Origin of the sequence: Oscillatoria sp. FACHB-1406, assembly GCF_014698145.1 — a bacterium.
Lineage (GTDB): Bacteria > Cyanobacteriota > Cyanobacteriia > Cyanobacteriales > Spirulinaceae > FACHB-1406.
On record NZ_JACJSM010000005.1, the window covers coordinates 1 to 230,686 of the forward strand.

Here is a 230,686-nt window from a genome sequence, read left to right on the forward strand (position 1 = left end):
GTGAAGGCTGGTGCTATGAAGCAGAAACCTAAGTCGTAGCGTCCTCGTTTTTGAGGTCTCCTCAAAAATATGGACGGGCGCGTGAGGTTTAGGAATCCCCGCGCCTAAAGGCGCGGGGAGGATGTCAACAATCTTCAAGATTGCACTTAGAAACGCGCAGTTGAGCGTTGTTCGCTTAAATCTAACAAAAGTCGGAGCGAACGAGCGTTTGTTTTTGGAGTCGGCAATGCCCGCCCAGCGCAATCTTATCAGGAGTAAGGAATGGATGGGTTGGATTGAAAATCGAGAAGGTCGGTTCGGAGCGCGATCGCCTTGTTATCCTGAGATTAAACGCTTACTCCTGCTCCTTACTAAATCTTCATGAACGAACAACCAACCCGTATTTGCATTCTCGGTGGGGGCTTTGGCGGTCTTTATACCGCCCTGCGCTTAAACGAACTCCCCTGGGAACGCTCCCAAAGACCAGAAATTACGCTAATCGATCGCAGCGATCGCTTCTTATTTTCCCCCCTGTTGTACGAACTCGTCAGCGGCGAAATGCAAACCTGGGAAGTTGCCCCGCCTTTTGCCGAACTGCTCGAAGGCACCGCCATTAAATTCTGCCACGCCTGCGCCACGGAAATCGACCTCGAAGGCAAACAAATTCTCCTGGAAGGGGGAACAACCCTCCCTTACGATAAACTCGTCCTCTCCGTCGGCGGTAAAACTCCGCTCGACGTTCCCGGCGCGAAAGACTACGCCCTCCCCTTCCGTACCCTCGAGGATGCTTACCGCCTCCAAGCCCGCCTGCGCGACCTCGAAGCATCCGAACGCGATAAAATTCGCATTGCCATCGTCGGCGGCAGTTATAGTGGCGTAGAACTCGCCTGCAAGCTCGCCGACCGCCTCGGCGAACGCGGTCGTATTCGTATCATCGAGCGCTGTCCGGATATCTTGACCAATGCAGTAGAATTTAATCGTAAATCCGCTAAAACTGCTCTGGAAGCACGTCAAATCTGGCTGGATCTCGAAACCGACGTGCAATCGATCGACTCAGATGCGATCGCTTTGCTGTATAAAGGACAGGTAGACATCATCCCTGCGGATATTGTGTTGTGGACAGTCGGAACGACAGCCACCCCGCTGCTTGAAACGCTGCCCCTAAAACGCGAAACCCAAGGACGAGTCGTTATTGCACCCACCTTACAAGTTCTTGATTGCGACGGCGTATTTGCCCTCGGCGATTTAGCCGACTGTCGGGATGCCGTCGGTCAAAAAGTCCCTGCCACCGGTCAAAGTGCGATTCAGCAAGCCGATTATTGTGCTTGGAACCTGTGGGCATCTCTAACGGGTCGCCCTCTGTTGCCCTTCCGCTATCAGCCTCTCGGAGAAATGATGACTCTCGGAATCGAGAGTGCCACAGTTTCCGGGATGGGGATAAAATTGGACGGTTCTTTGGGATATCTGACCCGGCGACTGGCCTATCTTTATCGTCTCCCAACTCTCAAGCACCAGCTTGCAGTCGGCTTGAATTGGATAACCCAACCGCTGGCGGAGCTTTTGTCCCAGTAAGCGTTCACAAGAAGGCTCGATGGAAAAACCGCAAGTCATTTTTTTAGATGCTGTCGGAACGCTATTTGGCGTTCGCGGCAGCGTGGGGGAAATCTACGGCGAAATCGCCCGCGAGTTTGGCGTGGAGGCCGAAAGTGCCGCTTTAGAACGTGCCTTCTACCAAGTTTTTCAGGCGAGTAGCCCCTTAACCTTTCCCGGTGTCAGCGTAACTGAAGTTCCCCGACGCGAGTTTGAGTGGTGGTACGAAGTTTCGAGGCTTACGTTTGAGAAAGCGAATGCGCTGGAACAATTTTCAGATTTTCAGGCTTTCTTTACTCGCCTTTACGGACACTTCGCAACCCCTAAGCCCTGGCAGGTTTACCCGGATATTCTTCCCGCTCTCGAAAAGTGGAAGGAGCAACGGATTGAGTTAGGAATTATCTCGAACTTTGATTCTCGCATCCACGCTGTCTTGGAAGGATTGGAACTGAGAAAATATTTTCACAGTATTACCATCTCCTCGAGTCTCGGGGTTGCTAAGCCCGACCCGGCTATTTTTCATAAAGCTTTGGCTAAACACCAGTGCGAACCGAGTCGCGCTTGGCACGTCGGCGATAGCGTTAAAGAAGATTACGAAGGGGCAAAGGCTGCCGGACTGCACGGGATTTTGCTGGAACGGCAGCCCGTTCTCGTTTAAAACTCGGCCCGAGCGACTCGTCAATCCGAACAACGCGCCCCCTTTAAAGGGAACAGCCGCGCGAATCAATGGTGACACCGAGCGAGCATCGGCTATCCTTGAAGATAATTTATCTTTGACAGGGGAATGACGCTTTGGACAGAGCAAGCCATCAAAAGATACTCGGTTATTTCATTGAGGAAGCGAAAGAACACCTTGAAACCCTCGAACAAGGGTTAATGGAGTTGAATGTTGTGGTTCGCGACCCAGAACGCCTTAACGAGATGTTTCGCGCCGCCCACTCGATTAAAGGGGGTTCGGCGATGCTGGGCTATAACGAAATTCAGAAAACTGCCCATCGCCTCGAAGATTGCTTCAAGATTTTAAAAGATCATGAAGTCCCCGTCAATTCTAAGTTAGAACATTTATTCCTCGATGGGTATGAAGCATTAAACGATTTGTTGACAAAATTAGAAAGTCCTTCGGGACTCCCCGATGAGGAGGCAGAAAAGATTTCTAAGGCAGCAGAACCTTCGTTTGCCGAACTGCAACATTATCTGCTGACTTTGGTGGGGGTAGAAATTCCAGAACTCGAAGGAAGTGCTTCTTTGGGTGCTAGCGTAGCCTCCCGAACAAACGAATCCGTCCCGCAGGCCAGCATCGCCCAACAGCAGACTGTTCGCCCCGAATGGGAAGTTGCCGCCCAAATTCGGAAGATTCTGAAACAGATGTTAGAAGTTTTTAAACAAAAATCCAACGCTCAAACTCGCAAACAATTGCAGCAGTTCTGCGCGAGTTTAGCTAAGCTTGCTCCTCAAGAAAAGGGCTGGCAACTGTTAACGAAAAGCGCTTATCAAGCGATTGGAAATCCGAAATTCACTTACCGAGTTTTAGCTCCTGTTATTCTTAAAGAATTAAAATTGGGAAGCGATTGCATTGCTTTGGGGAAAGGAGAGGAAATTCAAACGAGCGCAAGCCTCAAGCAGATGGCAAAAGCCAACGTTCCTCAAATTCTCATTTCTGTAGATCCAAAGATTGCAGCTAAGACTCTCAAACAAACTTTTAATTCCCAACAGTTATCTCAACTCGTCCAACTTTTAAGCGTTTAAGGAACTAACGATTGTTAAATGCTGACTTTGTTTTACAATACCGTACAAATTTTAAAACCGATCTTGGTTCCTTTGTGCTTCGTCGTTGCTTGGACATTCTTTCTGCTTTTAGGGTGGTCGCTCTTTAGCAGTATTCGCGATGTCTTGCAACGGAGTAAAGTGATGCACGATATTCCCTGTACGAACTGCCAGTTTTTTACAAATGACTATCGATTAAAATGTACGGTTCGCCCACACATTGCGAATACCGAAAATGCGATCGGTTGTTTGGATTATCGCGGTAAAGAAAACCCGTTTTCTTTGTATTGATTGTTTTGAATGGAAGGCAGCGTTGAGTTACCTCGGTTGGGAAGAACGCGCGCCCATTTTACGAGATAAACGGTCGAAAGCAAGCGGCATTGGTAGCGGTTGCTGGTTTAACTGACGCTGCCGAACTGCATCTAAGCGTTGCAGGCTTTCGATCGCGGCTTTGCGGACTAAGGCACTGGATTCGCGCGCGAGCATGACCTGAATATACTCGATAACGGTTTCGCGATCGCTGGCGCTCAATTTTCCCTTGGCTGCCCGTTGTGCTAATTGTCGCACCGCGATCGCGCGTTTGAGGGGATCGTTATCGGTGAGTTCGCCTAACAGTCGCTCGAACCGATCTTCCCAATTTCCCTCGCGGCGATCGCAAATTTGCCAGCCCAGCAACACCAACGTCAGTATGGTTCCTAACCCTTGAAAGATCGCTCCAACGGCCAGCCAGCGATTTTCGCTTTCCGCCCACATCGAAGTCGCCGCGTAGGTCAGAAGTGCTGCAAAGCCGCCACTCCCAACGGCAAAGGCAAAGGGACGCTGAGAACTGCGTAAAAAGCGTTCGAGTTGCGATCGATAGGCTTGCCAACCGCCTTGCTGTAGCATATAAACCGCTAGCATTGCGCCCATCCCGATAGCCGTTGCTAGCAACAGTTTCCAATCCCAAACGATTAAAAGAGCTAAACCCAATCCACCAAAAAGCCAACGCTGCGAACCTCGCAAAGTGGAAAAAAGACCATTCAAACCGCGCAGGACTCGGCGTTCTAACTTCAAATCTGCGAGTCTGCGAGCGAGGTCAACGGATTGCTTTTGCCAAAAGGACGCTTGTGCCACTGGAATTCCTAGACGCTGTAACGGTTTACGAGTCGGGTTCGCCTGCTCCTACGATATAGCATACAAGCTTGAGGCAGTTTGTAAACAGCGAATAGGAGTCGGTTCAAAAGGCTGTAGGAACAGGCTTGCCGACAGTCTTTAATCCAACCCCAACAAAATCGTTGCAGGGGCGGGTTCGCTCTAACGGGTATCAAACCGAGAAAAACCCGCCTCGTCCTTTAACAGCGATTATACGCCCGGACCCATGCCGATAGTTCCAGCATAAACCGCGCGATCGCCGAGTTCTTCCTCGATCCGCAACAGGCGATTGTACTTCGCAACCCGTTCGCTACGACACAGAGAACCCGTTTTAATTTGTCCGGCGCGCGTCGCGACGGCTAAATCGGCAATTGTCGTATCTTCGGTTTCCCCGGAACGGTGGGAAATGACGCAGCGGAATTGATGGCGCTTCGCTAAATCGATGGTTTCCAACGTTTCCGTCAGCGTGCCGATTTGATTGAGTTTAATCAAAATCGCATTGCCCGCCCGTAAATCGATTCCTTTTTGCAAGCGCGTCGGATTGGTAACAAACAAGTCATCGCCGACTAACTGAATTTTGCTGCCCAACTTTTCGTTCAGCAATTTCCAATTGTCCCAATCTTCTTCGTGTAAACCATCTTCAATAGAAACAATGGGATATTTATCGACTAATTTGCCCAAATAGTCGATAAAATCAGCCGGACTGTGGGGACTGCCATCGTAAACGTACTGCCCCTCTTTGTAAAACTCGCTGGCAGCAACATCCATCGCCAGAGAAACTTCTTCGCCCGGTTTGTAACCCGCTTTTTCAATCGCTGCAACCAGAATTTCTAATGCTTCTTCATTAGATTTCAGGTTGGGCGCGTAACCGCCTTCATCGCCAACACCGCCTAAAAGTCCTTCGCTGGCCAAAACTTTGCTGAGGGTGGCGAAGACTTCCGCGCCCCAGCGCAAAGCTTCGGCAAAAGTAGGCGCGCCGCCCGGAACGATCATGAACTCTTGGAAATCGACGTTATTGGCTGCATGAGCGCCGCCGTTAATCACGTTCATGAGGGGAACGGGCAAAACGTTGGCTAAGGGGCCGCCGAGGTAACGATAGAGGGGAATTTGCAGTTCGCCAGCAGCGGCTTTTGCAGTAGCGAGAGAGACTGCAAGAATGGCATTTGCACCCAGTTCGGACTTATTAGCAGAACCGTCGCACTCCATCATCGCGCGATCGATCGCGATTTGATCGAAAGCATCCATATCCAGCAATTGCCGCTCGATTTTTTCGCGAATATTGCGAACCGCTTTGAGAACGCCTTTACCGCCGTAACGATGCTCGTCGTCGCGCAGTTCGTGAGCTTCAAACGTTCCGGTAGATGCGCCGCTAGGGACTTGGGCGAGGCCGACAACGCCGCTTTCTAAGCGAACTTCCGCTTCTACAGTCGGCCGTCCTCGAGAATCGAGAATTTCCCGGCCCGCGATCGCTTCAATGATAGCTTCTGTCTTCTCTAACACAAATGCTTCCTCGCTGTTAATTAAAAGTTCGATCCCGTTACAGGATAAAGCCTCAAGGCTCGAAAGAACGTTTATTTAAGCATATTTTTGAGTCCGAGTGAGGGGGGGATGGCGCTCCGGTCGTAGTTTAATATCGTTCGAGGAACTCGCGCAACACTGCCAGCGCTTCCGGGGAAATTTCGTGTCCCATATCGAACTCGCTGTACTCCACCGTTACTCCCGCCGCTTCTAGCTTCTGTTTGGCTTCCCGCGCGAGGGAAATGGGAACGACATAATCTTGCCGCCCGTGAAGAGAAAGAACTGGCGGCGGTTGTTTGCCCGGTTGGGGTGCGGAATGCAAATAACCGCTCAAGCAGCACAATCCTGCTAACGGCAGTTGCAGCCCGACATCGAGCGTCATTGCGCCGCCTTGGGAAAAACCCGCCAAAATGGTTCGAGCGAGGGGAATTCCAGTCGTGGTTTCTAAGGAAAGCAGCCAATTGGTTAAAAGTTGGCGACTCTCGTCTAAGCCTGCATAACCCGACCGTTCCAGCGCATACCACGCCCGTCCTCCGGCGATTTGCGGGTGCGAAAATGGCGCTTCGGGAAATATCATTTCCATGTCGGGGAGATTGAGAAAGGGCGCGAGGGAGGCTAAATCGCGGGAGTTTGCACCCCAACCGTGCAGGGCGACGAATAGGTGAGTGGCGGATTTGCCACTTTTGGGTGCGAGGGAAATTGATTCGAGAGCCATTTGTGTATTAGTAAACAGTTATTAGTTTTTAGGGGGCGGGTTATCAGCAGCGACTTAATGGAGTTGGGTTGCTGAAATCCTTACCCTCAACTCGTCTGCCCATCCCTTGCTTATTTCAGGAGATTGCGGGGTGGAATGGCGCGACCTTCATAAAACTTGCGCTCCAAACGCGCTAAGCTCAACCAAGCTGCTGCCAGTCCTAAACTCAGCGCTGTGAGGGAAATTGAGAGTGCGGTGCTTAAATAAATGGCGACCAGGGGGAGACAAATCCACGCGATCGCGCCGACAATGGCACACCACAAGCGTAACTGTTGAATGCGTTGCAGCGCGCCCCGACAACTGGCACATTTTTCAGTATGAGAATGGTAGCGATCGAGGAGTTGTTCCGGCGCTTTGGGCGGCGAAAAACTTTCCGTTGGGAAGGGATCGGCTTGATAGCGGTTGACCCAATTGCGAAATTCGGTTACAAAGCGATCGGCTTTGGTGGGTAAATAAAAGGCTCGATTAAAGTTAGTGCTGCCGCCTCTTTTTTCTAAGTAACGTTCTTGGAAATACAAGAAGATTTGATCGTCTTCGAGAATTGCATTTTGACCGATATGAGAATACCAACGCGGCGTTATTTTGAAAATTAATGCTGGGAATTTTGAGGGAAATTTAAAGGGAAAACGCGCAAAAATTCGACATTCTCCTTTACGAATTGGAGTGGCATAAACGACGGTGAGCGTTCTGCCGAATTGCTTTGAGGTTAAGTCGTGCCACATTAATCCCGGCGCGATAAAGGTGGTGTCCTGCCGTCCTAATTTACCGCGTCTAGGCCCTTCTTCCCAAACGCCTGTAAATCCTTGTTTGGTCGATTCAACCACTTCTAATTCGACGGGGGCGGCGTTGGCGCGATTGCCGACGGAACGATGATGGGTGAAGGGGAGGTGGCTGGAATCGAGGACGTTTTCGAGTAAGGTGAGGGCATCGTAGGGAAGATCCCGGAAGGTATCGATGCAAACCCAATCGTCGGCGGCATCTTCAAGGGGTTCGACAACGGGAACGGCGGTTGTTGGGGCGTTTTCGGGGTTTCCGGGGTAAACAAATAGCATTCCTTGGTAGATGGCGGTCGGAAGGGCGGCGACGCAGGCACGCTGGGAGGTTTCGGCTTTACTGCCTTCAAGCTGTTGCGGAATGATTTCGCAATGTCCTTCGCCGGAAAAGGCCCAGCCGTGATAGGGACATTCGAGTTGTCCGGCTTCGTTAATGCGACCTTGGGAGAGTGGGGCGAGGCGATGGGGGCAACAATCTTCAAATACGCGCCAAGATTGGCTGTTTTCTTCCCACCAAACGACTAAATCGCGATCGAGGAGGGTGAAGGGGTTGGGTTGAGCGCGATCGAGGTCTTGGAGATAGAAGATGGGATACCATGCTTCTTGGGGATCGAAGCGATCGCGATCGCGTCCGCCGACGGGATGCACAGTGCTTTGGTCTTGGGGCGTTACGAGATTTATCATTGAAGAACGCGGTGGGCTGGGTAGGTTCTTCTTTTTAGTATAGTTTTGTTAAGCTCGAACTGGGGAAGCTTAAGGCATCTCGCGCAGCGCTTGAATTTCCTCAACTGTTAGCCCGGTTGTTTGCGCGATCGCGGCGTTGTCGAGAAAGGCGAGTAAGTTACGCGCGATCGCGTATTTTTCTTCGTTCTTTCCTTGTTCGAGTCCCTGTTCGAGTCCTTGTTCGAGTCCTTGTTCGAGTCCTTGTTCGAGTCCTTGTTCGAGTCCTTGTTCGAGTCCTTGTTCGAGTCCTTGCTGGAGTCCTTGCTGGAGTCCTTGTTCGAGTCCTTGCTGGAGTCCTAATGCGATCGCGCCTTGTTGGTCGTAAATAAACATTTCTCGGCGCTCTAAATCCTCTAATTCCGCTGTGGTTAAATCGGCTTGATTCGCAATTTCAAAAGCGCGATGCAGTTCGGGAATCTCTTCCATATTGTCGGGAATATCCGTTAACGATCGCGCATATTTAATAAAATAGATCCATTTATCTGCTATTGTTTCCAGTTCCTCCATCTCTTTCTTGAATTTCGGCAACTCCACGAAAACAAGTTCAATTTCTGTATCCGGATAGGGAACGCCGTTCTTCAGGTTCCGATATCCAAAGTGGGAAATCCAGTCTTCGTATTCCGGAAACATTTCAAAATCTGTCAGCGTTAAAGCAATCACTGGCTTTAACATCCGATACCCTTCACCCGTTTGCAGTTGAAACGCATAAGTTTTTGCCGCATTAAAGATAACTCGTTTGCCAAAAGATTGTACGTTTAAAACCTGCATTTCAATAATGACAAACGTCCCATTATCGAGTTGAGCGCGGACATCGAGGTAAGTATCCTTCAGCCCTTGCACTCTGGGCGGTAAGTTCGGGTCGATGATTTCTAAGTCTTTAATCGTCGCTTGACCGTCATAAATCAAAGCATTGAGAAAACTGATGAGAATTTCCTTACTCTCTGCCGAACCAAAAATCTTTTTAAACGCGTAATCGGTTTTAGGATTAATAAATCGCATTATAATTCATCCAATTTAACCGGTCAGAAAGAGTTAAAACGGAAGGTCTTGCTTCAGAGGCGCTGTACGACAACTACGCGACCAAAGCGAGGATCGACATCGAGGCTAAACACTTCAAAAATGGCAGCAGAACTCCCATTACAAGAAGGAATGGCATAGGTCGAAATTTCTCCAACTTCCAGGGACAAACAATGCTCGAAGATAGGTTTGCGATAGGGAATAGGGAGAAAGCGCTCCGAACCAATGCGCAGCGAAGCTTCATTATAAAAAGAAAGTTCGCCTTCGTGGTTGAGGATACCTGCGGGATGCGAAAATTGCTCGCACCAGCGCAACGCCAGAAACCATTTAGCTTCTGAGAGGCGCTGATAAACGCGGTGGGGGTTAGGATGTTGCAGGACTCTATATCCTGTCTCTACGGAGACGATGGTTCCTCCTAAGAACCCAAACATAGTTCCAATCGTATCGCTCATAGCGTTGTAGCTCCCTCGAAAAACCGAGCCAAGGTTTAAAGTTTTGTGAAAGCGCGAGTCCCAGAGCGCATCCCTTCAGGCGCGCTCCGCCGGTTTGCATCCAGCGTGATTTCTGCGTCTGATGAATAGCTTAAACTTTTTCTCGCCGCTGTCCTGAAGACTACGGAAAGAGTTAAGAAGTTGTAGAAGGAAGAAAGAATTTTTGTGCTATCGATAATCATCTACGGGTTAGTGGAACTCAAATCTAAAGAAAGGCTTACGGCGATTTTGCAAGGATCCGAACGACGGCGCGATTTGCCTGTCGGCAGTTTCAAGGGGGATAACAGAGTCGCAAAGTAGGAATGATGGGAGGTTTAACTATGCTCGCCGCTCAAAAAATAGGAGGTCAGTTAACAACCCCTCAATCGAAAAAATGTTCTCTCAATTCTACCAGACTGTTTTCGCGGCTCATCTGAACCTAACTCAAGTTCTTCTGTCTTCGGAGTTTTTGAGTTGGATGATATAGCATTTTTCGTTTGCGTGAGGTTCGTCGCGCGGGCGAATGCCATTCACCCCTACCCATCTAATTGCAATTGTTGTATCTCATCCATTTGAAAAACGCTATAACTCATTCTGTCTCGCCGAAAATAGTGATTTTTACCTAGGTGCGAGCGCTTTTCCTGAGAGCCGAAAAAAGCTCTATCTCCAGAAGGATTCGCGCGATCGCACCGATGCCGTAAAAATAGGTTAAGTAATTTTTAAACGGTATCCAATGAGACTGAATTATTTGACGAAAAAACTTTCTGTTGTAGGGCGCTGGGTCGCTACAGCTTTGTTTTGTGTATCGGCAGCAGCATTAGCTTGGCAAACGCCTTTATTCTCCCACGATTTAGCGATCGCTGCACCCGTCGGAGACTCTGTATTAGTTGCAGATGCGGCTGATGCAGTTAAGAATAAAGTCGATCGCGATTCAGATAGAGCAAAAGAATTCGTTCGCGATACTCGTGCCAAGGTTAAAGGCGCAGCAAATGACAATGCCGATAAAGTTGAAGATGCTACGGGTAAGGACGGTAATGCCTTAGAGCGCAAAGCAAACCGCGATAAAGATCTGATTGAGAAAAGAGCTAACGAAGACGCTGCGAAAACTCAGGATGCTGTAGACAATACTCGCAATGCTGTTAAAGATGCCGTTGATAACATTAAAAATGTTTTCAGCAACTAAGTAAACAATAAATAATTGAGAGTTCACAATAAGCCGCCCTTTCCAATTAGGAAGGGTTGCTTATTATTGGTAAAACGATCTTTCTTTAATTTATCGATCTGATTGTTCTAGCGGGCGAATAATCGCGCCATTTCCTGGCTGATTGGGTTGGCTGCTTTCGGGGGTAAAGAGCTTTTCAAAGGCTTGTTGCAGGGTTTCAGCGATCGCGATGCGATTATCATAGGCAACAATCACCCGCACTAACGTTGGCAACCCATTTTCATCCGCCTCTAAATACAAAGGTTCGACATAAAGCAGCGAATTTTCAATCGGAATCGCTAATAAATTCCCCTGAATCGCCTTTGAACCCTCCCTATCCCACAACGAAATTAACTGAGAAATTACCGGATCTTGATTCATCAGCGCTTGAATCTGCTCGATTCCATACACCAACTTCTGTTTGGGGAATTGATACAACAGCAACTTGCCATAATTCTCGCCATCCGAACGCGCTGCCAACCATGCAATTAAGTTTGGACGCGCCACGGGTGTAAAGGGTTGCAGTAAAATAAACTCTTCATCTGTCGCCCTAGAAGTGGTCGGTAGATTCATAATTAGATGATACGGCCGCACCGGCTGCTGTTTTGCTCCATAAATTTCTAAGGGGATTTGCCACTGATCCTCGCGATTGTAAAATACAGTCGGATCGATCATGTGATAGGCAAGCAAGCGTTCCGATTGCACCTCGAGCAAGTCAGTGGGATAGCGCAGGTGCGCTTTTAAACTTGCAGGCATTGCCTCGAGAGGTTTAAACATTTGCGGAAACGCTCGCTGCCAGCTTTGGATCAGCGGTTCGTCCGGTTGGGCAACGTAAAAATCGACATGACCGTTATAAGCATCGAGGACGACTTTGACTGCATTGCGCGTGTAATTGAAGGGATACTTACCCGGGTCGGAATAAGGGTAATGGTCGCTGGTCGTGTATGCGTCGATAATCCAATAAAGGTAATTTTTTTGTGCTGGATTTTCGGGGTTCGGCTTGTCGATATTAACGCTGACAAGATACGGATCGAGATCGTAACGTAAAAAGGGTGCGATCGCGCGCAGCCGATGATTGATATCCCGCCGCAACAGCACCCGCGTATCGGGGCGAAAGTTTTGCGTAAACAGCATTTGCCAATCCTTTAAATGCTCGGCAAAAATAAGTTTGCGCCAGAACGAACCTAACAAAACGCCTCCCGCCCCTTTATAAGTCGTGTAAGCATTTTCATTCCCGCTCGGAAAATCCAATTCCGGAACCCGACTCGGGGTCATAATGTAATTATTTGTCAGTTCGCCGTAATAAATGCGCGGATTCTCAATCGGAATGGTCTGGCGTACCGCTGCATTAGCCGTTCGCAGCAATCCGCCTTGTTCGGCGGTACCGATATCTTGCACGAAATAATCGGGCAATCCCCCTTCTCCGACTTTGTTCACCGGACTGACGGTAAACCCGTAACCGTGAGTATAAACGAGGTGGCGGTTGACCCAAGTTTGCGCCGCTTGAGGGACTTGTTTGTAATCGAGTTCTCGCGCGGCGACGATGACTTGTTGTTTGATGTTCTGCCCGCCCGCTGCTAAAGGCATGGTATAGCGGTCTACGTCAGCAGAAGGAAAGCGATAGTACAGGCGGATTTGTTGGAGTTGGCGAATTGTAGTTAAAATCGGGCGAGTATCCCAGAGGCGAATATTTTCAACGGTTTCTCGATTGTTTGCGAGTTTAGCTAAGTTGAGGTCGGCTTGGGGATTAAAAGTTTCGACTTCGACATTTTTTTCGTCAATGGCGAAGGCAGCGCGTGTGGCTTGGATGCTATGTTGGAGGTACTGCGTTTCCCGAGCCAGTTCGTTAGGCTGAACGATGAAACGTTGAACGAGACCGGGTAAGAGGAAACTGCCAAGGACGATGGAAAGGACGTAGAGGGCGGCAATTCCGCGCAGTTGCGGTTTGGGAAAGACTTTTTCTGGGTGCGTACCGATCGCTTTTAAGAATAGCCAAATTGCGATCGCGCTGGCAAGCAACAACAGAATCAGTTCAACGCGGCGTTCGAGATGATATTCGGTATAGCCGATACCAAAAACTTCGCCCTTACTTGAATACATCAGTTCGTAACGTGCCAGCCAATGATGCAATGCTTGCACTGCCATTGCTAAACTTCCGAGTCCGGAGAGATGGCGCAATTGCCGGGGTGAAAAGCCAATAAAATTTCCTTCCGAGAGGCTATGCCCCGACACGACATAGGTTAAAAGGCAGGAGGTAAAACCCCATAAACTCAATCCCCCTAACCAGAAATAAATTAATTGTAACACCGGGATTTGATATAAATAAAACCCGATATCGCGTCCGTAAATTGGGTCGGTTTGATTGAAGGCAACTTCATTAAAAAACAGTAAAATCCGCGTCCAATTTCCGGAAAGGACGAAGCCAAAAATCGCGCTCATTGCGATCGCAAATACACGCAAGCACCAGCGCGGACTGGCAAGGAGCAGTAAAATGGTTCCGGCAATACTAACGAGCGACCAAGAGGTTAACAATCCATTTTTATAGGCTTTGTCGGGAATTTGAGTGAGGATGGCATTGAGATTAAAAGGCGACGGTAGTGTCGGCGTAATGCTGGGTAGGTCGAATTTGGGTTCCCAAACTTGTAGCGCGACTTGGCTGTAGTGAACCAACATTAAACCGATAAAGATGCAAAGGAGGAGAACGAAGGGGAGAAGGAACTTCAACCCCATTGGAAACTGAAGATTTTTGGGGCGAACGCTGCGATAATTGCCGGTTGGGATAGGAGATGCTTTGGGGGAGGATCTAGGGACTAGATCTTGCCATTTAAAATCGTTAGCCAGTTGTAGATTGCCTTCTAAAAAGATAGCCGAGAGGGTCGCCGCGATCGCAAATAACCCGACTTGCGCTTTAAACCGCGTTAGGAAGGTTTCTAGATATCCTAATTTGTGAAACCAGAGGATATCGACGGTTAAATTTGCTACTAACTCGAACGCCAGCCCCAGCCCGACGACAAGGGCAACAACGAGTAGCCCTCGCGCCCGATAAGAACGGAGAGGGCGAGGGTTGGGGGGAATGGTGGAGGGACTGCGTTCGCCGATCGCTGGCATTTAAACAAGAGGGAGAGATAGGACTAAATTAACAATACGCACATCTATATCTTCAATTTTGACAGACTTCTGGGCTTTAGACTAACAAGAAAATAACTCAATAGACTTGTGATTTTGTGACTCGCTTGCAAAAGTGACTCGATACCGCCGGTAAGAGCCAAGGTTTGAGACCCTATAATAAAGTCAAACCCGAGTCAAACAGATGTGGTTTGCGAAATATTGCCGAACGGAGACCTATGGAAACTAGCGCTTTAATTGAATCCTCCCCAACTTATACTCGTGAAGAGTACCTCGAATTTGAGGTGAATTCCGAACAACGTCATGAATATATTCGGGGAGAGGTCATTGCAATGACAGGTGGAACGCCAAATCACAATCAGATCGTTCTCAATCTTGGGGGTGAATTAAACTATGGACTGAGGCAACATCCTTATCGTGTCTTCGTAACCGACCAAAGACTGTGGATTGCCGAAAAACAAATTTATACCTACCCCGATATTGTTATTAGCGCGGAAGAATTAGAACTTCAAGAAGGGCGTAAAGATACCCTCGCAAATGCGATCGCGATCGCGGAAGTTTTATCTGCTTCCACTCGCCATTACGATAAAGATGCTAAATTTGCTGCCTATCGCACCCTTCCGAGCTTTCAGGAATATTTATTAATCGACCAATATGTTATGCACGTCGAGCAATATTTCAAAACGGATGCCAAGCATTGGACATTTACGGAGTATGACAATGCCGAAGATATCGTAACTTTCAAATCTGTTTCTTTTCAAATTTCTTTAGCCGACTTATACAACCGCGTAGAGCTAGATTCAACTAAATAATAAGCATTAACAATCTATTATTTAGATATTTAGGAGATTGATGTGATATACAGTCGTAGGGTGGGCATTGCCGCAATCTCTTTAAGTTCAGAGAATAATTTTAAATCCGCAATGCCCACCAGCAGGCTTTTGGCGAGCAAGGCAAGGCAAGTTAATTCAACCAATTAGAAATAACAATAACTGCCTTGCCCACCCTACAATTTACTCCAATATTGACTTAATGGTTTCTCTTACGTTCCAAGACGGCTGGTTTCATCATATCCTGGGAAAAGCAGTTCGGGGTCACGAGTTTATTTTTATTCCGGTACTCGGAGATTTGGGCGATCGCGAAATTGTTCCCTATTACCGGGATACAGAAGAAGATGTTTGCCTCCCGATCTCGGCGTTGATTGAGGGAAAGTTACCGAGACTGCTCGGAGAATTCCCCTATTGGAATGAAAAACCCGTTTATCTCATTGATGCAATCTGGGTGAGAGCGAGAATTCCGGCTATTTTTGGCAAGAATCTCGTGTTTAGTCGCTTCGCTCCCGATTATAAATACAGGATAATCGAACAAATGTTTGTTGCTTGCGAGCGAAGAATGCAGGAAGAGTGGATTGCTTACCCGTTTATCTGCGAAGATTGCGAACTTTCTACGCAATTGCGCTTTAATTCCAATGAAGCTGTAAAAGATGCTTACGAGCGGATTGCACGAGATTTCTGTCAGCTTTTGCTGAAGGATGCAGAGCGAATTTACAGCTTTTGCGATGGCTATCTTTACGATGACGAATTATTTGGCGAGAAGTGGGAGCGAGTTACTTTGAAAGGTAAGAACTTCGAGATCGAAAGTGTCGAGGCGGAATTTTGGTAACGGAGAGCCGTAAAATAGTTTCGACTCTCCGATTTAATGACATTTTTCTCTGTTTCGATAGACCTTTTTCCACTAACAAATCTCTAAACTCGATCGCAAGATCGCTGCCTCGATAACTGTTCCATCGCCGCTACGAATTTGAGAAAATGTTCCGACCACCCGGCAACTTCAGCCGTCCAAACGCCTTGATAATTAATCCCGTGTTGGTGGGCGCTGACATCAATGATGTAATTCGTCTTACCAAATGGTTCGGGCAGTTTAGACTTATTGAGATCGCAGTCCTGGGAATCTGAGAAAACGATAATGCGATCGGGTGTTTTACGTTCTTGTTGGCGAATGTATTCGAGACATTGACGGGTGAAAATACCGCCGCCCCCCAAATTATTCTTACTGTCTACAATCGCTTGGCTTAGCGCAAAACCGCGATAAGCTGGTAATAATTTCGTGTCATGAATGCGCTTTGCATCGCTGCCTGCTGTCGCATACACGCGCATGGTTTCGCATTGTTCTGCTGCTAGCATCGCCATCGCCGCTGCTACATCCATACGCGAAAATTCCGATTTTCTGCTAATCGTTGCGCCCATCGATCCCGAAACATCAACGACAAAAATAGTTGTGCCGGGAAGCTTTTCGAGATGGGCAAAGCAACGAAACATCATTGATTCAATTTCTCGCATCCAGCGCGGCGAAGCTTTCGCCGCCGCCCAAAAGTTAATCGGCAGCAAATATTCGGACTTTATCGTTTTAAAGGCTTCTTGAATTGCTCGTTCCGAGACTTCCGCTTGTTCCATATTGCGAAGGTTACGCAGAAAAGCGAGCGCGCCTAACTTCCCCTCTTCTAATAACCGTTCCCAACTCTGCTTTTTATCTTGCCCTGTCGAAAGGGCAACTTCCCAAGTATCGGGCGTTGCTAGCTCGCGTTGGGCGAGTTTTCGGTATAATTCTTCTTTACCGATTTGCGGTTTGCTGTGGACGAGAAAAAGTACATCTCGCAACTTAACGCCCGTGGCGCGATCGTATTTTGCAAGTTGATATTCGTCGAAGCGAGTTAATGCTTTGGCTAGCCCTTTCTTGACTTGCGCCGAAAGCGGTTGTTTTCCTTCTTTCCAGTACAACGCAACAAAATCCGTCACCATATCCGCGCGCGTGCAAACATCGTATAACAAGTCAGCAACGTAAGCTTTATGGTCTTCCAACTTTGCCATTAAGCGAATGAGATAAAGCGGCGTATGACGTAATTTTTGTTGAAAGCGCGCTTCGCGGACAATCTCTGCAACAATTGAGGGCGAAACCTGTGGCAGAACTTCAACAATAGCCTCGGAAACGTTCTTGCCGTCTGCGTAGGCGAGATCTTCCCACAACAAGTTCGCCATCACTAATCGGCGCAATGTTGCCTCTGGTGATTGTACGGCAGCACGCATCCCGAAACCACCCGCTAGGGCGGGAACTTTTTTTTTGGCTTTGCGGTTTAGCTTTGACATGGTTCTACAGGGTGCTTCATCAAAAAAAGCGATGGGACTGAAAAGCAGTGCTTTCAGCCCCATTCAGTTTGTTGCGGAACAAGCAGAGACAGCTATATTTAAGCGTTCTAACCTATTAAACTACGCAGCGATAACCGCTGCGGCAGGACTCGAACCTACACCTCTCGCGTGACAGGCGAAGTAACTGTTTCTTACACCAGCAACAAATTTAAAACCTGGGGGAACAAGCGGTTGCGGTGCTTGTTCTTAACCTAAAAGAAGTAACCGCAACCTTCACCACCCATCCGCTATTCTAGCTCGCGCGATCGCGACTGTCCGGCGATCGCAACAAAACTACATATTGAATTACGATGCAACTACAGATTCAAAATGCTAGGGCTGAAGTACATTGCCTTCAGCCCTATTTTTATAGCACGAGGTTGTCTCGATGAGGCGCTAGGTGAACTGATTGTTGGTTTCTAGGTTAAACAACATTTGCAACGATTCTAAGCAGCGTTCTCGCGCTTCGATATCTTGTTGCGCCCGCAGTTGTACCATCGGTTCGTGCAGAATTTTGTTGACAATTCCGCGCGTTAATGCTTCGATGACTTCCTGATGTTTTTCGCCGAATTCGCTGCCCAAACGCGAGAGGGCTTTTTCGAGTTCTTGTTCGCGGATACTTTCAATTTTGTGCCGCAAACTGCTGATGGTGGGAACGGTATCGAGCGATCGCCGCCACAGTTCAAAGGCTGCGACTTCTTCTTCCAGCAAGACTTCCGCTTCCCGTGCCATCTGACGGCGACTCTCAGTATTTTGTGCAACAACGGCTTTCAGATCGTCTACGTTAAAACACTGAACTCGCTCTAACCCATCGACATCGGCGTGAATGTTGCGGGGTACGGAAATATCGATCAGCATCAGGGATTGATGGCAGGCGAGGCAGCCTTGTAGCATGGCGCGGTTGAGAATCGGTTCGGTTGCGCTGGTGCTGGTGAAGACGAGATCCGAGCCTGCGATCGCGGGTAGCATCTCCGTAATTTCCAGGAGTTGCAGCGGCGCGTCGGGAAATTGTCGGGCGAGTTCCAGGGAACGCTTGCGCGATCGATTGACGATGGTAATTTGGGTTGCGCCCTTCGCTAACAAATGCTTAACCAGCAAGTGCGCCATCTTGCCCGCACCGATGATGCTGGTGCGACAGGAAGGCAGATGGGCGGCTTTGATTTGCGCGAGTTCGACTGCTGCCGAAGAGATCGAAACCGCCCCTGTACCGATGCTGGTTTCGGTGCGAACTCGTTTCCCTGCCGTCATTGCTTGTTTGAAAAGGCGATCGAGCAGTTGTCCGAGTCCGTTGTATTTTTGGGCGAGTTTGTGGGTGGTTTTGACTTGGGCGAGGATTTGCCCTTCCCCGAGAACCAAACTATCCAATCCTGCTGCAACGCGCATGATGTGGCGCAGCGCATCTTGGTGAAGCAGAATGAAGAGATAGCGGCGCAAATAGTCGAGGGGAAGTTGACCGATTTCTGAGAGGAATTGCGTAATTTCTCTGACTCCGGGCTGACTTTCCCGAGCGACAACGTAGATTTCTAAACGGTTGCAGGTACTTAAGATCGCGACTTCTTCAATGTGGGGATAAGTTTTTAGGTGTGCGATCGCGGCTTCGATTTTCGGTTCCGGAATGCTTAATTTCTCCCGCACTTCTACAGGAGCCGTTTTATGACTAAGACCGACGACTAAAATATTCATAAATAGAAAAGGTGTTTTTAAAAGCAACGAAGCCAGAATTGAGAAGAATACTTGCTTCTAAAATTCTGACTTCCCAGCGAATTAACCGTCAATTAACGCAATTGAATGTACTTCGGCTTCTCAAACATATGAACCGTATCGACGAAGCGAGCGGTTTTCGATTGGCTGGAAATGACCAAGCTTTGGGTGCGCGCGCCGCCGTGGAAGAAGCGAACCCCTTCCATTAAGGTTCCGGGAGTAATCCCGCAGGCAGCGAACAGAACGGTTTGACCGTTAGCGAGTTCTTCTGCATTGTAAACGCGATCGCCGTCAGTAATCCCCATTTCGTTGAGGCGAGCCAAGTTTCCTTCCTTACTTTCTCCGATTAAGCCCGTTTTCACGACTTCCGGATCGTAGATCAACTGCCCTTGGAAGTGACCGCCCAAGCAGCGCATCGCCGCCGCTGAAATCACGCCTTCGGGGGCTGCACCGATTCCCATCAGCGCGTGGATGTTGGTTCCAGAGAATGCACAGCAGAGTGCGGCGGAAACGTCACCATCGCTAATCAGTCGCACCCGCGCGCCTGCACCGCGAATTTCTTGAATTAACTCTTTGTGGCGGGGGCGATCCATCACAACGACAACCAATTCTTCGATCGCGCGGTTCAAGCAATCCGAAATGATATGCAAGTTTTCCGTGGCTGACTTATTAATATCGACATGACCTTTGGCTGCCGGAGGTGCGGCGAGTTTCTTCATGTAGAAGTCCGGCGCAGCGAAGAGTCCGCCTTTTTCAGAAATGGCAAGTACTGCCATCGAACCGGGTTGTCCGTAAGCAACGAGGTTAGTTCCTTCGCAAGGATCGACCGCAATATCAATTTCGATGAGTTCGTCGGGGTTGCAATAATCTTTTGCATTCTCTTGGTTGCAAATTCCGACTTCTTCGCCGATATAAAGCATGGGGGCTTCATCCCGTTCGCCTTCCCCAATTACGATGCGACCGCGCATATAAATCTTGTTCATACGCTCCCGCATTGCTTCTACAGCTACGTGGTCGGCGGTATTTTTTTCGCCTTTACCCATCCACTTTGCCGAGGCGATCGCGGCTTGTTCGACAACTTCAATAATTTCTAAACCAAGCGTATTATCCACTGAATTTTCCTCTCAACTGCTTCTTTATTCCGGGCTGAGTTTGCCGTCTCCAGTTTTAAAGTCTATCAGAAGCCGGTATACCCACGAAATCTTGTGAGGGATTACTCAATGTTAAGTTTTGCTGCGAACTGTACCTGCGGGTCTGTCTCGGGACGCGATCGCGCAATCGCTGAGTTTGCCCCCTTTCCTGACTTAATTTTGAGATTCGCGATCGCCTCTGACGCGATCGATCTCTGTCTGGAGTTCTTCGACTTGCCGCCGCAGGGCTTCTATTTCACTCTCATTCTCAGTCGTAGGAGCGTCTACTGCACCCTCTGCACCAGAACGGGGATAATTACCTTGGCGAATTTGGCGATATTCCGCTGAGGCCGACCACTCCCGTAAATAGTGCAGGCGTTCTACAGAAAAAGGATGAGTCAGAAATGCGCCTTGACCGCCGTTGTAAATCAGGAATTTATAAAGTTGGTTCAATCCATCTCGATTTAATTCTAGATAGGTCTCTGACTGACGGATAAATTCGTCAAGATTGCACTCATGGGCGTATTTGTGGCTTCCTCCGGAGAGTTTCATCATCGTTTGCATCACCACTCTAAGGTCATCCATCACCAATAGCGCCGCGCGATCGGCAGAAAGTTCGGCTTTCCGCAGCCATTCGTAGAAAGCGAAAATCAAACCGCTACTGAGTACGTTTCCCAGTCCTAGGGTTAAATCTCCTAGGAATTGTGCCGCCCCCATCGCCCAAATCGCCATCTGAATCAATACAGTGTGTTCGCATTTAATATGTCCGAGTTCGTGAGCGATCGCTGTCCGAATTTCTGCCTCATTGAGTAAATCTAACAACCCGCTGTTGATGACGATGGACGGACATTCGCGACCGAGGGCATAAGCATTGGCAGTAGGAGTCTGACTGATGTAGAGTTCGGGTTCGGTGGTGACATCTAAATCGCGCAGGCACTCGCGGAAAATTCCGTAAATGGTGGAGTATTGGCGGGGGCCGACTTTAATGTAGTTCCCGAGAAAATAAACCCGCTGAGGTCGTTCGTAGACGTATTTAACAAAATTGCGGGCTAGGAGATTAAATCCGGGAACGCTGCGTAATGCTTGTTCGGCTTGGCGATCGAGGGGGTGTCGGAAGGCTTCGCTGGACAGTCCGGGATAGGTAGGCATACGCAATGTCAGAGAGTTGTTGAATTGTTCTATCTTATCGATCGCGGCTCCCCTTCAGCTACCGGATACCGAACCGGTAAGCCCTCGATTGGGTTTCAAATCCCAACTTCTGCTCTGACGATCTCATCTTTTATGCCGCTCGAACTTTAGAAAATAACTATTTCGCTCGGCACAATTTAGAGCGCTTTAACGCCAATCTGTACTCTCGATCGCTGTAGCGAAGATAAGGAAAGATAAAAAGGATTAGTTCGCGTGGAAGCGGAAGAGAACTTACGAAAACGGCAGGTTTCTGACATTCCCAGCCGTAAAACGGACGGGGATTCTTGGTTCGACGAGACCACTTAGGCTAGATCTAGCACTACGCAGATCGATTAGGACATTCGGTAGGGTGGGCAGCGCCCACCAGGCAAAGCTTTCAGCTTTTAGGATCGCTCATTCTTTGGCAAGTAGCGCAATACCTTGCAGCGTCTAGCCCAAAGGTGGGACTCTCCCCCGCGCACCAAGTTTGATAAGATGAACAATCAGAGCAAATTCAAAGTTAACCTAAATCGAGAGAATGGTTCTCTTTGGGCGAGAGAGCAATGCTTTAGGAGGATAAAAAGAAAGAATGATGAAAAAATTAGTTCGGATTTTCGCGGTTTTGGCTTTAATTGTAAGTTCTTGGGGATTGACGAACCAACAGCCTGCATTCGCTATCGATCTGAGTGCTGTCACGCTGCGATCGCCTGCGCCCGTCTTGGCAGCGGGCTATCGCAATCCTGCCGATGACAAACTCAGCAGCGAATTTGGCACCAAAATTGATTTAAATAACACCCACGTCAGAGATTTCCGCGAACTGCGCGGTTTCTATCCGACGCTGGCGAGCAAAATCATCCAAAACGCGCCCTATGAAAAGGTTGAGGATGTTTTGAAGATTGACGGTTTGAGCGACTCTCAGATCGCTCGTTTGAAAAGTACCTTAGACCTTTTTACCGTAACGGATACCGAACCGGTTTATAACGAAGGCGACGATCGCTACAACCCGGGCGTGTACTAAAAATCGAGTATCGCTCAGTTGCTCGATTCAATCCATGACGGAACCCACTCCAACTCGGGGTGGGTTTTTACAATTTCTTTCGAGAATTCAAAATTCCCATCCCCGAGCAAAAGAGAATTGAAATTCAAGGAACAATTAATTGTCAATTGTCCATTGTCAATTATCCATTAAAAACATATGTCTGCCTTAAACCCATTTTCCTCGACTCAGTTCGATGCGATCGCGATTGGAACGGGGGCGGCGGGGTTATATGCCGCCCTATGCTTGCCAGAATCTTGGCGCGTGGCGTTAGTGACGAAAGAAAGTTTGCGAACTGGGGCGAGTGAGTGGGCGCAGGGAGGCATTGCAGCGGCGATCGCGCCGGACGATTCCCCAAGCTTCCACCTCGAGGATACCTTAAAAGCGGGCGCAGGATTGTGCGATCGCGCCGCCGTTGAATTCCTCGTCGAAAACGCCCCCACTGCCATCCATCGCCTCGTCGATCTCGGCGTAGCATTCGATCGCAAACAAGAGTCACTCGCCCTCACCCTCGAGGCTGCCCACTCCCATCCCCGCGTCCTCCACGCCGCCGATACCACCGGACGCGCGATCGTCGCCACCCTCGCCGAACGAGTCTTGCAACGCCCCAATCTTCAAGTCTTTTCCGAAGCGTTCGCGATTGGCTTGTGGATAAATCCCGAAAACGGGCGCTGTCAGGGCGTAGGATTGCTCTGTAACGGTAAAATTGAATGGATTCGCGCTGCTGCTGTCATTCTCGCGACGGGCGGCGGCGGACAAGTTTACTCGCAAACCACTAACCCCGCCGTCAGTACCGGCGATGGCGTAGCTTTAGCTTGGCGCGCGGGCGCAAAAGTGCGCGATCTCGAATTTTTTCAATTTCATCCCACCGCCCTCACCCGCCCGGGCGCGCCCCATTTCTTGATCAGCGAAGCGGTGCGGGGCGAAGGCGCGCATTTAATCGACGCGCGAGGACATCGGTTTGCCTTTGACTATCACCCCAAAGGCGAACTCGCCCCGCGCGATATCGTCAGTCGCGCCATTTTTAACCATTTGGAGAGGAATTCGGAGTTAGGAGACTGCGTTTATCTCGATTTACAACCGATCGCGCGCGATCGCATCCGCTATCGTTTCCCTAATATTATTCAAGTCTGCCAGCACTGGGGGATCGATCTTTTTAACGAACCGATTCCCGTCGCCCCCGCTGCCCACTATTGGATGGGGGGAATTGCCGTCGATTTGAACAATCAAACTTCGATTCCGGGATTGTACGCGATCGGCGAAACCGCCAGTACCGGCGTTCACGGCGCGAATCGCCTCGCCAGTAATTCCTTACTTGAATGTATCGTTTATGCCGCCCAACTCGCCCATCTCGATCTGCACGGTGCGACAATCGCGGCGGAAACTGAAGCAGTACCGGAGTGCGATCGCGAAAGTTACGAAACAACTGCCCAGCGCGCCTGCGAGATTCGCGAACAATTGCAAGCTTTGATGTGGTACAGTGCCGGGATCTTGCGATCGCAACCCGTTTTAGAAGACGCGATCGCGAAAGTCGAAGCTTGGAAAGCAGAAGTCTCTAAATCGCCCGCCAGCCGCTATTTTCTGGCTTCTCGTGCCAGTCAAAACGCGCGCTTGGAGTCCCCCGTTGCTGAAGCCAACCTACGCGCTTGCGGCGAAGTTTTCAACCTCCTCGACATTGCCGCCCTCATCCTTAAAAGTGCTGCATGGCGAAAAGAAAGTCGCGGCGGACATTACCGCAGCGACTTTCCCGAAACTCACCCCGAGGGGGCAGTGCATACATTGGTGGAGGGCGATCGCTTTTGGAACGAACCCGTCCGAGGTTAAGCGTTTTACAGGACGCGAAAGATGAACGGATAGCGATAAGGCTCATCCGGTTGGTTCAAAGACTTAAGAATTGCAAAAATCGGCGTAATCCAGTGGAAGAGGAGAAAGAGCGCCCCTAAAAGCCATGCTAGAGGAATACCAATAATGGTCACTGCCAAGATAAAGCAGAGAGGACCGATAATCACCCCGTAAAGCCAGATATTCAAATGGAAGTTCAGAACTTCCTTAGCAGTAGCTTTAACGACGGGATCCTCAACCAGAAAGAAAATCCCCAAGGGAAGACCGATGAATAGTATTAGTGCAGCAAAAAATACTGAGGCGTGGCAGAGGATAGATAAAAGCTTGCGTTTGTCGGGATCGTACATGGTAATTGATAATTGATAATTGACAACGACATCATCTGAATACTTTGACAGTAACATCCAGTTGACAATGAGTGCTATCCAGTTGAGGGACGGATTTCCTCACTGCGGGATTGCTGGAATTCTGCGGCTTGGAATTGTACATCCCGCCCTGCTGCATTCTTAATTCGCATCAAAGATAATTTTTAATTTGTAATTTTTAGTTCCACAAGTATAATTTCATCTCATACCTAGGTGTAGAAGAGCGAGTGTATGACAGACTGGCAAGTTATTGAGGGGGGCGTGACAGCCCCTAAAGGGTATAAAGCCGCAGGCATTAAGGCAGGACTCAAGCCTTCCGGCGCGCCCGATTTAGCCTTGATTGTATCCGAGACAGACGCAATGGCAGCAGGCGTATTCACTAAAAGTCAAGTGCGCGCCGCCTGTGTCGATTATTGTCGATCGCGCCTGCAAAAAAAAGCCAGCGCCCGCGCCATTCTCTGCAATGCCGGACAAGCCAACGCAGCCACCGGCGAACAAGGATGGCAAGATGCGATCGAAACCGCCCAACTGCTCGCTAACGAACTCAACATTTCTCCCGATGAAATTCTGCTGGCTTCCACTGGCGTAATCGGACAGCGCATGAAAATGGAAGCCTTTCGCAGCGGTATTCCCAAACTCGTTGCCGCTGCCTCAGAAACCGGCGGCGATGACGCAGCCCGAGCCATTGTCACGACCGATTTAGTCACCAAATCGATCGCGCTTGAAACCCAAATTGACGGCCGTCCGGTGCGGATTGGCGGTATGGCGAAAGGTTCCGGGATGATTCATCCCAACATGGCGACGATGCTGGGCTTCGTGACTTGCGATGCTGCTGTCTCCACGGCGTTATGGCAAGAAATGCTAAGCCGCGCCGCAGATCGCAGTTTCAATCAAATCACTGTCGATGGCGACACCAGCACCAACGATACTCTCATCGCCCTCGCTAACGGACAATCGCGCACTTCTGCCATTACTGAAGCTAGCCCGGAAGCCGAACAATTAGAAGCGATGTTAACGGAAGTTTGCCAGTATTTAGCCAAAGCGATCGCGCGAGACGGTGAAGGCGCTACCTGCTTGATTGAAGTACAGGTTTCCGGCGCGCCCGACGAAGCTGCCGCCAGTCAAGTCGCCAAAACCATTGTCGGTTCTTCCCTGCTGAAATCTGCCATCTTCGGGCGCGATCCGAACTGGGGGCGCATCGCTGCCGCCGCCGGACGCGCTGGAGTCGATTTCGAGCAAGAAAACTTGCGCGTGCGCATGGGGGATTTCTTATTAATGGAAAACGGACAACCGCTTCCTTTCGATCGCGCCGCCGCCAGCAATTATTTAAAAGAAATTGCTGCCAATTCTAGCGAAGAACGCAATGGAGAAATCCAACAACGCCGCGATAATCCGGTCGTTATTGCGATCGATCTCGGCAACGGTTCTGCAACCGGCAAAGCTTGGGGCTGCGATCTCAGTTACGATTACGTCAAAATTAATGCTGAATATACAACTTAATCGGGGTTGTAGGGTGGGCATTGCCGTTTCTGGGATTGAACCTAAAAAAAGGGCATCAAGTCGGCAATTCTCACCCGCGTAATTTTGCCCGTGACCGAGTAGTTGACCGGCTTTCTAATAATACGCCCCGCAAGGGCTACGCCAAGTTTCTGCTTCTCCCTCAAAACTTTCTGTATCGGGATAACGCTCTTTTAAGTGCTGATTTACGGCTTCAGCTTGGGTGCGGTGTCCCCGATCGGCCAACCCTAGTGCTAAACCGATATAAATATCAGGATTGGGATTAGGGATAGTTTGTTCGAGGAGCGTTAATATCTTGTCTAGACGATTTTGGCGATCGAGGAGTTGGACTAGGCGATCGTACCCGGTAGGTCTGACCGCATGGCAGCGGCGATCGTTGGGTATATTTCTGGGAAATGCCCGAATTCCTTCTAGATAAACTTGCAGGGCGCGATCGCTTTGTTGATTTCTAGTTAACAAATCTCCGAACTCTATGTAGATTATTGGTTCGCCCGTCCCTTGAGTCAAAAGAAGGTCATAAACAACGATCGCCTCATTCAGTTGATTATTCTTCGCTAGTTCCCTAGCCAATTGCCAAGATAGAGAATAGTTTGTCGGTTCTTGGCGAATTATCTGACGATAGAAAGCAATTAATTCCTCCGGCTGCCCCCAGAGTTTCAGGATATCCAGGAATTCCGATCTAACAGTTGGGTTATTGGGATAGCGACTCACCAGTTGCCGGAATAGAGAAATGGCATCTTGACGAATGGAATTTCTACTACGATAGCCGGAACCATTGATATCTCCCTCTACCCCTTGGGAGTTGGCTACTCTGGCTAGTTCTAGGGCAGATTCAGGGGAAAGGGGACGACCTAGGCTAGCCTCTAAAAAGTCGAAGCCATTCGCTAACTGCCCTTGGGCTGCCAATCCCCTCGCCAAATCGTAGTAGCCTCGTTGGGTCGTGGGGTTGTTCTGAATTTCTTGCAATCCTCTAGCAATGTTTTGGGCAGCATCCTATTGGCTAGCTTGGACTCTTTCTAAAGCCTGTCGGGCTTGACGATTTATCTCCGTATCGCTGGTATTATCTATTACTCTCTGCAAGACCTCGATCGCCTCGGTAAACTTTCCCTGAGTTTGCAGAATTTGCCCGAAGTGAATTTGAATATATCCATACATATAGTCATTCAGGGTGTCGGGTTGGGGCTGAGACAGAATCTGCCGATAAAGCATTTCTGCTTCTGGATATTTGTCCTCAGATTCTAACCTTTGAGCTTGGTCAAAAAGATTTGACCACCCAGCAGAACCGTTCTCAGCCTTAGCAATGCTTTGGAGTCGCTCGGGAAGGATAGCCGGGGTGATGGTTGCAGCGAGGACTGAGACGATCGAAACTAGACCGACGACTAGACGAGTTGAAAAATTCATCTTTTTATACTGTTTTTACCCGTTGAGGCAGACAGCCAAACTACTCCATCGAAACGCTAGCTAAAGCTCGGTACTGATTAAATTAATGTCATAATCGAGGGTTGCATCGGTATCCTGAGCCAGAAACTTGCCATTACTGTGGGCCAATTGGCTCTCGTCTTCTTCAATGCTAAACTCAACGCTTACTTTGATTTTAACTTTTGCTTTTTGCCAGCCAGTGACATCGGTTTTGAGGATTTCACAGTCAATCCCTTCATTAAACCACTTCGTATAATCTTCGTGGTTGTCGTAGGCGCTAACCGTCTGTTTGCTAATTTTAATGCCTTGATTGCCGAGCAAACCGATTAGTCCGTAACCAAAATCGTAGTCGAAGCACTGATATAAAGCTTTTTTAAACCGACCAATTTTAAAGGTCTCTTCCCCGAAAGAGATCACGTCATTTTCGTTACAATCGATCGCGCGGTAAAGTGCTTCCATTGTGAAATTCCCCTGCTAATTTTTAATTTGCTCGCTTCACTCTTTATTATTCCCTCGTTGTTGGCTCTCGTCTACCAGAGGGCAAGAATTTGACTCAATTTTTTGGGCTTTAGTTTAGCGTTCGCTGAGTCTTGTAACAGAAGCAGAGAGCGCAATATGACTGATTGATTAGGTGTTGGAGGGTGGCAGATGACGTTCGAGCCAATCGATCGCATCGGCGATAGTTTCAGCAGCGTTGAGATCGTTGTGCATTTCGTGAAAAGCGCCGGGATATTCGTGTAGTTCTTTGTCGGGGTGGGTAAGGCTTGCAAAAAACTGGCGACTGCCTTCGGGGAAGGCGACGCGATCGCAACTTCCATGCTGAATGAGTAATGCTACCTCGAATTGGGCGGCGCGATCGCGAATTTCTGCTAGAGTTTTAAACAATTCCGTCGCCAGCCTTGCGGTAGCGCGATCGTGGCGTAACGAATCCTGCTGGGCTGTCGCAATCGCCTCGGCATCCCGAGAAAGACTCGACCAATCGAATTCCGTACTCAGGGAAAAACGCGGCAAAATGCGAGAGAGTAAATGCGCTAAGCGGATGCGGAACGGCGATACACCGACTTCGCCCAAGGGCGGCGAAAGAACAACGATTCCGCGCGCTAGCGCCGGAAAGTGCAACGCCCAGTCCAGAACGATAAGACCGCCTAAACTATGACCGATAAGAAAAAGCGGACAGTGCGGTTGTTCGTCCCGAGCCAAGCGCGAAAAAATAGCGAGATCTTCGCGAAACTCGCTCCAATTTTCAATATAACCTCGTTGTCCGGCAGACTTACCGTGTCCGCGCAAGTCAAATTCATAAACAGCGAAATCTCGAGCGACTAGGGGAGAAACTAGATTGTCAAATACGCCGCTATGCGCTCCTAACCCATGAACTAGCAGCGCGATGGCACGCGCTTGTCTCGGCGGATGCCAGGTTTGATAAAACAGCGCTAACCCGCCCGCCCCTCGAAACGTTCCTTCAAATCGTTGAATGCTGGATTTAGGTTGGAGCAAAACTATTTTTCGACTTCTGCTTTCATGCGTTCGAGACTGAGGTGCATTTGGTCGAACATTTGTTGGGGGGTTACGCCAAATTGTCCGAGTTGCGTTTTAAGCTGTTGGACGGTCATTTGAGCCATGAAGTCTTCGGAAAGCTCGAAGCGCTTCATAAAAATTTTGTAGCGATCCATTAGGGCTTCCATACGCTCGATAAAGAGCTTTTTCCCCTCGCGATCGAATTTACCATAATCGCCCCCCAGCGTCATGAGAGCTTGATAGTCTTCAAATAATTGCTTGGCTTCTTGCTGGATAATATCTGAATCAAAAAATCCCATAGTTTTCAAGTCTCGATCGCGCTCAACAGATGCCGATTGGCCTTATGTTTATTGTAAAGTAGTCCTCCCCTCAGAGAAATTTCGGTTTACCGTATCGATACCTCCCAGAGAGCGGATCGGTTGCGCCGGGGGCGAACTCGCCTAAAATGTAGGCGTAGTCAGGCAAAGTTCGAGCTTTAGCGGTGTTAGAAGATTTATTGCGCAAACCGAAAAATCAAAAAGTGGCCGTCTTGTTAGCGCTGGCGGGAACGGTTACGCCGCTTGCCGGATTGCATAAGTTATACCTGCGGCAGTATGGGTGGGGCGTGCTGTATTTGGCGCTCTTTTCGACACCGATTCCTCGCGTTGCGAGTGCGATTGAGGCGGTTTGGTATCTCCTGCAACCCCACGAGGATTTCGATCGCCGCTTTAATTCAGGCGTGGAGATGGGCGCGATGGCAAGCGCCGCAGTGAAGTCAGGATTGCCCCCCGAACAAGTCGGCGACATTGCAACCGCCTTGCGAGAACTCGATCGCTTGCGGCAAGATGGATTGATGTCGGAGTACGAGTTCGAGCAGAAACGCCGCCAATTGCTCGATCGCATCACTTGACTTTTTTGATTATTTGTGTATCCGAGGGTAAAGTAGGGACGAACAATGGTAGATTGGCGATCGTCGGCAGGGAAGTTACAAGCCTTGAACCCCAGACACAGAGCGATTCGAGCGCGGCTGCTACGCGATCCCTACGCGCGCTTGCAAACCCTCGAGGAAGTTGCGATCGCGGCAAGCTTAGGCTTAAAAATCGATGTCAACCGCGCCAGCATTGACGATTGGCTGCGCTTGCCGGGAATTTCCATCCATCAAGCGCGATCGCTCGTCGAACTGGTGGGAATGGGCGTACAATTGCTATCCATCGAAGATATCGCCGCCGCAACGAGCATCCCGCGCGCGAGACTCCAACCTCTCGAACCCCTCCTCTCCTTTTACTACTACGATCCCGAAAGTCTCGTTCTCCCGCAGCGCGTCAATCCCAACACCGCCACTCCCGAACAACTCGCCCGCATTCCCCTCCTCGATGCCGTTACCATTAACGATTTAATCCTAGATCGCACCACCTGCGGCGCATATCGCAACTTAGCCGACTTACAGCGACGGCTAAACCTTAGTAGCACCCTTACTGCTCAATTGATGCACTATTTCCAGTTCAACTAAAGAAATTAAAACTTAAAACTTAAAAATTTCTCACTTCTACTCCTCTGTCAGGGTTCATAATTCAGAGACTATTTATAAACTTTTTATTAAGAACGCTAGAATGGCAAAACCCGTGATGGGCAAGGGCGGCAAAAGCACTCTTCTGACAATCTGAGGGGCTAAAGAGCCGCCCTTGCCCACCCTACAAGGATTTAAGATTAGCTTTATAAATAGTCTCTCATAATTCATAACTCACCATTCATAATTCATAACTCATAACTCAACCATGCTGTACACTAATACAACAGTCGGTTCTGACGGAAGCCAGCCGCCAGAGGCAACGGGGAAAGTACGGTGTAAGTCCGTCGCTGTCCCGCAACTGTGAACTAATGCTCGATCGCGATTTAAGTAAAGATTTCGAGCTTAGTCAGCCAGGATGCCCGCCGATCGCTCGTTTACTCACTTAGCTTTATCCGCGCGGTACGGATAACAAGGAAAAATTGCAACTCAATTCAACCCAATTTTCCATCGAATTGCCTCCATTGCCCATCCAGCGTCCCCTGCTAATGCTCGGACACGGTACGCGAGATGAAGACGGACGACAAGCTTTTCTCGACTTTGCCAGCGCTTACCAAGAATTGGATACCTCGCGCCCCGTCGTTCCCTGTTTCCTGGAACTGACGGAACCCAATATTCAAACAGGGGTTGACTTTTGTGTCGATCGCGGATACACCGATTTGTCCGCCGTGCCGATTTTGCTTTTCGCCGCGCGCCACAATAAATTCGATGTCACCAACGAACTCGATCGCGCCCGCGAGCGCCATCCCGAACTAAAATTTCACTACGGCCGTCATTTTGGGATCAACCCCGAAATGCTCCAATTTTGGCGCGATCGCCTCGCTCAACTCGACGCACCCACGGGCATTCCGCGCGCCGAAACCGTTTTGCTCGTCGTCGGGCGCGGTTCCAGCGATCCCGATGCTAACGGCGACGTATACAAACTCGCTCGCTTGCTTTGGGAAGGCAGCAACTATGCCACGGTAGAAACCTGTTTTATCGGGATTACCCACCCGCGTTTAGAAGAAGGATTCCGCCGCGCGCGCCTCTACAATCCCAAACAAATTATCGTGCTGCCCCACTTTTTATTTACCGGCGCACTCGTTAAAAAAATATTTGATGTTTCCGCGCAGCAGCAGGAACTTTATCCCGACATTAAAATTCTCAACCTACCCGAAATCGGTCTCGATCCGATCTTATTTTCGCTATTGCGCCAGCGAGAAATTGAAACGCAACTCGGACAGGTGCAGATGAATTGCGAACTCTGCAAATTCCGTTTGGCAGCGTTGGACGGTAATGGCAGCGCTAATTCCCACCATTCCCACGACCATCATCACCATCACCACCATTCCCACGACCATCACCACCATCACCACGATACGCCCGTCGATCCCTACGCTCGAGTCGAGGACTATCACCAGCGCATTTGGCAGGTTCCTTAATGGGGAATGAAGAGTGGGTATCAGAATTAAAAACTAAAAATTGGAGAGTAGGGAGTGGGGAACTGGAAATTACGAATTACGAATTACGAATTACGAATTAGTCAAGAGTTTGTTAAATTGCTTTCACTCAATTTCAAGAAAAGTTGCCGTGAACGATAGGGGATTGCAAAAGCTCAGTGTTTTTCTCATCGGGATGATGGGGACGGGGAAGACAAGCGTCGGGCGGATTTTAGCCGAGCGCCTCTGCTATCGCTTTTTTGATACTGATGTTCTAATCGAACGGGTGACAGGTCAGAGTATTCCGCAAATTTTTGCCGATCGCGGCGAAGCAGGATTTAGGGGTTTAGAAAGTCAGGTGTTAAGCGAGTTATCGGCTTACACGCAATGCGCGATCGCTACAGGAGGCGGTATCGTGACGCAACCGATGAATTGGAGTTACTTGCGTCATGGTTTAATCGTCTGGTTGGATGCGCCGGTGGAAGTTCTGGTGCAGCGGTTGGAAAGCGATACGACGCGCCCGCTGCTGAAGGAAGGGGACAGGGCGGAAAAATTGCGATCGCTATTAGCAACGAGAATATCCCTTTATCGGCAGGCGGACTTGCAGATCTCGGCGGAGGGAACGCCCGAAGCAGTGTGCGATCGCATAATCGCGCAAATTCCGAGCGTCTTGAAACCTCCCTTAACCCCCCAAGCGATCGCCGAGAATTGAAAGGCTGTCGCATGGTTAGCAAGTTCGGGACAGCCCAGCAAAACTGTTTTTTCAACCCCCCACAATCGACAGGCGATCGCATTGAAAAGACTGACAAACTAACTCGCAGAAATGGGCAATGGGGGGAATCTGCAAGCGATCGCGAGTTGTCACTAAAACCACTTGGCGCGTCAAACCAGAATCTGAAGCGGAAAGGTTAGTTAAATGTTTCTCTCGCACCAAAGCTTCGGGGAGGGACGAGATCGCGCGAACCGCTAGCGTTGAATCTTTGCGCGCTTCCATGAGGGCAGATTGGGGTAGCAACGCGATTAATTCTCCCTGGCGCACAACCCCGCGAAACGCATCGAGGGTATTGAGTTCCATCGCCGCCCTTAATTTTGTCCCCAACAGCGCAAAACGTTCTTGAACGAGGCGCTGCATTCCGTATCCGTCCTTAAAGACAACTTGAGGGTAGCGCGCTAGTTCCTGCCAAGGGACTTTTGGATATTGTGCCAGAGGGTGATGGGCGGCCATGAGAACCTCAACGGGTTCCTCATAGAGAAAATGCACCACCATTTCCGGGGAAGCGGTGAGAAATCGGTTGTTCATCACGACAGCAACATCGACCAAACCGTCGCGCAGGACTTTTAGGGCGCGATCGCTACCCAATGCCGTCACCCGCAACTGGACATCGGGATAATTGCGGCAAAACGTTTGTAACGTTGGCGGCAAATAGTAAGAGCAAACAGAATGAATCGCCGCAACGCAGAGTTCCGGTTGTTTTCCCTCTCGCAACTCGGACAAAGCGCGTTCGGCATTCTCCCACTCCTGACAAATTTTGCGGGCGTGGGGAAAGAAATGTTCTCCCCCCAAGGTAAGTTTTGTCTGTGCCGTGCGATGAAATAGAGGCAAGCCCAAGTCAGCCTCGAGGGACTGAATCTGTCGGCTGATCGTCGATTGCGTTACGCCGCACTTGCGCGCAGCTTGACCGAAATTCCCCGTTTCCGCCACGGCCAAGAACGCCTGTAACTGCTCGATCCGCATAAATTCAGGTTATGTTATATAGATACACAAGTCTTGTGAATCTACGACGATAGCGGATTTACGGCTTCAGTTTAGTAGAGCTTGATACAGCAAACGCATCAACTCTCGATCGAGGACTTCAATCTGTGGCAAGGACGAAGGGGTACTCATCAGTACGAGTTATACAACAGAGGCGCGATCGCGGCAGCTATTCGGATAAAAGTATAACGCCCTTCCCCCATTCGGAAAGGGCGCGATCGCATTAAACTATACCGGCTGAATTTTTAGTTAGAACCCGATCCGGAAGTTCCCGGTGCCGAAGAACCCGAGCCGGAAGAACCCGAGCCGGAAGAACCCGGTGCCGAAGAATCCGGTACGGGCGGAGCCACAGAACTCGGCGCAGACGGAGCCACAGAACTCGGTGCAGACGGAGCCGCAGAACTCGGTGCAGACGGGGCTGGGGCTGCCGGAGAGACGTTTACATCGACCTTTGGTGCTGGGGCTGGGGCGGCCGGAGAGACGTTCACATCAACCTTCGGTGCCGGGGCTGGCGGCGGTGTATTCACTTCAACTTTCGGGGGTTGCGCGGGTTGAGTTGGTACGGGAACCACGTTTGTCTTTTCTATGGTTCTTTCAATGACGGTGGTGTCCTTCTTCGGTTCGGCAGCAGAAGGAGAGGGAGTTGCTTCTTTATCGGGAACGACAATGGTATTGGTTGCGGGGACGGGAGCGGGTTCTTCTCGGTTGGCGAGATAGTAAGCTAAAGCACCCGCACCGAGCAATCCGGCAAGCAGAAGACCGAGGAGCAAACCGCGACCTGCATTTTCGTTATCGCGAACGACTTGGTTGCGTTCGTTAACGAGCGCTCTTTCGCTTTGAATCTCTCTTTCGTTGGCTGTGCCGCTGACATAGCCATCGCGGTAGGCGACTTCTGAGTCTGTAGCGGGTCTACCGTTGATGGTTTCCTCGAAGTTTTCGCTCTCGTTAGGATTTGTGGGTCGATTTTCGGGATATGTCATGGCTATCGAAATCTCCTATAAAAGGGTTAGGGTCTAAAAGTGGTTTATCGAACAAGCGTACCGTTTTATAGACTGCTATAAAATCGAACTTTGTTTCCTGCCCATAATACCAATTTCAAAGCCGAATGCAAGATGCGGACTTCTGAAACTGCCCTGCTATATCTATATTATGTACTTGCGCCGCTCCCGCTTTGCCATCTAACTCTGGAAGGAAACACTCGGCTTGCTTTGTATGGTTAAAAATTTCGTCTAATTTTTATTCTAGCATATTTAGTTATTTAAGAGCAAACCATTCAAAAAAAAACCATTTCTATCCGCAGACGAAATGGGGGCAACTTCACACTCTAGTTGAAACTTTGATTTTTTGAGGAGAGGGCGGGTTTAAATCGCTAGATTCGCGATCGATAACCCACCCCCCATAAAATTGTTGGCTTAACGAACGGTTCCGTGCTGCGCCGTCACATCAATGGGTTTCATCAAATACAACTTCAAGCATTGCCAGCCATTGGAGATGTAGTAGGGCAATTTTTGGAACAGTTGTAGTGCTTTGGGGGTGTTGGAGGTTGCGATCGCGCTCAGTTTTTCGTTATTCTGCACGCAAATTTCCAAGCGATCGTAGAATTCGGGAGAATTAATATCCAGAATAACCGGGAAGACGCGACCTGCCGTGTCATTGGTCTTCTCAATCACGTACTTATCGTACTCGCGCGCATCCAAACCGATCGCAGCATAAAAATCTTTGCGCTGGATGTCGTTGAGGTACATCGTCGCAAACACCGACAGTAAGAAGAAACGACTCCACAGCTTCGCCTTCCAATCATTCAAGGTTTCCGGTGCAGCGCGCATGACGGCATCGAAGAAATCGCCGTGACGATTTTCATCCTGACACCAGTTTTCAAAGAAGTTGAAGATGGGGTAGAGGCGATCTTCGGGATGCTTTTCTAAGTGGCGGTAAATGGTGATGTAGCGCCAGTAGCCGATTTTTTCGGAGAGGTAAGTCGCGTAGAAGATGAATTTCGGCTTGAAGTAAGTATACTTGCGGCTCTTGGTCAGGAAACCGAGATCCAAGGACAGGTTAAAGTCCGACAGCGCTTTATTGAGGAATCCGGCGTGACGCGCTTCATCCCGCGACATGAGGGTAAAGCATTCGGCGAGGATGGGGTTTTTGTCTTTGATGCGCCGTCCGAGTTCTTTGTAGAGTAAGAAACCGGAAAATTCAGCGGTGCAGGAACGTTCGAGAAATTCGACGAAGAGGCGGCGGGTTTCGCCGTCGATGTTTTCCCAGGATTGATTGAATTGTTCGTCGCGGACGAAGTGCTTTTGGTTGTAGTCGGCGCGAAATTCTTCTAAGATCGCTTGCAACTCTTCTTCGTTGGGAGCGAGATCCATCGCCGCGATCGCATCGAAGTCCGTCGTATAGAAGCGAGGCGTTAGTAAGGTTTCTTGGGCTGGAGCTTTGACTCCCGGGCGTATTTCTTCAAAAGTCGGTTTCTCAACGGTGTTAACCATAAGTCAAGTTCTCTTGGCGTTTTCTTATGCGTAGTGCGATCTTTAAAGCTGCCCGCGCAGACTTTCTTTAAATACAAGCTGAGATCGTAGTATACCAACCCTTATGACGGTCGTTACCCTTCTGAACATTAAGAGTTGACACAAAATATTGTTTTTTGTAAAAAGTATTGACAAACGGACGAGGGCTTATGCGGATTTAGATAAACCGCGATACCACGATCGCAGTCGATCGGGCGGAATACCGAGAAAGTAAGCGAGAATGATGAGTTGGTTGAGGGCGGTAGTTTTGACAACGCCGAGTTTTAGCCAGCGACGGGCAGAAGTGGTGACGGGAAGGGATGCGATCGCGATTTTACCGCGTCGTTTCAGTCGGCGCACAAACTCGAAGTCTTCCATAATCGGCAAAATGGGGAAACCGCTGAGTTCTTTGAAGGTTGAAGTTTTCAGAAAAATTCCTTGATCGCCGTAGGGAAGTTGGAGAAAACGCGATCGCACCCTCACCATTCTCTCTACCCAACGCAGCGATCGCAACGGTGCATCGATCTTTAACTCAAAAGCACCTGCAACAACTCCCGATTTCCCTAAAATTGTGCGAATTTCTGCGTCATATCCCAGCGGTAAACGAGTATCGCCATGCAGGAAAAGTAAGATTTCTCCCGTCGCCTTTTCTGCCCCATAATTCATCTGGGCGGCGCGTCCGAGTTGGGGAGATGCAATAACGTTTGCGCTCATTTGTCGAACGATTTCGATAGTCTTATCTTCGCTGCCGCCATCGACGACAATAATTTCAATATCCGTCCCCGTTTGCGCGCATTGCAAAGTTTTTGCGATATTTTCTGCTTCGTTGAAAGTGGGTATAATAATCGAGACTTTCTTCAAAGTAAACTCCAAATATTATCGCTCGCAATCGCACTCAGACTGAGGGTTACAATTAATCTATTTTGAATTTCATCTCGACCATGATAACCTTGATTCTCGATCGCACCAGTCAAATAAAAAGGCTCGATCTTGGTATGATTAAAGACCAACTTCATCAAATTGATTATAACAAGTTAAAGCTTTAATGGAAACCTGGTTAAAAGAACTGCAAAAAAAACGCGCGATCGCGGTAATTCGCGCCTCCGAATTCGAGTTAGGACTGCACTTAGCAAAAAGCGTAGCGACAGGAGGAATGCAGTTTATTGAAATTACCTGGAATAGCGATCGCGCCGCCGAAACCATCGCCCGACTGCGGCAAGAAATGCCCGATTGTAGCATCGGCACGGGAACGATCTTAAGTTTAAGCGAATTGCGAGACGCGATCGCGGCCGGCGCGCAATTCATCTTCAGTCCCCATGTAGAACCCGCCTTAATCCGCGCCGCCAACGATGCCGGAATTCCCGTCATTCCCGGCGCACTCTCCCCCACCGAAATCGTGACCGCTTGGCAGGCGGGCGCAACCTGCGTTAAAGTATTTCCCATCCAAGCTGTAGGGGGTGCGAGCTATCTCAAAGCGTTGCAAGGGCCGCTTGGAAAAATCCCGCTCATTCCCACCGGCGGCGTAACGCTCGATAATGCGCGTTCCTTCCTTAATGCGGGAGCCGTTGCGGTAGGATTATCGAGTCAACTGTTTCCCTCATCCCTCGTTGCGGCGAAAGATTGGGACGCGATCGCGCAATTAGCGACCACCGCAACCCGCTACTGTAGCATTGAACAGGGCAAAAAACCGTGAAACATCCTCGCCCGCCTCAACTCAGAACTCGATGGTTCGTTATTTTAGCAAGTGTAGCGCTGCTGTTTGCCCTCGCGATCGGTAATATTTCCGCGCCGACGTTCGCCCAATCGAGCGCAGACATCCTCCAAACCATCGCCTACCTGAGAACCAGCAACGAACATTGGATTGAAGTCAACCTCACCACCCAACGCCTGATTGCATGGCAAGGCGGAAAATCCGTCTTTGCGGTTATCGTCGCCACAGGGAAACCCTCAACGCCCACTGCAACCGGCGTTTTTAGCATCACCAGCAAGCAACCCCAAGCCCGAATGCGCGGTTCCGGGTTCGACGTACCCGATGTTCCCTTCGTGCTGTATTACGGGAATGCAGCCATTCACGGCGCATATTGGCGGGTGCGCTTCGGACAACCCATCAGTCACGGCACGGTTTATCTGGCTCCCGATCGCGCGCAATGGCTTTACAATTGGGCTGAAGTCGGTACGCCGGTTATTGTCAGACAGCTTTAGCAGCGCTTGAATCCAAAACTTCAATCCCACAGGGCTAATATGCGGTAAGGTTTGAGCGATTGTCACTTTTAGCGAAGCTTAGTGCAGACTTTCATTCAACATCAATCGCGTTCCGAGTTCGGCGCGTTCGTCAACTTAGCAAACGCAGTAGCAATCGTTTCCACTGCCATTTCAACGACAAACATCGCAGTTCGGATAATCCATCTAAGTCAGTGCTTCTATAATGCTTATAAAAGCGCGATCGCGTTGACACCCATGACTTACACCACGGAAGAACTGATTCAAATTCTCGAAGACGAACTCCGCGCGAGTTGGCAAGGAGAACGAGTTCTGCTGTCAGCGAGCAAACGATTTAAAGATCCCGTTCTAGCGATGATGCTGGGTGAAGATAAAATTAGCAAAGTTTACGCTTACCGCGACTTTCGAGATCAAATCCACCGCTATCAACTTCAGCATCGGGTGTCAGGATTAGTGTGGCGAGAGTGCAAGTTTCAAGGCAAGTCGCTGCAATTTCGGGAACTGCACAATCAATTAATTTGCGTGCCGCAGGATAAAGAAATTCTGAAAGCATCGAAGGATGCAGTGCTGGAATTTTGGCGACAAGCGACGCAGGAAATGAACTTTTGGCGGGTAAGAAAGTATTTAGAACCGTTAAGCGTGCAGCAAGTAGAAGAACTCGCTAACGATGCAGAATGGTTGCAGATCGAGGCGGTGCGGCAAGAGCTATACTTAGGATTGTGTTGGGGGAGGCCGGAAGATTGCCATTATCGCTGGGCTTATCCGGAGTCGGGATGCGATCGCATCGCTGCGGCGCAAACCGAACCGCGATCGCACGAACTCATGGCAAGTTAACCGATTATAAAAAGACAAGACGTTCCGAGCGAGTTTCGACGGAATTGCAACAAACGGGATTTTGCTCGGTACAAGTCGAGAGATTGCCCCGTTTAAACTCGATCCGCCACTGCTGTCCGATTTTCCACGCAACGATCTTAGCGCCGCCCCAACGTGGATTGAGGGGATACCCAGCAAATCCCGCTCGCAAAGCGGGTAGATAACTCGATTTAATATTCGTGCGAACTGCCACGCCTTCCGACAGTTCGACAACGCGGGATACCTGATGCGCACTTCCCTTCGTCATGCCCTACCTCAACTTTCGACAGCAACTATTCCTATATGCTGCGATCGCCAGATACTTTCAGGAAGATCGAGAGAAAAATTATAACCCGGTTTTTCCGCCGCCTCATCCTAGCGTCGTCGAAACCGGGTATCTGCTGTTAATTTCTTGAGGAAGAAAGCTAGGAATAGCGCATTGAATTTAATCTCCGCCGATTTTCCTCTAGCGGAACATACTGCTAACCGAACTATCCTCATGGATGCGCCAAATCGTTTCGCCAATCAAATTCGCGACAGACAAAACTCGTAACTGCTCGAAATTTCTCGACTCGGGAACGGGAATTGTATTGGTTACGATCACTTCCTCAAATACGCCGCTTGAAAGGCGCTCGATCGCCGGAGGGGAAAACACCGCATGAGTTGCACAGGCATAAACTTGCCGCGCGCCGCGATCGCGCAACAAACGCGCGCCCTCTGCAATCGTCCCGGCCGTATCGATCATATCATCCACTAAAACCGCCGTTTTACCCGATACATCGCCGATGATATTAAGAACCTCAGCAACGTTGTGCGCTTGACGGCGCTTATCGACAATAGCTAAAGGTGCGTCGTTCAGCTTTTTCGCAAACGCCCGCGCCCGCGCCACGCCACCCACATCGGGAGACACCACCACGAGATCGGGCAAATTTTTGCTGAGTAGGTAGTCCAGAAGAACCGGAGAACCGTAGACATGATCGAAGGGAATATCAAAATACCCTTGAATTTGAGCCGAATGCAAATCCATTCCTACAATCCGGTTTGCCCCCGCCTGCGTCACTAAGTTCGCAACCAGTTTGGCCGTAATCGATTCCCGTCCTGCCGTTTTGCGATCCGCGCGAGCGTAACAATAATACGGTAGCACGGCGGTGATTTGCCGAGCCGAAGCGCGACGACAAGCATCAATCAAAATCAGCAATTCCATCAAGTTATCGTTCACCGGATAGCAGCAAGGTTGGATAAGATATACATCGCAACCTCGAATCGATTCCTGGATTTGAACGTAGAGTTCGCCATCGGCAAAGCTTTTACGGATCATCGGCCCGAGATCCATCCCCAGATAGCGAGCGACTTCTCGAGCCAGGGGGATATTCGCAGAACCAGAAAAGAGCCGAAGGCGGTTATTATCGGCAAGGGTGGCGAGCGACGATTGAAAATTTAATGGGGCAGTACGGATTGCGGTAGGCTGTTGCATCTCACTTTAGGACAATCTTAATCTTCCTCTTTTCAGGGTATTCTATGTGGATGAAAATTTACCAGCCAATATTGAAAGACTTCGGAATTCAAAATTTAAAATTAAAAATAGAGCATAACTTTACAGCTTGCCCCTTCTGATTCTAAAAAGTTCCTTTTGCATATAGTACAAATATATGTATTCCGTGTTTTTGCCTGCTGGAAAACAAGCTGGCGCTAAGTCGGCAATAGTACAAAGCAGGCTTGTCTATGGAGCCGTCGCAGCAACCCGATAAGATTTTCCATCTTTTTGTAGCTTGAAGTGCTGGGAGCTTTGCAAAAATTTAGTAAAGGTATTATCGAGTTGCAGGCGTTTCAAAACCTTTGTAACGCCTTCTCCGTATTGCTTGGAGAATTCACCGGCTAGTTTCTCAACCGAGGTAAACTCTCCCGGTTTCGAGGTTAAGTTTTTGATTGCTTGCAGGAGAATTTGTTCGAGTTGCCAAGCCGAGGAGATCGGTGAATTCTCGGAACTAGACTTTTCTTCTTCAGTCAGTATTGGGGCAGAAGGGTCGAAAGAAGAAGTGGATTGGCTTTGAAAAAACGTAACATAAAGTTCAGAACTTTCAGATGTTTTATGAACGACAAAACGTTCCGGACGCTCGATAAAAAAGTCCTTCGCTTTGTTGTCAGACCAATAATAGGAAACAACTTGACTAATCGTTAGTTTGTATCGGTCTCGAAAGTGTTGGGAAATATCCGAAAGCTTAACCCAAGAACTGCCCTTAGTATTCTGTTCGAGTTGGGTGATTTCTTCGATTTGGCGAACAAACTCTTCAATAGAAGGAAAATTGGCAATGGAAGCCAGTAAAAAAGTTTGCGTTTGGTTAGTTTGGCTGTTAAAAATTTCGAGGGAGTCGCCTTGTTTTTGAATTTGATAAATCCATAAGCCTTTCTGCTGGAGGTGATTGCAGAGATTGGTCATAATGGTATCGGAAGAACAAACCAACACTTCGCGAGCGTTGGGGTAGCGCTCGTGCAGCGAGGAACCGACCGCAATCATTTTACCATCGGCATGGTCGCGACCGCCGGGAACGTGCAGCAGGTCGTAACCGCGCGAGTGCAAGTCGCGATCGAGTTTTCCTAAACTTCGCCAATTAGCAAAAGCAATTTTCACTCTCAGAGGACAGCGACAAATTGAGGTTAAAAATTTTTCAGTTTTTGCATCGAGTTGGAGGTTTTCTGCATCTAAGAGCAAGATTGCAATGTCAGCACCTTCGCTTTGGAATAGAGTAAATCGGGAATGCAACGCGATAAGGAGTTGTTTTGCAATCTGCGATACAAAAAAAGGTTCGAGGAAGAGGGATTGTAGAAAGTGTTGCAGTTGCGCGATCGCTTGTTCTGGAGAATTTACCGGCTTAAGGATTGCTTTTAACTTTGCTTTCAGTGCCGACTGAGCGCGATCGCTAAACCAATCTACCGATCGGTATTTTTCCTGCAACAATTCGGGTTGGTTTTGGCAAACGAGTTGAATGACTCGCAGCACATCCTGAAAAATTAGGTCGAATTTTGGTGGAGTATCAATCATCGAAAATTTGACTTCATCTTCTTAAGGCCCAGTTATACTCTCAATCAAACGTGCATCTTACGCACGCAAAGGGCTATTTCGGTCAATCGGAAGTTGTAACGTGCGAAATCTTTAAAACTCTGTTATATATCAGCTATCTCCGTCTAAGCAAGCTGCCAGATTAAGTAAGAGCGATCGGCATCCTAACTATTCTGTCCGTTCAAAGTTTTGAGCTAATTTCGTAGGGTGGGCAGCGCCCACCAGCCTTAAGTCAGTGCCATTTATTCAAAAATATCTAATTGTTCGATCGCGTTTCGAGTTTCCATACCGCTTTCCGGCACATATTTTCCTTGAGGCTGCTGTTTTTGAATCCCTTTACGCAAGCCCAACGCAATTTTACTATGCTTTTCAATCTGTCCCATCACTTGTCGAGCGCGAGTAATAACTGAAGCGGGCAAACCGGCTAATCTTCCGGCTTCAATCCCATAAGAACGATCCGCACCGCCGGGACGAACTTGATGGAGAAAAATGATTTTATCGGGCAATTCTTTCACAGTTACTTGATAGTTTGCCACGTTCGCAAGGATCGAAGCAAGCTCGTTGAGTTCGTGATAGTGGGTCGCAAAAATCGTTCTGGCTTGAATTTCTGCGGCTAAATATTCTGCGACCGCCCAAGCAATCGAAAGCCCGTCAAAAGTCGCCGTACCGCGCCCGATTTCATCGAGAAGAATTAGGGACTTCGGGGTCGCATGATTGAGGATATTCGCCGTTTCATTCATCTCTACCATAAAGGTCGATTGCCCGGTGGCGAGGTCATCTACTGCCCCGACGCGGGTAAAGATGCGATCGCAAATTCCCAAAGTTGCTTTATCTGCCGGAACAAAACTGCCAATCTGCGACATTAATTGAATTAATCCCACCTGTCGTAAATAACAACTTTTTCCACTCGCATTCGGCCCGGTTAAAATGATTAAGTCGGGATGGGAGGGGGTGACGGGGAGAGGGGGTGAATCGACAGTGTTATCTTTTAGCGCTTGTTCTTCCTTAACTGATAACTGTTCCGTTCCCATTGCTGTGGAATTGGGAACGAAAAAACCCGCCGGAAGGGTTTGTTCGACAACGGGATGTCTGCCCCCTTGAATTTCGATAACGCGCCCTTCAGTCATAACGGGACGGCAGTATCCTTGCGTAACGGCAACTTCTGCGAGTCCGGCGAGAACGTCCGTAGCGGCAACCGCTTTGGCAATTTCACGGATTTCCTCGCTTTTTTCACTCACTCGATCGCGCAATTCGCAGAAAATCTCGTACTCTAAGTTATTTAACTCGTCGCGCGCGTTGAGGATGCGAGTTTCGCGTTCTTTCAGTTCGGTGGTAATGTAGCGTTCTTCGTTGGTGAGGGTTTGTTTGCGAGTGTAATTATCGGGGGCGAGGTCGGCTTTGCTGCGGGGGAGGCTGATATAGTAGCCGAAGGTTTTATTGTAGCCGACGCGGAGATTGGAAATACCAGTGCGATCGCGCTCGCTAATCTCTAAATTCGCCACCCATTGTTGGTCTTGCTCGAGCAGGGCGCGTCTTTCGTCTAAAATCTCACTGATACCGCCTCGAATCAAACCGCCTTCTTTAAGGTGTTGCGGCGGCGATTCGACGAGATGTTCGAGAACGTGATGTCCTAACGGTTCGAGTCCAGGGGGAATTTTATGCAGTGCTTTGAGATAGGGCGAGGAACCTGCGGTAGCGAGGCGGGAGAGTTCGGTTAATTTCACCAAAGATTGGGCTAAATTGGCTAAATCTTTGGCATGGGCGCGCCCAGAACCGACTCGCCCACTCAATCGCTCGATATCGTAGATTTGCCGCAGCATTTGCCGCAAGCTGTCGCGCAGTTCGGTGTTGCGAGTCAGTTCTTCGATAGTATCTTGGCGGGCGCGAATTCCTCTGAGATCGAGCAAGGGTTGCAGCAACCAGCGACGCAGGGCGCGCCCTCCCATTGCAGTAACGGTGCGATCGCACGCCCACAGTAGCGACCCATTATACGTGCCGTCGCGCACGGTTTGCAAGATTTCGAGGTTGCGGCGCGTTTGCGGGTCTAATAAAAGATAATCCGCGATCGCGTAAGTTTTTAAGGGAACTAAAGGAACGGGGTTATTTTTCTGCGTTTCTTCGAGGTATTCCAGCAATCCGCCCGCCGCCCGCACGCACAGGGGCAGATCTTCGCACCCCATACTTTCGAGCGATCGCACCCCAAACTTCATTAACAAGCGTTCTTTAGCCAGCCCGAGGTTAAAATGTTTCTGCGATCGCAGCGAGTAGCAAAAACAATCCGGCAATCCCTCCGGTAAAACCTCCGACTTCTCCCCCGGACGCAGCAACCCCACCGGATCCGGCGCATCCGTTGGCAGTAAAATTTCCGCAGGCTGCAAGCGCATCAACTCCAGCCCTAACGACTCCAGATCCCCCGAATGCGTCGTATAAAACTCCCCCGTCGAGATGTCTGCATAAGCTAACCCCCAATGCTGTTTCGCCAGCACCACCGAAGCGAGGAAATTATTACGCCGCGCCGATAGCATCGAATCGTCTACCAGCGTTCCAGGAGTCAGCAAGCGCGTCACCTGGCGTTCCACCATCCGCTTTTCAGCCGCCGCCTGCGCTGCATCCTCGGTTTGGTCGCAAATCACCACCGCATAGCCCTTCTCCACTAGCATCGCACTATAGCGATCGATCGCGTGATGCGGAACTCCCGTCATCGCCACCCGCCCGATTTCCTTCCCCGACTCCTTAGAAGTCATCATCAATTCCAGTTCTTGTCCGATGGTGACAGCATCCTGGAAAAAGCATTCAAAAAAATCGCCCACCCGATACAGCAGCAACGCATGGGGGTAAGTTTCCTTCACTTCCACGTAATGCTGCATCATCGGCGAAAGCTTCTCGCGGTCTATCTTACGGTAATCGTTGTGGGGATTAGCTTTGGTGGACATAACGGTTAGACGCGAATAACCCAGACAGCAACACTCGATTTTACCGCAATTGGCGATTGTGCCATCGAATCCAAAGCGCAGGCAATGTATCCTGCAACACTTGCGATTAAAATGCAATCTATTTATAATTCAATCTTGATACTTTTATCCTTTTTACAGGAGAATAGGTTACTTCTCGTCTGCGGCAAAAACCAAATTTAAAAGGAAAGGTATAAATTTGTATTCCCTTTCACCTTTTCTTGACAATGGAGAAGCCGGTCACTTTTTATCGGCTCGCTCTCTCGTGAAAAACTCAATTTCAGATCGCCTACAGGAGAAAGTTTAAGATTGGGTAATGTCCACATTAAGGGTTAAATCTATGGGTTTGAGAGATCCAAGCCGTATAATAAATTCAAATCAAACCGATGATTAATTCGCATTAAAAATCGCCAAAAGTTACTAGATATCTCTTGAAAATAACGGCAATTCTTGATAATATTTTTAAGATCGAGAATTAAAACAATTGCGAGTTGCAGTTTAGCGAGTTTAGCAAGGTAAGAACGCATAAATGTTGATTGTAGGTGGTATTCTGCCCACTCGCAGACTGAGAAGAGAACCGCTCTGCCCCATAAAACTTTCTTTTAAAGAGTATAAACGTATTAAGTATAAATGCTTATTTTGATGTTTAATTAATTAAATTAATTCTCAATAAGCTTTAAAATCTATTGAACCTATCATCAGCATAGTAATACTGCCCCCAAACTTGCTAGCGCTCGCTCGGTCGTAAGAAGCTTAACCCTGCTGAATTGCAGGGATGCTGGCAGTAGCGGTGACATCAATCTGCCATAACGTTTGATAAAAAAAAACAATGACTACTTGAGAAAAAGTCTGAATATAGATAAAGTAAGTAGCGGTGTGACCGAACAGCGATGGCAAAACCCGAACAACCATCGCTCGATAACTCAACTCAAAACTAGGTGTGAGGACTCCCAAAATGTCAAAACTGCTCTGGCAGATTCTAAAAACGGCTCCCCTTGCTGTGGGAAGCTCTGTACTACTCGCGAACGGTGCGATCGCGGCTCAAAACCCTGACGTTGCTATCCCCTCCGATTCCCAGAAATCAGTAGAACTCAACCTTGAAGCTGCGGCTGAGGTTCCCAAAGCTGCCGAACTCAACTTTGAAACGCCTGCTTCTGTTGAAGTTGCCAGCGAAATCGCTCCTGCAAATAACAGTTCCACCCTCGAGCAAATCGAAAGCTATAGCAGCGAAGGCATTGATAATTCCCTCGGACAAAGCGTGCAAGGCGCATCCAAATTTCGCGACGTGCGCCCCACCGATTGGGCATTCCAAGCCCTCGACGACCTCATCAAACGCTACGATTGCTTAGTCGGCTATCCCGATGGCACGTTCCGAGGCAACCGTCCCCTGTCTCGTTACGAATTTGCCGCCGGTTTAAACGCCTGCTTAAACCAAATCGAGCGCTTAATTGCCTCATCCGGTAGCGGTTTTGCGACTAAAGAAGACTTGGAAACCTTGCGTCGGCTGATGCAAGAATTTGAGGCAGAACTGGCAACCCTGGGAACCCGCGTCGATAACCTCGAAGCGCGTACCGCCTTCCTTGAAGACCATCAATTCTCCACCACGACCAAACTGAAAGGAGAAGTCATCTTTGCACTCGCGGATGTATTTACTGACCTCGACCAGCAATTTGATACTAACTTCAACCGTCAGATTGATGCTAGAGACAGCCGACCAAGCGGTGGCAATGCCATTTTTAGCGATCGCGTTCGCTTAAACCTAGAAACCAGCTTCACCGGCAAAGACTTGCTGCGCGTCCGCCTGCAAGCGCGCAATACCCCGAATATCATTCCCAGCTTTACCAACGAAGGTCGCTTGGGCTTTGATGGAGACAATGGCAATAACGTCGAACTGGACGACGTATTTTATCGCTTCCCAGTTTTCAACGATCGCGGTCGATTGCAAGTTTGGGCGAACGGAACCGAACTTAACGATATGTTCGATCCGATTAACCCCTTTGAATCCAGCGGTTCCGGCGCGCTTTCTCGCTTCGGTCGTTTCAACCCCATCTATCGGGCGGGCGGTCAAAATGCTGCGATTGCTCTAGACTTTAACGTAACCGATTGGCTCAACGTTGCCGGAGCCTATATGGCGGGCGAAGCTAATAATCCCGGGCCGGGTCAAGGTTTATTTAACGGAGACTATGCTGTTGCCGGTCAAGTCACGTTAAAACCTTTCGACGGTCGCATGAAAGTTGCAGGCTTGTTCGTTCACGGCTACAACGACACTGGCATTGATATGGGAACCGGTACGCGGGCGGCATCTTTCCGCACCGGGACACCCGTCGTCTCCAATAGCTACGGCGTAAACGTCAACTTCAACGTAACCGATACTATCTTTGTCGGCGGTTGGGGCGGCTACACCGCAGCGCGCGCCATTAATACTGGCGATGGCGACATCTGGAACTGGGCAGCTTATGCCGGTCTAAATGATTTAGGCGCGAAAGGAAGCCGCCTCGGTTTTATCTTCGGTCGCGAACCGTATTTAGCCGGTTCAGATCCTGCCATTGGAACCTTAAATGTACCGGGTTTAGGCAACAGATTAGGCAACCGCGCTGATGCCGATACCAGCTATCACTTTGAAGGCTTCTATCGCTTCCCTGTCAACAAAAATATCCATATTACGCCGGGGGTAATTGCGATTACCAATCCGGGCGGCCAATCGGTTAACGATACCCTGTGGATTGGCGTGTTGCGCACGACCTTCTCTTTCTAGATATCGAGTCGAGAGAAGACTCTCTCTAGCATTCCTCATATACCTTGCTTGAACCCTCCACTGCGAGGGTTTTTTATTGGTTCTGCGGATTCCTAGGATCGGTGATATTACATATATATTTGTAATACGACTGTTCTTATCGGGTATTTATTGCCTGAACTTATCGGCATCTACTGAGACTGCTGAAATTCTGATATGGAATCGGTCTTAGGGTGTATTTTTTTTTAAGATTTGTCCAATTTTTTTTTGAGATACCTTCTTCCTAAAGGATGGTTTACGAATTAAAAGACTCGCTTACGATCCTCCCTATAAATAACTATGCTCCTTACGAAGAAAATTTGAACAGGAGCGAAGCGATGAAGTCGCAAACCATTTATCCATACGGCATCATACTCATGAGATACAAACAATTTGTCAGGGAAATTCTACATCAGTTAAAAGTTCCAGAAGCCTATCGAACTATTGTCCGAAATTTTCCGTTCGAGTTAGCTATGGCAGAAGAGCGTAAGCGCCCGACTCGGGTTGCGGCTACTAGGGACTGGTTTGAAGAGCGTAGGGCGTTACAAAGCTCGCCCAGAGCCGCCTTCGCTTTAAAAAGTGTTGAGTCTTCAAGATTTGCGAGTAGCCGTAATTGGTTTAGAGAACGCGAATCATTAGCCCAGTAAAGATTGTCGATTTTTTACGATTGAATGCTGAAATAAGCATTCAATCATAAGTGGAGAGTTCTTCAGTAGTTTGTACGACACAGAGCGCTGAACTTCCTTGAAGAAGTCAGAAATTTTGTAATGCCCAGAATGCCCAGTTTTAGAATTGAATAGCAACAGGAATGTATCAAGAACTTCTTCAGCCCCACCTGATTAGCCGAGCGTTACCGAAAGGTTTTGAGTCTACAGTTCATTGGAAATTCAGAGAAGCTGAAAAGCACGATTCTCCACATACCTTTATAGCCGAACTGAAAAATGCTCGGGTCTGGGGGAGAAACGGTGCAGTTATAACCAGCGATAACTGCCTTCTAACCGATGTATCGAGGGAGTTTGGGGAAAAACCTCCGTGGGAGCATTCGATTTTTGAACGCTTGCAACTGCCCGAACCATACTTTTTAGATGGGACTGCTGTTGTTTTAAGTGCAGCCGGTGGAGAGGGTTACTTCCATTGGCTGTTAGAGGTTTTGCCGCGCCTCCACCTACTATCTTTAGCAGATATTTCCTTTGACTCTATCGATGCTTTCATCGTCAACAGTCAGGAAACCTCATACCAACAAGAGACGTTAGCACGGCTAGGGGTTCCTGCTGACAAAATCGTAACGAGCGATCGCTTTCCTCATCTTAAAGCCGAACGACTCCTGGTTCCCTCCTTACCTGGAATTACGGGCAACCCTCCTTCATGGGTGTGCGAGTTCTTACGCGATCGATTTCTGCCCGAAGAACGGTTATCCCCAACGAGACGAATTTATATCCAGCGCCCCCAAGAGGTCGATCGCCGTCGAGTGGTGAATGAACCTCAAACGCTGGAATTGTTAAGTCGGTTTGGCTTTGAACCTGTTAAGTTCGAGCTATTGTCCGTGGCAGAACAAGCGCGTATCGTTGCTTCATCGGAAGCGATTATCGGCCCTCACGGTGCGGGACTCAGCAATCTCGTTTTTGGAACCCCGAAAACCAAAGTCATAGAAGTTTTTAACCCCAGTTATGTCAACGTTTGTTTCTGGGCAATAAGCGATCGCATTGGTGCTGATTATTATTACCTACTCAGCGACGACCCCAAACCGAAGGAGGATGAGAATCCCTGTCTGCCAAAGGCTAACATCCGAATGCCGCTCGACCGATTAGAAAAAGCACTCGAGCAACTATTCTCTCGATCGCGCGTATAACGAGTTTGCTCAACCGCTTGCAGGAGTGAAGCGGAGGTGCTTTTAAAGGTTATCTTAAAACCAGGAAAGCAGGGATGCTAGTAATAGCGTTTCTGTATTCTCGCAAGTCAGAAAGGCGCTTATAATACGGACGGTAAGTAGTTGGAGAGCGCGTTGAAAGCCGTCTTGCTGCTTGCGGTTAACGGTTAGCGATCGCTGTTAGATAAAATGTGGCGAAATCTTCAGGAACGCTTAGAAACTCGATGGGTTAATCCGGCTTATGCGGGGTTAATGTTAGGGGGGGTTGCGCTCTGTTTTTTTGGGGCGGCTAGCAATACAATGGCCGGGTGGCTGTATGCGATCAGTGGCGGGATTTTTGCGCTGCTGTTGGTGAGTGCGATTCTGCCCCCGCGCGCGATCGCGTCGTTACGAGTGCGCCGTTTGCCGATCGCGCCGGTGAGTGCGGGCGATCGCATCGCCATAACGTTAGAGATTGAAAACCCCACCTCCCAAGCCAAGCACTTACTGCAAATCCGCGACAGTTTCCCACCGGAACTTGCTCCTAGCGAAGCGATCGCGATCGAAACTCTCCCCCCCCGAAGCATTCATCGCTGTCTATTTAACCCCGAAACAACCCGACGCGGCGTTTACCGTTGGGAAAGTGTGGAATTGAGAACGGGCGCGCCCTTGGGCTTATTTTGGTGCCGACGCGATCGCGCCGTTCCCGCCAAAGCGATCGTTTATCCCGTCGTTCTGCCCCTCAAACGCTGCCCCCTCATCGACACCCTCGGGCGCGAAGCCACCTTGCAAGCGGAAAGCGAACGCCGTTCCCAAATAGCCAATGAAGGGATTACCCGAACCCTGCGTCCCTACCGCCAAGGCGATCCCACCCGCCTAATTCACTGGCGCACCAGCGCGCGCTTGGGCGAATTTCAAGTCCGCGAACTCGAAATCGTCACGGGCGGACAAGAAATCTTTATCTGCCTCGATACGCCTGCAACTTGGCCTGCTGACGACTTTGAACGGGCTGCGATCGCCGCAGCATCGCTATACTTCTACGCCAGTCGAGCGCAGATGAACGTCAAACTCTGGACGGCAAGTACGGGATTATTACAAGGCGATCGTGTCGTTCTCGAAGCCCTCGCCGCCACGCAAATGGAAGAAGCACCCAGCCACGATTTGCCCTCCCGCCCCTTAATTTGGCTTTCCCCCAACGCCAACCGCATTGAGACACTCCCTCTCGGTAGTCGTTGGCTGCTATTTCCCGCCTCTACCGCAGTTGGCAGCCTAACCGCCGTTCCCGGAATCGCGATCGATCCCAAACAAGACTTAGCAATGCAACTGCAAAAATCCTCGAACCTTTATTAATGGATAGTGAAGGGTGAATGGTGGATAGTGAAGAGTCAATCCCCCAAAATCATTCAAAATTATCCATTATCCATTATCCATTATCCATTAATATCGTGCGTCCTGTCTCATCTCCTCTACCTTTACCCATCTCCGAACGAAAACTCCTCGATCGCGCCCAAACCTATTTGCAATCCTTTGTTGCTCGCCACGCCGCCGCGATTGACACCGATCCCGAAGTTTTGCGAGTCGCTTTGCAGGGATTAGGCGATCTCGCGCTCCTCGCCCTCAAAGTCCCTAGAGCTTGGCAAGGCGCAGAATTTAGCCTTTCCAACTATTACTGTTACCAAGAATCCCTCGCCCGCTATTCCGGAGCCTTAGCCTTCCTGCAAACCCAGCATCAAAGCGCGGGCGCATTAATCGCGCGCGGCACAAACGAATCCCTCAAACTCGAATTTTTACCCCGGATGGGGACGGGAAAAGTTCTTGTGGGCATCGCTTTTTCTCACTTGCGTCGCCCGGGCGAACCCATGCTGCGAGCAGAACCTACCCAAGGCGGCTATCAACTCAACGGACACATCCCTTGGATAACCGGCTATGACTTCTTTCAAGATTTTATTGTCGGCGCAACCCTCCCCTCCGGCGAAATTCTCTACGGTGCGATGCCATTACGCGAGATGGTGCAACCGAGTGGCGGCAAGCTGAATTTCTCCGCCCCCCTACCCTTAATTGCAATGGAGTCCGCCCAAACCGCGAGCGCGAGGGTAGATGAATGGTTTTTGCCCGAAGAGCGCGTCGTCGCCATTCGCTCGCCGAATTTTCTCGGCGAACAAGACCGAAAAAATGTTTTGTACCCCAGTTCCTTAGCCCTCGGATGCGCTCGAGGGGGGCTAGATCTCCTGCAAAAGGTCAGCCAACAGAAGGAACTTCCGTTTCTGGAAAAAGCCTACAATGCCCTCGATCGCGACTGGGAAGACTGCCGCCAGCAGATTTTTGACGTTTTAGCCTCCCAAGACACGCGCTTCGAGTTACGGTTGGAACTGCGCTCTCGCGCGATCGACCTCGCCGGACGTTGCGCCCGCGCTGCCGTCATTGCCTCGGGCGGTTCTGCTAGCACGCAATCTCACCCCGCCGGACGCATTTACCGGGAAAGCCTTCTTTTTGCCGTCTCCGGGCAAACCCCCGACCTTATGGAAGCCGCTCTCGGTCAGTTGTTGCCTTCCCTGTGAATGTCAAGAAATGTTCATAATTTGCCCGGAGTGTAGCGATCCCGCCTTAATTCTGTAACAAACTTCTTAAAAAATTGAGCTTTAGTGCTTATAATCAGTACAGGAATCTTCATATTCCTCAATCGGTTTGGAAAAAAACCTTAATCATAGTCAAGTAGCAAAACTCTCTTCGTAATGCCTCGAATACTGGTCATCGATGACGATCCTGCAATTACAGAGTTAGTCTCCGTGAACTTGGAGATGGCTGGATACGACGTGAGTCAAGCTCGGGATGGCATTAAAGGTCAAGCTTTAGCCGTTCAACTTCAGCCAGATTTAATCGTTCTCGATCTAATGTTGCCCAAGGTGGATGGCTTCACCGTCTGCCAGCGCTTGCGCCGAGACGATCGCACGGCGGAAATTCCCGTTTTAATGGTCACCGCTCTCGATCAAACGCAAGATAAAGTCGGCGGATTTAACGCCGGTGCGGACGACTATCTCACGAAACCATTTGAGCTTGAAGAAATGCTCGCGCGGGTGCGCGCCCTATTGCGCCGTACCGATCGCATTCCGCAGGCTGCCAAGCACTCAGAAATTCTCAATTACGGTCCCTTAACTCTGATTCCCGAGCGTTTTGAGGCGATTTGGTTCGACGAAACCGTCAAACTGACCCACTTAGAGTTTGAACTGCTCCATTGCTTGCTGCAACGTCACGGACAAACCGTATCGCCCAGCGAAATCCTTAAAGAGGTTTGGGGTTACGATCCCGACGATGATATCGAAACGATTCGCGTTCATATCCGCCATTTAAGAACAAAATTAGAACCCGATCCCCGCCATCCGAAATACATTAAAACCGTCTACGGCGCGGGATACTGCCTGGAATTGCCCAGCACCGAACAATTGCTCGCCGACTCCGACTCTGCGATGGCTTAAGGCAGCACAGTCAAGAAATTCAACAGAATCTATCCTCGGCAGGTTATTTCGCCAGAGCATCTCTTGAGGCAGGGATGCCAATGGCCTGTTTAGCAGCTATCATTGACTAAACTGCTACATTCCTAGAAATTCTAAGGATAGGATTGTAGTTGGTAATAGTTGTTAAGTATTAACGTTTGTTACCTTAAGACTCATCGCTATGACACTCCCCAATTTCTTAATTATTGGCGTTCAAAAATCAGGAACAACCTCGATCTATAACTACCTCAAACAGCACCCACAGATCTACATGAGTCCTGTGAAAGAGACCAATTTTTTATCAAGAGATTGGGAAAAAAATCCCGCAACAAAAAGTCAGTCAGTTGCCCCTAAAATTGACAGCTTTAAAAAATACTGCGAACTCTTTGATGAGGTGAAGGACGAAATCGCGATCGGAGAAGCTTCCCCAAACTATCTTTTTCATTACGATATCTCAATTCCCCTCATTCAGCGTTACGTCCCAGAAGCTAAGCTAATCGCAATTTTACGCGATCCGACCGAAAGAGCGCATTCGGACTATTTGATGCACATCCGGGACGCGATCGATACACAGCGTAGAAACTTATTAGATCAAATTAAATACAGTTCTCATACGTCCTATACTCTCCGCAAAGGATTTTACGGACAACAACTCCAGCATTTTTACGATCGATTCGATCGCCAGAAAATTAGAGTTTATTTGTACGACGACTTGCGAGTTGATGCCGAAAAGTTTATGCAGGAAATCTATCGTTTTCTGGAAGTGGATGATAACTACTGTCCGGATGTATCTCGCCGCTCTCAAGTCGCTAAAATCCCCAAAAATCAAACAATTAATAGAATCTTGAAAAAACAAAATCCGTTGCGAACGACTGTCTCTTCAATCTTGAAAGCATTTATGCCCGTAGAAATGCGGCAAACAATTCGTTCGAGCTTAATTGAATTAAATTCAGATGAGAAGTCTATAGTCAAGATTACTCCAGAAGAGCGAGAGGCACTCGTTGAGTTTTATCGTCACGACATTCTACAGTTGCAGGATTTAATCGATCGCGATCTTTCGGCTTGGTTAAAAGTATAAGTTTAGCTTCAAGTTATGGATACACTGGTTAATTATCATGTCATCGATCCGGGTAACATCGGAGATAGCTTATCTGCACCAAGCGCCTATTTTAGCTTTCCTGGCTATCGCGTTGAAGCTGCGGATATTCGGGCAGTACAAGCCGACCAGATTGACAATAAATATATTATTGTTGGGGGGGGCGGCCTTTTGTATTCAAGGTTTTTAGATAATTTTTTAAAACTGAGGGAGGCAGGGAACGTTAAAAAGTTGATTGCCTGGGGAATCGGTCAGCAAAACTACAGTCTTTCAACGATAAAAGATGTTCGCTCGTTTAACTATTCTGAATACCTAGATGGTTTTGATTTGATGGGAATTCGAGACTCGGATTCGCCGTACTCTTGGGTTCCTTGTGCGAGTTGCTTGCACCCCTCGTTGGATAAAAAGCGCGAGATCGAACATGAGTTGGTGATTTTTTCCCACAAAAAATTTCAGTTGAATATGCCTCGCATCCCGCGATTGACAAATGCCAGTAGCAGCTTTGATGAAGTGTTAGATTTTTTGGGGTCGGGGGAGACAATCTTAACCAGTTCTTATCACGGTGCCTATTGGGGAACCTTGCTGGGACGCAAAGTTTTAGCTTTCCCGTTCAGTAGCAAGTTTTATACCTTGAAGCATCAACCTGCTATTTATGGCGTTGAGAAGTGGAGGCAGGAGAAGATAACTTTTTCGCTCTTTAAAAAACGCCTCTATGAATTTCGTTACAAGAATAAGTTTTCTTGTTCGACCGAAGGGTGGCAAGAGGCGTTGAAAGATTGTCGGAGTTATCCAGAAGCTCTACAAGAGTGCCGCGATCGCAATCAATGGTACTACGAGCGAGTTCTGGATTTATTGAATTAGAGTCGCCCGCTTACAAGCTCGCTTCTGCTGACTCCTCGTGACTGCCTTGATGCACTGTCTTCACCCACTTCAAGCGCTTCGGGCGAACCGACATTCTTCCGGTTGTTGCGGGCATGATAACCATCCAGTGCATCATATAAATCATCCCGCGCGCTGTCTGTACGATAATTTCTCCGAGGCGCGCTAAAAGGTTTTTGTCCTTGGGTTGAGTGCGGTACAGTCCCACCGACATTGCCACGACAGCCCAGCTTATCATTAACGCCGAGAGGGGACTGAGAACGGGCAAATCGTGCCGCCACAGCACCATGAATAAGTCGGGGATTGCAGCAGTGGGCAGGATATATTGAATGAGAACGAAGGCGATTAAATCGAGGGTTTTAGTGAAATCAAGGCGATTGCTGGCAATTAAGCGCCAATAGTCGAGATAGCGTTGATAACCGCCTTCTGCCCAACGATTGCGTTGATGCCATAAAGCTTTAGGCCCGGTTACGCCTTCTTCGTTAACGGCGGGAAGCAAGCAAAAGCCGATGTCCCATCGATCCAAGTGCAAGCGAATGGTTAAGTCGAGGTCGTCGGTAATGGTTTCTTCGTTCCAACCGCCACAACTCATGAGGGCTTCGCGGCGGACGAATTGACCGTTACCGCGCAGTTCGCCGATACCGCCGACGGCAATTCGTTGTTGCTGGAAGTAGCAGTCGAGCGCCATTTCCGCTTTTTGTCCCTGCGTCCAAAAGTTGTAGGAGTCGTTGGCAATTGCTTTACGCATTTGCACGGCTCCAATTTTTTCGTTGTCGAAGAGGGTGACAATGCGACGCAGCATATCGGGGGTGACGGTTGCATCGGCATCGAATACGCCGATAATACTGCCGGTAATGAGGGGAATGATTTGGTTGAGCGCGCCGGATTTGCCGCCGCCAGCCCCGGCGGGACGATGTAAGACTTTGAGTTGGGGATATTCTGCGGCTAATCGGTCTAAGATTTCGGGAGTGCGATCGCTGCTATCATCGTCTATCGCCCAAACTTCATAGCGATCGCGCGGGTAATCGAGATTGCAGAGCATTCGTACTAGCCGCCCGATTACTGCCTCTTCATTTTTCGCAGCAATCAGTAAAGAAACTTTAGGAGCGGTGGCGAGTGCATCTTCGGCTAAGGGTTCGGGATTGGGTTGCGGTTGCGTAGCAATTAGCCTCAAGCCATGTACTAAAAGGATTCCCGTGAAACTCATCACCAGTCCGAGTCCCCAAGGAACGAGGTGTAGCGCAATGACGGTTCCCCAGATGGTAATCAGGGCAAGGGCGGCTTTTCCTCTGCGTCCTTCTTGTCCGCGAAAGTAGTCACTTCTAAATTCGTCCTCGTCTTCTTCTGGATCCGACCATTCGGACAACAGAGAACCGATTGGGTCTAATTCTTCGTCGGCGTTCTGGTTTGACCAAGACTGTTCTGGCATAGGATAGAGTGTTACGCGAGGGTGGATAAAAAGGAAAGCTCGAGCGGCAGCTTGCGAAAATTTTGCGATCGCGCGCCTGCCCCGGACGGTTTTCTTTACTTCTCGATAGTAGCGAAGATTGTTACAATTTTTATCGATTTCTTAACTTTTGGCAAGGGTAATGATGAATTATGAATGATGAGGGGTGAATTACGAATTACTCGGAGGGATGGGGAGACGAGGCGGTAGAACGATTAAAAGAGAAGTATAAAAAAAGACCTAAAAAAACAAATGATAGCTCCTTGGTTGGCAACGGCAAGTATTGGTTTAATCTCGATTTTGTGGGCGGAAGTGGTGCGCGATCTCTACCATCTCCTTGCCCACTACTGGTCGCCGCTCGGTCGCCTGCACAATTGGCACCATCGCGTTTTTCGCCCCGATCTAACGCCAGCGAGCGAGGCGATTTACCGGCAGGCACATTGGTATAATGACGTACCAGAAGCGCTGGTAATGTTATTGATGAGCGGTTTGCCCGTTGCGATCGCGTTTCAACTGGATCTGCCTCAACCCTGGCTAGCGGGGGCGGGTTCCCTGTATACCTTAAGCTTTTTAAGCACCGCGATCGCGCGCGGATTGGGAATTGCCGGAGCCGACGAACTCACCGATCTTACCCATCGTCCTGGTGCTTTTACGGAGCCTCCCGCGCCTTGGTTCGTGAATCGCACGTATCATTGGCGGCATCATTTTGACAACCAAAATGCCTACTATTGCGGAACGTTGACCGCGATTGATAAAATTATGGGAACTGCCCTTTCGCTCAAAGGTAAACGAATTGCCGTGACGGGCGCTTCGGGAAGTTTAGGGAAATCGCTACTATTTCACCTCCAAAAGAAAGGTGCAAAAGTCATCGCGCTTACTTCTCAAGATACGCCGATCGCGTTACCTGAAAGCAGCGAACCCATTCAAACAGTGGTTTGGCAAGCGGGGAAAGAAGCGGAGTTGAGCGAACTGTTTGAGAAAGTTGATATTTTAATTCTCAATCACGGGATTAACGTGAATGGGGAAAGAACGCCTGACGCGATCGCGAAATCTTATGAAATTAATGCCTTTTCTCAACTACGCTTGCTCGAACTCTTTTTAACCACCGTCCGAAGTAATAAAGAAATTGCTACCAAAGAAGTTTGGGTGAATACCTCCGAAGCCGAATCGAACCCCGCTTTTAGTCCCCTGTACGAACTCAGCAAGCGAACCCTAGGCGATTTAGTCACCCTGCGCCGTTTGGATGCGCCCTGCACGATTCGCAAGCTGATTTTAGGGCCGTTTAAAAGCAACCTGAATCCCATTGGTATTATGTCTGCCGATTGGGTTGCCAAGCAAGTTGTCAGCCAAGCAACGCGCGACGCTCGCAATATTATCGTCACGATTAATCCGCTAACTTTTGTGACTTTTCCTCTGAAAGAATTTAGTAATTCGCTTTATTTTCGCCTGTTTAGTCGGGGTTCTTTACCTGACTCTAATTGAGGATGAAAATTAAGTGGAAGTATGCACTAGGAACGGCGCTTGCGATCGCGCTCTTTGCCGAACCCGCTCTTGCCAATGCGATCTCAACCTTATATTTTATAGGGACGCTGTATTTATTAGTGGGTAATGCCGCGATCGGGCTTTTTGAAGGTCGCTTGCTCGCTCGATTTTTTGGAACACAACGAAGCAAGTCAATTGGCATCGCGATTTTAGCGAACTATGTCTCGGCTTGGCTTGGAGTTGTACCCCTCATTTCTCTTGCTTCTCGCTTTCAAGATATTCCTTTAGAATCGGTCAAAACCTTACTACGGGTTTCATTTCTGCTGGCTTTTATTTTAACCGTTCTGATTGAATATCCTTTTATTTGGCTCCTTTTTCGCGATCGCCCCAATTCCTTTTGGCAGGCAGCAAAGGCGAACTTAATTATCCAAAGCCTTAGCTACTTAATTATTTATTTCTTCTTTCTGCCTTACAGTCCCACTAGCTTAGCCACAAATCTACAATTCGTTCCTTTTTCCGAACTACAACCAACGGGAAACTATGCCCTTTATTTCATCAGTCCGGATAAGAAGCAAGTGATGCGATCGCGCCTAGACGGTAAGCCCCCAGAATTCATTAAGGATATTTCTCATTTGAACTTTTCCTATCGACCTTATTTTTGCTCTCATCAAACAGCACAAAAAACCTTCGATCTCTTTCTTGAATCTTACAATGTCCAGCACAAAATTCTTTCAGATTTTGCCACTCGAACGCCGACCTGGATATCGGAAAAAGAAATAGACTGCCGTATGCCCTGGGGACCCGTGGCTTCTTTGTCCGATCGCGATATTATCCAAGAAGGTTATCACAACACTTTTGAGGAGGGCGGAATACGGGGATCGGCTAGCCCCGGAAAGCCAAAATTTAAATACTCATTAAAAACTCCGATTATTCAACGAAGAATGAGTAGTGCAACGCAACTTAAAGACGAGCGAGTAGTTCTACAAATTGGGGAGGATCGAATTTATATTCTTCATCCTTACCAGAAAAAGATTGCTGAAGTTGTCGAGGGTTCTTCCCCTTTAGTCGTCATCCCAAAATAGTCGGTAGGGTGCGTTAGCGCTCTTCGTAACGAACCGTCTCAAGTAATCTTAAGGAGGGATAATTGAGAAAAGTTTTTCGGGAAATGTTTGTTCCAGACGAATCCTAGTTTATCTTGGAGATTGGGCAAGTAGGGGGAGGATCGACCAATGACTTCTGTTCCGAATCCGAGTTTGAAGGCGGGCGAAACAGCGTTACGAGCGGGACAATATGAAGATGCGATCGCGCATTTTCAGGAAGTGTGCGCCACGGAACTGGATCTCGCCCTCGTCAATCGCGCCCGACAAGCTTTAGTCGTGGCTTATTGCCGCTGCGATCGCGCCGAAGATGCCATCCTATTGTGTCACGAACTCGTCCAAGACCCCACCCCCGAAAGCGCTTGGGCGACAAAAACCCTCGCCGACTTAATTCAACGTTACCCGGAAGCCAATACCCTCGGTTTAGTTCCCCTTCAACCCAAACAGAAAAGCAAACGCCCCGCAGCACCCCGCAATCTCGCTCCCTCTTTTTCTAACGCCGTCGCACGCGCCGAAACGCCCCAAGATGCTGCCCCGACAGTTTTCGTACCGGGCAGGCAGTGGCGCAATGCAGAACGGGCGAAGAACTGGAAGCGGATGAAACCGACGCAACTATGGCGGTTGTGGCTAATACAACTGGTTTGCGCGATCGCGTTATTTTACCTCGTCCGCTTCTCCCTGGAATGGACGCTAAGAACCTTTAACGCGATACTTGACTTTTTACCCCTATTGCGCCCCATCCAACTCTTTTACCGCAATACCACCTATTTTGTCCTCATTTCCTTCTTCATCCTCTGGATTGCTTCGCCCTGGTTGCTCGATTGGCTGCTAACCAAACTATACGGAATGGAACGCTACTCAGTTCCCAAACTAGCGGGGGAATATCCCGAAGCAGCGAAAGTGGTGCAGAAGATGACGCAGCAGAAAAAACTGCCTCGCCCGCAACTGGCAATTTTACCCACTCGCGCGCCGGTTGCGATGACTTACGGAACCTTACCCCGCACCGCCCGCATCGCTATCAGTCAGGGATTGCTCGAACAGTTGGACGATTCCGAACTTGCCGTAATTTATGCAGCGCAAATCGCCCAGATTATCCACTGGGATTTTAGCTTTACCTCCGGCGCGATCGCGCTCCTGCAAATTCCCTTTACCCTCTACTGGCAAATTTCCCGCCAAGGAGAACGCCTCAGCTTAAAAATTAAAAATGACAAATTAAAAATTAAAAATTATCCATTATCAATTATCGACACCCTCACCCTTTGGATAAGTGCAATTCTTGCCGCCATTTTTTATACCTTCTATTGGCTGTGGCGCATCCCCTTATTGTGGATGTCGCGCCGAAGACAGTATTATAGCGATCGCCTTGCGGCCGAGTATATGGGCAATCCTAACGCCATTACCCGCGCCCTGTTGAAAATCGCGATCGGTATGGCGGATAATGTGCGCGAGCAGACTCAAACCAGTTGGCTGTTAGAAAGCTTCGATTTATTAATGCCAGTCGGACACCGCCAAGCACTCGCCATCGGCAGTATGCCCGATAAAACGCCCTTTAGGGAAGTTTTGGCGTGGGAGTGCAGCAACCCTTACCGCCATTGGCTTTCTTCGATTAACTCCCACCCCTTAATCGGCGATCGCATCTATGTCCTCAACCGCTATGCTAACTATTGGCGGCTTTCCCCAGAAATCGATCTCCCCATTTACGTTCCCCCCGCCCGCACCCTCAAAGAAAAATTCCTCAAACTCGCCAACTGCTACCGCGCGCTGCCGATTTTGCAAAGTGCGGTGCTTTCTGCCCTCTTTTTTGGACTGTTGCTGCGCGGTATTTTTTGGGGATTGGGCTACCTCAACGAGCGCGTCCTCAGTCAGTGGATGAGCGGCAGCGGCTTAATTTGGATGTACAATGCCGATAACGACGCGATCGCGCGCGCTTGCCTCCTCTTTGCCTTCAGCCTCAGCATCTTCATCTGGATTAACGGTTATTTCCCCGACGTTCGCATTGCCCCCACCCGCAACGAACCGCGCCTCCAAGACTTACTCTCCAACCCCGAAGCACTCCCCCCCAAAAGTCAGGGCGTGCTACTCACCGGAACCCTGATCGGGCGCGAAGGGATTAGCAATTGGCCGATTCAGGACTTAATGCTGCAAACCTCCAGCGGCACAATTAAACTCCATTTTTTCACCAAACTCGGCCCCTTTGGTAATGTTTTTTGGGGACTGCAAAAACCGTTATTGAAGCTGCCCCTCGCTGGGTTAGAACGCTACATTCCCCTGTATCCTCGTCCGATAAGCCTCATCGGGCGACAAGTTAGCGTTACCGGATGGTTTCGACGCGGTAGCACACCTTGGATTGATGTCGATACCGTTCGAGTCAACGATAAAATCGTCGTTCGCAGCGGCTATCCGGTTTGGGTTATGGGTTTAGCGATTGTCGCTGCCCTGCGCGCCGCTTGGCTGATTTGGAACGCTTAACGGGTAATTCGTAATTCGTAATTCGTAATTAATGGACAGAGCAACTCAATGTATTAATGGAAATAAGCTATGACTGAGCTACCGATGTTTGACGAGTTCCTACCTGTCTTTTTTGGGATATTCCAAAAGAGCTTCAAAAGAGAAGCTGATTTCTTAAGTTACATAAATCGCCCCGATAATCAACGCAGGGGAGATGAAGCCTCTATTGTTGACAACGCTATTATCAGTCCTTTGCTTGAGTTACTGGGTTTTGCACCAGGGGAGCAAGCTTATAACCAGCAGAAACAGAGCAGTCGTCCTGACTTTGCGCCCAGCGATCCCGTGTACGGCACTTGCTTTATTGTGGAGGACAAAAGTACATCTCTGACGCTGACCCTGGATCTGAACGATCCGAACAGTCATCTATCGCAGTTACAGGGTTATATACGTGGATTGCGGTTCGGATGGCTGACAAATGGTAGACAGTTTATGGTTTGGGACTTTTCCAATCCAAATCAGCCTAGATGCACTGTTGATTTGGATCTTCCCACTGCAATTCAGGAATGGAATCAGGCAGGAGCCACAAGCCTTTCGGATAATACAACAAGAGCATTACGGGATGTATTCGATCTGTTCCGTAAAGCAGCATTTACCAGTCTGGATCGCTTAAAGGATGAATTGGCGATCGATTTGGAGGAGTGGCAGCAACGGGCGTTGCCCCTTGGCAATGGTGGTGGGAATGAGCCGATTTTGGTGGAGTCGTTGCAGTCGTTGGTGGAGGAGCTTAAGGGGGATGCACGGCGATCGCTTAATCATCACCTAACCTTACATGATGAATACCTGAATAAAGCCAATCGACTGACTGATGATGCTGTTGAATCGGCAACACAACAGATTCAACAGTTGCGGGAACGGGTTTTATCTAGTCTAACGAACATTCAAAACCTGGTAGGTCTGACCGCAGAGGAGCAAGCCGCGATTCAAGCAATGCTAATGCGGCTGGAACAGGATGCTAGGGCATTTATCAGCCCAAAGGAGTTGTTTGAGCAGGTGCTTGGGGTGCTGAATCAGGCATTTCAACGTAAACACGCAGGTAAAGCTAAACCGCCAAAAACTCCATCCTCTTTAGAAAAGGATTATACACCGCTCCATGATGTGCTAGTTTCCTATGCCAATACGGTCTTTGGCTGGCATCAGCAACAGGCAACTCTGCGCCAGACCTATCAAGCAAATATTCGTGTTTTTGATGATTACACGGTTTGGACGGCTTTGGTACAAGAAACGATGCTCGGTGGACTGAGTGAAGACCAGCGACGAGATGAGTTTGCATTACAGGCAGCGTATGTGGTGTTTATTCGATTGCTGTTAATTCGAGTTTGCGAAGACAAGGAGATTTTTCAGGGCGAGGATCGGGTTCCCCATCGGTTTGTGTCAGATGGGGGAATGAAGCAATGGCAGGAAACGATCGAACGCTATTGGATCTTTGCGACGGGCAATCCTTACAGTCCGTTGCTGGATATGGCATATAACAACGCCCAAAATATTTATGCTCACTTTTTTACTGGACGAGAACTGTTTAACTGGTATCAATTGAATGAGCAGCAGTTGATTATGACGCTGCACCAACTGAGCCGATTTAACTTTGCTGGCGTAGATTCTGACATTGTAGGGACGGTCTACAACACCTATGTCAGCCGCAAAGAGAAGAAGGAAAAAGGGCAGTATTACACGCCTCCTGAAATTGTGAATTACATTCTGGATGAGGTGGGGTATGTATCGGGTACAGGAATTATTGGCAAAAACAAACGCTTGATCGATCCAGCGTGTGGCAGTGGTTCATTTTTGGTGGCGGCAGCAAAACGCTTAGTGTCAGCTTACAAGAATAATACAGATCAGATTGACGATCCAGTTACCGTATTGCAACGGGTACAAGCTAATTTGTTTGGCTTTGACCTGAACCCGTTTGCTTGCTATTTAGCTGAGGTGAATTTGTTGATTCAAGTGCTGGATATAGTAAAGCTGGCACATGAAAAACAACAGCGTCCTAAAATTCAACGCTTTCATATTTACAATGTTGATGCCCTAGCTCGTCCGTCGGGAACTTATCGCTTTGCGTTGTTTAATACGCTAATTGCAGAAGAAAGTGACCAGGTAGACCAGATTAAAAGCCGTTCTCCGAATACGCCCTATGCAAATGGGTTTGCTTTTGTGGTTGCGAATCCTCCCTATGGGGCATCAATCAGTAGTGCCTATCAAGAAGTATTGAAAGCAGATTACGCTGATATCTTTTATGGTCATCCTGATACCTACGCATTCTTTCTGAAACTTGGCACTGAGCTATTAGGGAAAAATGGGAAGCTTGGATTTATTACGCCCAATACTTATCTAATGGGAACTAACACCCCTAATCTACGAAAAGAACTACTTAACATAGGGCGCATTGAGCAAATTGTAGACTTGCCTCAAGGAATTTGGAAAGATGCTAATGTTGACTGTGTACTGATTTTTATTACAGAAGAGGCTAACGAGCAGCATCGTAGAGATAATCAAGTTCGAGTCAATTTATTAGACATACGTGATTCTTTAGATAAACTAACAGCACGAGATTGGGATGAAATATTAGTGCATGAACAATCAACTTGGATAGATCATCCGAAATATGAAATTGCGATTCGTTATGATGACATTATGAGGCGAACTGAAGAGGCTTGTCGAGTTTCCATTGGCAATGGTTCATCTCATACAAAAATAAAGCAGCTTGGTGATGTAGTAGATAGCTCTCCAGGAATTGATCCATACACTACGGCTGCTCAAGGTCGAGCGAGTCCATATATTAAATCTTATCGAAATGTTCCAATAAATGAGACAGATTGGAAAGCATTGCTTGATAGCAGTAGCTTTGTGGGACGTTATGAATTACGTTGGGGGAGTATCAAACCGTATATCAAATATGGAGAATGGCTATGCCGTTCCCGTGAGTCAAGATATTTTGATTCTCCAAAGCTACTCATTCAAGATATGAGAAACCGCGCACTAAAGCGACGTTTAGTAGCAACATTCGACGATCAAAAATTTTATAATCGCAAAAACTTAAGTAACATCATTACAAGCGATGTAAACTACCACATCAAGTACATATTAGCTTTATTTAACTCATCATTACTCAATTATTGGTTTGCAAGAAAATTCACTAATTTACATATTAATCCTTCCTATTTTCGGCAACTTCCAATCTATCCGGCAGATGCTGACACACAAGCTGAATTTGTAGAACTCGTCGATCGCATCCTCGCCAAAAACGCCGAACTCAACCAACTGCGAGAACAGGGTTACACCATCAAACGCCAACGCAACGGCAACACCCCGATCGAAATTCCCTACAATCGCCTATTGAGCGACATTCAACAGCAAAACCCTAACTTTTCAACGCTGAATTTCTTTGATGCCAGAGCCTCACAGTTGTTTAGTATTCCCCAAAAGTGTAACCTACAAGAAACCATCAGCAGTAACGTCTTTATTCCATCCAAACATCCAACCACTGTAGTATTGCGTAACAATAAACTCTGGTTTGAAGTCCCGGATGACAACATCCGGCGCTATCTTTTGGGCTACTTAAAAGCTCCCCAATGGCAGGGTAAAACTTGGGACGAGATCAAAAATCAAGCGCAGATTCCAGAAGAAGAAAGCGGCCTCAACGCTTTCTTTTCCTTGGAAGACCAAAAACGCCAAGCTATTCAAACTCTACTGGATGAAGTTGCTCAAATTGATGCGGAAATTGATGAAAAGGTTCTGAATCTCTACGGCATTACCGATCCGGCAGACCGACAGCGCATCTTGGAGAGTGGAGCAAAAACTGATGAGGAAGCCGAGACAATGGATACAACTGCAAAGAATTTTGAACCAGAGGAAGAATAACAAAATAGGAGAGCGATCTCTCTCCTACAATTCTATCAACGATCGCACCCACTGAAAATCGCTCTCGCTTAGTGCTGGAACAGGCTGCACCGAATAATCGATCGCTAAATCTAGAGCCGCTTCCTGGTAAACCTGTCCCAAAATCTCAGATAAATTCACAACAGGTTCTTCATCTCCTGACTGCAAAGGAAGCAAAAATTGGGGCATCGATTCGCGCACATTAAACGGGTAAAGTTCAGCTTCGGGACGCAGATTAGCCCGACTGACCAGAATGCGATAGTGCGAAGGAATCGCTTCCGCCATTGGCATAAAGTTTCCCGTTCTCAGCAAATCAATTTCAACTAAGTGAGTCGTACTATTCAAAACCTTTTGTCGCTTGGTTAGGTACTTGTCTCGACCTTCACCAACTCGTTTATTCTTGGGTGAGAGGACTTCTACAACCGTTACCACTCGCCCCGTTTTGACTTCCCGAATCTCCAGATAGCGTTCGGTAATTTCTTCAGTCAGGGGTACTGTCACCAAAATTGGCTTGCTTAAAACACCCGTTGTTACAACACAGCTTGGTTCGGACTCGGGCGTTTGTTGGAAAACAGAGGCATCTGGAATGCCAACCAGTAGAGTATCCAAGTAAACCCGTTTCTCAACGGCGGCTCGATATTTAGGTACTAATAAGGGATTAAGCGATCGCGCCAACTCAACAATCAGCCAAGAGTGAACCTCCGACGATAATGAGGGATTTTCCAAATACGGGTTCATCCCCGGAAAACTCGGTGCCATAATCGCAACAGAAGGAATGAGAAAACGGACAATGGAAAAAGATGCGCTCCATCCCTACTATATCTATACCTTACAACAGTGAAGGCGATCGCCTAACTCCCTCCGTTGTAATGTTCGACCTCTTAACCCGTCAACCAATTGTTGGGCAATCATCACTCTCGGGCATCTTTCCAGGGCGTGCGCCTCACCGGAAGCCTCATCGGGCGACAAGTTAGCGTTACCGGATGGTTTCGACGCGGTAGCACGCCTTGGATTGATGTCGATACCGTTCGAGTCAACGATAAAATCGTCGTTCGCAGCGGCTATCCCGTTTGGGCTGCCGGTTTAGCGATTGTTGCCGCCCTGCGCGCCGCTTGGCTGATTTGGAACGCTTAACTCGAATTCTCTGGCGAGCTTTACGACTATTGAAATTCTCTTGTTCTGGAGTCAGTTTCCCGAATCTTGGTTATCGATCGCGACCTAATAAGTTAGACATCTGGCTTTTAATATGATTTAAAGTTGATGGGGAGGAATACTTGTAATTGAGCGTATGTTCCCCCCAACGTCTATGTCTATCCTGCCTAAGCCCGATCGGCAATTTAATGCTCTACAACAAGCAGCGTACCAACTCTCCTCCTGTACCGACCAAATTTTTCGGCAGATTGAGCAGGAGCAGATATTAGCTAGCATTGTCGATCGGATTCGCTCGTCTCTAGACTTGCAGACGATCCTTACTACCACATCAACAACACTCCGTCAGTTTCTCAACGCCGATCGAGTCGGTGTATTTCGTTTCACTCCCGGCAGTGGGTGGGATGAAGGAGAGTTTGTAGCAGAAGATGTGGTCGCAGAGTTTAATTCAGCAATGGCTGCAAAAGTTTACGATCGCTGTTTTGGATCGCAGTTTGCTACCTACTATGCCCGAGGACGGGTACAAGCCGTTGCGGATATTTATAATGCTGGACTGAGTGATTGTCACGTTCAGATTCTCGAGCAATTTCAGGTTCGTGCCAATTTGATCGTTCCTGTCCTGAAAGGAGAGGAGCTATGGGGACTCTTATGTATCCATCAATGCAGCAATCCTCGACGTTGGGAGTTCTCAGAAATTGAATTTGTCCAGAAAATTGCTGCTCATTTCGCAATTGCTTTGCAGCAATCCGAGTATCTCGAACAGATTAAACATCAAGCCGCCCTGCTCGTTCAAACAACCGCTCGAGAGCGGGCTTTGCTTCGCCAGAAAGCACTCGTCAAAATTGTCAACAAGGTGCGACAATCGTTAGCCTTTGAGGAGATTTGCCAAACTGCGACCAAAGAAGTGCGTCAGTTGCTCGAAGCCGATCGCGTTACGATCTATCGGTTTAATCCAGACTGGAGCGGTGCTTTTCTATTTGAGTCTGTGGTTGACCCGTGGAAGCCTCTGGTGGGAGCTTCACCGAGCATTGAAGATACTTACTTGATGGAGACTCAAGGAGGACGTTACGCGGCCAACGAAACCTTTGCCGTCTCAGATATTTATGCAGTGGGACACTCTGATTGCCATATCGCATTGCTAGAAGAATTTCAAGCCAAAGCTTATGCGATCGCTCCAATTTTTGAAGGCGATCGTCTGTGGGGATTACTCACCGCCTTCCAAAATTCTGCCCCCCGGCAATGGCAAACCGACGAAATCGAATTACTCGCTCAAATTGGCGAACAGTTGGGTATTGCCCTACAGCAAGCAGAATCCGTGCGACAGATTCAAGCTCAATCGATAGAACTTAAGCAGATCCTTGAAGAACTGCAACAATCTCAAATGCAGCTAGTTCAAAACGAAAAAATGGCAAGCCTAGGACAACTGGTTGCGGGAGTTGCGCACGAAATCAACAACCCAGTTAACTTTATCCACGGCAATTTGACGCATCTGAATGAATATGTCAACGATTTACTCACACTGGCTCGCTGCTATAAACAGAGCGATCCTGAAGCAGCCCTAGATATTAAGGCACTCCAAGCGCAAGCTGAAGATCTTGATATCGACTACATCCTGGAAGATTTGCCCAAGACCCTAGCATCAATGCAGATGGGTGCGAACCGAATTCGACAGATTGTTTTATCTCTTCGCAATTTCTCTCGTCTGGATGAAGCTGCATTCAAGGCAGTGGATATTCATGAGGGAATTGATAGTACCTTGCTGATATTGAGGCATCGAATGCTCAAAATGAACAAGGGTCAATATAAGGTTGAAATCATCAAAAACTATGGCGACATTCCATTAGTAGAATGTTATCCGGCTCAGCTAAACCAAGTGTTCATGAATCTTATATCGAATGCACTTGACGCGCTCGAAGAAGCCATTGCCGATGGAAAACTCTGCGCAGATGACCAAGACAACTCTTCGACTCCTACCATTTGGATTAGTACAAGAATGGATGAGAAAGAGCGAGTGGAAATCTCTATTCGTGACAACGGCATTGGGGTAAAAGGAAACAATGAAGCGAAGATATTCGATCATTTTTTTACTACGAAGCCTGTTGGAAAAGGGACGGGTTTAGGATTAGCAATTTCTCGTCAAATTATCAGTGAAAAACATTGTGGAACACTAATTTTAAACTCATCTCTTAAACAGGGCGCTGAATTTGTTATTCGTTTATCAGTTAAGCTACAAAATCAATCGATTAGCTAATATCTTTTTACCCCACCGCTTATCAGCGCCAACGACGGGAGCAGGTCAAACTTGCGCCGCGATCGCCCTCATCCCCCGACCCCTTTTCCCAACCTTGGACGAAGGGGAGTAGCCTCAAAGTCCCTCTCCCAACCTTGGCAGAGGGATTTAGGGAGAGGGCGACAAAAGTGACTTGCTTCCCCAACGACTCTGTAATAACGGACTCATGAATGAATTTTTGCTCGATCGGGTTGCCGAATAGGAAGTCGAATTACAAATACCGTTCCTACTTTTGGTGTCGAAAAACACTCCAATTTTCCCCTGTGTTTTTCAGTAATAATTTGGTAGCTAATAGATAGTCCTAAACCGGTTCCTTTCCCGACAGGCTTAGTCGTAAAAAATGGGTTAAAAATCTGATTTTGAAATTGTTCGGGAATACCAAGTCCATTATCGGCGATCGCAATTTTTATCCACTCAGAATCCACGACGGAGGTACAAATTGTAATTTGATACGGACAATCCGAACTTTCCTGCTGGCTGGGCGGTGACTGAAGTTCAAGTGCATCGATAGCCGATTGTAACAGACAGCTTTGACACCGCATCTTTTCCTCCAAAGCGTCGATCGCATTGGCTAAAATATTCATCAACACCTGATTAAGCTGTCCGCTATAGCATTCTAGGGTGGGTAAGTTGCCGTAGTTGCGGATAATGCAAATTTCTGGACGTTCCGGTTGAGCCTTGAGACGATGTTGCAAAATTAGCAACGTACTCTCAATCCCTTCGTGCAGATCCACAGCCTTAAATTCAGCTTCATCCATACGAGAAAAGTTGCGTAGCGACAGTACAATCTGCTGGATGCGAGAAGTACCGACCTTCATGGAACTGAGGATTTTCGGGAAATCTTGCTGCAAAAATGCTAAATCTATTTCCTCCACCTTAGCTTCAATTTCTGGTATGGGGCTGGGGTAATACTGCTGATAAAGTTGCATGAGATCGCATAAATCCTGGCAGTATTCCTGGACATAGTTGAGGTTGCCGTGAATGAAATTAACAGGATTGTTGATTTCATGGGCGACTCCGGCGACTAACTGTCCTAAGCTGGACATCTTCTCTTGTTGAATTAATTGAACCTGGGTTTGATTTAGCTCTTGCAGCGTCTGTTCTAACTCTTCTGTTTGTGCTTTAAGCTGCTGTTGTGAGTTTTGCAACGCTTCAGTATTTTGTTGAATTTGGGCTGCCATATAATTGAACGCTTGAGCCATCTGGGTTAATTCATCCGCGCCCTGGAGGTGAACTCGGGTATCAAAGTTACCCTGCGCCAGTTGATTACTCGCCAACATCAAGCGTCTAGCACGTTGGGTAACAATCCGATCTAAAAGAAAGCCGACGAGAATGCACAAAAACCCCTGTGTGGCGACGACTTGTAGTGCTTGATGGCTAGCATCGGCGATCGCGCGTTGTTTCGCCTTCGCTAAGTTGTAATCTAATATAATTGCACCGACACGACGGGAACGAAGTTCGCCCGCTTGCGGGGGAAAGACAACCGGGTAAATTGCTTGGATGCTACTGCGATCTGGACGGGTAACAATTTGCCCTGCTCGACGAGTGCGAACGTTCTTCAAAACGGGGACTAAATCCGCCCAAAGCGTCTTCTGTAAGGGTTGATTTTGTAATTCGTAGCGACTGGCATTGCGGATTAGATCGCGTTCGTCGCAGAACAAGGCGACACTTAAATTCCTATCCCCCGACAGGCGACCGATCGAAATCGTAACGCTTTCAGATTGAGAATTTTGGAGATCGGTTCTGCGGTAAATATACTCTAAAAGTTGAGCGGTTGCCGTTGCCGTCAATCGAGCGTGATGAGTTAAATCTTCCTCCACCTGTTTGTGAGCGAGCGAGACTTGGTGCTTGTAGGAAAAAGCCCCGGCAATACAGCCCATAAACAGCAAAATTGCCGGAATCGTTAAGCGTAAAGAAAATAGAAAATACCGAGCAGACATCGGTTGCTCGGGGCTTTGCTTTTTCATCAGCGTATCGCTCGAACAATTCGTTCATTCAATAATGGTTCTACGGGTATGCTGCGGTTGAGCAATCGTTTATCGAGCATGATTTTTAAGAGACGTTGAGTATTTTGCAGTAGAGAGGGATTTGTTTTGCTCAATAACTGGAGATTGGTTTGGCGATCGGGAATGGTGAGTAATTCAAAAGACTTGATAAACTGCTCCGGGCTAACTTGCCCTCGTACAGCCATTTTGCGAGCAGCTTCTTGAGGATTCTGCTGATGATAATCTAACGCCCGAAACCAGCCTTCGAGCAGAGCTTTCAAGTCCGCTTCGCGATCGGTCAACAGTTGTTGATGAACCCCTAATACATCTACAATTTCACGCGGAATCTGAGAGCTATCAAAGAGAATATTAGCTCCGGCTTTGAGGAGGTTGGAGCGAACAGGCTCAAAGGTAATCACTGCATCAACCAGGTTTTGCTTGTAAGCTTGTTCGTGTTCGGAGACACCCAGGGAAATCACTTGAATATCCTCGGGCGATAGTCCCGCTAAGTCTAGCACGCGCGACAATAAGTAGCCCCCAAGCGCATTGGACTCCACCCCAATTTTTCGTCCTTTGAGGTTTTGCAGCGTTTTAATCTCCGGCTTAACCATCAGGACATCAGCACCATTAGAAAAATCTGTAATTAAGATGACGCGAATATCGGGATTCGTTTGGGCTAGCAATAGAGTCTCATCCATTGTCAGCGCGGCAACTTCGATATCGTTGTTCCGAAACGCTTGACTGACTTCTGTTGATGATGGATAGTCCCGCAGTTCGATGGGATGCCCCTGGTAGTAACCCAGATCTTTGGCCAGAAATAGCGGCTCAAATCCCGGCCAAACGTTAGCCCCAACCCGCAGAGGCATTTGAGGTGCTGGGTTGCAACCGAGCAATATTGATAAGAGACAGGCGATGCTTCCCAGTCCGACCAACAAAAAATCAAAATAACGACGTTTCATCAGGGTTTCAGGATATAAGGAAAAAGGCAGTTGAGGATACGGATGATAACGAATTAGGCGGCAGCAGGTTCGATATCTCGATTCTACGGAGCGAACGGGGGTTTGATTTCGAGTCAAGGTCACGCGGAGTAACGCTATACCTTGCGTTTGAGGCAATTTGTAAAGAAGTATTGCAATTTTAGAAAATATCTGTTACATTTATTTACAGTTGGTTCAGCAAAGACGGTAAAATATCTCTCAATTTAGCGTCGCGATCCCGAAATCGTAGCAAACCGAACGAATCTTCTCCCAAATACAGCAAGCTCTCATCGACCAGTTGCAACTTAAAATTGCAACTGTTTTTTTTCGTCGAAACTAATCGTATCGGGTACGATGGCTAGCGCAATCTCAGAGCGCGATCGACTCCTATTCCCTAACAATTCTAGCGTTTTGCTTTTGGGCGATCGAGGTGGCATCGCTGGCGAATCGTCGAGAAAATGATTTTATCGCCTCTTCAAAGCGTTGAATTCTAAGGAAAAACGTTAGAGTATAAAGGCCATTATCCGTATCATCCTCGGAGTTAGGGAATGCTGGAGTTATACCAATTTGAACTATCGCAGTACGCAGAAAAAGTTCGACTAATCCTTGACTATAAAGGATTAGATTACCGCAAAATCGAAGTCACTCCCGGAGTCGGTCAACTCGAACTGGTGCGCCTCTCCGGACAGCGGCAAGTTCCCGTTCTTAAGGACGGAGATGTCTACATTGCCGATTCTACTGAAATCGCCTTTTACTTAGAGCGCAAATACCCCGAACGCCCTCTCATTCCCACTAATCCCCGTCAAAGAGGGTTGTGTTTGATGATGGAGGAATGGGCAGACGAATCCATCGGGTTAAAAGGACGACGAGCTTTTATCGGCGCGTTCAACAAAAGTCAAAATTTCCGCACTTCTTTACTTCCCAACGGTACGCCCGACTTCTTTAAAAGCGTCGTCGGCGCAATTCCAGGGGATGTTCTAGATGCGATCGGTTCGGGAATCGGGTTTGGCGGTACTGCGGTTAAGGATGCAACCACCGCACTCCGGCAAGATTTGGAAGCAATCTGCTTGATTTTGCAGGAGAGTCCTTACCTCGTCGGCGATACGCCAACCCTGGCAGATCTGACTGTTGCGGGGTTGAGTATGATTCTCAAGTTTCCTGACGGGCAGTATTTAGATATTCCCGAAGGATTAAAAGGGAAAGGTGTCCCCGGTTTAGCCGATAATAGTACATACGCTCCGTTTTGGGAATGGCGCGATCGCATCTACGCCGACTTCCGCAAACCCTTATCGGTTGTGATGCCTGGGACTTCGCCGATGCCCACCAGCATCGAAATCGACTAAATTTTCAATCTAACCGCAAATCGTAGGGGCATAGCACTGCTATGCCCTTATGTGGGGCGAGATGGGAAGGGAAATTTACCGAAGTAAAAGTATAAAAATGGCCAATAAAAATGTTATTAGAACTCCAACAAATAACTGTACTGCCGGGACAGCGAATTCTGTTAAACCATATCAGTTGGTTGGAATTTGAGAAAATATTAGAGGAATTAGGGGATAATCGCGGTACAAAAGTTGCTTACAGTAACGGAATTTTAGAAATAATGGCACCGCTTCCAGAACACGAACAAGATAAAGAACTTATTGGCGATCTAATTAAAGCGCTTTTAGAAGAAGTAGATGTTGAGTTCTGGCCCTTGGGTTCGACCACATTTAAGAACGAGCAGATGTTACAAGGGCTTGAACCCGATAACTGCTTTTATATCAAAAACGAAGCACAAGTACGCGGCAAAAAACGACTCGATCTAACAATCGACCCGCCACCCGATTTAGCAATAGAAGTCGATGTCACTTCCCGCACCCACACTGAAATATACAAAGCCTTGAAAGTTCCCGAACTGTGGCGATTTAAACGCGGCAAGTTACAAATTAATATTTTCCAGAAAGATGAATATCTTGAAGTTGAAACCAGTCCGAGTTTTCCAGGTTTGCCCTTAAAGGAAGCTATCCCGGAATTTTTGGAGCGCTGCAAGCAGGAGGGGAGAAATAAAACCATGAAAGCGTTTCGGGAATGGGTGCGAGAAAACGAGCGAGGGTAAAGATATTCAAAAATCATTCAATCTTTGGATAAAAATGTTATTAGAACTTCAAAAAATCACGATACCGCCGGGACAGCGAATTCTGTTAAATGACATCAGTTGGTTGGAGTTTGAGAAAATATTAGAGGAATTAGGCGAGCATCGTTCCTCTCGGATCGCCTATAACGATAAGACGCTAGAAATCATGGTTCCCCTCCCCCCTCACGAACGAGATAAGGTTCTCATTAGCAATTTCATTGAAGTGCTTTTAGAGGAACTCGATCTAGACTTTTGGTGTCTCGGCTCGACAACTTTTAAAAACGAGCAAATGTTGCAAGGAATCGAACCAGATAACTGTTATTATATTGAAAATGAAGCGTTAGTGAGGAAAAAAGATCGCTTAGATTTAACCACTGACCCCCCGCCCGATTTAGCCCTTGAAATCGACGTAACATCTCGCACGCATCCCCATATTTACGAAGCCTTAAAAGTTCCAGAACTGTGGCGTTTCGATCGCGGCAAACTCCAGATTAACGTTCTGCGCGCGGGGAAGTATGTCGAAGTCGATACCAGTCCGACTTTTCCGGGATTCCCATTAAAAGAAGCCATCCCTGAATTTTTGGAACGCTGCCAACAAGACGGGAGAAATAAAACAATGAAGGCGTTTCGAGAGTGGGTGAGAGAGAACCAAACGTAAGTGTAGGGCTGTCATGATTTTTTTGTATCGATTTAGAAAAAGTCGAGATTCTACCCTTTTAAATCAGAATTACTTTGTGAATAGAAAACAAGCTTTTTAACATAAAATTTTAGATAAATTGAATTCTATCTTAGAACGATGTCTCAAAGCGATCGCTACACAATCTGGGCAAATCAAGAAGTTTCGCGGGCGTTTCTCGATGGCGTTCGCGGTGCGATACCCCTCGCAACGGAACAACTCGATATTTTGCTGCGAGTCATCCGCGCCACGCAAGAGCGAGTTGATTCTTTTCTCGATTTAGGCTGCGGAAATGGTATTTTAGGATGGACGATTTATCGAGAATATCCAACTGCAAAAGGATACTTCCTCGATTTGTCGGAAACGATGATTGAGGCGGCGAAAGAAAAGCTCAAAGGACAAGAAAATGCGCGCTTTATCCTTAAGGATTTTGGTCTGTCGAGTTGGGTAGAATCTGTTGCAGAATATGCTCCCTTTGATGTTATCGTTTCTGGGTTTTCGATTCATCACCAACCGGACGATCGCAAGCAAGCCATTTATCGCGAGATTTACGATCTCCTTAAACCGGGCGGTTTATTTCTAAATTTAGAGCATATTGCTTCGCGTGCCGATTGGGGAAAACGCGCCTTTGACGATTTATTTGTCGATGCACTGTATGCGTTTCACCGCGAGCGAGGTTCGGAAAAATCGCGGCAAGAAATCGATCGCGAATATTACAGCCGAGGCGATAAGGATGCCAACATTCTCGCGCCGCTGGAACTGCAATGCGACTGGTTGCGCGAAATCGGTTTTGTTGAGGTGGATTGTTTTATGAAGCTATTTGAGATTGCTCTATTTGGTGGATTGCGATCGCGCCCTAACAATATTACTTGCTCTCAATGATTCCCAACGTTATCAATTATCAATTATCAATGAACATTCCCCTCGGTTCGGTTATTCAAGGTTCCCTCTCCCAAGGCTTAGAAGTGCGCTTGCACGCTGATGTATCCGTAGAAGATATGCGCGTGGGAAAATTCCTCGTCGTACAAGGGACGCGATCGCGCTTTTTCTGCCTTCTCACCGATGTTACCCTCGGTACTGCCAGCAATCGCATCCTCACCAATCCGCCCGATCCCGGTGACGACTTCCTGCGCGAAGTTCTCGCCGGAAACGGCACTTTCGGCACGATTAACATCGCACCCATGCTGATGTTTACCCCCATTTCCCCCGAACAAAAAGAATGGCAACTCGAAAACGGGAACGGAAACGGAAGCGCTAAATCCAACGCCGCCTCCTTTGAAGCGCAAAGTAGCGCCGATCTCGAACTCCTCCCCGTCAAAACCATTCCCAGCCACTTCAGCCAAGTTTACGATGCCAGCGAAGCCGACTTTCGCGCCGTCTTCGGCTGGGAAGACGATCCGACGCGCCGGAATTTCGCGATCGGTCAACCCCTTGACATGGACGTTCCCGTGTGCTTAAACCTCGATCGCTTCATCGAACGCAGCAACGGCATCTTCGGCAAATCTGGCACCGGCAAATCCTTTCTCACCCGCCTCCTCATCTCCGGAATCATCCGCAAAAACGCCGCCGTCAACCTCATGTTCGATATGCACTCCGAATACGGTTGGGAAGCGATGCGAGAAGGCAAAGAAGTCAGCACCGTCAAAGGATTGCGCCAACTCTTCCCCGGACAAGTCGAAATTTATACCCTCGATCCCGAATCCACCAAACGGCGCGGCGTGCGCGATGCCCAAGAACTCTACTTAAGCTACGATCAAATCGAAATCGAAGACTTACGCCTCGTCGGACAAGAACTCAACCTCTCCGAAGCTAGCATCGACAACGCCAACATCCTCGCTTCAGAATACGGCAAATCCTGGATCGTGCAACTGCTCAACATGAGCAACGAAGAAATCAAAATGTTTTGCGAAGAAAAACAAGGGCATACCGGCGCAATTATGGCACTGCAACGCAAACTAATGCGCCTCGATAACCTTAAATATTTGCGAACCGTTTCTCGCCACAACTATATCGACCAAATTTTGCAAACGCTGGATGCAGGCAAGCACGTTGTTATTGAATTTGGATCGCAATCGAATATGCTTTCTTATATGCTCGCCACCAACATGATTGCGCGACGAATTCACGCCAGCTACGTCAAAAAAGCCGATGAATTCCTGAGAACGAAGAACGCCCAAGATCGCCCGCAACCGCTCGTAATTACCATCGAAGAAGCGCATCGCTTTCTCGACTCCAGCATCGTCCATCAAACCATCTTTGGAACGATCGCGCGGGAAATGCGAAAATACTTCGTCACCCTCTTAATTGTCGATCAACGCCCTTCCGGAATCGATAACGAAGTGATGTCGCAAGTCGGCACTCGCGTCACCTGTTTACTCAACGACGAAAAAGATATCGATGCGATTTTTACCGGCGTATCCGGCGGACAAAACTTGCGGGCGGTGCTAGCAAAATTGGACTCGAAGCAACAAGCCTTAATTTTAGGTCATGCCGTCCCCATGCCTGTCGTTGTGAGAACCCGCGCTTACGATAGCAACTTCTATCGAGAATTAGGCGTAACCGCATGGGAAGAGTTATCGGACGAAGAAGTGTTTGCGGCGGCGACGAGTGCTAAGGCAGATTTAGGGTTTTAATTGGGGAAGCGTTATTTCAGCGATCGAAAATCTGTGTTAGCAAATAGATACTACTTTTCTTTGAGGCATTGAACTCACCTACACCTAATTGTGCGAAACTTGCCAAATATATGATTTTCCTGTATAACTAGAAGTATAGGTGATTTGAATTAGTGTTCATTTACTGACTTATTGTATGGATCCTCTGACAACGGCTATTATAGCAGTATCTACTTCGGTGTTAGTGAAAATTAGTGATAAAGCAAGCGACAGATTCAGTGATGCTGTAATCGATAGAACGGGTGACTTCTTAAAGCGGCTCCGACAAAAATCACCTCAGACAGTAAATGCCATAGAATTGGCTAACGAAAAACGCTTAGACTACGGTCAAGCAGTGCTAGAAGTTGAAGCAGCGGCCAAGACTGATGCCGAATTCGATCAAGCTGTTCGGGAGTTAGGAACCGCTGCTTCAGCAGACCCAGAGCTTAGAGAAACAATTAATGCTGCTAACAAAGAGTCTTGGAATGTTGCCAATCGTTCAAAGCTAGCAGAAAAAATTAATAACCTTTACCAAGCTCCGGTTACGATTGAAAAGCAAGAAAATAATTTTTGACTGCAGCTATCCGTCAGGGAGCAGGTAAATCCAAATCTTTACACAGATAGCTTTTGCAAACGCCTAGCTTGGATTCATAGAAATTCTCAAGGTTTGGGTCTAGAAAAGCTAGATCGTTATCACAAAGCTGAGCTTTTGAAATCTATAAAGAATGCTCGTGAAGTACAAAATTCTGGCTTCACGAAATTCGAGATTGAAGTTCTTGTTTTAGTCGTTAGTTACTGTAGTTACTTCACTCAGAACTGGCCTTCTCCATACCCGGAATTTGAAAAGTTTAAGAAGCAAGAATGTTACTACTCAGAAATGAAGAAATTAGTCGCTTTACAAAAAAAGATAAGGTACAAAAATGTTCGTTTAAGCTCCCTAATTAAGGATTCTTGTATATCTGAATTAGTTAAAAAAATAGAGCAATACGATGGTTGATGATGTAGAACGCAGTCCGGAAATACTACATAAATACTTTGACTTGCTCAAGTTGCACAGGACTGGAGGCATAGTAGAACTTCCGCCAGAATTGATAGAGACTTCAGAATCACTAATGCCAATTAACAGAGAATTATCATTAAATATAAAATTGACATCATCAATCAAGCAATCAATAGTATCAGACGAGAACTCAATCAAGTTAATTGGAGATAATCTATCTTCAGTCGATCAAAAAATCGTATTACTTGATAGGGAGGTAGAATCAATTAGACGAGAGATAGAATCAGTTAGTCAAGAAATGGCATCAGTTAGAGAGGCTTGGTCATCAAATAACGTATCGCCTCACTTATTAATTATTCTACAGTTATATTTTCAAGAATTATGTAATAGATTATTAAGAGTGATTTTTGACGACTTGAATAGAGTTCTCTTAGTATTCACAGTTTTTATTATGGGGGGATTGTTGTCTAGGGTTATATTTACTATTGCCTATAATTCAATAGTTATTGCTTTTATTTTTATTTATTTATTCAAACAATTAAATGATATCCATAAAGAATACGAAAAAATAGAGAGACAAAATTTTGTTGATTTAGAGAGAAATCGATTACGACTACAGGCAAAGCAACAAGAACTTGAGAAAAAAGAACACGAGCTTGGAGTGCGTCAACAAGAACTTGAGGAAAAGAAGTACGAGCTTGGGGTACGTCAACAAGAACTTGAAGTGAGTATAGAATCTTGTACAAAAAAACTTACGGAGCTTGAGCGAATTTATGTACAATTATTTGAAGCACGTCAAAATCAGTTTGATAAATTAAAAGACGATGAACGAGAGTGCAAAAAAACATCGCTACAAGACTTGGAAGAAAAGGTAAAGAAATGGCTAGACCAAGATAAAGCTACCCTTATTGAGCGAGCTAGAAAAACTTTGCTAATACAAATTGGCAGAGAAACTGGAGAACTTAATACTCTTCAAACTAGCCAACCTATTCAAAGATTATTTGGAGTGAGTTCCCGGCACGTTGAGCGAATACAAGATAGGATTGAGACTGATAGGGATAGCAATTTATTTCAAAGGAAGGATGTCAAAGGATTGTTGATAAGCAATCGAGATTTCAGAAGAGACTGTGGTCTTGATGGCAAGAAAAGATATGGTATATATGAATTTACTGCTATCTTCTTTTGTGCAAATTTTCTTGCCTATTATAGATGCTATTGGAACTTTATAAGACACCTTACAGTAGACGAAGAAATTTGTGAGATTCTTTATGACACTATTGTATCTGTCAAGGTAAAAGAAAGGTCTTCAACTAACCTCAAAGACCATAAATTAAAAAGAATATACAAAGAATTTTTATCTATTGCTACTATGGATGGCAAAATATTTTCCTTCCGAATAGACGAGGATAGAACAGAGCGAACTGAAACTGAAGGTAGTTTGCGTGAATCTCAAATTGAGGAGGCTGGACGGACTATTAGGGATATTTTAAGGCAAAGGCGAATAGATGTGATGAGAACTAAGAATGCAGATAGCTGATGAAAGTGTAGAGACGTTATCCTACAACGTCTCTACAGAATCGATCTAATCAATAGGGATTGCATAGACCCAATCTTGATAATCGGAACTGCGATTTTCGGTAATGGCGGTTAGCTTATCTCGCAACATTTCCGTCATCGGTTTCTTCTCGGAAAGTTTGTAATTTTCGATCTGTTTGACGGGCGTAATTTTAGCCGCCGTTCCGCTTAAAAATACCTCATCAGCAATTAACAGTTCCGATTTATCGACGGGACGTTCGATAACTTCAATTCCGGCATCTTTAGCGAGGGTAATAATGCTATCGCGGGTAATCCCTTCTAAGATATCTTGATCGCTGCCGGGAGTGATTAATTTCCCTCGCCGTACCATAAAAATATTCATTCCCGAAGCTTCGCAAACCTTACCTTGGGAGTTAATTAAAATCGCTTCGTCAAATCCCGATTGTTTGGCTTCGGTTTTAGCGAGGGAGGAGGTGATATACGCCCCGCTGATTTTGCCGCGCAAGGGAAAACTGCGATCTTCCTGGCGATTCCAGGAGCTAATGCGACAGGTTACACCATCGGGGGATAAGTAATCGCCGAGTTCGAGTCCGTAAACGAAAAAGTCGTGTTCGATGTCGTGGAGGCGGGGCGCAATTCCTAAGTCGGAAGTGAAGACAAAGGGGCGAATATAAAAGGGCGTTTTCGGGCTATTTTGCTTGACAAAATCGATAATAATGCTTTCAATTTTATCGGCAGGTAAGTCGTAGTGGAGGAAGCGAGCGCTGTTGCTGAGGCGCTGGCAGTGGCGATCGAGACGAAAGAGGAGGATTTGGGCGGGGTTGTTGGGGTCGGGAATGCCTCGCAAGCCGCCGAATGCGCCGGTTCCGTAGTGCAATGCGTGAGTCGCGATCGAGATGTTGGCTTCGGCGAAGGGGACGAATTGATGGCGGAAGTAGGCGATGGGTAAAAAGCTCATGGGACGATTTGAGGATGGCAAGCTTGCAATGAGGTTCGGGCAAGTTAAGGTTAATTTATCAATATAGGCTGGCGGTCGGGTTTCGTCAAATATCCTTTTCCTGTCTGGGTACTGATTGAGACAGGAGAGGTCGGCGAGGAATTTCTGAATTTAGGAGAAGATTGTTAAGCTTAAAAAGTCAAATCTAAACCTCCGGTTAAGCTCCACCAACCACAGTACCGCGCCGCCTTTAACGCTCCACGATTTATTACTGATTATTTGAGGCCGTCCACCAAGCTAAGGCATAGGGTTGGGTGGCTTCGTTCGCTTGCTGGCGATAGCGGACGCGAATTTTGTATCGACCCGTTTCGGGAACTTGACAGAATATATGTTCTGTGCTGTCTACTTCGCTGGTTGAGGCGCAAAGTTGCTCGTCGGGGTCGTCGCTATCTGCTTTCATGAGGTAGACATCGAGGTTGTTGAGGCCGAGATCGCGAAATTCCTCTCCAATATCGTACCGTTCGTTACCGTTCTTATCTTCGAGTTCTACCTGACGCTGCCAAGCCAGCGTTACGGCAGCATAACTCCCGGCTTTGAGCGGTTTATCGAGAACGTAGTCGCGGTTCTGTTCTGCCTCAATACTGCGATAATCCCAGCCGATCGCGGGAACGGGGGTTTCCGGACTCCACTGCCCCGGACTAAACTGCTGATAAGCCCGAAAAACATTCAAATGCCCGGTTCCCATCTCAATATCGAGGGGAATCTTGGGGTTATTATAAGCATCCCCATCCAGCCAGGTTTTATCTTCCTTATCCAGTGTCGTGCGCTCCATCCCGAGCAACAATCCGTCGCCCTTATCCTTAACCTTATCAGCAGAGTTGAGCAGTACCACCTTCATAACATCGCTGTGGCGCGCATCCGGACTCCAATTTGGAGTAGATTTAGCAATTTGGCGATCGCCGTATTCCTGCAACAGCGCCACCGATGCCGTAACATGGGGCGTGGCGAAACTCGTTCCCGTCACGCGCACCTTCTTCCCTTCCAGATTGTAAGTGTCAATCTGATGTCCTGGGGCCACCAACGCGATCGCGCGTCGTTCCCCTGCATTAATCTCTCGCTCGATTAAGCGCCGCCCGATTCCCATCGGCAAATCGCTCAAATTAGAAAAGTCCAATTTTGCAAACCAGCCATCGCGCCGCATCGTCGAAGCGACATTAACACCGTTATAGTTATCCGTTGGAATCGGAATACCGCCGCTACCTTGATTTCCGGCAATCAGGTAGAGCGTATCGTGAACCCGCGCCGACCAATCGATACAGAGTGTCAGCAACGCATTGCCATCGAGCGTCGGATTCTCGCGCGGATCGCGTTGCAGCGGTTCGCCGAAGCTAAAATTAATCGCCCGCACGTCCCCGCTATTTTGCAGCGCCACGTGCTGCGACGAGAGGCACTCTTGCGCCTGTCCGTCTTTTTGCATCTCTCCGACGGCAGAGGAATATAACTTCGCCCCCGGCGCAACGCCCGGTATCGTTTTGTCCCGACTCACCATTACTGAGGCAACCATCATCGCGTGTTCGTCTACCAAGGTATTGGCTTTCGCGGCTTCGTTTTGATGGAATACGCTTTCTACCATCGTCGTGCGGTTTTGGGGAGAGGTCTTATCCACCCCAAACTTGCTCGGACGACCGATTTCTACCTGCCCGATGCCAATTTTGCGTCCAAGCAGATTATAGGGTGCAGCTTGCAGGCGCAATGCTCCGATTCCCCGTTCTCCGAGCGACGAAATCTCCGCAGCCAGTGCCGGCGCGATCGCGACAACGGCTAAACTACTCCCGAGTAAACCTATCCATCTTTTAAGCATCTTTATCGATTCTTCGCTATTAATTTTCGAGTGTGATGAAATGGCGATCTCTTTTTTTTCAGTTTTCCGAACTCGCGATCGTCAAGAAAAGCTGAAGATTTGTTAAAATTAATACCAATCAGTGAGATTAGGGAGAACGCTCGACCATGACCAAAAAGAATATCGTAGTCGCACCCTCTATTTTATCGGCTGACTTCAGTCGTTTGGGAGAAGACGTTAAAGCTGTCGATGAAGCCGGTGCTGACTGGATTCACGTTGATGTAATGGATGGTCGCTTCGTCCCCAACATTACCATTGGTCCCTTGATTGTTAAAGCCCTTCGCCCCGTAACCCAAAAAACCCTGGATGTCCACTTAATGATTGTGGAACCAGAAAAATACGTCGAAGAGTTCGCTAAAGCAGGCGCGGACATTATTTCCGTCCACGCCGAACACAACGCCTCGCCCCACTTGCATCGTACCCTCTGCCAAATTCGCGAGTTGGGCAAGCAAGCCGGAGTCGTCCTCAACCCCTCCACGCCTTTAGAATTAATTGATTACGTTCTCGAAGTCTGCGACTTGGTGTTGATTATGAGCGTCAACCCGGGCTTCGGCGGACAAAGCTTTATTCCCGCCGTTCTCCCGAAAATTCGCAAATTGCGTCAAATGTGCGACGAACGCGGACTCGATCCTTGGATTGAAGTCGATGGCGGTTTGAAACCCGACAATAGCTGGCAAGTTATTGAAGCAGGCGCAAATGCGCTAGTTGCCGGTTCTGCGGTTTTTAACGCTCCCGACTACGCCGCCGCCATTGAAGGCGTTCGCAATAGCAAGCGCCCGCAAGCTACACCCCAATTGGCTAGCGTTTAACCCCAATTCCCAACTTTATCGCAGTTTTTCCTCTTCTATCGGCGTTCGGGTAGAAGGGGAATTCTGCTTATCGGTCTAAACATCAAAATAACTAAATTTTCTTTAACTTTTGCAAACTTATTGACGCTTTTAGATATAGATACTCTATGATTTGGTTAAGTTAATTAAAGATTTTTTAATCAATTCAAATGTCCCCGTCCGCCTGCTCGAGTTGAACCGGTTATACTTTCGTCTAGCTTGCGGATGTTAACGCTTCTTTGGAAACGTTTGAGGTCTTTACTTCATATGACTAAAGCCACAATCAATTTAACGGGATCGCTCGTCGTTGAAGAAATCGATTTCTTTTTGGCTGCCTATCCAGAAGGACATCCTTACCGCGCTGCCCTTTCGCATCCAGAACAACGGCGTAAACTTGTTTCCTGGGTGCTGAGTCGCGTCCCGAACCGTTACGCACTGCTTCAAGATTCCCAAGGAAGACCCATCTATCCCGATTTTCAATCCGCTTCTTTAGAAAAACGCCTGAAAGTCGAGGAGATTATTAAGACAGGGATTGAAGAAATCTTAGCGAAGCGGTGAATTCGCTCTCAGGACTTCTTAAGTCGATGGAGTTATCAATTCTCCAAGTCGTTATCCATTGTCCATTATCAATTATCAATTAAAAAACTTCCTCCACCGCCCGGAGTTTCAATGATGATAGTATCTCCGGGTTGCATTTTTACCACAGCCGTACTCTCCAAATTTTCAACTGTTCCATCCGCCCGTTCTACCCAATTTTTCCCCATTGCGCCTGCTTCTCCTCCGAACAAACCAAAAGGCGCGATAACCCGCCGACTCGAAACAATAGCAGCCATCATTGCATCCAAAAAACGAATGCGACGAATCACTCCATTGCCGCCGCAATATTTCCCTTTGCCGCCGCTTCCTTGACGAATTTCAAAATTAGCTAAAAGGACTGGAAAGCGCCATTCCAATACTTCAGGATCTGTCAGTCGAGAATTCGTCATGTGCGTTTGTACCGCATCGGTTCCATTAAAGTTAATTCCTGCCCCAGAACCGCCGCAAATCGTTTCATAATATTGGTAAGTTTCATTCCCAAAAGTAAAGTTATTCATCGTTCCTTGGGAAGCTGCCATTACTCCCAATGCACCGTACAAGCAATCGGTAATTTGTTGGGAGGTTTCGACATTCCCAGCGACGACAGCAGCAGGAGAAGTGGGGTTAAGGAAGCAGCCTTCAGGAACAATGATTTCTAACGGTTTTAAGCAGCCTTCATTAAGGGGAATATCTTCGTCGATGAGCGTGCGGAAAACATAGAGAATTGCTGCTTTACAGACAGCTAGCGGCGCATTAAAATTACTCTTGAGTTGGGGGGAAGTTCCGGTAAAGTTGAGAGTCGCGCTGCGAGATTCGCGATCGATAGCAATCGTAACTTGGATGGTTTCTCCCGTATCGAGGCAAACGGAAAAATGACCATATTTAAGGTTAGAAATTGCGCGCCTGACTGCCTCTTCCGCATTATTCTGCACGTGCTGCATATAGGCAATCACAGTTACTAATCCATATTGCTCGACTAAACGCTGAAGTTCTTGCACGCCCTTTTCGTTGGCGGCAATTTGAGCTTGTAAGTCGGCGATATTTTGAGCGGGGTTGCGAGCGGGATAGGGAGAAGAGGCGAGTAATTCTAGTAATTCAACTTCGCGAAATCGTCCATCTTTTACTAACGGGAAGTTATCGAATAAAATTCCTTCTTCCGTCACCGTCGTACTGTTAGGAGGCATGGAACCGGGCGTAATTCCGCCGATATCGGCATGATGTCCGCGCGAGGCAACATAGAAGTTGGGTTGCGAACTTTCGCTTCTCGAAAAAACGGGTGTAATAACGGTAATATCGGGAAGGTGAGTACCGCCATTGTAGGGATTATTAATGGCATAAACATCGCCCGCTTTCAGGGTTGTGCCGACAGCACGAATTAAACTTTTTACGCATTCTCCCATCGAGCCTAAATGCACGGGAATATGGGGCGCATTAGCGATGAGTTGTCCTTGTCTGTCGAAAAGGGCGCAGGAAAAATCGAGACGTTCTTTAATGTTGACCGAATAGCTGGTATTTTGCAGCGCCGTTCCCATTTGTTCGGCGATGGAACGGAAAAGGTTATTGAAGATTTCCAGGAGGATCGGATCGGGGTTGGCTTTTTCCTTGAATTTCTCTCCTAAGTTGGAATTTTCGCTTTCCTTAAATCCCTCTCCTGAAGCTGTAAAAGTGGCTTTGAGGCTGCTTTCATTCTTACTTAAAATTAAATGATTGCGATCGCTGATTTCTGCCTGCCAACCGGGTTCGATAATATTGGTTCCCGTCGCCTCAATAATAATCGCCGGACTGGAAATCATATCGCCCGGTTGTAAATCTTGGCGTTGATAAACGGGCGTTTCCTGCCAAACATCGGCAACATATAGGGGAACTGTTGCCATCGGAACGGGGGAAGCATCGCTGTGGCGTTTGATTATCGGTTCTTCAGCAACCGCTGTCGGACAAATCAATTCGATCGCGATCGCTTCGACAATGAGGGCTTTTTCCGGCATAATAAAGCCGTATCGCTGCTGGTGCAACGCTTCAAATCGTTCCCGAATTTCGCGCTCGCTGCTAAAATCGACCCCAAGCGTCGAATCGGTTCCCGCATACTTCAGTCGCAGTTGTCGCACCACAGTTAATCCCTCGAAATGAGCGACATTTTGCTGCTGTAATTGCTCCTTTCCTTCCTCAATTAACTGCTGCAATCCGCGATCGAGTTCCGGGATTAAAGTCTCGGTTAGCGTTGCTTCCACTGCTTTATCTCGCAACACCCGCAACTCCGCCAAACCAATCCCATAAGCCGATAAAACCCCCGCATAGGGATGAATTAAAATCTGTTGAATGCCCAACGCATCGGCGATCGAACAAGCGTGCTGTCCGCCCGCTGCGCCGAAACAACACAGCGCGTACTGAGAAACATCGTAACCGCGCTGCAAAGAAATTTTTTTAATCGCTTCTGCCATGATTTCCACAGCAATTGCTAGAAATCCCGTCGCGATTTGTTCGGGACTGCGCCCATCTCCGATTTCCTCAGCTAATCGGACAAACTTTTCGCGGACAATCGCAACATTGAGAGGTTCATCGGCATTTTTACCAAACACTTTCGGGAAAAATTCTGGCTGCAACTTTCCCACCATGACATTACAATCGGTGATGGTTAACGGCCCGCCCTTTCCGTAAGCCGACGGGCCGGGGTTCGCGCCCGCCGATTCAGGCCCAACGCGATACCGAGAACCGTCAAAGCGAATCAGGGAGCCGCCCCCAGCCGCAACGGTATGCACGGACATCATCGGCGCGCGCAGGCGAACGCCCGCCACTTCGGTTTCAAAGCTGCGTTCGTATTCGCCCGCGTAATGGCTGACATCGGTAGAAGTTCCACCCATATCGAAAGCGACAATTTTCTCGAATCCGGCGATTTGGCTGACTTTCACCGCGCCCACCACGCCCCCCGCAGGCCCGGAAAGGATGCTATCTTTGCCTTGAAAGTTTTGTGCGTCAGTCAGTCCACCGTTGGATTGCATGAAGAACAGTTGCGGCGATTCTGTATCGTTTTCTGCGCCGAGGCGGGCGGCGATGCGGTTAACGTAGCGGCGCAGGATGGGGGAAAGGTAAGCATCGATGACGGTAGTATCGCCGCGACTGACAAGCTTCATGAGGGGAGTCGTGCGGTGGGAGGTTGAGATTTGCGGGAAGCCGATCGCGCGGGCGATTTCTGCAACTTGTTGCTCGTGTTGGGGGTAACGGTATCCGTGCATGAGAACGATCGCGACGCTGCGAATTCCGCGATCGTAGGCGGCTTGCAGATCGTTTTGGACTTGTTTGAGGTTAAGGGGCGTTAAGACCTCGCCACTAGCGCTGTAGCGTTCTTCGACTTCGATCGCGCTCTCAAAGAGCATTTCCGGGAGAATAATCTCGCGAGCGAAGATATCGGGGCGATTTTGATAGCCGATGCGCAGTGCATCTTTGAAGCCTTTGGTAATAGCGAGAACGACGCGATCGCCTTTTCGTTCGAGGAGCGCATTGGTGGCGACAGTCGTCCCCATTTTCACCGCAGCGATGCGATCGCGCGGTAGCGTTTCATCGGGTGCGAGTTCGAGCAAGCGCCGAATCCCTTCAATCGCAGCATCTTCGTACTGTTCGGGATTTTCCGAAAGCAGCTTGCGGACGAGAGTTTTGCCTTCGGGGGTGCGAGCGACGATATCGGTAAAAGTGCCGCCGCGATCGATCCAAAATTGCCAACCTTGATTTGCACGCATAATTTTATTTCTACTGACTTCACAAAACCTTTCATAAATCTCTCAATCGACGCAGCGAAAAAGTTAGCTTCGCGATGCGGGAAAGGTTAAATTTTTTATATCCCGAAAATGCGTGCGGGAACTCTACGATATAGCAATCCATATCCTAAAATAGTTTCCAGCATATTGTGGAGAAAGACGAAACAATCTTTTGCTACCCTAGGACAGCAAAATTGCCAAGCTCGGCGAATTTCGCTTGACCTTTAGGCGATGCTTTATGACTCAGAACGCAAGTCTCGAACGGTTTCTAAGCTCAGTCCCGTCATTTGGGCAATCGTGTCATCGTCGAAGCGATCGAGTAAATTTCTCGCTACATCCCGCAGCGCTTCCTCGCGTCCTTCCTCGCGTCCTTCCTCCAAACCGACAGCGCGCCCTTCCTCAATCCCCTGCTCGCGTCCTTCCTCGCGTCCGAGCGCGATCGCGCCCTGCTGATCGTAAATAAACATTTCGCGCCGTTCGATATCTTCCAATTCGCTCTGACTTAAGCCCGCTTGGTTCGCAATCCCAAACGCTTGATTTAACTCGGTAATCTCTTCCATATTTTCCGGGATGGCATCCAGCGATCGCGCCGACTTAATAAAATAAATCCATTTTTCCGCCAGAGTTTCCAATTGCTCCAACTCTTTCGTAAACTTCGGCAACTCCACAAAAACTAACTCAATTTCATTATCGGGATAAATTTTATTATCGGTGGTTTCCTTAAAACTATAGCGAGAGGTATACTTTTCCCGCTCCGGGAACATAATAAAATCAGTTAAAGTTAGAGCAATGACCGGCTTCAGCATTCGATACCCTTCCCCAGATTGCAGTTGAAAAGCATAAGTTTTCGCTGCATTAAAAATAACTCGCTTAGCAAAAGACTGAACGTTTAGCACCTGCATCTCAATAATGACCGTAATGCCATTTTGCAATTTTGCCTTAACATCCAAGTAAGTGTCTTTTAAGCCTTCTAACTTCGGGGGCAAATTCGGATTGATAATTTCGAGGTCTTGAATCGTCGAATTGCCGTTATAAATCAACGCATTGAGAAAGCTAATAAGTATATTTTTACTTTCAGAGGAACCAAATATTTTTTTAAAAGCGTAATCAGTTTTTGGATTAATAAATCTCATCGTTTCCCCTCCAATGCCGAGCCTAAAAATATTTTATCCTGTCGAGACAGAAGGCGCGATCGCGTAACCCCCTCAAACCCAAAGTAACGTTATGCGCTACCTTTCTCTTAAAATAGACGACGGAAACCTCCCCATTCAGTCCATTCCGCATGGCATTTCTACGGCGATTCCGACTGCGTTTGCCGATAATCGGCGTTTTAGCTTGTATGGTTGCCCTCGCGCTCTCCCTGCCCTTTTCTAGCGCCACTGCACAACCCTCCCTCCCCACCCCCCTCACCGAACTTCCGCTTCCCTCCACCCTGCGCGTCGGCAACCTCGTCGCCGTCCCCGTCACCCTCGATGGTTACGAACTCTTTCGCATCGCCTCGAGTGCCGCAACTAGCAATACCGAAGGCAAAAAGGGCGATAAATTCCCCCTCGAGCAGCGCGTCAAGCTCATTGAAAACGAACTCTACGCCATTGTCGATCGCGCCCGCTACCCCCAATACTGGCAGCGCGGTTTCGATCCTAAAACCCTCGCCATTACAGTCGGCAAGCGCAAAAACGATCTCGTCATCTTAGCCCGCGATGGCGACAAATTGCGAGAGCGACAAGTGATGTTAGTTGCGCCGGAAGATGCCGAATACAACGGACGTTCCCTCACCCAATGGGCTGATGAGTTGACAAAAACAATAAAAGATGCACTGCTCCAAGCTCAAAAAGAGAGAGCGCCTGATTACTTACTGCGACAGGTTCAGTGGGCAGTCGGACTGTTTTTGTTGAGCATTCTCGTGCGGTGGATGCTGGATCCCCTCGAGCGAAGCGCGATCGCGGAATGGGAACGCCTCAAACAATGGCGCAATCAACTCGAAGCCGAACCGCCCCCTCCCACCGATAGTAACGCGCCGCCCATCGCCGCTCAACAAGATCGCGTCGTCGCCAACCGCGAACAACTGATCGTTTGGGAACGCCAGCGCAACACCAACATCCTCAAACGGCGGCTGCTGGAATGGGGACAACTCTTTCTGTGGGCGGGGATGATTACCTGGATTCTCGGGCGCTTTCCTTGGACGCGCAGCTTGCACGTTTGGCTGATCGAACAACCCATTGCGCTGCTTGCGATTTGGTTTGGGATTAATATCGCGATTCGCTTTAGCACTGTCGCTGTCGATCGCCTCCTCAAAGCCATCCACGACACCGAAACCCCCCTCCTTGTCAATAGCCAACGGCAAATCGTGCGCCTTGCTACCTTCGGCGTTGTGATTAAAGGCAGCATTGTTTTCGCCCTTTACACGATTGGCATTTTTTTAGCATTAGAAACGTTGGATATTCCCATCGCACCCGTTCTCGCCAGCGTTGGGATTATCGGTTTAGCCCTCTCCCTCGGTTCCCAAAGTTTCGTTAAAGATGTCGTCAACGGCAGCTTAATTTTGCTCGAAGATCAATATGCGGTTGGCGATTATATTGATGTTGGTGGGGCAGAAGGCGTTGTGGAAAATATGAATTTACGCATTACTCAAATTCGCGGCGCGGGCGGGCGTTTAACAACGGTTCCGAATGGCAATATTGCCACGATTCACAACCACAGTAAAGAATGGTCGCGGTTGGATTTTACCATCGAAGTTGCACCCGATACCGACCTCGATCGCGCGATGAAAATTATGCGCGAAGTTGCCGAAAGAATGCAAAAAGATGACGACTGGGAAGATAAAATTATCGAACCGACTAGCGCGATCGGCGTTCAACGCATCAATGCCCAAGGCGTTCAAATTTTAATGTGGATTAAAACCCAACCCTTGCAGCAATGGCAAGTCGGACGCGAGTACAGTCGCCGCCTCAAAGTTGCGTTTCAGCAGAACGAAATTCGCATTGGAGGAGCGTAAATGCTAGACATCCAATACCTCCAAAACGCGATCGCAATGTTCTAATTCGTGAGTTGCCATTACCGAAAAGCGCAGGCGACTGGTGGGAACGGTGGGCGGGCGAATGGCGGGGGCAAAAATTCCCGCTGCTTTCAGTTTTTTCGCCATTGCTAGCGCTGTGGCAGGGGATGCGAGTCCGATGCAGAGAATGGGCGCTTCGGAGGGTAAGAGCGTTGCTCTGGTTTGTTGGAGGCGTTGTTTGAGATAGTTAACGTTGCGCCACAGTTGGGCGCGGCGTTCGGGTTCGCTGCGAATGATCTCAATCGCGGCGATCGCGGCGGCGGTGTCGGCGGGCGATAATCCAGTGGTATAAATCCACGTCGCGGCGCGATTGCGGAGGTAATCGACAAGCAGCGCGGAACCGGCGACGTAACCGCCCAGACTCCCCAAGGCTTTGCTGAGCGTACCGATTTGTACGAGCGATCGCCCGCTACAATGAGAATGCTCGACGCAGCCCGCTCCCGTTTCCCCCAAAACGCCCGTTGCGTGCGCTTCGTCGGCTAACACCATGCAGTCGAATTCTTCGGCGAGATCGAGCAGTTGCGGGAGGGGGCATAAATCTCCATCCATGCTGAATACTGTATCGGTGGTTATCAAACAGCGGCGATAGTGGGGGCGATGCCGGTGCAGTTTGGCGCGCAAATCGTCGAGATCGTTGTGTTCCCACTCGAGCGCGGTTGCACCGCTGAGAATGGCTCCATTTTTAAGGCTGGAATGGTTGTAGCGATCGCCTAAAATCAGATCGCGCGCTCCGACTAAGGCGGCAATTGTCCCGAGATTGGCGAGATAGCCGGAACTGAAAACCAGTGCATCTTCGGTTTGTTTTAAGGACGCGATCGCAAGTTCTAATTGGCGGTGAAGTTCCCGATGTCCGCTTAGCAGCCTCGAGCCGGTACTCCCCGTCCCGTATTCTCGCGTCGCTGCTATCGCCGCTTCGATTAAACGTTCGTCGCCCGCGAGTCCTAGATAATCGTTGCTGGCAAAGTTAATAACCTTGCGCCCTTCGAGCGTGACAACCGCTCCCGCTCGTCCTTGCAACGGTTTTACGGAACGATACCAATCAGCGCGGCGAATGGTATCGAGCGATCGCGCCATCCAATCATAAGCGTTTGTCATTCCGGAAGATCGCCAAATCGTTCTTGGTACTGACGCAGGAGCGCTTCTAACTCTTCGGCGCGCTGGCGTTCGGCTTCGGCTCGCTCTTCGGCTTCCGTTTGCGCTGCCGTTGCCATCGTTAACGCTTCTGATAATTCGTCGGGAATTAGCAACTTTTCGCCCGTATCTTCCCGATAAAAAGCGATTAACTTGCCGTCCACTTCTAGGCGCAATTGGAGAACTTGGCTGCGGCGATCCGCGATCGCAACGTACTCGCCATTGAGCAAACGATAGCCGACGAGTTGTTCTTCAATCCACTCCTTTTTCGGATCGAATAGCCAATATTCCCGAACGCCCAGCCCTTCATACAGCGCCTTCTTTTCCGTCATATCTTTATTTTTCGTTCGCCGGGAAGTCATCTCAAAAATTACCTTCGGCGCTTGCTTCTCTTCCCAGAGTTTATAACTATCCCGTCCACCCGGTTCGACATCGAAAATGACCATCACATCGGGAACGACATAAATTTTAGGGAAGTTCTCGACGTAATAGAAGATTTGGTCGGCTAACACCGTGACGCGACGACCTTGGAGGTAGCGCCGCAGCACTTCTAACGTCATCAAAATTGCATACAAGTGGTCGTAGGTTTCTGCCAAGGGTTCGCCATCCTCGCTTGGATACTCAATTTCTTCTGTTTGAGGAGAGACTGTAAGAGAAACCATGATTTCACCTCTGATTAGAAGTCGGAGCTTATTGATGATTATCGTATCATTAAAATGACTCAGTTTAGCTTTTTTTGACTCAAATATATTCTTATCTCTCGATGACAAGTTATCCAAAAATACAGAACAACGTTAACTTCGCTCAACACCTTGGGAATCCCTTCTAAGAAGACCGAAATTTCGTGACCTCCGGGCTGCAAAGTATCGATCGCAATCCCGAAAGCCAACAGCCCCATTCCCCACATCAACAACGGATAGGGAGTCGATCGCCAAAAGTTGCGAAAACCCCACCCATAAAGACCGACAGCAACGGCATAAATCGAACAAGTCACGAGTTTGGGGACTCCCAGCAATAGAAAAATGATATGAATCCGATAGATTTCATTAAGGAGAAACCCCCCAGTTATAAGGGCAGAAGCTAACATAAAGCGATTTATCTTCGCTCCGGGTTGCAATTTGTGCAGCAACGCCCAAGTAAAAGCGCAAACAACCCCGGGAACCGCACATAAAATTTGGAAGGTGTAGGTAAATAGTCGTTCGCCGACGGGATAAGGCGATGGCGGCGGTAGAAATAAAAGACTCGCCGACAAACCGTAGTGTTGGGCAATAACCAGAATGGCAACCATTACGCCGATAGCGCAGAAATTTAGCTGAAGAATGCCGCGATTCTTTTTCATCTCATCTTTCCCTTTCTTGAAGCAGTGAAGGGAGAAACCTAGCTTTTTTGCTTAAGGAAATACAAGCTTGAGCCTCCCGATTCCGGAAAGAGGCTTGATTTCAGCGCGCACCGCTATGCCGATCCCTTCAGGATTGCGCCTAGGGATGCGAATGATTATCATTTTTACAAATAATAGATTTTCTTAATAAAGTTTGTAGCGTAAATATCATTAACCATTAGATAGCGATTGTAACAATCTGTCCTTAGAAATCCTGACTTTTCTGAGTTTCCAGGCAGGTAATTGTTGCAATTCTTAAAAAACGAACGAAGGAATTGAGTGTTAACCTGTGAATAGCAAAAGAAGAGTTGATGTTAGAGCGATTACAATGACTCGGACAATCAACATCGATTTCTAGCTGTAGTTTGCCCGCCGTAGAAAACGCCCATTCATCATGCCACCAACTCTCTTCAAAGTCGATCTGACTAAACCCATGCAAGAGCAGGAATTGCCCGGTCATAACCGCTGGCATCCCGATATTCCTGCTGTCGTCTCCGTTAGTCCCGGCGATATCTTTCGCATTGAATGTAAAGATTGGACGGACGGGCAAATTGCGAATAACGATGACCCCAGCGATGTCCGCGATGTCGATCTCAGTGTCGTTCATGTTTTAAGCGGTCCGATTTACGTGAATGGTGCGGAACCGGGCGATATTTTAGTGGTAGATTTACTCGATATCGGTCCGCTGGCAGGCGATGAGTGGGGTTTTACTGGAATTTTTGCGCGGGAAAATGGCGGCGGATTTTTAACGGATCATTTTCCAAATGCAGCTAAAGCGTGTTGGGATATTCAAGGAATTTATACGCAATCTCGTCACATTCCTGGAGTCCGTTTTGCAGGGATTACTCACCCCGGTTTAATCGGTTGCGCGCCTTCCCATGAATTGTTGGCGAAATGGAACGCCCGAGAGCGCGCGCTGGTGGAAAAAGGCGGCCCGCCCTGGAAACCGGCGATTCCTCCCCTGGCGGAATTACCAAACCCTAAAAATGCAATTTTAGGCACATTAAAAGGTGCAGAATTCGATCGCGTTGCAGCCGAAGCAGCGCGTACCGTCCCACCTCGGGAACATGGCGGGAACTGCGATATTAAGAACCTCTCCAAAGGGTCGCGCATTTACTTCCCGGTGTATGTAGAAGGAGCAAAACTATCAATGGGAGACATTCATTTCTCTCAAGGCGATGGCGAAATTTCCTTCTGTGGTGCAATTGAAATGTCGGGATATATCGACCTGCACGTTGATGTGATTAAAGGCGGGGTTGAAAAGTACGGAATGGTGAATCCGATCTTTAAACCCGGCCCGGTAGAACCGCGTTATTCAGAGTATTTAATCTTTGAAGGAATTTCTGTCGATGAGTTTACTGGAGAACAGTATTATCTCGACGCGCACGTTGCTTATCGTCGTGCTTGTTTAAACGCGATCGAATACCTCAAAAAATTTGGGTTTACGGGCGAACAAGCTTATTTATTGTTAAGTTGCGCGCCGGTAGAAGGCAGAGTCAGCGGAATTGTCGATATTCCTAATGCTTGTTGTACTTTAGCGTTACCGACAGAAATTTTTGATATCGACATTCTGCCTAAATGAAGATTGCTTAAACCGGGTTGGCTTGAATAATTTGCACAACTCGGTTTTTTAAACTTTGAATTTTGAATTTTTGGATTATGCCTCTATACGATTTTCGCTGTAAAACTTGTGGAGACTTTGAGGCTTTGCGAACCATCGCGGAGTTAAACGTACCAATGACTTGTCCGATCTGCTCTGAAATCGTGCAGCGCCTCTTTTCGCCGCCAATGGTAAACTTAAATTCCGGTCGCTTGCCTAGCAGCGATTCGGGAGAACCGGCGCGCGTGCGACGGATAAAAGCACCTCAACCGCCGAAATACCAAACGGTTAAAGGCGGACGACCCTGGATGCTCGGTCATGCGTCGGAGCGACTTTAATTGACTTTTTGCTCTTCGAGCAAGGTCAAACTCATCCACTCTCCTTTAGCATTGTAACTGCGAATAAGGCGCTGTCGTCGCTGCGGTTCGAGTAGCCATCCCATTTCTAGGATGAAAGGATGACCGCGCTGAATCGATTGAGGACAATTAGCAGAACCTCCATCGGGCAGCAGGAGAATTTGTATGGGTAAAGCGCCTTCGTTGAAAAGCAGGCGGGAGCCTTGAATTTCGCCGGTGGAGCTAACAACGCGATCGCCAAATTCTAACTTTTGTTGGATGCGATTTTCGTTTTCAATCGCGATCGAAAGCCGCGTCGGATAAACGCTAGGATTGCGATAATCGGGATAAAGCGTTGTCGCTTGCCCTTCCCAAGTTCCCGCTAACTGTTCGACGGTTAAGGGCGGGCGATCGGGAGTGGTGCTGTGGGGTAAACGTTCGCGAATGAGGGTAATGCGATTGCACTGACTGGCGCGATCGTACAACATTACCGCGCGCAAGCGGCGATCGCCTTCGATTAAACCAAACTCAGCCCCAAACTCGCTATAAGGTCCCCACTGGAACGAACCTTGAGAAAACGCGCCCGTTTCAAAAAATAAAACTTTGGGGGCGACTTGGGTATACTCGAGCGCGATTTCCTTGGGCGGTTCGTCGGGCGGAAGATAGCGAACGGTTAGCGAGACTTTTTGGTTATTCTCCGAACCAATCAGCGAGACAACCGAGGGAGTCTCTCCCAGCAATTCCCCTTCCGGAGAAAAGGCGGCAAACGAACCTTGCCATTCTCCCAGATTCTTCAAAAAATTTTCCCACTGTGCGGACATCATCTAAATCTATAAATTAGCTCTCAAGCTTGATTTTAAGCGCCAAGTTCCTCTAAAACATCTTCTTCTAGTAATAATTGTGCCGCTTCGAGCATTTCTGCTGCAATTTCTCTTAAATCGTCGCGATTGCCCAAATAAGCTTGCAGGGCGGCGAAGGGATCGATACGACTGCTAGCCCCCAATTCTGGCAAGCGGGGGGTGGCTAACTGAGAGACGAGTTCGGGACGAATCGTGTAGGTGTGGGAAGGTTGTAAGGCTTGGTGCAGTGCGGGCGTATCGATTTCGTCCAATTGTTCCGATCGCAGTTTATAAATGAGACGCACGACAGTTTCTTCTATTTCATATTTCGCGATCGCGTTTAAAATAGCAACTTGCGGCTCCTCGGATTGAGACACATCAACTTCAATCGTCCGAAAAGGACGCACGGGTAACGTGCAGAACTCCCAATTCGCTTTACCTTTTTCTAACTCCAGCCAAATATAGCCCTTATCTTCTTTTTCCTCGCTAAAATCGACTCGTTCGATGCTACCGGGATAGACGACGGGGGGATTATTAGCGGGATTCAAATTTTGGTGTTTGTGAACGTGACCGAGGGCAACATAATCGATCTCGGGACGGATAAGCAGCGAGATGGGAATGGTGAAACCTTTACCCACGGCTAAAAAGCGTTCGGCTCCGAGGGTAGCGCGATCGACCATTAAATGTCCGAGCAGAATTGTGGGAATATTGGCATCTAAGCGGCGAATTTCGGCTTCTAAGACCGGGCGCAGGCGATCGATGAGTAAAGCATTCACTTCAGCTAGGGAATGCCCTTCTGTTTCCGGGCGCGTTAGCAATGTCGATCGCGTCAGCCAAGGCAGCGTCAGCACTTGAACGTCGCCGTTGCGCGTTGAAATGCGGTGCGTAGCAATGCCATCGCCGACGTGAAAGCCCGGAACTGCTAAGGTTCGGTAGATACAAAGACTCGCGCCGCCCGTCCCTTGGGAATGTTGGTCGTGGTTGCCGACTAACAGGACGGCTGGGATATCGGCATCGGCAAGGCGACGAAATTGGGCGGCGAATGCTTCTTGGATGTAGGGCGGCGGCGTAGCGTCGGGGAAGGCATCGCCGCCAAAGAGGACTAAATCGGCGGGTTCTTCGATGGCGCGATCGATACAGCGCGATAAGGTATTGACAAAATCCTCTAGTCGTGTGTTAGTGCCGGTATCGGGATTGACGCGACCGTGCGTGAAACTACTGCCTAGATGAATATCCGATAAGTGAAGGATTGCGATCGCCATTAGCTCTCCGATTCTTAAACAATAGTTGCTAAAGTGAAATTTTTATGAAGCGCTGTTTCGATATTTCGGGTTAAAAAAACTTTTATCGGCTCGAGCGCTGGGAACTCACAATCTTTACAGAAAGCGCGATCGGTCAAGCTCTGGGGGGATTCATCCCTTGACCGCAGACTTGACCCTGACTGTAGCAATCGTTAGTATAGATTAAAACTAAATACTTTTTCAGTTCTTTTCCACATCATTAATCCTTCACCTACATACCCTCTCACCTATCCGTGCAATTACTTATGAACGGAGCGAATTCCACTCCTCAAAACGACGAAGCTCACCTCAACGATCCCCAATATTGGTACGCTCGTGGTGAAGAACTGGCTAGCCTCGGTCAGTACGAACAAGCCTTGAACTGCTACGATAAATCCCTAAACCTACAGCCCGACAATATTCAAGCTTGGATTCAATATGGCTGCATTCTCACGCAACTCGATCGCTATGCAGAAGCTTTAATTGGATTTGAAGCCGCCTTAGCCCTCGATCCTCGCGATGAAACGGCTTTATTATTCAAAGGTGTTGCGTTACATCAACTTGGCGATTACGAGCAAGCTTATTTAGTCTACGATCGCGCCGAAGGCGTAGAGCGCGGGATGCTATCGACCCAACTGTTACACTTGGGTCATAAACTCCTCGCAGCTTGTGGGTTCTCCAAGCCGAAAGCGCCCGTTGCTCCCGGCGAGCGAGTGAAGCGTTGATGGAAACCTTCGCCGTCTCTCACCCCTAACGCAAAGCGGGACGTTGGAGCCAACGTCCCGAGATGAGGTATAAAAATGAGTCTGCTGTCGAAAGTCCCTCAACGGTCGATCTTCCGATAATTTAGGCTTGTGCTTCAATTTCAACTCACTCTACTCGATAACTGAAAATTCGCCCGCTAAACGATCTTCAAACATATCAAAAGTCCTATCAAGCTGAGTCAGTTCAAACACAATCCGGACTGCGGGCGGTACGGAACAGAAGATCAGACGTTTGTTCAAACTGTTCGCCAGACGATAGGCCGTTACCAGTGTCATCAAGCCAGCACTATCGAGAAATTCAACCTTTGATAAATCAAGCTGCAACACTGAGAGCGCGGGTTTGGCAAGTTTTTTCATCAACTGCCCTCTTAACTCTTCTGCATTCACCGCAGTTATACTGCCAAACAGTTCGATGGTTGCAATTTTTTCGGAGACGATTGAATGAGTCACGGCTTCTGTCTTTAATCCTTAACTAAGAGGTGTGAAGTTATCTCAATGTTCTGACGATAACGATAATTTTCGCGAGCGACTAGAGGTTTCCGCCAAATTTGTCGAATCTTTATTAAAATCTGAAGATGCTTGAAGATTGTATGAATTTTAGGGAGAACTGGCTCTATTTGTAATTTCAATCACTTTCTGGCATCGTCCAATTTGCTAGAGTTGGCGTTCTCACGCGCAACCCTAAAATCGGGCTTATTCGCGAATAACTATCAATTTAATAAGCAGTTTCTAAATCTTTCAATTCTGACAATAGCACGAACCCAAAAAACTTAGTGATTCAGATCAACGCGCGCGACCACCGAAAGAGGGATGATAAGAAATGCCCAGTTCCAGGTATACAGCCGTGAATACGACCTATTCGATTCGCCTTCTCGTTGGAAAAGCGCTCCACCTGCGACAGTTAACGCCTGATATCGAAAACGCTATTAACTCAGAACTGACACGCCTGGGTTATATCTCGGATATTGACTACGAAGCATTAGAACTTCTCATGGCTGAAATGGATGCGGGACGAATTCAGCTTGTGGCAAGTCCTTAAAACGGTGTTCTCTTCACCTCTATCATCGCGAAACGGCGGCTAAATCGTCGTAGAAGGCTTTTTGGTCGAAAGTATACTCTTGACCTAAGAAACCCACTATTTTCTCGGCATCTTCAGCAGCATTTTGCAAGCAGGTAGAAGCACCCGGGGAAGGGGTAATATTGAAGAGAATTTTATCCCCGATAATTTTGGCTTGCCCGAGTTCGAGGCTGCGAGTTTTAAGGTTGACGATCTGCGGTCGCAGACCGCCATAACCGCGCGCGTATCGTAAATCTTGGAAACGAATATCGGGAACAATTTTTCTGACTTCGCGTAGGAATAATTGCTTACCAATTCCGGGAACATCGTAGAGAAAATTGCGAAGAATATAGGTAAAAAAGAAGGGATCGGCAAGAATTTTTAAAAAACTGGCGATCGCGTCAAGACTCAGCCCCGCAGTGCGTAAATAATCCCAAAAGGTTTGATAGTTGTGCCGTTCCAGCAGCGGTACGACTTTCGCCGTCGGACCGAAGCGGGTGGTATTGGGATCGTCTACCTCCGGATCGCCATGAATCGCTGCAAAAGGTAGCTTTTTAAGCTGTACGCTATACACTTTTCCCTGCAAAACTTGCGGCGCGCTATAAAAACTTCCCGCCGCACAAAGTAGGGCGTAATGACTTCCGTAACCGAGGGATTTAGCAAACAGCAAACTATGCGCCCCCGCAGCAACCGTAACGGTTTTAGCTAAAATCGAACCGCGATCGCTCTCGAGGCGATACAATTCTCCCTCACGTTCGATTTTATTAATCGCAGTTCCTAACCGAAGGTCAATCTTTTTATCGGTACGTTCTAAGGCGCGATCGAGAAACGATTGAGAGAGTTTTTGAAAGTCGATTGTATAACCTTCCGGGGTATAAAGCGCTAAAATCTCTTCGGTTTCATCTCTCCCTTGAAGGACATTCGGTTCGATCGCGCCGATTTCTTCTCGTTCGATGAGGCGCAATTCGGGAAAGAGAGATTTAAACTCTGTATATCGTCGCTCGAGGGTTTTAATTTGTTCTGCCCCAACCGCGAGAACCATCTTAGAATACTGCGTATAAATTTTGCGATCGCGATCGAAACGCAATAGATAATTCTTGACTAAACTTGCAGCACGATTGACCTTTTGCGCCGTTTCTAAAGTGTAATTGGTTTCAATATCGCCGAAATGAAGGGTTTGACTGTTACTGGTTCGATGAGAATTGACCCGAGCGACTTCTTCGTATTTCTCGATCAATAACAAATTATTAAGATTTGTGTAGTGACTCAAGGCATAGAGTAAAGAGGTTCCGGAAACACCCGCGCCAATAATTGCAACGTCATAAATTTCGGTTGGGGAAGACATCTCGATCCAGGTTGATGCAGAAGAGTTCGTAGTTTTATTGTAGCGATTCCTGTGAGTTTGAGGGGTAGCCTTTGAAACAATTGCCGACCTGAAATCCAGAAAAAATGCCGATATCGGGCGTTCGCCAATAGGAGTGTTACGGACTAGGAGCTACCATTTTACAGTCGATCGCGCGATCGCCGACTGCTGTCTGTAAATTATTAGCGGAGCGATCGCTTAATTCAAGCCATCTCAGCAATGGACAACGGGCAAGGAATAGGGTACAAATGAAGTCAACGGTCAACGACCCTTAGTAAGAGACTATCGCTCAAGTCCATTTTGAAACTCTAGGAGCAGGAAAAATGCTATTAATCTCATTTTTACTCACGGTGTTAGTGACAGCTATTAGCTTAGTTATTATCTCAAAATTACCGTTAGGAATTGAAGTCGATAGTTTTGGCAAAGCAGTCATTGCCGGACTGGTATTCGGTTTGCTTAATGCTCTCATTAAACCCATTTTAACTTTTTTATCGTTACCTTTAATTGTTCTTACTTTAGGTCTCTTTTACTTCATTCTCAACGCAATAATTTTTGCTATAGCAGCAAAATTAGTAGAAGGGTTTCGGTTGCGTTGGGGTATATGGAGCGCCTTACTCGGAGCATTTGTTTTGAGCATTCTCAACTCAATTCTCGGTCAAATTTTGAGTCAAATTATTCCGACGGCAACGACAGGAAGATAAAAGTTTTAGGAAAGCTTTGAACGGAAGAAAAACGCGATGAGTGAAAAACCAAAAGCCGTTGTTTTACTATCGGGTGGCTTAGATTCTGCCACCGCCGCCGCGATCGCGTTATCGGAGGGGTACGACGCGATCGCCCTATCTTTTGACTACGGACAGCGACACCATCGCGAACTCGAAGCCGCAAAGATCGTCGTGCAAACGTTAGGGATTGCCGAACATTTTATCGTTGCGATCGACTTAGCACAATGGGGCGGTTCCTCGCTAACCGATCGCGCTTTAACCCTCCCCAAAGACGGCGTACAGCCCGGAATCATCCCTTCAACTTACGTTCCCGGGCGCAATACAGTTTTCATCGCGATCGCCCTTTCCCTCGCTGAAGCGCGCGGTGCAGAAGCCATTTATTTAGGCATCAACGCTGTCGATTATTCCGGCTACCCCGACTGTCGCCCCGAATACCTCGAAGCTTACCAAAACTTAGCGAATTTATCCTCAAAAGCCGGAATTGAAGGAAAAGCGCCAAAATTGCTTGCCCCACTCGTGCTGTTAACCAAAGCCGATATCCTGCGGCGCGCCTTAGAACTGGGCGTTCCGGTAGAACTCACTTGGTCTTGCTATCAGGGTGGTGAGAAACCTTGCGGAAAGTGCGATTCTTGCCGGATTCGCGATGAGGCTGCGATCGCGATCGGACGACCCGATCTTGTAGGTAATTCGTAATTCGTAATTCGTAATTCGTAATTCGTAATTCGTAGTTCGTAGTTCGTAATTCGTAATTCGTAATTCGTAATTCGTAATTCGTAATTCGTAATTCAGAATTCACCACTCATCACTCATAATTTATAACTCATAATTCATAAAACTGCTTCCGCTCGCACAACACCCGCGCGATCGTGGCGCGCCGTTAACTGAACCGTAGTACCCGCAGGCGCGCGCACGATCCATTCCACCTTACCTCGGTCTTGCGTTTCGTCGCCCTGATGCCAAACAATACCAGAAGGCTTGAGATTTCTTCCTTCTAGCTGCCCGATATCGACCTGTCTCTTACCGAATTCCAAGCACGCGCCTTCGGGCAATTCGATACTGCACAAACAGCCGCGCGCTAGCTTTTTCTCCAAAGCCTTTTGGGTAACATTCGTGGGCAGCCAGCCCGTATTCTGGATGACGAAGCTAACGCGATAAGTATTGTCGCCTAAAGGCTGCGCGATCGCGCTGTGGAGTTCCAAGCGCGGCGAAATCAGCAGATGCCAAACCAACCACTGTGGGAAGGGCGCAATTTCGCACTCTAAGCGATTGTGGGGCGGGTTGCACCATGTATAAAGCTCGTTCCAGCCTCCTAACTCGATTTTGCCCAATTGCGGATGCTCGAAGGGATACCAATCGATATACCCCTCACCGTCCAGTTCTTCATCGTGCCAGCGTAGCAATTTCAATTCGTCCTCAAACGGATGTTCTCGGAACCAGTCGATATAGCGATCGTCGGTAATTCCGGCTTGTCGCATCGGACTCCACAACTCCACCGTCCAAGCGAATACGCCCCGATCTTCGTACATCCAATCGTCGAAAGCTCCTGTTACCACCTCCTTGGGGTTGGCGCGGTAGCCGTGGTAAATTGAAATCGCGGGATAGCCGGTGAGTTCGGTTCCTTTTTTGCCGATCGCGCCATAAGTCCGGCGATCGCGCTGCGGCAGGTCGTCGTCGCTATACTGAGAAGAAGGACGCAGCAACAGTCCCCCCATCGTATGGAACGAGAGCGAGCCGGTAATATTGGGGTGAGAAGTGGCGAAATCGACCAGCGATCGCACTTCGGATTCGGAAGTCGGATAAGGGCCCGCCCCGTCCTGTTCGTCATCCTGCCGCCAATTAAAGGGAAAATTGCGATTAAAATCCAAGCCTTCTTTCGGCGCTTGCAACGGAATCTGAAGGCCATCGTAATTCTCGATCGTGCCTTCCGGGAGTAGACGATAATACTCGCCCCCCACTTCCGTCGGTTCCCGCAGCATCATCAAGCGCGGATCCGCAGGCGACACCTTCCACGGACCATTGGTATCGGGAACGCGCATGGTTAAAATGCGCCCGTCGCCGTCGATATCCTCCATCACCAGTCCATCTTCCTCAACATCCGAACCGGGATAAACGCGGGTTCCCGAACGAATAAACTTGGGCGAGTCGCTTAGGGCTAATTCTGCGCCGTCGGGGTTGACGCGAGGGCAGATATAAAAGGCGCGCGTATCGAGACAGCGCGTTATCTCGCGATCGCATCCATACCCTTTAACTAACGCATGAATCAGGTAAAGGCAAGCTAAAGAGGGTGCAATTTCGATCGCGTGGATATTACCATCAATCCATAAAGCAGGTTTCTCCTCGGCGCGGCCTGTCACCCGATTCGTTGCCGTTACCAACCAAATTTCGCGTCCTTCGTAGCTTTTTCCAATGCTACAGAGATCGATTAGGTGTGGGAACTCCTGCGCGTAACCTTGGAGAATTTTGGTTAACTCGTTATAGCGGTAATATTGGTTGAAGCGAACCTCTGGCATAGCAATGGGGGCAATTAACAATAGATCGCAAACCGTCGTTAATTAATAGTTTTCCCAAAAAGAAAAACAATTGATGTACCCCGAGCGTCAACTGTTTTCGAGCCGAGCAACCAGCTACGACCCAACAGCTAACCTTTTTAAGGAGATTGCGATCTGAATATTCCCTCGGCTGCACCCAATACCGAGATCGCACGGCTTTCCCCGCAATTCCCCAAGTCCCTGGCACTTTCCCAAAAATTATAAACCCCTGGTAAAAATCTATGCAAACTCCGCGAGGATACACTCAATCCTCGATCCGGTTTTTCCTCAAAAGACTGACTCAGCACGGCCCCCAAGCAAAACGATGATTTTCCAGACCCGTTAAAGACTAGACGCTCGTGAAAACTGTTAGAGTATATGTAAACTTTCGTAACTTTCGCGCCCAACCGGGTTAACCGATGACATCAGCAACTTCCCTGTTCGCGCCCGTCGAGACGGATCTGAGCATCTTGGCGGACAACCTCAAACAACTGGTCGGTGCCGGCCACCCTATCCTCAGCGCTGCCGCAGAACATTTATTTGGGGCGGGAGGGAAACGCTTGAGACCGGCAATCGTTCTTTTGGCATCGCGCGCAACGCTTGGCGATCGCGATCTTACCCCGCGCCACCGTCGCTTAGCAGAAATTGCCGAAATGATCCACACCGCCAGTCTCGTCCACGACGACGTGATTGACGAAGCGGAGTTGCGCCGCAATGTCCCCACCGTCAATAGCATCTTTGGCAACCGTATTGCCGTATTAGCAGGCGATTTTTTATTCGCTCAATCTTCTTGGTATTTAGCTAACCTCGAAAATCTCGAAGTCGTTAAACTCCTTTCTGAAGTCATTCGCGATTTTGCTGAAGGAGAAATACGCCAAGGACTCAATCGTTTCGATACCAGCTTATCGATAGAAGCTTACCTCGAAAAAAGTTATTACAAAACTGCTTCCCTAATCGCTAATAGCGCTAAATCTGCCGCTATCCTGAGCGAAACTTCCAACGAAATTGCCGAACACTTATATAGTTTTGGCCGTCACTTCGGTCTCGCTTTTCAAATTGTCGATGATATTTTAGACTTTACGGCTTCGACGGAAGTTCTGGGCAAACCGGCCGGTTCTGACTTGATTGGTGGAAATTTAACGGCTCCCGTCCTCTATGCAATGGAAGAAAATCCTTACCTGGAAGCTCCCATCGAGCGAGAATTTTCCCAAGCGGGGGATATCGAACAAGCGCTGACGATTATTCGAGAAAGTCGCGGAATCGAGCGATCGCGGGATTTAGCCGCCCACCACGCGCGCTTGGCAATGGAGGAACTGCAATATCTCAAACCTTGCGAAGCAACTCAAGCGTTAGCAGCGCTGACAGACTATCAACTCGGTCGTGCATTTTAATAGCTTTATGTAATTATCAATTATGAATTAATAACACTGAATATAAATTAAGAATTTGCCAGCGCTTCTAAATAATCAATGGCGGCTTCCAAACGCGACTCGTAGGAACTGGCAAACTGCTCGAACCAGAATCCTTCATCCGAATAAGGATCCAATTTTTTCAACCATTGCTCTGCCTTACTTTTCAAGGCTTCCCGCCGTCGCTCTCGTTGTTTTTGGGCGAGAAATTGCTCCCGTTTTTCCGTTTGTTCGCGCTCTAGCTGTGCGTCTAAATCCTGTTGTTTAAACTCCGATTTGAGTTCGCCTAAAAGTTTATCCATACGAGGATCGGCGGCACGGATTGGAGGGGGCGCGGGTTTTTGGTTTCCAAACTTCGATTTTAAATTGCCTAATAATTCATCGACTCCGCCCTGGGTTGAAGGGGTGTTTTTCTGTTGGTACTCGGCTTTCAGTTGGGCGAGTTGATTATCGGGATTGGCAGCGGGTGAGGACGAGGAAAACTCGGATTTAAGTTCGGCTAGCATTGCATCCATCCCAGAAGATTGTGGCGCATTCGGCGCAGTTTTACTCTGAAATTCAGACTTAAATTCTGACAGTAAGCTATCGAGCGCGCCAGCGGATTTATCTTCAGACATCTGGGAGCGAGGGGGTTGAGAGGGGGGTTGAACTTTCGCTTTTAATTCTGCCAAACGCGCATCGAGTTCCGATTCTCCCGGCGTTGAGGCAGGAGGGGACATTGCCTGTTGTTTTTGGGCAAATTCTGCTTGTAATTGCGCTAAAAATTCATCCATATTAATTGACAATTGATAATGGATAATTAATAACGAAGAGGAGATAATTGATAATGGACAATGGACAATGGATAACGAAGAGGAGATAATTGATAATGGACAATGGACAATGGATAACGAAGAGGAGATAATTGATAATGGACAATGGACAATGGATAACGAAGAGGTTTCAACGACTCATTAATCATAATTTAATCAATAATTGCGTTAATCAAAACTTCCGTTAACGTCATATCTTCCATATCATCCATCGTTACGGTATCGACAATATCGAACTTTGCACCGGCGCTTTGTAAGTCGTCGTCGAGAATTTTCAGGAATTTAGTTGCATCGGCATCATCGCCGACTTGAATGAAGGAGATGGCGAGTTCTTCGTCGCGATCGATCTGCCGCGATGCTTCTACGATAACGCGCATTACTGCTTTGCGATCGTCCGGTTCGCCGTCGGTGACAACCAAGATCGTTTCGCCATTGGGTTTAGTCTGTCCGGCAGCTTTGCGCCGCAGGTAATCTGCGATCGCGTCTTGGAGAACGTTAGCGAGATCGGTGCGTCCGGAGGGTTCGTTTTCGCGGAAAATTTGCGACACTTTAGTGGAGGTAACGTTATCGTAGCGCCTAAATTTACCGGAAAAGGTGTAAACGGTAATGCCATCGGGATCGAATTCTTCGCATTTACTGGCGATCGCGAGGGTCGATTCTTGCATCGCTTGCCAACGACTTCTGCCCCCCGCTTGGTCTTTAATGGACATACTGCCGCTTTTGTCAATAATCAGCGTATAATCTCTAGCCTCTAGCATTAGATTCTCCCATCTATAGCCTGCCGTTCTGAGGGCGCGCCTCGCCGTTAGCGACAAGACGGCTTAATCAACACTATAACAATTCTCAGGCGAACTTAAGCCGGGGGAGAAAGTAATGAAAATTCATCAAACTTTACAACTTTTAAGCTAGGGTCGCGCGTATCAAAACGGTAACTGCTAACCTTTCCGCGCTCGGTGTCAAAAATACTAAAAGCTGAAATTTCGTTACTGGAAAAATAAGGCAAAGGTTGACCGCTATTGTCTGTTAAGGGCGCAAGTGTCGGGACAATCGGTTTGAGTCCATTAGGGTCGCCGACTGCAATATAAGTCCCTTCTAACTCTGGCGGAATCGATCGCTGTTTCTGCCCTAAATAAGCGCCGTAGGTATTACCGACATTAGACGATTCGAGGAAGTTAACCCCGCTATTATTAACGAAACGATTCCAAACATGAGAATGACCGTAATAAACCAGTTGAACGCCTGCGGAATTTAATAACGGTTCGAGGTCGCGAATAATATAATCGTTTTCAATCGGATAGTGATAGCGAACGGATTGAACTTTTTTGTCCGGCGTATATTCGATAATGGGAACGGGATCGGTGTAGGGCGGAACGATATTATCGCCCAAAGTATGCGCGGGATGGTGAAACATAACGATTTTATATTTCGCCTGCTTGAATTCGGGACTATTCAGTTCTTGTTGAAGCCATTTGTATTGCTCGCTGTCTTTCGCAATCGGCTCAAAAATATGCTGTCCGTAGCCCCAATCTTCCATCCGATTCAAATGGTTTTTTCCTTCGCAGTAGCGCCCGCGTAACTCGCATTTTAAATCCGGCGATCGCCAAATATTCGTTACGAATAAGGAAATCAGGCGAATATCGCCAAATGTTACCGCGTAGTATTTTTCGCCGCCGGACTGACTTTCAGGAAGGGTGAAAATCTCTTCGTAGGTATCGCTATTAAAAGAATTCGCTTTAATCCAAGCTTGTTCGACTTCAGGAGTGCGGTGTGGATTGATTTTAGCAGCAGCAAGCTGGTATCGTTGCGCGGCAACCGAACGAGGGATAGAATCGCTAAACTGCTCGTTTAACCCTTGCGTTGTCGAGTAGCGCCCCATGACTTCATGGTTGCCGATCGCGGAATAGAATGGAGTCGATTGCAACAATGCACCGCCTCGATAAACCGTCGTTTTGCCGTTAAATTCGAGCTTATAGCGCGCTCGCCCTTGCAAAGCGGGAAAAAAAGCCCCACCGCGAGCATCATCAAACCATTCCGACGCGCGATCGGGAATATTGACCAAATCTCCCGCCATAAAGATAGCATCCACCTGCCCGACCGTTTCCGCCACCTTTTGAAAATTTGCCGCCACCATCGGCATCAATTGATGGTCGGAGGTGAGTAAAATTTTTAAAGGCGTTCCCGCTTTTGGTTTAGCGGCGAGGGTAAACGAATTGCTGCGGAAGATTTCACCGTTTTCGCGCGTACTCGAAACGCGATAGGGAAGGCGTTGTCCCGCCGACAGTCCGCTAACCTGCGCTTCGTGTCGCCAAATCGGACGCGAAACGGGTTCCGAGGCGATATTCTTCATCCCCTCGCGCCTCGATTTTTCGTCTTCGCGAGCGTGCGTTAGCTGCGTTGTTGTCGCCGTAACTTCTTGTTTAAATCCGCGTCCGAAAGCAACTGCATGACGAACGCCGGGAAACTCAGTAAACCACACGACGCGAACGGAATCTTCGGTCGGTAACTGAAGAAAGGGATCGCTGAGGAGTCCTGCATCTGTTGCAAGCTGACCGGTTGCGCGAGTCGAGGAAGCCACGAACGCTGCCGCAATCGCAAGCAGAAGCATAATAATCCCTTGAAACCGGCGATCGCGAATTTTCATCCTTTCTACGAATGAGGATGCGTTCCCTTCAGCTTATCCACCACCCAATCGAATGTCGATAAAACTTGCTCTCGCGTCGAATCATCAGCGACCGTCGAAATTTGAAAATTCGGCAAGCGCCGTTCCATCGGATTCGTCGGTAAAGCTAAACCGATCGAACTCATTTTCGCGATCAATTCGTACCACTCATTTTCGCTATCAAAAGGGGGCAAATTTGCATAGACATCCGAAACAATTTGTAAGGTTCCGTCAATCCCGACAAAAAAGAGTTCTGCTGCTTTTTTCTGAGCTTTAAACTTAACCGCGAAACCGCCGTAAGAATCCCCCGTCGCCCAATAAGTTTGAATCAAGGGAGCATAATCGATTGCCCATTGATAAATTTCTTGAACGAACGTCGCTTCATCTTCGCCATAACGCGCTTCGTATTCGCTCAAGAACGAGCGATCGTTCCACTGTCGTCGTTCGCGCGCCGTACTCGACTTTTTATACAAAGCTTCAGCGGTTTGACCGATGACATTAGAAGCTAGGGTTTTCATCCCGTCGTCGCTGATATATTGCTTAATTTCAACCGCCAGAACTTCCGCCGGATCCATTTGTTTGTTGAGAAATTCAACCACCCGTTGTAATTCTGCGGTAACGGAATCGGACACAAAAATCAGTCGAACTTTCCCAGCTTGTAAGTTCGTTTTAACCTGCTGCCAGAATTGCTCCTCATCGGCATTACTGCCGAGAAATTCTTCAAAAACTTGTTCGGGATCTCGGTTAGCGCTGCGACAGTTGGCTTCAAATTGCGCCAAAATCGACTCGACAGGCCAAGATAAAACTGCATTAGCTGCGCAGTCAAGCATTTGACCGAGCCTATCCTTTCGCGTCCGGTCATCATTGCTGTAACGAACATCCACAAAGGTGGGGATGGCTTGTTGGTCGAGGAAAAGGCGTTCGAGAGACCACTGTTGCCCTTCTAAATCTTCATTAACAGCCGTGAGAGAGCGCTTGACTAAAAGCCAGTGACGCTGGCGATTATTCGTCTGCACCGCTGCAAGCAGATTGGGATATTTATCGAGGAGATCTTGTAAAAGCGTTTCCGAATCGTAGGGTTTTTCGTTCATTTCGACCAAATGGTCGTCTTCTTGAATGAGATAGATACCGCCGCTCACGCTTGATTCCCCCTTTGGTTGCCGTCCATATATCGATTATCTTGCAAGCTAATCTCCGTTCCTAGTTATATTTTCCCTGAAACACTCGCTCGGCGGGGCCGGTCATATAAACCCGCTGCGTCTCCTCCGACCAGTGTAACTCGAGGGGGCCGCCGGGAAGTTCGACGGTGCAGGCGCGATCGCACCGTCCGTTTAATACGCCCGCCACAACGGAGGCACAAGCCCCCGTCCCGCAGGCGAGAGTAATCCCGGCCCCCCGTTCCCAAACGCGCATTTTCAGGTAATCCGATTTCACCACTTCGATAAACTCGGTATTGGTACGCTGGGGGAAGACGGGATGATGCTCGAATTTCGGCCCGATGCTTTCTAAGGGGATTTGGGCGACATTATCAACAAAAGTAATACAGTGCGGGTTGCCCATGCTGACGCAAGTTACTTGCCAAGTTTTTCCTTCGACTTCGAGGGGACAGTCGATCGCTTTTTCGTCGGCGGCGGCGAGGGTGGTAGGAATCTCAGCGGCTAGCAGTTGGGGCAGTCCCATATCGACGGTAACGCGCCCGTTCGCCTCTAGGGTGGGGCGGATTTCGCCAGCGAGGGTATGAATGCGGTATTGTTTGCCGACGATTTCGCTGCCTTCGAGTTCGGCGAGGAAGCGCGCCAGACAGCGAATGCCGTTGCCGCACATTTCCGGTTCCGAGCCATCGCTGTTGTAGATCCGCATGGTGTAATCGGTTCCGTCTTGTCCGGGGAGAGCAAAAATTACCCCATCCGCGCCGATCCCAAAATGGCGATCGCACATTTTAGCGGCTTGTTCGGGGGTTAAAATCGGCTCGGAGCGATGGCGATTATCGATTAAGATGAAGTCATTGCCCAGACCGTGATATTTACTAAACTCAACGCTCATAGAAAATCTGCAACAGAATAGAAGTTTATGAATGAAGCTGATACGGGATTGCCAAATTTTCGCCAAGTTCAAGGGTTTATTAAGGAGAACCAAGCGGTCGAGCTTAAGCTGCTGACGGGCGACCTGATTTCCGGTCGGGTGTTTTGGCAAGATTTACATTGCATTTGCGTGCGCGATGAGTCCGAGCAGTTAGTGACGATTTGGCGACACGCGATCGCCTATCTCAAGTTGAAAAATTAATTCCTGAAATCCGCGTTCGAGGTGCGTCTTTGTTATTGTACCCCCGAGTTCGTTCGATTGAGTCTGTAAGACAATAGAGTTTCGATGACCTCTTATTTTTCCCTTCCCCTCAAACTGACGAGCGCTGCGGTTGCTGGTTTCACCCTCGCCGCTTCACCCGCTTTAGCGCTAGAAGTCACGGTTAACCCCACGAATCCTCGCCTCGGCGATACGATTTCAACGGTTATCCAACTCGAGGATTCCGCCTCGCCCCCAACGGTAACGTTGAACGGTCAATCCTACGCCGCCTTCCAAATCGGCGGCAATCGCTATCGCGCCCTTCTACCCACGACTCCCCTCGACCGTCCCGGTTCGCGATCGGTGCAGGTTGAAGGAGATGGGCAAACGCGCAATCTGAATTTGCAATTGCGCGATCGCGATTTTGCCGTACAGCGGATTCGCGTTGCGGGCGGCGGCGACAATGCTACGGAAATGGAGTTGGCGCGGGTAGCAGCGTTTAAAGCGCTGGTTACGCCAGAGAAGTTTTGGAGCGGTCCTTTTCTCAAACCGACTTCGGGTTCGGTTTCGACGGAGTTTGGGGTACGCCGTTACTATAATGGCGTATTCGCGCAGGATTATTACCATCGCGGCGTGGATTATGCGGCGAGTACCGGAACGCCGGTGATTGCGCCAGCGGGCGGGCGAGTTGCTTTAGTGGGGCGCGAGTCTGAGGGGTTTCGCTTGCATGGAAATGTAGTGGGAATCGACCACGGACAGGGCGTGGTTAGTATTTTCCTTCATCTGAGTCGGATTAATGTTAAGGAAGGCGATGTCGTGCGTGCGGGGCAGCAAATCGGGGCAGTTGGCTCGACGGGGGCGGCAACCGGGCCGCATTTGCATTGGGGGCTATATGTGAATGGGAGCGCGATCGATCCGGTTCCTTGGCGCTATACAGGAATTGAGTGATTGACGCAGGTTTGAAGCATTGAGGGTCGATTATACGGCTACTTTTCTTCTAGGAAAGTGAATTAATTTAAATCCGTATATTCAACATGGAACGCGATCTTTCCGGAGTTCGAGCCGACCGAAATGGAGAAGTCAGATGATGTTAATCCAACAGATGATGGGGGAATTATTAATCTATTTCAGAAGATAAATTTGCTGAAGTTTTGACAGAGCTTACTCGGATGGCATTTTTAAAAACTCCCACTAGAATTTGATTGTGCGGTTTAAAACTGGCTCTGCTGAAATCTCAGCTTAATAAGTACATTTATATCATCTCAGTAGGAAGGGGCAGGGAGAAATCCTAAGTATTCTTGCTTTTTTTGCCTTCTCCACCGGAGAGATTATCATAGAGCCATTAGCCAACTAGATTCACTATTGAGAACAGGTAATGTAAAGCAATGAGTATTGAAGAAATTGTGGAACAAGCATTGCAGGACGGCTATCTTACTCCAACGATGGAAGCGGAAGTGGGTCGCATCTGCGATACGGCTTCGGAGTTAACAATTGAAGAGTATATGGCGCTCGATCGCTTGATGGGATCGCTGCTGACCGGAGAAGTGGTAGCTGTTCCGCGCAAACAATTTATTAACGTGATGGAAGAGTTGGTGCTGAGCGAATCAATTACGCGCGTTGCCGAGATCGAAGCGACTAGCGATAGCGTTTTGGATGTCGGCGATATTGCGGCCTACGCCCTCAACCGCTTGCCGCCCCTTTATGCAACCACCGAGGAAGGCGCGAGTTTCCAACGCAGCAAAGCCAAACAAGAACTTCAGGAGTTGATCGACCAGCAAATTGATGAAGCCATCTCGCGCAACCTCGATCGCCCCGATGTTAATGTCGGTAAAGAACCAATTAAAGCTAACCTGAAACCCTCAAACGTGGAAACGCTCAAGCAAGTTAGCAGCTTGTTGCAATCGTATGCCCCTAATTTTGAGGGACAAACAACCTCAAATTAACAGTAATTTCGAGTAAGCGGTTCATTCTCGCATCCCTACAGCAAGACTCCCTGAAATCCCTGTTGTAGCAATCGAGCCAGTGGGCGGTATAGTAAGCCTCAGAGCCGGTTGTGGCTGAAGTTAGAAATCGTCGCTCGCCCTTGAAGGCAACCCGGACGAAGGACTGGAACTTTTCCGGAAGTGCAGCAGTCATTTCGGAAGGAGGATAAAAGTCGTGCCTTCAAGCGAGTTATGAATCAATCAATTTCTGCTGCACCCTGGTCAACTGGTAAGGGCCAAGCCATCAGCCCCTCTCTTCCCGAAGTCGTGGTGTCCCCTCCCGATAAACTGCCGAACTACGATTTGATTTTGCGCTGTCAGGAAGGCCTCAGACCTGACCGCGCAGCTTTTGCTGAGTTGCTGCGTCGTTACAATCCTCACGTCGAGAAGATTCTCTATCATTTAGCGCCGGATTGGCAAGATCGCGCCGACCTCACGCAGGAAGTTTGGATTCGCGTTTACCGCAATGTTAAGCGCTTGCAAGAACCGGCGAAGTTTAAGGGGTGGTTGAGTCGCATTGCGACTAACTTGTTTTATGACGAACTGCGCAAGCGCAAGCGCGTTGCGCCGCCGCTGTCGCTCGATGCGCCCCGCACGATGGATGACGGCGAGATGAGTTGGGAAATTGCCGCAGATGCCCCGAGTCCGGAAGATAGCCTAGCGACGCGAGAGTTTTACGAAAAGCTGCAAGGTGCGATCGCGGAATTGCCGGAAGCCTTTCGCACGACGATTATCCTCCGAGAAATTCAAGGCTTAGCTTACGAGGAAATTGCAGAAATTACCGGCGTTTCCCTCGGAACGGTTAAATCGCGAATTGCCCGGGCAAGAACTCGACTGCAATCGGAACTTCAGCCGTATCTCGACGGTCAGTAATTTCCGAAGTGATAATGTTAAAATTCCCAAAGCGATGGCTCGAGCGAAATATCGAGCGTGCAATCTATCAAACACTATCCTCGTCAGGGTGCTGCGAGGTACGCAAGATTGAAGGTGATGTACTATGAGTTCTCAATTCAACTTTAACACTCGAAAATCCATGCCCTCGGCGACGGATAAAATGATGACTCTCGATAGCTCTGGACGCGATCGCTTCGAGCTACTCAGCGCGTACCTCGACGGCGAAGCAACGGCAGCGGAACGCCAGCAAGTCCAGCATTGGTTAGATCGCGATCCGGAAGTTCAACAACTTTACCGCAGACTGCTCGCTCTGCGCCGAGGATTTCAAACGCTCCCAACTCCGGTTCCCGCGCAATCGAGCGACGAAATCGCGCGCGGGGTGTTCCAACGCCTTCGCAAACGCCAACTCAAGCGTACAGCCGTTTTGGGCGGCGGCGCGATCGCGGCGGTTCTTGTGGGGACGCTCTCGAGCTTGCTCTCGAGCGGACAAACCCCGGGCCTAAAATTTGCCGAATCTAACCCATCGCTCTACACCGCTGCGATTTCTTCCTCTCCGATTGACGGCGAAATGTTGAAGATTGCGATCGATCGCCCCGTGGTGGAAATTCCTAAAGCTGCCGTCTCCACAGACCTTAAGAAGACCGAGCCTTAGAAGTTTATCCGCAGCACGATTTGAATAATTTGTCAAGGGCAAGCGAGAAAAATCGACCCATTCTCCTTGCCCGATTTTATTAGGTCAGGGAACAAGGTGGGAGCGCAACGACATCGTAATTGCCAAAAATCTTGAGCGGGGTGGCATATTCGGCGAGTTCGGCGAGGGCGGCTTGGATGTGAGGTTGCGTTGCATCCACCTCGAGGTCGATGAAAAAGATATACTCGCCCAAGAGTCGTTTCGTCGGGCGCGACTCGATGCGACTCATATTAATGCTGCGTTTGGCAAAGATTTGTAGGGGTTTAACCAGCGCGCCCGGTACATTCGCCGCCGTGCCGAAAGCGAGGGAAATGTGACTGCCGCCCGTGCTGGGTTGCAAGCCAACCACCCAAAAGCGCGTGCAATTGCCGGGAAAATCGCTAATATCGCCCGCTAGGATGGGAAGTTCGTAGAGATGGGCAGCGCGAGGGGAAGCAATGGCAGCCGCCGTCAAATCGCGATCGAGGTAGTCCAGCGCTTCCGTCGTCGAATTCATCGCCACTAACTGCGCTTGCGGCAAACTGCGTTCCAACCACCTTTGGCATTGCGCGATCGCTTGCGGATGGGAATACACCTTCGCAATCGCCTCCAAAGACTCCGCGCGCGACAGAAGAACGTGAGCGATCGGCAAAATCAACGCCTGCTGAATTTGCAACCCATCCAACTCCCAAAACAAATCCAGCGAGATCGCCACGCTACCGCCGATGGAATTTTCGATCGGCACAATCGCGAGATCTGCTTCCCCTTGCGCCACGCTGCGTAACGTTCGCGCAATATCCGGGTAAGGACAAAGCAAAACCTCCTCGCCAGGATTTGCCTCGCTATAAGCCAAAGCAGCCGCTTCTGAATTTGTACCCGGTGGCCCCAGGTAAGCCAAAGAAATCCCCATCGCTTCTGTTGCAGGTTACATCTTTCTAGATTAGCCCTTTGAGAGCAGATTGCTTAGCGATCGGGGTAATACCCATTCAAAATTAAAAATTAAAAATTAAAAATGAAGAAACCTAGATAGATTAGGGGTTTCAGCCTCAAGATGTGTCGTCCGAACTCGGAGAATTGGTATAAGGTGGTTAGGCGATCGCTAGATTTGCCTAAAAAGGTAGATTTTCGCCCGCCGTAACGCACCGATTTAAAGCCCTACTCTCCTCAATTCTCGCTGAATATAATGAGATTATGGTGCGTTACGCTTCGCTAACACACCCTACATAGCCCTTGGGTAGGGTGTGTTAGGCATTAGCGAGATTGGGCTAAAAAAGGTAGATTTTCGCCCGCCGTAACGCACCGACTTAAAACCCTACTCTCCTCAATTCTTGCTGAATATAATGAGATTATGGTGCGTTACGCTTCGCTAACACACCCTACATAGCCCTTGGGTAGGGTGCGTTAGGCATTAGCGAGATTGGGCTAAAAAAGGCAGAAATCAAAGGCTCCGAGCATTGTCCATTGTCAATTATCCGAGACGTTATCCATTGTCAATTGTCAATTATCAATTAAATGAACCCTTCCCGCCTCATTAAAATTAGTCGATACTTGAGCAAACACTTGCGCCATCAACCGGAACGCTTGGGATTAACGCTAGCGGCGGGGGGATGGGTTGAAGTGGATAAATTATTAGCAGCGTGTAATGAAAATCAGTTTCCTTTAACGCGCGCCGAACTCGAAGAAGTCGTAGCAAAAAATGACAAACAACGTTTTTCTTTCGATGAAACAAAGACTTTAATTCGCGCTAACCAAGGACATAGCGTTGAAGTTGACCTTCAACTCAAAGCGCAAATTCCACCCGATATTTTGTACCACGGAACGCCCAAACAAACCGTTCCGCTGATTTTTGAATCGGGTTTAAAAAAGATGGCAAGACATCACGTTCATCTCTCGTCAGACATTGCAACGGCGATAAAAGTGGGCGCGCGGCGGGGCTATCCGGTAGTATTCGCGATCGATGCTGCTACCATGCAGAAAGAAGGTTTTATCTTTTATTGTTCCGATAATGGCGTGTGGTTAGTCGATAGCGTTCCGACGCAATATCTTAAACCCATTCCGTTCTAGAAATAGTAGGTTGCGGTTCAGTTAAAACATCTTTAAATTAGGTAATACAAACCCCCTCCCCTCTCCCCATCCTGCATGACGCAACAGTTCTTGGGTAGGGTGCGTTAGGCGTTAGCTAGATTGGGCAAAAAAGGCAGATTTTTCGGCACGCCGTAACGCACCGACTTAAAGCCCTGCTCTCCTCAATTCTTGCTGAATAGAATGAGATTACGGTGCGTTACGCTGTTGCTAACACACCCTACTTGGTTCTTGGGTAGGGTGCGTTAGGCGCTCCCCAGATTGGGCAAAAAAGATAGATTTTCGGTAACGAGATTACCGAACAGTCGCCGCGCTCCTACTTTTAGAAATAATACAAGCTCAGTTAAATTAATGAAGGGTTACAGTTCGCTAACGTACCCTTTTTTTATGAGACTTAAAAGCAGTGGAGACGTTACAGATCGTGTCTTTACCGGAAATATAGGGGGCAAAGGCTGCGAGTACCATTTTTTTACTATGGAGCGATTAAAATTCTGCCTTCTCTCGCGCTAAAAATAATTAATATTTGCTTTACAAGTCGCCTTGAACTATGTTGAAATTATTAGAGCATCTTCAAGAAATTTTACAGGCTTAATGAAGAGAAAATTCGAGGACTTGTTGTCTGATTTCGTTTGGCCGTGGTGGTTTCCCTATCCGAGTTCGTGGCTGAGGACGGCGCTTTTAGTTCCTCTTGCCTTTCCTTTCAATGTTTTGATTCTTTCTGGAATTGTTGGCATTTTTATTTCTGCTTCCGAACAAAATTGGGCTATTTTAGTATTTTCTATCATTGCGGGACTTATTTTGCCGACTCTTATCTTGTCCTTATAATTCTCGCCCAAATCCTCCCGCTAGAACAATAGATCCCATTAATTTAGAATTAGCAAAATTGCGAGGCGATATGGGGCTAACTTCTGTCAGTAAACCTCAAGGCAAACGCATTTATAAACAACCTTCCGCGCGATCGCACTCCTTCCCCTTAAGATACCTACAACTTCCCGCGTTTATTTTAACGGGATTAGGCATCGCGCTGGCGTTCTATTTCGGGGTAAAACACTTGCCGCTCGCCCCACAAACTGAAACATTTCTTCCTACCGTAACCCCTTCTTTAAGCGCGCCAATTGTTCAGTCCGATCCCTTTGCAGAAGCCGTTAAAAGTGCTACAACAGCCGCTCAACTCGCCCAAGTTGCTAAAACCTCTTCCGATTGGCAGCTTGTCGCTCAACAGTGGCAAACAGCCGCAACTTTAATGAATAGCGTACCTTCCGATCGCGTTCAATTCAACCTCGCCCGTCAAAAAGCTGTAGAGTACGAAAAAAACTTTCAATACGCTCGGAAAAATGCCGAAAAGTAGAGATGAATGGTTCTTTAGTGACTATTTATCAATTTTTTATTCTGTCCTGTAGGGACGTTATATATAACGTCCCTACAGAGTATCGATCGCATTTTACCGGCGATCGAGTTGTCGCAATAAGGTTTCGGCATGGGCTGCCCATTCTGCATTACCGCGATCGCGGTACAAATCTCTGGCATACTGTAAAACCCGTCGCGCTTCTTCGGGACGATTGTCGCTCAAAAATACCAATCCCGCACCGTAATAAGCGTTGGGATAGTTGGGATTGGCGGCACTAGAACGGCGAAAGGCATCAAGGGATGCTTCGCGATCGCCCCGATTGAATAAAATAATCCCTAAGTTATACAGCGCTTCTTCGTACTGAGGGTTAATGCGAATCGCTTGTTCTAGCCGTTCTCGGGCGGCTTCGAGTTGGTTGCGTTGCAGGTGGATAAGCGCGAGGTGATAGGCGGGTTCGGGGGCGTTAGGGCTGAGGGAAATCGCGCGGTTGAAGCTTTGTTCCGCCCCCTCGAGTTCGCCGAGATCTTTCAGCACTAAACCGAGGTTATAATGGGCAACTCCGAGCTTAGGATCGATCGCGACGGCACGCTGCAAATAGTCTTTGGCAAGCTGCAAATTCTGTCCTTCGTAGAGTGCCGCGCCGAGGTTGGCGTAAGCGAGGGAAAAATTAGGATCGGCTTGAACCGCTTTGTAAAAGGCATCGGCGGCAGGTTGCAAGGCTCCTTGTTGTCGCAGCGCGAGTCCGAGGTTATAGTAAGCGGGGGCGAGACTGGGATCGAGTCGGGCGGCTTCGGTAAAAAAGGCGATCGCATCTTGTACCTGACCTTGGCTGATCCGTTGCAAACCTGCATTCAAATACTCTACAGCTTGCGGTTGCGTAGGCGTGAGAACGGGTAAAGATTGCGAACCGCTGGGACTGCCTAACCCCAAACTCGCGATCGCAACGCCCAGCCCTAGCATTTGTCCCAATTTTAGTCGCATATTGTTGCGTTTATTCATAAAAATTATCAAGAATTGATAGTTAGAAATCTTCCTTCATCGAACGATCCCAAGGTCTTAAAAGAAGTTGCAATTCTGCTCCCGCAACCCTCCAAACGCGGTACTCTCAAAAAAGATTCGGACTGAAGAGTTGCTGGCCGGGAATCCCGTCAATTGTGCGGCTCTTCACCCGCCCATTCAATTTTGGGGGAAAATTTTATGAACGAAAAAGTAGTATCGGGGACTCGCAATGTTGCCATTGTCGGTCCCTACTCCAGTGGTAAAACAACCCTGCTTGAAAGTATTTTATTCGTGACGGGCGCAATCACGCGCAAGGGCAGCATTAAAGACGGCAACACCGTCGGCGATAGCAGCCAAGAAGCACGCGATCGCGGCACGAGTGTTGAAGTCTCCGCCGCCAGCACCCTACTCGACGATATTCGCCTCACCTTCCTCGACTGTCCCGGTTCGGTGGAATTTGCCCAAGAAACCGACAATGCCCTCGTTGGGGCGGGTGCAGCCATTGTCGTTTGCGAACCCGTCATCGATCGCGTCCTCACCCTCGCGCCCCTTTTTAAATTCCTCGACGACTGGGAAATCCCGCATCTCGTCTTTATTAATAAGATGGATCGCGCCAACACCCAAGTCGAATTTATGGACGTTCTGCACGCGCTTAAATCCGTCTCCAGTCGTCCCCTCGTTCCTCACCAATATCCCATCCGTCAGGGCGAAGACTTAGTTGGCTACATCGATTTAGTCAGCGAACAAGCCTATCATTATCATGCTGGCAGTCCCGCCGATCCCGTTCCCCTCCCCGAAGACTTGAGAGAGGAAGAAAAGCTCGCACGGGAGGAAATGCTAGAAACCCTCTCCGAATTTGACGACCATTTATTAGAAGAACTGCTTGAAGAAATCGAACCGCCCCAAGAAGAAATTCTCCAAGATATTCGACAAGATTTAAGCGCGGACTTAATCGTTCCCGTCTTTTTTGGCATCGCCGAACAAGACTACGGCGTGCGCCCACTCCTCGATGCGCTGATTAAAGAAGCACCCGAACCTAGCGTTACTGCCGAACGACGCGGTTTAGAAGCGGGGGCGAACGGCGAGCAAACTTTAGTACAGATTTTAAAAACCTACAATGTTTCCCAAGGCGGAAAACTTTCCCTGGCGCGGGTTTGGCAGGGCGAACTCACCGACGGTATGACGCTCAACGGCGTGCGCGCGGGCGGATTGTATCGCTTGATGGGGCAGCAGCAAGAACCGATTCAAAAAGCCTCTGTGGGGGATATTATCGCGATCGGGCGTTTGGAAGGGATTAAAACCGGGCAAACAATTAGTAATATGCCCGATAAAGCTAAAGAATTGCCGAAGGCGGAACTTTTAGAACCCGTTTACGCCCTAGCAATTGTTCCGGAAAACCGCAAAGATGAAGTTAAACTGAGTGGCGCGCTGGGCAAATTGCTGGAAGAAGATCCCGCCCTGCACTGGGAACAGCACGGCGATACGCGCGAGATTATTTTGTGGGGACAAGGCGAAATTCACTTGCAAGTCGCGCTCGATCGCCTGCGCCGCAAGTACAATCTCCCCATGACCACTCATTTGCCCCAAGTTCCTTATAAAGAAACGATTCGCAACGGCACGAACTCCCACGGGCGCTACAAACACCAAAGCGGCGGACACGGAGCTTTTGGGGATGTTTATTTAGATATTAAACCGCGCGATCGCGGTACGGGTTTCTTCTTCCACGAAACCATCGTCGGCGGTGTCGTTCCCAAACAGTACATTCCCGGCGTAGAAATGGGCGTGCGCGAATATCTCGATCGCGGGCCGTTGGGTTTCCCCGTCGTCGATGTCGATGTTACCTTAACCAACGGATCGTACCACTCCGTCGATAGCTCCGAGCAAGCGTTCAAACAAGCCGCGCGCATTGCCATGAACGAAGGAATGCCCAAATGCAAACCGATTTTGCTCGAGCCGGTTTTAACGGTTGAAGTTTGCGCGCCAACCGAATTTACCTCAAAAGTCTTGCAACTTTCGAGCGGACATCGGGGACAAATTCTCGGTTACGAAGGTATTTCTGATTGGAAAGGATGGGATCGCACCACGGCTTATTTACCCCAAGCAGAGATGCAAAACTTTATTGTCGAGTTGCGCTCTTTGACGATGGGTGTAGGCTTCTTTAAGTGGCAATACGACCACCTCCAAGAAGTTCCCGATAAGCTTGCTGAAAACGTCGTTGCCTCTCGCAAGGATTCTTAAGTTCGGCACTTCAGCGCGATCGGTTATCAACAATCTCTTAGGGTGCATCTGGTTAATACTCCTGGTGGGAGTCGAACCCACAAATTGAAAGACAGGTTTTAAAGCTGCTGCGTCTGCCAATTCCGCCACAGGAGCGAGGTTGAGCGTTGGATTCGCGATCGGAGATAACCCCAATTTGCGAATCCGACATTTCGACCAATACTCCCGGTGAGACTCGAACTCACAACCTGCTAATTTTGAGTTAGCCGCCTCTTCCGATTGGGCCACAGGAGCATACTGGGAAGGAAGGAATCGAACCTTCAACCGCTTGCTTCAAAGGCAAGTCGCTTTACCTATTTGCGTACTTCCCATTGGCTGCCGGAGTAGGACTCGAACCTACAAAACTCCTGTTTCAGAGACAGGCGACGTTACCAATTTGTCTATCCGGCAATCAAGATTTTTGAACTGCCCCAGTGGGAGTCGAACCCACAACCGCGCGGTTAACAGCCGCTCGCTCTGCCATTGAGCTACAGGGCAACGTTCAGCCCCCCAAGTCAGAATCGAACTGACGACCTCCTGTTCTTCAGACAGGCGCTACTACCGACTGAGCTATCGGGGGAAATTCTAAGCAATACTTGGGAATAAGCCAGCGAAATTAATCACTATTCACTCTTCCCTAAAAAGGCGGAGAGAGGGGGATTTGAACCCCCGTTGGATGAATTAAATCCAATCGATCTTTCGAGGATCGCGCCTTTAGCCGCTCGGCCATCTCTCCATTCACAAATAAGGCGGAGAGAGAGGGATTTGAACCCCCGTTGGATGAATTAAATCCAATCGATCTTTCAAGGATCGCGCCTTCAGCCGCTCGGCCATCTCTCCATTCACAAATAACGTCTGATGTGCATTATCCAAAAGTCTTGATTTCCCTCACCCCTAGCCCCTCTCCCAATCGGTGGGAGAGGGGAGAAAGAACAGTAATATCTATCTTTCTGGCTTCTAATTCACATTAGGCGTAAATAAGGCGGAGAGAGGGGGATTTGAACCCCCGTTGGATCGATTAAATCCAATCGATCTTTCCAAGATCGCGCCTTTAGCCGCTCGGCCATCTCTCCCCTTAACGAGAACGGAAGGACTCGAACCTTCACTTCCCAGTTTCGTAGACTGATGTGTTATCCAGTTACACCACGCTCTCATTTTTTTGAAGCATAAATTGTCGATTTTGAATCATCGAAGATTCGCGCTTCAATTATTCCCTAAAAAGGCGGAGAGGGAGGGATTTGAACCCTCGACGGGTGACTAAACCCGCTTCCTCTTAGCAGGAGGATGCCTTAAGCCGCTCGGCCACCTCTCCGAGTTTGAATGTGCGGGAGGGAAACAGCCCGCAATGGGTTGGGAGGGACTCGAACCCCCACGCGCCGATAAGCAACTGATTTACAGTCAGCCTCCTTCACCAATTTGGATACCAACCCTTGAGTTAAACTTTTGAGTTTGTCTCAGTTAATTCATGATTGTTAATTGTTAACTGCTCGCGACTAACTGAAAAGGTAGGCCGCCGGGGAATCGAACCCCGATAATGCCGCTTAAAAGGCGGCTGCATACCCATTCTGCCAACGACCCAAGATGGGAGATGCCCCAGTCGAGAATTGCTCGCAACCGTGCCACTCTTACGAGTAGTTCTCGACTTTTCGGTGCAGGGCATCGTAACAGTGCCGACGGGATTTGAACCCGCAGTTCGCCAGAGTGAAAATCTGGTGGCTTATCCGAGTTTGCCTACGGCACTTTAGCGCTTAAAGATCGAGAATTCAAGATGCAATAATTGGGACAATTTAGGGAATTGAAATTAGGACATTGGGTAGGGTGGGCAGCGCCCACCAGCCAATACTTTTATGCGCTTAGAAACGTACTTTCACGTTTCAAGTAGCGCTATAGCTGATAGAAGTTGTACCGTACAAGTTGAGGAAGCTTCTGTTTTATACAGCCCCCCTGTTTGGCGGAGGCTGTCGGAGTCGAACCGATTAACCTTGCGGTTAATTACCCTTGTTTGTAAGCTTCGCGAGTTAGGATACGGTACTTTACAATCAATCAATTCAATGGCGCGGAGACTAGGACTCGAACCCAGATCGACGGTTTTGGAGACCGCAGTGTTAGCCTTTACACTATCTCCACTTATGTGAGTAGCAGCGACGGGAGTCGAACCCATATGGACTTGGTTATGAGCCAAGCGCTTTACCGTTAAGCTACGCTGCGATGAAAAGCTGAATTTTTCAGCTTGCATGAGTCAGTTTCGGAATCGTTGCAACAACGAGGCTGACGAGGCTCGAACTCGCGATCCTCCTGTTCGACAGACAGGCGCTCTAACCATCTGAGCTACAGCCCCAAGAAGGTTGCAACAATCCCTTAATTCTGCGGATGGAAGGGGTTAACTCGGCGGGTTTGTCGTCCGAATAAGTCGCGTTGTTGCTAGCGGGAGGGCATAGCAGTGCTATGCTCCGACTGGCATCCTTTCAACCTGTACTACAATTTCGATCGCAACTTCGAGCTTTGTAGTATGATGGCTTCGGGGAGTGAATGCGGCTTATCAGTCAACGCCTTCCTTTCTACAGGGTTTGTAAAAGATGTATTACTTATTGGGTTGTCAAGGTTCGTCGGGTGGAGGGGGTTAGCTGTTGTTGTGGCTTTCCCGCTTGCCCTACATTAATACTACAAACATATTACAAAAACGTCAAGGGGTTAGACAGAGTTTTTTTGAAAAAAGTCTGAAAAGCTTATCGTCTAAAGCTTGGAAAGATTCGCTCCCCTAGGGAATTAGACTAATCGGCGCTAAGGCGCTCTGGGTTTGTGGGTCTGGGAGTTCAACTTGTAACACGACTGCTGTCATGTCGTCGCCGTGACGGTTGCTCGAACCGACAAACTGTTGAATTCGATTGAAGAGAGCATCAAGAATGGCTTGCGGTTTATCGCCTTGCTGACAAGCGAGGGAAAAGGCTAGGGCGAGGTTTTCTTCGTCGAAGCGATCGCCGTTTGCATTCGCGGCATCGGTCAACCCATCGGTATAGTAGAGAATCGTATCCCCCGGTTCTAATTGAATTTTGGCATCTTCGTACTCCGAATCGACTTCTAAACCGATCAGCATTCCTAAAGTATCGAGGCGTTCGAGCTTGCCAGTTGCAGCTTGCCACAATAGGGGGGGATTGTGAGCGGCGTTGCTATAAGAAAGGACGCGCGTGAGCGGATCGTATTCCGAATAAAAGAGGGTGACAAATCGATGGGAGGTGTCGAGATCGGGGTGCATCACCTGATTGAGATGTTGCAGGATGCGGGCAGGGGAGTGTCGGTTGAGAACTTCCGCGCGCAGCATTCCCCGCGTCATTGTCATGATTAATCCGGCGGGAACGCCTTTCCCCATCACATCGCCAATGACGATACTCCACGGAATAAAGGCTGCGGTACGAAGGGGGTTTTCTTCTGAGGGACGGCGTGCGGGATGGGGGTGGGTGGGGATAAAGTCGTAGTAGTCGCCGCCGATGCGATTGGCGGTTTTAAAGGCTGCTGCTAAGCTCGCTCCTTCGATTTCGGGGCATTGGTTGGGGAGTAGGTGTCCTTGAATTTCCGAGGCGATTTCCAGTTCGCGATCGATCCGTTCTTTTTGGCGCAGTTCGTTAGTGAGTTCGTGGTGGGAGATAGCAACGGCGGTTTGATCGGCGACCAGTTGCACGAGTCGCTGGCGCGTTACCGTCCAGGTATAGTCCGGCGCGCTGCTGAAAACATAAATTCGCCCTCGCTCTTGACTTTTTACCGGGATTGGTGTAGAGAATAACTTGACTTCGGGGTCGAGAAATTGCTTGACTTGCTCGTCAAGGGGAGTTTTGATGACGGGGAGCGCGGGAGAATCGGGACTACTGCTTGCTACGCGCGCTGCGTTGCGATCGCTTTGCTGCATGGCGCGCTCGATCGCGGTACGGATATTTTGACAAGCATACCCTTCTTGGCAGTGAATTTGCGACAAACTCGGCTGGCCGTTGGCTTTAAATAAAATTAACGCTCCTCCGTCTGCATCGGTGACTCGCGCCGCCATCAGCGGAACCAATTCCAAGAACTGATTGAGATTGTTGAAGCTGCGTAAGGCAAATCCTAACGAACTGAGGAGATTTTGAACCTTATTTTGCTCCCGATGCAAGCGAGCGACCAAATCTTTGAGCGCTGCTACCGGAGTCGCCTCGAAAGAGGTATCCGATTCGTCGGCGGGTTCGGAGGGAGGTTGTTGGCGAGGAAGAGGAGCGGCACTCATTGGACAACAGAGATCGAGCGGGTTCGCGCACAGCCTTAAGTTCACAATCGGTTTTATCGCGAGCGATTTCTAGTCAGTTTAGCAGGACGGGCTATAGCATCTTGAGTACGGTTAACCGTTTGCTGGCTGTACCCCCGATAAAGTTGGTTAATGATAGCGCTTATTGGTAGGTCTGCCAATACCTGTTCGGGAATTAGGGGAGAGGAGGGACGGGGGGACGGGGGGACGGGGAGATGGGGAGACTGGGGGACGGGGGTAGGGAAAATATTGGGATAGTTCAAAGATCTGCTTTGTTACTATTCACGATTCACTATCCATAGAATTATTATTCACCGATCGCTGTTAAGGAATGTTACCGAGTTGTTAAGCTCTATTGCAAGTTCTGCGATCGCGGATTGTTGCGCTCTCCCGAACTAAAAGCTCGTGATAGGATGAAACCCGTAATAATTTTATAGATCGAAATTTAGGAGAAAGGCTTTGGTATTAAGGGTTGCTGTTGTCGGAGGAGGACCAGCCGGTTCCAGCGCGGCTGAAGTTCTCGCAAAAGCAGGGATCGAAACTTACCTGTTCGAGCGCAAGCTCGATAACGCCAAACCTTGTGGTGGGGCGATTCCTCTGTGTATGGTCAGCGAATTTGACCTGCCTCCCGAGATTATCGATCGCCGGGTGAGAAAAATGAAGATGATCTCGCCTTCGGATATTGAAGTCGATATTAATCTGGATAATCAAGACGAGTATATTGGAATGTGCCGTCGGGAAGTTCTTGATGGCTTTTTACGCGATCGCGCGGCAAAATTAGGGGCGAATCTCATCAACGGGACGATGTATCAACTCGATCTCCCCAACAATTCCACCGACCCCTACACCCTACACTACGCCGACCATTCTAACGGCAATGCCACGGGCGTGATGAAAACCCTCAAGGTTGATGTCGTCATCGGTGCAGATGGCGCGAACTCCCGGGTTGCCAAAGCGATCGATGCGGGCGACTATAATTACGCGATCGCCTTCCAAGAGCGCATTCGCCTCCCGGAAGATAAAATGGCCTACTACGAAGACCTGGCCGAAATGTACGTCGGAACGGACGTTTCCCCCGACTTCTACGCCTGGGTTTTCCCGAAATACGACCACGTTGCGGTCGGTACCGGAACTATGAAGGTCAACAAATCGATGATTAAAGACCTGCAAACCGGAATTCGCACCCGCGCTGCTCGCAAGCTCGAAGGTGGTAAAATTATTAAAGTTGAAGCGCACCCCATCCCCGAACATCCTCGCCCGCGTCGGGTTGTCGGTCGCGTTGCCCTCGTCGGCGATGCTGCGGGAACCGTTACGAAATCTTCCGGCGAAGGGATTTATTTCGCAGCAAAATCCGCACGGATGTGCGCTGAAACAATCGTTGAAACCACCAATAACGGTCAGCGCATTCCCACCGAAGACGACCTGAAACTTTATCTCAAACGTTGGGATAAGAAGTACGGAATGACCTATTTAGTGTTAGACCTTTTACAGCGCGTTTTCTATCGCACTGATGCGACTCGCGAAGCGTTTGTAGAAATGTGTTCCGACAAAGACGTACAGCGCCTAACGTTTGATAGCTATCTTTATAAAACCGTCGTTCCTGCAAATCCCCTCATTCAAATGAAGATTACGGCGAAAACGATTGGTAGCTTGTTGCGCGGTAGTGCGTTAGCGCCCTAGATTTTCCTCACACCATCACTGAAAAAGATGATAGTCACAGCATCGGAGTCCTCACAACTCTGATGCTTTTTTTTAATTCGTAATTTGTAATTCGTAGTTCGTAATTAAGGTTAAGATTGTAAATTAACTGTCAAACTCACGTTATCAATTATCAATTATTATGTTGCCCGATCGACGGTGGAAAATTGCCGATCCCGATACTGAAAAAGTCAATGCTTTAGTGGAGGCAACGGGTTTATTTCCTTTAGTTGCCAAAGTGCTAGTAAATCGCGGCATTAACACCCCAGAATTGGCGCAAGTTTTTATCGAACCAGAAAGCGAAATTTTGCCCGATCCGGCTGAAGAGTTTGCGGATTTAACTAAAAGTGTAGAATTATTGAAAGACGCGATCGCGCAAGGAGAAAAGATAGCGATTTGCGGCGATTATGATGTCGATGGGATGACCAGCACTGCTTTATTATTGCGCGCACTGCGGCATTTAGGGGCGGATGTTGATTATGCAATTCCCAGCCGCATGAAAGATGGCTACGGCATCAATAAACGTATGGTTAAGGAATTAGCGAAGGAGGGTGTCGGTTTAATTTTAACAGTTGATAACGGCATTCGGGCAGTCGAACCGATTCAACTCGCTGTCGAACTTGGTATTACTGTTATTATTACCGACCATCACGAACTGCCCGAAGAACTTCCTCCCGCCGATGCTATTCTAAATCCTAAAACGATTAGTTCTTCTTCTCCTTATCGCGGTTTGGCGGGCGTAGGCGTTGCTTATATTTTAGCAGTAGCGACGGCACAAAGTTTGGCAGGAACTACGGGCTTAACTTCCATGCTGCTTGACTTTTTTACGCTCGGAACTGTTGCCGATTTAGCGCCGTTAGTGGGGGTAAATCGCCGCTGGTTAAAACGGGGATTAAAGCGATTGCATCAGTCTAGAGTTCCGGGCATTCAAGCTTTGATTGGAGTGGCGGGACAAGAAGATAGTAAAAAGGAGTTAAAGCCGGATGATATTGGTTTTAAGTTAGGGCCTAGAATAAACGCGATCGGACGAATTGGCGAGCCGAAATTAATTATCGATCTATTTACTGCTGAAGATTTAGAATCGGCTAAACCTTTAGCACAAGAATGCAATCAATGCAACACGACGCGCCAAGATTTGTGCAAACAAATTGAGTTTGAAGCGATTGCTTTAATTGAAGGCGAACCGGGTATTGATTGGCGAGGACAGCGCGTTCTAGTTGTTTTTAAGGAAGATTGGCATCACGGTGTAATTGGGATTGTTGCGTCGCGTTTGGTGGAACGTTACGGCGTTCCGACTTTTATTTGTACTTACGATGATGAAGGGGAAGGAAAAATTCGGGGTTCGGCGCGATCGATTCCAGAATTTCATATTGCGGAAGCTTTAAATTATTGTGATGACTTATTAGGCAAACATGGGGGACATCAAGCAGCGGGCGGCTTTAGTTTGGAGGCGAAAAACTTTTCAGCTTTTGAAGCGAGATTGAGCGAGTTTGCCCATCAATATTTGGAACCGGAACATTTAAAGCCCCTGGTTACGGTCGATGCAGAAGTCGATTTCGATCGCATTACCCCCCAGTTGTACGCGCAAATCGATTGTCTCAATCCTTGGGGAATCGGCAACCCCGAACCCATTTTTTGGACTCCTAATGTGCGAGTATTAGAGCAACAAGTGGTTAAGGACGCGCATCTTAAGTTTAAGTTCGGGCAAGAAATTGAAGGAAAAGTTGCGGTAAAAAGCGCGATCGCGTGGCGCTGGAGAACCTACTTTCCTTTTCCCGCTCGCGTTGACATCGCCTATAAACTAAAGGAAAATGAGTATAAAGGCGAGAGGAATATCGAACTCGAATTAGTGGGCGTGCGGGCGAGTTCTGTGGCTTCGGGGACGATCGCTCAAAGAGCGCGGTTTGAGCATAACGGGCGTTCTTATCTTTGTAATTTGTTGGACGGCGGCGAAGAATTAAGGATTAAAAATCCTCAAGGGAAAGTTTTATCCGTGCGGCGCGGACAGCGAACGGGTTTATTAGGGATGAGTCGAGAAGATGCGGAGGAAGTGATGGTAACGCAGGCTCCTTATTATGAGATTGTTAAGGCGGCAAAAGACGCGATCGCGGCATTGGAAAAAAGCAGAGAGGTTTCCTAAAGATGGATGTCGGGATGTAACATTTCCGACAAGTCTCTCGCCGATCGCTTTTAAAGCATTAGTTTGACGGAACGACCGTTACGATCTCATCATGAAGGGCAAAGTTTTAGATGGGCTTTGCCCTAACTCTCAAATGCACTTGATCCTTTACAGCAAACCGGGGTGTCACCTCTGCGAGGGACTCCAAGAAAAACTCGAACAGATTGAAAGTTTCGATCTCGAACTCGAAGTCCGCGATATTACGACGCGCGAGGACTGGTTCGAGGCGTATCAGTACGAAGTTCCGGTTCTGACGCTACCCCAACCCGAAGGCGAAGCGCTAATTCCCCGTCCTTCGCCGCGCCTTTCCGTCGCCCAATTGGAGCGAATGTTACAGAAATATTTAGGGCCTTCGGCGTAAAAGAAAGCTGAAAAAATAACAAAATTGTTACAGTTCTTGCAAAACTGCGGAAGATACCGCGATCGCACACTACCGTTTCTGGAGAGATACAGCATGAAATTGCGCGAGTTATTAGCAAAAATTCCTGGAATTACCTTCCTTCCCGAACATCCCGCCCTAGACAAAGAACTCCAGGGAATCAGCACAAATTCTCACGCTTGTCAAGCAGGCGATCTATTTATCGGAATGCCAGGAACGCGCGTGGATGGTGGCGAATTTTGGGAAAGCGCGATCGCAGCGGGCGCAATCGCAGCTTTAATTTCCCCCCACGCCGCAGGGCAATCGCCTCCCACTCCCGATGCTTGCATCATCCTCGCCGAAGATATGCCGAAAACCTGCGCTGCGGTAGCAACGGCGTTTTACAACTCTCCCGCCCGACGAATGAAAATGGTAGGAGTGACGGGAACCAACGGCAAAACCACCACCACGCACTTAATCGAATTCCTTCTGCGCGAATCCCAAAAACCCACCGCCTTGTTAGGAACACTCTACGCGCGTTGGCCCGGTTACGAAGAAACAGCCGTTCACACCACCCCCTTTGCCGTAGAATTGCAAAAACAACTCGACGATGCTGCCAATGCAGGCAGCGATTTCGCGGTGATGGAAGTCAGTTCCCATGCGTTAGATCAAAGTCGCGTGTTGGGATGTACCTTTGAAGTCGCGGTGTTTACTAACCTCACCCAAGATCACCTCGACTATCACGAAACGATGGAGAACTATTTTGCAGCAAAGGCGTTGCTTTTTAGTCCCGATTATCTCGCCGGACGCGCGATTGTTAACCTCGACGATGCTTACGGCAAACGCTTGCTAGAAACGCTACCGACTGAAAAAACCTGGAGTTATAGCCTCAGCGAACCGAGTGCCGATTTGTGGACGAGCGATTTAACTTACGAGTCGGATGGGGTAAGCGGGGTGCTGCATACGCCCGCAGGCGAGGCTGAGTTTCAATCGCCCCTCGTCGGTCAGTATAATATTGCTAACCTGCTGGCGGCGGTGGGCGCGGCACTGCATCTCGGTTTGGAGTTAGAGCAAGTCGTTAAATTACTCCCCCATTTCAATGGCGTTCCCGGGCGGATGGAACGAGTCCAAATTTCCCCAGAACAGGATATTAGCGTCATTGTGGACTACGCTCACACGCCGGATAGTTTAGAGAATTTACTGAAGGCAGCGCGTCCGTTTATACGCGGTAAAGAGATTTGCGTATTTGGATGCGGGGGCGATCGCGATCGCACCAAACGCCCGATTATGGGGAAAATTGCCGCCGAACTCTCCGATGTTGCTGTCGTTACTTCCGATAATCCGCGTACCGAAGATCCGGAGCGGATTTTAGAAGATATTTTGGCAGGGATTCCGGAAAGCGTACAGCCGAAAGTCTTTAGCGATCGCGCGGCAGCCATTCGTGCGGCGATTTTAGAAGCAGAACCAGGAGACGGCGTTCTGATTGCCGGAAAAGGGCATGAAGATTATCAAATTTTAGGCACGGAGAAAATCCATTTCGACGATCGCGAACAGGCGCGAGAAGCATTGCAGGTGCGAATGCAATGATTTTTTGCAATTCTTAACTGAATGTCGGGAATGCGTGCAGATTGTTGGATTCCCGACTTAAGTTATAATTATAAAAATTAAAAATTAAAAATTAAAAATGAATAAACCTAGATATATTAGGAGTCTCAGCCTCAAAATATGTCGTCCGAACTCGGAGAATTAGGATTAAAATGATCCGATTGCTAGGAATTTGAGTTAATCGCAATTGAAGATAACGGAATGGCACTGACTTAAGGCTGGTGGGCGTTGCCCACCCTACTAGGCTGGCTATTATTTTTAATTTTTAATTTTCAATTTTTAATTAGTATTAAATGGTGCGGAGCGCGAAGCGTAACGCACCCTACATTCTGGTACAACAACTACGAATTACGAATTACCAACTACGAATTATCTTGACTGATTCCATTTCCAACGCGCCCCCAGGAAAAATCGAGCCGCGCCCGTCAAATCGCACTGCGACTTGGTATCGTCCTACTTTTTCCCACGAACACGGCGTTTATGTCGTGCTGTTCGTCTCGTTGCTAACAGGCGCAGCAGCCGCGCAACAATGGACGCTAACGACAACTTTAGCTTGTCTCTCTGCCTTTGCCGGATTTCAAGCCGAACATCCCTTGGTGTTGCAAATTAAGCAGCGGCGAAGTTTGAAACCTCGCTTTCTGGTTTGGGGCGCTATTTATAGCGGAATTGCGTTAGGAATTGCCGCTTATTTGTCGCTGCAAGCCCCCGTCTTAATTTGGCTGTATTTGGGCGCGATTATGGCGTTCGCGATCGATGCGATTTCGGTGTTTTATCGGCAGCAAAAATCAGTGGTAAACGAGTTAATAACGTTTGCTGCGGTTTGTTTGGCGACACCCTTTGTTTATGCGGCTACAGTAGGAACGTTAATCCCGACAATTTTTGGGTTATGGGCGTTGAATTGGCTCTTTTTTAGCAGCGCTATTTTTACGGTTAAGCTTCGCAAACCTAAAACCGCTGCGTTACTGCCCGGTGTGGTTTATCATGCGATCGCGTCCTTTATCGTCGCCGCCCTCTGTTACTTCAACTTCCTCTCTCCTTTCACCGCCGCCGCTTTTATTGTCGTCCTCCTTAAGTTTGCCTTCATCTTGGCTCGGCGAAACTGGTATCAAACCGCCCCCATTCAAAAAGTTGCAATCTTAGAAACCTTCTGCGCCCTCCTCTTTTTATTTATTACAGCAATTTCCCTCCTTCCTGCCCATCTTTCAACTTCAAACTTTCATTAAAATAGGATGTCCCTCTACTAGGACACCCTATATCTGCAAATCACACAATTATGAAGTTTGATGTAGTTTTAACTTAGCTCTTAGCTCATTGTCGAGTTGCTGCGATCGTAGTCCGCCCGGAAATTCGATTTGCCTTGGGTATGAGTGCGATATTGGTTGGTGTCAATATCGATTCCGACTTCTTCGGCTGCCCGTTCGAGCATGGACTCCTGACGATTCCTAATTTTGGTCGTGTGACGCATCATCAGGGCGCGAGCTTGATTTTGAGTAGACATAATCGATTCCTCCAGATTGCTTTCTCTCTTGCTTCATGTTTTTAATATATCAGATAATTCTGTAACAATAGCTACAAAATGCGATTCTTTAACAAAACTTAACATCATGAGTGCGAGTAATATCTTTCAAATTCCCCCAGAACTCCCTGCTGATGAGCTTTTCGAGGCTTTGTGCGATCGCGAAAATCTTCTCATCGAACGCATTATTTCCAGCGGACAAACCACCCCACCGGGCGAATGGTACGACCAAAACCGAGACGAATGGGTGATTCTGCTGCAAGGCGAAGCGCAACTCGCTTACGAAGACGGTTCCACCTGCAATCTGGGGGCGGGCGATTACCTGCTGATTCCCGCCCATCAAAAACACCGCGTCGCCTACACCAGCAGCGAACCGCCCTGCATTTGGCTAGCGATTCATTTCTCTTAAATCGTCGGGAACGTTGCAATTGCGAAGCATCCGCGCTTCTGCTTCCTTAACCGGAAACGCCACAGCAGGCAAGTCCGAGAGAAAATCTTGAAAAGAGCGTCCTCCGGCGGCAATAAACGCTTCCAAATGCGGCTTCAGGGCGGGGCGATAGAACGCGCAGAGGGGTTCCCAGAACCCATCGCGACAGGGAACCCAGGCGAGGGTATCGGGTGGAAGTTGGGGGAGTTGCGCCGCCCACTGCTGTAAAATGGCTGAGTCTAACTGCGGCAAATCGCAGGCGAGGAGTAGAATCCAATCGGCGGGCGGCAGTTGGGTTAGCGCATCGGCAAAGGCAACAAGCGGGCCTCGACCTGATGTTGCTTCTTCTAAAATGGAGAAGTTGGGACAATCTTGAAGGAGAGTTGAATAGCTTTGCGAGCGCGACGCAAACACATAAACTTGCGAACAACACCTTCCAGCAACTTCGCCGACTCGCCGCAGCAAAGGCGTACCCTCCCAAGGAATTAAGGCTTTATCTCGTCCCATCCGCGAACTGTTGCCGCCCGCTAGGATTAAAGCAATGAGGTTCAAAGATTTAGTTTCCATTTAGCAATCGCTCTCGTCTAATTCAGCATAATCGGGTAGAGTGGTATCGATCGCTTGACCGTTCCGAATAACGACGCGATCGCGCTGACTTCTCGCTAAGAGTTCGCTAAAAGTTCTGGCTTTAAACAGAATTAAATCGGCGGGAAAACCGACTCCGATTCTTCCTACTTCTCCGAGTCCCATCAAATCAGCGGGAGTTCGCGTCACCGAAGCAATCCAATCGCGATACGGCGTATCTAAATGAGCGATGCGAACGGATTGCTGGAAAACTTCTAAAATATCGTGGTCGCCGAACCCAAAAAAGGGATCGCGGCAATTATCGCTCGCAAAACTAACCGGAATTTGGTGATTTTTTAACTCATGTACTAAGGTAACGCCGCGCCAATGAGGAGTACGCTCGCTTTGGCGATCTTGGAGATAAAGATTGCACATCGGCAAGCTAACGATGCCGATATTTGCTTGTTTGACGAGGTTTAAGGTTTCGCGAACGAGGTCGGGCGGTTGGACGGCTAAGCTGCAACAATGACCGCAAAGAATGGGAGCTTTAAATTCAAATTTAAGGGCGGTTTCAGCGACTTTTTTTAAGCAGATAGAGTTGGGATTTGCGTTTTCATCGACATGAAAGTCTAGACTTAAATTGCGTTCTCGTGCTAGAATAAAAGTAGACTCTAATTGACGATCGAGTTCGGGATTGAGATAAGCAACGCCGCCTAAAACTCCGCCCCATTCAGCAACTTTATCGGCAAGTTTAACGCCATCTTTTGTTAAGAAATAATCGAGACTGACGAGGACGACGGCTTGGAGGGTGATGCGATCCCGCAGGGATCCGCTTTGCGGTGCGCGCCATTCTCGTTGCAGCGTTTTCCAAACTTCCCAGCTAATATCCGCTTGCGCGCCGAAGGAGTCGAGATGGGTACGAATCGCCTTTGTCCCGTGGGCGTAACTGCATTTAAGGGCAAATTCCATGCGGCGATAGAGATCCTCAGCATCCCAGTGCCGAACATCCTCTTGGCAAGCCGCGATCGCGCTTTCAAACGTTCCCGGATAATCCGGCGGCGCGGCGCGTTCCCAAATATGCGCTTTATCTAAATGGGTGTGGATGTCTGCAAAACAAGGTAAAACGATGCCTTTTTTAAGATCGTGCTGGGGAAGCTCGTTGCTGCTTGTACCGGCGGGGAGAAGCTGCGCGATTTTATCGCCGACAATTTCAAGATCGACTTCACACAGTCCTTCTCGCGTTTGCGGGCTAAAGTTACCATTTTCGATTAAACAAACGGGGATGCGGGCATTTTTCAGCCAGTAGCGATCGCTAGGAAACATCTTTATACACTTTGGATTTTAAATCGCGCTCGCGAACCGGAGGATGGACGATATCTAGGCTAGATTTTAGCGGCTGAAAGGCGGGGTTAGCTTTCCGGCTTGTCAGCCAATAGGTCGTCATATCCCCTTTTCCTTTAACATCGATCGTACCCCGTTCTTCAAAACAATAGTGCGCTTTGAGTCGATTGTAAGCTTCCGGTGCGACGTGAATTCTGCCCGGTTCGCCCAACGACTCCATGCGCGCCGCTACATTCACGGCATCGCCCCAGAGGTCGTAACTAAACTTTTTAATCCCAATGACCCCCGCCACCACCGAACCCGTATTAATACCGATACGCATTTGGAAAGACCGAGTTTGCTGAAGGTTAAATTCAGCGATCGCGCACTGCATTTGCAAGGCCATCTCCGCAATTGCTTGAGCGTGATTTTCCTGCGCCACGGGCAACCCACCCACCACGACGTAAGCATCGCCAATAGTTTTGATTTTCTCCAAACCGTACCGTTCGGCGAGGCGATCGAAAGTCGAAAAAATCTGATTGAGTAGATCCACCAGCGCAATCGGTTCGATCTCCGCCGCCAGCGGCGTAAAGCCGACTAAATCGGCAAATAAAATCGTCACTTCGTTAAAATGTTCTGCCAGCGTGCGCTTGCCTTGCTTGAGTTTGCGAGCGATTTGTTCGGGCAGAATATTGCACAGTAATCGATCCGATTGTTCGCGGGCGAGGCGGAGTTCTAGTTCGGTTTTGCGCCGTTCCTCTATCTCTTGTTTGAGCGCTTGTTCGACCTTTTTGCGATCGCTGATATCGGAGATCAACGCATAATATCCCTTAACCCCATCGCTCTCATCAATATCGGGAACCAACATCGCATCGATATCGCGCATCCCCACAACCGGATAAGGCACGCGAGCTTCGTAGCGGACGGTTTCTCCCTGCAACGCGCGTTCGACGTAGGGGCGAACGATTTCATAACCCGCCTTCCCTAAAACTTCTTCGAGCAATTTACCGCGAATTTGGTCTTGCGAGCAGTGAAACCAAGTCTCGTAGCTTTTATTAATCAACTCGTAGCGCTGTTTGGCACTGACGTAGGAAATACACACCGGCAGCGCGTCGATAATCAATCGCAGTTGCTTCTCGCTCTTTTTGAGCGCCGCTTCCATTTGTTTGCGATCGCTCGTTTCCATTGCCAGCGCTGTCATATAAGCTAAATAACTGACAAAGTTCTGCTCGTCAATTTCCCAAATTCTTGTCGGGTTCGCATACTCCAAGCACAATAGCCCGATGCAATCGCCCTCGATATAAATGGGGACGTTTAATAGCCCAAATTTTTCAGCCAGTAGATAATCTCTCCCTGTCGGCATCTCCAGGTTACAGGTATCAAAGACTTGAGAAGTAGCGATCGTTTCTCCGGCTTCCACCGGCTGAAAACTTCCCGGCCAATCTACTCGCGTTCGTCTTTGTCCTTTGCTGTGGCGATTCTCCCAGCATTCGTACAAATTAACGCAGCAAATCGCCGAGCGATCTTGGTTATACAGCCATACCCCGCACCGCTCGACTGCCAGTAAATAACTTGCCAGTTGGGTGATGTAGGGCAGAGATGCGCTCAAATTTCCCTGATACAGATTTTGATTTCTCGCTAGCGCCACTAATCCCGCCTGTTGTCCTTGCAAGCGAGCTTCGCGCAATTGCAGGGCAGCGTTTGCCTTGGCTAGTTCGGCTGTGCGCTCTTGCACTCGCAAATCGAGTTCGTCGCAGACGAGGCGCAAGGCAGACTCAGCCCGCAGCCGCTGCAATTCCGTCGTTACTCTCGCCGCAAAAATTTGCAAGATTGCTTTTGCAGTTTCCTCGCCTTCTAAGGCGCGATCGCTATTAAAACAGAGAACCCCGATCGGCTTTTGTTCGCTATCAAATAGCGGTACACCTAAGTAACATTGAGCGTTCATCGCCGCCAATGCTGCGGCTTCGGGAAAACATTGTTGGACGTTGGTGGGGTAATATTGCAACTCGCCGCGTTCGAGAACGGGTTCGCAAGGCGTTCCTGCCAACTCGTACTCGATATTATCAGCCATCTTTCCATTCCCGTAAAAGGCAAGGGTTTTAAGCCGTTTGGGATTGTCACCCACTCGTTCTGCCAGGAAAACATTGCTAACGTTCAACGCCAAAGCAAGATTTTGGACGAGGGCAGAAAAGAAAACTTCGCCCGTTACCGATGCCGTGCCTTCAAGAATATGTTTGAGAATTTGCTCGGTTCTTTGCCGTTCGAGCATTTCTTGCTGGAGTTGTTGGTTTGCTCGATCTAATTCCCCTGGGGTTTGTAGCGATAATAATTGCGACCAACACTCGATTATTTTTAGAGTCGTATAAAACGATGCCAAAGCAGCCACCGCTTTCACTAAGCCCATCAGCCAGGAGGCGGGATGCCACAACACCCAAACTTCGAGAAGATGCTCCAAACCGCATAGGTTAATAAAGACACTAAATACCCAGAAAAACTGGGGGAACGGAGCATCTCGTCGCTGCTGGAGGCAGCAAACAAGCAACACTGGGATAGAAAAATAAGCTAAGGCTAGGGCTAAATCTCCGATCGCGTGCAGCTTAATCAGCGGTGCTTGCCCTAAATAACAGTGTCCGTCAGAGAGATAGCGATTCGGTGCAAATAGTGCTTTTAAAAATTCCACAGCAGTCGTCCATTGAGCAGACATCGGGCTAACTCGACCGATATTCGGTCTTAACAAAGCTTTTGTAAGTCAGCGTGCAGAAAGATTGTCTCGAATTAGATGATAACGAGCGGTGTTGGTAACTTTTTCCGAACAGATGCACTCTCAATCGCATTGTGATGGTGTTAGCAAACCGAGGATTGAAGTCAAAACCAAATCGGGTATATGGGGCTTAACCCCGGGTTAAACGAATATTGGCTTCAGCACAAATCTCGATATTGCTGCCCTATTATCGTAGCGCGTCAAGCCAGAAATATTACGATTTACTTCACAGGCATTCTGAAAATTTCAATGAATGCTGTTTGAGGTGAAAAACTCCAAAAAATTTTCAAAATTGACGTTGAGTCCGCTCTCAAGCATTGTAGCGGTTGCTACAAACCTTCGAGCGACTGTTTTTTACCAAAATGATTCGTTGGAAATTTAACTGTGAGGTTTGCGACCCCCGTAGACAGCAAAGTTGTAGTATTTCCAGATAATATCCACTTCCTTAAAACCGATCGCCTCGAGCCAAGATAGTTGATGGCAAAGGATCGCTGGTCGATCTTCTTCGTAATATTTAGGAATCCATTTATTTTCAATTTCCTCTTGACAAACTTGCTTTTTCATGAAATCTTTCCAGCGATTCATATACATTTGTTGGAGGCGATCGCTAGAAGCCAAAACGACATCAGCGTTGTAAAAAACGCCGCCGGGATTGAGATTATCGTAAATTTTTTGATAAAACTGTTGCTTATCTTCGTCGGTCTTAAGATGATGCAGCGCTAGCGATGACAGGGCCGCATCATAGGTAGAATCAAAGTCATAGGTCTCGAAGTTGCCGACTTGATAGCGAGTTGTGGGAAACCTCTCTAACTTTTGTCGCGCGATCGCCAGCATATTTTCAGCAATATCGACGCAGGTTATTTCCGTATTGGGAAACTCAGTTAGGACGCGGTGAGAAATCGTTCCCGTACCGCAACCGAGGTCAATCATGCTCGTGTCTCGATCCGAATCGAAGGGAAGCGCAGCAATTAGAGCTTCTACCATTTGAGCATAGTCAGGAATCAAACGGCGAATGATAGCATCAAACTCGCCAGCCATTTCCTCAAATGTTTGTTTGACATTCTCCATATCAGAATGATGAGATTTACAACCCATAATTGCACCCTTTTCCCTTCTAATTTCAGCGCGCGCCAACAGGATTTAACCAGCGTTTAATTTCCTGATGGAGACGATTTAAGTCTCGGGAAGTTTCCTGTTTTAACCATTGCCCGATCGCGTCAAAGGGCGTAAAGACTTCTCCCGTCTGCCATTCAAGCTGTTGCGAGAGGGGCGTAAGGTGATTTCCGGGCAAGGTTTGAACTGCCGTTAGCGTCGGAAAGCGCGATCGCAACACTCGGTTTAAATCTGCCGTTTGATCGATAGTATCGTTAGTAAACTGAATCAGCAAATTGCGGCGCACGCAATACTCTTGGGCGACTAGCGCGTTGGTTTCGACCGGAGAAGGCGTAAACTCAACGTTAAAAGCGGGCGAGATGCTAAGCAATTGGTCGGCAAAGGGAATGGCGCGGCTAACGGGATAATTATTGTAAGCGATCGAGATATTTCCAGCGCGCTGGACTTCGTGAATGCTTCCAATCAGCAAATGCAGCTTGCAGCCTAAACTGTGTCCGATGCCGTAAATCGGGAGATAGCGCCCGCGAAACGCATCCCGGGCGTAAAGGCGATCGCAGATCGTTTCAAAACGATTTAGCACTTCCCGCGCGATCGCAGCGTGATCTAACGTATTCAGGAAAGGCGTAGCCACAACGGCATAACCCGCCTTAGCTAGCTGTTCGAGCAAACAACGATACGTTAAATGAGGCGCTGTCGCCACAAACGCCCCCCCAAGAAAATGAATAATGCCAATAGGGTAGCGGGGAACCATTACCCACCCCCCTGAAATTTCCTGCCAATCCACAAAACCCAATCGAACCTACTGCTTAACATTTCTTTAATTTTAGCCGGAAATGGGGTCAACACCTCCTCCTTAAGCGAGAGACTCAAACCTTGAATCAACGCCCTGCCAGCAACAGCAGCAACTCGTTCCTCCTCGGCTGCCGCTGGCAAAAGCTTGGAAAATCCCACACCAAGAGGCTAAGATTTAGATTTATTTCCGCCTTTCCCTACCCCGATTGTATGCTCTTAGTTCCCCGCAAATTGCGATCGCTTTTTCAACGCCCTCAAGTTAAAACGCCCCTCCTCAAAAAAATCTTCGCGATCGCACTATTATTTTGTGTCGGACTCGGAATCTCCTTAACTATCTTTGAAATAACGACTGTTGAAGTTCCAGTGTTAGGGTTTCACGATGTCATCGATATCAGCAATCCCGAAGAACTACCGCCTAAACGTCTCTCCCAGGAAGGGGATTACACCAAACAAAAACTTGCCACTTTCATCGAAGATCTCGTTCGCGAAAACTATTGGTTTCTCTCCACCGCCGAACTCTACGATTACTTCCTCAGCCCACATAAACGCGCTATTCCTAAAGAACATCAAAACCAAAATCCCCTTCTTCTTACCTTCGATGATGGTTACAAAAGCGCTCACAAAAATATTTTAGCCATTGCTGAAGATATCGAACGACGTTACGGCAAAAAAATTAAAATTGTTTGGTTTATCAATCCAGCTTTCTTAGGTCATCATGGAACCAAGCTCGAACGCATTAGTTGTAATGATTTACGAACGGGACTCGAACGCGGTTACTACGACGTTCAATCCCACGGACTCAATCATCTCAACTTGACTCAAATCCCTGACAAGCAACTCGATCGCGAACTTAAAGTCGCAAAAGAAGAATTAAAAACTTGTACCCAAGGATTAGACCCCGATAATCTCGTTGCTTCTCAAATTGCTTATCCTTTTGGAGCCGTAAATGCGCGCGTCAAAGAGCGAGTGGCTCGCTATTATAAAGCCGGATATTTGTATAATAGCAGAATATTAAGACCCAAATACTTGAAAGATAATTATTTGATTCCTCGCCTAACAATTTATAATGAAGTCTCCGTCAAACGCTTAAAAATTTTAGCAGCAGGCGGATGGCTATAATTTAGCTCGAATCTTATAGATATAAAAACTCCACTGTTAATCTAGGTTTGCTAATGACTTCAGAAAATAGTCTCGAACTTAACACTCAAAAAACCTTGCCATTTCGCCGCGCAGATGCCCTCGATGCCTTGCGCGGAATTGCGATTTTAGCGATGATTTTATCGGGAACGATTCCTTTTGAAGGAACCTTACCCGCATGGATGTATCATGCCCAAGTCCCGCCGCCGGACTACAAATTTAATCCCAATCTTCCCGGACTGACTTGGGTTGATTTAGTCTTCCCTTTATTCTTATTTGCCCTGGGTGCTGCCATCCCGCTGGCTTACTCTCGCCGCTTGGAGCGCGGACAAACTCAAGGGCCGATTATTTTAGCCATCTTTAAACGCGGCTTTCTTCTCGCTGCTTTTGCTATCATCAGCCAACATTTACGTCCGGTTGTCATTAGTTCCGAGCCGGGAGATTATAAATGGCAGTTTGGTTTATTGGGTTTTGTCATTCTCTTTTTAATATTTGTCCGCTTGCCGCGATCGCTTCCAAAATGGTTGCAGATTGCCGTACCCGCTTTAGGATGGGCAGCAGCGATTATTTTCCTAACAAATATTCGTTATCCCAGCGATTCTAAATCTCAGTTTTTTTCCTTAGAACGCAGCGATATTATTATCCTAATCTTAGCCAATATTGCTGTTTTTGCTGCCTTAATTTGGCTATTCACGCGACAGAATTGGCTAGCACGGCTTGCTATCCTCGTCTTTCTATTTCCTTTGTTTTTATCCTTTAGCAATGACGGCTGGAATACACAATTTCTCAAACTAGAATCTCTGAAATGGCTTTTCAATTTTGATTTCTTAAAATATCTATTTATTGCGATTCCAGGGACTTTAGTCGGCGATTGGATCGCGGACTGGTTGAAACCGCGCGAGGAGGAGAAGAAAGCCAATTGGCAACCGGGAAAATATACCCTATTATTAATCATTGCGATCGCGCTTCAGTTCATCCTCTTAGTCGGGTTGCAATCGCGCTGGTTAGTCGCTACTACCCTTCTCAGTTTTCTCGGCTGCGTCCTGGGTTATCAACTTGTCCGCCATGCGAACAGCGATACCGAAAAGCTAATTCAAAAAATCTATCACTGGGCGTGCTATTGGCTAGCGATCGGGCTAGCTTTTGAACCCTACGAAGGCGGAATTAAAAAAGATTCTGCAACCATGAGTTATTTCTTTGTGACGACGGCGATGTCCATGTTCCTGCTGATTGCCTTGCTTGTCGCGATCGACATTTTTAAGCAAAGACAAAGCTTTCAACTTTTCATCGATAATGGTAAAAATCCGTTATTAGCTTACGTTGCTTTCGGTAATTTCCTCTGGCCTATCTTAGAGTTACTGGGCTTGCAAAAACCAATTTCAGAAATGATGAACGCGCCTTGGCTGGGATTTTTAAAAGGGCTAATCTATACATTAATTATTGCAATTTTAGTGAGTTTGTGTACGAAATTAAAGTTGATTTGGAAGACTTAAAGAGCAAAAAAAATCCCGAACGTCATAAGAGTTCGGGAGAAGTTAGAAGATACGTCTAGGGTCAAACTTAGTAATATTTTTTTTCCTCTCTACTGAATGGATAGAGAGGTTCAAATTCTTTTCATCGAAAAGGTATTTTGCTCTCGATATCGTCTTCAACCTCATCTGCTTTAAGGCGAAGATAGCGCGCTTGTACGAGCAAATAAATCGCATAAGCAACTAAACCTAAAGCAACAAAGGCTAGTAATACTTTTCCAAAAGGCTGAGCGGCAAAGGCTTGCAATACGCCATCTAATCCTCGGACTTCATTGGGATCGACTTGGTAAGCGGCTTGTAGAATAAAAAAGCCGATTGCCATAAAAACCAACCCTCGCGCCGCTACACCAAAGCGACAAACTTGAACGAGCAACTTCTCCTGTTCGGTGCTCAATTCACTCAAATCCATTTTTCGGCGAAACTTAACTTTGTAGGCTTTGTACATTAAATACAAACCTACACCAATTGCTATTGCGCCTGCTAACCCTACCAGCCATCGTCCGAAGGGTTGCGCCATTACACGCGCCGTCCAATCTGCGGTAGAATTACCGTTGCCGCTACTACGATTCGCACGTAACGCTAAACTTGCTGCTTCTATCGACAAGGCGCTATAGGCTATACCGCTGCTTAGATAACCAATCCGAGCGCCGATTCCTTTAGCATCCGTGCCTTTGTTCTCCGGATCGATAAAAGTTTCAATCAATCGCCAGATTGCATATCCCGCTAAACCGATGGCAATTACAATTAAGAGGAACTTTCCGAAAGGTTGGGACGCGATTGTTAAAAGCGCCCCAGATGAATCCGTCGTCTTTCCACCGACACCAAAAGCAGTTTCAAGGGCTAAAATCCCGATTAAGCCATAAACAGCCCCTTTCGTCGCATAGCCGAGTCTAACTAATTTTTCTAGCACAATTAGTAAGTTCTTTCTTGTTCTCCGGCTCTTTCAGCATACTTGCTGAGAACCCAAACAGCATGAATGGAACCGGGCAACCATCCGAGAAGGGTTAACAAAATATTGATGATTAGGGCCGTACTCACTCCAGCCGTCAGAAAAACACCCAAAGGCGGTACGAGAACTGCTAATAAGACTCTCAGTAAATTCATAAAATCCTCGCTGTTTCGCGATACTAAAAGGATAATGTAGCTTCATCTTGGCATAATCAATTGCGCTGTAGCCTCCGTCGCGAGAAAGATTATCGGGTAGCAGGTCAAACTTGCGCCGCGATCGCCCTCATCCCCCGGCCCCTTCTCCCCAACTTGGGCTACCGTGTACACACAAGCAACGTTGGGAGAGGGATTTAGGGAGAGGGCGACAAAAGTGACTTGCTCCCGATTATCTTGGTGGAAGTGGCTAACCTCTCTCCTACCGTAAGAAGTAGGTAAGCGACAATTTGAACTCCTGAGTATGAGAATTCTCGATTTTGGAAAATCTATCTTTGTAGAGATGTCAGAATCTTTATTTCTAGAAGAGAATTGACGATAGATAAACTAAAGAAAATTCTAATCGTTTTAAGGAGAAACCATGTTAGGAACATTATTAACACTGCTTATGACGGCGCTGAGCTTATTAGTTGTAGACATTATTTTTCCGGGAGTCGATTTAGCAAACTTTCCAGCCGCTATGCTCGCTGCTGTCGCAATTGGTGGCGTGAATGCTTTTATAAGACCTGTCCTTTCCTTGCTTTCGCTGCCCATCAATATTGTGACCTTGGGCGCATTTTCGTTAATCGTGAACGGGTTATGTTTCTGGCTTGCTGCGGTTGTTACGCCGGGTTTCCACGTCAGTGGCTTGCTGGCTTTCATTTTAGGCCCGGTAATCTTATCTGCTGTTAATGCCGTTCTGAATCAGTATGTCGTCGATCGCTATCCCTTGTTGAGTGGCACTCCGCAAGCGCAATTAGATGGAGATCGTCAGTCCAAAGCTTAATTATTAGAGATTTCTCAGTAATCTTGACGGCTTAGTGTCAAGCGAACGGTACACCACTTTGCGTGGAGTACCGTTCTTAATTTTAGTTGAACGGATGAAAATGCTAAGGGCGACGCTTGCTTAGGAAAGCATCGCAGTATTGGGAAAAAAGCGACGAGATCGCAGAAATTTCCCAAGCTTCGGGTTAAACTCGGACGGGTGAGTTCGGCAAGCGGCCCTCGTTTTGTAGAGCGAGTCTTTACAATTCCAAACGCTGCTCGTCGAGCACAGATTGCTGTAATCGATCTCCGAGCTTAAACTGTGCTAATGCCTCGTAAAATTATCCTGACTTCGTTTCAAACATGGCTTCCCCATCAAACTTCTAATTCGTCCGACGATTTACTTTCCCAATTGCCCAAACATCGATTTTCAGATCGATATTCTATCTTGCTGCGCGGGTTGCCTGTCGATCCTCAAAAAGCGAGCAAGCGCGTCCTTTTAGGAATTGAGGTATTGAAACCGGATGCAATTATCTGTTGCGGTATGGCGGAGTCGCGATCGCACCTTACGATCGAATCGAATGCTGAGTGCGGCAGCCGGAAACTTAAGACCACTGTCCATCTGGCAGCACTGATTGCTGATATCCCTCGAATTACTATCAGCCATGATGCGGGAAAATTTGTCTGCGAAGCGCTCTATTATGAAGTCCTTAACTATATAGAAGTCAAGCAATTGCCGATTGCCTGCATTTTTGTTCATGTCCCTCTGCTCAATTCCAGCAATATCAGGCAAACTATCGAGGATTTTCTCGCGATTATCGAGAGAATTTGATGTTTTCAAAGTGAGGGTGCGATCGCTCTATAACTGTAGGATTTTGAGCCGACTTTACTCTCAAACAAGGCGACAAAAGTTAGTAATCTTCTCAGCGTAAACCTTGCACGGGCCTGCATCTAAATTACTTGACTAAGAAGCTTTTTGGCAAGGGCGATGCAAGCGGCTAAATCGGCATTGGTTTTAATGGCTCGAGCGTTAATTGAGGTGGGAACGGCGCGATAGCCTTGTTCTTGCAGGGCTTGTAGAAGTCGCGATCGCTTGGGAACATCCAGTTTGCCTCTGCGCCCGATTTCTCCCATTGTATAAAAGTAAGGCGGAAAATCGGCTTCTGCTGCCATAATTTGCAGTAAATCTCGCGTTTTCGTCTCCTCTGTTAAGTGTTGCATCGATCGCAGGAAATCGCGATCGTGCAACGCTCCTAACCACATCGGGCCGCTGAGGGTCAGCGATCGCGTATCCTGGGGACAAAGGCAATTTCCTAACTTGCGCCAAGAGACGGCTTGATATTCGCCGCAATGATGGCAATAACCGAGAAAACCATAGTTTTGGGGAGTAAGCGCGGACTTAGGGCGCAAGCGCACCATAACGCGATAGGTTTGCCCTAAAAAGAGGGAAAACATCGGCTGAACTCCCCAACCGAGGATAGCAGCTTGCTGCTGCACCGCACCGATGAGGAGGCGCAAGACTTGTTCTTGGGCTGCGGGATGGTTGCGAGCAAAGGCTCCGTAAGCGGCTAAACTGCGATCGCATTGATGTCCGGTAGCGGTACGTCCGTCGGTACTGGTGAGGTAGAGTAAACCGTTGAGTTTGAGGGCGCGCAGGGCGGTACTGAGGTAGGGAGTGGGCGTACCGAAACTGTCGAGATCGATGAGGTCGTAGTAGTCGCGATCGCAGTAGCATTGAGAGAAGACGCGATCGGCATTGTCGTGGGAAATTTTGCCCCTTCCTGCGGCTAAAATCTCGTTTAAATTCGCGCGCAACACTGCCCCAACTTCGGGATTACCTTCATTCGCCAGTACCCAATCCGCCTCACTTTCATCGTAGTATCGCAGCGATCGCACCCCGCACCCTGCCATCGCATCCAGCACGCGCAATTGTCCGTTTTCGGCACGGTATACCCTCGCAGCCAAAACACCTAAATCCCTCGAAATTTGACCTTTAGGGTTATAGAACGCATTGCCGACTTCAAATTTGACCTGACCTTCTGTTAACAAGTTCAAAAGTTTAAATTTAGGATTTAAAAGGAATTATAGCCGTTCGTCACGACGCAGGGGGTTCGAGTAGAGCAATAAGCGTAACAAACAAGCGATCGCAATACGGCGCTTTGCTACGAACTTTTTGAGTATTCAACATTCCTAATATTTCAGGACAGTGGTTAATTTTATGATAAGCCTTCTTTTGAGTCTTTTGAGTTGCTCTTTTGAGACAAGATTCTATTTGCTCTTTGGAAATTTCTTCAACATTAGAGTTTTCAGGAATTGAACTCTTTTGGAAACCCTGACCGTAATATTTAGCTAAAGTGTCAACATCGGCAACTAACCAGCTTTCTACCACTTGTACCATCAAGTGAATGCAGTCATCTTCGATTCCCGATAAGTTCCAAGAATCGCGATTGATTAAATGCTGCTTTGGACTTTTAACTTTAACTGGAGCCTCGGGATCAACTAATAAAAGATTGAAAGCATCAGGATGAGTGCTTAAAGCATTTAGAAAATCTCGATGGGCTGAGTTTCTCCTACCGCAAGCAATAATTGTAAAACCAATCTTTTTTGCTCGAGCGATTTTTTTGAATTCACTCAAAAACTTGCTAAATCCTTCTCTCACTCTCGCCTTCGTGTCTTTTCCATCTCCACCTCCTTCTACATAAATACGAATTTCGCTTACCATCGCGTTCCTCCAATCTCTCCCATGCGCCACAATTCCCCCAAGGAGTAGTTTTCTAACCAGGTTTGCAAGGATTTTTTCTCTAATCGTTTCAAGTGTGTACCCGCTTCATCTCGCTCGCAAACTAAAATAGCTTCAGGAGTCTCGCTGAAAGCAGAAACCAAAACATCAGAATGCGTTGTGATGATAATTTGAGTCCGTTCGGAAGCTTCAATCAACAAATCGGCGAGTGCAGGCAAAATGTCGGGATGCAGTCCGAGTTCGGGTTCTTCAATACATAATAGAGGCGGGGGCGAAGGATGTAATAATAAAGTTAGCAGACAAATATATCGCAATATACCATCCGATAAACGAGTTTCGGGAATCGGACTGGTCAAACCTGCTTCATGCAAAAAGATTTGAACTGTGCCGCCCGAAATTCTAGTCGTTAAATTCTCTGCTGGTTCGTAGAACTTTTTTAAATTTTCAACTATTTTCTGAGTACCAATGAGGTGTTGCAAGTTATTCAGAATTAAGCCCAAATTGCTGGCATCTTCTAGCAAAAAATCTTCAGGCAAGTCAAGCTGCTGAGGCATTCTTGGGGGAGTATACCTTCCTGAGTTCCACTCTCTGTACAAGCAAATATTTGGGAATTGTTCTGCTAAATAAGTTAATTCAGGATATTGCTCTGGGTCTTTCCGTTGAGCGAGAACCGAGCGATCTAGTTTCAAGGTTTCCCGCTTCAAAGAACGACGACTGCGTTCGATATGTTCTCCCGCTTGAATTTCTAAGTTGGTGCGAACATTTAAGACTGGATTTCCTTGTTGATAGCGGTAAAAAAAGAAAACATCTTGCTCGCCTTCACGATTCGGTTTTTCGTTTTCAATCGCTTCGTCTACAATTTCTAGTCGTTGATTCACTGCGGTAAAATCCAGACGATAACGTAAGGGCATAATTCCATCTGGATAGTCTAGCAAAGCTTCAATTCTGGCAATGGGCGTTTCTTTACCTCCTTTCCATAACCATTCTCTCACTCCGCCCCCTTCTCGAATTGGTTGAGTCAAGTCGTTAGGTACGGCTTGAAGAAGACCCATTGCTTCAATTAAATTGGATTTACCCGAGGCATTTGCTCCAATAATGACATTGAGAGGTTGTAAGTCGATCGTTTCTCCAAATTCACCATAGGAAAGAAAGTTTTGGAGTGTCAGGGTTTTAATGAATGTTTGACCGTTCACTGCTACCTCATAGGTGTAATTTTCTTGGGTCAGGAAGTTCTAAAACAAGTCAGACTAACGAATCAAATAACTCAACCATTGTATTGCGGTTTCCGAATCGCTTGCGACTTGCTTTAACCAACGCCAAGTTTTACCTTCTTTTTGGCGTTGAATGTAGATGTTGAAATCGTTATCTTTTTGCGTGACTTCGCGATCGCCAACTGCCACTTTCAAGTTATACGTTCCCATAAAGTGATAAGCCGCTAACTTACCGATATACATCGGTTCGATTTGCTCGACATTAACGCGGGTAATTTTTAACCCTGGATTGGATGCTTGCAATCGCTCGCTCAGTTGTTGTTGCGACTGCTCGAGGGAAAGCGCGATCGCTTTTTGGATAATCTCGCCCCCCGGTGCGAGAGAAATTGGCGGAGTCGGCGCTCCACAAGCAACGAGCGAAAAGATCAGACAAACAGTTAGGACATACTGGAGTCCCCATCGGCATATTTTTTTCATCGCTTCTTCAGGTTGGTGGAGGCACAAACTACAACCTTCTCTACCTCTATTTTCTTCGCTTTAAGAGAACTGAGCTATCCATATAGCTCGATCGGCTCAATCGTACTAAACCAATATAGGTTATTAAAAATCAGCCCGAACCCGTGTATTTACCCAATTCCTACGAAGAAAGTAAAAGCAAAAAGAGACAGATAAGTAAATTTATGCCATTATGGGGATGACTATATGTTTTTTTAGTTTAGGGGCGGCGTAGATCGAGTGATTACTCTAACGCTTTTGCATCCGATTCGCTTAACACCGATTCAAAGTTGGGAGTTTTCAGGACAATCGCTCGTCAGAGTAGGACGAGCGCCCGACAATGATGTCATTCTCTATAGTTCAGTTGTCTCGCGCTACCACATTGAGTTACAACGTTATAGCGGAGAGTGGGAGCTTGTGAGTTTAGGGGCAAATGGCACCTATGTTGAGGGCAAATTGATTCAACAAATCTCTGCCCTCAATAATACGACGCTCCATTTAGCTCGTTCCGGACCCAAAATTCTCCTGCGTTTGGGAGCAATAGATCCAAATACGGCGGGAATCCGAACGATCTCTCCAAGTCGTACCGAGTCCGCGCTGCACTCCTGTTAGCGTCCAGGAAAACCGACGTAGGCGTAGTAGGTGAGCATGGGGACGATGGTTGCGACAAGAAGGAAACCAATCACCCAAATCGTTGAATTTTTTGTATCGCTTTCTTCAGCTTTAGCAAAAGTGCCTTCAACGTTAAGATTGTCTGCGGCGACGGGCGCGCCGGGATCGGGCTGTCCGGAGAGTAATGCTGTAAGGCGATCGCTCGCACTTAAAAATCCTTCGTTATACTTATTACCTTGGCGCACGGGCAGCCCCAAGTTTTCTTGAAGGATGCTTTGGGCAATTTCATCGGGAACAATGGCTTTAACCGCATCGCCGGTGCGAATGACACTCTTATTAGTGAGCGTATCGATAACGATTAATGTTTGATTGGCTTTTGCTTCCGGGGTCGGGAACCAGCGCTCGAACAACCCATCAGCAAAACTGTCGATGGTTTGGTCGAAGTCGAGGCGACGCAGGGCGACCATTTTCACGCCTTTTCCGGTATCCGCTTCCAACTTTTCGAGGGCGTTATTCAGTTGACCTTCATTAATGCGACTGATAACATCGGCTTCGTCAATCGCCCAAGGGGCTTGTCCCGCGCCCGTCTGCGGTAGGTCGAATACGCCGGTTGCGAGGGCCGGAGCGACGGGAAACGCGATCGCGGCAATAGCCAGCAGCATTGCCAATAAAGTTTTAAACAATTGTTTCATATCCCAGATCGTCAAAAAGGGGTCAAACAATATTTTGACACTTTCGCGGGAAGCAGATCCCTTCCGGCAGGCGTTGAGTTTTGCTTCCCTAGATGCCAACTGAGTAATTTGATGAACTTTTCTAAAGCCTATGCCGCTTTATCGCGTTCGATTGCCCTTCGCTGCGTAAAATAAGGTCAATCTTCAATTTTGCTTCAGTTTTGCTTAACAACAGGAGAAGAGAACATGACCAATCAGGTGGTTAAGCCCTATAATGGCGATCCGTTCGTCGGGCATTTAGCAACCCCCATTTCTGCGTCTGGCTTTACGAAAGCTTTTATCAACAACTTACCCGCATACCGCAAAGGCGTTTCTCCGTTAATTCGAGGTTTAGAAGTCGGCATGGCCCACGGCTATTTCCTCGTCGGTCCTTGGACGGTTCTCGGCCCGTTAAGAGATTACGAAGGCGCTGCGGCTCTCGGCGGTTATATTTCTGCCATTGCCCTTCTCGCGATCGCAACCGCTTGTATGTCGGTGTACGGCTTGGTGATGTTCCCCGATAACGACGAGAAAGCCGATTACTTCAAGAGCAATATCGATGCTCCCAGAAACCTACAAACCGGCTCGGATTGGAGCCAATTTACAGGCGGTTTCTTCCTCGGAGCAATGGGCGGCGCAACAGTCGCTTTCTTCTTGCTCGAGAACTTAGCCGGAGTTAAAGCAATTCTGGGCGGTTTGGTTAACTAAGCCTCCTGACGATGGGGAGATTAACCGTTATACCTCCCCCAACTCCCCGGTCTTGGGTTATTAAAAATTTTGAGAACCTCTCGAACTGGGGAAAGTTTTGCAGCTAAGATGCTTTTGAACCACTCAAAAATTAGGAAAATCCGTTATGACAGGCAGTTACGCAGCTTCGTACTTACCTTTGATCATGATTCCGCTGGTGTGCTGGTTAATGCCCGCCGTGGTTATGGGACTCTTATTTATCTACATTGAATCGGATGCTTAATCGCTTCCGAATTTGACATAAAAGTAGGGGCATAGCAGTGCTATGCCCCTACCTTTTTCTGGGCCATGCCCTTATGCTTTTCTCTACGACGCTACTTTACTCTTCGCCTTCTTCCTCTTCTTCATCATTGGTGGGATAGTAGAAGCCCGTCGAACGTCCGCTCAAAACAGACTTGCCGAGAGAAAGGGCTTTTTTAGCTTGGAGCGCAGCTTTACGCTTCCAGTTTGCTTTACGTTGGTCGCGTTTGGCTTTGGAGGTTTTCTTCTTAGGAACTGCCATAGTTCGTTCGCTTTAGTCGGTATAGATAGACAGCCTTACCATTCTAAGACCATTTGCAGCAAGTACGGAGCGAGAAACAACACCAAAGACACACCCAAGCAATTGTCCCGACTCCGATCGCGTTTTCGGTAACGAAATGGCTATAATTTGGGAGTTGACACTCTCCCCGGAAACTTTGTTAGAGCTATTCCGTACCGTCCAAAACATTATTCGTCAATGGTGGTCTGAGTTTACCCTACAAACTCGACTCATGGCGGCAGGAACCTTAGTGGTTTCCCTCGTCATGAGCGGTTTGACGTTTTGGGCAGTCAATACAATTCAACGGGATGCGCGCATGAACGATACGCGCTTCGGGCGGGATTTGGGCGTTTTGTTGGCGACGAACGTAGCCCCAGCGATCGCGGAAGGCGATCTGACTGAAGTGGCGCGTTTCTCCAGTCGCTTTTACAGCAATACTTCCAGCATTCGCTATCTGATTTATGCCGATGAAAATGGAGAGATTTTTTTCGGTATTCCTTATTCGGAAGCAATGGTGCAAAACTCCCTCACCATTCAACGCCATATCGAACTGCCGGAAAGCTACGTAAAAACGGCGGATTTGCCGATGGTACGCCAGCATATTGCCCCCGATGGCGAAGTGACCGATGTCTTTGTTCCCTTGCAGCATGAAGACAAGTATTTAGGGGTACTCGCGATCGGCATTAACCCCAATCCGACAGTAGTTGCTTCTTCTAACCTCACCCGCGATGTGACGATTGCTGTCTTTGTTTCGATTTGGACGATGGTGATTTTGGGCGCAGTGTTTAACGCGCTAACAATTACCCAACCGATTAAAGAGTTGCTAGTCGGGGTAAAAAATATTGCGGCGGGAAACTTTCAGCAGCGGATTGATTTGCCCTTAAGTGGTGAGTTGGGCGAGTTGATTTGTAGCTTTAACGAAATGGCGGAGCGATTGGAACGCTACGAGGAGCAGAATATTGAAGAACTCACAGCGGAAAAAGCGAAGCTAGAAACGCTGATGTCTACGATCGCTGATGGTGCGGTCTTGTTAGATCCGCAACTGAATGCCATCTTAGTCAATCCGACAGCACGACGCATTTTTGGCTGGGAGAATGGCGAAGCGATCGGGAAAAGCATTCTCCACTTACTCCCCGCCCAAGTTACCGTAAAACTGACGCGCCCACTCTATCAAATGGTGGCGGGGGAAATCCTATTACCCAGTAACGCGCCCTCGCCGACGATAACCGAACCGCTTAAGGAACCCGAAGTAGGAGAGTATCGGATTACACTCCTCGAACCGACTAAGCGGATCGTTCGCATTTTATTGACACAAGTTCTCGATCGCGCGCCCTTTCGCAATTCGCCTAACGATATCGCAGGACGCGATAGCATTAAAGGGATTGCGATGACCGTACAAGATATCACGCGCGAGGTCGAACTCAACGAGGCAAAAGGTCAGTTTATTAGTAACGTTTCCCACGAATTAAGAACGCCTTTATTTAATATAAAATCGTTTATCGAAACGCTTTATGAATACGGCGAAGATTTAACGACTGACGAACGGAAAGAATTTCTGCATACGGTCAATCACGAAACCGATCGCCTGACGCGCTTAGTTAACGATGTCCTCGATTTATCCCGCTTGGAGTCTTCGAGTACCTATCACTTAGAAGCAGTGGAAATCACGCGCCCGATCGAACAAACTTTGCGCGCTCATCAACTGAATGCTAAAGATAAAGGGATCGAACTTACCCATGACATCGAACCCAATCTTCCCTGCGTTTTAGGGCATTACGATCTGTTGCTGCAAGTGCTAGCCAATTTAGTCGGCAATGCGCTCAAGTTTACGACTTCCGGCGGACGCATCGCGATTCGTGCTTACAAAATAGTGACGAACAAAGGGGCTAGAGAATCGCTCGCGAAAATTCGCATTGAAGTTGCCGATACCGGATCGGGAATTGCCTCCGAAGATCGGGATGCTATTTTTGAGCGCTTTTATCGAGTTGAAAATCGCGTTCATACCCTAGAAGGAACCGGACTCGGACTGTCGATCGTGCGCAATATTATGGAAAAACATCACACTCAAATTAATTTAGTGAGTGAGTTGGGCGTGGGAACGACGTTTTGGTTCGATCTCGCTATCCCGGAGGAGAATGGATAATTGATAATTGATAATTGATAATTGATAACGAAGAGGGAATAATTGATAATTGACAATTGATGCTTTAAGCTTGCAGCAGCGTTTGTAACTGGCGGGCGAGGGCTTCTTTGCTAAATTTTGCCAAACATTGTTCGCGCAACCATTCGCCATTGCAGCGAGGATCTTCGCCTTTGAGGATTTCAATACAAGCGGCGGCGACAGCGGCGGAATCTCGATGGGGAACGCGCCAGCCGACTTTGCCATCTTGGAGGGGATCGGCGGAACCATCGCTGTCGCCGGAGAGGGCGGGAATTCCGCAAGCCATTGCTTCGAGGTAGACGATGCCGAATCCTTCTTGGGAGGGCATGATATAGGCATCGGCAAGGCGATAGTGGTCGGGTAGGGCCTCGGTGGGGACGAATCCAGCGAAGACGACGCGATCGCCAACTCCTAAGTCTTGCGCGAGTTGTTGCAGTCTGGGCTGGTCGTCGCCGCGCCCGATGACGAGGTATTTGACGTTGGGGAAAGCTTTGGCGATTTCGGGGAGGGCGCGAATCGTGACATCAACGCCTTTGTAGCGATCGCCCGACCACAAGCGCGCGACGGTCATGAGGACTTTCGCGCCTTCTAAGTCGTATTGTTGCACCAATTGCGGCGATTTAGGGGCGGGAGTAAAAACGCTGCCATCAACGACGCAGGGCAGGAATTTAACTTTGCTGGGTTCGATGTCGTTCATTTCGCAGGCGCGATCGCGACTATAGCGGCTGATCGTCCAAATTTCTGCGGCATTTTGTAACGCTTTCGTTTTGGCGGGGTTTAATTCTTCCCAGACTTCTTTACCGTAGGTGAGGACCGTGTAGGGAATTCCTAACAATTGGCACAGATGTTGAATGGGAGGGGCGAGGTTAATATGACCGCAAAAGACGCGATCGGGGTGATGGAGAAGGAGAAACTTAAATAGCGCTGTCAGTAAGTTCGCACGCCCGCGCCAAGAAGTCCTGTTCCCGAAGTAGTGGAAGTTTAACGGGGCGAGATTGAAAGGGTTATCGCAATCGGCGCGATCGCGCAATAAAAATACATCCGCCCTCGCGTTCCCTTCCCCCGACAAATAAGCTTGAAAAATATCCCGGACGTAAGATTGTATTCCGCCTTCTTGGTTCAAAATCTCCAGAAATACGAAGGCATAGCGAGGGGAACGATTTATCTGCCTTTTTGCGTCTGGTTCTGGCGCGATCGCGGGAATTTTCTCTCGATTCACCAAAGGATTAAAGGTACTGAGAATTCCTTGGAGGCGTGCGCGCTGAGTTGAGAGCATGGCAATCTTGATAACTAGAGTGGCAATAAATCGGTTCGTACAATACGAGTTACTTCCGCAGCCAAATCGCGTGAATTAGAAACTGCAACCCTGCTTTCATTTGATTTAACCTTCTGACTACTAGAATACTACGGGTTTTTAACTCAGAGATTCTTTACAGCAAGACTCGTTCGGTTCTCTTTATAGTTCCCCATTTTTTTTAGATAGCTCCCCTTAGTACGCCCGGTTTGAGGATGCAACCTCAGCAGTTTCGGGCGACTTCCTTCTATACTACCAAATCTTGTCTCAGTGAATCTACTAAGTTTCGCGCATTTTTAAGAAAATTTTCCAAGTATCCAGGGTTCGGTGCGGGAAAATCGGGAGGTTGCTGAAGTCTAAACAGTAAAATGCCTGCGAATCGCAGACTCCTAACTCAATGTTGTAGCAGTCAAATTGCGATTCGCAGGCGGCTTTTAAAGCTTAAACCGATCTGGATGTTTAGAACAAACCCAAGGTTAAAGACTTGTCGATCGGCATGATTGCGCCGATACCGAGCCAAATCGTTACAGCGGTTCCGAACAGGAACACAGCAGTGGCGACGGGGCGACGGAAGGGATTTTGGAACTTGTTAACCCCTTCAATGAAAGGAACAAACATTAAACCCAAAGGAATTCCAGCCATGCAAGCAATTCCTAACAACTTGTTAGGAAGAATGCGCAGGATTTGGAAAACGGGATATAAATACCATTCCGGCAAAATTTCCAGCGGCGTAGCGAACGGATCGGCAGCTTCGCCCACAATCGCGGGGTCGAGAACGGCAAGACCGATACACAGGGCAATCGTCCCCATGATTACGATCGGGAATACATACAGCAAATCATTAGGCCAAGCCAGTTCGCCGTAGTAGTTGTGACCCATCCCTTTGGCGATTTTCGCCCGCAGTTTAGGATCGCTTAGATCGGGTTTTTTTTCGATTGACATCTTGAAAAAGATCTCCTTGTCAAATTAAGAATTGGCAGCGTTGTCTTTTAAGGATACCTATTTTGTTAGGTCAAAACTGTAGCGTTTGTCCTACAACTTTAGATTTAGAGGGGACCGGAGATTCCTTGTTTGCGAATCATCAGGAAGTGAAGCAGCATGAAGACAGCGATCGCCCAAGGGAGGACGAAGGTGTGCAAGCTGTAGTAGCGAGTCAGCGTTCCTTGACCGACGCTTACGCCACCGCGCAACAGTTCGACAATCGTGTCGCCGACAACGGGAATGGCAGAAGGCACGCCGGAAACGATTTTAACCGCCCAGTAGCCGACTTGATCCCAAGGCAGAGAGTAGCCCGTCACGCCGAAAGAGACAGTGATAACGGCTAAGACAACACCCGTAACCCAGGTTAACTCGCGGGGTTTTTTGAAACCGCCGGTGAGGTAAACGCGGAAGACGTGCAGGATCATCATCAGCACCATCATGCTTGCAGACCAGCGGTGAACGGAACGAATCAGCCAACCGAAGTTGACATCGTTCATGATGTACTGCACGGAAGAAAAGGCTTCGGCAACCGTCGGTTTGTAGTAGAAGGTCATCGCAAAGCCCGTGGCGAACTGGATGACGAAGCAAACTAGCGTAATGCCGCCCAGACAATAGAAAATATTGACGTGGGGAGGAACGTATTTGCTGGTGATGTCATCGGAAAGCGCCTGAACTTCTAGGCGTTCGTCAAACCACTGGTAAACTTTTGAATCGGTGACTTGCTTAGAAAACATGAATCAGTAATGTTGCTAAATGTTAGAAGAGCGGGTTTAGTGCTTTTCCCGATGCCCCGTTGAGGGAAGCAAGGCAACTCGGAGGCGTTCGGGTTTTATAGATTGGCATTGTCCCAACACTCTGAGGAGCTCTATTCCAGCAAATCCGTCGAGCGGTAGGATGTCTTTAAGAGATCTCCCCGTTTAAAAAATGTAACACAAGCCGCTGTTTCACGGACATTGACTGGGGAAAAACGGTGAAAATTCCACCAATGCCTTAAAAATAAATTAAGTAATGTTAAGAACGCAAAGGATTTCTCATGGGTCTACGAGGTTTGGGCAAGCTTATCGGCGCGATCGCGCTGATTTTTCTGTGCTGGCTGGGTGGAATGTCGGAGGCGGCGGCGTTTAGCGAGGCGCAAAATATCGTTCTGGAGTCTTGGCGCATTGTCAATCGAGCCTATATCGACGAAACGTTTAACCATCAGAATTGGTGGCAGTTGCGCGAGAAGTTATTGAAGCGCCCGTTAGACAATCGCGAGCAAGCCTACGGTACGATTCGAGAAATGCTCGCGACGCTGGACGATCCGTTTACGCGCTTGCTGGAACCCGAGCAATATCGCAGTTTGCAGGTGAGTACCTCTGGGGAGTTATCGGGGGTGGGGTTGCAGATCGATTTGGATGCGGAAACGGGGCAGTTGGAGGCGGTTAGCCCGATCGCGGGTTCTCCGGCGGAAGCGGCGGGAATTAAGCCGTTAGATAAGATTGTGGAGATTGACGGGTTGAGTACGAAGGATATGGCGCTGGATGAGGCGGCGCGGCGGATGCGAGGGAAGGCGGGAACGAAGGTGAGTTTGACGATCGCGCGTCCGGGGGAAACGGGGCGGCGCAAGTTCGAGATCGTGCGCGATCGCATCGCTCTCAATCCGGTTTATGCGATGTTGGATACTACCTCGAGTTCGACTCCGATCGGTTACGTGCGTTTGGCTCAGTTTAGCGCCAATGCGACCCAGGAAGTTGCCCACGCGATCGCGAAGCTGGGCAAACAAGGCGCGCAGGGCTATATCCTCGATCTCCGCAACAATCCCGGCGGTTTACTCCAAGCTGGGATCGAAATCGCGCGGTTGTGGATTGATGAGGGGACTTTAGTTTATACGGTCAATCGTCAGGGGACTTTAGGCAGTTTTGAGGCGACGGGAAACGCGATCGCCGATAAACCCCTCGTTGTCCTCGTCAATCAAGGCACTGCCAGCGCTAGCGAAATTTTAGCCGGGGCGCTGCAAGATAACGGCCGAGCGATTCTCGTCGGCGAAAAAACCTTTGGCAAAGGTTTGATTCAATCCCTTTTCGATCTGCCTGACGATGCGGGTTTAGCGGTTACGGTGGCGAAGTACGAAACGCCCAGCCATCAGGATATTCACAAGCGCGGCATTCTTCCCGATCGCGTCGTTCCCCAGGAGCCTATCACCTTATCCGAAGCCGGGACGAGTTCGGATAAACAGTATCTCGCGGCAGTGGAAGAGCTAGGAATAATTGATAATTGACAATGGATAATGGACAACGGTGTTGAGGCAGCCCTAGAAAGCGATGCCCACCATTGTAATTTGGTCAAGACTCTATCGTAGGGTGGGCATTGCCGTTTTTGGGATTTAACCTAAATTAAAAGGGCAGCAATTCGGCAACGCCCACCATCGCATCTCTAGAAAGTACGCGATCGCCTCCATCACCCCGTCCCCCCGTCACCCCGTCTCCCCATCCCCCCGTCTCCCCATCCCCCCGTCCCCCAGTCCCCCCGTCCCCCAGTCCCCCAGTCCCCCCGTCACCCAGTCCCCCCTCTCCCCCTCTCCCCAACAAATCAAAAGCAGGAGGTATAAATTTCAACTCTATCTGCTATAATGCAGAAATGTCACTCTGGAGAGGTGGCTGAGCGGTTGAAAGCGGCAGATTGCTAATCTGTTGTACGGCAGGTAACTCCGTACCGAGGGTTCGAATCCCTCCCTCTCCGTCCGGTATTGATATCGCCAGGGTTTTCCCATTACAGCTAATCCGAGCGAGCTAAAATTCCTTAACTATTCTTCAGAGCAGATTTCGAGCGGCGCAACTGCATCGGATTTAGATGCGGGACGAAATCAAGCACTCTTTCAAAAGCGCGGTAATGCTTCCTCTTTGAATTTTAAATTTTAAATTTTGAATTCATGAACGAGCTTTTAAACAACCGCTATCAAATTGTTAGCACTTTAGGACGCGGGGGGTTTGGCGAAACGTTTCTCGCAGAAGATACCTATATGCCCTCCCGTCGGCATTGCGTTATCAAACAACTCAAACCGTTGATCGATAACCCGCAAATTGAAGAATTGATTCGGGATCGCTTTCAGAGAGAAGCGGCAACTTTAGAGGCACTGGGAGAAGGACACTCGCAAATTCCAACTTTATATGCCTATTTTGTCGAAGCGGGACAGTATTATTTGGTGCAAGAATGGGTGGAAGGTCGGACTTTAGTCAGTTGCATCCAGCAACAAGGCACTTTTAGCGAAGAGGCAACGCGGGAATTGTTGCTGAATCTGCTGCCGATTCTCGATAGCATTCACAGTCGCGGGATTATTCACCGCGATATTAAACCCGACAATATTATTTTGCGACAGCGAGATGGTTTGCCGGTTTTGATCGATTTTGGGGCAGTACGAGAGACAATGGGAACGCAGATTAATTCCCAAGGCAACCCCACCAGTTCGATTGTTATCGGTACGCCGGGATATATGCCCAGCGAACAAGCAGCGGGACGGCCGATTTTTTCCAGCGATCTTTACAGTTTGGCGCTGACGGCTATTTATATGCTGACGCGGTTAGTGCCGCAACAGTTACCGATGGATGCGAGTACCGGAGAGATTATTTTTCCTGCGATCGCGATTTCGCCGAATCTGAAAGCAGTGCTGGAACGCGCCAGTCAATCGCATCCGCGCGATCGCTTCCCCAGCGCCCGGGCAATGCTTGATGCCCTCCAAAGCCAAGCCTCCCCCGCAACGCAGTGGAACCCCCAGGCAGCCACCCTTCCCCCGCCCGAAGAACCCGCAACAGCCTTTTCTCCTCCGAGGGCAGAAATTCCTCCTACCCTACCTTTCCCGCCTACTACTACCGCTCGTAAATCTCCGATTCACCCCAGTTATTTTATTGCGGGCGGATTAATTAGCGGCGCGATCGCGATCGGATTTTTTCTGTTTCAATTGCTGGCTACGCAGCGATCGAGAACGATTGAATTAAACTATCAAAGTTCGGTGGCTTCTCCTGCTGACAACCCTAATTATGCTTGGCTATCTCAACGCCAAGTTGTCGATGCCGATTTAATCGGAAAAACAGCTTTTGAACTCGACATTATGCGAAACTCGATCTTCGCTCGTTACGGTCGTAAGTTTGACAGTCCCGAATTGCAAGCTTATTTTAACAATCAAGCCTGGTACAAAGGGCGTTACGAAGCTGCCACATTTCCCGATAGCTTGCTCTCAAAATTAGAGATGCAAAATGCCAATTATATCCTGAGCTATCAAGATAAAAACAATCTCCATTGGATTAAGAATAAAGAACAAAGTACCCAAAAGCCATCTCCTAAGCAAGCCATAGAGGACTATTTTAATGAAATTAATAACGGTCGATACGAAGTAGCTTGGAATCAATTATCGCCTCGCCTCAGCAACGATCGAAATCAACACCCTCAAGGCTATACGTCTTACACGGATTGGTGGAAGACAGTCGATCGCGTCGATCTTGAGGATGTTAAAATTTTTGAAGAAGGGGTTGAGGTTGCGCGCTTGGAAGTCCGCATCAAGTATCATCTAAAATCGGGACGAATATCGTCCAATTCAATGCGAATCAAATTAATTTGGGATGGGAGTTCGCAACGATGGCTGCTTGATGATGTTAAAGCGCTGTAATTCAAGGCTTTGACGCAACATTCAACGAGCTATTATCAACCCAAGATATTGTATTTATTAGATCGGTAAAGAATCAGTAACAATGCTTTTACTCGCAGGGGATATTGGGGGAACAAAAACCATTCTTCGTCTCGTGACGGCAGAAGGCGATCGACTCGGAAAGACGCATTGCGAACAAAGTTATGCGAGTGGAAATTATCCCGATCTCGTGCCGATCGTGCAACAATTTTTAGCAGAAGCGAAAGGTACGGTTGGAGATACTTTAGCACCGGAAAAAGCTTGTTTCGCGATCGCGGGCCCGGTTGCGGACGATCGCTGCGAACTGACAAATTTAAGCTGGAAACTGGATGCGCGCAGGCTGGAAGCCGATCTTAAAATTCCGAAAGCTAGCTTAATTAATGATTTTGCCGCCATTGGTTACGGGATTTTGGGCTTAAGCGACGAGGATTTGTATTGCTTGCAAGACGTTCCGGCGAATGAGAAAGCCCCAATCGCGGTTTTGGGGGCGGGAACCGGGATGGGACAATGTTTCCTGATTCCCGCCGCAGAAGGCTGGGAAGTTTTCCCCACCGAAGGCGGACACGCTAGCTTCGCCGCGCGCAATCCGACGGAATTCGAGCTTGTCAGCTATATTCGGAGTAAATACGAGCTTAACAGCGTTTCGGTGGAACGAATCGTCTCTGGTATGGGAATTACCCCCATTTACCAATTTTTGCGCGATACTGGCAACTTTCCAGAGTCGGAGGAGATTGGGGTAAAAGTTCGGGCTTGGGAAAATGGAGATCGCGAAATCGATACCGCCGCATTAATTAGTAAAGCCGCTTCAGAAGGGCGCGATCCTCTGTGTCAGGAAACCTTAAAAATCTTTATTGCTGCTTACGGTGCGGAAGCGGGCAATTTAGCGCTGAAATTTCTGGCTTACGGCGGCGTTTATATTGCGGGTGGGATTGCAGCGAAGATTTTACCGTTGATGCAATCGGGAGAATTCATGGAGAATTTTTTAGCAAAAGGTAGAATGCGATCGCTACTCGAAAAAGTTCCCGTTAAAATCATCCTCAATCCTCAAGTCGGATTAATTGGGGCTGCAATGCGCGCAGAAAACTTGTAAGTTTAAATCTTTAGCAAGCGCAAAGATAATCATAAAAAGGTAGGGGCATAGCAGTGCTATGCCCTTATATTACCCTTTTCCCAATCGATATTAAAAAAGCCGTCTAAACTTCATCCAGCGGTTGCGTATCGTTGAGCGAATGACCACACTTTCTGCAAAAAGGAACAAACTTGTACGTTTTTTCGTGACAGTTCGAGCAATCTTGATACTGATCGAAGCCGCAGTTTGGACAAAATTCATCGTCTAAGCGCAACTTAAAGTTACAGTGCAAACAGCGGACATTTTTAAGTCGATTTCGCGCTTGAATGCGAGAATTGAAGACGAAAGTTTGTAGAAGCTTGATTAAGGCAAAACCTAGCAGCGGAATGACGAGGATTAAAGCATAACTAGCGACAAAAAGCAAGCCACCTAACAGCGTTGTTATGACTTCGAGAAGCGCAGCGACAATATTACCGAACTGGATAAACTCAAAGAACTTAATCAGTAAAGGAATACAGAAAATCAGGAGTAAGTGCCAACTTAACAGCGATTGCAAGCCTTTATGTCGGCGAGTCGCTGTAGAATGCAAGAGGTACGCGATCGCGATTAGAGGCAAAAGGAATAAAACTTGCAAAAACAGTTGTTGGTTGGGATACCAGAACGAGGCAGAGTTGTACGCTTTTTCGATGTTTTGATATTCTGCTGTATTATCGAGAAGCGCGAGATAAGCGGCAGAGGAAGGCGTTTGAATAAGTTGCTGTTGTTTGGCAATTAGTTGCTTTTTATTGTCAGAAATTTTAGTTTTCTTTACCTCGATGTCTGACTTGATTTTGTCAGCCGCCGCTACATTAATCGATTTAGTTCGATCTTGACCGGCAATTTTTTCAAGTAAAGCAGAATCGTATTGAGATTGAAGCGTTGTAATTTCTTGTTCGAGTTTCGAGTTACTCGCCCTCAAGCGATCGATCTCGGTCAATAAAGTATTATTTTCCGGAACATTGAGATCGGTTTCGCGACTTTTATAGGGATCGCATAAAGGAGATTCTTCACCCAAGCGATTAGCACGAGAGATTGAATTTGGGCGAGCATTCTTAAGTTGTTGAACTTTTTGTTCGATCGTTGCAGACTGAAATGCTAAGCTCGATTTTTTGGGTTCTTCCTGATAAGTTCGATAGGGAGCGTAACAAAATAATTGTTCGTCGGGAGATAGGGGCCATGCGGCAATGCTTGACAAGCCACTAAAAACATTAACTAGAACAAAAATATCGATAAGGATGAGAATGACAATGCTAACTTTATTAATCGGTTCGCGATCGATATAAGTTGACTTACGCACGAACCTTCTAATCAGTCTTCGTAAGTAGGCAAACATCTTTAGTTTTGACCTCGTGATTGTCTTTCAATTGTAGAAAAAGAAGAAAGATATAATGCTGGGTGTGGGACAATTCTGCGATCGCAACAAGACAGCGAGCGAAATATTTTTTAACGAACGTTTTCTCCAGACATTAATTGTTCTTCAATTTTATTGATATAACTTAAACTTTCGGGTAAATTCGGATCGATCGCTGTAGCATTTTTAAAAGCCGCGAGCGCGCCTCCGAGTTGATTTTGCTTAAATAAAGCGATCCCTAAACCTTGATAGGCTGATGCTTGTATAGGATAGCCCGCGATCGCTTTATGGTAAGATGCGATCGCCTCTTCAGTCCGATTTTGTGCCATCAACGCATCCCCTAAACGAACGTACCGAGAAAAGGAAAACGCTAATTGAGGCAGCCATTCCGGATTTTTGCGATAAACCGCGATCGCATTTTCTAGGCTTCCTCGCCGAATTAAAGCATTTCCCAAACGACTATATTTAAAAGCGGACTGAGGAATTAAAGCGATCGCGCGTTGATAAGCCTCCGCTGCTTCTACCGGCTTATTTTGCTTCAACAAAGCATCGCCAAGACAGTCGTAAGCCCCTGAATTATCTGCCCTCAGCGCAATCGCTTGGCGACAGGCGCTAATCGCTTCTTCTAACATATTTTGACGCAGGAGAGTTGAGCCAAATTGTTGGTAAGCATCCGAATTATTGCGGGCAGTTTTCGCATAAACCTCAAAAGCTGCATCGAGACTCTTTTGTTGCACTAAAGCCTCGGCCAAAGCATCACTAAAAAATGAATTTTCAGGCGCTAACCCTAAAGCTTGCCGATAGGCAGCAATTGCTTCATCTAGGCGATTTTGCCTTTGCAAAGCATTGCCAAGGTCGTAATAATTAAATTCAAATCTCGGATCGATTTCAACTGCTTTCTGGTAAGCATAGATTGCCTCATCCAACCGATTTTGTTTGACTGCTGCCTGACCCAAACATAAGTACACTTCTCGATTACTAGATTCGATATCGAGCGCTTGGCGACAAACCTTAATAGCCTCATCCCCTTGATTTTGAGCGACCAAAGTTTGACCCAAAAGAGCATACGCTGTTGCATTTTCTCGCTGCCTTGGATTTTTGAGGGAACCGCCGAAGGAAACAAACGCATCATCCAGTCGATTCTGCTTGACAAGAACTCTCCCCACATCTTGGTATAAGCCATAAAGTCCCCCAAATTTCGGATCGATTTCTATCGATCTTTTATAGGCAGCGATCGCATCTTCCCAGCGATCTCCCGCTTCCAAAGCAGACCCCAATCTATAATCCGCGAGCGCCTCGGGTAAAATTTCCCAGCTTTGTTCGCCCTCCAAAGCTTTTAAATAGGCAATTCTAGCGGCTTCGAGTTGGTTGTGTATCACTAAAGCTTTGCCGAGTTCGTTATAAGCAGCAGCGGGATCGCCGAACTTTTTAATATAAATTTCCAAGGCTTCAGACTGCCGATTTTGCTCGACCAGAATCTCGACCAAAAAATTGTAAATAGCGTCTTCTTCTGGATTGAGCGCGATCGCCTTTTTGTAGGCATCTATCGCCTCCTCATTGCGATGATTAGCTTCTAGGGCTAACCCCAAACGAAAATAAGCCGATGACTCGATTTCCGAAGGTTTAGCCTTCGCATTTTCCTCTTCAACTCCACGCTGAAAAGTGGCGACGGCTTCCTTTAACCGATCTTCTTTAACCAGCAAATCTCCCAAACTTTTATACACCTGTACGGGATTTAAATCTGCGCTTAAAGCAATTGCTTTACGGTAGGCTTCGCTCGCCTCATCCCATTGATTTTCATTCTCTAAAATGCGACCGAGTTGATGGTAAGCTTCAGCATCGTTAGGGTTATTTCTAATAGCGCTTCTCCACAACCGCTCGTCATTCAAATCGGAGTTATTGAGAGCAAAATAACTTGCACGTTCGAGGGGAGTATACCGGCGAGACAGCGCCGGACTTGACGGTACAGTTAAAATCAATAAAAATAGAGCAGCGATCGGTAAATTAAACTTCATAATTTTACACCTAAAGTAACAGAAGTTTGTGTTTTCCAGCGCAGCATTCCGGCTCGGAGTGCGAATCGGTTATTTTTCCCAAACAATCGCAGCGGTTGGGCTGTACAAAGTGTTATAACAATTTTCAAGCCCTCTACCAACTTCTCGTAGCCAGAATTTTAACTGACCTCGGGCGCTAACATCGGGTATGATGTAGCATCAGATTCGCATCGCAGCTTTAGCAGCGTTCTTCTCGGCTGATGCTTAGGTTTCCCCCGCGCCAATTTACCATATACTAATTAGTGGGGTATAGGTACAGCACGCCCAGAGAAACTCGACAGGCGACTCTTCCGGAGTGTTAACTTAAATTTTCATCGTATCTACTGAGGGAATAACCCATGAAACGACTGCTGGTTTTCCTACTTCTCTTCCTAATTGGCATAACCTTCCCTACGGGTTGTGCGTTTTTCAACTCTAAGAAAACGGATGAAGCCAGTGCCAATGTCCTCAGCGTTTATAACTGGTCAACTTATATCGATCCTCAAGCTATTAAAGACTTTGAAAAAAAGTTTAATGTAAAGGTAAAATACGATACCTACGAAAGTAACGAAGATTTACTCGCTAAAATTCGCCCCGGCAATCCGGGCTACGATATCATTGTTCCGAGCAGCGATTACGTCGCAATTATGGGAAGTGAAGGATTGCTCGAACCCCTCAATCATCAAAATATTCCTAATATTAAAAATCTCTCCAAGAGGTTTATCGATCCGCCCTTCGATCGCGGCAATCGTTACAGCGTTCCCTACCAGTGGGGAACGATGGGACTGGGTTACAATATCAAAAAAATCGGAGGCGAACTTAGCAGTTGGGGCGACATTTTTGAACCGAGGTTTGCCGGACGAGTTTCGTTAATGGAAGATTTGCGAGCTACCTTGGGCGTTATTTTAATCTACCTCGGTTACGAGCCGAATAGCAGCAATATTGAAGAGATAAGAAAAGCCAGAGATTTTTTAATTAAACATCAAGAAGTAATCGCGGCTTTTGCTCCAGATACCGGGCAGAATCTCCTCGATCAAGGGGAAGTTGATATTGCCGTCGAGTGGAGTGGCGATATTTTTCAGATAGCAGAAGAGAACGAAGATATTCGCTACGCAATTCCGAAAGAAGGGACAATTATCTGGACGGATAACTTAGCAATTCCAGCCGGTGCGCCTCACAAAGAGTTAGCCGAAAAGTTTATTAATTTTGTCCTCGAACCTGAAGTGGGAGCAAAAATTTCTAATTTTGTTAAATATGGCAGCCCAAATCAGGCAGCGATTGATGGCGGATTCATTGAAAAGGAGGATTTAGAAAATCCAGAAATTTATCCAACTCCTGACATAGCATCTCGCCTAAAATATGCTGATGATATTGGAAAAGCGACTGAGTTGTATGATGATGCTTGGACGGAAGTAAAAGTAGCAATGAGTAACTCTTTCTTTTGATTTATTTTTAATCAATGGGAAAGGAGTTGACGAGTTTATTTATTAAGGGGAAAGGCAAAAGTAACGATGTATGCAGTTGAATTAAAGGACGTTTCTAAGGTTTTTGTCGGACAGAATAATAAAGAGTTTCGTGCAGCAGATAATGTTAACTTGCAAATTGCTGAGGGCGAGTTCTTTGCGATGTTAGGGCCGTCGGGATGCGGTAAAACGACGCTATTGCGAACAATCGCGGGATTCGAGAGTCCGACCTCGGGAGAAGTATACATCCACGGCGAACCCATGCGCGATCGCCCGCCCTTTCACCGTCCCGTCAATACCGTTTTCCAAAACTACGCCCTCTTTCCCCACCTCACCGTTGCCCAAAATGTCGCCTTTGGCTTGGAAATGGAAGGATTATCGCGCGCTGAGACTCGATCTCGCGTTGGCGATGCTTTAGCCTTAGTCAAACTCGACGGCATGGAAAATCGCCGCCCCCGCCAACTTTCTGGAGGACAGCAGCAACGGGTTGCATTGGCGCGCGCCCTCGTCAAAAAACCGAAAGTATTGCTGTTTGACGAACCCCTCGCAGCCCTCGATTTGAAACTGCGTAAAGAAATGCAGTTTGAACTCAAGCAGATGCAACAACAGGTAGGAATTACCTTTGTTTTCGTCACCCACGACCAAGGGGAAGCCCTCACTATGTCCCATCGCATCGCCGTCATGAATGCAGGGAAAGTTTTGCAGGTGGGAACACCAACAGAAATTTATGAGGAACCCACCTCGCGCTTTGTGGCTGATTTTATCGGCGAAACCAACTTTTTAACCGGACAGGTGCGGGAAGCGGGCAATGGCTCGATTTTCCTCGCGATAGACGAGACATTACCGTTGGAAGTTGCCGACAATCGCGCCTTATCTCCCGGTCGATTTGTGACATTAGCCGTTCGTCCGGAGAAAGTAAGTTTATATCCCGAAAATTACGACAAAGATTATTGCGTTCCCGGCGTTGTTGAAGAGGCGATTTATATCGGTACTGATACTCGTTATATTATCCGCCTGACCCCCCATCACACTTTAGCCATTCGCCGTCAAAACCTCTCGCGCAGTTCTCTTAATAGCTTTGCAGCGGGCGAAACGGTTCGGGTGAGATTGCATCCGGAAAGCATTCGTATTATTGAGGAGCAAGAGTAATTAAGTTTCAGCTATTTGAGCAAAACTTTTTTTGGGCGCGATCGCCTCCAAATCCCTAATAATCCTACCCCGAAAAAAGGGTCTAATACCAATTTTCAGTTACGATGCACTAAATTTTTCGTCGTAGGGGCATAACAATGTTATGCCCTCTTCGGGAATCGTGCAAAATCAATGAGAATTGGTATAAAACGACTGATATTTATTGAATTGACTCTCGCTCGAAAAAGACTGAACTTGCTGCCTTTTCTAACTACATTTCTGGACTGTAGAGACGTTGTGTACAACGTCTCTACAGTTATCAGATAAAAAGTTGATGAATAGCCTCTATTTGACCCAAGTTTAGGACTCGAAAATATAGCGCTACGAAGTTCGGCTATGACATTTTGTAGGGTGGGCAGCGCCCACCAGCCAAGACTTTGGTACATTTAGAAACGTACCTTCACGTTTCAAGTAGCGCTATATTTTAGCGAGGGTTCGTCCAATAAATTCCAGTGCCGTAGCCTTGGGCTGTACCATTGGGTATATTAATCCACGTACTGCGATCTACAACCGTACTATTGACCCCTTTACTGTCGCCATTAGAGTCCATAATTCTGACCTGTCGTTGTCCGTTATTGAGGGTGCGATTTTCCATTACAATTGCAACATGACCGTAAGTGATTCCATTAAAAATCCCGATAGTGGGGAAAGAAATAATTGCACCCCGTTTTGGTAAGCCTACAGTTGTGGTGGGACTGAATTGAGCGGGTAGCATTTGAGAAACAAAACGAGCCGTGTCTTTCCCATTGCCAAAAGCGAGACTGATAGAACGTTGATTTGCAGGTAGATAAACCTCTTGAATGTACCGAGCAATTAACGTTACGCATTGACCTCGTAAGCTGTACAAACCATCTAAGCGCGTAATACCAGTTTGCCCTTTAGCCCAACGATAAAAAGCTTCTGGATTACCATACATTCCAGAACCGGGCTGGGGGCAATTCGGGACTAAAGATGAATTGGGCGGATTCCCATAAATGACTCCACTCGCCACCCATCCCGTTTGCCCGTTATAAGTGACGCGAAACCAGCGATAATCCGTATTTCCCGTCCAAATATCGGTAATCCCTTGCCCATAAGTCCAACCCGAAAAGTTCAGCAAAGTATTAGGAGGAATTTGCATAAGGATGCTAGCACTGGTGGAAGTGCTAGCCCGCAGCATCGTATAAATATTCGGTTTTCCGGTCATCGAACCGCTCGTTCTGCCCGAGAAAGAAACATTACGAATTACCGTGTCGCAAGAGTTAGCCTGCGCTGGCGAAACGGGAGAAAAAGAGAGTTTTTTCTCTTGTAAATTCAATCCAAAGCCAGCGATTAAAGCCAGACTCATAAGACCCGCGTTGGTCAAGGAAAATAGTTTGGTAAATGTTCTGTTCATGGCGATGGAAAAAAGGGTTAAAGCGAGCAGCAAAAAGTACGAGTAGGTCGTAAAGACTAACTCTCTAGGGTTTTTAAGCTTTGTTGAATTGCTTCTACTGTGTTCTCTGCTAAAACCAATCGTTTTTACGCAGGCATTACAATTATTTACAAAACTTTATATAAGGGACGACTCGAACGATGCAGTTCCCTGGGGAGTGCGGGAAGAAGGAGAAAATGCTATAGTTGGAAACTCGCTCTGGGTTTAGCACTGAAGGAAAATGTAACTAGACGTTTCGATTTGTAAAGTTTAGGGAATGCAGTATCGAAATTGCCGCGATCGCCAGAGATACTCATAGCACCTATCATCAGTATCTCCGCACCAAAATCATGAAACGCGGCAACTTGCATCTTCTCACTCTCCTTCTTACACTAGGTAGCTTCATCCCTAGCAGCGCTACCGCCCAACTCACCCCCGATAACACCCTCGGTGCCGAAAACTCCATCGTCACCCCCGAAGCAACCCGCCAACTCATCCAAGGCGGAACGACGCGCGGTAGCAATCTCTTTCACAGCTTCACCGACTTCAACGTTGGTGAAAATCAGCGCGTCTACTTCGCCAACCCCACCGACATTACCAACATCCTCACCCGCGTCACCGGAAACAACCTTTCTAACATCCTCGGTACATTAGGCGTAGACGGTGCGGCGAACCTCTTCCTACTCAACCCCAACGGGATTATTTTCGGCCCCAACGCCCAACTCGATATACGCGGTTCCTTTGTCGCCACGACTGCCGACAGTATTTTATTCGATAACAACGTTGCATTTAGTGCCAGCGACCCACAAGCGCCGCCCTTACTAACCATTAACGTCCCCATCGGATTGCAATACGGCAGCAACTCCACCGCCACAATTAGCGATCGCGGTAACTTATCGGTAGGTGGAAATTTAAAACTCGGTGCAGCAAATTTAGACTTACAAGGACAATTACAAGCCGGGGGAGATTTAACCTTACAAGCCACCGATACCATAACAATTCGAGATAGCGAAACCAGCCCCTTTATCGCCGCCGCCAACGGTCAATTATTGGTGCAGGGGAACGAGAAGATTGATATTTTCGCGCTCAATCATCCCGATAGTGGCTTGTATTCTGGAGGCGATATGGTGTTTCGTTCCGCGAATGCAGTTGGGGGCGACGCGCACTATTGGAGTGAGGGCAATTTTCGGATTGAAGATTTGCAGGGAAACTTGGGGGATTTGTATAGCCCCTACGACCCGATTATCCGTTCTTTAGGAGATGTAAGTTTTCAATTTTATGTAGGTGCATCCCTACATATTTTCGCTGCCGGAAGTGTCATTATTCCGATTGGAGTTCAGATAACTGGGTCAGATGCGGTCAATGGGCTAGTTGAAACTGTAACTCTTTCTGACGGCAGTTCTTTAAGTATTGATGGTAAAACGCGACCCACTCTAGATATTCGAGCAGGTATGGATCCCGCCGCAGTAGGTGCGCCATTTTTCAATCCTGCTAACTTCGATCCTAATACGGCTGACTATCTATTTTCTAGTCCTCCAACTTTGACGGGTTCTCCAACAAGTGGAGATATTAAAATCGACCTGATTGTCATTGACGAACCAAACGGACAAGTTTTTTTAACCAATCAGTATAAACCTAACACGCTGCCTGGAAATATTACCATAACTAATTGGCTTACTACAACCAGTATTACGGGAAATTCAGGAGATGTTCGCATTGACTCTCGAGGTAATTTTACTTTAGAAGGTGAGGCGCAGATAGATACTAGAACAATTAGTAACTATAATGCGGGTAATATTAATATACGAGCAGCAGATTTAGTAGAAATATTTGCAACTCCATTAAGTAATCCGCTTTATCTGAGTGCTTTGATTGCTGGAACTTGGGGTTCTGGAAATGCCGGAAATATAGAAGTTCAAGCTAAACGAGTTAGCGTGCGGGATGGTGGATTTGTCTACACGCGATCGCATGGAGCGGGACGAGCGGGAGATATTAATATTGTAGCCGATGAATCGGTGGAACTGCGGGGCGCACCTGCTTACAACCATGAAAGTGCCTTAGTTACGTCTGCCATGAACAGTGGAGATGCGGGAAATATTAATATTAAAACAGGACATCTCCTTGTCCAAGAAGGCGCACAAGTAGCTGCCGAAAGCAATCCTGGCAGTACCGGCGCACCCGGTAAAATTAATATTGTTGCTAATGAATCTGTAGCGGTTATCGGCGTTCCTCCCTATCCGAATGGAAAACCAACCGGAATTTATACCTTTACTGAGAACGATAGATCGGGTGGCGATATTCAGATCGATACAAAACGTTTTATTGTTCGCGATGGCGGTTCAGTTTCGACCGGAACAGATGCAGCAGGAAATGGAGGAAATTTGCTCGTTAATGCGTCTGATTATGTTCTCGTAACGGGCGCATCGGCATTCAATCCCGATCGCGTCAGTCGAATTCGAGCTATTACAACCAGCAGTGGGGATGGGGGTAACTTAACCATTAATACCGGACAACTGCTTGTCGAAAATGGCGGTAAAGTATCTGCTGATTCTTCCAATAGTGGCAACAGCGGAACCTTAACTGTGAATGCGTCCGATTTAGTCAGAGTTGCGGGGATTTCTCCGGATGGTAAAAATCAGAGTCAATTATTTTTTGATTCTTCAGGTTCTGGGGATGCAGGACAATTAAAAATCACAACCGGTAGCTTGCAAGTTCTTGAAGGAGGCAAGGTTTCTGCTGCTACCTCCGGTTCCGGACAAGGAGGACTTTTAGAAGTCAATGCAGCTAATAGCGTAGAAGTTTTAGGAACTTCGACCAACGGTCAGTTTGTTAGTAGCTTAATCTTTGATTCATCGGGAAACGGAAATGCAGGGGAACTAAGAATTAATGCCGGACAACTTCTCGTTGGCAATGGCGGCAAAGTTTCGGCGGCAACTTCTAATAGTGGACAGGGTGGTATTTTAGAAGTTAAAGCATCGGATTTTTTAGCGGTCATTGGAACTTCAAGTAACGATCGATTTGCCAGTAGCTTACTATTTGATAGCAGCGGTACAGGCAATGCCGGACAGTTGAAGATTAGCACCGGACAGCTTCTTGTGCAGGATGGGGGACTGGTCTCGGCAAAAACGTCTGATGCCGGTCAAGGGGGTATTTTAAATGTTAATGCTTGGGATGCCGTACAAGTTAGCGGAGCTTCAAGTAACGGTCAATTTGCCAGCAGTTTGTTGTTCGATAGTAGCGGCACGGGCAACGCTGGAGAATTAAATATTAATACCGGACGATTGCTGATTGAAGATGGGGGCAAGGTTTCTGCCGGTACATCGGGTACTGGACGCGGTGGAATTTTGGCAGTTAATGCTGCCGATTCTGTGCGAGTTAGCGGTGCTGGCAGTCGTCTGTACTTTGATAGCACGGGTGCGGGAGATGCCAGAGGGATTCGCATTAATACGGGCGATTTAACGGTAGAAAATGGGGGAGAAATTACCGTCAATGGTACGGGAACGGGATTGGCAGGAGATTTAGACATTACCGCTAATTCAATCTTCTTGAACCAGCAGGGAAACTTGTTGGCGCGGACGGTCTCGGGAGAAGGAGGAAATATTCGCCTGCGCGTTGCGGATAATGTCTTGCTGCGTTTCAATAGCAATATTTTAACGGAAGCGTTAGGGCCGGGGAATGGGGGCAATATTACCATCGATGCGGGGGGATTTGTCTTAGCTGTATTGCCGGAAAATAGCGATGTGGCGGCGACAGCGATTCAGGGACGCGGCGGTAATATTTTTGTGACGGCGAAGGGCGTTATAGGGTTTAGTTTACCGGAACGGTTGGTACGAACTCCTGAAAGCGACATTAGTGCTGCCTCCGAGTTGGGAATCGATGGGGTAACGACGATTAATACGCGGGATGTCCCCTCGGGAGTCCAGTTGCCCGATCGCGTCGGAACGCCGACAATAAATTCAGGATGTCAAGCTGCCCGAAACTCTCAACCCGATGCGACTGGGAGAAGTCAGTTTTTTGTTACCGGACGAGGCGGTTTGCCTCCTCAGCCTACGGATGTTCTATCCGCTACCTCTGTAGAAATCCCTTGGGTAACGTTGGAAGAGGAGAATCGCACGGCTGACAATGAGGTGAAAGAGGCAAAGGGATGGGTGCAATTGGCAGATGGGCGAGTATTTTTAGTCTCGCAGGAACATCAAACGCGGCAAGGAAATTGCTCTGGGTTTGTGCTGCGGCAAGATTAGAACGGTGCGATTTACGCCTAAAAATCTTGTATTCTATGACCCTAAATAACTATAGATTAAAGCGCGATCGCAACGCGTTTAATCTTCGACGATAAACCGGATTCAATCGTCACGCAGGATTTTGGTACATTGTACTTTTTAGCGAGGATTTGAATGAGTTCGGCGTTCGCTTTACCATCGATAGGGGGCGATTTTAAATACACGGTGAGGCTGCCGTTTTCTTCCTCAATAATTCGTTGCTGTTTGGTATTCGGCTTAACTTTAACTTGCAGTTTCATTGTTCCGCGAGATGGGTTTTATCGATCTGCTAAACTCAAAGATAAAGAAAGAAGCGGGGGTACAGTCAAATGTTAAAATCGGACACTCACAATCTCCCCAGCAGCGCCGAACTGCCCTGTTCTGATGACACTCCCGTGGATAACGAAGAACAAAACTTTATTCCTAACTTCCTGCTGTTTCTCCTGGAATATATTTGGGGAAACCGCCAAGACTGGTTCTTCGGGGTGGATATGGCAGTGTATCACACCACGGGCAAAAATCCGCGCATCCCCATTACACCCGACGGATTCTTAGCCCTCAATGTCGAGCGGCGCAAGGACGGGCAATCGCGCAGCAGCTATGTGGTGTGGGAAGAAAACAACATCGTTCCTATCCTCGCCCTTGAAGTGGTTTCTCAAACTCCCGGAGGAGAATACAGCAGTAAAGAAGCTCTCTATGCCAAGTTGGGCGTGCTGTACTACGTTATCTATAATCCCCGGCAGTTCGGAGGTCGCCACCAGGGATTAGAAGTGTATAAATTAATCAAGGGAAAATATAGCTGGCAAACCCAGGAACCCGTGTGGATGCCGGAAATTGGCTTAGGAATCGGTCGCGGTATCCGTAATTATGGCGGGATAGAACGAGAGGTTTTATACTGGTTCGACGAGCAAGGAAATCGCTATGCCGGTACGGAGGAGGAATTAGAAGTCGTGCGGCAACGTGCAGAATTAGAGCGGCAACGGGCAGAACAAGAGCGACAACGCGCCGAGTCGGCCGAGCAACGGGCTGAGTCGGCCGAGCAACAAATCGAACAGGAACGGCAACTCCGCGAACAATTACAACGAGAATTAGAGCGCTACCGCCAGCAACTTGGTGACTGACCCGATTTTTAACTTACCGCTATAGCAGTTTTCGATTGGATGAGGTGTACGAGAAGGGCGAATGCCATTCGCCCCTACCGATTTGATTTTGGAATCTGTATCTCGCGCGAAAGGAAACCGCCATATCAATTATCAACGCTCGATTAAAGCTGGATATTTATCCAAAACTTCTTTTAAAAACATCCCCGTATAAGACTTCGGATGTTCCGCGACTAATTCCGGCGTTCCCACTGCAACGACTTCGCCGCCTCTATCTCCCCCTTCCGGCCCTAAATCGATAATCCAATCGGAACAACGAATCACGTCGAGGTTATGTTCGATGACTAAAATTGAATTCCCCTTATCCACTAAACGCTGTAAAACATTCAATAAATGATGCACGTCGTAGAACGATAAACCCGTTGTCGGTTCGTCGATTAAATACAACGTTTTGCCCGTTGCGCGGCGCGATAGTTCGGTCGCAAGTTTCACCCGTTGCGCTTCCCCTCCCGATAGCGTCGGGGCGGGTTGACCTAATTTCACGTAACCTAAACCGACATCAACTAAGGTTTGCAATTTCGTTGCGGCGCGGGGAATATTTTCAAAGACAACTGCCGCTTCTTCCGCCGTCATATCGAGAACATCGGCGATGGAATAGCCCTTATATTTCACCTGCAAGGTTTCGCGGTTGTAGCGCGCGCCTTTACACACCTCGCACTGCACGTAAACGTCGGGCAAAAAGTTCATTTCAATGACGTTTACGCCCTGTCCGCTGCAAGCTTCGCAGCGTCCGCCTTTGACGTTGAAAGAAAATTGTCCTTGTTTGTAGCCCCGCGCTTTGGCTTCGATGGTTTCGGTGAAAATGGCGCGAATTGGGTCGAAAACGCCAGTATAAGTGGCGGGATTGGAACGGGGCGTGCGTCCGATGGGGGATTGGTCGATGACGATAACTTTATCGATCGCGGCTAGTCCTTTGACTTCGCTTAATCCTTCGGGGAAGGGGACTTTTTTGGTGAGGTGGTGTTGCAGCGCGGGATAAAGCAGTTCTTCGACGAGGGTGGATTTGCCGGAACCGGATACGCCGGTAATGCAGGCAAGTACGCCGAGGGGGATTTTGACATCGATTTTTTGCAGGTTATTGCGCTGGCATTTTTTTAGGACTAAACTGCGTCCGTTCCCGCGCCTGCGTTCGTTGGGGGTTTCAATGGCGCGCCGCCCGGAGAGATACGCGCCGGTGAGGGAGTTTTCGGCGTTTAGCAGGGTGTCTAAGTTGCCCTGACAAACGATTTCTCCGCCGTGTACGCCCGCTTTGGGGCCGATATCGACGATGTAATCGGCAGCGCGGATGGTGTCTTCGTCATGTTCGACGACGATTAGGGTGTTGCCGATATCGCGCAGTTTTCTGAGGGTGCTGAGGAGGCGTTGGTTGTCGCGCTGATGGAGTCCGATGCTGGGTTCGTCGAGAACGTAGAGTACGCCGGTGAGTCCCGCGCCGATTTGGGTGGCGAGGCGGATGCGCTGTGCTTCGCCGCCGGAGAGGGTCATTGCGGCGCGATCGAGGGTGAGATAATCTAAGCCAACATCAAGGAGAAATTGCAGTCTGGCTTTGATTTCTTTGAGGGCGAGGTCGCCGATCAGCGCTTGTCGTTGGGTCAGTTGCAGGTTTTCGATGCGCTCTAAGGTTTCGCGGATGGGGGAACTGGTGAGGTTGTCGATGTTGTATTGCCCGAGTAGCACGGAGAGGACTTCGGGTTTGAGGCGCTTTCCGCGACAGGTTTCGCAGGTTTGAGCGACGATGTAGGGTTCGAGTTTTTGTTTTTGCAGTTCGGAGGTGCTTTCTTGGTATTGGCGTTCGAGGATGTTGAGTACGCCGGAATATTTGCGGTAGTAGCCGTCTTTTTTGCCGCTGCGGGAGTCGTCGGTAAAGAAGATGGGTTCGGGGCTACCGTGTAAGATAATGTTTTGCTGTTCGGCGGTGAGTTGGTTCCAGGGGGTTTGAATCTCGAAGTTGTGGGCGCGCCCGAGACTGTAGAGGAGGGAGAGATAGTAGGAGTTGTCTTTGTCCGACCAGGGCGCGATCGCGGAGTAAACGGGTGCAGTGGGATCGGGAATAACTAAGTCTTGCGAGAATTTACGGAGGTTGCCGAGTCCGTGACATTGCGGGCAAGCGCCGTAGGGAGAGTTGAAGGAGAAGAGGCGAGGCGAAAGTTCTTCCATAACTGCGCCGTGTTCGGGGCAGGCGAAGTTTTCTGAGAAGACGATTTCTTGGGATTGGGGGGTTTTTTCGGGTTCGGTTTTATCCGTAGATTCCGCAGTTTCGTTGAGGATTTCGATCGCGGCAATCCCATTAGCGCGTTTGAGACAGGTGGAGAGGGAGTCGGCGAGGCGTTCTTGGATGCCTTCTTTTTTAATCAGGCGATCGATGACAATTTCGATGGTGTGGCTGTTGTTTTTCTCGAGTTCGATCGCGTCGCTGAGTTCGCGCACTTCGCCGTTAACGCGCACGCGCACGAAGCCTTCGCTGGCTAAGCTGGAGAGGAGTTTTTTATGAGTGCCTTTTTTGCCGCGTACTACGGGGGCGAGGATTTGGAAGCGGGTGCGATCGGGCAATTCCAGGACGCGATCGCACATTTCATCGATGGTTTGCGGGGCAATGTTGCGATCGCAGTGAGGACAGTGGGGTTGTCCCGCGCGTCCGAACAGCAAGCGCAAGTAATCGTAGATTTCCGTTACCGTTCCCACCGTCGATCGCGGGTTGTGGGAAGTCGATTTTTGGTCGATGGAAATCGCCGGACTCAACCCCTCAATTGCGTCTACATCCGGTTTATCTAACTGCCCCAAAAACTGGCGCGCGTAGGCGCTTAACGACTCCACGTAGCGGCGCTGTCCTTCGGCAAAAATCGTATCGAACGCCAGGGAAGACTTACCAGAACCGGAAACGCCCGTAAATACGACTAAGCGATCGCGCGGCAGTTCCAGATCGACATTCTTAAGATTATGCTGTCTCGCGCCGCGAATGCGAATCGTATTGCGTGCGGGGGCGGACTTGCCGTTGTTGGCAATGCTATCGAGAGAATCGGACAGATCGATCGGCTGAATCATGAGAACGCTGCTTAACAGACCTTAACTATGATAGCGCTGCTGTCGGAGATCGCTGATACTTTCGTACTTTCGACAGAGCGATCGCGTTCCTCAAGCGCTCCGCTAAAGATTAGACTAGATATGAATTTGTCATTCTCGTTGATGCAATCAATCACGAATGCTCGCTCGATGGCAAAATGCTCTTACTCCAGTATTTCAACTTCCGCCCTCCTGTACTACAGTATAGGAAGGTTTGCGCTAGTAACGGGAGGTAAGGATGGCTGTTATTGCAGTAATAGATTACGATATGGGCAATTTGCACTCGGCTTGCAAGGGATTGGAAAAAGCGGGTGCAACGCCAAAGGTTGTCGATTCGGCGCGGGAAATTGCGATCGCTGATGCTGTGGTTTTGCCGGGAGTCGGCGCTTTCGATCCTGCCGTTCAACACTTGCGATCGCGCGATCTCGTTTCCCCAATTCAAGATGCGATCGCCTCGGGCAAACCTTTCCTCGGCATTTGTTTGGGTTTACAAATTCTGTTTGAGGGTTCGGAAGAAGGCACAGAACCCGGACTCGGCATTATTCCGGGAGTCGTGCGCCGTTTTCGTTCCGAACCCGATTTAACCATTCCCCACATGGGTTGGAATCAACTTCACTTCACGCAGCCCCATCTTTCCCTTTGGCAAAACCTCGGCGAATCTCCCTTCGTTTATTTCGTCCATTCCTATTACGTCGATCCCGTTGATACCTCGGTGCGCGCGGCGACTGTTACTCACGGCACTCAAGAAGTTACAGCCGCGATCGCGCGCGATAATATTACTGCGGTGCAATTTCACCCCGAAAAATCTTCCACCGCCGGACTGCAAATGCTTGCCAATTTTGTCAGCACGATTCGCGCTACTGTTGCTGTTTAAATTCGGAATTGTCGCTTTGAGTTAGCATTATTTTTTTGCATTGATTTAATTCCTTTTTTGCCGACATGATTGCTTCTGAAGTTAATATTTCTACCCCAACTGAAATTGCGCGTCAAACTCGCCAAGCCGCACAACACCTCGCCGTTCTTAGCGAAGCGGAAAGAAATCGCGCTCTAGAAGCGATCGCGCGCGCCCTAGAAGCCTCAAGCGCCGAGATTTTAGCGGCGAATGAAGCCGACTGTCGCGCGGCGGAAGCTGAAGGGATTTCTCCCGCTTTATTGGCGCGCCTGAAGTTAGGAGAGTCGAAATTACAAGCCGCGATCGCGGGCGTACTAGATGTCGCAAAACTTCCCGATCCGATCGGTTCGCTACAAATTCATCGGGAATTAGATGACGGTTTAGTTCTCAAGCGCGTCACTTGTCCTTTAGGCGTTTTAGGGATTATTTTTGAAGCGCGCCCCGAAGCCTTAATTCAAATTACCAGCCTTGCGATTAAATCCGGCAATGGGGCAATTTTGAAAGGGGGAAAAGAAGCGACTCGTTCCTGTCAGACGCTAACGGAGATTATTCGCTCGGCTTTAGCCACCACTGCCGTTAGCCCCGAAGTCGTGCAATTGCTGACGACGCGATCGGAAATTCGCGCTCTTTTAGAACTCGACGAATATGTAAACCTAATTATTCCGCGCGGTTCTAATAGCTTCGTGCGCTACGTCCAAGAAAATACGCGCATTCCCGTCCTCGGACACGCGGATGGGATTTGCCATCTCTACATCGATAAAGATGCAGATTTAGAGCAATCTGTCAAGGTGACAATTGATGCAAAAACGCAATATCCTGCCGCTTGCAACGCGATCGAAACGCTCTTAGTTCATCGCGATCTTGCCGCAGAATTTCTCCCCCAACTCGCCGCTGCCGTGCCAGCCGTCGAACTGCGCGGCGACGCGAGAACGCGAGAAATTTTGGCGGTAGAACCGGCAACGGAAGAAGACTGGTCAACCGAGTATAGTGATTTAGTTTTAGCGGTTAAAATTGTCGATTCAATTGAAGACGCGATCGCGCATATCAATACTTACGGTTCTAAACATACCGACGCGATTATGACCGAGAATTCTACCGCCGCAGAAATGTTTTTAAATCGAGTCGATGCAGCAGGCGTTTATCACAACTGTTCGACTCGTTTTGCCGATGGATTTCGTTACGGTTTTGGGGCAGAAGTTGGCATCAGTACCCAACAAATGCCGCCTAGAGGGCCAGTGGGTTTAGAAGGATTAGTAACCTATAAATATAAGCTCGTCGGTAACGGTCATATTGCCGCAACTTACTCCGGCTCGAAGGCAAAATCTTTTACGCATAAAGATATTTAAAATGCCATGAATCTCGCAACTGAATTGCCGAAAACCTTACCCGACCATACGCAACTTCCGGAATCCGACGGTACGTTTGTGAAGAACTTTCAAGAGCATCCCCAAAGCATTCTTCTCACTGAATCCATCGAGCCAATTTTGCAACAGTTGCATCCCGACGGGCAGTATTGTATCGGGCAGGATTGCGGTATTTATTGGCGTTTGACGGAACCGCCGGAGCGAGGGGCAGAAGCGCCGGATTGGTTTTACGTGCCTCGAGTTCCGCCAATGTTAAACGGACGGCTTCGACGTTCTTATGTGATGTGGCAAGAGATAGTTTCTCCGCTAATTGTCCTTGAATTTGTCTCTGGCGACGGCAGTGAGGAGCGGGATACTACGCCTTATCAAGGCAAGTTTTGGGTTTACGAACAAGCCATTCGCGTTCCGTTTTACGGCATTTATGAGGTCGAAAGGGCGAGCGTTGAGGTGTATCATTTGGTGGATGGGCGCTATCGGCTGCTGGCTGCTAACGATCGCGATCGCTACGAAATTACGCCTTTAGGAGTCGAACTCGGCCTTTGGGTGGGACAGTACAAAAATGTCGAACTTCCTTGGTTGCGTTGGTGGGATAGTGAAGGGAATTTGTTGCTGTCGGGGGGAGAACTGGCCCGAGCAGAACGCCAGCGTGCCGAAACCGAACGCCAGCGCGCCGAAACCGAGCGTCAACGCGCCGAACTAGCGGAGGATGAGAATGCGCGTTTGCGAGAGCGCCTCCAAGCACTAGGGATTGACCCCGAAACCGTATAGTTTGGGGTGCAGACGATAGAACAACTTCAGTAGCGGTGTTTTTCGGTTACGCCGCTGCTCCGCAATCCTAACGTCCTTAGCAGCGTTAGGGTTAATCGAATCTTTGCAAAACGCAAGTCTGCATAAAGTTCCGACTAATTTTGCTCCGGAAGATTCATCTAATTTTTACGCGATCGCGGCACGGGATAAAGCTCTCGCAAAGCTCGCGATCGCGTTATTTATCGAAGATTTACACAGACGGTAATATTGCGTAAAAATTGCATAAAGACGCGCCCTAACCGATGACATCCGCATCAGTCATCTGTTTTGATGGTTTCAAGACCAGAGTGCAGGATTGGAAAGGAATCAGGCTACTAATTGCAGGCGATCGCGCGTTTCCCGAAGCTTTAACCAAACTTCCTCCACAGCACCTCGGAATTCCTAGCCGACAGGAACTCCCAGACGGCGCTTGCTTATCGCCAAAAATCCCTCCTTTACGAAAACTTTCGAGAAATCAAGATCGATGCCTATTTCAACTGCACTCGAACCCCAAGCCAAAGTCTCTTGGCAAGCGATCGGTTTTTTACTCACCAGCACGCTTTGTTTCGGATTGAATCCCGCCGCGCCCGCTGCAACCCTCACCAACGGTGCATTAACCATTGACATTCGCGAAGACAACGGCGCAATTGCCCGCGTCTCTTTCGGCAATAGCGACTTCTTCAACCCCGGAATGCCCATTTCTGACTATGGATTCCAAAATGGAACCGATACTAGCACCTTCTGGCTCAACTCCACCACCGGTTGGACGCAACAACCCGTAACCGTCAGCAATCGCCCGAAATCTGTCATCGTCACCGGAACTTATCGAGGCGGCAATGCTAACGTCGATTTTACGCGCACTTATTCCCTCATTTCCGGCTTAAATGTCTTGCGGGTGGAGACAAAATTTGTCAATCGCGGCGATGATGTTGCCCTGCGCTACTTCGATACCTTCGATCCCGACCAGGGTGTCGATCGCGGTAATGGGTTTGAAACCTATAACGATACCTACAATCTCTCAACCGATGCAGGGGTGGCTCGCGTGGCTCGTGCGACGGAGTTAGGCGGTTTAACGGTCGCGATCGGTTCGATTTCGCCGGAGGCCATTATCGGGCAAACGACGGGAATCGCGATCGGGAATGGTGCAAGCTTGAATAATTTCTTCGGCGCGCCTCTTGATGGTAATGGTATTTTTGCAGATTTCGGCTCTCACGTCGGCGCTTTCAAGATGTTGCTGAAAGCTGGGGAGTTAAAAAGCGTAACCTACGACCAAGCTTATGGACAGTCGCCAGAAGAAGCGAATCGAACATTTATTGCCGCCAATCGCAAGCAGGCCGTACCCGTTCCCGAACCGATGTCGATCGCGAGTTTAGCGATTATCGGCGCAGGGGGGATTGCTCGGACTCTCAAACGCAAGTCCCGCGCTTAAGAATTTTAAAGGTTGAATGATGAGCGTAGTTGTTTGTCCCGATATTACGCTTGCTGACGCGCTTTCCTTACCAATTCAACCCAAAATAACGGTTAAATCTTCCAAGAAACCTGCCCGGTTTCGTCTTTAATCGTTATCTGAGCGGCTCCTTTTTTACCGTCGGCAGTGGTAGCCGGACAAGTAAAAGTTTCACCAACTTTTTCAAAGAAACGCACGGGCGATTTGCTGCTACCGCAGTCAATTGTAATATCGAGTTGCTTTTGCTTCTTCACTTCATCTTTAATGGTTTGTTCGAGGGAAGCTACATTAAGAACATTTTTACTGTTCCAAGTAATAGTTCCTTTATCATCTTTCATTTCTACCGCTGCTTTGAATTTGCCTTGAGGAATTGTCACCTCGCAATCAAACTTCTTACCCGCTTCGATCTTTACATCAGGGGGACAATCAACAGCGGTAGCTTCAACCCCTTTCAAAGTGGTGGGGACGGATGTTTTAATAAAGTCTTCGACTTTTTTAGTCGTTTCCGACTTGGGGACTGCTGGGGTGGGCTTGCTGGTCGGGGAAGTTGTGGGAGAAGGCGTAGCGGAAGGGGTTTCTCCAGTGGGACTCGTCGTGGCAACGGGTTGATTATCATTCTTTCCTCCGCACGCTGTCGCAGTTGCGGCTAAGCTCAAAACACAGAGGAAAGCAGCAAGACGGTTATCAATTAGGAATTTCACGGTTTTCACTCCTTGGATAAGCTGAAAGGGGACTAGCTAATTAGACTGTATCGAGAGCCTTGTCCTTAACGACGATGCAATTCCATTATTCACGATTGAATGGCACTGAAATAAGAGTTGAGAAATCGCCCAAAGCAGTGACATTTCGGAAAGTGGACAGCGCCCACCCGCCTTAAGTCAGTGCCATTCATTCATTATTCATTATTCATTATCCATTATTCACTCTTACCCTAGTTTAGCTTTCGCGACTTGCTCTTTCGAGCCGCTCGACGGTTTCGGGGTAATTGTTGAACTGTGCGAGTCCGAGGGCGGTATAGCCCCCATTATTTTGGGTGTCGAGTTTAACTCGGTGGGTAGCAAGCAGCAATTCTACTGCCTCGATATAGCCCCGATGACTCGCCCACATTAACGCGGTTGCGCCCGTCTCGTCCTGAATATTGAGGTCTGCACCCGCTTCGATTAACACTCGCATCATTTCGGTGTCGCCGCGATCGCTCGCAATCATCAGCAAGGTTTTACCGCGATCTCGGCGAATATTGACTTCCGCCCCAGCTTTCAGGAGTATCTCTGCAATATCCACCCATCCTTGTGCAAAAACTAGCGTTAAAGGCGTTTCGCCTTGATTATTTTGGTTGACATTTTTACTATTTTGTGATATGAGGTGAGCGATCGCGCGATCGCCTTGAACGGCAGCAAGCATCAAAGGCGTGTCTCCCTCCCCATTCGGGCAGTCTGCTTCCGCGCCCGCCTCCAACAGCGCGCGAACGACTTCGAGATGCCCTTCAATGGCAGCAAAATGCAGGGCGGTTTCCCCATCTTCGTCGCTGGCGTTGACATCGGCTCCGGCTTGCAGCAATAACTGCGCGATCGCGCTATTACCGTTGGCAGCAGCGAGGGCGAGAGGCGTTTCTCCCTCCGCATCGCGCAAGTTGACATCTGCTCCCGCTTGTAAGAGTTGCTCGACAATGGCGGGATGTCCTGCGTTAATGGCGGCGATCAGGGGTAAGGAATCATCGGTGAGGGGAGCATTTACATCAACGCCGCGAGCTAACAACACTCGAACGCTTTCGCCCTGTCCGGTATTAATAGCAGCATCTAACGCATCTTGGAGCGTCTCGGTATCGATGTCTGCGGTGAGGAGCGCCGGGACAACTTCAATCTGCCCCGATCGCAGCGCTAATTTTAGGGGTGTATCGCCATCCTTATCGCAAATATTTGCCTTAGCACCAGCGCTCAGAAGCCGTTTGACGATGAGGAGATAGCCCTTGTAAGCGGCAATAGCGAGGGCGGGAGTACCGTCTTCGTTGGTGGCGTTCACCTCTGCCCCGGCGTTAATTAAGGCTTCGACAACCTCAGCGCGATTGGCTGCGGCGGCTAACATTAAGGCTGTTGCCCCGTAGCGATCGCTTTTCGCATCAACTTCTGCCCCCGCTTCAATCAACAGTTGCACGATCTCTAAATTTCCAGCACTTGCAGCCCGCATTAACGCGGTTGTGCCGTCGCGCGCCCGAAGGGATCCGCTTTGCGGATCGCGTGCGTTAACATTTGCACCCTGCGCTAAGGCGGCTCGAACGCCTTCTAAATCGCCATTTCGAGCCGCTTGAAACAATTGACGATCCGCTTCGCGGATTCCTGTGGGTGCGCGATCCATTAGCGTCCGCCGGGAACTTGAACGCCCGTGCGCTGTAAGGCATCTTGGGTTGCGCGTCCGGGACTGTAATTGTAGCCGAACCCGCCGAAGCGATCGCTATCGTCCAGAATTTGCGGAGTCAGCAGCACAATCACTTCTCGCCGTTCGTTATTGGTTTGCGATTGTCTGAATAATGAACCCAAAATCGGAATATCGCCCAAAATCGGCACCTTACTAATTGTTGTCCGTTCCGAATCCTGGATAATCCCAGCCAAAATCAACGTTTGAGCGTCCCGCAAACGCAACAAGCCAGAACTGACTTCCCGGACATTAAGAAGAGAGATGATGTTACTACTATCTATGCCTAAATTCAATTGTTGAGTTGCCCCAATGGAAGCAACTCTCGGTGCTACTGAGAGCGTCACAAAACCGTTATCGTCGATGCGGTCTACTTTAATCGTTAAGCTCAATCCGGCATCGTCAAACGTGGGTTCTACAGTGCGCTCTGGATTGAGATTATTTGTCTGTGTCACACTTCTCAAACCTGTAACGACCCTCTGTACCAATTTCACTGTTGCTTCTTGCCCCTCCTGTACCACCAACGTCGGATCGCTTAGGATTTTGGCATTGTTGCTCTGAATTGAAGCTTGCAGGTTCGCGAGGAAGCGTCGGGGGAATTGGAAAAACGACGGCAGGGCTGCTGTAGCCGTTCCTAATGTTCCCTGAGTAACGCTAGTCGTCGGTGGCGTTCCGGGGTTAATTGTAATTACGTTATCCCTGGCAAGGGTTACATCGGTAATCCCTGTAGTAAATGGGTCGGTTGATAACCCAGCAACGCGGTTAAAGAAATCCAATGCCCCAGGAGCGGCAATTCGACTTAATGTACCCGTGATGGTATTAATCACGACCGTTCCCGGATCCGTTCCTGGAATTGCTGTGGTGTTGTTCAAATCCAAGAAGCTATTCCCACCTGCGAAGGGGTTTGCAATTGTCGGAATACTCGTCAAACTAGAGCGAGTCTGCGTCAAATTGGGGGGATTAAACGGTCCATAACTATAGAACATCGCACCCTGGTCTACCGACACGAAACCCGAACCGATATTAAACGAGAAACTGCTGTTAATCGCATCCTGTCCGAGCAGGTTAACATCGACAATCTTGACATTTAACGCGACTTGACGGGCGCGGGCATCGAGTTGCGTCAGGAAAGAGGTGGCAATCTCTAACAAGCGCGGCTCGCCCACCATCGTCAGAATATTCAGCCGGTTATCAGTGGAAACCGATAAACCTCTGAGTAAAAGCGGCCCAGTTGCACCACCCTGCCCGCCGCCGCTGTTGGCACTGACCGTCAGAATTTGGGCGGGGGCGCGTTCCGTCCTTACAACCCGTCCGGTTTCAGGGTCAACAATGGTTGTTTCCTGCTGGTTGAGAATTTGTACCGAGGCTCCCTGTGTCGCCAAGAAAGTCGCAGCATCCCCGGCTTTAACTTGGTTGAGGCGCAAGCTGCGGGCGATGAGATTTCGCGTTTCAATCGGCAGGGCTGCCCCCACCATAATCGTCGTGCCGTTGCGCTGAGCTTGCAGGCCGGATAGTTGCAAGACGTAGTTAAACGCATCCTGCACGGAAGCATTTTCTAAGTCCAAGGAGATATTGCGCGAGAGTTGAGCGGCTGCGTCTCCGCCTGCTTGACCGCCGCCGCCTCCCTCGACGTAAACGAGGTTTAACCCAGCAGAGCGCGCGAGGAAGCCTAACACTTCTCGCACCGGGGCATCTTTCAACACTAAACTATCGACTTTGAGCGCCGTTCCCAAATCGAGAATGGTGGGAGCGGTATTAACCGTCGATACGCCGATATCGCCGACTGGGGGCGGAACCGCTCTGGGTAAGAAGGCGGGAGCGGGAGCCGTGGGTTGTAGCGGTTGAGCGGGTGCGGCGAGCGTCCCGTCGAGGTTGAATTGGGTTTGGGGAACGTAGACTCCCGGCGGTGGGGTTTGAGAAACCGGACTGCCGTTGATGGTAATTCCGGGATTGGGAACGAGGACGTTAGGGTCTTGGGAGGGGATGACGTAGGGTTGAGCGACGGGAACGGGCTGGACTGCGCCTTGATTGTTGAAGGTCGGGACTTGTTGGGCGGGATTGCCGGGAACCGGGGCAAGTTGGACTTGAGCGAGTTGAAGGGGATTGCTGAGTTCCGTTTTTCTCGTCTGTGCGGTGCTTTCTGAAGCTGCGGCGCTTTCGGAATGTTCGGATGCCTTTGCCTCGGCTTCTTCTACAGGAGGAGCGATCGCTACAATGAGTTTTTCGCCTTCTTGTCGAATTTCTTTGCTAACGGGCGCGTTCTCTTCGCCTGTCACTGTAAGCTGGAGGTTGCCTTCACTGCTCGGCGTGAGGGCAATTTCAGCGATTCCGGGCGCGGGATTTTCCCGATGAAACCCTTCTTCCGGCAAGCTTAAAGCCGCCTTGGGAATTTCCGCAATTAAAACATTATCTCGCTGCTCGGTCTGAATCTGCGACGCAATTTCGCCTGCTTCACCTTCTAACTGCAAACCCACCTCAAGACCGCTCTCGGTGGATTCGACTCTAACATCTGAAATCTGAAGGGAATTTGCTGCCTGTGCGGGATTGATTGCCGCCACTAAGATCGGAGCAACCATTAAGATTCCAAGCTGATTTCGATATACTTTCACGGTGCAACTCCTCTACCGACCTAATACGCTGCTTACTTTATGGGTTGTTTATGGGCTAATCTTGGCTCGTGTCTTTAAAAGCCTGAATTTTCTACGCTCCAGCCGTGCGTAGCGTTTAATTTTTTTGACACGGCACACTCCTTATTTTTTTTAAGAGTGGCAGGATTTAGCGCTCATTCCCCAGCTTATTAAAAACGCGCGGTGCGGTTAATTATTGGGGAGTCCGGAGAAATCCTACCGATGCTAGACTGCTGGTTCAATATATCACGAAATTCGCCAGAATGATTGGGGGTAAAAAACGCGCGTCTGCCAGATGCACCGAGAACAAAATCAACAGATTTACCGCTCAAAGGGAAGTTAACAAATCGACAAATTCCGACAGGAATCTGATGCCGCATCGAATCCCTTACTTCGCCGGAGAAGGTTGCGCGCCTCCTGCCGCCGGTGCAGCTTTAGCCCCTTGTTTTGCTTTAGCCGCCTCTTCGAGTTCTTTAGCCGATCGCGGCACTAAAGTTTCTAAGGTAAATGTCGTTGCTAATTTGGGTTTATCGAGGGGAATAAAAGCGGTTTTAGCCGGATCGTAGAGGAGAACTTGCTCTTCTTTAACTTGAGAGCTAAAGTTCTTCACCGCAGAGAGTAGTTGTAGGGCTTCAATACTGCGAATGATAGATTGGGTTTGGTCGAAGGTTCCCTCCATCGCTACATCGTACTTGCGAGTTTGAAGCAGTCCGTTAGCTGCATCTCCCCAAGAGCCATCTTGAACGATCTCGGAATCTGCCGGTTTCCCTTGCTCGGCGGCGGCTGGAATAAATTTCACCAAAACCCCGCGTCGAGCTTCAATTTGACGCGCGAAGTCATACAAATAAGTATCTTCCTTATCCTGAGCGGCAAAAAGGCTGAGAATTTCCTGCTTTTGCACCTCAAGCTGCTGTTGTTCGGCGACTAATCGACTAATCTCTTGTTGGGCGCTGCGCAAGCGTTCGATTTGACTTTGAACGTTCTCCAGTTCGGTTTCCTTTGCCTGTAAATTTTCCCAAGCGGGTTTGACCATATACCAACCAATCGCGGCTCCCCCCGCCAAACCCGCCAATGCTAAGAGGACTCCGCCGACAGTCGGGCTAATACTAACGCCAAAAATCGTTGGATATTCGGGTGCTTCGGCTAATCCGCCTTCTAAGGCAAAATCATCGGCAAATGTCATGGTTCGAGTTTCTCCTCCCAATCGAGATTATTTAGGTGTTGCTGCTGGTGTTGGCGCTACGTTCGGACTTTTCGCTGCCGGTGCCGCTGCGTTTGCTCCCTCCGCCGCTCGCAAGCGCGTTGACAATCCAAGTGCGCCTTTACGTTCTAGCACGCGCAACAAATCGGGATCGGGGAGATTCGTCAGTTGAGTTTGAATTTGGTATTGAACGACTTGAGGAAGTTCGACTTGAACTTGTGTTTTGCCCGTTTGCTGGACGGTTCCGGGAAAGTTCGTCAGTTGGGCGCTTACCAGTCGCGTTTCTTTGGCTTCGAGCAAGGGCGATTTTTTCAGCGTCAGCAGGAAGTCGTTGACGGGCGCGTAAGTATCGGCGAATCCGGAAATCGTTAAAGCAATGGGGGCGGGGGTAGCGGCGGCGGGTGGAGTAGCTGCTGCTCCCGGCGAGGGCGACGGCGAGGGAGAGGGTGCGGCGGCGGGCTGAACCTCAACTTGTTTAATCGAGGCAACTTTGACGCGATCGGGAACGCGATCGCGGATATCCTGGAGAATCGCCGACCATGACTTAATCCGCCCGAAGATGCTCGCTAAACCATTCACTTGGCTGCGAGCGACTTCAATTTCTGCTTTCAAACTGTCGATTTGCTTCTGTTTCTCTTTGAGTTGAGCCAGTTCGACATTTCTCGCATCGATTTCTGCTTGCACTTGCTCGGTGCGCCATTGCACGTACCCCCATAATCCCAAGGCGATGGCAGGAAACAGCAGGCCGATCGATAGCCCTACATACAATGGCACTAAGGCTTGTTTGGGCAGAGGTCTCTTGCCTCTTCCGCCCCCCTTAGTCGGGATAGCGACGCGATCCTTGAGAAAGTTAATCTCAATACTGTACATAGCTCTTATAGCTCCCGCAGTCCTAAACCAATAACAACCCCTAATCCCGGCCTCATCACCGTTGAAATTTCTTCGCCCACATCTAAGGATAACGTCGTCACCGGATCGATCGCGGTCGTGGGCAAGCTCAATCGGCTGGTGAAAAATTCGTCCAGTTGACCGATTCCTCCTCCGGGTCCTGCCAGGTACAGTTGAGCGACTTCTAACTCGCTGCTTTGATTGAGATAAAAATCGATCGAGCGCCGTAACTCGTCGGCGAGTTCCCCTAACACTCGCAATAGTGCTGCCATACCGGGATTAATACCCGTTGCCCCCGTCCGAATCCCTTCTGAGGGGGTGTTTGGGATAGTCATCCCTTGCAGCATTTCCGTATCCCGCTGAGTTGGCAGGTTCATCGCTCGCGAGAGGGCGCTTTGCAACTGAAAAGTGCCGATGGGAACGGTTCGCGAAAATTGCGGAACTCCATCGACAATGATAGCAATTTCGGTACTCTCAAACTCGATATCGACGAGGACTGCGGCTTCTTGAGAGCCGAACTGTCGCAGTTGCTCTCGAATTGTGCGAATCAGCGCGAAGCTGTTAATCTCGAGAACGTCAACTTCGAGGTTCGCTTGCTGAAAGGTTTCTAAGTATGCGTCCGTGACTTCTTTGCGGGTTGCCACGAGTAGCACTTGCGTTTTTTCGATGCCGTCTTCATCTTGAAAGAAGCCTAATTGCTGATAGTCGAGATCGACTTCTTCGCGCGGGTAAGGAAGATAAAGTCCGGCTTCGTGGTTGAGAACCATCTCTCGCAACTCGTCCGGACTCAGTTCGGCAGGAACGGGGATAATGCGAATGATGGCATCGCGCATCGGAACTGCCGTCGCGACTTTAGTTACCTTGATACTATGTTTGGCGAGGGTTTCTTGAATCAGTTCGGCTAACGCCGGAGAATCAACGATTTGACCTTCTTCAAAAATTCCTTCGGGGACGGGTTCGCTAATGTAGGTCGAAAGTTTATAACTTTGCCCTTGCTGGCGCAGTTGGGCAATATTAATACGTTCCGGCGCGATTTCAATGCCGAGTCCTTTACCTTTTTTGGTAAATAAACGGGGAAGAGTTTTGGGAAATGGCGGTAGCTTGAGTGCTTTCTTCATAGAGGCAGGCAACCCGAGTCAACGGGAAAAACGGCAGGATGTCGTTTCGGCAGTCCTGGGAGACTATTTGACCTTAAATATACCTCAAGTGTTTTTCATCGTCTCGTTTTCTTTACTTTGGGGGTCTGGGGCCGCTCGTGCCGAGAATACTTCACAATAACACGAGGGAGCCGATTTTTTTACCACTAGAGGAATATAACCTAATTCGTAATTCGTAATTCGTAGTTCGTAATTCCTCACCCCGTCCCCTGTTAAGCTGAGCGAAGTCGAAGCGCCGTCACCCCATCACCCCGTCACCCCATCTCCCCTCATTATTCACCACTCACCATTCATAATTCATAATTCACCATCCCCCCGTCACCCCTCTCCCGATGCAACGAACAGGGAATAATGGATAATAGAGAATTTGCCGATTATCGTAAAACGCAATGCGAAAACTCGTCCGTCTGTGTCTGTTTGCCCTCGTGGGACTATTTGTCAGTCTGACAATAAGCTGCAATTCCGGTTCTGCCCCCTCCGCCTCGGGAGAACTCGAGTTCTGGACGATGCAGCTTCAGCCGAAATTTACGAGCTATTTCAATCCCCTGATTGGAGAATTTGAGGCGCAAAATCCGGGGACTAAGATACGGTGGACGGATGTTCCGTGGGAAGCGATGGAAAGTAAGATTCTCTCGGCGGTAGGGGCGAAAACTGCGCCGGATGTCGTCAATCTCAATCCGAATTTTGCCTCGCAACTCGCTACGCGCAATGCTTGGCTGCCTCTCGAGGGGAAAGTCTCGCCCGAACAGCAGCAGGAATATCTTCCGAAGATTTGGCAGGCGAGCGTTTTGGACGGCAGTAGTTTCGGTTTGCCGTGGTATTTGACGACGACGGTAACGATTTACAATCGCGATCTTTTGCAAAAGGCAGGCATTAGTCAACCGCCGAAAACTTTTGAAGACTTAGCACAAGTTGCCAAACAAGTCAAAGAAAAGACGGGTAAAAAAGCCTTTTTTGTAACATTGGTTCCGGGCGATTCGGGGGAGGTGTTGGAATCGCTGGTGCAGATGGGGGTGCAATTGGTGGATAAGGAGGGGAAAGCGGCGTTTAATACACCGGAAGGGATTGCTGCGTTTAAGTATTGGACGGATCTGTACAAGCAGGGATTATTACCCGCAGAAGTGCTGACGCAGGGGCATCGTCAGGGGATTGAGTTGTATCAGGCGGGCGAAACGGCGCTATTATCGTCGGGAGTGCAGTTTATGGACGCGATCGCGACGAACGCCCCGGAGATTGCCAAAGTATCGGCGGCTGCCCCCCAAATTACCGGAAAAACGGGCAAAAAGAACGTTGCGGTGATGAATTTAGTCGTCCCGCGCGACAGCAAAAAACCGGAGGAAGCGGTAAAGTTTGCTCTTTTTGTCACCAATACTCAAAATCAATTGGCTTTTGCGAAAGCAGCAAATGTTCTCCCTTCTACCCAAGCAGCGGTTAAAACGTTGATTGATGAATTGGCGAAAAAAAGTAATGCTACGCCAATGGAACAAGCCATAAAAATTAGTGCCGAACAATTGACAGATGCAGAAGTTTTAGTCCCAGCGATGAAGAATTTAAACCTCCTGCAAAAGGCGATTTATGAAAACTTGCAGGCGGCAATGTTAGGGGAAAAACCTGTCGAAAAAGCGGTGGCAGATGCGGCGGCGGAATGGAATTCTGCGGCATTGTAACTTGCCGATCGAGTTATAGGCAGCACCCTACTGCCGTGACACAGCTAAAACTGTGCGATAGGTTTCTCGTTCTATTGCTTATACAAATTCTCAGTTACGATGCACTAAATTTTTTGCTCTCCGGGGCATAACATTGTTATGCTCTCTTCGGGAATCGTGCAAAATCAATGAGAATTGGTATTACTCGATCGGGGTTTCGAGAGTTTTTCTAAAGCCTCATTTAAGGTGTGTCACGGCACTACTTTTTATTCTATGCAGCTTTACATCAATCTGGTATTACTGGAACTTCACGCAATTGCATCAGTCTTATGGATTTAGCTACCCTTTGAGAAAAACTTCAAATTTATAGTCAGCTAGTTAAAAATATGAAACTTAAAGTCGCGATCTCACTTTCCATTGCTTTTAGTGCTACTGTCTTCCTAACTGCCAATTCTGCACGAGCTTTTTTTAATCCGCTACAGTTCTTCGATAAGCATTGTGCGTCCGATTGTCCCTCATCTGCTTCTCAACTTATTGCTCAAACCCCAAGCCCGTTTTTAGAAGATACTTTAAAGTTTCTCTTTAGAGACGATTATTTTGATGTCATTCCCTATCATTTTACCCAGTTCGATCTTAATGATGATAACCTCGAAGAAAGTATTGTTTTTTATACACAAACCGAGCGGTGTAGCAATCGCAGTTGTCCCGTTCATGTGTTAGAACCTGCTGAAGGAGGGGAGTACAATCTAATCGGGGATTTGTGGGGGCAAAGAGGCACTCAGGTTGCTCTATTAAGAAGCAAAACTCGCGGTTGGCACGATCTTGCAATCCCTCTTTTTTCTTACGAACCGCGAGGTCTTTATTGGACTGTTGTTAAGTTTAATGGCAGTCAATACGAAATGACTGATGTTCAACTTGAATCGCTTCCGCCGGGAAGTCGAATTATTCTAGATGTAGAAAATAGTCCAGCTTTTGCTGTCGAACGATAGAAAAGCAGCAGGATTCTGGAGAAAACTAAAATAGGTAGAGCATCGCTTTAGCGTATGATGAAATGTCTAACATTGAAGCCTAATGAATTTTAAATTCGCGATCGCGAGCGATCTCCATCTTGCCTTACCCCATACCTTTCGCAACGTTCCCCAGCGCTTTCACCTCGTCGAAATTAGCATTCCCGTTATTGAAGGGGTGCTGCAACACCTCGAACAACTCGATCTCGATTTCTTGCTGATTCCCGGCGATTTAACTCAAGATGGAGAACCGGAAAATCATCAATGGTTGCAGCAACGTTTGGCAAAGTTACCCTTTCCCACTTTTGTGATTCCCGGCAATCACGACGTTCTGCAAGTTGAGAAAACTAAAAGCTCGATCGCGCTTGCCGAATTTCCCTATTATTATCACAAGTTCGGCTATCAAAATCCCCAACAACTTTATTACCGCTGCGAACTGCTTCCCGGCGTAGAATTAATTGGTCTAAATTCCAATCAATTCGATGAAAACGGCAAACAACTTTTTACTGGAGGGATTGACAAAGAGCAATTAATATGGTTAAAAGAAACGCTAGCAGATTGCGCTAATCAGTTGGTATTGGTGATGGTTCACCATAACGCGATCGACCACTTGCCCAATCAATCCAAACATCCGCTGGGACGGCGCTACGCGATCGAAAATGCTGCCGAATTGCGCGCTGTATTGCGCTCTGGTGGCGTGCGATTTTTGTTCAGCGGTCATTTGCACGTTCAAGATATTGCCGAGCAAGAGGGATTATACGAGATTACAACGGGTTCTTTAGTCAGTTATCCCCATCCCTATCGTATTTTAGAATTCAAAGATCGGCAGTTAAAAATCAAATCTTATCGCGTCCGACAGATTCCCGGTTACGACAATCTCGGTCATTTTTCGCGGGAAATTATTTCCGATCGCTCCTTGCCTTTAATGCTTAAACTCGCGACTTCCCCGCCCCTGAACTTACCGCCAGAAATGGCGGAACGAGTGGCAGCCCAGTTGCGCTATTTTTGGGCAGATATTGCCGCTGGGGATGCCGTGTTTGATTTCCCGGATTTTCCGCCGCGAGCGCAACAGTTTTTTGAAGGGTTTAGCGCTGCTGCTGCAATTGATAATGATGCAATTTTGAATCTAGATTTTCCGCAGAAATTGGAGCAGTACGTCAAAAGTTGAGTTAAAATCGGTTGACGCTTTCCGGAATGATTAAAACTCCGTTGATTGAGGAAGCAGGCAGCGAACCCACTTTCGTCTGGCTTTGTCCGGGACTTGAGTAGATTTGCAAGGGTTTTAGGGAACGGCAATATGATTTATTTCATCGCAATTTGGACGCTGCTGGCTGTAATTTGCTGGGTTATCGGTACGGCGGTTTTGAATGCCTTAAACGCCCCAGAAGGAACGAGTTGGAGGCTCCGCGCGATCGCGGCGCTGTGGTTAGGTACGATTATCCTAGCGATCGCGTTATTGAGCGCATCCCTCGCCTTACCGCTATCGCCGCTTGTGGGGGGTGCAGTGGCGTTTGGCGGGGCTGGAATTGCACTCCTGTCAGCGCCGACACGAGAAGAACTCAAAGCACTCAAAGCACGCCTTTCTCCCGCCTTCCTGCTGGGCTATTTTGCGATCGCGGCGTTAGTTGCAGCGCTGATGGTTAAACAAGTCACCTGGTTCGATACGGGGCTTTATCACTTCGGTTCGATTCGCTGGATGGAGAAATATGGAGCCGTACCCGGTTTAGCTTTAATTAACAGCAAATTTGGCTTTATTTCCTCCTGGTTTGCCCTCGCTGCGCCCCTCAACCCCGAAAGTTTAGGCTCGCACGTCACCGCTGTCACCAATGGTTTCGTGCTATTGCTCGCAATTTTTCAGCTTGGAGCGAGTTTGGCGCGCATCATTAAGGGGGAGGGAAATATCGCAGATGGGTTGAGTGTAATTTTTCTGGCGATCGCGATTTTTTTGATGCGATTTACCACCTTTATGTCCGCTATTTCTATCTCGCCCTCCCCCGATATTCCGGTGATTATTTTAACGGGGATGATAGCTTGGACGATGCTTTTAATCGCGAGCTACGACACCGCTTCTCTTTTTACAGCCAATCTTCGGACGGACGCGCGCGCTATCCCTCTTATTTTAGCGACGGGGGCGGTGACAATCAAGCTCAGTGCGTTGCCGTTATTATGTATTGCTTGGCTATTTTATCTTTTTGACGAACCCCACAAAATCGCTGCGAATTCAGACTCAGAACCCTTACCTCAGTTGGGGAAAGCTAACGCTCTCAAGCGGGCGATTAAAGGGAGCGCGATCGCGGGAGTATTATTATTGCCGATGGTACTCGTCGGCTTAGTGACTTCGGGGTGTCCGCTCTACCCTTCGACCTTAATGTGCTTCAATTTTTCTTGGTCGATTTCGATCGCGACAACCGTGGCAGAACGGACTGCAATTAATGGTTGGATGTCCTGGTTCGATCCGCCGCCCGCCGGAGAAAATCAGTGGTTTTGGCTATTGAAGGAGTGGTGGAACCTTGCCAATTTTAATAAGGTTATGATTGTTGCGATCGTACTTTCCATTGCGATCGCAATTTATCTATTTAAAACCATTCGCTTTAACGAAATTCGCCCCTTCATTTGGTTATTCGCCCTGAGTGGGTCGGGAATTGTGTATATCATGACCCAAGCCCCGCTGATTCGTTTTGGTTTAGGCTACTTTATCGCAATACCGGCCCTGCTTCTTGCGATTGTATCGGACAAACTTAGCCATCAATTTCCGGTTAAATTGACTCGAAACTTCAAAAATATTTTTCTGAATGACCGAATGCGTTGGCTGGGTTTGCTGCTTGTTAGTGTAGCAATCGTTGGCATTTTGCGTAACGATTTGCGCGAGAATCTATTCATTCCCCCAGAATTGCCCCGAGAGGAAGTTTTCGAGGAAAAAGTCAACGATATCGATTACTTCATCCCCGCCGATCCGCCTAAATGCTGGGCTGCGACTCTCCCCTGCGCGCCCGAAGAAATCTCGAAGAACGTGCGCTTGCGAAATCCCGATCGCGGGTTAGATGCTGGATTTGTTAATCGGAAGTAGGGCTTAAAATAGCGGCTTATCCTATCGTTATACCAATTAAAAATTAAAAATTAAAAATTAAAAATGAAGAAACCTAGATATAATGTGTCGTCCGAACTCGGAGAATTGGTATTATGCTCAAATATAGCGCTACTTGAAAGATGAATAATGAATGGGGAATGGTTAATAATAAATACTTCAACGACTGTTAGAATTTCTCTCTCACCCCGTCTCCTCGTCTCCCCCTCTTCATTATTCATCATTCATCATTCATTATTCACCCCCTCACCCCCTCACCCCGTCTCCCCATATCCCCCTCACCCCTACAAAGTTAATGCAAGAAATGACGAATTCCCGTCAAAACCATGACGACTCCTAACTCATCGGCGGCTTGAATCGAATCCTTATCGCGAATCGAACCGCCCGGTTGAATAATCGCCTCAATTCCCGCCGCTGCTGCACTGCGAACCGAATCGTCGAAGGGGAAGAAGCCATCGCTGGCTAAGGTTGCCCCTTTCGCCCGTTCTCCTGCTTGTTCGAGGGCAATTTTTGCCGAACCAACGCGATTCATCTGCCCCGCCCCAACTCCGAGGGTGACGCGATCGCGCGTGACGACAATTGCATTTGATTTTACGTGCTTGGCGAGCTTCCAAGCAAAGGCCATCTCGGCCATCTGTTCGGGCGTAGGTTGCTTTTGCGTCACGACTTGCCAAGTTTGCGGATCGTCAATTTCATCGTCCGCCGCTTGCACTAAAAATCCACCTGCAATAACCTTAACGGTTTCCCGTTCGCCGCGATGCAAATCTGGCAGCAGCAGCACCCGCAAATTCGACTTTGCTGCTAAAATTTCCCGCGCTTGGGGCGAGCAATCTGGGGCTACAATACATTCGAGAAAGGTTTTCTTCAGTGCGGTTGCTGTAGCTGCATCAATCGTTTGGTTTACAGCGACAATGCCCCCAAATGCAGACACCGAATCGGCGGCAAACGCCTTTTCGTAAGCTTCGACGAGGGTACTGCCCACCGCCGCCCCGCAAGGATTGGTATGCTTGAGGATCGCGACTGTCGGTTCGTCGGCAGGAAATTCCGCAATGATGCGCCGCGCGGCTTCAAGATCGACTAAATTGTTATAGCTGAGTTCTTTTCCTTGCAATTGCTCGGCACTCGTCCATCCCGTCGTTCCGGTTTGATACCAGGTTGCGCTCTGGTGGGGGTTTTCGCCGTAACGCAGCGATTGATGTTCTTGACCAGCGAGGGTATATTGGGAAGCGGGCTGTTGGGTGACGACTTCGGTAAAATAGCTGGAGATGGCGCGATCGTAAGCCATTGTCATCGCGAAGCCTTCTGCCGCGCGCGCTTGCCGAAATTCGAGGCTGGTTTCGCCGTTATTGTCGCGCAATTGCTGTAAATAGTCTTCGTAACGGGTGGGATTGCACAGTACGGTGAGATGCGCGCAGTTTTTCGCCGAAGCGCGCAACATTGCGGGGCCGCCGATATCGATCTGCTCGATCGCGTCGGCTACGGTACAATTGGGCTGCGCGATCGTTTGCTCGAATGGATACAGATTAACCACCACCAAATCGAGCGGACGAATCCCATTCGCCTCCAAATCTGCCACATCTTGCGGCAAATCGCGCCGCGCCAAAATTCCGCCGTGAATGCGCGGATGTAAGGTTTTCACCCTACCGCCCAAAATTTCCGGCGAACCCGTATAGTCGCTAACTTTCATGACAGGAATCCCTGCATCGATCAGCGTTTTCGCCGTTCCGCCACTGCTAATGAGTTCAAACTCAAACGCTTCGACTAATTGCCGTGCGAGTTCGACAATTCCGGTTTTATCCGATACACTCAGCAGTGCTAAACGTTTCATATTCCCTCCAACGCGATTTAGTGCATTTTTTAGCATATCGAGAGTTGGCAATTTTGCTGAAAATATTTAGCTTCCTTTTCGGTTTGCGAAGAATAGGAGCCGAGGTGCTATTACAGGGCAGTAGTCAGATGGCCGCTCGTAACTTGCGAGGCTGGTTAGCGATCGCGGATTGCAGATTTCGGTTTTAAACGCCAGAGTTCTTGATATTTTCCAGCATAAACTCTCTCCACCTTATAGTTTTTCGATTGTTGAAACTTTTGGAGCCAATCTTTCGACGGATTCAATAAGAATAAATCGCTAAAGTTGCCCGATATATCTTGAGATAAATCGGTCGGACTCAGGAATTTAATTTGTGTCTTCGGGTCGAGGACATAGCTCAGTGATAAAATATCTCGCGAGTTAAAACTAGCAATTATTAGCCCCCGATCGGCTTGATTGACAATTTCAGCAATAGCAGGATTATCTTGATTATAGTATTTATTCCACCAACTTTGAGCTTGGGAACTGACAGCACAAGATAAAACGTTAAGTCCAAAAAAGAGAACTAAAATAAGTTTAAAAAATCTTTGTTGTAAACTCCCAGCCTTAGCGGTATCGAGTTGACGCGCAAAAAGATAAGCAACTGATAATTGGATTCCCAAGTAACAGGGGATAAAGTATCTCGCTCCAATCGAACGTCGCCCCCCCAACAGCAAATCTTGCAATACGATGAAAGCTCCTGTTGTTCCAATTAAAAGCAGAATCAACAGCCAGACTCTAAGAGACGCACGCGCGATCGAAAAATAAAGAGCATATCCCACTAAAATCGCGATTGCCAAGAAAATTAAATAGATGAGCGGATTGGATTCGTTAAAATCGACATCAAAGAAGACTCGCATCAAATTGAGAAACGCGATTTTTAACAAAGGCACTATCTCGATCTTTACGGTCGCCCACAGCGGCGAACTAAAGTCTCGAACGCTGAGTAGCCAGGGGATAAAAGCTAGACTTCCAGCGAGCGAGGAAATGAGATAAGAGATCGATTTTTTGTTAAGTCTAAATTTTTCCGCGATCGCTACATAAAGCCCATGAGCTAAAAGAACGAGACAATGGAGCAAATAGCTATATAAACCCAGGATTATCGTGAAAGAATAGAATATCCAACTGAGTTTGGTATTGCACCGTAACGCTTGCAAAAGTGCCGCACTAGAGAGTAAAATTATTACAGTCCAAAGGGCATATTCTCTTGCTTCTTGAGCGTATAAAACATGAAAGGGAGAAATGGCAAAAATAGCAGCGAATAACCCTGCCGCTCGTGAGGAATTAAATAAGTTGAATCCCAGCCAGTAGGCACAAGGTAAAGCCAACAAGCTGATGACCGCAGACGCAGTTCTAATGGTGGCGACTGAATCTCCAAACCACCCAACCCATAATCGAAGTAGGGCATAATAAAGGGGAGGATGCAGAGCATCGAGTTGAGGAGCATTCTTGATGATGTCGATGGCGCTTCGATTGGGATTGAGACGCTGGTATTTTTGCAAATCCTCTGCACTCACAATATGCCCCGTTACTTCTGTGTCAATCTCGGTAACTGAGTAACCCGAAAGCCATAAAGACGTGAAAGTTTCATCCATCCAGTAAACTTTGCGATCGAGATTGGTAAATCGAAAGAAAATGCTAAGAATTAAAAGCAGAATGATGAGGAGGCGGAGTGGATTCTGCCTCATATAATAAAACTGTTCTCTAGCGAGGTTCATAGCTAGCCTTACCCTTCAATAAAGAAATTGGAGAATTGAGGAGAAAGTGTATGAGAATTATAAGCGACGCATCTAGGATGCTTCGAGAAGAAGCTTCTCCTACCTTCTGGCTCGAGGATAAATCTCAAGTCAGGTGCATCTTAGCTAATGATAATGGACAATTATAGCCTTAAATTCTCGCGCTTTCCTAGCTGCACCGGCTTTGCTCTCCCAGTCACCTACAATTTAAAATAACTTTTTGACTAAAACCACTAAGCTATGATGGAAAGAGAAAGAGTGAAAATGCACCAATCGCTCTAGATTCTTAGTTTTTGCGATAACAACCCAAGTTCTAGCTATGAATAAACTCGGTAAAAGCCTACATCAGTGGATGAGAAAATACGGAATTATTCTGTTCTTGAATAGTTTAATTCTCGTCCCTTTGTTAGCGCTAGCCGCCTATATTAAATTTGCAGGACTCTACAATCCAGACCAACACTCTCGCAGAGTTCAAGTTCTCATTCGTTTATTTGACGAACCTTTCTGGGCTTATCAACCCTATCTCGGATTATTAACGAACATCTCCGAACTCTTATGGTGTATTTCCGCAACCGTCTGTTTATTCAGTTTCTTCCTTCTTAAAGCCCTTCGAGAGCGCCGCAAGGCAGATTACTTTATTTTATACGCAGGAATTTTACTGGCAATCTTGCTCATTGATGATATGTTTCGCATCACGCTAATGTTGGCATTATTTGCTAAAGTTCCCAAGGTTGTTATGTATTCAATTTATGGCGGCGCAGCAATTGCTTACGGCTTGTATTTTTGGCGGCGAATCCTCCTAACTCCTTATGTGTTGCTTATCCTTTCGGGTTTTTTATTCGTTCTATCCGCTCTCGCAGACTCGACTCATTTCCAAGGGACGGGAACGCCAATTATGCTAGAAGATGGAACGAAGTTTTTAGGAATCCTTAATATTGCGATTTATTTTAGTAGAGTCTGCACGCAAGAAATCGCGCGATCGCGCAATTAAGGCGGGAACGGGAGAACTCATGCTTTCAAGTTGAGTAAGACGATAAACGAGCATTACCAAAATGATTGATATAGCGTTTTTCCTTTGCGTGAGGTACAGTTCCAAAAATCAAATCCGTAGGGGCGCGGATTTCGAGGTCGCCTCGAAATTAAACGCCGCTCCGTAGGGGCGAATGGTATTCGCCCGCTGGGTGTACCTCATCCATGTGAAAACTGCTATAAGAATTGAGTTGCCAAATTTTGAGTGTCGAGCGCTTTGATTATTGGTTCTGCAAATCGGCTTCAACTTGGCAAAAAACTTTTTGGAGAACGTTGCGGTAGTGGGCGAGGCTAAAGGCGTTCAGCGCTTTTTGGCGAGTTTGTTCCCAATTAACAGGATAAGCGGTTCCGTTCGCGATCGCGGCGATCGCTTCTGCGATCGCTTCGGAAAACGGCTCGCACATCCACAAATCAACCTCCGACTCGAAGAATTCATCAAAGGCAGGCGCTTTCATATTCAATGTCGGCAAACCCATAATCAGCGCTTCTACAACTTTAGTGGGAAGGCTGGCTCTTGCGCCCTCGCCATCCATAAATAAACCTAGCACTAAATCGCAGTTTTCCACTAAATACTGAGGTAAGGAACCGTCGGAAAATCGCAAGTCTTTATTGAGAGTAACGCGATCGTCTAAACCATCGGCTTTTAGCTTTTCCTGATAGTTATAAAAAACTTGCATATGACCCGTTGGCGGAATCCCAAAGAGATGACACTGATAATTTATGCCTTTTTCTTTTAATATTTTTAAAGCTTGAATGATGTCATCCAATCCATGAACTGCTTCAAAAGTTCCCCACCAACAAATCCGTATAACTTCTTCTAAATTTTGCCGATATTGTTTAACTTTCATGGCTGCTAAAGCCGGATCGGGGAAAAGCGGGCTAACAAAAACTTTGCGGCGATCGATCTCCGTATTTAACAGTTTTTCCCAGTAATTGAGTTCGGATTGAGAAGCGGTAACACTATAGTCTGCTTGGGTTAAAGCAATAATATCTTTAGCTTTAAGTTCGCGTGCTTCTTTACTATTCTCCTCGAATTTATTCATTTCTTTGACTTGGCGATCGTACAAGCAAGAAGTCATTTCAACCACCAACTTTTTCTTAAAAAGCCTTGCAACTTTTAGTGCTTCTAAAACCGAATTATTGTTGAATGGCAACACATAAATGACATCTGCCAAAGTTGCTTTAACAAAAAGCTCGATCCCATAAGCACCAGACAAGATCGCGCGCATAACTTTAGAAACAAAATCTCGTTTTACGCCTCTTTCTTGATAAAACTCCGGACACACCCAAGAAATCCGATAGCCAAAATCCATCAGAAACTTGACTAAATTCTCCGAACGGTAAGCACCGTAAGAGTTGCCGTACAATAATACCTTGAGTCTGCTTTTAGTGATTGCCATCTTAATTCGTGCTACTTTTAATCTAAATAGGAATAGAACTGTTATTTGCCCGCATTGAGAATCGAATTTTTAACGGTTTTTTAAGAAACAGCAAGAAGATTTTTAGCGATTTTATAAAGTGCGGATCCGATGACTTTTGTTTGTCGCAGAGACGAAGGATCGTTTTTAATAAAATGCCAAAGATATCGAGCGGCTAACAATCCTTTCTCTCGAGTTAACTCCCCAGAATCAAGACTTTTAAACGTCATATACTTGTAAAAATTAGCTAAGCTAAACTTTTTAAGATAGCGTAACGATTGGGGGGCAGTTGCAAAGGTTTTGGAGATCGCTTGCAAAGCTCCTGCTTCGTGTCGGTCAAAATTAAACGACATAGAATTTGGGGAAACGCGATATAAAACCTGGGGAAAAGGCACGGCGACAAAAGGATATTGAGCCGACAGTCGCAAATACATATCCCAATCTTGGCAAGTTGGAACTAATTTATCAAATTGACCGACTTTTTGAAAAGCTTGCTTGCGAATTAAGGGATTTGAACCATTTTCTAAAAAGTTCCCCAACAACAATTTTTGATAAACATCTCCATTCGCGGTGACGTGCATTCCCGATCGCAAGAATTGACCGGATTCGTCGATATAATCCGTCCAACTGTATGCAACCGCAGCTTCAGGATGTTGTTCGAGGGCTTCGACTTGGGCTGCTAACTTATCAGTCGTCCAAAGGTCGTCAGCGTCCAAGAAAGCCACAAATTCGCCCCTCGCGCGATCGATTCCTCGATTGCGACTCTCGGCTAAGCCAGCATTGGGGAAAGAAAAGACGTGAATGCGATCGTCTGGAATGGCTTTAATGATGTCGGCAGTGCTATCTGTGGAGCCATCATCAATTACAATCAATTCCCAATCCGTAAAGGTTTGTTGCCGAACGGATTGAATGGTGTCTCGTAAAGTTTTTTCGGCATTATAAGCGGGAATAATCGCTGAAACTTTAGGCATAACTCGCTCCCAGAATCTCTCAAAAAAGTCAAAAATTTAGGGTTAAACTTTACTAAATCGAGTCGATTAGTGCGCTGTAACCCCAATCTTTAATAAAGATTTCCCCTCATAAGAATCGGGAATCGGCATTCCCATCAAATGCAGAATTGTGGGGGCGATATCTAAAGCATGGCCGAGCGGAAGCGAGGAACCCGGTTCGATTCCCGGCCCTGTAGCCATAAAAAAGATATCCGAGCGATGCCCTCCCGATCGCGGCGAGGGAGCCGGTCCTATGCGTCCGAACTCGGGACTGTCGATAACATCGATCGCGCGATCTTTGTGCCAGAGGACAATCAAATCGGCATCGGGAAGCTTAGAACTCTCCTCAGTAGCAGAGGCTCGCGTCCGCAGAACTTCCTTAACAACCGGCGCGCCCGTGCGCGCATCTACGAGATCGTAGAGTTTTTGCGTTAGCTCCTGACAAAGCGCCTCGTAATCGGCGGGAGCGACGATTCCCCCCGCTTCGCGTCCTTGCAAGTTAATGCGGATATGCCCGTCTGAGAAGCTGGGCAGGGCAAACGCTTTCATCTGCGGCCAGAAGCGTTTGTACCACATTGCGGGCTGATAAAAGTAGGGGTGGGATTGTTTTTGTAACTCGAAGGGAGACAGGAAATCAGGCTTGTTAGGCTTGCGGAAGAATTGCGCGATGCGATCGCCCCATTCAATCGGAGCGCGTCGCCGCAACCATCCCATCAAGGGATTAGGTTCGTGCTTGAGCCGCCAGAGTGCTTGCAGCCAATCCCATTCCGAGCGATCCGCGTAGGGCGGCGGTGGCGGGGCGCTCGTTTTGCTCGCCGCTAAACCGTACTGACCCGGAAAGTTATACCGATAGAGGAGTTCGGGGATAAAGACCATGCTCGGTAAGTCCGTAGCATTATCGCACATCCCCGAATCGGAGAAGATGACGATATAAGCCTCTTCGGGCGCGATCGCTAAAATTTCCCCAATCGCCTTGTCGAGCGCTTGAAACACTTCCAGCAAGGGATCGCCCTCAACGCGAGATGCAAAAGTCGAGTAAAGAGGATGACTGGGCTGACTGAGATGCCAGAGCGCGTGTCCGGCATGATGGGGTTCGCCAAAGAGCGTCAGAAATAAATCCCACCGCTCCCGCTGCAACAGATCTCGACAAATTGCCGCGCGACGGGACGTACTGGTTTTGAGTCGTTTGACAAATCCCTGGAGGGTTTTTAGATTGCGAATATTCGGGTCTAAGTGGCGGATGGGATTCGTGCCGTACTTATCAATCAGTTCTTGGAGGAGGTGAGGGGGCTGAGATTGGCTCTCGGCGCGAGGACTGCGCTCGCCCCACGCCAGGATTTGAATGCCGTTAACGCGATCGCAAACCCGACCTTGAGGCATATCGAATACCGCCGTGCGGCAGCGCTCCCCCAAAGCATAAAAAGGTCGAGCGTCGCTTAAAGCCTCTGCGAATTCGTCGCCATGAAGTTTTTTAACCTCATAGGTTTGCGGCTGGAACTCAATCGCCGTCCAATACCCGGTACTTTGAGGCGAACGTCCCGCTAACAAACTAATGGCGGCGGATTCTGAAACATAGGATTCGACCGTTTTTAAGCGCGCGTAAACGCCGCGATCGCGCAAACGCCGCAAATTTTCAAGGTAGCCTCGCTCCATCCAGGTTTCGAGAGTTTGGGGATCCGTACCGTCTAAGCCAAGGGCAATTACTGGAGTATTCATAAATTTCGTCTTAAGGTATTAGCACTGGTTATCCGACAATTTTTGCCTTCGCGATCGCCTCTTCTTTCGAGACTGCCAGATTGTTCTGAAGATTCACTCGAACATTTCCCCGTTGCTGTTGGAACCAATAAAAGGGGCTGAGCATCGTGTTGAGGTAGTAACGCAACTCGCAAGCAGCAACCAAATCGGTCGCGATTTGCCCTCGGTATTTGAGGACGTGCAGGACAATGCGACGCAAGCTCCCGAACCCGAGCTTTAGGATAATCGCGAGTCGCTCGAGACTCGTTGCGCCAACCAGTCTCAGCCCGCACACCCCTCGGCCAGTATCCCGCATCAGACGCAAGAGATAATCTCGAGTCAGTCGGGAACTGGGGATGGAATGATAGCTGTGGAGCGTGGGACAGTACCAAATTTCCCAACCCGCTTGATGAAGGTACAGCAGGGCTTCAAAATCTTCATTGGCTAACAAGGAATTGCCGACGCGACCCCCGAAGGCTAAGCGATCGGGAACGCTATCCAACCAAGCTTGTTTTCGTACTACCAGTCCCGCACCGGGAGGAAGACAGAGGCTTTCCGGTTTGTAAAGATGAGGGTTGGTTCCTCGCTCGCGAATCGCTAAAAAAGACGCAATGCGTTGAAAATTTTCGGGCGGCTGAACTTCAAAGTCGCCGTGAACTTGCCCGCCATAAGCCCCGGCGCTTGGATATTCCTGACCAAACTCACAGGCGCAATAAACCCAATCGAGCGCAGGACAAAGGTCATCATCGATAAAACCCACCCAAGTTCCTCGGGCTTCGGTCATCGCTCGCTGACGAGCATAAGCAAGTCCTTGTTCTTTTTCGCAGCTATATCTTAACGGAAACTGTTTTGTCCATCGAGTTTGGTAGTCGCGAACGACTTGTTCGGTTCCATCGGTACTATTATTATCAATCACAAGAATTTCCCAAGCAATCGTTTCGGTATTAACTTGTTCTTGCAATCGTTCTAAAAGCGAGGGTAAGCGCAGCGCTCCGTTATAGGTGGGAATAGCAATTGTGAAGTCGGTCATAACACCCTTTTATGATTTGTATTCTCTGAGGGGCATGGTCAAAACAATCTATGCACGCTTAGTCGTTCAAAACGACAAGCGAACAGCGTCAGGCAGATTGGGCGAACTCGATACCATCCAGGGCAGCTTTGCTTCGTGCAGTTCAGCCGTATAAATGTCGTCATCTTCGACCTCAAAACTCGCGAGCTTATTCTGAGCTTTTCGAGAATAAATCACTTTAGCCAGATGGGCAAAAGTTGTGGCAGAAAGTAATGAGGGATAAATCAATTTAAGACCGTCAATGAGTTTTCCTCGTTTGAGACCGACTAATCCCCAATGTAATTCTAAAAAAGCGCAGACATCTTCACTCTTGGGGAGCAAAGATGCGTATTTTGGGTGAACCCGTTTGTATATTTTTTGTTTGATTGAAATGTTAGTATTGAGCCGTTGTTTTAAGGAAAGCTGTCCGGAACAATTTCCCCGCCATATCGTTCTGTAGGCAAGCGCTTGATTGATAAAAATCGCATCCCCAAACTGAGCGATTCTAACCCAAGATTCGATGTCGTCGCCGTCGCCATCGAAGTCTGAATTCCAGCCGCCGGACTCGATAAACGCTGCTTTTTTGACGGCAACTTGTACCGGAGTGCCAAAGGGCAGCATTTCAATGAGCATTCCGTAATGGATGTCTTCTTGCAAAATGTAGAAGGCTTTGGCGGTTCCGACTGGAGCGGTACAGTTAAGTTCTTTACCGTCCGTATCGACTTGGAAAGCTTGGCAAGAACAGATTGCAGCTTGCGGATGAGACGCGATCGCTTTTGCCATGACTTCAACGCAGTTCGGCGCGAGATAGTCGTCATCGTCGATGAACTTGATCCATTCGCCGCTTGCCGCAGCAACGCCAGCATTAACGCTCTTGGAGTGTCCCAGGTTTTGAGAGTTACGATGGTAAATAACCTGGTGTCCCAGACTCTTGGCATATTCTTCCGTCCCATCGTTAGAGCCATCGTCTACAATGACAACTTCACATACAGAAGTTTGTTGTAGTGCAGATGCAACGGCTCTTTGCAGAAATGGTAATCGGTTGTACGTTGGAATTACAACACTCACTTTCATAGCATTCTAAAGAGGCGAGCAATAATTAGATTTATTGAAATCTCAACTCTAATCAATATTTAGGAGTATTGCTTCGCTCTATTACGAATTGCTTGAGAATTTTACATAATCTTTAAATAGAGGGTTTGAAACTACCGAATTGCGTGCAATCTTTCTTAAAAAATCGCTATCGTGCTACAAATTACTTTAAAATGTCTTACAAGCTGTGGCCTTTAATGTTTTGACACTCCCCTGTCGGTCTACTTATCTACCTCTCAAGATATAGCGCTACTCACCGAAGAATGAACGCTCTCTAAAGCTGAAAGCATTGGCTGGTGGGCGCTGCCCACCCTACTTAATGTCCTAACCGATCTGCCTAGTGCTATACAAGGGTGGGCATTGCCGACTTTATGCCTTTTTTTTAGGTTCAATTCCAGCAACGGTAATGCCCACTCGCGTAATTTTGTCAAGACTGAGTAGTTGATTGAGCTTGTCGAAATGCGGAAGTGAGGGAGGCTTTAAACCCACTTTTCGGTAAAAGATCGCTTTCGATCGCGTCGAGATATTGAGTGACGGCGCGATCGATCCCGAAGTCTAGCGCGCGCCGCTCGAGCAGTTCGGTATCGAGTGGGCGATCGATCGCTAATTGCATGGCTTCGGCCAGGGCTTCGACATCTTCTACCGGCACGAGACGACCGTATTTTCCACTATCGAGAATTTCCCGAGGTCCGTAGGGGCAATCGGTAGCAACGACTTGGCAACCGCAGGCGAGGGCTTCAATTAACACGGTGGGCAATCCTTCCCAACGGGAGGACAAGACGCAGGCGCGAGCGCGACTCATGTAAGCGTAAGGGTTGGGGGTAAATCCCGGTAGGGAGACTTCGCTTTCTAAACCCAATTGCTCGATCGAGGTTTCGAGGGCAGGGCGCTCTTTACCTTCTCCGAGTAAAATCAGTTTGGCTTCGCGTTGCTGTCTGAGGCGGGCGAAGGCGCGCAGGAGCGTGGGAAAGTCTTTCGCTTTCTCCAGTCGTCCGACACCGAGGAAAACGGGGGGAGCAGAGGGAGCGAACCAAGGATGTTCGAGGGGGGCTTTGGCTTTGGCGGCGAAATCGCGATCGAGGGCTGGGTTGTAGATTACGTCAATCTTGCCGGAGGGAAAGTGCAACCATTGTTCGAGGGTAGAAGCCATATCTTTGGAGACAGCAACGACGCGATCGGCTTTTGGGTATAGCCCGCGCATGAGGAGAGGAAGCAGTTTGCTGCTCGGTTCGTTACTGCGTCCCGGCTTTTGGAACAGGAGGTTATGCTCGATGAGAGTGAGATGGGTAGGAAATCGAGCCAGAGTGCGCGCGATCGCGGTAACGACATTGACAAAAATCAGATGGGAGAATAGGGCAATGGGCTTTTCTTGGCGCAGATAGCGAATGAGGGGCGGAATCAGGGCTAGCGCGCTCTTAAAGTTCGGGGAGATCGGCGTTTTCAGGTCGATGATTCTGACTTTTGGAGGGATTTTAGCAGCATCCAAACCATCGGCGCGATCGAGAACCAGATCGATCTCGTAAGGATAGTGCGTCAATCCGCGAACTTGGTTCAGGACGACGGTTTCTAGTCCTCCGCCCAAATTGTGCATGAGAACGGCAACACGGGGTGAATTCATGGTAGGGAGACGGGGTAACACTGAAAAGAAGAGAGCGGCAAATTTTAACTTCGGGCGATGAGGCAGATTTTAGCTCGAAGTTAAAACGATCGAGCCTACAGAAAGGTAGAGAGCGAGCCGATAAAAAGGTAGAGATTTAAGCCGACAAATAAAAAGAAAGCTATCGTTTAAGATAGCTCCCTGATTCTGATATGAAGTTAAGAAAGTAATTCCTTTCGGAATGTTCCCTCAACTTGTGTTTGTTGCAAATTGCTCTTAGACAGACTTTTTGTTGCGGCGAGATGCAGCCATTAAGCCACCTACTACGCCTAAACCGAGTAAGGTTGCGGGTTCGGGAACTGCGGCAGTCGTAGAAACGGCAGAAAGCGTGAAGTCGGAGTTTCTGAAGCTGGTTGCGGAACCGTTTGACAAAGCCGTGATGGCAAAGCCGCCAATTTCTTGACCGCCGAAGAGATTGGATAGGAGATAAGAACCGCCACCGCCAACGACAGAGGGAGAAACGTTAGAAACGCCTCCTGAAGTGGTTACAGCAGTTGTATTGCCGGTAACGGTTAAGTCAGCGAAGAGGCCGAGCAGATTGCCAGCGGCATCTAAAGCAGTAATTCTTGCCTTTTCAAACACCTTGTCTGCGAAAACTCCAGGTTGATACATGAAGCTTAATTGCAGTGCGTCTAAGCTACCGAGGCTGGGGAACAATACCTTGAGGGTTTCGTCGCGATCGATTTCACCGCCGGAGGGATCGCCGTTGGCGGTATCTCGGAAATTCAGATTATCAGAATTCTTAGCAATGCCGATTCCTAAAATTCCACCCTCAGTCTTCTGGGTCATTTCAGGGCTATTAACGCCGGTTTTGGAAGCGGTTAAGGAGAAACCGTTAACGGTGCAAGTGGTTTGACCGACGCAACCTGCGCCGACAGCATCGGCAGCAGTAAAAGAGGCAGCGCTAACGGGGGTACCAGTAAGGGCAATTGCACCCGTTGCAAGTAAGCCTATTCCGGTGGAGAGTGTTTGCAGTTTCATGATAAGTAAGTTGGATTTCCCTAATTTCGTGGACTGGAATAGCGTGATGTTTTCAGAGCTAAGACTACATAGGGTATGGCTAGGTGCGATTATGCCCTTAACGTAGTTATAAGCTAAGACCCCCGAAGTTATAACTAGCCGTTCCCTTGTTTCTATAATTTCAGGATAAGGGATAATTCTGAGGACTGCCAATTGCCTCACCGTATCTTTACTAAATCTTTAAGCACAGAATAATGTTTTTATGGTTTTAGTAAAGTTTTCTGGAATTCGGTAGCAAAGCGCACAGTTTGAATGACACTTTTACTGATATATGCCCCCGTTCGGAGCGCGATCCCCGCAGTTAAGCTAAGATTTTTGTGCTTTTTGTCGGTGCAAGTTTTGGTTGGATACTTAGGTGGCGTTTTTTGAAATCGGTGAGGGTGCTGAGCTTAGGAGCTTTTGCGTATAAGAATGTTGAGGGGCGGTAAAGATATCCTGAGTTCTACCGATCTCGACAATCTGACCGGCGTTCATGACGGCAATGCGATCGCAGAAAAATCGGGCGACGGCGAGGTCGTGGGTAATAAAGAGGTACGTTAAGTTAAAGTCTTGCTGTAAGGACTTCATCAAGTCGAGGACTTGCGTTTGGACGGTGGCATCAAGCATACTGACGGGTTCGTCGCAGATCACGAGTTGCGGGCGGGTAATCAGGGCGCGCGCGATCGCAACCCGCTGCTGTTGTCCGCCGGAGAGTTCCCTCGGATAGCGCCCGTAGTAGTCGGCGGTGGGCGTAAGTCCGACGCGCTCTAACATTTGTTCGACTTGCTGTTTGGCTTCGGCGGGCGTGGCGGCGAGGTTGTGGATAAACAGGGGATCGGCGATGCTTTCTCCGAGGGTCATTAAAGGATTCAAACAAGCCAGCGGATCTTGAAAGATCATTTGCAAGTGGCGACGCAGGGCGCGCAGTTCGCCGGTGGATTGCTGGGTTAAGTCGCTGCCCCGAAATTCAACTGTACCGGTGGTGGGGGGGACAAGTTGGAGAATGGTGCGCGAGAGGGTGGATTTCCCGCATCCGGATTCTCCGACTAAGCCCAAGATTTCGCCGGGAAACAATTCAAAGCTAATGCCATCAACGGCTTTGATAACTTGCTTTTTTTGGCCGAGGAGGTTTTGCAGGAAGCTGGTTTCGAGGGTGTAGTGCTGGCTGAGGTTGGAGACTTTGAGGAGGGGAGTTTGTGGGGCGGTTGGGGGCGGTAGGATTGGTTTCTCGTCTTGGAGGTGGAAGGCGGATTCGAGGAGCGATCGCGTGTATTCGTGCTGGGGATTGAGGAGGATCGATCGCGTCGGCCCGGTTTCGACAATTTTACCTCCATTCATTACGGCGACGCGATCGCAATATTCCCCGACCATCGCTAAGTCGTGGGAAATCAGCATCAGAGCGAGATTGCGCTCCCGACACAAGCGCGTAAGCTCCTGTAAAATTTCCGAAGCGACAGTAACATCCAAACTGGTGGTCGGTTCGTCGGCGATAATAAGTTTGGGTTCTAAAAGGAGAGCGAGCGCGATCGCAACGCGCTGGCGCATTCCGCCGCTAAACTCGTGAGGATACTGTTCCCAACGACTGGCCGGAATTCTCACTGCTTCTAAGGTCGCGATCGCTTTTTCCTTCGCTAGAGCGCGAGACAGTCCGTTTTGGTGCGCTTGTAGGGTTTCGATGCAATGTTCGCCAATCGTCATTAACGGATCTAGGCGCGTCATCGGATCTTGAAACACCAGCGCCACGACTTCCCCCCGAAACAAGCGCAATTGCTGCGGTGTTAGCCCGAAAACCGAGCGATCTTCAAATAAAACTTGTCCTTCAACGCGCGATCGGGAGGGCAGTAAACGCATCGAAGCGCGTCCGATGGTCGATTTCCCGCATCCGGACTCGCCCACGAACCCTAAAATTTCTCCGGGCTTCAAGGCAAAAGATACGCCATCTACAGCTAAGGGCGCTCGCTCGAAGGACTGGCGTTGGGGGTAAGCAACTCGTAGGTTTTCGACAACTAGCAAAGGGCTGGACATTAATTTAGCGATCGATAATATAGTGAATCGTGAATCGTGAGTATTAGCAATCCTTCTCACCCCGGTCGCTGAGTCTCGACTTCAATCGACCCACTATTCCTTCTCTTCCGAACGATAAACAATTTTACGCATCAAATACGAAATCGCATAATCTCCTTCAGGGTGTTGGGCGAGCTTATCGGCGAGTTCAAACACTGCTTCTGCTAGCGTCGGCCCTAATTTTTCAATTGTCGTTTGCCGTTCGCTGTTGAGGGAGCGATAGTGTTCGACTTTTGCCTGCCATCCCGGCTCGAATAATTGTTCGATGCTCGCACTCAGCCCGAGTTGCGTCAAAACATCCCATTCGCCCGCGTCGCACCAAATGCCCCCGCACTGCGGGCAGCGATCGACGAAAAACGACGTTTTAATATTGACTTTGGCGCGGGAGAGATAGCGGCGACATTGGGGACAGAGTGCGGCGCGAGCATCGAGGGAAGAGGGGCTGAATTTAAGATCGAGGTTTTGGTTGAAGGCTTCTGCCTTGATGGGGGAGATGGATTGTTGGGTTTGCCATTGTTGGTAATTTTCTGCCGGAAGCCAAGTTCCCTGACATTCCCTACATTCTTTGACGGCAAGGTCGGGTGTTAAGCTCCCTTCGGTTAGATCGACCTTGTTACATTTAGGACATCTCATAAAACGTCTCGATTCGATAATTGAAATTCAGTAGCCTAGGCGGTTTGCGCTGTCTCCGTCCGGGGTGTTCGCAATTTTCCTATTGTATCTGCTCGGGGACTCCTGCCTCACTGTTCGCTTAAAATGTTAGCGAACAGTAGGCAGTTTGATGATTTTTAAAGTCGATAAGGGGGAATTTTTTTAAATTTTTGGGGCTTGCTTTTTTTTGCGGGCTTGATTATACTATTCTTATAATGGAAATCTGTCTAAAAATTTGAAAGTTTCGTCTATTTCCATTATTTAAATAATACCTTAAAAGTCAATATAAAACAAGTAAAAAATCAAAAAAAACATCATTTTTTGTTAAGTAAATTAAAGTCATGTTAAACGATGGGGAGAAAAAACGAGGGAAAATATAACGACGAGTCAGAGGTTCATGCTGATTACGGCAAATTGTGATGCGTTCAACACATCACCAACGTTAAAAAAACTACAATAGTTGGCGCGATCGCGTCCTGCAACTGCGAAACTAGATTCGACTGCACGTTCGCGGGAAAAATCTGAAAACCGTTCCGAATGCTAGTAGGCTCGGACAATTCAAGACCCCAACCGATTCTTTAACTCACGGTTTTGACACTCTACCGCCCTTTTAGGGCGGAGATTCTTAAGAGATTTTCACTTCTAGCGAAAAGCACCCAAAATGTAAAGCCGCCGAAGAACGGCGGGGTTTCAAACCCATTTTTCTGATGACTATGCAATTGGCAGCACGAGCAAACCAACTTTCCCCTTCCGTTACCTTAGCGATCTCGACGAAAGCCAAAGCGATGAAAGCAGAAGGCATTGATGTCTGCGATTTCAGCGCGGGGGAACCGGATTTCGACACGCCCGCCCACATTCGCGAAGCCGCCAAAGATGCCCTCGATCGCGGTAAAACTCGTTACGGTCCGGCTGCGGGCGAACCCAAACTGCGCCAAGCGATTGCCGCCAAGCTCCAGAAAGACAACGCCCTCAGCTACCAACCCGAAAATATCATCGTCACCAACGGCGGCAAACAATCGCTCTTCAATCTAATACTCGCCCTCATCGAATCGGACGATGAAGTTATCATTCCCGCGCCTTATTGGTTGAGCTACCCAGAAATGGTCAAACTCGCAGGCGGCAACCCCATCATTATCTCGACGGAAGCCAGCAACGGCTACAAACTCACTGCCGAACAACTGCGCCAAAGCATTACCCCCAAAACCAAATTATTAATTCTCAATACTCCTTCCAACCCTACGGGGGCCGTCTACAGTCCGGATGAAATCCGCGCCATCGCTGAAGTGATTGTCGAGCGAGATATCTTGGTTGTTTCCGACGAAATCTACGAAAAAATTCTCTACGATGGAGCCGAACACCTTAGCATTGGAGCCGTCAGCCCCGAAGCCTTCGCCCGCACCTTCATCAGTAACGGTTTTGCCAAAAGCTATGCCATGACGGGCTGGCGCGTCGGCTACCTCGCCGGAGCGGTGGAAGCGATTCAAGCCGCGACGCGCCTTCAGGGCCACAGTACCTCGAATGTTTGTACTTTTGCTCAGTACGGCGCGATCGCAGCCCTCGAAGGCTCCCAAGAACCCGTCCAAACCATGCTTGCCGCCTTCACCGAGCGCCGTTCCGTCCTCTTAGAAGGCGCGCGCGCTATCTCGGGGTTGAGTTGTAGCGTTCCCGACGGTGCATTTTATCTCTTCATCGATGTGAGCAAAACGGGTTTAGGCTCCCTCGACTTTTGCAAATCCCTGCTCGATGCCGAAAGCGTTGCCGCCGTTCCAGGCGTTGCCTTTGGCGACGATCGCTGCATTCGCCTTTCTTATGCGACCGATATGACCTCCATTCAAAAAGGAATCGAACGGCTCGAACGATTTGTTGCTTCTTGTTAACCCGTAGCCAGCTTGAAGTCAAAAAGCTGAAGAAAAGCTTTCCAGACTTGAAGAGTGTCTTAAGCTCAAACCCAGTAGGAACGTTATCTATAACGTTTCTACTGCGGGCGAAATTGAGGTAAAATTAAAGTAAGACAATAGAAGTCGAAATTCACCATTGAGGGTTAGGTTTTGTCGTTTTCTCGATGGGCTTGAGGCAGAGAAACTTAAATATTTCTGCCGTTTGCGTTCTGTCCCCTTCAAGTTTTGACAAAATCTAAAATTTTGAATATGGGATATGCAAAAATTCTTGTCGCGCTCGACGAATCCGTGCAATCAGAAATTGTTTTTAAAAAAGCGTTGGAACTGGCGAAAAGCAATGGAGCGCGTTTAATGCTTTTTCGCTCCCTGACCTTCGAGCATCCGAATGCCGTTTATACCGATCTTTACGGTCAGAACCTCGAGAGTTTTTCGGTCATTATGCAAGAACAACTCGAAAAAAACACCCAAAAGACCAAGGAACGAATGGAGCATTACAGTATGCTCGCCGACCGAGAAGGAGTTGAGACTGAATGGGATTGGAAACTGGGCGAAGCGGGGCTGTGGATTTGCAAGCTCGCTGAAACTTGGGGGGCGGATTTAATCGTTCTCGGTCGTCGCGGTCGTCAGGGGCTAGCGGAAATGCTGTTGGGGAGCGTGAGTAATTACGTGCTTCACCGCGCGCCCTGTTCGGTTTTAGTGGTTCAGGGCGTTGGGGTTGCTGAAAGCGAAGTACCGAGCGAGGAGTGAGCGAAAAAAGGGAACTGACGGACTAAAAACTTTAAAATTTGAGCCGCAATCCAAGAACGATTAAGTCTCGCTCGACTCCATCGAGTTCGGCAATTCTCGGCAGATAGCCCCATTCCTGGAAATTAAACTGTTCAAAGAGACTGAGGCTGGCGGTATTGTGAGCGAAAATGAAAGCAACTAACGTACTGAATCCTACGTCTCGAGCGCGATCGATCGCTTGTTGTAAAAGAAATTTGCCTATTCCGTGGCGGTGGTAGCAGGGATCGACATAGATGCTAACTTCCGCCGTCGAACGATAGGCGGGTCGCCCGTAAAAAGGACGAAAGCTCAGCCATGCGATGACTTCTCCTTTCAGTTCCACCACTAAGAGTGGGTAATGGGTGGGGGAGTGAGCGGCGAACCAATCGCACCGACTTTCCACCGAAACCGGCTCGGTATCTGCGGTGGCTTTACGATCGGGAATTGAGGCATTATATATCTTGACAATTTCGGGTAAATCTGCTTCGGCCGCGTCGCGAATCGTCGCCATGATTGGGTTAAGGATGGAGGTAGAGAATTTGCCAAGGACGTGGGAAGAAAGAGCGATCGCAAATAGAAATGCTTCGCTCTGGAGTGGAATGCACCTTAAAATCGAAGGATATCTTTGACAGCCAGTAGAAGCTTGAAAAATTGAGTTAATCAGACATCTTATCAAAGAAACCGACTGATTTAAAACTCGGCTCGAAGCGCCTCAATTCGCTGGCGGTTCGCGCCCAAGTCCGACTCTCCCAAACGAGAGGCAGAACGCACATTAATTTTTTGCGAGGGTTCATCGAGTAAAAATTCCACATCATCGACAAATCCCAACCAACGACTGCTGAATTCAGCGTAGAGGTAATCCTCAGTTTGGGCGAGAATTTGGGTTCGCGGGGTGCTGCGGACTAAAGCTTGGAGACGATCCATCGCCTCAGCAGCAGAACCGTCGTAAGTTAGGGGCGCGATCGCATTTTCGAGATTTGGACTTTGGGAGTTAACGCAATTGGGCGTATTCGGGCAAGGGGCGAGTTGTCCGGCGCGCGCGCCGAGGTTGTGGGGCTGCACTCCAGCGAAGAAAGTGGGACTATTTGGGAAGGCAAGGCGGAAAACAATCCAGGCGATCGCGATCGCAACGAACCCAAACAGCACGATACGCGGTAAAGTCAGCTTAAAGAGGGACGGCGTTTCTAGGGCAGACATGAAAGATTAAAGATCTCAAACTACAGTTTGCTAGCTATTGTATCGGCGAATTGCAATTTCTTAAGGGGGGGCTAGGGCATTACAATTCTAAGTGCAGAATTATCAAGCAACAAGCGTGGAATCAACGATTGGGATCGCCGTTCTCGGCACGGGATTCGGGCAAAAAATTCATATTCCGGGGTTTCAGTACCATCACCGCACGGAAGTTAAAGCCGTTTACCATCGCGATTTAGATAAGGCTAACGCGATCGCAACCTCCCACAACATCCCCTACGCCTCCGACAACCTCGAAACCTTACTCGCCCGCCCCGAAATCGATGCCGTCAGCATTGCTACGCCGCCCTTCCTCCACTACGAAATGGCGAAAACCGCACTCAATGCCAAAAAGCATCTACTGCTCGAAAAACCGATGGCGATGTCCGCCCGCGAAACCGAAGAACTCTACCATCTCGCCCAACAGCAAGGCGTTACAGCAATTGCCGACTTTGAATTTCGTTTCGTTCCCGCTTGGCAGTGCTTCGCCGAACACCTACAACAAAACTACGTCGGGCGCAAGCGCTTGATAAAAATCGATTGGCTTGTCTCCAGTCGCGCCGATGCAACTCGTCCTTGGAATTGGTACGCCCGCAAAGATAAAGGCGGCGGCGCGCTTGGTGCGGTAGGTTCCCACGCCTTCGACTACATTCACTGGCTGTTCGGTTCCGTTCGTCGCTTGTGCGCCCACTTAAGCTGCGCGATTCCGGAACGCCCCGATCCCCTCGAAGGGGGCAAACTCAAACCCGTCGATGCGGACGATACTTGCTTAATTATGCTCGAACTCGCTGACGGTACGCCCTGCCAACTGACGATTAGTTCGGTAGCGTATCAAGGACGAGGGCATTGGGTCGAAGTTTACGGCGATCGCGGTACTCTGGTCTTAGGCAGCAGCAACCTCAGCGATTACGTCCGCGACTTCCATCTGTTCGCCGCCCCTGCTGGCGAATCACTCCAAGAAGTCGAAATCCCCGCCCGCCTCGCCTTCCCCAAAACCTTTGACGACGGGCGTTTGGCTCCCTTTATTCGCGTTATCGAGCGTTGGGTTAGCGCGATCGATAGCGGACAATCTTTAGAACCTTCCTTAAAAGAAGGATATTACTCGCAACTGTTAATGGATTTAACCCATCAATCCAACGAAACTCGAGCTTGGGTTGACGTTCCCGAGTTATAACAGCTTTGATAGAGAGGAGACTCTCGCTCGCACGCTCTCGCCAGCAAGTTGAGTCGCGATTGAGGAAGACACCGCGCACCCTGGATAATTCATGCAAGATAAAATCCCTCGCAAAAGAGTTCAACTCAACCTCCTCCAAGCCTTTCGAGGAGTTGCTGCTTTACTGGTTATTCTCTTCCATATCGACCAACTTAGTAACGAAACACTAAAACAGCCTTTTCTCTTCGATTTCTTCAAATTTGGTTCGGCTGGAGTCGATTATTTTCTCGTCCTCAGCGGTTTTGTCGCTATCTACGCCCACTGGCACGAACTCGGGCATCGCAGCTTTGAGAATTTCAAAACCTTTCTCCTCAAACGCTGCATCAGAATTTATCCCGTTTACTGGATTATTTCTCTGATTGTTGTCGCCTTTTTTGTGTTGATTCCCGGTTTTGCAAAAGCGGGAGACTTAACGCCAGAGTTTTTGTTTAAATCGTTTATTCTGTTTCCTCAAACCGAATCTCCGTTGTTGAATGTCGGTTGGACTTTAATCCTCATTGTATTCTTTTACCTGGTCTTCAGCTTAGTGTATTTGCTGCCGACAGGCTTATATTTGGGCTTAGTTGCACTGCTACTGATTGGCTCTTCAACTCAGTTTTTTAGCGCCTTATCCGTTACCAACGAACGACCGATTTTGCAACTGCTTACCAATGCACTTAATCTTGAATTTGCTTTTGGGAGTTTAGCAGCTTGGCTCGTTCTCAAGAACAACTTGCCGCAACGCAAGGCTATTTTTTGGGTAGGAAGCGTTCTTTTGCTAACGTTTGGAATTCTTCATGCCTCAAAATTAATTCTTCAATCTGAAGGAGCCGTCGATCCGATTTCAATTTTCGGCATTACTTTTCTAATTAATCGCGTTCTAGTTTTCGGTATTCCTTGTTTTTTAATTGTTCTGGGAGCCGCATCGATAGATTTGAATGAGGGGCGACAAATTCCGAAGTTTATAAACTACTTGGGTGACGCTTCTTATTCGCTCTACCTAATGCACAGCCCGATTGTTTCTGCGATGACCAAAATCGCCGTAAAATTGGGGTTGAACGGTTCGGTTTTACAATCTACTCTTGTCAATTTTGTTATTCTGGCTGTTGCTATAGCAGTCAGTTGCTTATTTTATTCTTTCGTCGAGCAGCCGGTTGTTGAATTTTTAAGGAAGCGATTGATTAAAAAGAAGGCTGTTCCTAAGACTTCTTAGAGAGCCGGTGAAATCAGTCATCAGTTATCAAGAACTCCCACCTCAACTCAATCAACAGTCATCCGTTTGAAAGGGCAGGCTTGCGACCTTTTTTGGGGGTTAAAGTATTCTTAAATTAGGTTTGGCAAGCGGGAAGTTGTTGCTGTTGGCATAATTGCAGAAACAGTAGTTCCGCGATCGCGCGATTCCCTTCCACGCTGAGGTGAACGCCATCGATAAAATAGTTGGCTACGGTTTCGGGGGGAAGTTTCGACCAAGCTGCATGACTATCAATGACGGGAATTTTTAAGCCCTGCAACTGCTTGAAAAATTCCCCCTGATAATCCGGTTGTGTCGAAGTCGGTAAAAGATCGCGGCGATCGGGCGTATAAAGGACAAAGAGCGGAATCTTTCTTTTCCGTGTTTCCGCAGCAATTTGTTCTAAAATTGCCATATTCTCCCGAAATTGCCGATCGCGAAAGGTTGGGTTCGGTTGCGATCGCTCCACTCCCGCAGGCGCAGGATTTCGCCCTCGGAATCTCTCTCGCAAGATCGGCCAAGCATAAAACGCGATCGCTTCCTCCAACGCAAACCTCGGTCTTCGCTTCAGACTCTCCGGATCGGCTTTAGATGTCTCTTGAATTAGATCGTGCGTACCAATCTGTAAAATAACGGCATCGCTATCGAACCAACCGTACTTGCGCAGATACCCCCAATGATTGCCAATCCCCCAAGAATTCGCCGAAGCGTTTAACACTTCCACAGAAGAACCGGAATGGGTAGCGCGCAAAATCCTCACTTCCAATAATTCCGAAATAATCTCGCTTTGATCCTTGCGATTGCCCCCATTCAGCACGGAATCGCCCACCATCAAGATTCTGAGCGTTTTGGAAGGTTTAGGAGATGCGATCGCCTCAGAACGCTGAGAATACTGATTGTATTCCAACACATTACCAAAGCGACGCAACCTTTGATTTTCCCCGAACCGATAGCCCATTGCGCGATCGGCAACTACAAGCGGCGGATGTCCCAACCCGAAAGCCAAGCTCAAAAATAATTCTAGCCCGACAACTCCCAGGATCGCACCCGCCGGAATCCACCACTTCGTTAGGACTTTCATTGCTAAATACACTCCGGTGTGAGTTCGCCTACCGTTCGCTGTTGAATTGTGAATTGAAGGCAGCGTTACGGGAACAAGTCAAACTTGCGCCGCGATCGCCCTCATCCCCCCGCCCCCCCTCATTCCTCCCCAATTCTGGTGGGGACGACAGAGGATGCTTCGCTGTTTGTTGAACGGCGAAGGGGAGTAGCCTCAAAGTCCCTCTCCCAAAGTTGGGCTACGTGTACACACAACTCATTGGTTGAGTGGCAATCAAGCGCCGCCCCGTGAAAACAGCGCCCCTAAAATCCCCATCAGGGGGACTTTGAATCCGGTTCCCCCCTTTTTCAAGGGGGATCTTCAACCGTCATGCTAGATTCGATCGCTTATATGTACACCGTAGCAAAGTTGGGAGAGAGATTGAGGGAGAGGGCGACAAAAGTGACTTGTTCCCCAGCGTTACTAGCGTTTCACCGACTGTTTCATGATATCCAGAGAACTAACTCCTAACGCTTTTTTCAACTTGCGATTAACCTTCTTCAAGAAAGTTGGTTGATAATCGTAGTAAGTATTTTCGGTGAAGCGATCGGCGCGCGTATCCCGAATCACATAAGGAGGATGTTTTAAGGGAAATTCCATCGGCTCGACTCCCAAAGTGTGATAGGGACTTTCATCTTGATAGGTATGAGTCGATTCAGTTTGATGGTAGCCGATGTAAGAGATTAAATTGCGATCGGGAAGAATCGCTAAACCGCTATTAAGCCACATCGCCAAAGTCCATTGAAAATCCCACCAATCCGGTTTTTCATCCCAAGTTCGTTGAAATGTTTGCGTCCAAACTTTCGCCGCGCGAGCATCGCCTAACGCATCGACAAGCCAATCGTTATCTCGCACTTCCGGCCACAGCTTAATATCGTAATCAAAATGTTTCCAAGCGCGTCGCCAGCCCGCCCATCCCCAGCAGTGATTGTAGCGAGAGAAATAGTAACTGTAATCGGTTCGTTTGTGACCGAACTGAACGTTTAAGCCGCAAATCGTCATCACCCGTTCGTCATCGCGATAGCGTTCGAGTAACTCTTGACAAAAACGAAAAAATGTGGGATCGGGCAGGCAATCATCTTCCAAAATAATGGCCTCTTCCACATTCTCAAAAACCCAATCAATGCCGGTAGAAGGTCTTTTGCCGCAACCGAGATTAACATCCGAAAAGTTTTTGAAGACTTCGCAATCCCAATCGACGCGATCGATAATTGCGCGAGCTTCCGCACACTTTTCTATATCGTCGGGTTTATCCGCTCGAGGGCCGTCTGCAATCACAAAAAGTTTGGGCGGTTTCGCTTGACGAACCGCTTCAAAAACCTTTTCTGCCGTTTGGGGACGATTGAAAATAATGAGAGCAACTGGAGTAGTAAATTGCCAATCTGCCATGAACGGTTATCCTCTAAACTCAATTTTATTGTATTCGCTGAAGCACGAGTCTGTCTTCTTGCAGACAAAGACAGTCGATGGCTGGGTTGGAGGTAGCGATCGCTAATTATCTTTTAATCCAACCTAACAAAGTCAGTGCTTTAGTTTGCTTCCAAAAAACCGGACGGGTACGAGAGTAAAAAGCACCGGCAAGGTAAGCCGCGAGAAATTGCGAAATAAGCGTTGCGATCGAAGCTCCATCTCCACCATATTTCGGAATCAAAAAATAATTCAATACGACATTAACAAGCGCCCCAGTAGCCGCCATAGCCGCAGAAAACTTCATCAATCCTTCAGTCGTCAGCCAAGATTCCCGCGCCATCCCTAACGAAGCAAACAAACCCGACCAGACCAAGATTGTTAGCATACTCGCTGCGCCAGCATACTTGGGGCCATACATGATTTGGATTAAATAAGGAGAGATTAAAGTAATGGGAATCGCAACTGAATAACTGACTAAAGCCATCAAGTTTAAGATCTTCTGCATCCTATGATTGTAGGTTTCTTGACTGATGTCTTTAGCTTGGACGATGGAGGGAAACACCGATTGTAAGATCGCGATCGGGACAAAGTACCACATCTCCGAAATTTTAACCGCAGCCGAATAAATCCCCACAGCTTCGTCTCCAATCATCGAACCTAACATCAGTTGGTCGATGCGCATATAAACAAAGATGACCATGCTCGAAAGCATTAAAGGCCAACTTTCTCGCAATAGCGATCGCGCGCGCTTCTTGCTAAACTTCCAAGCTCTCATGGAATAGCCGCGCAAATGATACGCGATAACCATTCCAAAATAGGCTAAGGCTTGTTCGAGGAATAAGGCGACTACAAACGCAACTAACGGTGCTTTAATTTGAATTAAAATAACTTTAAGTACATTAGTGCAAATGTATGCTATATTTCTCGGCCAAACGATATACTTAGCTTCAACTTGCGATTGAAACCAAAACTCGATAACTCCGAAAGCGGTTAGAGCCGAAGCGATCGCAAAAATCGCTACGCTCCATTGCGCGTCTGGGTTTCCCCGCTTTAAGTACATCACCGTGCTGACAAGCACCACCAGATTCGTCAAACCGACCAAAAGTTTCAGATAAAAGCCCGTTCCGAGCGTTTCGGATTGGTGCGAAGAATCGCGGGCTAAATCTCTGACAATAATTTGATCGAGACCGAGTTTAGCAAGAGGCTCGATCAATCCGACATACGCGATCGCATAATTAATCACCCCAAATCGGCTCGGCCCTAAATAGCGAGCAACCCAAACCCCAACCAGCAATCCCAATCCCAACTGGAAGACCTTTTCGCCGAACAGCCAAGCGGTATTTCCAACAATGCGGCGCAGGTTAGGACTGAAATTTTTGCCAACTTTTTCTAGCATTCACGATTCTCCCGGACAATGAGGATGTCAACTCGTTTCCATCTCAATCATCAGATGGAGGGCTTTCTACTGTAAGTATTCCCGATAACCGCACCAACGCAACTCAGCGACGCTGAGCGACTGTTAAATCGTCTTGAATATAATAAGGCTGCTCCCTGACGCTGTTGTTAGCAGTATCCAAACTCGTCCTGACTGCAATGACAATATACCAAAACCAAAGGCTAGTCACGCCCAAAAGTCCCGTTTCCGTCAAATTGGTCATCAATATATACGTCAACAACAACAGCGGTAGCCCCGCTTCAGGCATCGGCGCGCGACCGAGATAAGTCACGGCTTTGGCAATACTGGTAAAAAACGATCCCATAAAAACCACCAAACCCACATACCCCAAATCGCAAGCGAGATCGAGAAAACCGTTGTGAGAGTGAGGCGGGACAAATTGCGTTTTGATGACAACAATACTGCGTGCCGGATTGTCAGCATCGCGCCACGGTTGCCAAAATCCATCAATTCCATACCCCAAGAACGGTCGCTCGTTAAGTTTATCGATAATGAGCGGCCAAAAATCCGTTCGTCCCGTAATTGTTAGATCCTTATTTAATGTATCTACAACGATAAACTTTAAATTCTCGGTCACAATGATTGTCAAACATACGCTAACAATCATAAACAGAACAACTGAAACAAAAGCCCATTGTGAAGGGAGTTTTTTCGCCGTTCCTAAATAAAACCACAAGGCGAGTAAGCAAACTACTAATACTTTAGCTGCACCGCTTTTTCCCTGATTGATAGCAATCAAACTCAAAACAAAAACAAAAATAGAAAAGTTGCGAGATCGGGGATAGTAAAGAGCGTTAACAAACCAAATTATTGCCCCAAAAAGTGTAACAAAGCAAAATTGATTTTTATGTCCGATAATGCCAACCCATGCGCCTTCAAAGTCCTTACCCGAACTGGTGAAGCTATACCCAAAACTCACCAACAAGAGAATGAGGGAAACAACTTTTCCAATCTCAAAAAGTTCCGACCAGGAGTATTGTTTCCCGACATAAATCGCCACAAGCGAAGTTGCCAAATAAACCAAACTCGTTTTAAATGTAACATCGGGAGTGTCCGACCAGAATCGAGAAAGACCGATTAAAATGAGAGTCGTTATCAAAAAGGGATCGCGTACTAAAAGTACATTTGCCACAGAAACCATGTCTCGCAGCGTGTAGCGAAGCCGGGGTGAAAGTATCATAACAATCATCCCATAAAATGCCAACTGTATCATCACTGTCGTTGGCGTAATCGCAACATTTGATAAAGCCCTAGGATGCAACTTTGGGAAAGGCATAATCGTTGCACCTGTCGCCCCAGCGATGGTAATTAAAAAGACATAGATAAAAAACTTTTCAACCTGTAACGCATAACTCTTATAGCGACCGATATAGTTAAATAAAATCAGACCATAGAGAGAACCGAGAGAGATAAGAAGGCATAAAATTATCGGATCCTTTAAGATTTGTTTCATGGTGTAACAGAGCGCTCTAATCGAATGAGAAGTTAAAAGGAATAGGGGTCAGCGCTAGCCAAGGAAAAGTTAATTCGAGCAGTTAAGTTATATCGCGTTTAAACTGAATCTAGCGCTTAGGGTAGCATCTATAACTCATTGCAATCGAGGGAGAGGGAACCTCTCATCAAAGTCGAGCATCCTCAAGGTATAACGCACGGGACTCCCTGTTGAACGTTAAATTGTTAATTGTTATAAGTTATAAGCCCTGCACGTTCGCGAGATTTGATGAACCAGCAAACTCTAAAAGTGACTTGCCCGATCGCTCTACTCCTGTGGGGAACGATGTCGCTCCCCGCTCCCAGTATGGCGCAACAGCAGCCCTCCGTGCCGCTTGCCCAAAGATCGCTCTCGTCGATAGAAAGTTCCTATTTTTTGGGGGGCGGCGATCGCATCTCGATCGATGTCTTTGAAGTGCCTCAATACAGCGGTTCTTACCAACTGCCCATCGACGGGATAATCTCACTGCCGCTCGTCGGAGCAGTACCGATAGGCGGGCTGACCCTCGAGCAAGCAGCCAGCGTTATCTCGAACCGCTACGCTGCCTACCTCAAACGCCCAATTATTACAATCCGCTTGCTCAGCACGCGCCCGATTAACGTCTTCGTATCCGGAGAAGTGAGCAAACCCGGTTCCTTTAGCATTCCCTTAATCGGGGGTTCCGGCGATCAACCCGGTATCCAATACCCAACCCTCACCCAAGCGCTGAAAACGGCCGGAGGAGTTACCTTAGCCGCCGATATCAGCCAAGTTCAAGTTCGACGCAGGACTTCCGGCGGCGGCGAGCAAGCGTATACCGTGAACTTTAAAGACTTCATCGAAACCGGAAATCCGCAATCGAGCTTAACCTTACGCGATGGCGATGCCATTTACGTCCCGGCGGCTACAGAAGTTTCCCTGCGCGAACTTCGTCAGTTAGCCAACGTAGAATTTGCGGCCGATATCAACGCCGCTAGAACCGTCTCTGTCATCGGTCAGGTGGTGCGTCCGGGATCTTACTACATTCAAACCGCTCAAGCCGGAATTCCATCGAGTTTGCCGACTCTGACGCGAGCGATTAAGGAAGCGGGAGGCATTACGCAACTCGCAGACGTTCGCAACGTACAACTGCGAAGATTGACTAAATCCGGAACCGAGCAACTGATTGCCGTCAATCTCTGGCAACTGCTACAAAGTGGAGATATCAGCCAAGATACCGTCATCCAAGACGGAGACACAATTATCGTCCCTCAAGCCAGCGAAATTTCAGCCGCAGAAGCAGCCGAAATCGCCAAAGCTCAGTTTTCGCCCGATACGATTAAAGTGGCAGTATCCGGCGAGGTTCGCCAGCCGGGAATTGTTAACATTCCACCGAACACGCCGCTCAACCAAGCAATTATGACCGCAGGCGGCTTCAACCGCTCTCGAGCGGATAACGATCGCGTCACCCTGATTCGCCTCAATCCCGACGGTTCGGTCGTCAGTCGAGAAGTCCCCATTGATATCAGCCAAGGGATCAGCGAACAGAGTAACCCACTCCTGCGCGACAACGATATCATTGTGGTGGGACGCAACCGAGCCACTGCCATTGCTGACTCCCTCGACGACTTCCTACGAGCGGGTGCTAATGCACTTTCTTGGTTCTCAATTCCCAGCCGTATTTTTGGCATCCTAGATGTATTGGGTATCACGAATACCGATAGCACTGACAGTAGTAACTGAATTCAACTTCTCCCCCAGGTCGCCTTTCTATGGACACAGAACGCAACGCCATCAGTTATCCTAACCGCCTCAGTCGGACGAGCGCCCCGCCGACGGTTGAACCCGTTTCTGCCTCACAGCCCGCAGGGGGAGATGGAGATGCCATCGATCTAACTTGGCTGGGGTCGGTTTTTATGCGCCGCCTGCCGGTGATGATCTTTGTTAGCTTCCTCTTGAGCGGTTTGAGCGCTGCCGCCATCTTTTTGAAAGGGCAACAAACGGAAGTCTCTTACGACGGCTCTTTCCAGATGTTAATCGAACCGGTAACTGCGGAAGGACGGTTGGCGAAACTTTCTTTGCTCGCTCAAACCGGAACGAATGTCGGTGCAACCGAACTGACTAAAGTGGGGGTAGACCAAGCCGATTTGGTCGATTACGAAACTCAAATCCGAGTTCTTAAGAGTCCCAGGATTCTCGATCCTGTGGTAAAAACCCTTCGGACTAAAAACCCAGATATGACTTCTCAAGTGTTGCTGAGTAATTTAACGATTTCGCGGATTGGGTATGTCAAGGACGGTAAGGAAGTCGGCACGAAGATTTTAGACGTGCATTACAAGGACAAAGATCCCGAGCAGATTAAGTTTGTTTTAGATACTTTATCTAACGCTTATCTCCAATATTCGTTGGAAGAACGCCAGAGCAGTCTCAATCAAGGTTTAGAATTTATCAACCAACAACTGCCCGAACTCCAGAATCGAGTCGATAAATTTCAAGGTCAATTGCAAAAGCTGCGGGAGCAATATAACCTAACTTTTCCCGATCGCACGGCGGACGAGCTATCGAATGAAGGCCGCAACTTGCAAGGAGAACGGATTAACGTTCAAGCTCAATTGACGGAATCGATCGCCAGTTATAACAACCTCGAAAAAGAAATTGCAGCCGGGAACCCGATTTCGATTTTGTCGCGGGATCCGAATAATAATTATAACGTTCTCATCAACCAACTTCAGCAAGTCGAGAGTCAGATTGCCTTGCAAGCGAGTCAGTTTAAAGAAGACAGTCCGCCGATGCAGGTTTTGTACGAGAAGCGGGATAACCTGCGTGCACTGCTTGCTAGAGAGGCAGACGCAGCCCGACGCACCCTAGCGGTCAAAATTAAGGACTTACAAGCCAGAGAACAGTATATTGACAACCGGCAGCAACAACTCGATAGCCGTCTGCGAGTTTTTCCGGAAGTCTTACGCCAGTATAGCGATCTCGATCGCAATACCGGGGTAGCAACGGAAACATTGAAAACATTTTTGGAAAAGCGAGAAGCCCTTAAATTGGATGCTTCGCAACGCGAAATTCCTTGGCAGCTAATCGCGCCGCCCGCACTCTGGGAAACGGTAGACGGCGGTTTACTGAAGACTTCCGAGATTAATAAGAAACGATTGCTCGCGATCGCGGTGATTTTAAGTACCCTGGTCGGTATCGGTGTTGGATTTATTATTGAAATTCTCAATTCCGTTTACCACACGCCGGACGAAGTGAAAAATGGCACGAAATTGCGCTTGCTCGGTGCGATTCCTCGTGCTAAGCAACTCAAGCGGTACGAAAATCGACTGCGCCGACTGGCGAAGGGAGGACAACCGGAATTCTTGCCGCAGCCCGAATATTCTGTTGCTTTTTTAGAAGCTTTCCGTTCGCTTTACACCAATATCAGTTTGCTCGACTCGAAAAAAAGCCATATTCATTCCCTAGCGGTGAGTTCTGCGGCTTCGGGCGATGGCAAATCGACAATTGCTTGGCAACTCGCCCAAACTGCCGCCAGTGTCGGACAGCGCGTTTTGTTGGTGGATAGCGATTTGCGCCGCCCGCAGTTGCATTGGCGTTTGGGGCTGACTAACAAACAAGGACTCAGTGATTTGATTCAAAGCGATTTGATCTTGAATGAAGTGATTCAACAATCGCCAACAGAACCCAATCTTTTCTTCCTCAGTAGCGGTAATATTCCGAGCGATCCGATTAAGTTGCTTTCTTCTGCGAAGATGGAACACCTGATGGAGCAGTTCCAAGGTTTCTTCGATTTCGTGGTTTACGATACGCCGCCGTTAATAGGTTTAGCGGATGCTAACCTCATTGGTGCAAAAGCGGATGGTATCGTTTTTGTGGTGAATCTCGATAAGACGAATCGAGGACTCGTTACTAAAGCGATTGATGGCTTGCGCATGACTCGGGCTACGATTTTGGGGGTCGTTGCCAATGGCATCAAACGCGATAATGTTGAGGTTGAGCTAGCTTACCTGCGCTCTGACCGTTCTTTTTCTACCTACAGTATTCCTCCTAACCGACCGAAGGCTGTAGAGCAATCAGAACCAAAACTGCCCTCGCAAGGGAATAATTAATAAAGCGATGAATGGCACTGACTTAAGGCGGGTGGGCAGCGCCCACCCTAGGAAATTATCTGTAGAGACGTTGTATACAACGTCTCTACAGGCGATGTTTTAACTCTTATTTCAGTGCCATTCAATACAGCGATCGCTCCATTATCCCCTCCCTCGCCCTTCTGTTCCCGAACCCGTGCTTCAAGAACGCTTGATGATTTTTATGCGCTTTCCAGAAGCAGGAAAGACGAAAACTCGATTGATCCCTCGGTTGGGAACGGAGGGGGCTGCGCTTTTGCAGCGTCAAATGAGCGAATATACGATCGCGCAGGTGGAACGCCTCGATCGCGCTGTAAGGATTGAAATCCATTATGCTGGCGGGACTCGCCAACAGATGCAGGATTGGTTGGGGAACGATCGCGTTTATCGCGAGCAAAATGAGGGAGATTTGGGGGAACGTCTGAATGCTGCCTTTGTGAGTGCTTTTGGCGATCGCGTCGAGCGCGCGATCGCGATTGGCATCGATTGTCCGGATCTCAACGCTGAATTGTTAAATGAGGCTTTCGAGCAATTGAAACTCAACGATTTGGTCTTGGGGAAAGCGGCAGATGGCGGATATTATTTAATTGGTTTGCGATGCTCGACAGACTTACAAAAGTCTCCTCAAAGTCAAGCCAAAGATACGATTTGTAATCTTGAATTCGGGCAACTGTTTGAAGGGATTGCTTGGGGAAACGAGCGAGTTTTAGCGCAAACGGTAGCGATCGCCAAAAAATTAGGATACGCGATCGCCTATCTTCCCCTACTCCACGATGTCGATTATCCTGAAGACTTACCGATTTGGGAAAACCGAAAAATCTACCCCGACTGATACCAATTCCCATATTCATAATTCACAATTCATCATTCAGCACTCACCCCGTCCCCGCGTCAAGCCGCAAAGCGGCAATTCGTAATTACGAATTACGAACTACGAATTACGAATTATTGGGTCAGCCTTAACTTAGGTCATTCAACCGGATTTTAGATTATGAGCGATCGGCAAATTCAAAACGTTGGCATCATTGGCGGCGGACAACTCGCTTGGATGATGGCCGATGCCGCCCAAAAACTCAACCTCAATCTCATCGTTCAAACCCCTCACCCCAGCGATCCCGCCGCCAGTATTGCCGATCGCGTGATTCTCGCCCCCATTGACGATGCCGCAGCCACCGCCCAACTCGCCGCCCTCTGCGATGTCATTACCTTTGAAAATGAATTCATCGATTTAGAAGCATTGCAAGCGATCGCGCGCCAAGACACCATTTTTCGCCCTCGCCTGCAAGCACTCGCCCCCTTACTCGATAAATACGACCAACGCAGCTATTTTAAATCCCTCGGTTTGCCCGTTCCCGACTTTCGCCTGTTAGATGAAGAAAATCCCGATCCTCCCGATCGCTTCCCCGCTGTCCTCAAAGCGCGGCGACACGGCTACGACGGCTACGGCACATTTATTGTTAAAAGTCAAGAAGAATTTAGCCAGCTATGGGAACGGTTGAATCGCCCCTCCCTACTCCTCGAAGAATTCGTTCCCTTTGAGAAAGAATTAGCAATTATGGCAGCGCGGGGTGCAACCGGAGAAATTGCGCTCTATCCCGTCGTCGAAACGCAGCAAGAGAAGGAAGTGTGCCGCCGCGTTATTGCTCCAGCGGATATTTCCCCTGAAGTTAGCTTACAAGTTAGCGCGATCGCGCAGCAACTCCTCAATCGCCTCGAAGTTATCGGTATTTTTGGGATCGAACTTTTTCTCACCCGCGACGGCAAAATCTCCGTCAACGAAATTGCCCCCCGCACCCACAATTCCGGACATTACACCCTTGATGCTTGCGATATCTCTCAATTTGAGATGCACCTACGCGCTGTCGCCGGATTGCCCCTCGCAACGCCGCAATTGACGAACTGCGAAGGAGCAGTGATGGTTAATTTGCTCGGTTATGAAACCTCGCATTGCGATTATGCCGAAAAACGAGCCAAACTCGCCGAAATTCCTAACGCGCGCGTCCATTGGTACGGAAAAAGTGAATCTCGCCCGGGCAGAAAACTCGGTCACATTACTGTATTGTTGCAGCAAGGAGAATTGGAAAAGGCAAACGCGATCGCGCGCCGAGTCGAAGCACTTTGGTATTCCAGAGAACCGTGATTCGTAATTCGTAATTCGTAATTCGTAATTCGTAATTTGCAGTCATTGAGACTTCGGAATTTCAGCAAGCTC

At 48.3% G+C, this 230,686-nt stretch carries 193 protein-coding genes, 19 tRNA genes and 1 riboswitch; of the genes, 98 read left to right on the top strand and 114 right to left on the bottom strand.

Annotation, left to right across the window (positions count from 1 at the left end; all coding sequences use genetic code 11):
• The first annotated feature begins 360 nt into the window (after window positions 1-360).
• From H6G50_RS06935 to H6G50_RS06950, 4 genes are all read left to right on the top strand, one after another.
• Window positions 361-1,551 (top strand): NAD(P)/FAD-dependent oxidoreductase, encoded by a 1,191-nt coding sequence (locus H6G50_RS06935; protein WP_190714631.1) that lies wholly within the window; start codon window positions 361-363, stop codon window positions 1,549-1,551.
• Between the two features lie 19 nt (window positions 1,552-1,570).
• A complete protein-coding gene (locus tag H6G50_RS06940; RefSeq protein WP_190714633.1) occupies window positions 1,571-2,227 on the top strand; it encodes an HAD family hydrolase in 657 nt (218 codons plus the stop codon).
• Window positions 2,228-2,361: 134 nt separating this feature from the next.
• Window positions 2,362-3,315 carry an Hpt domain-containing protein gene (locus tag H6G50_RS06945; protein WP_190714635.1) on the top strand — a complete coding sequence of 318 codons (954 nt, stop codon included), beginning with the start codon at window positions 2,362-2,364 and terminating at the stop codon, window positions 3,313-3,315.
• A gap of 18 nt (window positions 3,316-3,333) precedes the next feature.
• Entirely contained in the window at window positions 3,334-3,624 is a 291-nt protein-coding gene (locus H6G50_RS06950; RefSeq protein WP_190714637.1) for a hypothetical protein, read from the top strand.
• 27 nt (window positions 3,625-3,651) lie between these two features.
• Here H6G50_RS06950 and H6G50_RS06955 read toward each other — a convergent pair whose 3' ends face one another.
• The 6 genes from H6G50_RS06955 to H6G50_RS06980 all read right to left on the bottom strand — a co-directional run bounded on the left by H6G50_RS06955 (window position 3,652) and on the right by H6G50_RS06980 (window position 9,701).
• A complete protein-coding gene (locus H6G50_RS06955) occupies window positions 3,652-4,446 on the bottom strand; it encodes an ATP synthase subunit I (protein ID WP_190714638.1) in 795 nt (264 codons plus the stop codon).
• Window positions 4,447-4,674: 228 nt separating this feature from the next.
• Window positions 4,675-5,964 carry a phosphopyruvate hydratase gene (eno, locus tag H6G50_RS06960; protein WP_190714640.1) on the bottom strand — a complete coding sequence of 430 codons (1,290 nt, stop codon included), beginning with the start codon at window positions 5,962-5,964 and terminating at the stop codon, window positions 4,675-4,677.
• 127 nt (window positions 5,965-6,091) lie between these two features.
• Entirely contained in the window at window positions 6,092-6,697 is a 606-nt protein-coding gene (locus H6G50_RS06965; protein WP_190714642.1) for an alpha/beta hydrolase, read from the bottom strand.
• A 110-nt stretch (window positions 6,698-6,807) separates the two neighbouring features.
• Entirely contained in the window at window positions 6,808-8,193 is a 1,386-nt protein-coding gene (locus H6G50_RS06970; RefSeq protein WP_190714644.1) for a Rieske 2Fe-2S domain-containing protein, read from the bottom strand.
• Between the two features lie 69 nt (window positions 8,194-8,262).
• Complete coding sequence (locus tag H6G50_RS06975; RefSeq protein ID WP_190714645.1) at window positions 8,263-9,231, bottom strand: Rpn family recombination-promoting nuclease/putative transposase; 969 nt, start codon at window positions 9,229-9,231, stop codon at window positions 8,263-8,265.
• Window positions 9,232-9,284: 53 nt separating this feature from the next.
• Window positions 9,285-9,701: a hypothetical protein gene (locus tag H6G50_RS06980; RefSeq protein WP_190714647.1), complete on the bottom strand. Its 417-nt coding sequence runs from the start codon at window positions 9,699-9,701 to the stop codon at window positions 9,285-9,287.
• A 751-nt stretch (window positions 9,702-10,452) separates the two neighbouring features.
• Here H6G50_RS06980 and H6G50_RS06985 point away from each other — a divergent pair.
• On the top strand, window positions 10,453-10,902 hold the full coding sequence (locus H6G50_RS06985) for a hypothetical protein (RefSeq protein WP_190714649.1): 450 nt from the start codon (window positions 10,453-10,455) through the stop codon (window positions 10,900-10,902).
• 90 nt (window positions 10,903-10,992) lie between these two features.
• Here H6G50_RS06985 and H6G50_RS06990 read toward each other — a convergent pair whose 3' ends face one another.
• A complete protein-coding gene (locus H6G50_RS06990) occupies window positions 10,993-14,028 on the bottom strand; it encodes a UPF0182 family protein (RefSeq protein ID WP_190714651.1) in 3,036 nt (1,011 codons plus the stop codon).
• 236 nt (window positions 14,029-14,264) lie between these two features.
• On the opposite strand from H6G50_RS06990, the gene H6G50_RS06995 reads away from it, so the two are divergent.
• Together H6G50_RS06995 and H6G50_RS07000 are read left to right on the top strand one after the other, a co-directional pair.
• Complete coding sequence (locus H6G50_RS06995; protein WP_190714653.1) at window positions 14,265-14,858, top strand: Uma2 family endonuclease; 594 nt, start codon at window positions 14,265-14,267, stop codon at window positions 14,856-14,858.
• A gap of 220 nt (window positions 14,859-15,078) precedes the next feature.
• Window positions 15,079-15,708 carry a hypothetical protein gene (locus H6G50_RS07000; RefSeq protein ID WP_190714655.1) on the top strand — a complete coding sequence of 210 codons (630 nt, stop codon included), beginning with the start codon at window positions 15,079-15,081 and terminating at the stop codon, window positions 15,706-15,708.
• A gap of 83 nt (window positions 15,709-15,791) precedes the next feature.
• Here the strand turns inward: H6G50_RS07000 and H6G50_RS07005 are convergent, their stop codons facing one another.
• The 5 genes from H6G50_RS07005 to H6G50_RS07025 form a co-directional block, all read right to left on the bottom strand.
• Window positions 15,792-17,189, bottom strand: coding sequence for a TROVE domain-containing protein (locus tag H6G50_RS07005; protein WP_190714656.1), 1,398 nt, complete (start codon window positions 17,187-17,189; stop codon window positions 15,792-15,794).
• A 135-nt stretch (window positions 17,190-17,324) separates the two neighbouring features.
• Window positions 17,325-17,390 (bottom strand) — tRNA-OTHER (locus H6G50_RS07010).
• A gap of 234 nt (window positions 17,391-17,624) precedes the next feature.
• The gene (locus H6G50_RS07015) at window positions 17,625-18,911 is read right to left on the bottom strand and encodes a glutamyl-tRNA reductase (RefSeq protein WP_190714658.1); all 1,287 of its coding nucleotides are present in this window, start codon (window positions 18,909-18,911) and stop codon (window positions 17,625-17,627) included.
• A 92-nt stretch (window positions 18,912-19,003) separates the two neighbouring features.
• On the bottom strand, window positions 19,004-20,041 hold the full coding sequence (gene glpX / locus H6G50_RS07020; protein ID WP_190714660.1) for a class II fructose-bisphosphatase: 1,038 nt from the start codon (window positions 20,039-20,041) through the stop codon (window positions 19,004-19,006).
• A 192-nt stretch (window positions 20,042-20,233) separates the two neighbouring features.
• Window positions 20,234-21,208, bottom strand: a complete 975-nt coding sequence (locus H6G50_RS07025; protein WP_190714667.1) for a M48 family metallopeptidase — start codon at window positions 21,206-21,208, stop codon at window positions 20,234-20,236.
• Between the two features lie 607 nt (window positions 21,209-21,815).
• Between H6G50_RS07025 and psbU the strand changes: the two genes are divergently transcribed.
• Both psbU and nadB read left to right on the top strand, forming a co-directional pair.
• Window positions 21,816-22,244, top strand: coding sequence for a photosystem II complex extrinsic protein PsbU (psbU, locus tag H6G50_RS07030; protein ID WP_347239896.1), 429 nt, complete (start codon window positions 21,816-21,818; stop codon window positions 22,242-22,244).
• A 177-nt stretch (window positions 22,245-22,421) separates the two neighbouring features.
• Window positions 22,422-24,086 (top strand): L-aspartate oxidase, encoded by a 1,665-nt coding sequence (nadB, locus tag H6G50_RS07035; protein WP_190714669.1) that lies wholly within the window; start codon window positions 22,422-22,424, stop codon window positions 24,084-24,086.
• 5 nt (window positions 24,087-24,091) lie between these two features.
• On the opposite strand, the gene H6G50_RS07040 is transcribed toward nadB, so the two are convergent.
• On the bottom strand, window positions 24,092-24,451 hold the full coding sequence (locus H6G50_RS07040) for a DUF4870 domain-containing protein (protein WP_190714671.1): 360 nt from the start codon (window positions 24,449-24,451) through the stop codon (window positions 24,092-24,094).
• Window positions 24,452-24,700: 249 nt separating this feature from the next.
• Between H6G50_RS07040 and argJ the strand changes: the two genes are divergently transcribed.
• A complete protein-coding gene (argJ, locus tag H6G50_RS07045) occupies window positions 24,701-25,969 on the top strand; it encodes a bifunctional ornithine acetyltransferase/N-acetylglutamate synthase (RefSeq protein WP_190714673.1) in 1,269 nt (422 codons plus the stop codon).
• Between the two features lie 114 nt (window positions 25,970-26,083).
• Here the strand turns inward: argJ and H6G50_RS07050 are convergent, their stop codons facing one another.
• The 5 genes from H6G50_RS07050 to H6G50_RS07070 all read right to left on the bottom strand — a co-directional run bounded on the left by H6G50_RS07050 (window position 26,084) and on the right by H6G50_RS07070 (window position 29,220).
• Complete coding sequence (locus H6G50_RS07050) at window positions 26,084-26,953, bottom strand: hypothetical protein (RefSeq protein WP_190714675.1); 870 nt, start codon at window positions 26,951-26,953, stop codon at window positions 26,084-26,086.
• A 27-nt stretch (window positions 26,954-26,980) separates the two neighbouring features.
• Window positions 26,981-27,388 (bottom strand): hypothetical protein, encoded by a 408-nt coding sequence (locus H6G50_RS07055; protein ID WP_190714677.1) that lies wholly within the window; start codon window positions 27,386-27,388, stop codon window positions 26,981-26,983.
• A gap of 60 nt (window positions 27,389-27,448) precedes the next feature.
• Window positions 27,449-27,865 carry a KGK domain-containing protein gene (locus tag H6G50_RS07060; RefSeq protein ID WP_190714679.1) on the bottom strand — a complete coding sequence of 139 codons (417 nt, stop codon included), beginning with the start codon at window positions 27,863-27,865 and terminating at the stop codon, window positions 27,449-27,451.
• 168 nt (window positions 27,866-28,033) lie between these two features.
• Complete coding sequence (locus tag H6G50_RS07065; RefSeq protein ID WP_199302748.1) at window positions 28,034-28,900, bottom strand: alpha/beta hydrolase; 867 nt, start codon at window positions 28,898-28,900, stop codon at window positions 28,034-28,036.
• 2 nt (window positions 28,901-28,902) lie between these two features.
• Window positions 28,903-29,220, bottom strand: coding sequence for a DUF1825 family protein (locus H6G50_RS07070; protein WP_190714681.1), 318 nt, complete (start codon window positions 29,218-29,220; stop codon window positions 28,903-28,905).
• A 182-nt stretch (window positions 29,221-29,402) separates the two neighbouring features.
• Between H6G50_RS07070 and H6G50_RS07075 the strand changes: the two genes are divergently transcribed.
• The 4 genes from H6G50_RS07075 to H6G50_RS07090 all read left to right on the top strand — a co-directional run bounded on the left by H6G50_RS07075 (window position 29,403) and on the right by H6G50_RS07090 (window position 32,597).
• Complete coding sequence (locus H6G50_RS07075) at window positions 29,403-29,810, top strand: SHOCT domain-containing protein (RefSeq protein WP_190714683.1); 408 nt, start codon at window positions 29,403-29,405, stop codon at window positions 29,808-29,810.
• Window positions 29,811-29,855: 45 nt separating this feature from the next.
• Window positions 29,856-30,410: a ComEA family DNA-binding protein gene (locus H6G50_RS07080; RefSeq protein ID WP_190714685.1), complete on the top strand. Its 555-nt coding sequence runs from the start codon at window positions 29,856-29,858 to the stop codon at window positions 30,408-30,410.
• A 271-nt stretch (window positions 30,411-30,681) separates the two neighbouring features.
• A riboswitch (cobalamin riboswitch) is annotated at window positions 30,682-30,852 on the top strand.
• A gap of 37 nt (window positions 30,853-30,889) precedes the next feature.
• A complete protein-coding gene (locus H6G50_RS07085) occupies window positions 30,890-31,888 on the top strand; it encodes a sirohydrochlorin chelatase (RefSeq protein ID WP_242032743.1) in 999 nt (332 codons plus the stop codon).
• Between the two features lie 148 nt (window positions 31,889-32,036).
• Complete coding sequence (locus tag H6G50_RS07090; RefSeq protein WP_347239898.1) at window positions 32,037-32,597, top strand: shikimate kinase; 561 nt, start codon at window positions 32,037-32,039, stop codon at window positions 32,595-32,597.
• Between the two features lie 51 nt (window positions 32,598-32,648).
• Here the strand turns inward: H6G50_RS07090 and H6G50_RS07095 are convergent, their stop codons facing one another.
• The 4 genes from H6G50_RS07095 to H6G50_RS07110 all read right to left on the bottom strand — a co-directional run bounded on the left by H6G50_RS07095 (window position 32,649) and on the right by H6G50_RS07110 (window position 37,006).
• Entirely contained in the window at window positions 32,649-33,620 is a 972-nt protein-coding gene (locus H6G50_RS07095) for a LysR family transcriptional regulator (RefSeq protein ID WP_190714687.1), read from the bottom strand.
• Window positions 33,621-33,883: 263 nt separating this feature from the next.
• Window positions 33,884-34,618, bottom strand: coding sequence for a hypothetical protein (locus tag H6G50_RS07100; protein ID WP_190714689.1), 735 nt, complete (start codon window positions 34,616-34,618; stop codon window positions 33,884-33,886).
• 432 nt (window positions 34,619-35,050) lie between these two features.
• Window positions 35,051-36,127 (bottom strand): magnesium-protoporphyrin IX monomethyl ester (oxidative) cyclase, encoded by a 1,077-nt coding sequence (gene acsF, locus H6G50_RS07105; protein WP_190714691.1) that lies wholly within the window; start codon window positions 36,125-36,127, stop codon window positions 35,051-35,053.
• A 186-nt stretch (window positions 36,128-36,313) separates the two neighbouring features.
• Window positions 36,314-37,006 (bottom strand): TIGR04283 family arsenosugar biosynthesis glycosyltransferase, encoded by a 693-nt coding sequence (locus H6G50_RS07110; RefSeq protein WP_190714693.1) that lies wholly within the window; start codon window positions 37,004-37,006, stop codon window positions 36,314-36,316.
• Between the two features lie 184 nt (window positions 37,007-37,190).
• Here H6G50_RS07110 and H6G50_RS07115 point away from each other — a divergent pair, with 184 nt between their 5' ends.
• The 3 genes from H6G50_RS07115 (at window position 37,191) to H6G50_RS07125 (ending at window position 39,199) form a co-directional block, all read left to right on the top strand.
• Window positions 37,191-37,838 carry a bifunctional 4-hydroxy-2-oxoglutarate aldolase/2-dehydro-3-deoxy-phosphogluconate aldolase gene (locus H6G50_RS07115; protein ID WP_190714695.1) on the top strand — a complete coding sequence of 216 codons (648 nt, stop codon included), beginning with the start codon at window positions 37,191-37,193 and terminating at the stop codon, window positions 37,836-37,838.
• A complete protein-coding gene (locus H6G50_RS07120; RefSeq protein ID WP_347239899.1) occupies window positions 37,835-38,347 on the top strand; it encodes a L,D-transpeptidase in 513 nt (170 codons plus the stop codon). The genes H6G50_RS07115 and H6G50_RS07120 overlap by 4 nt, the downstream gene beginning before the upstream one ends.
• A gap of 81 nt (window positions 38,348-38,428) precedes the next feature.
• On the top strand, window positions 38,429-39,199 hold the full coding sequence (locus H6G50_RS07125; RefSeq protein WP_242032744.1) for a hypothetical protein: 771 nt from the start codon (window positions 38,429-38,431) through the stop codon (window positions 39,197-39,199).
• A 4-nt stretch (window positions 39,200-39,203) separates the two neighbouring features.
• Here H6G50_RS07125 and H6G50_RS07130 read toward each other — a convergent pair whose 3' ends face one another.
• Window positions 39,204-39,485: a hypothetical protein gene (locus H6G50_RS07130; protein ID WP_190714698.1), complete on the bottom strand. Its 282-nt coding sequence runs from the start codon at window positions 39,483-39,485 to the stop codon at window positions 39,204-39,206.
• Here H6G50_RS07130 and H6G50_RS07135 point away from each other — a divergent pair.
• Entirely contained in the window at window positions 39,484-39,633 is a 150-nt protein-coding gene (locus tag H6G50_RS07135; RefSeq protein ID WP_190714700.1) for a hypothetical protein, read from the top strand. The genes H6G50_RS07130 and H6G50_RS07135 overlap by 2 nt on opposite strands.
• A 50-nt stretch (window positions 39,634-39,683) precedes the next feature.
• Here H6G50_RS07135 and H6G50_RS07140 read toward each other — a convergent pair whose 3' ends face one another.
• The 4 genes from H6G50_RS07140 to H6G50_RS07155 all read right to left on the bottom strand — a co-directional run bounded on the left by H6G50_RS07140 (window position 39,684) and on the right by H6G50_RS07155 (window position 46,138).
• Window positions 39,684-40,691, bottom strand: coding sequence for a ribose-phosphate pyrophosphokinase (locus H6G50_RS07140; RefSeq protein ID WP_190714702.1), 1,008 nt, complete (start codon window positions 40,689-40,691; stop codon window positions 39,684-39,686).
• A gap of 246 nt (window positions 40,692-40,937) precedes the next feature.
• On the bottom strand, window positions 40,938-42,257 hold the full coding sequence (locus tag H6G50_RS07145) for an NYN domain-containing protein (RefSeq protein WP_190714703.1): 1,320 nt from the start codon (window positions 42,255-42,257) through the stop codon (window positions 40,938-40,940).
• Window positions 42,258-42,517: 260 nt separating this feature from the next.
• A complete protein-coding gene (mutS, locus tag H6G50_RS07150; protein ID WP_190714705.1) occupies window positions 42,518-45,208 on the bottom strand; it encodes a DNA mismatch repair protein MutS in 2,691 nt (896 codons plus the stop codon).
• A gap of 771 nt (window positions 45,209-45,979) precedes the next feature.
• Window positions 45,980-46,138 (bottom strand): hypothetical protein, encoded by a 159-nt coding sequence (locus tag H6G50_RS07155; protein WP_190714707.1) that lies wholly within the window; start codon window positions 46,136-46,138, stop codon window positions 45,980-45,982.
• Between the two features lie 43 nt (window positions 46,139-46,181).
• Here H6G50_RS07155 and H6G50_RS07160 point away from each other — a divergent pair, with 43 nt between their 5' ends.
• The 8 genes from H6G50_RS07160 to H6G50_RS07195 all read left to right on the top strand — a co-directional run bounded on the left by H6G50_RS07160 (window position 46,182) and on the right by H6G50_RS07195 (window position 55,293).
• Complete coding sequence (locus H6G50_RS07160; RefSeq protein WP_190714709.1) at window positions 46,182-47,981, top strand: iron uptake porin; 1,800 nt, start codon at window positions 46,182-46,184, stop codon at window positions 47,979-47,981.
• A 269-nt stretch (window positions 47,982-48,250) separates the two neighbouring features.
• On the top strand, window positions 48,251-48,646 hold the full coding sequence (locus H6G50_RS07165) for a hypothetical protein (protein ID WP_190714711.1): 396 nt from the start codon (window positions 48,251-48,253) through the stop codon (window positions 48,644-48,646).
• A 161-nt stretch (window positions 48,647-48,807) separates the two neighbouring features.
• A complete protein-coding gene (locus tag H6G50_RS07170; protein ID WP_190714713.1) occupies window positions 48,808-49,848 on the top strand; it encodes a glycosyltransferase family 61 protein in 1,041 nt (346 codons plus the stop codon).
• Between the two features lie 207 nt (window positions 49,849-50,055).
• Entirely contained in the window at window positions 50,056-51,195 is a 1,140-nt protein-coding gene (locus H6G50_RS07175; protein ID WP_190714715.1) for a DUF58 domain-containing protein, read from the top strand.
• A 95-nt stretch (window positions 51,196-51,290) separates the two neighbouring features.
• Window positions 51,291-52,403 carry an acyl-CoA dehydrogenase family protein gene (locus H6G50_RS07180; protein WP_347239900.1) on the top strand — a complete coding sequence of 371 codons (1,113 nt, stop codon included), beginning with the start codon at window positions 51,291-51,293 and terminating at the stop codon, window positions 52,401-52,403.
• A 174-nt stretch (window positions 52,404-52,577) separates the two neighbouring features.
• Window positions 52,578-53,318, top strand: coding sequence for a response regulator transcription factor (locus H6G50_RS07185; protein ID WP_190714719.1), 741 nt, complete (start codon window positions 52,578-52,580; stop codon window positions 53,316-53,318).
• 199 nt (window positions 53,319-53,517) lie between these two features.
• Window positions 53,518-54,414, top strand: a complete 897-nt coding sequence (locus H6G50_RS07190; protein ID WP_190714720.1) for a sulfotransferase — start codon at window positions 53,518-53,520, stop codon at window positions 54,412-54,414.
• Window positions 54,415-54,429: 15 nt separating this feature from the next.
• Window positions 54,430-55,293, top strand: a complete 864-nt coding sequence (locus tag H6G50_RS07195) for a hypothetical protein (protein WP_190714722.1) — start codon at window positions 54,430-54,432, stop codon at window positions 55,291-55,293.
• Window positions 55,294-55,303: 10 nt separating this feature from the next.
• Here H6G50_RS07195 and H6G50_RS07200 read toward each other — a convergent pair whose 3' ends face one another.
• Window positions 55,304-56,740, bottom strand: a complete 1,437-nt coding sequence (locus H6G50_RS07200; RefSeq protein WP_190714723.1) for a glycosyltransferase family 2 protein — start codon at window positions 56,738-56,740, stop codon at window positions 55,304-55,306.
• A gap of 270 nt (window positions 56,741-57,010) precedes the next feature.
• Between H6G50_RS07200 and H6G50_RS07205 the strand changes: the two genes are divergently transcribed.
• The 4 genes from H6G50_RS07205 to H6G50_RS07220 all read left to right on the top strand — a co-directional run bounded on the left by H6G50_RS07205 (window position 57,011) and on the right by H6G50_RS07220 (window position 65,700).
• A complete protein-coding gene (locus H6G50_RS07205; RefSeq protein WP_190714726.1) occupies window positions 57,011-58,240 on the top strand; it encodes a bifunctional sterol desaturase/short chain dehydrogenase in 1,230 nt (409 codons plus the stop codon).
• Window positions 58,241-58,242: 2 nt separating this feature from the next.
• Window positions 58,243-59,322: a hypothetical protein gene (locus tag H6G50_RS07210; RefSeq protein ID WP_190714728.1), complete on the top strand. Its 1,080-nt coding sequence runs from the start codon at window positions 58,243-58,245 to the stop codon at window positions 59,320-59,322.
• A 147-nt stretch (window positions 59,323-59,469) separates the two neighbouring features.
• Complete coding sequence (locus H6G50_RS07215; protein WP_190714739.1) at window positions 59,470-61,806, top strand: M48 family metalloprotease; 2,337 nt, start codon at window positions 59,470-59,472, stop codon at window positions 61,804-61,806.
• Window positions 61,807-61,875: 69 nt separating this feature from the next.
• The gene (locus H6G50_RS07220; protein WP_190714741.1) at window positions 61,876-65,700 is read left to right on the top strand and encodes an N-6 DNA methylase; all 3,825 of its coding nucleotides are present in this window, start codon (window positions 61,876-61,878) and stop codon (window positions 65,698-65,700) included.
• A 24-nt stretch (window positions 65,701-65,724) separates the two neighbouring features.
• On the opposite strand, the gene H6G50_RS07225 is transcribed toward H6G50_RS07220, so the two are convergent.
• Window positions 65,725-66,477: a DUF4058 family protein gene (locus tag H6G50_RS07225; RefSeq protein WP_190714743.1), complete on the bottom strand. Its 753-nt coding sequence runs from the start codon at window positions 66,475-66,477 to the stop codon at window positions 65,725-65,727.
• 141 nt (window positions 66,478-66,618) lie between these two features.
• On the opposite strand from H6G50_RS07225, the gene H6G50_RS07230 reads away from it, so the two are divergent.
• Both H6G50_RS07230 and H6G50_RS07235 read left to right on the top strand, forming a co-directional pair.
• The gene (locus H6G50_RS07230) at window positions 66,619-66,852 is read left to right on the top strand and encodes a hypothetical protein (protein ID WP_190714745.1); all 234 of its coding nucleotides are present in this window, start codon (window positions 66,619-66,621) and stop codon (window positions 66,850-66,852) included.
• A 172-nt stretch (window positions 66,853-67,024) separates the two neighbouring features.
• Complete coding sequence (locus tag H6G50_RS07235) at window positions 67,025-69,118, top strand: GAF domain-containing protein (RefSeq protein ID WP_190714747.1); 2,094 nt, start codon at window positions 67,025-67,027, stop codon at window positions 69,116-69,118.
• A 203-nt stretch (window positions 69,119-69,321) separates the two neighbouring features.
• On the opposite strand, the gene H6G50_RS07240 is transcribed toward H6G50_RS07235, so the two are convergent.
• Window positions 69,322-71,124: an ATP-binding protein gene (locus H6G50_RS07240; RefSeq protein ID WP_190714749.1), complete on the bottom strand. Its 1,803-nt coding sequence runs from the start codon at window positions 71,122-71,124 to the stop codon at window positions 69,322-69,324.
• Window positions 71,124-72,101, bottom strand: a complete 978-nt coding sequence (locus tag H6G50_RS07245; protein WP_190714751.1) for an ABC transporter substrate-binding protein — start codon at window positions 72,099-72,101, stop codon at window positions 71,124-71,126. The genes H6G50_RS07240 and H6G50_RS07245 overlap by 1 nt, the downstream gene beginning before the upstream one ends.
• A 566-nt stretch (window positions 72,102-72,667) precedes the next feature.
• On the opposite strand from H6G50_RS07245, the gene H6G50_RS07250 reads away from it, so the two are divergent.
• The 7 genes from H6G50_RS07250 (at window position 72,668) to H6G50_RS07280 (ending at window position 80,099) form a co-directional block, all read left to right on the top strand.
• The gene (locus tag H6G50_RS07250; RefSeq protein ID WP_190714753.1) at window positions 72,668-73,462 is read left to right on the top strand and encodes a glutathione S-transferase family protein; all 795 of its coding nucleotides are present in this window, start codon (window positions 72,668-72,670) and stop codon (window positions 73,460-73,462) included.
• A gap of 110 nt (window positions 73,463-73,572) precedes the next feature.
• Window positions 73,573-74,217, top strand: a complete 645-nt coding sequence (locus H6G50_RS07255; RefSeq protein ID WP_190714755.1) for a Uma2 family endonuclease — start codon at window positions 73,573-73,575, stop codon at window positions 74,215-74,217.
• A gap of 34 nt (window positions 74,218-74,251) precedes the next feature.
• A complete protein-coding gene (locus tag H6G50_RS07260; protein ID WP_190714757.1) occupies window positions 74,252-74,893 on the top strand; it encodes a Uma2 family endonuclease in 642 nt (213 codons plus the stop codon).
• A gap of 138 nt (window positions 74,894-75,031) precedes the next feature.
• Window positions 75,032-75,793 carry a class I SAM-dependent methyltransferase gene (locus H6G50_RS07265; RefSeq protein ID WP_190714758.1) on the top strand — a complete coding sequence of 254 codons (762 nt, stop codon included), beginning with the start codon at window positions 75,032-75,034 and terminating at the stop codon, window positions 75,791-75,793.
• Window positions 75,794-75,822: 29 nt separating this feature from the next.
• Window positions 75,823-77,544, top strand: a complete 1,722-nt coding sequence (locus H6G50_RS07270; protein WP_190714760.1) for an ATP-binding protein — start codon at window positions 75,823-75,825, stop codon at window positions 77,542-77,544.
• Between the two features lie 175 nt (window positions 77,545-77,719).
• Window positions 77,720-78,136, top strand: a complete 417-nt coding sequence (locus H6G50_RS07275; protein ID WP_190714762.1) for a hypothetical protein — start codon at window positions 77,720-77,722, stop codon at window positions 78,134-78,136.
• A gap of 415 nt (window positions 78,137-78,551) precedes the next feature.
• The gene (locus H6G50_RS07280) at window positions 78,552-80,099 is read left to right on the top strand and encodes a hypothetical protein (protein ID WP_190714764.1); all 1,548 of its coding nucleotides are present in this window, start codon (window positions 78,552-78,554) and stop codon (window positions 80,097-80,099) included.
• A gap of 45 nt (window positions 80,100-80,144) precedes the next feature.
• Here H6G50_RS07280 and H6G50_RS07285 read toward each other — a convergent pair whose 3' ends face one another.
• Together H6G50_RS07285 and H6G50_RS07290 are read right to left on the bottom strand one after the other, a co-directional pair.
• Window positions 80,145-81,056, bottom strand: a complete 912-nt coding sequence (locus tag H6G50_RS07285; RefSeq protein WP_190714766.1) for a branched-chain amino acid transaminase — start codon at window positions 81,054-81,056, stop codon at window positions 80,145-80,147.
• Between the two features lie 247 nt (window positions 81,057-81,303).
• Window positions 81,304-82,896 carry a S8 family serine peptidase gene (locus tag H6G50_RS07290; protein WP_190714768.1) on the bottom strand — a complete coding sequence of 531 codons (1,593 nt, stop codon included), beginning with the start codon at window positions 82,894-82,896 and terminating at the stop codon, window positions 81,304-81,306.
• A 146-nt stretch (window positions 82,897-83,042) separates the two neighbouring features.
• On the opposite strand from H6G50_RS07290, the gene rpe reads away from it, so the two are divergent.
• Window positions 83,043-83,744 carry a ribulose-phosphate 3-epimerase gene (gene rpe / locus H6G50_RS07295; protein ID WP_190714770.1) on the top strand — a complete coding sequence of 234 codons (702 nt, stop codon included), beginning with the start codon at window positions 83,043-83,045 and terminating at the stop codon, window positions 83,742-83,744.
• Window positions 83,745-84,029: 285 nt separating this feature from the next.
• On the top strand, window positions 84,030-84,320 hold the full coding sequence (locus tag H6G50_RS07300; RefSeq protein WP_190714771.1) for a hypothetical protein: 291 nt from the start codon (window positions 84,030-84,032) through the stop codon (window positions 84,318-84,320).
• A 68-nt stretch (window positions 84,321-84,388) separates the two neighbouring features.
• Here the strand turns inward: H6G50_RS07300 and H6G50_RS07305 are convergent, their stop codons facing one another.
• Together H6G50_RS07305 and H6G50_RS07310 are read right to left on the bottom strand one after the other, a co-directional pair.
• Window positions 84,389-88,069 carry a hydantoinase B/oxoprolinase family protein gene (locus H6G50_RS07305; RefSeq protein ID WP_190714773.1) on the bottom strand — a complete coding sequence of 1,227 codons (3,681 nt, stop codon included), beginning with the start codon at window positions 88,067-88,069 and terminating at the stop codon, window positions 84,389-84,391.
• Between the two features lie 254 nt (window positions 88,070-88,323).
• On the bottom strand, window positions 88,324-89,220 hold the full coding sequence (locus tag H6G50_RS07310; RefSeq protein WP_190714775.1) for an Rpn family recombination-promoting nuclease/putative transposase: 897 nt from the start codon (window positions 89,218-89,220) through the stop codon (window positions 88,324-88,326).
• 149 nt (window positions 89,221-89,369) lie between these two features.
• Here H6G50_RS07310 and H6G50_RS07315 point away from each other — a divergent pair, with 149 nt between their 5' ends.
• Window positions 89,370-91,082: a mechanosensitive ion channel family protein gene (locus H6G50_RS07315; protein WP_190714777.1), complete on the top strand. Its 1,713-nt coding sequence runs from the start codon at window positions 89,370-89,372 to the stop codon at window positions 91,080-91,082.
• A 3-nt stretch (window positions 91,083-91,085) separates the two neighbouring features.
• Here the strand turns inward: H6G50_RS07315 and bioF are convergent, their stop codons facing one another.
• The 3 genes from bioF to H6G50_RS07330 are packed head-to-tail and all read right to left on the bottom strand — an operon-like array spanning window position 91,086 to window position 93,612.
• Window positions 91,086-92,237 (bottom strand): 8-amino-7-oxononanoate synthase, encoded by a 1,152-nt coding sequence (bioF, locus tag H6G50_RS07320; RefSeq protein WP_190714779.1) that lies wholly within the window; start codon window positions 92,235-92,237, stop codon window positions 91,086-91,088.
• The gene (locus H6G50_RS07325) at window positions 92,234-92,935 is read right to left on the bottom strand and encodes a Uma2 family endonuclease (protein WP_190714781.1); all 702 of its coding nucleotides are present in this window, start codon (window positions 92,933-92,935) and stop codon (window positions 92,234-92,236) included. The genes bioF and H6G50_RS07325 overlap by 4 nt, the downstream gene beginning before the upstream one ends.
• A gap of 59 nt (window positions 92,936-92,994) precedes the next feature.
• Window positions 92,995-93,612, bottom strand: a complete 618-nt coding sequence (locus tag H6G50_RS07330) for a hypothetical protein (protein ID WP_190714782.1) — start codon at window positions 93,610-93,612, stop codon at window positions 92,995-92,997.
• A gap of 433 nt (window positions 93,613-94,045) precedes the next feature.
• On the opposite strand from H6G50_RS07330, the gene fmdA reads away from it, so the two are divergent.
• Entirely contained in the window at window positions 94,046-95,233 is a 1,188-nt protein-coding gene (gene fmdA, locus H6G50_RS07335; RefSeq protein WP_190714784.1) for a formamidase, read from the top strand.
• Window positions 95,234-95,310: 77 nt separating this feature from the next.
• The gene (locus H6G50_RS07340; protein WP_190714786.1) at window positions 95,311-95,589 is read left to right on the top strand and encodes a zinc ribbon domain-containing protein; all 279 of its coding nucleotides are present in this window, start codon (window positions 95,311-95,313) and stop codon (window positions 95,587-95,589) included.
• On the opposite strand, the gene H6G50_RS07345 is transcribed toward H6G50_RS07340, so the two are convergent.
• Both H6G50_RS07345 and sbcD read right to left on the bottom strand, forming a co-directional pair.
• Window positions 95,586-96,410 carry a DUF3598 family protein gene (locus H6G50_RS07345; RefSeq protein ID WP_347239901.1) on the bottom strand — a complete coding sequence of 275 codons (825 nt, stop codon included), beginning with the start codon at window positions 96,408-96,410 and terminating at the stop codon, window positions 95,586-95,588. The genes H6G50_RS07340 and H6G50_RS07345 overlap by 4 nt on opposite strands.
• Before the next feature lie 32 nt (window positions 96,411-96,442).
• Window positions 96,443-97,687: an exonuclease subunit SbcD gene (gene sbcD / locus H6G50_RS07350; RefSeq protein WP_190714788.1), complete on the bottom strand. Its 1,245-nt coding sequence runs from the start codon at window positions 97,685-97,687 to the stop codon at window positions 96,443-96,445.
• A gap of 284 nt (window positions 97,688-97,971) precedes the next feature.
• Here sbcD and H6G50_RS07355 point away from each other — a divergent pair, with 284 nt between their 5' ends.
• The gene (locus tag H6G50_RS07355; protein WP_190714789.1) at window positions 97,972-98,430 is read left to right on the top strand and encodes a tetratricopeptide repeat protein; all 459 of its coding nucleotides are present in this window, start codon (window positions 97,972-97,974) and stop codon (window positions 98,428-98,430) included.
• A gap of 150 nt (window positions 98,431-98,580) precedes the next feature.
• Here the strand turns inward: H6G50_RS07355 and H6G50_RS07360 are convergent, their stop codons facing one another.
• Window positions 98,581-98,919, bottom strand: coding sequence for an STAS domain-containing protein (locus H6G50_RS07360; protein WP_190714791.1), 339 nt, complete (start codon window positions 98,917-98,919; stop codon window positions 98,581-98,583).
• Window positions 98,920-99,313: 394 nt separating this feature from the next.
• Between H6G50_RS07360 and H6G50_RS07365 the strand changes: the two genes are divergently transcribed.
• Window positions 99,314-99,508 carry a hypothetical protein gene (locus H6G50_RS07365; RefSeq protein WP_190715040.1) on the top strand — a complete coding sequence of 65 codons (195 nt, stop codon included), beginning with the start codon at window positions 99,314-99,316 and terminating at the stop codon, window positions 99,506-99,508.
• Window positions 99,509-99,530: 22 nt separating this feature from the next.
• Here the strand turns inward: H6G50_RS07365 and H6G50_RS07370 are convergent, their stop codons facing one another.
• Window positions 99,531-100,871: an FAD-dependent oxidoreductase gene (locus H6G50_RS07370; RefSeq protein WP_190714793.1), complete on the bottom strand. Its 1,341-nt coding sequence runs from the start codon at window positions 100,869-100,871 to the stop codon at window positions 99,531-99,533.
• Window positions 100,872-101,212: 341 nt separating this feature from the next.
• Between H6G50_RS07370 and H6G50_RS07375 the strand changes: the two genes are divergently transcribed.
• Both H6G50_RS07375 and queC read left to right on the top strand, forming a co-directional pair.
• Window positions 101,213-101,590, top strand: a complete 378-nt coding sequence (locus H6G50_RS07375; protein WP_190714795.1) for a phage holin family protein — start codon at window positions 101,213-101,215, stop codon at window positions 101,588-101,590.
• Window positions 101,591-101,626: 36 nt separating this feature from the next.
• Window positions 101,627-102,304, top strand: coding sequence for a 7-cyano-7-deazaguanine synthase QueC (gene queC / locus H6G50_RS07380; RefSeq protein ID WP_190714797.1), 678 nt, complete (start codon window positions 101,627-101,629; stop codon window positions 102,302-102,304).
• 134 nt (window positions 102,305-102,438) lie between these two features.
• On the opposite strand, the gene H6G50_RS07385 is transcribed toward queC, so the two are convergent.
• Window positions 102,439-104,121, bottom strand: a complete 1,683-nt coding sequence (locus tag H6G50_RS07385; protein WP_190714799.1) for a M14 family metallopeptidase — start codon at window positions 104,119-104,121, stop codon at window positions 102,439-102,441.
• 437 nt (window positions 104,122-104,558) lie between these two features.
• On the opposite strand from H6G50_RS07385, the gene sds reads away from it, so the two are divergent.
• Window positions 104,559-105,530, top strand: coding sequence for a solanesyl diphosphate synthase (gene sds / locus H6G50_RS07390; protein WP_190714801.1), 972 nt, complete (start codon window positions 104,559-104,561; stop codon window positions 105,528-105,530).
• A 47-nt stretch (window positions 105,531-105,577) separates the two neighbouring features.
• Here sds and H6G50_RS07395 read toward each other — a convergent pair whose 3' ends face one another.
• From H6G50_RS07395 to dapF, 5 genes are all read right to left on the bottom strand, one after another.
• Window positions 105,578-106,321 (bottom strand): hypothetical protein, encoded by a 744-nt coding sequence (locus H6G50_RS07395; RefSeq protein WP_190714803.1) that lies wholly within the window; start codon window positions 106,319-106,321, stop codon window positions 105,578-105,580.
• 191 nt (window positions 106,322-106,512) lie between these two features.
• On the bottom strand, window positions 106,513-107,118 hold the full coding sequence (locus tag H6G50_RS07400) for a VWA domain-containing protein (RefSeq protein WP_190714805.1): 606 nt from the start codon (window positions 107,116-107,118) through the stop codon (window positions 106,513-106,515).
• Between the two features lie 95 nt (window positions 107,119-107,213).
• A complete protein-coding gene (locus H6G50_RS07405) occupies window positions 107,214-109,001 on the bottom strand; it encodes a metallophosphoesterase (RefSeq protein ID WP_190714807.1) in 1,788 nt (595 codons plus the stop codon).
• 5 nt (window positions 109,002-109,006) lie between these two features.
• Window positions 109,007-110,158, bottom strand: a complete 1,152-nt coding sequence (locus tag H6G50_RS07410) for a hypothetical protein (RefSeq protein ID WP_190714809.1) — start codon at window positions 110,156-110,158, stop codon at window positions 109,007-109,009.
• Window positions 110,159-110,219: 61 nt separating this feature from the next.
• A complete protein-coding gene (dapF, locus tag H6G50_RS07415; RefSeq protein ID WP_190714811.1) occupies window positions 110,220-111,062 on the bottom strand; it encodes a diaminopimelate epimerase in 843 nt (280 codons plus the stop codon).
• A gap of 27 nt (window positions 111,063-111,089) precedes the next feature.
• On the opposite strand from dapF, the gene H6G50_RS07420 reads away from it, so the two are divergent.
• The 5 genes from H6G50_RS07420 to H6G50_RS07440 all read left to right on the top strand — a co-directional run bounded on the left by H6G50_RS07420 (window position 111,090) and on the right by H6G50_RS07440 (window position 114,827).
• Entirely contained in the window at window positions 111,090-111,302 is a 213-nt protein-coding gene (locus H6G50_RS07420) for an RNA-binding protein hfq (RefSeq protein ID WP_190714813.1), read from the top strand.
• Between the two features lie 84 nt (window positions 111,303-111,386).
• A complete protein-coding gene (locus tag H6G50_RS07425) occupies window positions 111,387-112,247 on the top strand; it encodes a M23 family metallopeptidase (protein WP_190714815.1) in 861 nt (286 codons plus the stop codon).
• Between the two features lie 437 nt (window positions 112,248-112,684).
• Window positions 112,685-113,242, top strand: a complete 558-nt coding sequence (locus H6G50_RS07430; protein WP_190714817.1) for a late competence development ComFB family protein — start codon at window positions 112,685-112,687, stop codon at window positions 113,240-113,242.
• A gap of 231 nt (window positions 113,243-113,473) precedes the next feature.
• Window positions 113,474-114,154, top strand: a complete 681-nt coding sequence (locus H6G50_RS07435; RefSeq protein WP_190714819.1) for a sigma-70 family RNA polymerase sigma factor — start codon at window positions 113,474-113,476, stop codon at window positions 114,152-114,154.
• Between the two features lie 124 nt (window positions 114,155-114,278).
• Complete coding sequence (locus tag H6G50_RS07440; protein ID WP_242032745.1) at window positions 114,279-114,827, top strand: Fis family transcriptional regulator; 549 nt, start codon at window positions 114,279-114,281, stop codon at window positions 114,825-114,827.
• Between the two features lie 79 nt (window positions 114,828-114,906).
• Here the strand turns inward: H6G50_RS07440 and pheA are convergent, their stop codons facing one another.
• Window positions 114,907-115,755, bottom strand: coding sequence for a prephenate dehydratase (pheA, locus tag H6G50_RS07445; protein ID WP_190714821.1), 849 nt, complete (start codon window positions 115,753-115,755; stop codon window positions 114,907-114,909).
• A gap of 602 nt (window positions 115,756-116,357) precedes the next feature.
• Here pheA and H6G50_RS07450 point away from each other — a divergent pair.
• The 3 genes from H6G50_RS07450 (at window position 116,358) to H6G50_RS07460 (ending at window position 118,275) form a co-directional block, all read left to right on the top strand.
• Window positions 116,358-116,909, top strand: coding sequence for an RNA 2'-phosphotransferase (locus H6G50_RS07450; protein ID WP_190714823.1), 552 nt, complete (start codon window positions 116,358-116,360; stop codon window positions 116,907-116,909).
• 558 nt (window positions 116,910-117,467) lie between these two features.
• Window positions 117,468-117,752, top strand: coding sequence for a hypothetical protein (locus tag H6G50_RS07455; RefSeq protein ID WP_190714825.1), 285 nt, complete (start codon window positions 117,468-117,470; stop codon window positions 117,750-117,752).
• A 70-nt stretch (window positions 117,753-117,822) separates the two neighbouring features.
• The gene (locus tag H6G50_RS07460) at window positions 117,823-118,275 is read left to right on the top strand and encodes a hypothetical protein (RefSeq protein ID WP_190714826.1); all 453 of its coding nucleotides are present in this window, start codon (window positions 117,823-117,825) and stop codon (window positions 118,273-118,275) included.
• Between the two features lie 93 nt (window positions 118,276-118,368).
• Here H6G50_RS07460 and H6G50_RS07465 read toward each other — a convergent pair whose 3' ends face one another.
• Window positions 118,369-119,274 carry a tetratricopeptide repeat protein gene (locus tag H6G50_RS07465; protein WP_242032746.1) on the bottom strand — a complete coding sequence of 302 codons (906 nt, stop codon included), beginning with the start codon at window positions 119,272-119,274 and terminating at the stop codon, window positions 118,369-118,371.
• Between the two features lie 198 nt (window positions 119,275-119,472).
• On the opposite strand from H6G50_RS07465, the gene H6G50_RS07470 reads away from it, so the two are divergent.
• Window positions 119,473-121,512: an elongation factor G gene (locus tag H6G50_RS07470; protein WP_190714828.1), complete on the top strand. Its 2,040-nt coding sequence runs from the start codon at window positions 119,473-119,475 to the stop codon at window positions 121,510-121,512.
• A 56-nt stretch (window positions 121,513-121,568) separates the two neighbouring features.
• On the opposite strand, the gene H6G50_RS07475 is transcribed toward H6G50_RS07470, so the two are convergent.
• The 18 genes from H6G50_RS07475 to H6G50_RS07560 all read right to left on the bottom strand — a co-directional run bounded on the left by H6G50_RS07475 (window position 121,569) and on the right by H6G50_RS07560 (window position 125,779).
• A tRNA-Leu gene (locus tag H6G50_RS07475) sits at window positions 121,569-121,647 on the bottom strand.
• Between the two features lie 64 nt (window positions 121,648-121,711).
• Window positions 121,712-121,785 (bottom strand) — tRNA-Leu (locus H6G50_RS07480).
• Between the two features lie 3 nt (window positions 121,786-121,788).
• Window positions 121,789-121,862 (bottom strand) — tRNA-Gln (locus tag H6G50_RS07485).
• Between the two features lies 1 nt (window position 121,863).
• A tRNA-Gln gene (locus tag H6G50_RS07490) sits at window positions 121,864-121,941 on the bottom strand.
• A gap of 15 nt (window positions 121,942-121,956) precedes the next feature.
• Window positions 121,957-122,028: transfer RNA gene (locus H6G50_RS07495), tRNA-Asn, on the bottom strand.
• Between the two features lie 8 nt (window positions 122,029-122,036).
• Window positions 122,037-122,110, bottom strand: a tRNA-Phe gene (locus H6G50_RS07500).
• 66 nt (window positions 122,111-122,176) lie between these two features.
• Window positions 122,177-122,266: transfer RNA gene (locus H6G50_RS07505), tRNA-Ser, on the bottom strand.
• Between the two features lie 14 nt (window positions 122,267-122,280).
• Window positions 122,281-122,370, bottom strand: a tRNA-Ser gene (locus H6G50_RS07510).
• Window positions 122,371-122,513: 143 nt separating this feature from the next.
• Window positions 122,514-122,603 (bottom strand) — tRNA-Ser (locus tag H6G50_RS07515).
• Between the two features lie 6 nt (window positions 122,604-122,609).
• Window positions 122,610-122,683, bottom strand: a tRNA-Arg gene (locus H6G50_RS07520).
• 70 nt (window positions 122,684-122,753) lie between these two features.
• A tRNA-Ser gene (locus H6G50_RS07525) sits at window positions 122,754-122,842 on the bottom strand.
• A gap of 34 nt (window positions 122,843-122,876) precedes the next feature.
• Window positions 122,877-122,960: transfer RNA gene (locus H6G50_RS07530), tRNA-Tyr, on the bottom strand.
• 76 nt (window positions 122,961-123,036) lie between these two features.
• A tRNA-Lys gene (locus H6G50_RS07535) sits at window positions 123,037-123,108 on the bottom strand.
• 87 nt (window positions 123,109-123,195) lie between these two features.
• Window positions 123,196-123,271 (bottom strand) — tRNA-Glu (locus H6G50_RS07540).
• A 311-nt stretch (window positions 123,272-123,582) separates the two neighbouring features.
• Window positions 123,583-123,657: transfer RNA gene (locus H6G50_RS07545), tRNA-Trp, on the bottom strand.
• A 9-nt stretch (window positions 123,658-123,666) separates the two neighbouring features.
• A tRNA-Met gene (locus H6G50_RS07550) sits at window positions 123,667-123,738 on the bottom strand.
• A 55-nt stretch (window positions 123,739-123,793) separates the two neighbouring features.
• Window positions 123,794-123,868, bottom strand: a tRNA-Asp gene (locus H6G50_RS07555).
• A gap of 420 nt (window positions 123,869-124,288) precedes the next feature.
• Complete coding sequence (locus tag H6G50_RS07560) at window positions 124,289-125,779, bottom strand: GAF domain-containing SpoIIE family protein phosphatase (RefSeq protein WP_190714830.1); 1,491 nt, start codon at window positions 125,777-125,779, stop codon at window positions 124,289-124,291.
• 477 nt (window positions 125,780-126,256) lie between these two features.
• On the opposite strand from H6G50_RS07560, the gene chlP reads away from it, so the two are divergent.
• The 5 genes from chlP to H6G50_RS07585 all read left to right on the top strand — a co-directional run bounded on the left by chlP (window position 126,257) and on the right by H6G50_RS07585 (window position 132,860).
• The gene (gene chlP, locus H6G50_RS07565; RefSeq protein ID WP_190714831.1) at window positions 126,257-127,477 is read left to right on the top strand and encodes a geranylgeranyl reductase; all 1,221 of its coding nucleotides are present in this window, start codon (window positions 126,257-126,259) and stop codon (window positions 127,475-127,477) included.
• Between the two features lie 160 nt (window positions 127,478-127,637).
• On the top strand, window positions 127,638-129,635 hold the full coding sequence (recJ, locus tag H6G50_RS07570; protein ID WP_190714833.1) for a single-stranded-DNA-specific exonuclease RecJ: 1,998 nt from the start codon (window positions 127,638-127,640) through the stop codon (window positions 129,633-129,635).
• Between the two features lie 133 nt (window positions 129,636-129,768).
• Window positions 129,769-130,035, top strand: a complete 267-nt coding sequence (locus H6G50_RS07575; RefSeq protein ID WP_190715045.1) for a glutaredoxin family protein — start codon at window positions 129,769-129,771, stop codon at window positions 130,033-130,035.
• A 93-nt stretch (window positions 130,036-130,128) separates the two neighbouring features.
• Window positions 130,129-131,619, top strand: a complete 1,491-nt coding sequence (locus H6G50_RS07580; RefSeq protein ID WP_190714835.1) for a UDP-N-acetylmuramoyl-L-alanyl-D-glutamate--2,6-diaminopimelate ligase — start codon at window positions 130,129-130,131, stop codon at window positions 131,617-131,619.
• Window positions 131,620-132,011: 392 nt separating this feature from the next.
• Entirely contained in the window at window positions 132,012-132,860 is an 849-nt protein-coding gene (locus tag H6G50_RS07585) for a YwiC-like family protein (RefSeq protein WP_242032747.1), read from the top strand.
• Between the two features lie 80 nt (window positions 132,861-132,940).
• Here H6G50_RS07585 and H6G50_RS07590 read toward each other — a convergent pair whose 3' ends face one another.
• The gene (locus H6G50_RS07590) at window positions 132,941-133,135 is read right to left on the bottom strand and encodes a hypothetical protein (RefSeq protein WP_190714839.1); all 195 of its coding nucleotides are present in this window, start codon (window positions 133,133-133,135) and stop codon (window positions 132,941-132,943) included.
• Window positions 133,136-133,241: 106 nt separating this feature from the next.
• Here H6G50_RS07590 and H6G50_RS07595 point away from each other — a divergent pair, with 106 nt between their 5' ends.
• Complete coding sequence (locus tag H6G50_RS07595) at window positions 133,242-133,562, top strand: cupin domain-containing protein (protein WP_190714840.1); 321 nt, start codon at window positions 133,242-133,244, stop codon at window positions 133,560-133,562.
• Here H6G50_RS07595 and H6G50_RS07600 read toward each other — a convergent pair.
• The 5 genes from H6G50_RS07600 to H6G50_RS07620 all read right to left on the bottom strand — a co-directional run bounded on the left by H6G50_RS07600 (window position 133,542) and on the right by H6G50_RS07620 (window position 140,122).
• Window positions 133,542-134,147, bottom strand: a complete 606-nt coding sequence (locus H6G50_RS07600; RefSeq protein ID WP_190714842.1) for a molybdenum cofactor guanylyltransferase — start codon at window positions 134,145-134,147, stop codon at window positions 133,542-133,544. The genes H6G50_RS07595 and H6G50_RS07600 overlap by 21 nt on opposite strands.
• Entirely contained in the window at window positions 134,148-135,467 is a 1,320-nt protein-coding gene (locus H6G50_RS07605) for a cytosine deaminase (RefSeq protein WP_190714843.1), read from the bottom strand.
• Entirely contained in the window at window positions 135,457-138,168 is a 2,712-nt protein-coding gene (locus H6G50_RS07610; RefSeq protein ID WP_190714845.1) for an adenylate/guanylate cyclase domain-containing protein, read from the bottom strand. The genes H6G50_RS07605 and H6G50_RS07610 overlap by 11 nt, the downstream gene beginning before the upstream one ends.
• A 435-nt stretch (window positions 138,169-138,603) precedes the next feature.
• Window positions 138,604-139,320, bottom strand: coding sequence for a class I SAM-dependent methyltransferase (locus H6G50_RS07615; RefSeq protein ID WP_199302750.1), 717 nt, complete (start codon window positions 139,318-139,320; stop codon window positions 138,604-138,606).
• A 25-nt stretch (window positions 139,321-139,345) separates the two neighbouring features.
• Window positions 139,346-140,122 carry a DUF1350 family protein gene (locus H6G50_RS07620; RefSeq protein WP_190714847.1) on the bottom strand — a complete coding sequence of 259 codons (777 nt, stop codon included), beginning with the start codon at window positions 140,120-140,122 and terminating at the stop codon, window positions 139,346-139,348.
• A 218-nt stretch (window positions 140,123-140,340) separates the two neighbouring features.
• Between H6G50_RS07620 and H6G50_RS07625 the strand changes: the two genes are divergently transcribed.
• The gene (locus H6G50_RS07625; RefSeq protein ID WP_190714850.1) at window positions 140,341-141,249 is read left to right on the top strand and encodes a polysaccharide deacetylase family protein; all 909 of its coding nucleotides are present in this window, start codon (window positions 140,341-140,343) and stop codon (window positions 141,247-141,249) included.
• 53 nt (window positions 141,250-141,302) lie between these two features.
• Window positions 141,303-142,760: a DUF5009 domain-containing protein gene (locus H6G50_RS07630; RefSeq protein WP_190714851.1), complete on the top strand. Its 1,458-nt coding sequence runs from the start codon at window positions 141,303-141,305 to the stop codon at window positions 142,758-142,760.
• A gap of 121 nt (window positions 142,761-142,881) precedes the next feature.
• Here the strand turns inward: H6G50_RS07630 and H6G50_RS24530 are convergent, their stop codons facing one another.
• Window positions 142,882-143,706 carry a DUF1206 domain-containing protein gene (locus H6G50_RS24530; protein WP_347239902.1) on the bottom strand — a complete coding sequence of 275 codons (825 nt, stop codon included), beginning with the start codon at window positions 143,704-143,706 and terminating at the stop codon, window positions 142,882-142,884.
• Window positions 143,707-143,708: 2 nt separating this feature from the next.
• Window positions 143,709-143,900, bottom strand: a complete 192-nt coding sequence (locus tag H6G50_RS07640) for a YqaE/Pmp3 family membrane protein (protein WP_190714853.1) — start codon at window positions 143,898-143,900, stop codon at window positions 143,709-143,711.
• Window positions 143,901-144,318: 418 nt separating this feature from the next.
• Between H6G50_RS07640 and H6G50_RS07645 the strand changes: the two genes are divergently transcribed.
• Entirely contained in the window at window positions 144,319-144,723 is a 405-nt protein-coding gene (locus tag H6G50_RS07645; RefSeq protein WP_190714854.1) for a phage holin family protein, read from the top strand.
• A 306-nt stretch (window positions 144,724-145,029) separates the two neighbouring features.
• The gene (locus H6G50_RS07650; RefSeq protein WP_190714856.1) at window positions 145,030-145,533 is read left to right on the top strand and encodes a peptidase C15; all 504 of its coding nucleotides are present in this window, start codon (window positions 145,030-145,032) and stop codon (window positions 145,531-145,533) included.
• 119 nt (window positions 145,534-145,652) lie between these two features.
• On the opposite strand, the gene H6G50_RS07655 is transcribed toward H6G50_RS07650, so the two are convergent.
• From H6G50_RS07655 to H6G50_RS07670, 4 genes are read right to left on the bottom strand one after another with little or no spacing between them, the layout of a single operon-like run.
• The gene (locus tag H6G50_RS07655) at window positions 145,653-146,756 is read right to left on the bottom strand and encodes a tRNA (guanine-N1)-methyltransferase (RefSeq protein WP_190714859.1); all 1,104 of its coding nucleotides are present in this window, start codon (window positions 146,754-146,756) and stop codon (window positions 145,653-145,655) included.
• A 40-nt stretch (window positions 146,757-146,796) separates the two neighbouring features.
• The gene (locus tag H6G50_RS07660) at window positions 146,797-147,423 is read right to left on the bottom strand and encodes a DUF4276 family protein (RefSeq protein ID WP_190714861.1); all 627 of its coding nucleotides are present in this window, start codon (window positions 147,421-147,423) and stop codon (window positions 146,797-146,799) included.
• Window positions 147,417-148,634 carry an AAA family ATPase gene (locus H6G50_RS07665; RefSeq protein ID WP_190714863.1) on the bottom strand — a complete coding sequence of 406 codons (1,218 nt, stop codon included), beginning with the start codon at window positions 148,632-148,634 and terminating at the stop codon, window positions 147,417-147,419. The genes H6G50_RS07660 and H6G50_RS07665 overlap by 7 nt, the downstream gene beginning before the upstream one ends.
• 54 nt (window positions 148,635-148,688) lie before the next feature.
• Entirely contained in the window at window positions 148,689-149,129 is a 441-nt protein-coding gene (locus H6G50_RS07670; protein WP_190714865.1) for a hypothetical protein, read from the bottom strand.
• Between the two features lie 258 nt (window positions 149,130-149,387).
• On the opposite strand from H6G50_RS07670, the gene H6G50_RS07675 reads away from it, so the two are divergent.
• Entirely contained in the window at window positions 149,388-149,759 is a 372-nt protein-coding gene (locus tag H6G50_RS07675; protein ID WP_190714867.1) for an FHA domain-containing protein, read from the top strand.
• Here H6G50_RS07675 and H6G50_RS07680 read toward each other — a convergent pair.
• Window positions 149,756-150,451, bottom strand: coding sequence for a TPM domain-containing protein (locus tag H6G50_RS07680; protein ID WP_190714869.1), 696 nt, complete (start codon window positions 150,449-150,451; stop codon window positions 149,756-149,758). The two genes, H6G50_RS07675 and H6G50_RS07680, sit on opposite strands and share 4 nt — an antisense overlap.
• Window positions 150,452-150,676: 225 nt before the next feature.
• On the opposite strand from H6G50_RS07680, the gene H6G50_RS07685 reads away from it, so the two are divergent.
• The gene (locus H6G50_RS07685; protein WP_190714870.1) at window positions 150,677-151,177 is read left to right on the top strand and encodes a photosystem I reaction center protein subunit XI; all 501 of its coding nucleotides are present in this window, start codon (window positions 150,677-150,679) and stop codon (window positions 151,175-151,177) included.
• Window positions 151,178-151,322: 145 nt separating this feature from the next.
• On the top strand, window positions 151,323-151,439 hold the full coding sequence (locus H6G50_RS07690) for a photosystem I reaction center subunit VIII (RefSeq protein ID WP_190714872.1): 117 nt from the start codon (window positions 151,323-151,325) through the stop codon (window positions 151,437-151,439).
• A 96-nt stretch (window positions 151,440-151,535) separates the two neighbouring features.
• Here H6G50_RS07690 and rpmF read toward each other — a convergent pair whose 3' ends face one another.
• Window positions 151,536-151,718 carry a 50S ribosomal protein L32 gene (gene rpmF / locus H6G50_RS07695; protein ID WP_190714874.1) on the bottom strand — a complete coding sequence of 61 codons (183 nt, stop codon included), beginning with the start codon at window positions 151,716-151,718 and terminating at the stop codon, window positions 151,536-151,538.
• A 136-nt stretch (window positions 151,719-151,854) separates the two neighbouring features.
• Between rpmF and nblS the strand changes: the two genes are divergently transcribed.
• Window positions 151,855-153,879 (top strand): two-component system sensor histidine kinase NblS, encoded by a 2,025-nt coding sequence (gene nblS, locus H6G50_RS07700; protein ID WP_190714875.1) that lies wholly within the window; start codon window positions 151,855-151,857, stop codon window positions 153,877-153,879.
• A 64-nt stretch (window positions 153,880-153,943) separates the two neighbouring features.
• Here the strand turns inward: nblS and H6G50_RS07705 are convergent, their stop codons facing one another.
• From H6G50_RS07705 to petB, 3 genes are all read right to left on the bottom strand, one after another.
• Window positions 153,944-155,173: a glycosyltransferase family 4 protein gene (locus tag H6G50_RS07705; protein WP_190714877.1), complete on the bottom strand. Its 1,230-nt coding sequence runs from the start codon at window positions 155,171-155,173 to the stop codon at window positions 153,944-153,946.
• 477 nt (window positions 155,174-155,650) lie between these two features.
• Window positions 155,651-156,133 (bottom strand): cytochrome b6-f complex subunit IV, encoded by a 483-nt coding sequence (petD, locus tag H6G50_RS07710; RefSeq protein ID WP_190714879.1) that lies wholly within the window; start codon window positions 156,131-156,133, stop codon window positions 155,651-155,653.
• Between the two features lie 104 nt (window positions 156,134-156,237).
• Window positions 156,238-156,906 carry a cytochrome b6 gene (gene petB / locus H6G50_RS07715; RefSeq protein WP_190714881.1) on the bottom strand — a complete coding sequence of 223 codons (669 nt, stop codon included), beginning with the start codon at window positions 156,904-156,906 and terminating at the stop codon, window positions 156,238-156,240.
• A 299-nt stretch (window positions 156,907-157,205) separates the two neighbouring features.
• Here petB and ctpA point away from each other — a divergent pair, with 299 nt between their 5' ends.
• Window positions 157,206-158,429: a carboxyl-terminal processing protease CtpA gene (gene ctpA, locus H6G50_RS07720; RefSeq protein WP_190714883.1), complete on the top strand. Its 1,224-nt coding sequence runs from the start codon at window positions 157,206-157,208 to the stop codon at window positions 158,427-158,429.
• 115 nt (window positions 158,430-158,544) lie between these two features.
• On the opposite strand, the gene H6G50_RS07725 is transcribed toward ctpA, so the two are convergent.
• Window positions 158,545-158,766 (bottom strand): hypothetical protein, encoded by a 222-nt coding sequence (locus tag H6G50_RS07725; RefSeq protein ID WP_190714885.1) that lies wholly within the window; start codon window positions 158,764-158,766, stop codon window positions 158,545-158,547.
• A gap of 32 nt (window positions 158,767-158,798) precedes the next feature.
• On the opposite strand from H6G50_RS07725, the gene H6G50_RS07730 reads away from it, so the two are divergent.
• From H6G50_RS07730 to H6G50_RS07740, 3 genes are all read left to right on the top strand, one after another.
• Window positions 158,799-158,890 (top strand) — tRNA-Ser (locus H6G50_RS07730).
• A 190-nt stretch (window positions 158,891-159,080) separates the two neighbouring features.
• A complete protein-coding gene (locus H6G50_RS07735; protein WP_190714887.1) occupies window positions 159,081-160,811 on the top strand; it encodes a YARHG domain-containing protein in 1,731 nt (576 codons plus the stop codon).
• An 82-nt stretch (window positions 160,812-160,893) separates the two neighbouring features.
• Complete coding sequence (locus tag H6G50_RS07740) at window positions 160,894-161,919, top strand: glucokinase (RefSeq protein ID WP_190714889.1); 1,026 nt, start codon at window positions 160,894-160,896, stop codon at window positions 161,917-161,919.
• A gap of 103 nt (window positions 161,920-162,022) precedes the next feature.
• On the opposite strand, the gene H6G50_RS07745 is transcribed toward H6G50_RS07740, so the two are convergent.
• On the bottom strand, window positions 162,023-163,270 hold the full coding sequence (locus tag H6G50_RS07745; protein WP_190714891.1) for a zinc ribbon domain-containing protein: 1,248 nt from the start codon (window positions 163,268-163,270) through the stop codon (window positions 162,023-162,025).
• Window positions 163,271-163,380: 110 nt separating this feature from the next.
• The gene (locus tag H6G50_RS07750; RefSeq protein ID WP_190714893.1) at window positions 163,381-165,303 is read right to left on the bottom strand and encodes a tetratricopeptide repeat protein; all 1,923 of its coding nucleotides are present in this window, start codon (window positions 165,301-165,303) and stop codon (window positions 163,381-163,383) included.
• A 377-nt stretch (window positions 165,304-165,680) separates the two neighbouring features.
• Here H6G50_RS07750 and H6G50_RS07755 point away from each other — a divergent pair, with 377 nt between their 5' ends.
• Together H6G50_RS07755 and H6G50_RS07760 are read left to right on the top strand one after the other, a co-directional pair.
• Window positions 165,681-166,766, top strand: coding sequence for a spermidine/putrescine ABC transporter substrate-binding protein (locus H6G50_RS07755; protein ID WP_190714895.1), 1,086 nt, complete (start codon window positions 165,681-165,683; stop codon window positions 166,764-166,766).
• Window positions 166,767-166,832: 66 nt separating this feature from the next.
• Window positions 166,833-167,933 carry an ABC transporter ATP-binding protein gene (locus H6G50_RS07760; RefSeq protein WP_190714897.1) on the top strand — a complete coding sequence of 367 codons (1,101 nt, stop codon included), beginning with the start codon at window positions 166,833-166,835 and terminating at the stop codon, window positions 167,931-167,933.
• 463 nt (window positions 167,934-168,396) lie between these two features.
• Here the strand turns inward: H6G50_RS07760 and H6G50_RS07765 are convergent, their stop codons facing one another.
• On the bottom strand, window positions 168,397-169,299 hold the full coding sequence (locus tag H6G50_RS07765; RefSeq protein WP_206756561.1) for an SH3 domain-containing protein: 903 nt from the start codon (window positions 169,297-169,299) through the stop codon (window positions 168,397-168,399).
• 416 nt (window positions 169,300-169,715) lie between these two features.
• On the opposite strand from H6G50_RS07765, the gene H6G50_RS07770 reads away from it, so the two are divergent.
• Window positions 169,716-173,606, top strand: a complete 3,891-nt coding sequence (locus H6G50_RS07770; protein ID WP_190714900.1) for a filamentous hemagglutinin N-terminal domain-containing protein — start codon at window positions 169,716-169,718, stop codon at window positions 173,604-173,606.
• A gap of 56 nt (window positions 173,607-173,662) precedes the next feature.
• On the opposite strand, the gene H6G50_RS07775 is transcribed toward H6G50_RS07770, so the two are convergent.
• The gene (locus tag H6G50_RS07775) at window positions 173,663-173,884 is read right to left on the bottom strand and encodes a DUF167 domain-containing protein (protein WP_190714903.1); all 222 of its coding nucleotides are present in this window, start codon (window positions 173,882-173,884) and stop codon (window positions 173,663-173,665) included.
• A gap of 69 nt (window positions 173,885-173,953) precedes the next feature.
• On the opposite strand from H6G50_RS07775, the gene H6G50_RS07780 reads away from it, so the two are divergent.
• Window positions 173,954-174,745, top strand: coding sequence for a Uma2 family endonuclease (locus H6G50_RS07780; protein ID WP_190714905.1), 792 nt, complete (start codon window positions 173,954-173,956; stop codon window positions 174,743-174,745).
• Between the two features lie 132 nt (window positions 174,746-174,877).
• Here the strand turns inward: H6G50_RS07780 and uvrA are convergent, their stop codons facing one another.
• Window positions 174,878-177,826 (bottom strand): excinuclease ABC subunit UvrA, encoded by a 2,949-nt coding sequence (uvrA, locus tag H6G50_RS07785; RefSeq protein ID WP_190714907.1) that lies wholly within the window; start codon window positions 177,824-177,826, stop codon window positions 174,878-174,880.
• Between the two features lie 256 nt (window positions 177,827-178,082).
• Between uvrA and hisH the strand changes: the two genes are divergently transcribed.
• From hisH to H6G50_RS07810, 5 genes are all read left to right on the top strand, one after another.
• Window positions 178,083-178,718 (top strand): imidazole glycerol phosphate synthase subunit HisH, encoded by a 636-nt coding sequence (gene hisH, locus H6G50_RS07790; RefSeq protein WP_190714909.1) that lies wholly within the window; start codon window positions 178,083-178,085, stop codon window positions 178,716-178,718.
• A 65-nt stretch (window positions 178,719-178,783) separates the two neighbouring features.
• Window positions 178,784-180,082 carry a glutamate-5-semialdehyde dehydrogenase gene (gene proA, locus H6G50_RS07795; RefSeq protein ID WP_190714911.1) on the top strand — a complete coding sequence of 433 codons (1,299 nt, stop codon included), beginning with the start codon at window positions 178,784-178,786 and terminating at the stop codon, window positions 180,080-180,082.
• Between the two features lie 6 nt (window positions 180,083-180,088).
• Window positions 180,089-180,868 carry a Uma2 family endonuclease gene (locus tag H6G50_RS07800; protein WP_190714913.1) on the top strand — a complete coding sequence of 260 codons (780 nt, stop codon included), beginning with the start codon at window positions 180,089-180,091 and terminating at the stop codon, window positions 180,866-180,868.
• Window positions 180,869-180,971: 103 nt separating this feature from the next.
• Window positions 180,972-181,112, top strand: a complete 141-nt coding sequence (locus tag H6G50_RS07805) for a hypothetical protein (RefSeq protein ID WP_190714915.1) — start codon at window positions 180,972-180,974, stop codon at window positions 181,110-181,112.
• A 258-nt stretch (window positions 181,113-181,370) separates the two neighbouring features.
• Complete coding sequence (locus tag H6G50_RS07810; RefSeq protein WP_190714917.1) at window positions 181,371-182,315, top strand: hypothetical protein; 945 nt, start codon at window positions 181,371-181,373, stop codon at window positions 182,313-182,315.
• 92 nt (window positions 182,316-182,407) lie between these two features.
• Here H6G50_RS07810 and H6G50_RS07815 read toward each other — a convergent pair whose 3' ends face one another.
• The 6 genes from H6G50_RS07815 to H6G50_RS07840 form a co-directional block, all read right to left on the bottom strand.
• The gene (locus H6G50_RS07815) at window positions 182,408-183,034 is read right to left on the bottom strand and encodes a DUF4333 domain-containing protein (RefSeq protein ID WP_190714919.1); all 627 of its coding nucleotides are present in this window, start codon (window positions 183,032-183,034) and stop codon (window positions 182,408-182,410) included.
• Window positions 183,035-183,269: 235 nt separating this feature from the next.
• Complete coding sequence (locus tag H6G50_RS07820) at window positions 183,270-184,685, bottom strand: ankyrin repeat domain-containing protein (protein WP_190714921.1); 1,416 nt, start codon at window positions 184,683-184,685, stop codon at window positions 183,270-183,272.
• Window positions 184,685-187,318 carry a type IV pilus secretin family protein gene (locus H6G50_RS07825; RefSeq protein WP_190714923.1) on the bottom strand — a complete coding sequence of 878 codons (2,634 nt, stop codon included), beginning with the start codon at window positions 187,316-187,318 and terminating at the stop codon, window positions 184,685-184,687. Before H6G50_RS07825 ends, H6G50_RS07820 begins: the two co-directional genes overlap by 1 nt.
• A 439-nt stretch (window positions 187,319-187,757) precedes the next feature.
• Window positions 187,758-188,552, bottom strand: a complete 795-nt coding sequence (locus H6G50_RS07830; protein WP_190714925.1) for a hypothetical protein — start codon at window positions 188,550-188,552, stop codon at window positions 187,758-187,760.
• Between the two features lie 27 nt (window positions 188,553-188,579).
• On the bottom strand, window positions 188,580-189,440 hold the full coding sequence (locus H6G50_RS07835; RefSeq protein ID WP_190714927.1) for a PilN domain-containing protein: 861 nt from the start codon (window positions 189,438-189,440) through the stop codon (window positions 188,580-188,582).
• A gap of 5 nt (window positions 189,441-189,445) precedes the next feature.
• Window positions 189,446-190,576 carry a type IV pilus biogenesis protein PilM gene (locus H6G50_RS07840; RefSeq protein WP_190714929.1) on the bottom strand — a complete coding sequence of 377 codons (1,131 nt, stop codon included), beginning with the start codon at window positions 190,574-190,576 and terminating at the stop codon, window positions 189,446-189,448.
• 428 nt (window positions 190,577-191,004) lie between these two features.
• On the opposite strand from H6G50_RS07840, the gene H6G50_RS07845 reads away from it, so the two are divergent.
• From H6G50_RS07845 to H6G50_RS07860, 4 genes are all read left to right on the top strand, one after another.
• Window positions 191,005-192,282 carry a sugar ABC transporter substrate-binding protein gene (locus H6G50_RS07845; RefSeq protein ID WP_190714931.1) on the top strand — a complete coding sequence of 426 codons (1,278 nt, stop codon included), beginning with the start codon at window positions 191,005-191,007 and terminating at the stop codon, window positions 192,280-192,282.
• Window positions 192,283-192,647: 365 nt separating this feature from the next.
• Window positions 192,648-193,250, top strand: coding sequence for a hypothetical protein (locus H6G50_RS07850; protein WP_190714933.1), 603 nt, complete (start codon window positions 192,648-192,650; stop codon window positions 193,248-193,250).
• A gap of 82 nt (window positions 193,251-193,332) precedes the next feature.
• Window positions 193,333-194,436, top strand: coding sequence for a metallophosphoesterase (locus H6G50_RS07855; RefSeq protein WP_190714935.1), 1,104 nt, complete (start codon window positions 193,333-193,335; stop codon window positions 194,434-194,436).
• Window positions 194,437-194,565: 129 nt separating this feature from the next.
• On the top strand, window positions 194,566-196,335 hold the full coding sequence (locus H6G50_RS07860; RefSeq protein ID WP_190714937.1) for a hypothetical protein: 1,770 nt from the start codon (window positions 194,566-194,568) through the stop codon (window positions 196,333-196,335).
• Window positions 196,336-196,645: 310 nt separating this feature from the next.
• On the opposite strand, the gene purH is transcribed toward H6G50_RS07860, so the two are convergent.
• Window positions 196,646-198,181, bottom strand: a complete 1,536-nt coding sequence (purH, locus tag H6G50_RS07865) for a bifunctional phosphoribosylaminoimidazolecarboxamide formyltransferase/IMP cyclohydrolase (protein WP_190714939.1) — start codon at window positions 198,179-198,181, stop codon at window positions 196,646-196,648.
• Between the two features lie 155 nt (window positions 198,182-198,336).
• Entirely contained in the window at window positions 198,337-199,917 is a 1,581-nt protein-coding gene (locus H6G50_RS07870; protein ID WP_190714941.1) for a glycosyltransferase family 39 protein, read from the bottom strand.
• 337 nt (window positions 199,918-200,254) lie between these two features.
• Between H6G50_RS07870 and H6G50_RS07875 the strand changes: the two genes are divergently transcribed.
• Entirely contained in the window at window positions 200,255-200,926 is a 672-nt protein-coding gene (locus tag H6G50_RS07875) for a hypothetical protein (RefSeq protein WP_190714942.1), read from the top strand.
• 259 nt (window positions 200,927-201,185) lie between these two features.
• On the opposite strand, the gene H6G50_RS07880 is transcribed toward H6G50_RS07875, so the two are convergent.
• The 9 genes from H6G50_RS07880 to H6G50_RS07920 all read right to left on the bottom strand — a co-directional run bounded on the left by H6G50_RS07880 (window position 201,186) and on the right by H6G50_RS07920 (window position 212,598).
• Entirely contained in the window at window positions 201,186-202,364 is a 1,179-nt protein-coding gene (locus H6G50_RS07880) for a glycosyltransferase (RefSeq protein WP_190714944.1), read from the bottom strand.
• Window positions 202,365-202,444: 80 nt separating this feature from the next.
• Window positions 202,445-203,353 (bottom strand): glycosyltransferase, encoded by a 909-nt coding sequence (locus tag H6G50_RS07885; protein ID WP_190714946.1) that lies wholly within the window; start codon window positions 203,351-203,353, stop codon window positions 202,445-202,447.
• Window positions 203,354-203,419: 66 nt separating this feature from the next.
• A complete protein-coding gene (locus tag H6G50_RS07890; protein ID WP_190714948.1) occupies window positions 203,420-205,087 on the bottom strand; it encodes an alkaline phosphatase family protein in 1,668 nt (555 codons plus the stop codon).
• Between the two features lie 28 nt (window positions 205,088-205,115).
• On the bottom strand, window positions 205,116-206,135 hold the full coding sequence (gene hpsE / locus H6G50_RS07895) for a hormogonium polysaccharide biosynthesis glycosyltransferase HpsE (protein WP_190714950.1): 1,020 nt from the start codon (window positions 206,133-206,135) through the stop codon (window positions 205,116-205,118).
• A 66-nt stretch (window positions 206,136-206,201) separates the two neighbouring features.
• Window positions 206,202-207,227 (bottom strand): glycosyltransferase family 2 protein, encoded by a 1,026-nt coding sequence (locus H6G50_RS07900; RefSeq protein ID WP_190714951.1) that lies wholly within the window; start codon window positions 207,225-207,227, stop codon window positions 206,202-206,204.
• Between the two features lie 445 nt (window positions 207,228-207,672).
• Window positions 207,673-208,863 carry a glycosyltransferase gene (locus H6G50_RS07905; protein ID WP_190714953.1) on the bottom strand — a complete coding sequence of 397 codons (1,191 nt, stop codon included), beginning with the start codon at window positions 208,861-208,863 and terminating at the stop codon, window positions 207,673-207,675.
• 255 nt (window positions 208,864-209,118) lie between these two features.
• Window positions 209,119-209,883 carry a PEP-CTERM sorting domain-containing protein gene (locus tag H6G50_RS07910; RefSeq protein WP_190714955.1) on the bottom strand — a complete coding sequence of 255 codons (765 nt, stop codon included), beginning with the start codon at window positions 209,881-209,883 and terminating at the stop codon, window positions 209,119-209,121.
• A gap of 390 nt (window positions 209,884-210,273) precedes the next feature.
• Entirely contained in the window at window positions 210,274-211,926 is a 1,653-nt protein-coding gene (locus H6G50_RS07915) for an ABC transporter ATP-binding protein (RefSeq protein WP_190714957.1), read from the bottom strand.
• Between the two features lie 93 nt (window positions 211,927-212,019).
• Complete coding sequence (locus H6G50_RS07920; protein ID WP_190714959.1) at window positions 212,020-212,598, bottom strand: zf-TFIIB domain-containing protein; 579 nt, start codon at window positions 212,596-212,598, stop codon at window positions 212,020-212,022.
• A 731-nt stretch (window positions 212,599-213,329) separates the two neighbouring features.
• On the opposite strand from H6G50_RS07920, the gene H6G50_RS07925 reads away from it, so the two are divergent.
• Both H6G50_RS07925 and H6G50_RS07930 read left to right on the top strand, forming a co-directional pair.
• On the top strand, window positions 213,330-214,493 hold the full coding sequence (locus H6G50_RS07925; protein ID WP_190715051.1) for a pyridoxal phosphate-dependent aminotransferase: 1,164 nt from the start codon (window positions 213,330-213,332) through the stop codon (window positions 214,491-214,493).
• A 246-nt stretch (window positions 214,494-214,739) separates the two neighbouring features.
• Window positions 214,740-215,261 (top strand): universal stress protein, encoded by a 522-nt coding sequence (locus H6G50_RS07930; RefSeq protein WP_242032748.1) that lies wholly within the window; start codon window positions 214,740-214,742, stop codon window positions 215,259-215,261.
• A gap of 31 nt (window positions 215,262-215,292) precedes the next feature.
• On the opposite strand, the gene H6G50_RS07935 is transcribed toward H6G50_RS07930, so the two are convergent.
• Together H6G50_RS07935 and H6G50_RS07940 are read right to left on the bottom strand one after the other, a co-directional pair.
• The gene (locus H6G50_RS07935) at window positions 215,293-215,790 is read right to left on the bottom strand and encodes a GNAT family N-acetyltransferase (protein ID WP_190714960.1); all 498 of its coding nucleotides are present in this window, start codon (window positions 215,788-215,790) and stop codon (window positions 215,293-215,295) included.
• A gap of 179 nt (window positions 215,791-215,969) precedes the next feature.
• Entirely contained in the window at window positions 215,970-216,476 is a 507-nt protein-coding gene (locus H6G50_RS07940; RefSeq protein ID WP_190714962.1) for a DUF1499 domain-containing protein, read from the bottom strand.
• A 115-nt stretch (window positions 216,477-216,591) separates the two neighbouring features.
• Between H6G50_RS07940 and H6G50_RS07945 the strand changes: the two genes are divergently transcribed.
• Both H6G50_RS07945 and H6G50_RS07950 read left to right on the top strand, forming a co-directional pair.
• Window positions 216,592-217,683, top strand: a complete 1,092-nt coding sequence (locus H6G50_RS07945; protein ID WP_347239903.1) for a Gfo/Idh/MocA family oxidoreductase — start codon at window positions 216,592-216,594, stop codon at window positions 217,681-217,683.
• Window positions 217,684-217,774: 91 nt separating this feature from the next.
• On the top strand, window positions 217,775-218,914 hold the full coding sequence (locus tag H6G50_RS07950; protein ID WP_190714966.1) for an acyltransferase: 1,140 nt from the start codon (window positions 217,775-217,777) through the stop codon (window positions 218,912-218,914).
• A gap of 115 nt (window positions 218,915-219,029) precedes the next feature.
• Here H6G50_RS07950 and H6G50_RS07955 read toward each other — a convergent pair whose 3' ends face one another.
• From H6G50_RS07955 to H6G50_RS07970, 4 genes are all read right to left on the bottom strand, one after another.
• Entirely contained in the window at window positions 219,030-220,013 is a 984-nt protein-coding gene (locus tag H6G50_RS07955; RefSeq protein WP_190714969.1) for an SGNH/GDSL hydrolase family protein, read from the bottom strand.
• Between the two features lie 441 nt (window positions 220,014-220,454).
• Complete coding sequence (locus H6G50_RS07960) at window positions 220,455-221,420, bottom strand: glycosyltransferase family 2 protein (RefSeq protein WP_190714971.1); 966 nt, start codon at window positions 221,418-221,420, stop codon at window positions 220,455-220,457.
• Window positions 221,421-221,526: 106 nt separating this feature from the next.
• The gene (locus H6G50_RS07965) at window positions 221,527-222,837 is read right to left on the bottom strand and encodes a flippase (protein WP_190714973.1); all 1,311 of its coding nucleotides are present in this window, start codon (window positions 222,835-222,837) and stop codon (window positions 221,527-221,529) included.
• 103 nt (window positions 222,838-222,940) lie between these two features.
• Window positions 222,941-224,350, bottom strand: coding sequence for an O-antigen ligase family protein (locus H6G50_RS07970; RefSeq protein WP_190714975.1), 1,410 nt, complete (start codon window positions 224,348-224,350; stop codon window positions 222,941-222,943).
• A gap of 267 nt (window positions 224,351-224,617) precedes the next feature.
• On the opposite strand from H6G50_RS07970, the gene H6G50_RS07975 reads away from it, so the two are divergent.
• From H6G50_RS07975 to H6G50_RS07990, 4 genes are all read left to right on the top strand, one after another.
• A complete protein-coding gene (locus H6G50_RS07975) occupies window positions 224,618-226,090 on the top strand; it encodes an SLBB domain-containing protein (RefSeq protein WP_190714977.1) in 1,473 nt (490 codons plus the stop codon).
• 29 nt (window positions 226,091-226,119) lie between these two features.
• Entirely contained in the window at window positions 226,120-228,456 is a 2,337-nt protein-coding gene (locus H6G50_RS07980) for a polysaccharide biosynthesis tyrosine autokinase (RefSeq protein WP_190714979.1), read from the top strand.
• A gap of 175 nt (window positions 228,457-228,631) precedes the next feature.
• Entirely contained in the window at window positions 228,632-229,306 is a 675-nt protein-coding gene (locus H6G50_RS07985) for a TIGR04282 family arsenosugar biosynthesis glycosyltransferase (protein WP_347239904.1), read from the top strand.
• 159 nt (window positions 229,307-229,465) lie between these two features.
• Entirely contained in the window at window positions 229,466-230,614 is a 1,149-nt protein-coding gene (locus tag H6G50_RS07990) for a 5-(carboxyamino)imidazole ribonucleotide synthase (RefSeq protein WP_190714981.1), read from the top strand.
• Window positions 230,615-230,686 lie beyond the last annotated feature (72 nt).

Coding starts and splice junctions, on each gene's coding strand:
- H6G50_RS06935 (WP_190714631.1), top strand. CDS start 361: ATGAACGAACAACCAACCCGTATTTGCATTCTCGGTGGGGGCTTTGGC.
- H6G50_RS06940 (WP_190714633.1), top strand. CDS start 1,571: ATGGAAAAACCGCAAGTCATTTTTTTAGATGCTGTCGGAACGCTATTT.
- H6G50_RS06950 (WP_190714637.1), top strand. CDS start 3,334: ATGCTGACTTTGTTTTACAATACCGTACAAATTTTAAAACCGATCTTG.
- H6G50_RS06965 (WP_190714642.1), bottom strand. CDS start 6,697: ATGGCTCTCGAATCAATTTCCCTCGCACCCAAAAGTGGCAAATCCGCC.
- H6G50_RS06970 (WP_190714644.1), bottom strand. CDS start 8,193: ATGATAAATCTCGTAACGCCCCAAGACCAAAGCACTGTGCATCCCGTC.
- H6G50_RS06975 (WP_190714645.1), bottom strand. CDS start 9,231: ATGCGATTTATTAATCCTAAAACCGATTACGCGTTTAAAAAGATTTTT.
- H6G50_RS06980 (WP_190714647.1), bottom strand. CDS start 9,701: ATGAGCGATACGATTGGAACTATGTTTGGGTTCTTAGGAGGAACCATC.
- H6G50_RS06985 (WP_190714649.1), top strand. CDS start 10,453: ATGAGACTGAATTATTTGACGAAAAAACTTTCTGTTGTAGGGCGCTGG.
- H6G50_RS06990 (WP_190714651.1), bottom strand. CDS start 14,028: ATGCCAGCGATCGGCGAACGCAGTCCCTCCACCATTCCCCCCAACCCT.
- H6G50_RS06995 (WP_190714653.1), top strand. CDS start 14,265: ATGGAAACTAGCGCTTTAATTGAATCCTCCCCAACTTATACTCGTGAA.
- H6G50_RS07000 (WP_190714655.1), top strand. CDS start 15,079: ATGGTTTCTCTTACGTTCCAAGACGGCTGGTTTCATCATATCCTGGGA.
- H6G50_RS07005 (WP_190714656.1), bottom strand. CDS start 17,189: ATGTCAAAGCTAAACCGCAAAGCCAAAAAAAAAGTTCCCGCCCTAGCG.
- H6G50_RS07015 (WP_190714658.1), bottom strand. CDS start 18,911: ATGAATATTTTAGTCGTCGGTCTTAGTCATAAAACGGCTCCTGTAGAA.
- H6G50_RS07025 (WP_190714667.1), bottom strand. CDS start 21,208: ATGCCTACCTATCCCGGACTGTCCAGCGAAGCCTTCCGACACCCCCTC.
- psbU (WP_347239896.1), top strand. CDS start 21,816: ATGATGAAAAAATTAGTTCGGATTTTCGCGGTTTTGGCTTTAATTGTA.
- nadB (WP_190714669.1), top strand. CDS start 22,422: ATGTCTGCCTTAAACCCATTTTCCTCGACTCAGTTCGATGCGATCGCG.
- H6G50_RS07040 (WP_190714671.1), bottom strand. CDS start 24,451: ATGTACGATCCCGACAAACGCAAGCTTTTATCTATCCTCTGCCACGCC.
- argJ (WP_190714673.1), top strand. CDS start 24,701: ATGACAGACTGGCAAGTTATTGAGGGGGGCGTGACAGCCCCTAAAGGG.
- H6G50_RS07055 (WP_190714677.1), bottom strand. CDS start 27,388: ATGAATTTTTCAACTCGTCTAGTCGTCGGTCTAGTTTCGATCGTCTCA.
- H6G50_RS07060 (WP_190714679.1), bottom strand. CDS start 27,865: ATGGAAGCACTTTACCGCGCGATCGATTGTAACGAAAATGACGTGATC.
- H6G50_RS07070 (WP_190714681.1), bottom strand. CDS start 29,220: ATGGGATTTTTTGATTCAGATATTATCCAGCAAGAAGCCAAGCAATTA.
- H6G50_RS07080 (WP_190714685.1), top strand. CDS start 29,856: ATGGTAGATTGGCGATCGTCGGCAGGGAAGTTACAAGCCTTGAACCCC.
- H6G50_RS07095 (WP_190714687.1), bottom strand. CDS start 33,620: ATGCGGATCGAGCAGTTACAGGCGTTCTTGGCCGTGGCGGAAACGGGG.
- H6G50_RS07100 (WP_190714689.1), bottom strand. CDS start 34,618: ATGACATATCCCGAAAATCGACCCACAAATCCTAACGAGAGCGAAAAC.
- acsF (WP_190714691.1), bottom strand. CDS start 36,127: ATGGTTAACACCGTTGAGAAACCGACTTTTGAAGAAATACGCCCGGGA.
- H6G50_RS07115 (WP_190714695.1), top strand. CDS start 37,191: ATGGAAACCTGGTTAAAAGAACTGCAAAAAAAACGCGCGATCGCGGTA.
- H6G50_RS07135 (WP_190714700.1), top strand. CDS start 39,484: ATGCCCTACCTCAACTTTCGACAGCAACTATTCCTATATGCTGCGATC.
- H6G50_RS07130 (WP_190714698.1), bottom strand. CDS start 39,485: ATGACGAAGGGAAGTGCGCATCAGGTATCCCGCGTTGTCGAACTGTCG.
- H6G50_RS07140 (WP_190714702.1), bottom strand. CDS start 40,691: ATGCAACAGCCTACCGCAATCCGTACTGCCCCATTAAATTTTCAATCG.
- H6G50_RS07145 (WP_190714703.1), bottom strand. CDS start 42,257: ATGATTGATACTCCACCAAAATTCGACCTAATTTTTCAGGATGTGCTG.
- mutS (WP_190714705.1), bottom strand. CDS start 45,208: ATGTCCACCAAAGCTAATCCCCACAACGATTACCGTAAGATAGACCGC.
- H6G50_RS07155 (WP_190714707.1), bottom strand. CDS start 46,138: ATGGTTGTTCGGGTTTTGCCATCGCTGTTCGGTCACACCGCTACTTAC.
- H6G50_RS07160 (WP_190714709.1), top strand. CDS start 46,182: ATGTCAAAACTGCTCTGGCAGATTCTAAAAACGGCTCCCCTTGCTGTG.
- H6G50_RS07165 (WP_190714711.1), top strand. CDS start 48,251: ATGGTTTACGAATTAAAAGACTCGCTTACGATCCTCCCTATAAATAAC.
- H6G50_RS07170 (WP_190714713.1), top strand. CDS start 48,808: ATGTATCAAGAACTTCTTCAGCCCCACCTGATTAGCCGAGCGTTACCG.
- H6G50_RS07175 (WP_190714715.1), top strand. CDS start 50,056: ATGTGGCGAAATCTTCAGGAACGCTTAGAAACTCGATGGGTTAATCCG.
- H6G50_RS07185 (WP_190714719.1), top strand. CDS start 52,578: ATGCCTCGAATACTGGTCATCGATGACGATCCTGCAATTACAGAGTTA.
- H6G50_RS07190 (WP_190714720.1), top strand. CDS start 53,518: ATGACACTCCCCAATTTCTTAATTATTGGCGTTCAAAAATCAGGAACA.
- H6G50_RS07195 (WP_190714722.1), top strand. CDS start 54,430: ATGGATACACTGGTTAATTATCATGTCATCGATCCGGGTAACATCGGA.
- H6G50_RS07200 (WP_190714723.1), bottom strand. CDS start 56,740: ATGCCAGAACAGTCTTGGTCAAACCAGAACGCCGACGAAGAATTAGAC.
- H6G50_RS07205 (WP_190714726.1), top strand. CDS start 57,011: ATGATAGCTCCTTGGTTGGCAACGGCAAGTATTGGTTTAATCTCGATT.
- H6G50_RS07210 (WP_190714728.1), top strand. CDS start 58,243: ATGAAAATTAAGTGGAAGTATGCACTAGGAACGGCGCTTGCGATCGCG.
- H6G50_RS07215 (WP_190714739.1), top strand. CDS start 59,470: ATGACTTCTGTTCCGAATCCGAGTTTGAAGGCGGGCGAAACAGCGTTA.
- H6G50_RS07220 (WP_190714741.1), top strand. CDS start 61,876: ATGACTGAGCTACCGATGTTTGACGAGTTCCTACCTGTCTTTTTTGGG.
- H6G50_RS07225 (WP_190714743.1), bottom strand. CDS start 66,477: ATGGCACCGAGTTTTCCGGGGATGAACCCGTATTTGGAAAATCCCTCA.
- H6G50_RS07235 (WP_190714747.1), top strand. CDS start 67,025: ATGTCTATCCTGCCTAAGCCCGATCGGCAATTTAATGCTCTACAACAA.
- H6G50_RS07240 (WP_190714749.1), bottom strand. CDS start 71,124: ATGAAAAAGCAAAGCCCCGAGCAACCGATGTCTGCTCGGTATTTTCTA.
- H6G50_RS07245 (WP_190714751.1), bottom strand. CDS start 72,101: ATGAAACGTCGTTATTTTGATTTTTTGTTGGTCGGACTGGGAAGCATC.
- H6G50_RS07250 (WP_190714753.1), top strand. CDS start 72,668: ATGCTGGAGTTATACCAATTTGAACTATCGCAGTACGCAGAAAAAGTT.
- H6G50_RS07255 (WP_190714755.1), top strand. CDS start 73,573: ATGTTATTAGAACTCCAACAAATAACTGTACTGCCGGGACAGCGAATT.
- H6G50_RS07260 (WP_190714757.1), top strand. CDS start 74,252: ATGTTATTAGAACTTCAAAAAATCACGATACCGCCGGGACAGCGAATT.
- H6G50_RS07265 (WP_190714758.1), top strand. CDS start 75,032: ATGTCTCAAAGCGATCGCTACACAATCTGGGCAAATCAAGAAGTTTCG.
- H6G50_RS07270 (WP_190714760.1), top strand. CDS start 75,823: ATGAACATTCCCCTCGGTTCGGTTATTCAAGGTTCCCTCTCCCAAGGC.
- H6G50_RS07275 (WP_190714762.1), top strand. CDS start 77,720: ATGGATCCTCTGACAACGGCTATTATAGCAGTATCTACTTCGGTGTTA.
- H6G50_RS07280 (WP_190714764.1), top strand. CDS start 78,552: ATGGTTGATGATGTAGAACGCAGTCCGGAAATACTACATAAATACTTT.
- H6G50_RS07285 (WP_190714766.1), bottom strand. CDS start 81,056: ATGAGCTTTTTACCCATCGCCTACTTCCGCCATCAATTCGTCCCCTTC.
- H6G50_RS07290 (WP_190714768.1), bottom strand. CDS start 82,896: ATGCTTAAAAGATGGATAGGTTTACTCGGGAGTAGTTTAGCCGTTGTC.
- rpe (WP_190714770.1), top strand. CDS start 83,043: ATGACCAAAAAGAATATCGTAGTCGCACCCTCTATTTTATCGGCTGAC.
- H6G50_RS07300 (WP_190714771.1), top strand. CDS start 84,030: ATGACTAAAGCCACAATCAATTTAACGGGATCGCTCGTCGTTGAAGAA.
- H6G50_RS07305 (WP_190714773.1), bottom strand. CDS start 88,069: ATGCGTGCAAATCAAGGTTGGCAATTTTGGATCGATCGCGGCGGCACT.
- H6G50_RS07310 (WP_190714775.1), bottom strand. CDS start 89,220: ATGAGATTTATTAATCCAAAAACTGATTACGCTTTTAAAAAAATATTT.
- H6G50_RS07315 (WP_190714777.1), top strand. CDS start 89,370: ATGGCATTTCTACGGCGATTCCGACTGCGTTTGCCGATAATCGGCGTT.
- bioF (WP_190714779.1), bottom strand. CDS start 92,237: ATGACAAACGCTTATGATTGGATGGCGCGATCGCTCGATACCATTCGC.
- H6G50_RS07325 (WP_190714781.1), bottom strand. CDS start 92,935: ATGGTTTCTCTTACAGTCTCTCCTCAAACAGAAGAAATTGAGTATCCA.
- H6G50_RS07330 (WP_190714782.1), bottom strand. CDS start 93,612: ATGAAAAAGAATCGCGGCATTCTTCAGCTAAATTTCTGCGCTATCGGC.
- fmdA (WP_190714784.1), top strand. CDS start 94,046: ATGCCACCAACTCTCTTCAAAGTCGATCTGACTAAACCCATGCAAGAG.
- H6G50_RS07340 (WP_190714786.1), top strand. CDS start 95,311: ATGCCTCTATACGATTTTCGCTGTAAAACTTGTGGAGACTTTGAGGCT.
- H6G50_RS07345 (WP_347239901.1), bottom strand. CDS start 96,410: ATGATGTCCGCACAGTGGGAAAATTTTTTGAAGAATCTGGGAGAATGG.
- sbcD (WP_190714788.1), bottom strand. CDS start 97,687: ATGGCGATCGCAATCCTTCACTTATCGGATATTCATCTAGGCAGTAGT.
- H6G50_RS07355 (WP_190714789.1), top strand. CDS start 97,972: ATGAACGGAGCGAATTCCACTCCTCAAAACGACGAAGCTCACCTCAAC.
- H6G50_RS07370 (WP_190714793.1), bottom strand. CDS start 100,871: ATGTCTTCCCCAACCGAAATTTATGACGTTGCAATTATTGGCGCGGGT.
- H6G50_RS07375 (WP_190714795.1), top strand. CDS start 101,213: ATGCTATTAATCTCATTTTTACTCACGGTGTTAGTGACAGCTATTAGC.
- queC (WP_190714797.1), top strand. CDS start 101,627: ATGAGTGAAAAACCAAAAGCCGTTGTTTTACTATCGGGTGGCTTAGAT.
- H6G50_RS07385 (WP_190714799.1), bottom strand. CDS start 104,121: ATGCCAGAGGTTCGCTTCAACCAATATTACCGCTATAACGAGTTAACC.
- sds (WP_190714801.1), top strand. CDS start 104,559: ATGACATCAGCAACTTCCCTGTTCGCGCCCGTCGAGACGGATCTGAGC.
- H6G50_RS07395 (WP_190714803.1), bottom strand. CDS start 106,321: ATGGATGAATTTTTAGCGCAATTACAAGCAGAATTTGCCCAAAAACAA.
- H6G50_RS07400 (WP_190714805.1), bottom strand. CDS start 107,118: ATGCTAGAGGCTAGAGATTATACGCTGATTATTGACAAAAGCGGCAGT.
- H6G50_RS07405 (WP_190714807.1), bottom strand. CDS start 109,001: ATGAAAATTCGCGATCGCCGGTTTCAAGGGATTATTATGCTTCTGCTT.
- dapF (WP_190714811.1), bottom strand. CDS start 111,062: ATGAGCGTTGAGTTTAGTAAATATCACGGTCTGGGCAATGACTTCATC.
- H6G50_RS07420 (WP_190714813.1), top strand. CDS start 111,090: ATGAATGAAGCTGATACGGGATTGCCAAATTTTCGCCAAGTTCAAGGG.
- H6G50_RS07425 (WP_190714815.1), top strand. CDS start 111,387: ATGACCTCTTATTTTTCCCTTCCCCTCAAACTGACGAGCGCTGCGGTT.
- H6G50_RS07430 (WP_190714817.1), top strand. CDS start 112,685: ATGAGTATTGAAGAAATTGTGGAACAAGCATTGCAGGACGGCTATCTT.
- H6G50_RS07435 (WP_190714819.1), top strand. CDS start 113,474: ATGAATCAATCAATTTCTGCTGCACCCTGGTCAACTGGTAAGGGCCAA.
- H6G50_RS07440 (WP_242032745.1), top strand. CDS start 114,279: ATGAGTTCTCAATTCAACTTTAACACTCGAAAATCCATGCCCTCGGCG.
- pheA (WP_190714821.1), bottom strand. CDS start 115,755: ATGGGGATTTCTTTGGCTTACCTGGGGCCACCGGGTACAAATTCAGAA.
- H6G50_RS07450 (WP_190714823.1), top strand. CDS start 116,358: ATGAACCCTTCCCGCCTCATTAAAATTAGTCGATACTTGAGCAAACAC.
- H6G50_RS07460 (WP_190714826.1), top strand. CDS start 117,823: ATGGGGCTAACTTCTGTCAGTAAACCTCAAGGCAAACGCATTTATAAA.
- H6G50_RS07465 (WP_242032746.1), bottom strand. CDS start 119,274: ATGAATAAACGCAACAATATGCGACTAAAATTGGGACAAATGCTAGGG.
- H6G50_RS07470 (WP_190714828.1), top strand. CDS start 119,473: ATGAACGAAAAAGTAGTATCGGGGACTCGCAATGTTGCCATTGTCGGT.
- H6G50_RS07560 (WP_190714830.1), bottom strand. CDS start 125,779: ATGAGTGCCGCTCCTCTTCCTCGCCAACAACCTCCCTCCGAACCCGCC.
- recJ (WP_190714833.1), top strand. CDS start 127,638: ATGTTGCCCGATCGACGGTGGAAAATTGCCGATCCCGATACTGAAAAA.
- H6G50_RS07575 (WP_190715045.1), top strand. CDS start 129,769: ATGCACTTGATCCTTTACAGCAAACCGGGGTGTCACCTCTGCGAGGGA.
- H6G50_RS07580 (WP_190714835.1), top strand. CDS start 130,129: ATGAAATTGCGCGAGTTATTAGCAAAAATTCCTGGAATTACCTTCCTT.
- H6G50_RS07590 (WP_190714839.1), bottom strand. CDS start 133,135: ATGTCTACTCAAAATCAAGCTCGCGCCCTGATGATGCGTCACACGACC.
- H6G50_RS07595 (WP_190714840.1), top strand. CDS start 133,242: ATGAGTGCGAGTAATATCTTTCAAATTCCCCCAGAACTCCCTGCTGAT.
- H6G50_RS07600 (WP_190714842.1), bottom strand. CDS start 134,147: ATGGAAACTAAATCTTTGAACCTCATTGCTTTAATCCTAGCGGGCGGC.
- H6G50_RS07605 (WP_190714843.1), bottom strand. CDS start 135,467: ATGTTTCCTAGCGATCGCTACTGGCTGAAAAATGCCCGCATCCCCGTT.
- H6G50_RS07610 (WP_190714845.1), bottom strand. CDS start 138,168: ATGTCTGCTCAATGGACGACTGCTGTGGAATTTTTAAAAGCACTATTT.
- H6G50_RS07615 (WP_199302750.1), bottom strand. CDS start 139,320: ATGGGTTGTAAATCTCATCATTCTGATATGGAGAATGTCAAACAAACA.
- H6G50_RS07625 (WP_190714850.1), top strand. CDS start 140,341: ATGCTCTTAGTTCCCCGCAAATTGCGATCGCTTTTTCAACGCCCTCAA.
- H6G50_RS07630 (WP_190714851.1), top strand. CDS start 141,303: ATGACTTCAGAAAATAGTCTCGAACTTAACACTCAAAAAACCTTGCCA.
- H6G50_RS07640 (WP_190714853.1), bottom strand. CDS start 143,900: ATGAATTTACTGAGAGTCTTATTAGCAGTTCTCGTACCGCCTTTGGGT.
- H6G50_RS07645 (WP_190714854.1), top strand. CDS start 144,319: ATGTTAGGAACATTATTAACACTGCTTATGACGGCGCTGAGCTTATTA.
- H6G50_RS07650 (WP_190714856.1), top strand. CDS start 145,030: ATGCCTCGTAAAATTATCCTGACTTCGTTTCAAACATGGCTTCCCCAT.
- H6G50_RS07660 (WP_190714861.1), bottom strand. CDS start 147,423: ATGGTAAGCGAAATTCGTATTTATGTAGAAGGAGGTGGAGATGGAAAA.
- H6G50_RS07670 (WP_190714865.1), bottom strand. CDS start 149,129: ATGAAAAAAATATGCCGATGGGGACTCCAGTATGTCCTAACTGTTTGT.
- H6G50_RS07680 (WP_190714869.1), bottom strand. CDS start 150,451: ATGAAACAATTGTTTAAAACTTTATTGGCAATGCTGCTGGCTATTGCC.
- H6G50_RS07685 (WP_190714870.1), top strand. CDS start 150,677: ATGACCAATCAGGTGGTTAAGCCCTATAATGGCGATCCGTTCGTCGGG.
- H6G50_RS07690 (WP_190714872.1), top strand. CDS start 151,323: ATGACAGGCAGTTACGCAGCTTCGTACTTACCTTTGATCATGATTCCG.
- rpmF (WP_190714874.1), bottom strand. CDS start 151,718: ATGGCAGTTCCTAAGAAGAAAACCTCCAAAGCCAAACGCGACCAACGT.
- nblS (WP_190714875.1), top strand. CDS start 151,855: ATGGCTATAATTTGGGAGTTGACACTCTCCCCGGAAACTTTGTTAGAG.
- H6G50_RS07705 (WP_190714877.1), bottom strand. CDS start 155,173: ATGCTCTCAACTCAGCGCGCACGCCTCCAAGGAATTCTCAGTACCTTT.
- petD (WP_190714879.1), bottom strand. CDS start 156,133: ATGTCAATCGAAAAAAAACCCGATCTAAGCGATCCTAAACTGCGGGCG.
- petB (WP_190714881.1), bottom strand. CDS start 156,906: ATGTTTTCTAAGCAAGTCACCGATTCAAAAGTTTACCAGTGGTTTGAC.
- ctpA (WP_190714883.1), top strand. CDS start 157,206: ATGGGTCTACGAGGTTTGGGCAAGCTTATCGGCGCGATCGCGCTGATT.
- H6G50_RS07735 (WP_190714887.1), top strand. CDS start 159,081: ATGAACGAGCTTTTAAACAACCGCTATCAAATTGTTAGCACTTTAGGA.
- H6G50_RS07740 (WP_190714889.1), top strand. CDS start 160,894: ATGCTTTTACTCGCAGGGGATATTGGGGGAACAAAAACCATTCTTCGT.
- H6G50_RS07745 (WP_190714891.1), bottom strand. CDS start 163,270: ATGTTTGCCTACTTACGAAGACTGATTAGAAGGTTCGTGCGTAAGTCA.
- H6G50_RS07750 (WP_190714893.1), bottom strand. CDS start 165,303: ATGAAGTTTAATTTACCGATCGCTGCTCTATTTTTATTGATTTTAACT.
- H6G50_RS07755 (WP_190714895.1), top strand. CDS start 165,681: ATGAAACGACTGCTGGTTTTCCTACTTCTCTTCCTAATTGGCATAACC.
- H6G50_RS07760 (WP_190714897.1), top strand. CDS start 166,833: ATGTATGCAGTTGAATTAAAGGACGTTTCTAAGGTTTTTGTCGGACAG.
- H6G50_RS07765 (WP_206756561.1), bottom strand. CDS start 169,299: ATGAGTCTGGCTTTAATCGCTGGCTTTGGATTGAATTTACAAGAGAAA.
- H6G50_RS07770 (WP_190714900.1), top strand. CDS start 169,716: ATGAAACGCGGCAACTTGCATCTTCTCACTCTCCTTCTTACACTAGGT.
- H6G50_RS07775 (WP_190714903.1), bottom strand. CDS start 173,884: ATGAAACTGCAAGTTAAAGTTAAGCCGAATACCAAACAGCAACGAATT.
- H6G50_RS07780 (WP_190714905.1), top strand. CDS start 173,954: ATGTTAAAATCGGACACTCACAATCTCCCCAGCAGCGCCGAACTGCCC.
- uvrA (WP_190714907.1), bottom strand. CDS start 177,826: ATGATTCAGCCGATCGATCTGTCCGATTCTCTCGATAGCATTGCCAAC.
- hisH (WP_190714909.1), top strand. CDS start 178,083: ATGGCTGTTATTGCAGTAATAGATTACGATATGGGCAATTTGCACTCG.
- proA (WP_190714911.1), top strand. CDS start 178,784: ATGATTGCTTCTGAAGTTAATATTTCTACCCCAACTGAAATTGCGCGT.
- H6G50_RS07800 (WP_190714913.1), top strand. CDS start 180,089: ATGAATCTCGCAACTGAATTGCCGAAAACCTTACCCGACCATACGCAA.
- H6G50_RS07810 (WP_190714917.1), top strand. CDS start 181,371: ATGCCTATTTCAACTGCACTCGAACCCCAAGCCAAAGTCTCTTGGCAA.
- H6G50_RS07820 (WP_190714921.1), bottom strand. CDS start 184,685: ATGGATCGCGCACCCACAGGAATCCGCGAAGCGGATCGTCAATTGTTT.
- H6G50_RS07825 (WP_190714923.1), bottom strand. CDS start 187,318: ATGGTTGCTCCGATCTTAGTGGCGGCAATCAATCCCGCACAGGCAGCA.
- H6G50_RS07830 (WP_190714925.1), bottom strand. CDS start 188,552: ATGACATTTGCCGATGATTTTGCCTTAGAAGGCGGATTAGCCGAAGCA.
- H6G50_RS07835 (WP_190714927.1), bottom strand. CDS start 189,440: ATGTACAGTATTGAGATTAACTTTCTCAAGGATCGCGTCGCTATCCCG.
- H6G50_RS07840 (WP_190714929.1), bottom strand. CDS start 190,576: ATGAAGAAAGCACTCAAGCTACCGCCATTTCCCAAAACTCTTCCCCGT.
- H6G50_RS07845 (WP_190714931.1), top strand. CDS start 191,005: ATGCGAAAACTCGTCCGTCTGTGTCTGTTTGCCCTCGTGGGACTATTT.
- H6G50_RS07850 (WP_190714933.1), top strand. CDS start 192,648: ATGAAACTTAAAGTCGCGATCTCACTTTCCATTGCTTTTAGTGCTACT.
- H6G50_RS07855 (WP_190714935.1), top strand. CDS start 193,333: ATGAATTTTAAATTCGCGATCGCGAGCGATCTCCATCTTGCCTTACCC.
- H6G50_RS07860 (WP_190714937.1), top strand. CDS start 194,566: ATGATTTATTTCATCGCAATTTGGACGCTGCTGGCTGTAATTTGCTGG.
- purH (WP_190714939.1), bottom strand. CDS start 198,181: ATGAAACGTTTAGCACTGCTGAGTGTATCGGATAAAACCGGAATTGTC.
- H6G50_RS07870 (WP_190714941.1), bottom strand. CDS start 199,917: ATGAACCTCGCTAGAGAACAGTTTTATTATATGAGGCAGAATCCACTC.
- H6G50_RS07875 (WP_190714942.1), top strand. CDS start 200,255: ATGAATAAACTCGGTAAAAGCCTACATCAGTGGATGAGAAAATACGGA.
- H6G50_RS07880 (WP_190714944.1), bottom strand. CDS start 202,364: ATGGCAATCACTAAAAGCAGACTCAAGGTATTATTGTACGGCAACTCT.
- H6G50_RS07885 (WP_190714946.1), bottom strand. CDS start 203,353: ATGCCTAAAGTTTCAGCGATTATTCCCGCTTATAATGCCGAAAAAACT.
- H6G50_RS07890 (WP_190714948.1), bottom strand. CDS start 205,087: ATGAATACTCCAGTAATTGCCCTTGGCTTAGACGGTACGGATCCCCAA.
- hpsE (WP_190714950.1), bottom strand. CDS start 206,135: ATGACCGACTTCACAATTGCTATTCCCACCTATAACGGAGCGCTGCGC.
- H6G50_RS07900 (WP_190714951.1), bottom strand. CDS start 207,227: ATGAAAGTGAGTGTTGTAATTCCAACGTACAACCGATTACCATTTCTG.
- H6G50_RS07905 (WP_190714953.1), bottom strand. CDS start 208,863: ATGAATTCACCCCGTGTTGCCGTTCTCATGCACAATTTGGGCGGAGGA.
- H6G50_RS07910 (WP_190714955.1), bottom strand. CDS start 209,883: ATGAAACTGCAAACACTCTCCACCGGAATAGGCTTACTTGCAACGGGT.
- H6G50_RS07915 (WP_190714957.1), bottom strand. CDS start 211,926: ATGTCCAGCCCTTTGCTAGTTGTCGAAAACCTACGAGTTGCTTACCCC.
- H6G50_RS07920 (WP_190714959.1), bottom strand. CDS start 212,598: ATGAGATGTCCTAAATGTAACAAGGTCGATCTAACCGAAGGGAGCTTA.
- H6G50_RS07925 (WP_190715051.1), top strand. CDS start 213,330: ATGCAATTGGCAGCACGAGCAAACCAACTTTCCCCTTCCGTTACCTTA.
- H6G50_RS07935 (WP_190714960.1), bottom strand. CDS start 215,790: ATGGCGACGATTCGCGACGCGGCCGAAGCAGATTTACCCGAAATTGTC.
- H6G50_RS07940 (WP_190714962.1), bottom strand. CDS start 216,476: ATGTCTGCCCTAGAAACGCCGTCCCTCTTTAAGCTGACTTTACCGCGT.
- H6G50_RS07950 (WP_190714966.1), top strand. CDS start 217,775: ATGCAAGATAAAATCCCTCGCAAAAGAGTTCAACTCAACCTCCTCCAA.
- H6G50_RS07955 (WP_190714969.1), bottom strand. CDS start 220,013: ATGAAAGTCCTAACGAAGTGGTGGATTCCGGCGGGTGCGATCCTGGGA.
- H6G50_RS07960 (WP_190714971.1), bottom strand. CDS start 221,420: ATGGCAGATTGGCAATTTACTACTCCAGTTGCTCTCATTATTTTCAAT.
- H6G50_RS07965 (WP_190714973.1), bottom strand. CDS start 222,837: ATGCTAGAAAAAGTTGGCAAAAATTTCAGTCCTAACCTGCGCCGCATT.
- H6G50_RS07970 (WP_190714975.1), bottom strand. CDS start 224,350: ATGAAACAAATCTTAAAGGATCCGATAATTTTATGCCTTCTTATCTCT.
- H6G50_RS07975 (WP_190714977.1), top strand. CDS start 224,618: ATGAACCAGCAAACTCTAAAAGTGACTTGCCCGATCGCTCTACTCCTG.
- H6G50_RS07980 (WP_190714979.1), top strand. CDS start 226,120: ATGGACACAGAACGCAACGCCATCAGTTATCCTAACCGCCTCAGTCGG.
- H6G50_RS07990 (WP_190714981.1), top strand. CDS start 229,466: ATGAGCGATCGGCAAATTCAAAACGTTGGCATCATTGGCGGCGGACAA.